Origin of the sequence: Streptomyces sp. NPDC005728, from assembly GCF_040630895.1 — a bacterium.
Lineage (GTDB): Bacteria > Actinomycetota > Actinomycetes > Streptomycetales > Streptomycetaceae > Streptomyces.
In genome coordinates, this window is record NZ_JBEXYL010000006.1 from 1 (window position 1) to 196,355 (window position 196,355).

At 71.5% G+C, this 196,355-nt stretch carries 169 protein-coding genes, 2 tRNA genes, 3 pseudogenes and 1 riboswitch; of the genes and pseudogenes, 73 read left to right on the plus strand and 101 right to left on the minus strand.

Features of this window, described 5'->3' with window-relative positions:
* Positions 1-419 (minus strand): adenosylhomocysteinase (locus ABZ471_RS06385; protein ID WP_359063044.1); only part of this gene is annotated, 419 nt, incomplete at its 3' end.
* 469 nt (positions 420-888) lie between these two features.
* On the opposite strand from ABZ471_RS06385, the gene ABZ471_RS06390 reads away from it, so the two are divergent.
* Positions 889-3,012 carry a fructose-specific PTS transporter subunit EIIC gene (locus ABZ471_RS06390; protein WP_359063046.1) on the plus strand — a complete coding sequence of 708 codons (2,124 nt, stop codon included), beginning with the start codon at positions 889-891 and terminating at the stop codon, positions 3,010-3,012.
* A gap of 176 nt (positions 3,013-3,188) precedes the next feature.
* Here ABZ471_RS06390 and ABZ471_RS06395 read toward each other — a convergent pair whose 3' ends face one another.
* The 6 genes from ABZ471_RS06395 to ABZ471_RS06420 all read right to left on the minus strand — a co-directional run bounded on the left by ABZ471_RS06395 (position 3,189) and on the right by ABZ471_RS06420 (position 9,079).
* The gene (locus ABZ471_RS06395; RefSeq protein WP_359063048.1) at positions 3,189-4,169 is read right to left on the minus strand and encodes a cation diffusion facilitator family transporter; all 981 of its coding nucleotides are present in this window, start codon (positions 4,167-4,169) and stop codon (positions 3,189-3,191) included.
* Between the two features lie 132 nt (positions 4,170-4,301).
* Entirely contained in the window at positions 4,302-5,453 is a 1,152-nt protein-coding gene (manA, locus tag ABZ471_RS06400; protein WP_359063050.1) for a mannose-6-phosphate isomerase, class I, read from the minus strand.
* 97 nt (positions 5,454-5,550) lie between these two features.
* Entirely contained in the window at positions 5,551-6,687 is a 1,137-nt protein-coding gene (locus ABZ471_RS06405; protein WP_359063052.1) for an SIS domain-containing protein, read from the minus strand.
* A gap of 109 nt (positions 6,688-6,796) precedes the next feature.
* Positions 6,797-6,967 (minus strand): Trm112 family protein, encoded by a 171-nt coding sequence (locus ABZ471_RS06410; RefSeq protein ID WP_359063054.1) that lies wholly within the window; start codon positions 6,965-6,967, stop codon positions 6,797-6,799.
* A 172-nt stretch (positions 6,968-7,139) separates the two neighbouring features.
* Positions 7,140-8,504, minus strand: coding sequence for a phosphomannomutase/phosphoglucomutase (locus ABZ471_RS06415; RefSeq protein ID WP_359063056.1), 1,365 nt, complete (start codon positions 8,502-8,504; stop codon positions 7,140-7,142).
* A 152-nt stretch (positions 8,505-8,656) separates the two neighbouring features.
* On the minus strand, positions 8,657-9,079 hold the full coding sequence (locus ABZ471_RS06420; RefSeq protein ID WP_359063058.1) for a DUF3499 domain-containing protein: 423 nt from the start codon (positions 9,077-9,079) through the stop codon (positions 8,657-8,659).
* Positions 9,080-9,496: 417 nt separating this feature from the next.
* Between ABZ471_RS06420 and ABZ471_RS06425 the strand changes: the two genes are divergently transcribed.
* Entirely contained in the window at positions 9,497-9,880 is a 384-nt protein-coding gene (locus tag ABZ471_RS06425; protein WP_359063060.1) for a metallopeptidase family protein, read from the plus strand.
* A 255-nt stretch (positions 9,881-10,135) separates the two neighbouring features.
* Here the strand turns inward: ABZ471_RS06425 and ABZ471_RS06430 are convergent, their stop codons facing one another.
* The 3 genes from ABZ471_RS06430 to ABZ471_RS06440 form a co-directional block, all read right to left on the minus strand.
* Entirely contained in the window at positions 10,136-11,644 is a 1,509-nt protein-coding gene (locus ABZ471_RS06430) for a DUF5719 family protein (protein ID WP_359063062.1), read from the minus strand.
* Positions 11,641-15,309, minus strand: coding sequence for a glycosyltransferase (locus tag ABZ471_RS06435; RefSeq protein WP_359063064.1), 3,669 nt, complete (start codon positions 15,307-15,309; stop codon positions 11,641-11,643). The genes ABZ471_RS06430 and ABZ471_RS06435 overlap by 4 nt, the downstream gene beginning before the upstream one ends.
* A gap of 212 nt (positions 15,310-15,521) precedes the next feature.
* Positions 15,522-15,785 carry a WhiB family transcriptional regulator gene (locus ABZ471_RS06440; protein ID WP_010986447.1) on the minus strand — a complete coding sequence of 88 codons (264 nt, stop codon included), beginning with the start codon at positions 15,783-15,785 and terminating at the stop codon, positions 15,522-15,524.
* A gap of 624 nt (positions 15,786-16,409) precedes the next feature.
* On the opposite strand from ABZ471_RS06440, the gene ABZ471_RS06445 reads away from it, so the two are divergent.
* The 4 genes from ABZ471_RS06445 to ABZ471_RS06460 all read left to right on the plus strand — a co-directional run bounded on the left by ABZ471_RS06445 (position 16,410) and on the right by ABZ471_RS06460 (position 20,467).
* The gene (locus ABZ471_RS06445) at positions 16,410-16,916 is read left to right on the plus strand and encodes a cysteine dioxygenase family protein (RefSeq protein WP_359063067.1); all 507 of its coding nucleotides are present in this window, start codon (positions 16,410-16,412) and stop codon (positions 16,914-16,916) included.
* A gap of 175 nt (positions 16,917-17,091) precedes the next feature.
* Positions 17,092-18,051, plus strand: coding sequence for a 2-phospho-L-lactate transferase (cofD, locus tag ABZ471_RS06450; protein ID WP_359063069.1), 960 nt, complete (start codon positions 17,092-17,094; stop codon positions 18,049-18,051).
* Positions 18,048-19,355, plus strand: coding sequence for a coenzyme F420-0:L-glutamate ligase (locus tag ABZ471_RS06455; protein WP_359063071.1), 1,308 nt, complete (start codon positions 18,048-18,050; stop codon positions 19,353-19,355). Before cofD ends, ABZ471_RS06455 begins: the two co-directional genes overlap by 4 nt.
* A 98-nt stretch (positions 19,356-19,453) precedes the next feature.
* Positions 19,454-20,467 (plus strand): DNA-3-methyladenine glycosylase 2 family protein, encoded by a 1,014-nt coding sequence (locus ABZ471_RS06460; protein ID WP_359063073.1) that lies wholly within the window; start codon positions 19,454-19,456, stop codon positions 20,465-20,467.
* A gap of 520 nt (positions 20,468-20,987) precedes the next feature.
* Here ABZ471_RS06460 and ABZ471_RS06465 read toward each other — a convergent pair.
* Both ABZ471_RS06465 and ABZ471_RS06470 read right to left on the minus strand, forming a co-directional pair.
* Entirely contained in the window at positions 20,988-22,070 is a 1,083-nt protein-coding gene (locus tag ABZ471_RS06465; protein WP_359063075.1) for an NDP-sugar synthase, read from the minus strand.
* Positions 22,071-22,186: 116 nt separating this feature from the next.
* On the minus strand, positions 22,187-23,599 hold the full coding sequence (locus ABZ471_RS06470) for a peptidoglycan recognition protein (RefSeq protein WP_359063077.1): 1,413 nt from the start codon (positions 23,597-23,599) through the stop codon (positions 22,187-22,189).
* Positions 23,600-23,710: 111 nt separating this feature from the next.
* Between ABZ471_RS06470 and ABZ471_RS06475 the strand changes: the two genes are divergently transcribed.
* The 4 genes from ABZ471_RS06475 (at position 23,711) to ABZ471_RS06490 (ending at position 29,568) form a co-directional block, all read left to right on the plus strand.
* A complete protein-coding gene (locus ABZ471_RS06475; RefSeq protein WP_359063079.1) occupies positions 23,711-24,466 on the plus strand; it encodes a TIGR03089 family protein in 756 nt (251 codons plus the stop codon).
* 200 nt (positions 24,467-24,666) lie between these two features.
* The gene (locus ABZ471_RS06480) at positions 24,667-25,851 is read left to right on the plus strand and encodes an LCP family protein (RefSeq protein ID WP_359063356.1); all 1,185 of its coding nucleotides are present in this window, start codon (positions 24,667-24,669) and stop codon (positions 25,849-25,851) included.
* A gap of 232 nt (positions 25,852-26,083) precedes the next feature.
* Positions 26,084-27,847 carry an LCP family protein gene (locus ABZ471_RS06485; RefSeq protein ID WP_359063081.1) on the plus strand — a complete coding sequence of 588 codons (1,764 nt, stop codon included), beginning with the start codon at positions 26,084-26,086 and terminating at the stop codon, positions 27,845-27,847.
* 128 nt (positions 27,848-27,975) lie between these two features.
* A complete protein-coding gene (locus tag ABZ471_RS06490; RefSeq protein WP_359063083.1) occupies positions 27,976-29,568 on the plus strand; it encodes an LCP family protein in 1,593 nt (530 codons plus the stop codon).
* A 60-nt stretch (positions 29,569-29,628) separates the two neighbouring features.
* Here the strand turns inward: ABZ471_RS06490 and ABZ471_RS06495 are convergent, their stop codons facing one another.
* Entirely contained in the window at positions 29,629-30,657 is a 1,029-nt protein-coding gene (locus tag ABZ471_RS06495; protein ID WP_359063085.1) for a glycosyltransferase family 2 protein, read from the minus strand.
* Between the two features lie 247 nt (positions 30,658-30,904).
* On the opposite strand from ABZ471_RS06495, the gene ABZ471_RS06500 reads away from it, so the two are divergent.
* The gene (locus ABZ471_RS06500; protein WP_359063087.1) at positions 30,905-32,290 is read left to right on the plus strand and encodes an LCP family protein; all 1,386 of its coding nucleotides are present in this window, start codon (positions 30,905-30,907) and stop codon (positions 32,288-32,290) included.
* 43 nt (positions 32,291-32,333) lie between these two features.
* Here ABZ471_RS06500 and ABZ471_RS06505 read toward each other — a convergent pair whose 3' ends face one another.
* On the minus strand, positions 32,334-32,909 hold the full coding sequence (locus ABZ471_RS06505; RefSeq protein ID WP_359063089.1) for an acyl-CoA thioesterase: 576 nt from the start codon (positions 32,907-32,909) through the stop codon (positions 32,334-32,336).
* A 92-nt stretch (positions 32,910-33,001) separates the two neighbouring features.
* Between ABZ471_RS06505 and ABZ471_RS06510 the strand changes: the two genes are divergently transcribed.
* Positions 33,002-34,321: an LCP family protein gene (locus ABZ471_RS06510; RefSeq protein ID WP_359063091.1), complete on the plus strand. Its 1,320-nt coding sequence runs from the start codon at positions 33,002-33,004 to the stop codon at positions 34,319-34,321.
* Here the strand turns inward: ABZ471_RS06510 and ABZ471_RS06515 are convergent.
* The 4 genes from ABZ471_RS06515 to ABZ471_RS06530 all read right to left on the minus strand — a co-directional run bounded on the left by ABZ471_RS06515 (position 34,318) and on the right by ABZ471_RS06530 (position 37,767).
* Positions 34,318-35,136, minus strand: a complete 819-nt coding sequence (locus tag ABZ471_RS06515; protein ID WP_359063093.1) for a class I SAM-dependent methyltransferase — start codon at positions 35,134-35,136, stop codon at positions 34,318-34,320. The two genes, ABZ471_RS06510 and ABZ471_RS06515, sit on opposite strands and share 4 nt — an antisense overlap.
* Before the next feature lie 69 nt (positions 35,137-35,205).
* Complete coding sequence (locus ABZ471_RS06520) at positions 35,206-35,568, minus strand: four-helix bundle copper-binding protein (RefSeq protein ID WP_359063095.1); 363 nt, start codon at positions 35,566-35,568, stop codon at positions 35,206-35,208.
* Positions 35,569-35,690: 122 nt separating this feature from the next.
* Positions 35,691-36,470 (minus strand): SDR family oxidoreductase, encoded by a 780-nt coding sequence (locus ABZ471_RS06525; RefSeq protein WP_359063097.1) that lies wholly within the window; start codon positions 36,468-36,470, stop codon positions 35,691-35,693.
* A gap of 139 nt (positions 36,471-36,609) precedes the next feature.
* Positions 36,610-37,767 carry an acyl-CoA dehydrogenase gene (locus ABZ471_RS06530; RefSeq protein ID WP_359063099.1) on the minus strand — a complete coding sequence of 386 codons (1,158 nt, stop codon included), beginning with the start codon at positions 37,765-37,767 and terminating at the stop codon, positions 36,610-36,612.
* A gap of 180 nt (positions 37,768-37,947) precedes the next feature.
* Between ABZ471_RS06530 and ABZ471_RS06535 the strand changes: the two genes are divergently transcribed.
* Positions 37,948-39,291 carry a UDP-glucose/GDP-mannose dehydrogenase family protein gene (locus tag ABZ471_RS06535; protein WP_359063101.1) on the plus strand — a complete coding sequence of 448 codons (1,344 nt, stop codon included), beginning with the start codon at positions 37,948-37,950 and terminating at the stop codon, positions 39,289-39,291.
* Between the two features lie 144 nt (positions 39,292-39,435).
* Here ABZ471_RS06535 and ABZ471_RS06540 read toward each other — a convergent pair whose 3' ends face one another.
* Positions 39,436-39,942: a CGNR zinc finger domain-containing protein gene (locus ABZ471_RS06540; protein WP_359063103.1), complete on the minus strand. Its 507-nt coding sequence runs from the start codon at positions 39,940-39,942 to the stop codon at positions 39,436-39,438.
* A gap of 125 nt (positions 39,943-40,067) precedes the next feature.
* Between ABZ471_RS06540 and ABZ471_RS06545 the strand changes: the two genes are divergently transcribed.
* Complete coding sequence (locus ABZ471_RS06545; protein WP_359063105.1) at positions 40,068-40,424, plus strand: VOC family protein; 357 nt, start codon at positions 40,068-40,070, stop codon at positions 40,422-40,424.
* Positions 40,425-40,430: 6 nt separating this feature from the next.
* Here the strand turns inward: ABZ471_RS06545 and ABZ471_RS06550 are convergent, their stop codons facing one another.
* Positions 40,431-41,537: a dipeptidase gene (locus ABZ471_RS06550; RefSeq protein WP_359063107.1), complete on the minus strand. Its 1,107-nt coding sequence runs from the start codon at positions 41,535-41,537 to the stop codon at positions 40,431-40,433.
* A gap of 25 nt (positions 41,538-41,562) precedes the next feature.
* Positions 41,563-42,027 carry a MerR family transcriptional regulator gene (locus ABZ471_RS06555; RefSeq protein ID WP_359063109.1) on the minus strand — a complete coding sequence of 155 codons (465 nt, stop codon included), beginning with the start codon at positions 42,025-42,027 and terminating at the stop codon, positions 41,563-41,565.
* A 63-nt stretch (positions 42,028-42,090) separates the two neighbouring features.
* Between ABZ471_RS06555 and ABZ471_RS06560 the strand changes: the two genes are divergently transcribed.
* The gene (locus tag ABZ471_RS06560; protein WP_359063111.1) at positions 42,091-43,221 is read left to right on the plus strand and encodes an alkene reductase; all 1,131 of its coding nucleotides are present in this window, start codon (positions 42,091-42,093) and stop codon (positions 43,219-43,221) included.
* On the opposite strand, the gene ABZ471_RS06565 is transcribed toward ABZ471_RS06560, so the two are convergent.
* Genes ABZ471_RS06565 through ABZ471_RS06575 form a run of 3 tightly spaced genes read right to left on the minus strand, consistent with a single transcriptional unit; the run spans position 43,170 to position 46,011 of the window.
* Positions 43,170-44,348, minus strand: coding sequence for a dipeptidase (locus tag ABZ471_RS06565; RefSeq protein ID WP_359063113.1), 1,179 nt, complete (start codon positions 44,346-44,348; stop codon positions 43,170-43,172). The genes ABZ471_RS06560 and ABZ471_RS06565 overlap by 52 nt on opposite strands.
* A gap of 5 nt (positions 44,349-44,353) precedes the next feature.
* Positions 44,354-44,875 (minus strand): 5-(carboxyamino)imidazole ribonucleotide mutase, encoded by a 522-nt coding sequence (gene purE / locus ABZ471_RS06570; RefSeq protein WP_359063115.1) that lies wholly within the window; start codon positions 44,873-44,875, stop codon positions 44,354-44,356.
* On the minus strand, positions 44,872-46,011 hold the full coding sequence (locus ABZ471_RS06575; RefSeq protein ID WP_359063117.1) for a 5-(carboxyamino)imidazole ribonucleotide synthase: 1,140 nt from the start codon (positions 46,009-46,011) through the stop codon (positions 44,872-44,874). The genes purE and ABZ471_RS06575 overlap by 4 nt, the downstream gene beginning before the upstream one ends.
* Before the next feature lie 183 nt (positions 46,012-46,194).
* Here ABZ471_RS06575 and ABZ471_RS06580 point away from each other — a divergent pair, with 183 nt between their 5' ends.
* Positions 46,195-46,698 carry a GtrA family protein gene (locus tag ABZ471_RS06580; RefSeq protein WP_359063119.1) on the plus strand — a complete coding sequence of 168 codons (504 nt, stop codon included), beginning with the start codon at positions 46,195-46,197 and terminating at the stop codon, positions 46,696-46,698.
* An 18-nt stretch (positions 46,699-46,716) separates the two neighbouring features.
* Here ABZ471_RS06580 and ABZ471_RS06585 read toward each other — a convergent pair whose 3' ends face one another.
* Together ABZ471_RS06585 and ABZ471_RS06590 are read right to left on the minus strand one after the other, a co-directional pair.
* Positions 46,717-47,988: an ATP-binding protein gene (locus tag ABZ471_RS06585; RefSeq protein ID WP_359063121.1), complete on the minus strand. Its 1,272-nt coding sequence runs from the start codon at positions 47,986-47,988 to the stop codon at positions 46,717-46,719.
* 39 nt (positions 47,989-48,027) lie between these two features.
* Positions 48,028-48,705 carry a response regulator transcription factor gene (locus ABZ471_RS06590; protein WP_023550006.1) on the minus strand — a complete coding sequence of 226 codons (678 nt, stop codon included), beginning with the start codon at positions 48,703-48,705 and terminating at the stop codon, positions 48,028-48,030.
* Positions 48,706-49,197: 492 nt separating this feature from the next.
* Here ABZ471_RS06590 and ABZ471_RS06595 point away from each other — a divergent pair, with 492 nt between their 5' ends.
* Positions 49,198-50,736 (plus strand): oligopeptide:H+ symporter, encoded by a 1,539-nt coding sequence (locus ABZ471_RS06595; RefSeq protein WP_359063124.1) that lies wholly within the window; start codon positions 49,198-49,200, stop codon positions 50,734-50,736.
* A gap of 76 nt (positions 50,737-50,812) precedes the next feature.
* On the opposite strand, the gene ABZ471_RS06600 is transcribed toward ABZ471_RS06595, so the two are convergent.
* The 7 genes from ABZ471_RS06600 to ABZ471_RS06630 all read right to left on the minus strand — a co-directional run bounded on the left by ABZ471_RS06600 (position 50,813) and on the right by ABZ471_RS06630 (position 56,645).
* The gene (locus tag ABZ471_RS06600; protein WP_359063126.1) at positions 50,813-51,178 is read right to left on the minus strand and encodes a hypothetical protein; all 366 of its coding nucleotides are present in this window, start codon (positions 51,176-51,178) and stop codon (positions 50,813-50,815) included.
* A gap of 187 nt (positions 51,179-51,365) precedes the next feature.
* The gene (locus tag ABZ471_RS06605) at positions 51,366-52,658 is read right to left on the minus strand and encodes a hypothetical protein (protein WP_359063128.1); all 1,293 of its coding nucleotides are present in this window, start codon (positions 52,656-52,658) and stop codon (positions 51,366-51,368) included.
* A gap of 2 nt (positions 52,659-52,660) precedes the next feature.
* Positions 52,661-53,734: a hypothetical protein gene (locus tag ABZ471_RS06610; protein WP_359063130.1), complete on the minus strand. Its 1,074-nt coding sequence runs from the start codon at positions 53,732-53,734 to the stop codon at positions 52,661-52,663.
* Entirely contained in the window at positions 53,731-54,579 is an 849-nt protein-coding gene (locus tag ABZ471_RS06615; protein ID WP_359063132.1) for a hypothetical protein, read from the minus strand. The genes ABZ471_RS06610 and ABZ471_RS06615 overlap by 4 nt, the downstream gene beginning before the upstream one ends.
* A 29-nt stretch (positions 54,580-54,608) precedes the next feature.
* On the minus strand, positions 54,609-55,298 hold the full coding sequence (locus ABZ471_RS06620) for an LPXTG cell wall anchor domain-containing protein (protein WP_359063358.1): 690 nt from the start codon (positions 55,296-55,298) through the stop codon (positions 54,609-54,611).
* Positions 55,299-55,500: 202 nt separating this feature from the next.
* Positions 55,501-56,061: an ATP-binding protein gene (locus ABZ471_RS06625; protein WP_359063134.1), complete on the minus strand. Its 561-nt coding sequence runs from the start codon at positions 56,059-56,061 to the stop codon at positions 55,501-55,503.
* A gap of 206 nt (positions 56,062-56,267) precedes the next feature.
* Entirely contained in the window at positions 56,268-56,645 is a 378-nt protein-coding gene (locus ABZ471_RS06630; RefSeq protein WP_359063136.1) for an STAS domain-containing protein, read from the minus strand.
* A 264-nt stretch (positions 56,646-56,909) separates the two neighbouring features.
* Here ABZ471_RS06630 and ABZ471_RS06635 point away from each other — a divergent pair, with 264 nt between their 5' ends.
* Together ABZ471_RS06635 and ABZ471_RS06640 are read left to right on the plus strand one after the other, a co-directional pair.
* Positions 56,910-57,815: an RNA polymerase sigma factor SigF gene (locus ABZ471_RS06635; RefSeq protein WP_359063138.1), complete on the plus strand. Its 906-nt coding sequence runs from the start codon at positions 56,910-56,912 to the stop codon at positions 57,813-57,815.
* Between the two features lie 189 nt (positions 57,816-58,004).
* Positions 58,005-59,534 (plus strand): RICIN domain-containing protein, encoded by a 1,530-nt coding sequence (locus ABZ471_RS06640; protein WP_359063140.1) that lies wholly within the window; start codon positions 58,005-58,007, stop codon positions 59,532-59,534.
* Between the two features lie 64 nt (positions 59,535-59,598).
* Here ABZ471_RS06640 and hutI read toward each other — a convergent pair whose 3' ends face one another.
* The 4 genes from hutI to hutU are packed head-to-tail and all read right to left on the minus strand — an operon-like array spanning position 59,599 to position 65,040.
* Entirely contained in the window at positions 59,599-60,774 is a 1,176-nt protein-coding gene (gene hutI, locus ABZ471_RS06645) for an imidazolonepropionase (protein WP_359063142.1), read from the minus strand.
* Between the two features lie 38 nt (positions 60,775-60,812).
* A complete protein-coding gene (locus ABZ471_RS06650) occupies positions 60,813-62,165 on the minus strand; it encodes a formimidoylglutamate deiminase (RefSeq protein WP_359063144.1) in 1,353 nt (450 codons plus the stop codon).
* Positions 62,162-63,379, minus strand: coding sequence for an allantoate amidohydrolase (locus ABZ471_RS06655; RefSeq protein ID WP_359063146.1), 1,218 nt, complete (start codon positions 63,377-63,379; stop codon positions 62,162-62,164). The genes ABZ471_RS06650 and ABZ471_RS06655 overlap by 4 nt, the downstream gene beginning before the upstream one ends.
* The gene (gene hutU / locus ABZ471_RS06660; RefSeq protein ID WP_359063148.1) at positions 63,376-65,040 is read right to left on the minus strand and encodes a urocanate hydratase; all 1,665 of its coding nucleotides are present in this window, start codon (positions 65,038-65,040) and stop codon (positions 63,376-63,378) included. The genes ABZ471_RS06655 and hutU overlap by 4 nt, the downstream gene beginning before the upstream one ends.
* A 149-nt stretch (positions 65,041-65,189) precedes the next feature.
* On the opposite strand from hutU, the gene ABZ471_RS06665 reads away from it, so the two are divergent.
* From ABZ471_RS06665 to ABZ471_RS06685, 5 genes are all read left to right on the plus strand, one after another.
* A complete protein-coding gene (locus ABZ471_RS06665) occupies positions 65,190-66,563 on the plus strand; it encodes a diaminopimelate decarboxylase (RefSeq protein WP_359063150.1) in 1,374 nt (457 codons plus the stop codon).
* Between the two features lie 179 nt (positions 66,564-66,742).
* The gene (locus tag ABZ471_RS06670) at positions 66,743-67,132 is read left to right on the plus strand and encodes a hypothetical protein (RefSeq protein WP_359063152.1); all 390 of its coding nucleotides are present in this window, start codon (positions 66,743-66,745) and stop codon (positions 67,130-67,132) included.
* On the plus strand, positions 67,129-67,947 hold the full coding sequence (locus ABZ471_RS06675) for a transcriptional regulator (protein ID WP_359063154.1): 819 nt from the start codon (positions 67,129-67,131) through the stop codon (positions 67,945-67,947). The genes ABZ471_RS06670 and ABZ471_RS06675 overlap by 4 nt, the downstream gene beginning before the upstream one ends.
* A gap of 31 nt (positions 67,948-67,978) precedes the next feature.
* Positions 67,979-68,473, plus strand: coding sequence for a roadblock/LC7 domain-containing protein (locus ABZ471_RS06680; RefSeq protein ID WP_359063156.1), 495 nt, complete (start codon positions 67,979-67,981; stop codon positions 68,471-68,473).
* A 10-nt stretch (positions 68,474-68,483) separates the two neighbouring features.
* On the plus strand, positions 68,484-68,858 hold the full coding sequence (locus tag ABZ471_RS06685) for a hypothetical protein (protein WP_359063158.1): 375 nt from the start codon (positions 68,484-68,486) through the stop codon (positions 68,856-68,858).
* Positions 68,859-68,884: 26 nt separating this feature from the next.
* Here the strand turns inward: ABZ471_RS06685 and ABZ471_RS06690 are convergent, their stop codons facing one another.
* The 3 genes from ABZ471_RS06690 to ABZ471_RS06700 form a co-directional block, all read right to left on the minus strand.
* Positions 68,885-69,469 carry a hypothetical protein gene (locus ABZ471_RS06690; protein ID WP_359063360.1) on the minus strand — a complete coding sequence of 195 codons (585 nt, stop codon included), beginning with the start codon at positions 69,467-69,469 and terminating at the stop codon, positions 68,885-68,887.
* 89 nt (positions 69,470-69,558) lie between these two features.
* Positions 69,559-70,539 carry a MurR/RpiR family transcriptional regulator gene (locus ABZ471_RS06695; protein WP_359063160.1) on the minus strand — a complete coding sequence of 327 codons (981 nt, stop codon included), beginning with the start codon at positions 70,537-70,539 and terminating at the stop codon, positions 69,559-69,561.
* Complete coding sequence (locus tag ABZ471_RS06700) at positions 70,536-72,044, minus strand: aromatic amino acid ammonia-lyase (RefSeq protein WP_359063162.1); 1,509 nt, start codon at positions 72,042-72,044, stop codon at positions 70,536-70,538. Before ABZ471_RS06700 ends, ABZ471_RS06695 begins: the two co-directional genes overlap by 4 nt.
* Before the next feature lie 141 nt (positions 72,045-72,185).
* On the opposite strand from ABZ471_RS06700, the gene ABZ471_RS06705 reads away from it, so the two are divergent.
* The 7 genes from ABZ471_RS06705 (at position 72,186) to ABZ471_RS06735 (ending at position 78,424) form a co-directional block, all read left to right on the plus strand.
* Positions 72,186-73,220, plus strand: a complete 1,035-nt coding sequence (locus ABZ471_RS06705; RefSeq protein ID WP_359063164.1) for an ABC transporter ATP-binding protein — start codon at positions 72,186-72,188, stop codon at positions 73,218-73,220.
* Complete coding sequence (locus tag ABZ471_RS06710; protein WP_359063166.1) at positions 73,217-73,858, plus strand: ABC transporter permease; 642 nt, start codon at positions 73,217-73,219, stop codon at positions 73,856-73,858. The genes ABZ471_RS06705 and ABZ471_RS06710 overlap by 4 nt, the downstream gene beginning before the upstream one ends.
* Before the next feature lies 1 nt (position 73,859).
* Positions 73,860-74,522 carry an ABC transporter permease gene (locus ABZ471_RS06715; RefSeq protein WP_359063168.1) on the plus strand — a complete coding sequence of 221 codons (663 nt, stop codon included), beginning with the start codon at positions 73,860-73,862 and terminating at the stop codon, positions 74,520-74,522.
* Positions 74,523-74,539: 17 nt separating this feature from the next.
* Positions 74,540-75,475, plus strand: coding sequence for an ABC transporter substrate-binding protein (locus tag ABZ471_RS06720; RefSeq protein WP_359063170.1), 936 nt, complete (start codon positions 74,540-74,542; stop codon positions 75,473-75,475).
* A 152-nt stretch (positions 75,476-75,627) separates the two neighbouring features.
* Positions 75,628-76,299, plus strand: coding sequence for a carbonic anhydrase (locus tag ABZ471_RS06725; RefSeq protein WP_359063172.1), 672 nt, complete (start codon positions 75,628-75,630; stop codon positions 76,297-76,299).
* 63 nt (positions 76,300-76,362) lie between these two features.
* Positions 76,363-77,967 (plus strand): SulP family inorganic anion transporter, encoded by a 1,605-nt coding sequence (locus ABZ471_RS06730; protein WP_359063174.1) that lies wholly within the window; start codon positions 76,363-76,365, stop codon positions 77,965-77,967.
* A 10-nt stretch (positions 77,968-77,977) separates the two neighbouring features.
* The gene (locus ABZ471_RS06735; RefSeq protein WP_359063176.1) at positions 77,978-78,424 is read left to right on the plus strand and encodes a hypothetical protein; all 447 of its coding nucleotides are present in this window, start codon (positions 77,978-77,980) and stop codon (positions 78,422-78,424) included.
* A 14-nt stretch (positions 78,425-78,438) separates the two neighbouring features.
* Here ABZ471_RS06735 and ABZ471_RS06740 read toward each other — a convergent pair whose 3' ends face one another.
* Positions 78,439-79,200, minus strand: coding sequence for an SDR family oxidoreductase (locus tag ABZ471_RS06740; protein ID WP_359063178.1), 762 nt, complete (start codon positions 79,198-79,200; stop codon positions 78,439-78,441).
* A 146-nt stretch (positions 79,201-79,346) separates the two neighbouring features.
* On the opposite strand from ABZ471_RS06740, the gene ABZ471_RS06745 reads away from it, so the two are divergent.
* The gene (locus ABZ471_RS06745) at positions 79,347-80,201 is read left to right on the plus strand and encodes a helix-turn-helix transcriptional regulator (RefSeq protein ID WP_359063180.1); all 855 of its coding nucleotides are present in this window, start codon (positions 79,347-79,349) and stop codon (positions 80,199-80,201) included.
* Between the two features lie 385 nt (positions 80,202-80,586).
* Here ABZ471_RS06745 and ABZ471_RS06750 read toward each other — a convergent pair whose 3' ends face one another.
* Positions 80,587-81,978, minus strand: a complete 1,392-nt coding sequence (locus ABZ471_RS06750) for a cystathionine beta-synthase (protein ID WP_359063182.1) — start codon at positions 81,976-81,978, stop codon at positions 80,587-80,589.
* Between the two features lie 161 nt (positions 81,979-82,139).
* Between ABZ471_RS06750 and ABZ471_RS06755 the strand changes: the two genes are divergently transcribed.
* From ABZ471_RS06755 to ABZ471_RS06765, 3 genes are all read left to right on the plus strand, one after another.
* Positions 82,140-83,159, plus strand: coding sequence for an SGNH/GDSL hydrolase family protein (locus ABZ471_RS06755; protein WP_359063184.1), 1,020 nt, complete (start codon positions 82,140-82,142; stop codon positions 83,157-83,159).
* Between the two features lie 241 nt (positions 83,160-83,400).
* Positions 83,401-84,621 carry an acetyl-CoA C-acetyltransferase gene (locus ABZ471_RS06760; RefSeq protein WP_359063186.1) on the plus strand — a complete coding sequence of 407 codons (1,221 nt, stop codon included), beginning with the start codon at positions 83,401-83,403 and terminating at the stop codon, positions 84,619-84,621.
* Between the two features lie 293 nt (positions 84,622-84,914).
* Entirely contained in the window at positions 84,915-85,697 is a 783-nt protein-coding gene (locus tag ABZ471_RS06765; RefSeq protein WP_359063362.1) for a hypothetical protein, read from the plus strand.
* A 45-nt stretch (positions 85,698-85,742) separates the two neighbouring features.
* Here ABZ471_RS06765 and ABZ471_RS06770 read toward each other — a convergent pair whose 3' ends face one another.
* Complete coding sequence (locus ABZ471_RS06770; protein ID WP_359063188.1) at positions 85,743-86,054, minus strand: hypothetical protein; 312 nt, start codon at positions 86,052-86,054, stop codon at positions 85,743-85,745.
* A gap of 99 nt (positions 86,055-86,153) precedes the next feature.
* Here ABZ471_RS06770 and ABZ471_RS06775 point away from each other — a divergent pair, with 99 nt between their 5' ends.
* On the plus strand, positions 86,154-86,384 hold the full coding sequence (locus ABZ471_RS06775; protein ID WP_061919219.1) for a DUF4287 domain-containing protein: 231 nt from the start codon (positions 86,154-86,156) through the stop codon (positions 86,382-86,384).
* Between the two features lie 55 nt (positions 86,385-86,439).
* On the opposite strand, the gene ABZ471_RS06780 is transcribed toward ABZ471_RS06775, so the two are convergent.
* The 3 genes from ABZ471_RS06780 to ABZ471_RS06790 all read right to left on the minus strand — a co-directional run bounded on the left by ABZ471_RS06780 (position 86,440) and on the right by ABZ471_RS06790 (position 88,878).
* Positions 86,440-87,300: a Bax inhibitor-1/YccA family protein gene (locus ABZ471_RS06780; RefSeq protein ID WP_359063190.1), complete on the minus strand. Its 861-nt coding sequence runs from the start codon at positions 87,298-87,300 to the stop codon at positions 86,440-86,442.
* A gap of 124 nt (positions 87,301-87,424) precedes the next feature.
* Positions 87,425-88,621: a 4-hydroxybenzoate 3-monooxygenase gene (locus ABZ471_RS06785; protein WP_359063192.1), complete on the minus strand. Its 1,197-nt coding sequence runs from the start codon at positions 88,619-88,621 to the stop codon at positions 87,425-87,427.
* A gap of 173 nt (positions 88,622-88,794) precedes the next feature.
* Positions 88,795-88,878: transfer RNA gene (locus tag ABZ471_RS06790), tRNA-Leu, on the minus strand.
* 390 nt (positions 88,879-89,268) lie between these two features.
* On the opposite strand from ABZ471_RS06790, the gene ABZ471_RS06795 reads away from it, so the two are divergent.
* Together ABZ471_RS06795 and ABZ471_RS06800 are read left to right on the plus strand one after the other, a co-directional pair.
* On the plus strand, positions 89,269-90,039 hold the full coding sequence (locus ABZ471_RS06795; RefSeq protein WP_359063194.1) for an ABC transporter ATP-binding protein: 771 nt from the start codon (positions 89,269-89,271) through the stop codon (positions 90,037-90,039).
* Positions 90,039-92,567: an FtsX-like permease family protein gene (locus ABZ471_RS06800; protein ID WP_359063196.1), complete on the plus strand. Its 2,529-nt coding sequence runs from the start codon at positions 90,039-90,041 to the stop codon at positions 92,565-92,567. Before ABZ471_RS06795 ends, ABZ471_RS06800 begins: the two co-directional genes overlap by 1 nt.
* Before the next feature lie 55 nt (positions 92,568-92,622).
* On the opposite strand, the gene ABZ471_RS06805 is transcribed toward ABZ471_RS06800, so the two are convergent.
* The gene (locus ABZ471_RS06805) at positions 92,623-93,912 is read right to left on the minus strand and encodes a cyclopropane-fatty-acyl-phospholipid synthase family protein (protein ID WP_359063198.1); all 1,290 of its coding nucleotides are present in this window, start codon (positions 93,910-93,912) and stop codon (positions 92,623-92,625) included.
* Between the two features lie 267 nt (positions 93,913-94,179).
* On the opposite strand from ABZ471_RS06805, the gene ABZ471_RS06810 reads away from it, so the two are divergent.
* Positions 94,180-94,836, plus strand: a complete 657-nt coding sequence (locus ABZ471_RS06810) for a hypothetical protein (protein ID WP_359063200.1) — start codon at positions 94,180-94,182, stop codon at positions 94,834-94,836.
* 53 nt (positions 94,837-94,889) lie between these two features.
* Here the strand turns inward: ABZ471_RS06810 and ABZ471_RS06815 are convergent, their stop codons facing one another.
* The 16 genes from ABZ471_RS06815 to ABZ471_RS06890 form a co-directional block, all read right to left on the minus strand.
* Entirely contained in the window at positions 94,890-95,672 is a 783-nt protein-coding gene (locus ABZ471_RS06815; protein ID WP_359063202.1) for a hypothetical protein, read from the minus strand.
* Between the two features lie 164 nt (positions 95,673-95,836).
* Positions 95,837-97,216: an NAD(P)/FAD-dependent oxidoreductase gene (locus ABZ471_RS06820; protein ID WP_359063204.1), complete on the minus strand. Its 1,380-nt coding sequence runs from the start codon at positions 97,214-97,216 to the stop codon at positions 95,837-95,839.
* A gap of 851 nt (positions 97,217-98,067) precedes the next feature.
* Positions 98,068-99,039, minus strand: coding sequence for a Ppx/GppA phosphatase family protein (locus ABZ471_RS06825; RefSeq protein ID WP_359063206.1), 972 nt, complete (start codon positions 99,037-99,039; stop codon positions 98,068-98,070).
* Entirely contained in the window at positions 99,036-99,641 is a 606-nt protein-coding gene (locus ABZ471_RS06830; protein ID WP_359063208.1) for a DUF501 domain-containing protein, read from the minus strand. The genes ABZ471_RS06825 and ABZ471_RS06830 overlap by 4 nt, the downstream gene beginning before the upstream one ends.
* A gap of 67 nt (positions 99,642-99,708) precedes the next feature.
* Positions 99,709-100,185 carry a septum formation initiator family protein gene (locus ABZ471_RS06835; RefSeq protein WP_359063210.1) on the minus strand — a complete coding sequence of 159 codons (477 nt, stop codon included), beginning with the start codon at positions 100,183-100,185 and terminating at the stop codon, positions 99,709-99,711.
* Between the two features lie 99 nt (positions 100,186-100,284).
* A complete protein-coding gene (gene eno / locus ABZ471_RS06840) occupies positions 100,285-101,571 on the minus strand; it encodes a phosphopyruvate hydratase (protein WP_359063212.1) in 1,287 nt (428 codons plus the stop codon).
* A 326-nt stretch (positions 101,572-101,897) separates the two neighbouring features.
* Positions 101,898-102,581, minus strand: coding sequence for a transglycosylase family protein (locus tag ABZ471_RS06845; RefSeq protein WP_359063214.1), 684 nt, complete (start codon positions 102,579-102,581; stop codon positions 101,898-101,900).
* Positions 102,582-102,585: 4 nt separating this feature from the next.
* Positions 102,586-102,754: riboswitch (cyclic di-AMP (ydaO/yuaA leader) on the minus strand.
* A 182-nt stretch (positions 102,755-102,936) separates the two neighbouring features.
* Positions 102,937-103,983, minus strand: coding sequence for a transglycosylase family protein (locus ABZ471_RS06850; protein ID WP_359063216.1), 1,047 nt, complete (start codon positions 103,981-103,983; stop codon positions 102,937-102,939).
* Positions 103,984-104,166: 183 nt separating this feature from the next.
* Positions 104,167-105,435 carry a cytochrome P450 gene (locus ABZ471_RS06855; RefSeq protein WP_359063218.1) on the minus strand — a complete coding sequence of 423 codons (1,269 nt, stop codon included), beginning with the start codon at positions 105,433-105,435 and terminating at the stop codon, positions 104,167-104,169.
* Positions 105,432-107,675, minus strand: coding sequence for a hypothetical protein (locus ABZ471_RS06860; protein ID WP_359063220.1), 2,244 nt, complete (start codon positions 107,673-107,675; stop codon positions 105,432-105,434). The genes ABZ471_RS06855 and ABZ471_RS06860 overlap by 4 nt, the downstream gene beginning before the upstream one ends.
* Before the next feature lie 98 nt (positions 107,676-107,773).
* Positions 107,774-108,772 carry a nucleoside triphosphate pyrophosphohydrolase gene (locus tag ABZ471_RS06865; RefSeq protein ID WP_359063222.1) on the minus strand — a complete coding sequence of 333 codons (999 nt, stop codon included), beginning with the start codon at positions 108,770-108,772 and terminating at the stop codon, positions 107,774-107,776.
* 221 nt (positions 108,773-108,993) lie between these two features.
* The gene (locus tag ABZ471_RS06870) at positions 108,994-109,644 is read right to left on the minus strand and encodes a SurA N-terminal domain-containing protein (RefSeq protein WP_359063224.1); all 651 of its coding nucleotides are present in this window, start codon (positions 109,642-109,644) and stop codon (positions 108,994-108,996) included.
* Positions 109,645-109,804: 160 nt separating this feature from the next.
* Positions 109,805-110,632 carry a glycoside hydrolase domain-containing protein gene (locus tag ABZ471_RS06875; protein ID WP_359063225.1) on the minus strand — a complete coding sequence of 276 codons (828 nt, stop codon included), beginning with the start codon at positions 110,630-110,632 and terminating at the stop codon, positions 109,805-109,807.
* Between the two features lie 121 nt (positions 110,633-110,753).
* On the minus strand, positions 110,754-112,247 hold the full coding sequence (locus ABZ471_RS06880) for a serine/threonine-protein kinase (protein ID WP_359063364.1): 1,494 nt from the start codon (positions 112,245-112,247) through the stop codon (positions 110,754-110,756).
* A 38-nt stretch (positions 112,248-112,285) separates the two neighbouring features.
* Positions 112,286-112,924 (minus strand): hypothetical protein, encoded by a 639-nt coding sequence (locus ABZ471_RS06885; protein WP_359063226.1) that lies wholly within the window; start codon positions 112,922-112,924, stop codon positions 112,286-112,288.
* A 150-nt stretch (positions 112,925-113,074) separates the two neighbouring features.
* The gene (locus ABZ471_RS06890) at positions 113,075-115,306 is read right to left on the minus strand and encodes an N-6 DNA methylase (protein ID WP_359063366.1); all 2,232 of its coding nucleotides are present in this window, start codon (positions 115,304-115,306) and stop codon (positions 113,075-113,077) included.
* Positions 115,307-115,495: 189 nt separating this feature from the next.
* Here ABZ471_RS06890 and ABZ471_RS06895 point away from each other — a divergent pair, with 189 nt between their 5' ends.
* Both ABZ471_RS06895 and ABZ471_RS06900 read left to right on the plus strand, forming a co-directional pair.
* Positions 115,496-115,918 carry a hypothetical protein gene (locus ABZ471_RS06895; protein ID WP_359063228.1) on the plus strand — a complete coding sequence of 141 codons (423 nt, stop codon included), beginning with the start codon at positions 115,496-115,498 and terminating at the stop codon, positions 115,916-115,918.
* A 334-nt stretch (positions 115,919-116,252) separates the two neighbouring features.
* On the plus strand, positions 116,253-116,969 hold the full coding sequence (locus ABZ471_RS06900; RefSeq protein WP_359063230.1) for a hypothetical protein: 717 nt from the start codon (positions 116,253-116,255) through the stop codon (positions 116,967-116,969).
* Between the two features lie 96 nt (positions 116,970-117,065).
* Here the strand turns inward: ABZ471_RS06900 and ABZ471_RS06905 are convergent, their stop codons facing one another.
* The 3 genes and pseudogenes from ABZ471_RS06905 to ABZ471_RS06915 form a co-directional block, all read right to left on the minus strand.
* The gene (locus tag ABZ471_RS06905) at positions 117,066-117,809 is read right to left on the minus strand and encodes an N-acetyltransferase (protein ID WP_359063232.1); all 744 of its coding nucleotides are present in this window, start codon (positions 117,807-117,809) and stop codon (positions 117,066-117,068) included.
* Positions 117,810-118,041: 232 nt separating this feature from the next.
* Positions 118,042-118,767, minus strand: a complete 726-nt coding sequence (locus ABZ471_RS06910) for an HNH endonuclease family protein (RefSeq protein ID WP_359063234.1) — start codon at positions 118,765-118,767, stop codon at positions 118,042-118,044.
* Between the two features lie 187 nt (positions 118,768-118,954).
* Positions 118,955-119,275: pseudogene (locus ABZ471_RS06915) on the minus strand (hypothetical protein); the annotation flags it as partial.
* Between ABZ471_RS06915 and ABZ471_RS06920 the strand changes: the two are divergent.
* Positions 119,276-119,656: pseudogene (locus tag ABZ471_RS06920) on the plus strand (SDR family oxidoreductase); the annotation flags it as partial.
* 25 nt (positions 119,657-119,681) lie between these two features.
* On the opposite strand, the gene ABZ471_RS06925 reads toward ABZ471_RS06920, so the two are convergent.
* The 4 genes from ABZ471_RS06925 to ABZ471_RS06940 form a co-directional block, all read right to left on the minus strand.
* Entirely contained in the window at positions 119,682-120,041 is a 360-nt protein-coding gene (locus ABZ471_RS06925; protein WP_359063235.1) for a MerR family transcriptional regulator, read from the minus strand.
* A 22-nt stretch (positions 120,042-120,063) separates the two neighbouring features.
* Positions 120,064-123,597: a transcription-repair coupling factor gene (gene mfd, locus ABZ471_RS06930; protein WP_359063237.1), complete on the minus strand. Its 3,534-nt coding sequence runs from the start codon at positions 123,595-123,597 to the stop codon at positions 120,064-120,066.
* A 240-nt stretch (positions 123,598-123,837) separates the two neighbouring features.
* Positions 123,838-126,426, minus strand: coding sequence for an FtsX-like permease family protein (locus ABZ471_RS06935; RefSeq protein WP_359063239.1), 2,589 nt, complete (start codon positions 126,424-126,426; stop codon positions 123,838-123,840).
* Entirely contained in the window at positions 126,423-127,211 is a 789-nt protein-coding gene (locus ABZ471_RS06940) for an ABC transporter ATP-binding protein (RefSeq protein ID WP_359063241.1), read from the minus strand. The genes ABZ471_RS06935 and ABZ471_RS06940 overlap by 4 nt, the downstream gene beginning before the upstream one ends.
* Positions 127,212-127,629: 418 nt before the next feature.
* On the opposite strand from ABZ471_RS06940, the gene ABZ471_RS06945 reads away from it, so the two are divergent.
* The 3 genes from ABZ471_RS06945 (at position 127,630) to ABZ471_RS06955 (ending at position 131,570) form a co-directional block, all read left to right on the plus strand.
* Positions 127,630-129,126 carry an MFS transporter gene (locus tag ABZ471_RS06945; protein ID WP_359063243.1) on the plus strand — a complete coding sequence of 499 codons (1,497 nt, stop codon included), beginning with the start codon at positions 127,630-127,632 and terminating at the stop codon, positions 129,124-129,126.
* Between the two features lie 396 nt (positions 129,127-129,522).
* On the plus strand, positions 129,523-129,930 hold the full coding sequence (locus tag ABZ471_RS06950; protein WP_359063245.1) for a DUF485 domain-containing protein: 408 nt from the start codon (positions 129,523-129,525) through the stop codon (positions 129,928-129,930).
* Positions 129,927-131,570: a cation acetate symporter gene (locus ABZ471_RS06955; protein WP_359063247.1), complete on the plus strand. Its 1,644-nt coding sequence runs from the start codon at positions 129,927-129,929 to the stop codon at positions 131,568-131,570. Before ABZ471_RS06950 ends, ABZ471_RS06955 begins: the two co-directional genes overlap by 4 nt.
* Before the next feature lie 66 nt (positions 131,571-131,636).
* Here ABZ471_RS06955 and ABZ471_RS06960 read toward each other — a convergent pair whose 3' ends face one another.
* The 3 genes from ABZ471_RS06960 to ABZ471_RS06970 form a co-directional block, all read right to left on the minus strand.
* The gene (locus tag ABZ471_RS06960) at positions 131,637-132,524 is read right to left on the minus strand and encodes a cellulose-binding protein (RefSeq protein WP_359063249.1); all 888 of its coding nucleotides are present in this window, start codon (positions 132,522-132,524) and stop codon (positions 131,637-131,639) included.
* A gap of 293 nt (positions 132,525-132,817) precedes the next feature.
* Positions 132,818-135,943 (minus strand): SUKH-4 family immunity protein, encoded by a 3,126-nt coding sequence (locus ABZ471_RS06965; RefSeq protein WP_359063251.1) that lies wholly within the window; start codon positions 135,941-135,943, stop codon positions 132,818-132,820.
* Between the two features lie 10 nt (positions 135,944-135,953).
* Positions 135,954-136,949, minus strand: coding sequence for an SMI1/KNR4 family protein (locus ABZ471_RS06970; RefSeq protein ID WP_359063368.1), 996 nt, complete (start codon positions 136,947-136,949; stop codon positions 135,954-135,956).
* A 275-nt stretch (positions 136,950-137,224) separates the two neighbouring features.
* On the opposite strand from ABZ471_RS06970, the gene ABZ471_RS06975 reads away from it, so the two are divergent.
* Positions 137,225-137,740 carry a YwqJ-related putative deaminase gene (locus ABZ471_RS06975; protein WP_359063253.1) on the plus strand — a complete coding sequence of 172 codons (516 nt, stop codon included), beginning with the start codon at positions 137,225-137,227 and terminating at the stop codon, positions 137,738-137,740.
* 61 nt (positions 137,741-137,801) lie between these two features.
* Positions 137,802-138,296 carry an SUKH-3 domain-containing protein gene (locus ABZ471_RS06980; protein ID WP_359063256.1) on the plus strand — a complete coding sequence of 165 codons (495 nt, stop codon included), beginning with the start codon at positions 137,802-137,804 and terminating at the stop codon, positions 138,294-138,296.
* 357 nt (positions 138,297-138,653) lie between these two features.
* Here the strand turns inward: ABZ471_RS06980 and ABZ471_RS06985 are convergent, their stop codons facing one another.
* Positions 138,654-139,967 carry a histidine kinase gene (locus ABZ471_RS06985; RefSeq protein WP_359063257.1) on the minus strand — a complete coding sequence of 438 codons (1,314 nt, stop codon included), beginning with the start codon at positions 139,965-139,967 and terminating at the stop codon, positions 138,654-138,656.
* A gap of 339 nt (positions 139,968-140,306) precedes the next feature.
* Between ABZ471_RS06985 and ABZ471_RS06990 the strand changes: the two genes are divergently transcribed.
* From ABZ471_RS06990 to ABZ471_RS07020, 7 genes are all read left to right on the plus strand, one after another.
* Positions 140,307-140,381: transfer RNA gene (locus ABZ471_RS06990), tRNA-Gln, on the plus strand.
* A 124-nt stretch (positions 140,382-140,505) separates the two neighbouring features.
* A complete protein-coding gene (gene glmU / locus ABZ471_RS06995) occupies positions 140,506-141,954 on the plus strand; it encodes a bifunctional UDP-N-acetylglucosamine diphosphorylase/glucosamine-1-phosphate N-acetyltransferase GlmU (RefSeq protein WP_359063259.1) in 1,449 nt (482 codons plus the stop codon).
* Between the two features lie 154 nt (positions 141,955-142,108).
* Positions 142,109-143,089, plus strand: a complete 981-nt coding sequence (locus ABZ471_RS07000) for a ribose-phosphate diphosphokinase (protein WP_359063261.1) — start codon at positions 142,109-142,111, stop codon at positions 143,087-143,089.
* 205 nt (positions 143,090-143,294) lie between these two features.
* Positions 143,295-143,894, plus strand: coding sequence for a 50S ribosomal protein L25/general stress protein Ctc (locus tag ABZ471_RS07005; RefSeq protein ID WP_359063263.1), 600 nt, complete (start codon positions 143,295-143,297; stop codon positions 143,892-143,894).
* A gap of 70 nt (positions 143,895-143,964) precedes the next feature.
* Entirely contained in the window at positions 143,965-144,567 is a 603-nt protein-coding gene (gene pth / locus ABZ471_RS07010; protein ID WP_359063265.1) for an aminoacyl-tRNA hydrolase, read from the plus strand.
* A gap of 52 nt (positions 144,568-144,619) precedes the next feature.
* On the plus strand, positions 144,620-145,123 hold the full coding sequence (locus tag ABZ471_RS07015) for a hypothetical protein (protein ID WP_359063267.1): 504 nt from the start codon (positions 144,620-144,622) through the stop codon (positions 145,121-145,123).
* A 136-nt stretch (positions 145,124-145,259) separates the two neighbouring features.
* Positions 145,260-145,934, plus strand: a complete 675-nt coding sequence (locus ABZ471_RS07020) for an LPXTG cell wall anchor domain-containing protein (RefSeq protein ID WP_359063370.1) — start codon at positions 145,260-145,262, stop codon at positions 145,932-145,934.
* A gap of 70 nt (positions 145,935-146,004) precedes the next feature.
* On the opposite strand, the gene ppc is transcribed toward ABZ471_RS07020, so the two are convergent.
* Positions 146,005-148,749, minus strand: coding sequence for a phosphoenolpyruvate carboxylase (gene ppc / locus ABZ471_RS07025; RefSeq protein ID WP_359063269.1), 2,745 nt, complete (start codon positions 148,747-148,749; stop codon positions 146,005-146,007).
* Between the two features lie 314 nt (positions 148,750-149,063).
* Between ppc and ABZ471_RS07030 the strand changes: the two genes are divergently transcribed.
* The 3 genes from ABZ471_RS07030 (at position 149,064) to ABZ471_RS07040 (ending at position 151,313) form a co-directional block, all read left to right on the plus strand.
* Positions 149,064-150,074, plus strand: a complete 1,011-nt coding sequence (locus ABZ471_RS07030) for a fatty acid desaturase (protein WP_359063271.1) — start codon at positions 149,064-149,066, stop codon at positions 150,072-150,074.
* Complete coding sequence (locus ABZ471_RS07035) at positions 150,071-150,748, plus strand: TetR/AcrR family transcriptional regulator (RefSeq protein WP_359063273.1); 678 nt, start codon at positions 150,071-150,073, stop codon at positions 150,746-150,748. Before ABZ471_RS07030 ends, ABZ471_RS07035 begins: the two co-directional genes overlap by 4 nt.
* 67 nt (positions 150,749-150,815) lie before the next feature.
* The gene (locus ABZ471_RS07040) at positions 150,816-151,313 is read left to right on the plus strand and encodes a hypothetical protein (protein ID WP_359063275.1); all 498 of its coding nucleotides are present in this window, start codon (positions 150,816-150,818) and stop codon (positions 151,311-151,313) included.
* Here the strand turns inward: ABZ471_RS07040 and ABZ471_RS07045 are convergent.
* Together ABZ471_RS07045 and ABZ471_RS07050 are read right to left on the minus strand one after the other, a co-directional pair.
* Positions 151,253-151,464: pseudogene (locus ABZ471_RS07045) on the minus strand (hypothetical protein). The gene ABZ471_RS07040 and the pseudogene ABZ471_RS07045 overlap by 61 nt on opposite strands.
* 2 nt (positions 151,465-151,466) lie before the next feature.
* Positions 151,467-152,291, minus strand: coding sequence for a trans-aconitate 2-methyltransferase (locus ABZ471_RS07050; protein ID WP_359063277.1), 825 nt, complete (start codon positions 152,289-152,291; stop codon positions 151,467-151,469).
* A gap of 89 nt (positions 152,292-152,380) precedes the next feature.
* Between ABZ471_RS07050 and tamR the strand changes: the two genes are divergently transcribed.
* Positions 152,381-152,878, plus strand: coding sequence for a MarR family transcriptional regulator TamR (tamR, locus tag ABZ471_RS07055; protein WP_359063279.1), 498 nt, complete (start codon positions 152,381-152,383; stop codon positions 152,876-152,878).
* Here tamR and ABZ471_RS07060 read toward each other — a convergent pair.
* A complete protein-coding gene (locus tag ABZ471_RS07060; protein ID WP_359063281.1) occupies positions 152,837-153,610 on the minus strand; it encodes a response regulator transcription factor in 774 nt (257 codons plus the stop codon). The genes tamR and ABZ471_RS07060 overlap by 42 nt on opposite strands.
* A gap of 262 nt (positions 153,611-153,872) precedes the next feature.
* Here ABZ471_RS07060 and ABZ471_RS07065 point away from each other — a divergent pair, with 262 nt between their 5' ends.
* On the plus strand, positions 153,873-154,328 hold the full coding sequence (locus ABZ471_RS07065; protein WP_359063283.1) for a GNAT family N-acetyltransferase: 456 nt from the start codon (positions 153,873-153,875) through the stop codon (positions 154,326-154,328).
* 93 nt (positions 154,329-154,421) lie between these two features.
* Here the strand turns inward: ABZ471_RS07065 and galK are convergent, their stop codons facing one another.
* From galK to galT, 3 genes are read right to left on the minus strand one after another with little or no spacing between them, the layout of a single operon-like run.
* Positions 154,422-155,576 carry a galactokinase gene (gene galK / locus ABZ471_RS07070; protein ID WP_359063285.1) on the minus strand — a complete coding sequence of 385 codons (1,155 nt, stop codon included), beginning with the start codon at positions 155,574-155,576 and terminating at the stop codon, positions 154,422-154,424.
* Positions 155,576-156,553: a UDP-glucose 4-epimerase GalE gene (gene galE / locus ABZ471_RS07075; RefSeq protein ID WP_359063288.1), complete on the minus strand. Its 978-nt coding sequence runs from the start codon at positions 156,551-156,553 to the stop codon at positions 155,576-155,578. Before galE ends, galK begins: the two co-directional genes overlap by 1 nt.
* Positions 156,550-157,635: a galactose-1-phosphate uridylyltransferase gene (gene galT / locus ABZ471_RS07080; RefSeq protein WP_359063290.1), complete on the minus strand. Its 1,086-nt coding sequence runs from the start codon at positions 157,633-157,635 to the stop codon at positions 156,550-156,552. The genes galE and galT overlap by 4 nt, the downstream gene beginning before the upstream one ends.
* Before the next feature lie 211 nt (positions 157,636-157,846).
* Between galT and ABZ471_RS07085 the strand changes: the two genes are divergently transcribed.
* Entirely contained in the window at positions 157,847-159,538 is a 1,692-nt protein-coding gene (locus tag ABZ471_RS07085; protein WP_359063292.1) for a sodium:solute symporter family protein, read from the plus strand.
* Positions 159,539-159,559: 21 nt separating this feature from the next.
* On the plus strand, positions 159,560-159,892 hold the full coding sequence (locus ABZ471_RS07090) for a hypothetical protein (RefSeq protein WP_359063294.1): 333 nt from the start codon (positions 159,560-159,562) through the stop codon (positions 159,890-159,892).
* A 200-nt stretch (positions 159,893-160,092) separates the two neighbouring features.
* Here the strand turns inward: ABZ471_RS07090 and ABZ471_RS07095 are convergent, their stop codons facing one another.
* From ABZ471_RS07095 to rsmI, 10 genes are all read right to left on the minus strand, one after another.
* Entirely contained in the window at positions 160,093-160,785 is a 693-nt protein-coding gene (locus tag ABZ471_RS07095) for a response regulator transcription factor (protein WP_359063296.1), read from the minus strand.
* Between the two features lie 230 nt (positions 160,786-161,015).
* Positions 161,016-162,896, minus strand: a complete 1,881-nt coding sequence (locus ABZ471_RS07100; RefSeq protein WP_359063298.1) for a PQQ-binding-like beta-propeller repeat protein — start codon at positions 162,894-162,896, stop codon at positions 161,016-161,018.
* A 67-nt stretch (positions 162,897-162,963) separates the two neighbouring features.
* Complete coding sequence (locus ABZ471_RS07105; RefSeq protein WP_359063300.1) at positions 162,964-164,805, minus strand: PQQ-binding-like beta-propeller repeat protein; 1,842 nt, start codon at positions 164,803-164,805, stop codon at positions 162,964-162,966.
* A gap of 414 nt (positions 164,806-165,219) precedes the next feature.
* Complete coding sequence (locus tag ABZ471_RS07110; RefSeq protein ID WP_359063302.1) at positions 165,220-167,028, minus strand: ABC-F family ATP-binding cassette domain-containing protein; 1,809 nt, start codon at positions 167,026-167,028, stop codon at positions 165,220-165,222.
* Between the two features lie 147 nt (positions 167,029-167,175).
* Positions 167,176-168,105, minus strand: a complete 930-nt coding sequence (locus ABZ471_RS07115; protein WP_359063304.1) for a 4-(cytidine 5'-diphospho)-2-C-methyl-D-erythritol kinase — start codon at positions 168,103-168,105, stop codon at positions 167,176-167,178.
* Complete coding sequence (rsmA, locus tag ABZ471_RS07120) at positions 168,102-168,971, minus strand: 16S rRNA (adenine(1518)-N(6)/adenine(1519)-N(6))-dimethyltransferase RsmA (RefSeq protein WP_359063306.1); 870 nt, start codon at positions 168,969-168,971, stop codon at positions 168,102-168,104. Before rsmA ends, ABZ471_RS07115 begins: the two co-directional genes overlap by 4 nt.
* A 49-nt stretch (positions 168,972-169,020) precedes the next feature.
* Positions 169,021-170,484: a ubiquitin-like domain-containing protein gene (locus ABZ471_RS07125; protein ID WP_359063308.1), complete on the minus strand. Its 1,464-nt coding sequence runs from the start codon at positions 170,482-170,484 to the stop codon at positions 169,021-169,023.
* A gap of 176 nt (positions 170,485-170,660) precedes the next feature.
* Positions 170,661-171,566, minus strand: a complete 906-nt coding sequence (locus ABZ471_RS07130) for a TatD family hydrolase (protein ID WP_359063310.1) — start codon at positions 171,564-171,566, stop codon at positions 170,661-170,663.
* Between the two features lie 47 nt (positions 171,567-171,613).
* The gene (locus tag ABZ471_RS07135; RefSeq protein WP_359063312.1) at positions 171,614-172,045 is read right to left on the minus strand and encodes a hypothetical protein; all 432 of its coding nucleotides are present in this window, start codon (positions 172,043-172,045) and stop codon (positions 171,614-171,616) included.
* 272 nt (positions 172,046-172,317) lie between these two features.
* Entirely contained in the window at positions 172,318-173,166 is an 849-nt protein-coding gene (rsmI, locus tag ABZ471_RS07140; RefSeq protein ID WP_359063314.1) for a 16S rRNA (cytidine(1402)-2'-O)-methyltransferase, read from the minus strand.
* A 133-nt stretch (positions 173,167-173,299) separates the two neighbouring features.
* On the opposite strand from rsmI, the gene ABZ471_RS07145 reads away from it, so the two are divergent.
* On the plus strand, positions 173,300-175,048 hold the full coding sequence (locus ABZ471_RS07145) for a phospholipid carrier-dependent glycosyltransferase (protein WP_359063316.1): 1,749 nt from the start codon (positions 173,300-173,302) through the stop codon (positions 175,046-175,048).
* Positions 175,049-175,145: 97 nt separating this feature from the next.
* On the opposite strand, the gene ABZ471_RS07150 is transcribed toward ABZ471_RS07145, so the two are convergent.
* The gene (locus ABZ471_RS07150; protein ID WP_359063318.1) at positions 175,146-175,577 is read right to left on the minus strand and encodes a hypothetical protein; all 432 of its coding nucleotides are present in this window, start codon (positions 175,575-175,577) and stop codon (positions 175,146-175,148) included.
* Between the two features lie 542 nt (positions 175,578-176,119).
* Here ABZ471_RS07150 and ABZ471_RS07155 point away from each other — a divergent pair.
* Both ABZ471_RS07155 and ABZ471_RS07160 read left to right on the plus strand, forming a co-directional pair.
* The gene (locus tag ABZ471_RS07155) at positions 176,120-177,757 is read left to right on the plus strand and encodes a penicillin-binding transpeptidase domain-containing protein (RefSeq protein WP_359063320.1); all 1,638 of its coding nucleotides are present in this window, start codon (positions 176,120-176,122) and stop codon (positions 177,755-177,757) included.
* Positions 177,758-177,853: 96 nt separating this feature from the next.
* Positions 177,854-179,518: a penicillin-binding transpeptidase domain-containing protein gene (locus ABZ471_RS07160; RefSeq protein ID WP_359063322.1), complete on the plus strand. Its 1,665-nt coding sequence runs from the start codon at positions 177,854-177,856 to the stop codon at positions 179,516-179,518.
* A gap of 37 nt (positions 179,519-179,555) precedes the next feature.
* On the opposite strand, the gene ABZ471_RS07165 is transcribed toward ABZ471_RS07160, so the two are convergent.
* Entirely contained in the window at positions 179,556-179,894 is a 339-nt protein-coding gene (locus ABZ471_RS07165) for an SsgA family sporulation/cell division regulator (protein ID WP_359063324.1), read from the minus strand.
* A gap of 147 nt (positions 179,895-180,041) precedes the next feature.
* On the opposite strand from ABZ471_RS07165, the gene ABZ471_RS07170 reads away from it, so the two are divergent.
* From ABZ471_RS07170 to ABZ471_RS07195, 6 genes are all read left to right on the plus strand, one after another.
* Positions 180,042-181,085 (plus strand): energy-coupling factor ABC transporter permease, encoded by a 1,044-nt coding sequence (locus ABZ471_RS07170; protein ID WP_359063326.1) that lies wholly within the window; start codon positions 180,042-180,044, stop codon positions 181,083-181,085.
* 1 nt (position 181,086) lies between these two features.
* Positions 181,087-181,848: a cobalt ECF transporter T component CbiQ gene (cbiQ, locus tag ABZ471_RS07175; protein WP_359063328.1), complete on the plus strand. Its 762-nt coding sequence runs from the start codon at positions 181,087-181,089 to the stop codon at positions 181,846-181,848.
* Positions 181,836-182,597 (plus strand): ABC transporter ATP-binding protein, encoded by a 762-nt coding sequence (locus ABZ471_RS07180; RefSeq protein WP_359063330.1) that lies wholly within the window; start codon positions 181,836-181,838, stop codon positions 182,595-182,597. The genes cbiQ and ABZ471_RS07180 overlap by 13 nt, the downstream gene beginning before the upstream one ends.
* Positions 182,594-183,070, plus strand: a complete 477-nt coding sequence (locus ABZ471_RS07185) for a MarR family transcriptional regulator (protein WP_359063332.1) — start codon at positions 182,594-182,596, stop codon at positions 183,068-183,070. Before ABZ471_RS07180 ends, ABZ471_RS07185 begins: the two co-directional genes overlap by 4 nt.
* Before the next feature lie 107 nt (positions 183,071-183,177).
* Entirely contained in the window at positions 183,178-183,648 is a 471-nt protein-coding gene (locus tag ABZ471_RS07190; protein ID WP_359063334.1) for an organic hydroperoxide resistance protein, read from the plus strand.
* Between the two features lie 128 nt (positions 183,649-183,776).
* A complete protein-coding gene (locus tag ABZ471_RS07195) occupies positions 183,777-184,946 on the plus strand; it encodes a serine hydrolase domain-containing protein (RefSeq protein ID WP_359063372.1) in 1,170 nt (389 codons plus the stop codon).
* A gap of 26 nt (positions 184,947-184,972) precedes the next feature.
* Here ABZ471_RS07195 and ABZ471_RS07200 read toward each other — a convergent pair whose 3' ends face one another.
* The 4 genes from ABZ471_RS07200 to ABZ471_RS07215 all read right to left on the minus strand — a co-directional run bounded on the left by ABZ471_RS07200 (position 184,973) and on the right by ABZ471_RS07215 (position 187,777).
* The gene (locus tag ABZ471_RS07200; protein ID WP_359063336.1) at positions 184,973-185,248 is read right to left on the minus strand and encodes a DUF1876 domain-containing protein; all 276 of its coding nucleotides are present in this window, start codon (positions 185,246-185,248) and stop codon (positions 184,973-184,975) included.
* Between the two features lie 70 nt (positions 185,249-185,318).
* Positions 185,319-186,209, minus strand: a complete 891-nt coding sequence (locus tag ABZ471_RS07205) for an NAD(P)-dependent oxidoreductase (protein WP_359063338.1) — start codon at positions 186,207-186,209, stop codon at positions 185,319-185,321.
* A gap of 210 nt (positions 186,210-186,419) precedes the next feature.
* A complete protein-coding gene (locus ABZ471_RS07210; protein WP_359063340.1) occupies positions 186,420-187,265 on the minus strand; it encodes a DMT family transporter in 846 nt (281 codons plus the stop codon).
* Positions 187,262-187,777, minus strand: coding sequence for a YbaK/EbsC family protein (locus ABZ471_RS07215; protein WP_359063342.1), 516 nt, complete (start codon positions 187,775-187,777; stop codon positions 187,262-187,264). Before ABZ471_RS07215 ends, ABZ471_RS07210 begins: the two co-directional genes overlap by 4 nt.
* Before the next feature lie 439 nt (positions 187,778-188,216).
* Between ABZ471_RS07215 and ABZ471_RS07220 the strand changes: the two genes are divergently transcribed.
* Together ABZ471_RS07220 and ABZ471_RS07225 are read left to right on the plus strand one after the other, a co-directional pair.
* On the plus strand, positions 188,217-188,459 hold the full coding sequence (locus tag ABZ471_RS07220) for a hypothetical protein (RefSeq protein ID WP_359063344.1): 243 nt from the start codon (positions 188,217-188,219) through the stop codon (positions 188,457-188,459).
* 4 nt (positions 188,460-188,463) lie between these two features.
* Entirely contained in the window at positions 188,464-188,979 is a 516-nt protein-coding gene (locus tag ABZ471_RS07225) for a hypothetical protein (protein WP_359063346.1), read from the plus strand.
* Between the two features lie 75 nt (positions 188,980-189,054).
* On the opposite strand, the gene ABZ471_RS07230 is transcribed toward ABZ471_RS07225, so the two are convergent.
* The 3 genes from ABZ471_RS07230 to ABZ471_RS07240 form a co-directional block, all read right to left on the minus strand.
* Positions 189,055-189,429 (minus strand): hypothetical protein, encoded by a 375-nt coding sequence (locus tag ABZ471_RS07230; protein WP_359063348.1) that lies wholly within the window; start codon positions 189,427-189,429, stop codon positions 189,055-189,057.
* Positions 189,430-189,575: 146 nt separating this feature from the next.
* Complete coding sequence (locus ABZ471_RS07235; protein ID WP_359063350.1) at positions 189,576-191,801, minus strand: MMPL family transporter; 2,226 nt, start codon at positions 191,799-191,801, stop codon at positions 189,576-189,578.
* A gap of 144 nt (positions 191,802-191,945) precedes the next feature.
* Positions 191,946-192,551, minus strand: a complete 606-nt coding sequence (locus ABZ471_RS07240; RefSeq protein WP_359063352.1) for a TetR/AcrR family transcriptional regulator — start codon at positions 192,549-192,551, stop codon at positions 191,946-191,948.
* 167 nt (positions 192,552-192,718) lie between these two features.
* Here ABZ471_RS07240 and ABZ471_RS07245 point away from each other — a divergent pair, with 167 nt between their 5' ends.
* Positions 192,719-196,195, plus strand: coding sequence for a S41 family peptidase (locus ABZ471_RS07245; protein WP_359063354.1), 3,477 nt, complete (start codon positions 192,719-192,721; stop codon positions 196,193-196,195).
* On the opposite strand, the gene ABZ471_RS07250 is transcribed toward ABZ471_RS07245, so the two are convergent.
* The coding region (locus tag ABZ471_RS07250) for a hypothetical protein (RefSeq protein ID WP_359063374.1) at positions 196,138-196,355 on the minus strand (218 nt) is incomplete at its 5' end. The genes ABZ471_RS07245 and ABZ471_RS07250 overlap by 58 nt on opposite strands.

Here is a 196,355-nt window from a genome sequence, read left to right on the forward strand (position 1 = left end):
GGGCCGCCGGTGGGGCTGTCCGGCCAGGTCAGCGCCTGCTCCGTGCACCACCAGTACTCCTCCAGGGTCTCGCCCTTCCAGGCGAAGACCGGGATGCCCTGCGGGCTGTCGGGCGTGCCGTTCGGGCCGACGGCGATGGCGGCGGCCGCGTGGTCCTGGGTGGAGAAGATGTTGCAGGAGGCCCAGCGGACCTGCGCGCCGAGGGCGACCAGGGTCTCGATGAGAACGGCGGTCTGCACGGTCATGTGCAGCGAGCCGGTGACACGGGCGCCGGCCAGCGGCTGCGTCTCGGCGTATTCCCTGCGGATCGACATCAGGCCGGGCATCTCGTGCTCGGCGAGGGTGATCTCCTTGCGGCCGAACTCGGCCAGGGAGAGATCGGCGACCTTGAAGTCCTGTCGGCTGTCGACAGTCGTCATTGCGAGCTGCTCCTCGGGGTTGGGGCGAGGGTGGGTACGGCTGGTCTGCGCGGCGGCGGACACAGGAGTGCCCGGGAAAAGGACACAGGCATGCCCACGTACGCGCAGCGCAATCCGTCGGAGGCCCTCTCTCCCTCGGTCGGTCCGCGCTGGGACCGCCCGACCGCCATCAGCAGCGACGTCTGGCTCGGTCCCAAGCTACACCGGAGGACCGGGCCGTCCCCAGTCCGCCTCCGGACGGTTCTAGTGATTCCTTAGGCGTTCGCAGGAGCGGCGCGAAGTGTCGGCGGGGGTGGATGAGTGGCCGGAAAGCGTGGGGCACGAGGCTACAGACCGGCATGAACTGGGACTTTCGCACCTTTGAGTCGGGGGCAGGGTGTTGCAGGATGCAGGGAGATCGGGAGTTCCGATCGATCTCGCGGGGCGTCCGGGACGGTGCCTCGTGTGACGAAGGCGTTAGGAGATCGACGTGACCAGTCCGGCCGGCCCTCCCCCCACGGGCGGCGGCGACGAGCAGCGGCGGATCAAGCTGCTCGCAGTGACCGCATGCCCGACCGGCATCGCACACACGTACATGGCGGCGGAGAAGCTCGCGCAGGCCGCCGCGAGCCTCGGCATCGAGATGAAGGTGGAGACGCAGGGATCCATCGGGGCCGAGAACGTCCTGGATGACAACGATGTCAGCATGGCCGACGGCATCATCGTCGCCGCGGACAAGGACGTCGACCTGAGCCGTTTCGCGGGCAAGCGCGTGCTGACGGTCGGGGTCGCCGAGGGCATCCGCCGTCCCGAGCGGCTGATCGAGCAGGTGCGGTCGGCGCCCGTGCACACACCCGGCGGTGCTGCCGCCGTGCCGGCTGCCACGGCGGGCGGCGGCAAGGAGCGGGGCACGGTCTACAAGGCGCTGATGAACGGTGTCTCGTACATGATCCCGTTCGTGGTCGTCGGCGGTCTGCTGATCGCGGTCTCGCTGGCGCTCGGCGGCCATGCGACGGCCAAGGGATATGTGATCCCGGAGGGGACCTTCTGGGCGCACGTCAACGCGGTCGGCGGGATCGGCTTCCAGCTGATGATCCCGATCCTGTCCGGATACATCGCCTACGCCATAGCCGACCGGCCCGCGCTGGTGCCGGGCATGATCGGCGGCTGGATCGCCAACACGGGGGCGCTGTACGACTCCAAGGCCGGTGCGGGCTTCATCGGGGCGATCGTCACCGGGTTCCTCGCCGGATATCTGGTGCTGTGGATCAAGAAGGTCCGGGTCCCGAAGTTCGTGCAGCCGATCATGCCGATCATCGTGATCCCGATCGTGGCGACGACGGCGCTCGGGCTGTTCTTCATCTATGTCATCGGCAAGCCGATCTCCTGGGTGTTCGAGCACCTGACCAGTTGGCTCGGCGGGATGACCGGAAGCAGCGCGGTGCTGCTGGGTGCGATTCTCGGGCTGATGATCGCGTTCGACATGGGCGGGCCGGTCAACAAGACGGCGTTCCTGTTCGGTGCGGGGCTCATCGCGAGCGGCAATCAGACGGTCATGGGCATGTGCGCGGCGGCCATCCCGGTGATGCCGCTCGGCCAGGGGCTGGCCACCCTGATCCGCAGGCGGCTGTACACCGAGCAGGAGCGGGAGACGGGGCTCGCGGCACTGTTCATGGGCTGCTTCGGCATCTCCGAGGGTGCGATCCCGTTCGCGGCGGCGCGGCCGGCGCAGGTGATTCCGGCCAACATGCTGGGCGGCGCGGTGGCCGGTGCGGTCGCGGGGCTGGCCGGGGTGAAGGACGCGGTGCCACACGGCGGGCCGGTCGTGGCGGTGCTGGGAGCGGTGAGCGGCGTGCCGATGTTCTTCGTCGCGGTGGCGGTCGGCACGGTGGTGACGGCGCTGACGACCGTGGCGCTGGTGGACATGGCCGAGCGCAGGGTGCGTGCCGAGCCGCTCGGCGGGGTCGAGCCCGTGCCGGCGGGGGCCGGTGCGGTCGTACCCCGGCAGGCCGGGCACGCGCCCGTGGCGGTCGCCGCTGCTCCAGTGACTGCGGACGCTCCGGTGGTCGGGGACGCTCCGGCGATCGCGGAGGCGGTGGTTCACGGGGCGGTCGCAGAAGGGGCGGCCGGTGCGGAGGAGACCGCCGGTGAGGCGCCCGAGGTTCTCTCCGGGCACCTCACCGAGCGGACCGTCGAGGTCGCCCTCGCCGCGGACGGCAAGGAGGCCGCGATCCGGGAGATGGCGGAGCTGCTGAGCCGCAGCGGCCGGGTCGCCGACATCGAGAAACTGGTGGCGGTCGCGCTGCGGCGCGAGGAGCAGGGGACGACCGGGCTCGGCGAGGAGATCGCCGTCCCGCACGCCAAGACGGACGCGGTGACCGCGCCGGTCGTGGGCTTCGCGCGGTCGGAGCAGGGCGTCGAGTGGGGTTCGCTGGACGGTACGAAGGCCCGGCTGGTCTTCATGATCGCCGTTCCGGAGGCGGCCGCCGGAGACGAGCATCTGCGGATTCTCGCGCTGCTGTCCCGCAAGCTGATGGACCCCGATTTCCGGGAGCGGCTGCTGGCAGCGGCGGACGAGCGGGCGGTGCTCGAGGTGCTCGGTGAGGTCGGGTGAGCTGACGTGACGGTGTGCGGGCCCGGCTTTCGGGCCCGCACGGCGTGTTCTGCCCGGGCGCCCGCACAGGGCGACCGGGTGGCCGGTGCCGGCCCGTGGAGCAGCTGACGGGCCGCCCTACGGACAAGCGGACGGGGCCTGCCCGGTCGGGCAGGCCCCGTTGTCGTAACGGGAACTCAGTTACCGGCCGGGGGCGGGGTCGGGCCGCCCGGGGTCGCCGCCGGGTCCGGGCCCTTGGCGGCCTCGGCCTCGCTGTAGATGTCCGGCTCCAGGTAGATGACGCGGGCGATGGGGACGGCGGCGCGGATGCGGGCCTCGGCCGCGTTGATGGCGTTCGCGACCTCGGTGGCCGTGTCGTCGTGCTGGACGGCGATCTTGGCGGCCACGAGCAGTTCCTCGGGGCCGAGGTGGAGCGTGCGCATGTGGATGACGCGGGTGACCGTGTCGCCGTCGACGATCGCGGCCTCGATCTTCTTGACCTCATCGATGCCCGCGGCCTCGCCGAGCAGCAGCGACTTGGTCTCTGCGGCCAGGACCAGGGCGATCAGGACGAGCAGGACACCGATGCAGACCGTGCCGATGCCGTCCCAGATGCCGTCGTCGGTGAGCAGGGCGAGACCGACGCCGCCGAGGGCGAGGACCAGACCGATGAGCGCGCCGAAGTCCTCCAGCAGGACGACGGGCAGCTCGGGCGCCTTGGCGCGGCGGATGAACTGCGACCACGACAGCTTGCCGCGCAGTTCGTTGGACTCCTTGATGGCCGTACGGAACGAGAAGCCCTCGGCGATGATCGCGAAGACGAGGACGCCCACCGGCCAGTACCAGTGCTCGATCTCGTGCGGGTGGAGGATCTTCTCGTAGCCCTCGTAGATGGCGAACATGCCGCCGACGGAGAAGAGGACGATCGAGACGAGGAAGGCGTAGATGTACCGCTCGCGGCCGTAGCCGAAGGGGTGTTGCGGGGTGGCCTCGCGCTGGGCCTTCTTGCCGCCGACCAGCAGCAGGAACTGGTTGCCCGAGTCGGCGAGTGAGTGGACGCCCTCGGCGAGCATCGAGGAGGAGCCGCTGAACGCGAACGCCACGAACTTCGATGCCGCGATCGCGAGGTTGGCGCCGAGTGCCGCCACGATCGCCTTGGTACCGCCTGACGCGCTCATGTGTCCGCGTTGTCCCTTCGACCTCGTACGTCTACGCCGTCCAGGCGTGCGCCCGTCTTTGCCCGTGCTTTGCCGGTGGGCCATTCTTGCAGCCCGGTCGGGCGGCGGTGCGTCAGGTATCCACAGCCCCGGTCATACGATCACAGTGGCGCGGAAGACCGTGCCCGCACCGGACACCTCGGCCTTCTCGCCCGCCGGGACGAAGACCGACTGGCCGGGGGCGAGTTCGTGTTCGCCCGCCCGGACGGTACCGGCCGTGCAGAGCAGGATCTGCGGGGTGTCCAGGGTGAGGTCGTGGTCGGCGCCGCCCTCGGGGAGGGCGTACCGGGAGAGTCGGAACTCGTCGATCGGCGTCTCGTAGACCTCCTCCCCGTCCGGGGAGGCCTCGGGGCGCAGCACGCCCGCGTCGCGGGCCTCGAAGCGGACGACACGCAGCAGTTCGGGGACGTCGACGTGCTTGGGGGTCAGGCCGCAGCGCAGGACGTTGTCGGAGTTGGCCATGATCTCGACGCCGAGGCCGCTGAGGTAGGCGTGCGGGATGCCCGCGCCGAGGAACAGGGCCTCGCCGGGCTGCAGGCGGACGTGGTTCAGCAGCATGGCCGCGATGACGCCGGGGTCGCCCGGGTAGTGGTGGGCGAGGTCGGCATAAGGGGCGTAGTCGCCGCCGAGGCGGGTGCAGGCGGCGGTGGCCTCGGCGACCGTGTGGGCCATCTCCTCCGGGTCGGCGCTGAGGACGGCCGTGAGGACCTCGCGCAGGGCCGCGTCCTCGGGGTGGGCGTGCAGCAGATCGACGTACGGCTTCAGGGAGTCGACGCCGAGGCCGGCGAGCAGGTCGGCCGTCCGGAGCGGGTCGCGGAAGCCGCACAGGCCGTCGAACTCGGTGAGCGCGCAGATCAGTTCGGGCTTGTGGTTGGCGTCCTTGTAGTTGCGGTGCGGGGCGTCCATGGGGATGCCCCGCTGCTCCTCGTCCGCGTAACCCTCCTTGGCCTGCTCCAGGTTGGGGTGCACCTGGAGGGAGAGGGGCGCGCCGGCGGCGAGGATCTTCAGCAGGAACGGCAGCCGTGGGCCGAACTTCGCGACCGCCCCGGCACCCAGTTCGTGCTCCGGGTCGGTGTCGATGACCTCGACGAGCGTCCCGCGCGCGGTGCGCGAGGGAGCACCCGGGTGCGCGCCCATCCACATCTCCGCCTGCGGTTCGCCGGTCGGCTCGACGCCGAGCAGGTGCGGGATGGCGGTGGGGGAACCCCAGGCGTAGGGGCGGACGGTGTTGTCGAGGCGGTCCATGTGGTTTCTCTGTCTCCGTACGTACGCTCTGCTCGGTCGGTGCCGTCGACGGTTGCCGTGCCGGTGGTGGGCGCGGGCCGGTCGACCTTGAGCAAGGTCAGGCCCCGGAAGCGAGCGCCAGGTAAACGGCGGCGAAATCCGTGATGGCGATCAGTTCCGCGAGGGCCTCCAGTTCGCCCAGTTCGCCGCCCTCTTCCGGTTCGAGTTCGCTGATCGGCGTGTCGTGGCCGAGGGCCAGGTCACGGGCGGCGGGGGCGGCGGTGAGGCCGCCGATCGGCCGGTCCCTGAGCAGCACCACGCGCGCGTGCAGCGCGGGCGCCTCCTCGACCCGATCGCGGAAGAAGTCGTCGGGGTCGGCGCTGGCCGCGAGGCGGCCCGCCAGCAGGGCGCTGTGCGCGGCGAGTGCCTCGGGAAGTTCGGCGACCAGGGCGGGGCGGCCGGCGAGTTCGGCGAGCGCGTCGGCGAAACGGCGGCCCGCGGGCCCCGCCGCACTGCCCTCCGTCCATACGACGGGCAGTGCGTCGGCGAGTTCGGCGGCGAGGGTCTTGGCCGGGTTGCTGTAGGTCGCGATGGCCGGGCCGCAGCGCTCGGCGATGTGGTCCAGGCGGTCGGCGACCTTCTCCAGGGCGTCCGGCGCGCCGCCGGGCAGGCCGATGCGGTCGAGGAGCGCCAGCAGGGGCGTGAGCAGGGCCCAGAAAACGCCCGAGGAGGACGCGGCGAGGGGTTCTTCCTGGTCGTACGGCGACGTCGCCATCGGGACGAACAGGCCGTGCGCACCGGCCATCGCCTCGGCGAGCGGGGTGCCCGCCGGGGCCACGGCGACGACCGAGCAGCCGCGGCGGTAGGCCTGCTCGGCCAGCAGGGCGAGGCTGGGTTCGGTGCCGTCCGGGGTGGCGATCAGCAGCAGGTCGACGGAGCCGGCCCAGCCCGGGAGTTCCCAGCGCAGGGCGCCTGCGGCCGGGGCGACGCCCGTGGGAGCCAATCGGGTGACGGGGCTGCTGGGGCCGGCGAGGCTGCGGATGAGGTCGGCGGTGTGCAGGGCGGCGGCTCCCGGGCCCGCGATCAGGACGGCGCGGGGGCGGCCGTCGGGCTTGAGGTCGCCGACGCCGGCCTCGGCGGCGTGCCGGGCCGCGGTGCGGACGCGGGCGCCGGCCTCGGCCGCGCCGCGGAGGAGTCCCCGGCGGTCGGCATCGGCCAGGCCCTCCGGGGCGTCTAGCAGCGATTCGTCGAGCATGGGCGGCAGCCTCCGATCGCCGGGGGTCCTGTGCGGGCCTGTGCAGGGTTCTGTGCGGGGGGGGTCGAGCACGGGGTGGGCGCCTCGTCGTGACGCGGCGGCGGCCCGGTTACGCGGGGCGGCGGGCCTCGTCGACGAGCAGGACCGGGATGCCGTCGCGGACGGGGTATGCCAGGCCGCAGTCCTGTCCGGCGCAGATCAGCTCGGTGTCCTGCTCCTTGAGGGGGGCGTGGCAGGCCGGGCAGGCGAGGATCTCCAGGAGGCCGGCTTCGAGCGGCATGGGGTGTCCCTTCGGGGGCGAGTACGGCTTTGCTGATGTGCTGGTCAGCGTACCGCCGGAGGGGCGGTGCTGAAGGGTTCGGTGGTCCGGGTGCCGCCCAGGGCTCCGCCCCCTGGACCCACGGGCCGACGGCCGTCCGCCGCCCGCCCCTGTCGGCCGGAGGGCAGAGGCATCAGCCTCGGATGATCGCCAGCGCCTCGTCCCTGATCTTCGTCATCGTCGCCTCGTCCTTCGCCTCCGCGTTCAGGCGGAGCAGGGGCTCCGTGTTGGACGGGCGGACGTTGAACCACCAGTCGGCGGCGGAGACGGTGAGACCGTCGAGGTCGTCGAGGGTGATGCCGGGGCGGCCCTCGTAGGCGGTGCGGATCGCGGCGAGGCGGGCGGTCTGGTCGGCGACCGTGGAGTTGATCTCTCCGGAGCCCGCGTAGCGGTCGTACTGGGCCACGAGGGCGGACAGGGGGCCGTCCTGGCCGCCGAGGGCCGCGAGGACGTGGAGGGCCGCCAGCATGCCCGTGTCGGCGTTCCAGAAGTCCTTGAAGTAGTAGTGGGCGGAGTGCTCGCCGCCGAAGATCGCGCCGGCACGGGCCATCTCGGCCTTGATGAAGGAGTGCCCGACGCGGGTGCGGACCGGGGTGCCGCCGTTCTCCTTCACCACCTCCGGGACCGTGCGGGACGTGATCAGGTTGTGGATGACCGTGCCCTTGCCGCCGTTGCGGGCCAGCTCGCGCACGGCGACCAGGGCGGTGATCGCCGACGGGGAGACCGGGTCGCCGTTCTCGTCCACGACGAAGCAGCGGTCGGCGTCGCCGTCGAAGGCGATGCCCAGGTCGGCGCCCTCCGCCGGGACCCGCTTCTGCAGGTCCACGATGTTGGCCGGGTCGAGCGGGTTGGCCTCGTGGTTCGGGAAGGTGCCGTCGAGTTCGAAGTACATCGGGACGAGGTTCAGGGGCAGGCCTGCGAAGACCGTGGGGACCGTGTGGCCGCCCATGCCGTTGCCGGCGTCGACCACGACCTTCAGGGGGCGGATGGAGGTCAGGTCGACGAGGGAGCGGAGGTGCGTCGCGTAATCCTCCAACGTCTCGCGTGTGGTGAGGGTTCCCGGTTCGGCGGCCGGCTCCGGGGCGCCCGACTCCAGCCAGCGCTCGGCCAGTTCGCGGATCTGGGCGAGGCCCGTGTCCTGGCCGACGGGGGCCGCGCCCGCGCGGCACATCTTGATGCCGTTGTACTGCGCCGGGTTGTGGGAGGCGGTGAACATCGCGCCCGGGAGGTTCAGCGCACCCGACGCGTAGTACAGCTGGTCCGTGGAGCACAGGCCGATCTCGGTGACGTCCACCCCGCGGTCCGCGGCGCCGCGCGCGAAGGCGCGGGACAGGGCGGGGGACGAGGGGCGCATGTCGTGGCCGACGACGATCGCCGCCGCACCCGTCACCTCGGCGAAGGCGGCACCGAAGAGGCCGGCCAGCGGCTCGTCCCACTGGTCCGGGACCACCCCGCGTACGTCGTACGCCTTCACGATCTGCGACAGATCAGCAGTCACGGCCAACCCTCCTGAAAGTCCTATGGGTGCCCACAAACTACCCGTCAGGGGTAAGGGTGCGGTGTGCGGACACCATGTGGATTCCCAGCCGTAACCCGGGACAGGGGTGGCGCCGGGGTGGCGTCGGATGGCGGAACCGGTGCGCGGGGGCCTCAGTTGTCCGGCGAACGCAGGACGCGCAGGTGGCCGCGGCGGGCGACCTCCATGGGGTCCGCAGTGCGTCCTCCGCCGCCCGCCCCGGCCGCCCGCTGCTGAGGGCGGGCCGCCTCGCGCACGGCGTTGGCAAGCGCTTCCAGATCGTCTCCGCTGGGCCGGGCGGGAGCGGAGCCGTCGATGAGACGGACGACCTCCCAGCCGCGGGGGGCGGTGAGGCGCTCGGAGTGCTCGGCGCACAGGTCGTAGCAGTGGGGTTCGGCGTAGGTGGCGAGCGGGCCGAGGACCGCGGTCGAGTCGGCGTAGACGTACGTCAGCGTCGCGACGGCGGGTCGGCCGCAGGCGGTGCGCGAACAGCGACGTACAGGGCTCACGACGTTGGACGGTACCGCACTCTTGACCGGGCCGCGACGACTCTCCACCAGGTCACTCCACCGTGTCGTGCTGTGAGCCGCCCCACACACCCTTCCGAACAGGCCCTGTTGACCTGTGTGTACGGGTGTGCGCGGAGTTTCGGGCGGCACTGCGTCCGGTCATGAGTCGGTACAAACAAGGTCAATTGCCTTGAGTTTGGCGGTCTTGAAGGGTTACGGAAACGAGCCAGACCTTGGCCGGAACGGTCATCCTGCGACATGAGGTGAGGGTGGCCGGTAGCCGTGCGGTGGAGGCCGGTTGGCGCGTGGCCGGGGACCGGTGGGGCCGCGGTCGAAGAGCCGTTTGCCGCGTGGGGCCGGGCGGGCGGAGCGAGCGGGGACTACGCTTCACCAGTGATGGACAACCGTGTACCGCCCCGTGCCGCCGGCCCCGGGCCCCGTCGCCGTGATCGTCACGGACGGGGCATGCGGGGACCGATCGCGCCGCCTCAGGTGCCGCTGGCGGCCAGCCGCGCCGAGGTGTTCGCGGACCTGGTGCAGGACTCCGTGGAGCGTCTCGAGCGGCGCTGGCCGCAGCTGGCCGACATCGACTTCCTGGTGCTCGAGGTGCCTCGGCTGGAGGGTCGGGGCGCGGAGGCGTGGGCAGACGAGGCCGTGCCGCTGGGCGGGATCATCCCCGCGCGTGACGGGCGGCGGGCTCGGGTCGTGGTGTACCGGCGGCCGGTGGAGATCCGGACCAAGGGGCGGGACGAGCGGGCCGCGCTGGTGCACGAGGTCGTGGTGGAGCAGGTGGCCGAGTTGCTGGGACTGACTCCGGAGACCGTGGACCCTCGGTACGGGGAGGACTAGGGCCTGTCCGGCGGATCATGCCGGAATCGCGGGGCCTGGCGCGCCCATCTGCCCTGATGAGGCGCCGTCGGCTGGAGCCGGCCTGATCCGCCGGACAGGCCCTGGGCCGCGGTTGATCCCGCCACCCCGGCTGCGGCGGCGCGTGGGATTCGCCTGCCGGCGCCGGCGGGGTGCCGCCGCGTGGGCACATGATCGCGGACGTCGAGCGTCACCGCGGCGGTCCCGGACGGGAGCGGGACCAGGTCCGCTCCCGGGTTACTTCTGGAGTACCGACAAGTCCTCGTCCGCCTGGGGCACCGACACCAGGCCGCGGTCGTTCGGGAGTGTTTGGATGGTGAAGCCCGGGATGCCCGACTCGGTGGCTGCGAGGGCGCGGGAGGCGTAGAGCGGGCCGCCGGACACGGGCTCCACCGTGAGGGCGTAGGTGCCCTTCAGGCCGGAGGGGACGGGAGCCGAGATGTCCTGCGTGGTACCGGACTTGATCGTGTAGGTCTTCGTCACCGGGGTGCCGCCCTCGCTGCCCGCCGATGCGGTGACCTTGACCGTGGTGGTGGCCGTGGGGGCGGTCAGGGAGAGGGTCGTGGTCCTGCCGCTGTTGTCGGCCGAGGTCGCGCGCGTGCCGACGGGGGCCGTGGCGGGGATGAACGCCGTCTCCTGCTTGGCCCCCTTGCCCCGGACCACCCGCAGTGCCGCCACGACCGGGACCGACTGGTCGGTGGGGGTCAGGACCAGGGAGCCCGCCTCGCCGCGGGTGACGTCACCGAGGTCGGCCGCGGTGGTCATGCCGGACTTCACGTGCAGGGTCTCGTTCCCGGCCGGGGTGATCAGGCCGTCCGGGGAGGCCAGGCGGATCTTCAGGTCCGCGTCGGCGTCGCCGGGCGTGAACGCGATCAGGCGGACGTCCGTGGCGTCCTTCGGGATGCCGGGCAGGACCAGGCTGCCGGCCGGGTCGGCGGCCGCGGCCAGCCAGTCGCCGCCCGCCTTGTCGTCCAGCGCCTGCACCGCCGCGCCGACCCGCCCGCTGCGCACGTTGACGTGCACGGTCAGGTCGGTCTGCCGCTCGTCGGTGAGGGTGGACAGGAGGATGGGCTTGCTTGTGTGCGGCGGGACCGTGAAGCCGTCCGGCACAGTGGACTTGATCGTGCCGTCCTTGCCGTACAGCTCGATGTCGACGACCGCGGCGGCGTCGTCCGGGTTGGTGACGTGCACGTAGTCGGTGCGGTCCGTGGACGTACTGGCGCCCGGGAACCAGAACTCGGTGTCGGGGGCGGTGCAGTTGACGCCCTGGAGACCGCGGCCGGTGCCCGCGGCGACCTCGGTGGTCTCCTGGACGGTCCAGCCCGGCGCGAACTTCCCGTCGGCGGTGCCGACCAGCGCGGGCGCGTCGGCACCGGAGGTGTCCCCGGTGGCGGGCGTGCCCGGTTCCTTCGGCGTGAGGACCGGCTTGCCGGCCTTCTTCTTGGTGTCCTTGCCCTTCGTGCCGTCGCTCGTGTCGTCCGCCGACTGCTCGGTGGCCGCCCGGAGTTCGGCCTTGCCGTCGCCCGCCGTGCCCTTGGTGACGGGTGTGAACGACGTGTACGACGTGTCGGCGATGTCGGAGAGGCTCGGCGCGGGACACAGCAGGCTGGTGCGTTCCACGGGCAGCTCGGCGGCCGCCTTGGCGGTGTCCGCGCCGGACGCGGACGGCGAGTCGAGCGCGGCGAAGGCGGTGACGGCGGCCAGCGCGGTCGTGCCGGCGATCAGGGACAGGGTCGTGCGGTTCACTGCTGGCTCCCGTCGGGGCGCTCGCTGCCGGTGCCGTAGGGATGCTGGGCCGGGTCGTAGTCCTGCTGGTACGCCGTCGGGTCGTACGGCATCTGCTCGGCCGTGCCGCCGTAGGCGTAGGGGTCGTACTGGCCGGTCTGGTAGGGGTCGGACTGGTACGCCTGCGGGTCGTAGCCGCCGGCCGGGTACTGCCCGGTGGCCTGGTACTGGTCGGTGCCGTAGCCGGCGTACTCGCTGCCCTCGTAGGACGTGGTGTCCCAGCCGGCGTACTGCTGCTGGTGCGGGACGGCAGCCGGGGCCTCCTGCGGGAGCGCGGGCTCCCCGGGCTGTCCCTGGCCGGCGGGTTCCTCGGCCTGGGCGCGCAGGCGGCGGGCACGGCGGCCCTCGCCTGCGGTGGCCTGGGCGGGCAGCGGCTGCTCCTCGGGGAGGTCGTCGTCGATGTCGCGGCGACGGCCCGGCAGAGCGAGGACGACGAGGACGACGGCGAGCGCGCCCTGGGACCACAGCCAGGCGGTGTGGGTGATCGGGGCGTCGTAGGTGACGTCCAGCCGACCGCCGGTGGAGGGCAGTTGGAAGCCCTGGGCCCAGCCGTCGACCGTGGTGCGGGTGAGCGGCTTGCCGTCCAGGGTGGCCGTCCAGCCGTCGGCGGCGGCGTCGGCCAGGCGCAGGACGCGGCTGCCCGGGCCGGAGGGGACGGTGGTGTGGATCTCCACCGGTCCGGCGGCGACGGACCGGGCGGTGCCGGAGCCGCCCGCGGGCACGATCATGGCGCGGGAGACCGGCTGGTCGACGCGCCACAGGGCGCTGCCGTTCTGCTGGCTGAGCCGACTCAGGCCGGGTGTGGCGTCCAGGACGCGGGTGACCTCGCGGGGTGCGCCCTTGTGGACGAGGACGTAGCGGACCGCGAAGCCGCCGAGCTGGCCGGCCTGGTCGGCGCCGGAGCCGGCGACGAGGTTGGCGACGATCTTGTCGAGCTTGGCGTTCTCGCCGTCGGCGGCGGCGAGTTCGGCGTCTCCCATGCGGGCGCCCGAGCCGCGGACGAGGGTGTAGCGCACGCGTGCGGCGGAGTCGCTGTCGAGGATCAGGGTGCGGGCCTGGTCGCGGGTGGTGGCGTCCTCGGCGACGAACGCGGGCACCTGCACGGGGTCGCGGCGCTCCAGCGGGCCGTCGGCGCCGCGGATCATCCAGCCGGCGGCGACGAGCAGCGGGCCCGCGGCCGAGGCGAAGGCGATGAGGGCGGCGACCGGCTGGCGCCAGCCGAAGCTCTGCTCGGCCACGCGCGCGCGTGCCCCGTCGGCGCCGAGCGCTGCGGCGGCCACCAGGGCGATGCCGTAGACGAGGGTGGCCGGACCGGCCCAGGTGGAGTGGTTGGACAGGACCGCGAAGACGAGGCCGACCAGGGCGATCGCCCAGGCGGTCCGGACGCCCGCCTGGCGTTCGGAGCGCAGGAGTGCGGCCAGAGCGGCGAGGACGATACCGATGAGCATCAGGCCGTCGACGGTGCCGGGGCCGCCCGGGCTCGCGCCGAGCAGGTCGAGCGCGGAGGCGCTCGAGGCGCCGTACTCCAGGCCCGCCTCCTTGAAGAAGCCGGTCGGGAGGAGGGTGAGCGACCAGGGGGCGAGGACCAGCAGCGGGGTGCCGAGCTGGGCGAGGAAGCGCAGGCCGTGGGCGACGAGGTCGCTGCGGCGCAGGACCAGCACGCCGAGGCCGAGGATCAGGGCGATGGGCCAGACGATCGGCGTGAACGCGGTGGTGACGGTCAGCAGCAGTGCGTACGCCCAGGTGGCGCGCCAGCTGCCGCGCGCGCCGGAGGCGCGGGCGAGGCCGCTCGCGGCGATGCCCGCGCGCGCGATGAGAGGCAGCAGCACGGCGAGGACGGCGGTGCCGATGCGGCCGCCGGCCAGGGCCCCGGTGGCGGCGGGCAGGAAGGCGTAGGCGATGGCCGCCCAGGCGCGCAGCAGGCGGGAGGTGACGAGAGGCCTGGAGGCGAAGTAGGCGGTGAGGCCGGCCAGCGGCACCGAGCAGACCAGCAGGACGGTGACCGCGAGTCCGGTGGAACCGAACAGGATGGAGGCGAGTGTCGCGACGACGGCCAGGTAGGGCGGTGCGGGCGGGGTGCCGCCGGCGCCCACCGGGTGCCACATGTCCGCGAAGCGGGACCAGAGGTCGCCGGCGGCGGGCGGGGCGGGCAGCAGGGCACCGCCCGCGAGCGCGCCGCTGCCGAGCAGGGCGCGGCAGGCGGCGAGCGAGACGAGGAGCAGGGCCAGGAAGAGCACCGGGCCGGGCTTGCGGGCGATGCGCTTGAGCCGGGCGAACTGCTCGATCTCCAGGTAGTCGGCGTCGTCGCCGCCGGGTCCCGACTCCACGGCGCCGTGCCGGCCGGCCGAGGAGGTGTCGCTGTCGGAGGTGCCGGAGAAGTTGCCCGCGATCTGTTCCACGGTGGCGCGGAGGGTCGCGCCGGGCGGCGGGAAGAGCTGGCGCAGCTCGCCCTTGTCGAGCTGCGAGGGGCCGCGGCGGCGTCGTCCGGCGAGGATCCGCTCGGGTCGCAGCAGGGTGCCGAGCAGGCCGCGGATCTCGTCGACGGCCTGGCCCGGGACCTTGCCGACGAGGTAGGCGACGGTCCTCAGGAGGGTGCCGAGGACGAGCCGCAGCAGTACCCAGGGGAGCGCGGCGGCGCGGGTGTTGACGAGGAGGGTGTAGGCGGCGCCGGCCTTGTCGACCTTGTGCGGGGAGGCCGCGGTGCGACCCATGCAGTCGACGGTGCGGCGCTCGCGGGAGGCCGCCTCGGCGTGCCGTACGACCGCTTCGGGGGCGACGAGGACGCGGTGGCCGGCCGCATGCGCGCGCCAGCACAGGTCGACGTCGTCACGCATCAGGGGCAGCCGGCGGTCGAATCCGCCGAGCTGTTCGAAGACGTCGCGGCGGATGAGCATGCCCGCTGTGGAGACGGACAGCACGGTACGGACGTGGTCGTGCTGGCCCTGGTCCTGTTCGCGGCGGTCCAGGCCGGTCCAGCGGCGGCCGGAGTTGGCGATGGAGACACCGACCTCCAGCAGTTGCCTGCGGTCGTACCAGCCGCGCAGCTTGGGGCCGACGACCGCGACGTCGTCGCGGCCCAGTTCGAGTTCGTTGTCGACGACCCGGAGCATCTGGGCGAGGGCGTCGGGTTCGGGGGCACAGTCGTCGTGCAGCAGCCACAGCCACTGGACGGGCTCGCCGTGCGGCAGGTCGGGCAGGTCGTAGGCGTCGTCGCGCCACGTGCGCGTGACGGGGTCCCAGCCGCTGGGGCGCTTGAGGTACGGCAGCTCGTCCGGGGTGAGGACGGGGGCGGTGCGGCTCGCCTCCTCGACGGCCTGGCCGAAGCCGGTACGCCGGGCGAGGTGCAGCACGCGGTCGTCGCCGAGGGCCTCGGTGACGAGCCGGGCGGAGTCGTCCGCGCTGCCGGTGTCGGCCGCCACCGCGTACTGGACGGGGCGCTCCTGGCCGAGCAGCCCGGCGAGCGCGTCGGGCAGCCAGCGGGCGCCGTCGTGGGAGACGAGCACCGCGGTGACTACGTGACGCGGAAACTCGGGCGGGCGGGTCGGGTCGAACGCCGCCTGGCGGGTCGGGTCGAACGCCGCCGTGGCAGCCGGATCGTGGGCTGCCGTTTGGCTGTGCACGGACATCGAGGTACGGGCCCCGGTTCGATGGACTGCGGTGGACGCCTGTGCCCCGAGGGGACACCGGTGCGTCTCGGACGAGCGCCCACACTATCGGCTGGCCATGAATACGGCCCGCCGCCTGTGGATAACCCACCGGCGACGGGCCGTTCGCGCTGTATGCGCGGATGTTGTCCCGCCGTTCGGTAAGACGGCGGTCAGGAGTGCTCAGAAGTCGGTCAGATCGCGGCCTTCTTCAGCCGGCGGCGCTCGCGCTCGGACAGACCGCCCCAGATACCGAAGCGCTCGTCGTTGGCGAGGGCGTATTCGAGGCATTCGGAGCGGACCTCGCAGGCGAGGCAGACCTTCTTCGCCTCTCTGGTGGAGCCGCCCTTCTCGGGAAAGAAGGACTCGGGGTCGGTCTGGGCGCACAGCGCGCGCTCCTGCCAGCCGAGTTCCTCGTCCGCGTCGTCGACCAGCAGTTGCTGCACCAGCTCGGTCATGTGCGCCCCTCGTCTGTCTTTCGCGTCCCCGTGCCGCAGCCGTTACCGATTTCGGCTGAACGACACGAGTGAAATTACAAGTGTGCTGCTCCGGGCGAGTCAAGCCGAGATCTGCTATTGGGCCCGTTATTCACTCTGCGGAACCAAGGCCGTGCGGAAAGTGTTCAAATCGGCATAAACCTTGACGCGCAGAGGAGGCCAGAGGGGCGACGGACCCCGTACGGACCTCTGTACGAAGAAGGACGCCCCCGCGTTCGATCGCGTTCCTCGAGGTTTGCGCGCCTCGGATGTGCGCCATGTGTCCCCGGGGCCGAGTGCACAAACCTTTCGCCTGACAGGTGAACCGGATGAGGTGAAACATGTCCCACATGCCGGGCGGCGAGTTGACAGTGCGGGTGTGAACCGATGTCCTTGTGGGCATGCTCGCGAACTTGGCACTCACCTCGACCCGCACCGCCGGGTCGCTCGGTGCTGCCCGGGTTCGCTGTAGCTGTTGTTGCTGTTCCAGCTGTTGAGCCGACGCGCTCCGGCTGCCGCCGAGTCTCATGACCCGGCCGTTCCCTCCTTTGCAGAACCCTCAGTTCAGGGCACCCCACTCTTCCGCCGAGGAATCACAGCATCCCGATGAACAGCGACTACGACCTCCAGATCGCCGGCGACATCCTCGAAGTCCCGCACCTGCTCCAGCCGCCGCGCGAGCACCCGGCCACCGTTGCCGAGTTCGTGGGCCTCGCCCGCGCCATCGCCGCCGACCGCTCCGAGTGGGCACACCTCGTCCGCTACGACGCCACCACGCGCTGGTACCACCGGCTGCGCTCCGGCCCCGGCTACGAGGTGTGGCTGCTGTCCTGGGTACCGGGACAGGGCAGCGGCCGGCACGACCACGGCCGCTCCTCCGGTGTCCTCACCGTCCTGGAGGGCACGCTGACCGAGCACACCGAGCGCGGCACGCGCGCGTTGACCGCCGGCGCACAGCGGGTGTTCGCGCCGGGGTACGTGCACGAGGTGGTGAACGACGCGCTGGAGCCGGCGGTGAGCCTGCACGTCTACTACCCGGGCCTGACCGAGATGCCGATGCACACGGCCCAGCACTGCGAGGCACGCACCGAGCCTCGCTCGGTGACCGCCTGACCGGTCGACCGCGTGACCGGTCGACCGTCCGACCGGTTGCCGTCCGACTGGTTGAGCGCCTGACCGGTTGCCGTCCGACCGGTTGAGCGCCTGACCGGTTGAGCGCCTGACCGATCGGGCGCCTGGCCGATTGACCACCTGACGCGTTGTCGTAGCCGCCTGCCAGACTTGCCCCATGCGCATTGTGGTTCTGGCAGGCGGCATCGGTGGTGCCCGTTTCCTGCGCGGTCTGAAACGGGCCGTGCCGGACGCGGACATCACGGTGATCGGCAACACCGGCGACGACATCCACCTCTTCGGGCTGAAGGTCTGCCCGGACCTCGACACGGTGATGTACACGCTGGGCGGCGGTATCAACGAGGAGCAGGGCTGGGGACGGACGGACGAGACCTTCCACCTCAAGGAGGAGCTGGCGGCCTACGGCGTCGGCCCGGAGTGGTTCGGGCTCGGCGACCGGGACTTCGCCACCCACATCGTCCGGACGCAGATGCTGGGCGCCGGCTATCCGCTGAGCGCGGTCACCGAGGCGCTGTGCGAGCGCTGGCAGCCGGGCGTGAAGCTGATCCCGATGACCGACGACCGGGTGGAGACGCACGTGGCCGTCGAGCTGGACGGTGAGCGGAAGGCCGTCCACTTCCAGGAGTACTGGGTACGGCTGCGCGCCTCGGTCCCGGCCGAGGCGATCGTGCCGGTCGGCGCCGAGCAGGCCAAGCCCGCGCCGGGTGTCCTGGAGGCCATCGCCGAGGCGGACGTCGTCCTCTTCCCGCCGTCCAACCCGGTGGTGTCCATCGGCACGATCCTCGCCGTGCCCGGCATCCGGGAGGCGATCGCGGAGGCGGGCGTGCCGGTGGTGGGCCTCTCCCCCATCGTCGGGGACGCCCCCGTGCGCGGGATGGCCGACAAGGTCCTCGCCGCGGTCGGCGTGGAGTCCACGGCGGCGGCGGTCGCCGAGCACTACGGCTCCGGGCTGCTGGACGGCTGGCTGGTCGACACCGTCGACGCGGGCGCGGTCGGGCGGGTCGAGGCGGACGGGATCCGCTGCCGGGCCGTACCGCTGATGATGACCGACGTGGACGCGACCGCGCAGATGGCACGGGAGGCGCTGGCGCTGGCCGAGGAGGTGCGGGAAGCGTGAGCGAGGAGCGTGCGGAGTACCGGGTCTGGGCCCTGTCCGGCATCCCCGAGGTGCAGGCGGGGGACGACCTGGCCAAGCTGATCGCCACGGCCGAGCCCGGTCTGGCCGACGGTGACGTGCTGCTCGTCACGTCCAAGATCGTGTCCAAGGCGGAGGGGCGGATCGTCCGGGCGGACGACCGGGAGGCCGCGATCGACTCCGAGACGGTGCGGGTGGTGGCGCGGCGCGGCACGCTGCGCATCGTCGAGAACCGGCAGGGCCTGGTCATGGCGGCCGCCGGGGTCGACGCCTCCAACACCCCTGCCGGGACGGTGCTGTTGCTGCCCGAGGATCCGGACGCCTCCGCGCGCGCGATCCGCGACGGGCTGCGCGACACGCTCGGCGTCAACGTCGGCGTCGTCGTCACCGACACCTTCGGGCGGCCCTGGCGCTCGGGGCTCACGGACGTGGCGATCGGCGCCGCCGGGGTGCGCGTGCTGGACGATCTGCGCGGGCGCACGGACGCGTACGGCAATCCGCTCAGCGCCACCGTCGTCGCCACGGCGGACGAACTGGCCGCCGCCGGTGACCTGGTCAAGGGCAAGGCGACGGCACGGCCGGTCGCCGTGGTGCGCGGGCTCGCCCATGCCGTGGCCGAGGAGCACGGCGAGGGGGCGCGGGCGCTGGTGCGCAGCGCGCGGGACGACATGTTCCGGCTCGGCACGTCCGAGGCCGTGCGGGAGGCCGTGACCCAGCGCCGTACCGTACGGGCCTTCACCGACACCCCCGTGGACCCCGGCGCGGTCCGGCGTGCGGTGGCCGCCGCGGTGACCGCGCCCGCGCCGCACCACACGACACCCTGGCGGTTCGTGCTGCTGGAGTCGGAGGAGTCGCGGGTACGGCTGCTCGACGCGATGCGGGACGCGTGGATCGCGGACCTGCGCCGGGACGGCAGGAGCGAGGAGTCCATCGCCAAGCGGGTCCGGCGCGGTGACGTGCTGCGCAACGCGCCGTATCTGGTCGTGCCGTGCCTGGTCATGGACGGCTCGCACACCTACGGGGACGCCCGGCGGGACGGCGCCGAGCGGGAGATGTTCGTGGTCGCGGCGGGCGCGGGCGTGCAGAACTTCCTGGTCGCACTGGCCGGGGAGCGGCTGGGTTCGGCCTGGGTGTCGTCGACGATGTTCTGCCCTGACGTGGTGCGCGAGGTGCTGGACCTGCCGGCCGGCTGGGACCCGATGGGAGCGGTGGCGGTCGGGCATCCGGCGGAGGAGCCGAGACCGCGGCCGGAGCGGGACGCGGGGGCGTTCATCGAGGTGCGGTGAGCGTCCCGTACGGTCGGCGGGTCTCGCCTAGTCTCGTAGGACGGCAGTGTCCGCAGCACCGGCACCCTCAGGACTCATAGGACTCACAGGACTCATTCGTGGCTGGACGTTTCGCTCCGCGGCCCACGCGTACGACCGTGCGCGGCGGGGAGGTCGCCGTGCCCGGCGGGGTGCCGCGGCAGAGTGCTGCTGCGGCGGCGCGGGTGCGGAGCTGGGTGCCGGACGGGCCGCTCGATCTCGGGCTGGTACTGGGACCGCTGCGGCGCGGACCCGCCGATCCGACGTTCCGGACGACACGGGACGGGTCCGTGTGGCGGGCCAGCCTGACACCCGCCGGGCCAGGGACGCTGCGGGTGTACGCCCGCGGCGGTGAGGTGCGCGGGGAGGCGTGGGGGCCGGGTGCCGAGTGGCTGCTGGAGCAGTTGCCCCAGTTGCTCGGTGCCGCCGACGATCCGGACGCGTTCGTGCCGCGGCACCGGGTGGTGGCGCTGGCGCGGCACCGGCGGCCGGGGCTGCGGCTGACGCGGACGGGGCTGGTGCTGGAGTCGTTGATTCCGTCGGTGCTGGAGCAGAAGGTCACGACCGATGAGGCGTATCGGGCGTGGCGCTTGCTGGTGCGGAGGTTCGGGGAGCGGGCGCCGGGGCCGGCGGGGGTGAGCGAGCGGCCGATGTGGGTGATGCCCGCGCCTCGGAGCTGGGCGCTGATTCCCTCCTGGGAGTGGCATCGGGCGGGGGTCGACGACAAGCGGGCCTCGACGATTCTGCGGGCCGTGCGGGTTGCTGCGCGGCTGGAGCAAGCGGTGGGGATGCCGGCGGGGGAGGCTCAGGCGCGGTTGGAGGTCGTGCCGGGGGTGGGGCCGTGGACGTCGGCGGAGGCCGTGCAGCGCATTCATGGGGCGGCGGATGCGGTGACGGTGGGGGACCTGCATCTGCCGGGGATCGTCGGGTGGGCACTGGCCGGAGATCGGGATGCGGACGATGCGGAGATGCTGCGCTTGCTGGAGCCGTATGCCGGGCAGCGGCATCGGGCGGCCCGGTTGATCCTGCTGAGCGGGAACGTGCCGGCGCGTAGGGCGCCGAAGATGCCTCGGGTGGACATCGGTCTGCTGTGAGACGCCGTGTGCCGGGGCTGGGCGCTTGTCAGGTGCCCGGTGCGGATGCTGGGCAGGGGTGGGTCTCGCTCCCCCGCGTCGGCGGGGTGCCGCTGCGCCCACCCGTGCCGCCCCAGCGGCACGACTGCCCGCAGCTACGTGGGTGGCAAGCCGGCCGCTGCTCGGCGAAGCACCTGCCGCACGACCCAAGCCGCACGACGGCCCGCGGCTACGAGGGTCGTACGTCTGCTGCTGCCGGGCAGACGCCGCCCGGACTGCCGACTGCCCACCACCACGAAGGTCGTACGCCAACCCCCACCCAGCCGACGCCACCCAAGCCGCACGACGGCCCACCACCACGAGCAGTTGCACGCCACCCCTGCCAGGCAGGCGCCGGCCAAGTCGCGCGATGTGGGTGCAGGGGCTGTAGCTCCTCAGGGGCGCGGGGAACTGCGCGACCGGTCGGCACGGGCCCGCAGGCGCTAGGCGGCCCAGGGGGCGCAGTCCCCGAGGGAGGGGGGTGCCCCGCCCGGTCGCACAGCTACTGGTCGGAAGAGAAACGCACCGCACCCGCCGGGATGCGGGCGTCGCACCACACACGTGCGCCGTCCCTCAGCTCGTTGTCGGGACCGACCACCGCGCCGTCGCCGATGACCGTGCCGGTGAGGACGGAGCGTTCGCCCACTCGGGCCCGGGTGCCGATGAGGGAGTCGGTGATGACGGCGCCGGGCTCGATGACGGCGCCGGGAAGGATCGTCGAGCCGAAGACCCGCGCGCCCTCCGCGACGAACGCGCCCTCGCCGACCACCGTGCCGCCCGTCAGTTTCGCGTCCGGGGCGACCCTGGCCGTGGGAAGGACGAGGCGGTCGCCGCAGCGGCCGGGGACCGCCGGGGAGGGCGCCCGGCCGAGGACCAGGTCCGCCGAGCCGCGGACGAAGGCCGCCGGGGTGCCGAGATCCAGCCAGTAAGTGGAGTCGACCATGCCCTGGAGGTGGGCCCCGGCGGACAGGAGGTCCGGGAATGTCTCGCGTTCGACCGAGACCGGGCGGCCCGCCGGGATGGTGTCGATGACCGAGCGGCGGAAGACGTACGCCCCCGCGTTGATCTGGTCGGTGACGATCTCCTCCGGTGTCTGCGGCTTCTCCAGGAAGGCGAGGACACGGCCGGTGTCGTCGGTGGGGACCAGGCCGTACGCGCGCGGGTCCGTCACCTTGGTGAGATGCAGGGAGACGTCCGCGCCCGTCGACTCGTGGGTGTCCACGAGCCGCCTGATGTCCAGGCCCGTCAGGATGTCGCCGTTGAAGATCAGCACCGGGTCGTCGGGACCGGAGTGCAGGCGCGAGGCCACGTTGCGGATCGCGCCGCCCGTGCCGAGCGGCTCCTCCTCGGTGACGTACTCGATGTGCAGTCCGAGGGAGGCACCGTCGCCGAAGCAGGGCTCGAAGACCTCGGCGAGATAGCTCGTCGCGAGGACGATGTGGTCCACGCCCGCCGCTCTCGCTCGCGCCAGCTGGTGCGTGAGGAACGGCACCCCGGCCGCCCGGACCATGGGCTTCGGCGTGTGCACCGTGAGCGGACGCAACCGGGTGCCCTTGCCGCCGACCAGGAGGATCGCTTCTGTCACCTGTCGTCTCTGCTTCCTGCCGGGACCGGCCGAACTTCTCGTTTCGGCCGGCCAGTGTATGCAGACCGTGCGACGGTGCCCCCGACGGCCACGCGGTGTCCCGCGAGAACCTGCCCTCAGCGCCCTTGATACTTCGCCGCGCTGGAACGGGCCGTGCCGAGCTTGGCGTAGAGCCGTTTGCCCGGACAGTCGGTGGAGTATCCGTCCCGATGGCCGGAGATCACGTTCAGTCGTACCTTCTTGCCCTTTGGGTAGAGATTGCCACCTCCCGACGTCAGATATGTCTTGCCTCGCGGATTGGCGCGGAAGAGGCCGAGCTTCCACGCGGTGAGCCGGGCGACGGCCTTCACCGCGGCGCTGGACGGCTTGGCGGAGCCGTAACTGCCGATCACGGCGATGCCCATGCTGTTGGCGTTGAAGCCGAGGGTGTGGGCGCCTTGGACCGCCTTCGCCGCACCCCCGGCCCGGCCCTCGTAGATGGTTCCGCACTTGTCGACGAGGAAGTTGTAGCCGATGTCCCGCCAGCCCATGCTCTTGACGTGGTAGCGGTAGATACTGCGGACGACGGAGGGTGCCTTGGAGCAGGTGTACTTGTTGCCCGAGGCCGTGTGGTGGACGAAGGCCGCCTTGACCTTCTTCGTGTAGACGAACCCTCCCCTGCGCAGTGACTCGTCCGCACGCCAGCCCCGGCGCGTCACGATCTTCGGGCGCGGCCCGATGTGCGGCTTCCCGCGCGGAACGTCCGTGTCCAGGCGGGCCAGTTCCTTTTCGGTGGCCCGCCGGCCCAGCTCCGGGATCTCCAGGGCGCCGTAGGGCGCGAGGTCGGTGTTGGCCGCGTAGGCGGCGGCCGTCGCGTCGGGCTGGTTGCCGGTCCCGGTGCGGGGAACGTCCGCCGGCGAGCCGTGGGGCGGGTCCTCGCCTCCCGGGTCCACGAGTTCCAGGCGCAGCCCGGGCGGCAGGGGTGAGTCCGGGCCGTCGGGACGGCCGTTGCGGTCGCCGGCCGCCGGGGCCGGCCCGGAGCCGGCGCGCACTCTGACGTCCACGCCGTCCGAGTCGCCCACCCACAGCGGCGCGGTGCCCCCGCGCACCCGGCCCGAGGAGCGTTCGGTCGTGCCCGGGTCGGCGCCGTGGTCCTCGTTGTGCGTCTCGACGTCCTGCCAGCCGGACCACCGTCCGGACGCGGCGCCCCGGGTACGGACCTGGACCCGGCCGTCCAACTCGGTGTCCGGGTCGTCCCAGACCACGCCGACCAGCGAGAAGTGCCGTACGTGGGCGCGGTACAGACCCTGTTCCGGTGCCGTGCCGAGGACGCGGGTGCGGGCGAGGGGGACGAGGGGCAGCGACTGGGTGCTGCCCGGGACCGCGGCCTCGGCCACCCGGCCCGTGGCGCCCGTCCGCTCCGACCGCGCGGCGACGGCGGTCGCGGGCAGGGTCAGCGGGAGCGCGAGAGCGGCCGCGCACGTGACGCCGATCGAGGTGGCACCGACGGAGGAAGTGAGGAATCCACGCATGCCCATGATCCTGGACATAGTCAGACAAATATGTCCATAGGGAAACTGACGAACCGTCGGGAACCGCTCCGCCGAACCGGTGGCCCCGGCAGGCGGTGCGCCGGCCCGCCCCGGCGTACCCTTGCGCGGGTGAATGCCACCGATCGCACCCCTGCCGACCTGCTGCGTTCCGCGCTCGCCGCGGACCCCGGCCGTCCCCTGGTGACCTTCTACGACGACGCCACGGGCGAACGTGTCGAACTGTCCGTGGCCACCTTCGCCAATTGGGTGGCCAAGACCGCGAATCTCCTGCAGGGCGATCTGTCCGCCGGCCCCGGCGACCGGGTCGCGCTGCTGCTGCCCGCGCACTGGCAGACGGCCGTGTGGCTGCTCGCGTGTGCGTCGGTGGGGGCGGTGGCGGATGTGGGCGGGGATCCGGCGTCCGCCGACGTCGTCGTCAGCGGGCCGGACTCGCTGGAAGCGGCGCGGGCGTGCCGCGGGGAGCGGATCGCTCTCGCCCTGCGGCCGCTGGGCGGGCGTTTCCCGCAGACGCCGGAGGGCTTCGCCGACTATGCGGTGGAGGTGCCGAGCCAGGGGGACCGGTTCGCTCCGTTCGCTCCCGTGGATCCGGAGGAGCCGGCGCTGATTGTCGCCGGGGCCGAGTTCAGCGGGGGCGAGGTGGTGGAGCGGGCGATGGCGGATGCGGTGTCGCTGCGCCTGGCGGGGCCGGGGGCGAGGCTGCTCTCCGCTCTGCCCTACGACACGTGGGACGGGTTGAGCGCGGGGTTGTACGCGCCGTTGGCCGTCGGGGCGTCCGTGGTGCTGTGCCGTCATCTCGACCGGTTGGACGAGGAGGGTCTCGCCAAGCGGGTGGAGAGCGAGAGGGTGTCTGTGGTGCGCCGCTGAGAGGGGCTGGGGCGGCCGTACGGCGGTGCGGGTGCGCGCGGGCTGATCGCGCGGTTCCCCGCCCCCCTTCGGGTCGGCCGCCGTCCCCCGTGTGGAGCAGTACAGGGCGCCTTCGCCCCCCGTCCCCGCCATCGTCGTAAGAGCAGAGGCATGACGCTCGTACGCCATGAGGGGGCCCGCACGTGACCGACACCGGCGGCATGCCCCCCGGCCCCGGGCCCGGGGCCTCGGCCAGTGGGGACGGGCTCGCGCGGCGGCGTCGGCGGCGGTGGGTGCACCGGGGCGCGCTGGCGGTGGGTGCGGTCGCCGTGGCGGCGGCCGGGGCCGGCTGGGCCGTGTACGCCAAGCTCAGCGCCAACATCACGCCCGACGAGGCGGCCGCCGCGGAACTCGCCCGGTACGAGCGGGAGCGGCCCACCGCGCTGGTGCGGGGCGCGCAGAACATCCTGCTGATCGGGTCGGACACCCGGGCCGGGGACGGCAACCAGCAGTACGGTCGCGACCTGGGCAGCGAGCGGTCGGACACCACGATCCTGCTGCACCTGGCCGCCGACCGGCGCAGCGCCACCGCCGTCTCGCTGCCGCGGGACCTGATGGTGGACATCCCCGGCTGCCTGCGGGCGGACGGCACCCGCAGCGAGCCGGTGTTCGCGATGTTCAACCACGCCTTCCAGGTGGGCGGTTCGGCCTGCACGATCCGTACCGTCGAGAAGCTCACGGACGTCCGTATCGACCATCACATGGTGGTCGACTTCAGCGGGTTCAAGGAGATGGTCGACGCCGTCGACGGCGTGCAGGTGTGCCTGAGGGAACCGATCAACGACAAGGCGGCCAGACTGAAGCTCCCGGCGGGCAGGGTGACGCTCGACGGGGAGCAGGCGCTCGGGTACGTACGGGCCCGCAAGTCGCTCGGCGACGGCAGCGACACCGAGCGCATGGAGCGGCAGCAGCTCTTCCTCGGCGCGCTCGTCAACAAGGTGCAGAGCAGCGACGTCCTGCTGAACCCGGTGAAGCTCTACCCGGTGCTGGACGCGGCGACCTCCTCGCTCACCACCGATCCCGAACTGGCAAGTCTGCGTGGTTTGTACCAGTTGGTGCGCGGGCTGCGTGACATCCCCGCCGCACACGTGCAGTTCCTGACGGTGCCGCGGGAGTCGTACGTCTACGACGCCAACCGCGACCAACTCGTGGAACCGGAGGCCGAGAAACTGTTCGCGCGGCTGCGGGCCGACCTGTCGGTGGCGGTGACCCAGGACACCTCACGGGAACTTCCCGGCACATCACGGGCAATTCCCGGCGAAGGCTCCCAAGGAGACCGCGAGAACGGCCCCTCCCCCGCCCCGACGTTTCACGGGAACACCGCCGCCGAGCACGCCTGCGAGTAATGCGCGCACCAAGGCGACGAACTTCTGTCCAGGAAAATGAGGGGGATTGCCCAGTTGTAGGAAGGTGGAATTTGTCACCGGCGTCGCTTGACGCTGAACTGGGCGGATAGTGTGAGCGATCCGGTGCACCCGGCCGCGAGGCTTGTCCTGAGGTCGCGCACCGATTCACCGAGACCCGAGCGCCTTTGAGGGGGAAGGCGCCGCGTGGCCCCGACGGAGGATTCGGACAACCGTGGACGCGCAAGGCCGTGGGCGGGCGGACAACATCGACCCCGCAGACCAGTGGGTACTCAATCCGAACACCGGCGAATACGAACTGCGACTGAGTCCTTCCGCACCGCAGTCGTCGGTCCCCGGGCCGCGGAGAGCCAAGCCCCGCGCACCCGGCGGTGCGGCGCGCGGCCGCGGCGACGCTGCGGCGCGGGAGAACCGCGAGACGCGCGAGATGGGGCAGGTGCGCGGCGGCGGGAACGTGCCGCCGCAGCGCCGGCGCCGTGCTGCGGAGCCCGAGACGCCGCCGGGGCGGCGTGCGGCCCGGCGGCCGGTGAAGAAGAAGTCGAAGGCCAAGAAGGTGCTGGCATGGACCGCCGGCGGCACGGCGTTCGTCCTGGTCGCCATCGGCACGGCCGGCTACCTCTACCTGAAGCACCTGGAGGGCAACGTCACCACGACGGATGTCGGTGACGCTGCCAAGGACGGCTTCAGCAAGGACGACGCCTTCAACATCCTGATCATCGGCACCGACAAGCGGACCGGCAAGGGCAACGAGGGCTACGGCGACTCGGGCAGCGTCGGGCACGCGGACACCAACATCCTGCTGCACGTCGCGAAGGACCGGACGAACGCGACGGCGCTGAGCATTCCGCGCGACCTGATCGTGAACGTGCCGGACTGCGAGACCACCCAGGCCGACGACACCAAGAAGGTCATCCCCGGCACCGACGGGGTCCGCTTCAACACCAGCCTCGGCCAGGAGGGCCGGGACCCGGGCTGCACCATGCGGACGGTGAAGGAGGTCACCGGCATCGAGCCCGACCACTTCATGATGGTCGACTTCAACGCGGTGAAGACGCTGACGACGGCGGTCGGCGGCGTCGACGTGTGCCTCAAGCACGCCGTGAAGGACAAGGACTCGCATCTGGACCTGCCCGCCGGTCCGTCCAAGATCGAGGGCGAGCAGGCGCTGGCGTTCGTCCGCACCCGGCACAGCTGGGGCAACCAGGGCGACCTGGACCGCATCAAGGTCCAGCAGCAGTTCATGGCCTCGCTGATGCGCAAGATGTCCTCCAGCGACACCCTCACCAGCCCGACCAAACTGGTGAAGCTGGCGGAGGCGGCCACCAAGGCGCTGACCGTCGACAAGGGCATCGGTTCGGTGAGCACGCTCAAGGACGTGGCGCTGGAGCTGAAGAAGGTGCCGCCGAAGAACATCTCCTTCGTGACGGTGCCCGTGGTCGACAACCCGACCGAGAAGGTCCACGCGACGGTCGTCGTCGACAAGACGAAGGCGCCCTCGGTCTTCGACGCCATCAGGAGCGACGTCTCCTTCACCGAGGTGAAGAAGAAGGAGAAGGCGGCCAAGGACGCGGCGGCCGCCCGCCTGAAGGGCACCAGGTCCGAGCCCTCCGAGGTGCGGGTGCGGATCCTCAACGGCGGTGCCGAGGCCGGCAGCGCGCAGGAGACGCTGCAGTGGCTGCAGACCGAGGAGGGCGTGCTCAAGTCCGAGAACGCGGGCAACGCGCCCGCGGAACTGGGCAGGACCACGCTCGAGTACGCGCCCGACCAGGCGTCCCAGGCGCGTGAACTGGCCGCCCTGATGGGGCTGCCCGGAACCGCGCTGAAGCCGGGCAAGAGCGTGACCAACTCGCAGGGGGTGCCGGCGATGACGCTCACCCTGGGCAAGGACTTCAAGGGCGCGGGCATCCCCCTCACCGCTCCGACCAAGGCGCCGGAGGTCGACAAGTCCACGGCGGACAAGGTTCAGTGCGCCTCGTAGGTAACCCAACGGGTCCGTCGTGCGTCTAACTCGGCGCGGGACGGACCCGTTGCCCGGCGCAGGGTGGGGAGGATGGGGAATTGTCGCAGAGCGGTGTACGGGGGGAGCCTCCTGCGGTCGAGGACACGATGGGGCTGACGCCGCAGGCAGCGGGCGCGCCCGAGAGGTCCGGACGGCACGGCGGCGGGCGGCGCGGCGGCGGCCGGAAGACCGAGCTACGCGGGCGCCGACGGCGCGCGCTGCGCTGGTCGGCGACCGTACTGGCCGTGGTCATACTCGGCACGGCGGGCGCCGGCTACCTGTACTACGAGCACCTCAACGGCAACATCCAGAAGGGCCTGCGCAGCAACGGCGACTCCAAGGCGCAGAAGACCCGGCCGAACGCGGCCGGCCAGACGCCGCTGAACATCCTGCTGATCGGCTCCGACAGCCGTAACTCCGACGAGAACGTGAAACTCGGCGGCAGCAAGGACAACCGGGGCAACCCGCCGCTCGGCGACGTGCAGATGCTCATCCACCTCTCCGCGGACCGCACGAGCGCCGCCATGGTGAGCATCCCCCGGGACACCCGGGTCGACATCCCCCGGTGCAAGGACCCCCAGACGGGTCACGTCTACCCGGCGACCAACGACATCATCAACACCTCGCTGGCCCGCGGCGGTGCCGCCTGCACGCTGGACACCTGGGAGAAACTCACCGGGGTCTACATCGACCACTGGATGACGATCGACTTCTCGGGCGTGGTGAACATGGCGGACGCCATCGGCGGCGTCGAGGTCTGTGTGCGGCAGAACGTCTGGGACCACTCGACACCCGCCCAGCACGGCGGCTCCGGCCTGAAGCTGACGGCCGGGACGCACAAGGTCAAGCATGTGCAGGCCCTGCAGTGGCTGCGGACGCGGCACGCCTGGGGCAGTGACGTGATGCGCGCCCGCGCCCAGCACATGTACCTGAACTCGATGATCCGCACGCTCAAGCAGCAGGACGTGTTCACCGACACCGGACGCCTGATGGACCTGGCCGAGGCGGCCACCAAGTCCCTGAAGGTCTCCGAGGAGATCGGCACGGTCAAGAAGCTCTACGACCTGGGCATGGAGCTGAAGTCGGTGCCGTCGAACCGGATCACGTCGTTGACGATGCCCAACGACCAGGACCCGCAGAACGGCGAGCACGTCGTGCCGACCGAGGGAGCCGACCAGATATGGCAGATGCTCCGCGACGACGTGCCGTTCGACAAGAACGGCAAGGCGTCGGGGTCGAAGAAGGCGGCGAGCAAGTCCCAGCCGACCAAGGCTCCTTCGGTCGACGCGGCCCGGCTCGGGGTACTGGTGCAGAACGCCACGCAGTCCGCCACACAGGCACCGGTCGGCAACCGGGCGCGGACGATCGGCCAGGTGCTCGCGCAGAAGGGGTACGCCAGGGCGGGGGCGGACACCACGGCGGGACTGTCCGCGGACCAGACGGTGGTGCGCTACCCGAGCGCCGAACTGGAGGGTGACGCGCAGGCCGTCGCCAAGGCGCTGGGCATCCCGATGAACCAGGTGAAGCAGTCGACCGACGTGTCGGGGGTCACCGTCGTCGTCGGCGGGGACTGGCGCGAGGGGACGGCCTACGCGAAGAAGTCCGACCCGAAGGCCGGCGACCTGCCGAGCAGTTCCGACGCCATCAACGGCTCGGACACCACCCCGTGCATGAACGTGTACGAGCCCTACCGGTGGTAGCGGGGTGAGCACGTGAAAGGGCCCCTCCTCGGGAAGGAGGGGCCCTCTTCGTTCACATGATCAGCGGGATTCGAGCACCGCCGGCCGCCGCGAGGAGATCACTCGCTTCGCCAGGGAGCGGGGGCTGGTCAGGAAGCCCCAACCCCACGACATGTGCATGGTCGCCAGGGCCACCGGGATCTGCAGCCGGGCCCTGAGCGGCAGTCCCTTGCCCGCCGGGACGGAACCCGCCGCGATCGCGGCGAGATAGCCGCCGGGTACCACCAGGCCCCACGGAGTGAGGGCCGCGCCCACCACGAGGCCCGCCGCGATCGCGCACACCGCCGTCGGCGGGGCGAGGTAGCGCAGGTTGATGGAGCCCTCGTGGTAGCGCGCGACGACATGGCGCCAGCGGCCGTAGTCCTTGTACTGCTTGGCGAGCGCCTTCACGCTCGGCCGCGGCCGGTACGACACCTTCAGCTCCGGCGAGAACCAGATCAGGCCGCCCGCCTCGCGGATGCGGAAGTTCAGCTCCCAGTCCTGGGCGCGGATGAACTCCTCGTTGTAACCGCCCTGCCGCTCCAGCGCCTCGCGGCGGAAGACGCCGAGGTAGACCGTCTCGGCGGAGGCCGCCTGGCCGCCCGTGTGGAAGGCCGCGTTGCCGACGCCTATCTTCGAGGTCATCGCGGCGGCGACGGCGTGCTCCCAGTCGTTCTCGCCCTCGGCGTGCATGATGCCGCCGACGTTCTGCGCGCCGGTCTCCTCCAGGAGCCGTACGGCGGTCGCGATGTAGTTGGGCGAGAGGATGCCGTGGCCGTCGACGCGCACCACGACGGGGTGCCGGGAGGCCTTGATCGCGGCGTTGAGGGCGGCCGGCGTGCGGCCGGTCGGGTTCGCGACGGTGTGTACGCGGGGATCTTCGGCGACCAGCTCGGCGGCGATCTCGTCCGTGCGGTCCGTGGACGGACCGAGGGCGATCACGACCTCCATCTCGCCGGCGTACTCCTGCGCGAGGATCGCTTGGACGGCCCCGCGCAGATGCCGCTCCTCGTTGAGGACCGGCATGATCACAGAAACGGCGGGGAGCTGCACGTCGGGCTTGGCGTTCATAGGGGCCTCACGTTACCGCGAATGGGGGACACCGGTGCGCGCCGCCGGGGCGTGGACGCGGGCTGGAGATCGTATCGGCCTACGGTTCTCACACATCCCGCGTACGGCCGCAGTCCGGAGGTGTCCCTTGCCCAGCCCGCCTAGGTCGCCCGCCCGGCCGCAGCGCCGACCGCAGCCGCCCGCCCGTGTGCCACGGCAGCCCCAGCGGACCGTGCGGCCCCCGCACCCCAGGCGGCCGCGGTGGGCCATGCGGGCGGTCACCACGCTGTCCGTGGTGGTGCTCGCCTCCGCCGGGATCGGCCACGCGGTCGTCACCAGCCTGGACGCCGGCATCTCCCGGGTGGACGCCTTCAAGGACATGAAGAACCGGCCCCGCGCGGGGCACGGCATGAACGTCCTGCTGGTCGGCACCGACGGCCGCGACAAGATCAGCGAGTCGGAGCGGCGCGCGTACCGGCTGGGCGGGGCCCCCTGCCACTGCACGGACACGATGATGATCGTGCACATCTCGGAGGACCGGGAGCGGGCGAGCGTGGTCAGCCTGCCGCGCGACTCCTACGCCGAGGTGCCCGAGCACGTCGACCCCGGCACCGGGCAGCGGCACGCCCCGCACGCCGGCAAGCTGAACGCGGCCTACGCCGAGGGCGGCCCGCAGCTGACCATCGGCACGGTCGAGAACATGACCCACGTGAAGATCGACCACTACCTCGAGGTCGACTTCACCAGCTTCATGAAGACCGTGGACGTCGTCGGCGGGGTCCGGATCTGTACGGCGACGCCGCTGAAGGACGCGTACACCGGTCTCGACCTCGCACCCGGCACCCACACCCTCCACGGCGGGCAGGCGCTGCAGTACGTGCGCGCCCGGCACGTCGACGGGGCGAGCGACCTGGGCCGGATGAAGCGGCAGCAGCGGTTCCTGGCCGCGCTGATCGAGCAGGCCACCTCCTCCGGGGTGCTGCTCAACCCGATGCGGTTCCGGGACGTGACCCGGGCGGTGCTCGGCTCGGTGCGCGCGGACGAGGGCTTCGGCACCGACGAGCTGCTCGACCTCGGCCGGGCCATGCGGAACTTCTCCCCGTCGTCCTCCGAGTTCACCACCGTGCCCATCGGGCAGATGAACTTCCCCGTCAAGGGCATCGGCTCGACCCTGAAGTGGGACCCGGTGGCGTCCGACCGGCTCTTCCGGTCCCTGCGCGACGACAAGCCGCTCGCCGTGGACCACCCGCGCCGTGGACCTCTGCCGACACCCGTCGAGGTCGACCCGCGGCAGATCCGGGTCCAGGTGGAGAACGGCACCGGCACGGCCGGGCTCGCCAAGCGGGTCGACGCGGCGCTCGCGGCGGCCGGTTTCGCCACCACCCGCCAGCCGACCACCGCGGCCGTCCACGACGTCAAGCGCACGGTGATCTCCTACGACCCCCGCTGGGACCGCTCCGCCCGCACGCTGGGCGCGGCCCTGCCCGGCAGCGAACTGCGCGCGGTACCGGGCATGGGCCCGATGCTGAAGGTGACCGCCGGGGCCGGCTTCAAGGCGGTGCACCAGGTGAAGGTCGAGGACCCGGGCAAGCCGGAGCAGAGCGTGCTGCGCGGCAACGAGGTGGTCTGCTCGGGCACGGAGGGGGCCGGCTAGCACGGCGCCCCACGGGTGCCCGGGGGTTTCGAAGCCCGGGGCCTCAGTCCTCGAAGCCCTCCGCCGCCCGCTTCTCGCGCAGCTCGCGGATGTCGCGGCGGCGGGCCAGGCGGTGGGTGCGGCGGATCTGGGCCTCCTGGTAGCGGCGGCGGTCGCGGTCGGTCTCGGGCAGCACCGGGGGTACCCGGCGCGGCTTGCCGTCGGCGTCCACGGCCGCGAAGACCAGGTAGGCCGAGCCGACCTGGGTGGCCGGGTCGGACTCGTTCCAGCGCTCGGCGAGGACCCGGACACCGACCTCCATCGAGGTCCGGCCGGTCCAGTTGACCTGCGCCTTCACATGGACCAGATCGCCCACACGGATCGGCACCAGGAACGCCATCTCGTCCATGGAGGCGGTGACGGCCGGTCCGCCGGAGTGCCGTCCGGCCACCGCGCCCGCCGCGTCGTCGACGAGCTTCATGATCACCCCGCCGTGCACCGTCCCCAGCAGGTTGGTGTCGTTGTGGGTCATGATGTGGCTGAGCGTGGTGCGGGAAGCGGACGTCGGCTTGCCCGGGATGTCCGGATCCGCGTCCGGGGCCTGGTCTGTCATGGCCTCAACCTTATGCCGAACTGGCATTCGCGGAATTTGTGTCAGCTTCGCAACAGCGCCGCTCTGATTTTCCGACACCCCTTGTAAGGCACACAGCGGTGCCCTGCACACTGGGGCGCATGAATGACTGGCCCCAGGGATGGTCCGACGACAACCGCGGTCCGCGCTACGGACGCGGCAGTGGCGGCGCGCAGCCGGAAGGCGCCCGCGCGATGCGTCAGGTGCGGCGCGGCCCGGCGGCACCGCCCGGGCAGCGCTCGTACGACGCTCCCGGCCCGTCGGCGCCGCCGTACGGCGGCGGGGTCCCGCAGCAGCCGTCGTACGTCGACGGCCAGGGATACGACGACGGCTACGGCGACTACGACAGCGGCTACAACACGGGCCAGGTCTACGGCTCCCCGGGCGGTCCGGGCGGGCCCGGCGGCCCCGACGGGACGCCCACCCGGGGTCCGCGTCCCGCCCCGAACTGGCGGCGGCGGATCAAGTGGACCGCGATCACGCTGGCGAGTGTGCTCATCGTCACGTCGGTGGCGACCTACTTCTGGGCCGACTCCAAGCTGCACCGGGACGTCGACCTCTCCACGGTCATCGACCGGCCCGAGACCGGCGCGGGCACGAACTACCTGATCGTCGGCTCCGACAGCCGCAAGGGCATGTCGGCCGATGACAAGAAGAAGCTGCACACCGGCTCCGCCGAGGGCCAGCGCACCGACTCGATGATGATCCTGCACGTCGGCGACAACGGCGACACGCTGATCTCGCTGCCGCGTGACTCGGACGTGGTGGTCCCGTCGTACAAGGGGTCGACGTCCGGGAAGGTCTACCCGGCCCAGGGTCGCCACACGAAGCTGAACGCGGCCTACGCCGAGGACGGCCCGACCCTGCTGGTCCGCACCATCGAGGCCAACACCGGACTGCACATAGACCACTACGTGGAGATCGGCTTCGCCGGGTTCGCGAACATCGTGGACGCGGTCGGCGGCGTCGAGATCGACATCGACAAGGGCTTCAAGGACAAGTACTCGGGCGCCGACTTCAAGGCCGGGAAGCAGACCCTGAACGGCGAGCAGGCCCTGGCCTTCGTCCGCACCCGGCACGCCTTCGCCGCCTCCGACCTGCAGCGCACGAAGAACCAGCAGAAGTTCCTGTCGGCCCTGGCCCACCAGGTGGCCACCCCGTCGACGGTTCTCAACCCGTTCAAGTTCTACCCGACCATGGGCGCGGGCCTGGACTCGCTGACCGTCGACAAGGACATGAGCCTGTGGGACCTGGCGTCCATGTTCTGGGCGATGAAGGGCGTCAGCGGCGGTGACGGCACCTCGATGAACATGCCGGTCTCCGGCTCGTCGGGCGGCAACCTCGTCTGGGACAAGGCGAAGGTGAAGACGCTGGTGAACGAGCTGAAGAACGACGAGAAGGTCACCGTCTCCGGCAACTAGGCGGTCCCGGAGGCCAGGAGCGCGACATGGGGAAGGGCGAGCAGCCCTTCCCCGTCCGTGTACGGCGCACTCAGCCGCTCGTACTCCCGCCTGATCCGTACGACGGTCTCCGCGTCCTGCGAGGTCACGACCAGCCCGACGGTGGCCACCCCGCCGGCCGCCCCGCCCCACCACTCCTCGACCGCGACCCGGTGCTCCCAGGCCAGCTCACCGGCTTCGGCGCCCCCGAAGCCGGCCTCCGCGAGCAGCGCCGCCAGACCCTCCGGAGTGCGGGTGAAGTCCTCGTCCGGGTCCAGCCGCGGCAGATACGACGGAGGCACCGCGCCGCCCGCCGCGCACGCCTGCCCGAGCAGTTCCTGACCGGCCCCGCGCCGGGCGCCCCACAGGGTCAGGGCGACCCGCCCGCCGGGCCGCAGCACCCGCCGCAGTTCGGCGAGCGCGGCGCGCGGCCGACCCACATGGTTGAGCACGAAGTTCCCGACCACGGCGTCGAACTCCCCGTCCGGGAAAGGGAGTACGGGCAGGACGGCCACCTCTGCGGCCAGCCCGCGCAGCCGTGCCTCGGCGACCATGCCGGCGTCCGCGTCCACGGCCCGCACCAGCGCGCCCCGCTCCCCCGCCGCCAGGGCAGCCGTGCCGGTGCCGGTGCCGACGTCGAGGACCCGCGTCCCCTCGCCGACCCCGGCCGCGTCCAGCAGCGCGGGCACCGGGTGCGCGCACAGCCGGCCGAAGCTCCGCGCGTACGCCTCGGTCCGCCCCGCCCACATGGCCCGCTCGACGGCGTCGAAGGCCGCCGTCGCATCCGTCTCGATCATGGCCCCAGCCTGCCGCACCAAGGATCGAGGGCACCCACGGGGGTGCCCTCGAAACCGCCGGCCCTCACGTCACGTGCGGGCGCCCGCCATCGTGCGACACATCTCCGCGGAGCGGCGACACGCCTCCGCGCAGCGCATCATCTGCTGGTCGTCGGGCATGGACATACACGCCTCGGCGCACATGTCGCAGGCCTTCGCGCACATCGCGCACATCTCGGCCGACATCGGCGAGCGACGCATCATCATGTCGGCGCACATGCGGGTCATCTCGGAGCAGTCCATGAGCGCGCGCATGATCTGCATCTGGACCTGGCCGCCCATCTGCATGCAGGAGCTCATGGTCTCCTCGCAGATGCTGTGGCACTTCATGCAGGCCTCGACGCAGTCCTGCATCTGCTGGGTCATCGGGGTCATGGTTCCGGGCTGGGTCATGGCTCCTCCTCGGAGCAGGGGGCGCCGGGGCGGGCCCCGTGTGCTTCCGTCCTACGCCCGGGTGCCCAGCTCTGCCATCCGGCAGTTGCCCGTACTTGTGCCCATTCGGCCTACGGCCTCCCTCAGACGGTGGGGGTCGTGCCGCCGTCGATGACGTACTCGGCTCCGAGGATGGACGACGCCCGGTCGGAGACCAGGAAGGCGATCAGCTCGGCGACCTCCTCCGGACGGTCGGGACGGCCGAGCGGGATTCCGCCGAGGGAGTCCATGAGCCGGTCCAGCGCCGCCTCCCGGCTGACGCCCGCCTCCTCGGCGATGCGGTCCACCAGCTGATCGGCCGCGCTGGTCCGGATGAAGCCGGGAGAGACCGCGGTGACCCGGACGCCGTGCGGGGCGACCTCGTTCGCCAGGCCCTTGCTGTACGTGGTCAGCGCGGCCTTCGCTGCGGCGTAGGCGAGGGTGCCGTTCCACAGCGGCATACGACGCTGGATGGACGTGACGTGCACGATCACCCCGCGGCCGGTCTCGATCATGCCGGGCAGCAGGCCGCGGTCCAGGCGTACGGCGGCCAGCAGGTTGACGGTCAGCTCGCGGGCCCAGTCGTCCTCGCCGAGGGCCGCGAAGCCGCCGGCCGGGGCCTCCGATCCGCCCAGGGTGTGGACGAGGATGTCGACACCGCCCAGGCGGGCGTTCACCTCGGAGACGACCTCGGCGGCACCCCCGAGGGTGGAGAGGTCCGCGGCGACGAACATCTTCTCCTCGACTTCGTCGGGGCGGCCGCGAGCGGTGACGAGGACGGTCGCCCCGTCTCGGCGGAGGCGTTCGGCGACGGCGGCTCCGGTGCCCTTGGTGCCGCCCGTGACCAGTGCGCGCCGGCCGTCGAGGGATTCGCTCGTGTGCATGGTGACGGTGCCTTCCGTGCACGAGACCGGGCCGGAAATACCCACTGCCCACGCTACGCCGCCGGGCGCCCCGGCCGGATACGCCGGCAGCCCCCGTCCGGGGCGGACGGGGGCTGCCGGGAAGAGCGGAGGGTGTGCCTTACGGCAGGTTGCGGGCCATCACGATCCGCTGGACCTGGTTCGTGCCTTCATAGATCTGGGTGATCTTGGCGTCGCGCATCATGCGCTCCACCGGGTAGTCGCGGGTGTAGCCGTAGCCGCCGAGGAGCTGGACGGCGTCGGTGGTGACCTCCATGGCGACGTCCGAGGCGAAGCACTTGGCGGCGGCGCCCTGGAAGGTGAGGTCCTTGTCGCCGCGCTCGGAGGCGGCCGCGGCCTGGTAGGTCAGGGCGCGGGCGGCGGCGATCTTCATGGCCATGTCGGCGAGCATGAACTGGATGCCCTGGAAGTCGGCGATCGGCTTGCCGAACTGCTTGCGCTCCTGGACGTAGCCCTTGGCGTAGTCGAGGGCGCCCTGGGCGACGCCGAGTGCCTGGGCCGCGATGGTGATGCGGGTGTGGTCCAGGGTCTTCATGGCGGTGGCGAAGCCGGTGCCCTCCTCGCCGATGATGCGGTCGGCGGGGATGCGGACGTTGTCGAAGTAGACCTCGCGGGTCGGGGAGCCCTTGATGCCGAGCTTCTTCTCCGGGGCGCCGAAGGAGACGCCCTCGTCCGACTTCTCGACGACGAAGGCCGAGATGCCCTTGGTGCGCTTGGTCGGGTCGGTCACGGCCATGACCGTGTAGTACTCGGAGACGCCCGCGTTGGTGATCCAGCGCTTCACGCCGTTGAGGACGTAGTGGTCGCCGTCGCGGACCGCCTTGGTCGTCATGCCGCCGGCGTCCGAGCCCGCCTCCGGCTCGGAGAGGCAGTACGAGAACATCCCGTCGCCCTTGGCGAGCGGGGCGAGGTACTTCTTCTTCAGGTCCTCGGAGCCGGAGAGGATCACCGGGAGCGAGCCCAGCTTGTTCACCGCGGGGATCAGGGAGGAGGAGACGCAGGCGCGGGCCACCTCCTCGATCACGATGACCGTCGCGAGGGCGTCGGCGCCGGCGCCGCCGTACTCCTCGGGCACGTGGACGGCGTGCAGGTCGCCCGCGACCAGGGCGTCGTGCGCCTCCTGCGGGAAGCGGGCCTCCTCGTCCACCGCGGCGGCGTAGGGCGCGATCTTCGCCTCGACCAGCGAGCGGACGGCGTCGCGGAGCATGTCGTGCTCCTCGGACGGGCGGTACAGGTCGAAGTCAGCCGTTCCGGCCACGGTCTCTCACGCTCCAAAGACACAGTGATACTGACGCTAATTACCGTTAAGTAACTCAAATTTTAGAGGGCGGCCCGCAGGACGCCTACGTGAGGTACGCGACAGCGGGGAAATTGCCCGGTGGACAGCCCGACTATGCTCGGCTCCGCATCACCGACGTACCCGATCTGGAGCACATCCATGAGCCTGAAGATCACCGTGATCGGCACCGGCTACCTCGGCGCCACGCACGCCGCGGCCATGGCCGAACTCGGCTTCGAGGTGCTGGGGCTCGATGTCGTGCCCGAGAAGATCGCGATGCTGGAGCGGGGCGAGACCCCGATGTACGAGCCGGGGCTCGAGGAGCTGCTGCGCAGGCATGTCGCGGGCTTCGAGGGGTCCTCGGGCCGGCTGCGGTTCACCCGGGACTGGGCGGAGGTCGGGGCCTTCGGTGACGTCCACTTCGTGTGCGTGAACACCCCGCAGCGGCACGGGGAGTACGCGGCGGACATGTCGTACGTCGACGCCGCCCTCGCCTCTCTCGCCCCGCATCTGCACGGGCCCGCCCTGGTGGTCGGCAAGTCGACCGTGCCGGTGGGCTCGGCCGAGCGGCTGGCCGCCTATCTGGCCGAGCACGCGCCGGCCGGTGCGGACGCCGAGCTGGCCTGGAACCCGGAGTTCCTGCGTGAGGGCTTCGCCGTGCAGGACACCCTGCACCCGGACCGGATCGTGGTCGGCGTGCGCAGCGAGCGCGCGGAGAAGCTGCTGCGCGAGGTCTACGCGACGCCGGTGGGCGAGGGCACGCCGTTCGTGGTCACCGACTTCCCGACCGCCGAGCTGGTGAAGACCTCGGCGAACTCCTTCCTCGCGACCAAGATCTCCTTCATCAACGCGATGGCGGAGGTCTGCGAGGCCGCGGGCGGTGACGTGGCGAAGCTGGCGGAGGCCATCGGCCACGACGACCGGATCGGGAAGAAGTTCCTGCGTGCCGGGATCGGCTTCGGCGGCGGCTGTCTGCCGAAGGACATCCGGGCGTTCATGGCGCGTGCGGGTGAGCTGGGTGCCGACCAGGCGCTGACGTTCCTGCGCGAGATCGACTCGATCAACATGCGGCAGCGTGGGCAGATGGTGGAGCTGGCGCGGCAGGCGCTGGGCGGCGGTCCCTTCCTGGGCAAGCGGGTCGCGGTGCTCGGTGCCACCTTCAAGCCCGACTCGGACGACGTCCGGGACTCGCCCGCGCTGAACGTGGCGGGCCAGATCCACCTCCAGGGCGGCCAGGTGACCGTGTACGACCCGAAGGGCATGGAGAACGCCCGCAAGGTCTTCCCCACCCTGGGCTATGCCGACTCGGCCCTCGCGGCGGTCCGCGCGGCCGATGTCGTGCTGCACCTGACCGAGTGGCGGGAGTTCCGCGAGCTGGACCCGGCGGCGCTGGGCGAGGTCGCGGCGGCCCGGCTGATCCTGGACGGGCGCAACGCCCTGGACCCGGAGCTGTGGCGGCGGGCCGGATGGACGTACCGGGCGATGGGCCGCCCGACCGCCTAGAGGCGTTCAGGACTCCTGGAGGCTTCAAAACTCCTGGAGGCGTTCAGGACGACGCCGGTTCGGCCGAGGCTCAGTCGGCCGAACCGGCGTCTTCCCGCATTCTGCACCACGGGGCACATACGTGGCCGATGAACTCCCTGTGGTTCACGGCTCCTTCGCCCGGTACCGGCGCATCTTCGCGCGCGCCCCGCACACCTGCATCGAGCACCAGCGGCCCCGTCCGGCGGGGCTGCGGTCGTAGTACGCCCAGTGGCAGGTCTCGGCCGCGCAGGCCTTGAGGCGCGTCCAGGTGTCCGCGACCAGCGCCTCGGCGACGGCGGTGGCGACGCGGGAGAGCAGGGGGCCGGTGTCGGCCGGGGCGAGCGTCGCGGAGCCGTCACGGGTGTCGACGGCGACGTACAGCGGGGCGTGGGCCAGCAGTTCGCCGAGCGGGGTCACCTCGCGGTGCGGGGGATGGCCGGCGTGGGCGAGCAGCGCGGCCCGCAGTGATTCGCGCAGTGTGCGGGCGTGCGGCAGCTCGCCCTCGGTGAGTCCGAAGGGCGCCCGGCCGTCCGCCGTGTCCAGCGCGTCCGCGCCCGACTCGATGTCCAGCGTGTTCACCAGGGACTCGACCAGGGCGAGGCCTCCCGGTGCGGGCGATCTCTCACTCATGCCTGCAAGTTACCTCCCGATTCCGGTTGCGGCGTTACCTCCGGCGGGGGAGCATGCAGTAACGGTTACCGCATGCTTGCCTTTAAAGGTAACTCGGATTTCGCAGGAACTTCGAGGAGGAAGTCATGGCTCTCGCCAAGCTGGGTGTCGTCGTGCTGGACTGCCCGGACCCGCGCGCGCTCGCCGGGTTCTACGCCGAGGTGCTCGGCGGGGCCGTCGAGGGCGAAGGGGACTGGGTCGACGTGAAGGTGCCCGGCGGGCAGGCGCTCGCCTTCCAGCGGGCGCCCGGATTCGTCCCGCCGAAGTGGCCCGCGCCCGATGCCTCGCAGCAGCTCCATCTGGATCTGGTGGTGGAGGACCTGGACACGGCCGAGAAGGGGGTGCTGGCGCTGGGCGCGAAGCCGCTGGCCGAGCAGGGCGGCAGCAGCTTCCGGGTCTACGCCGACCCGGCCGGCCACCCGTTCTGCCTCTGCGCCGACTGAGGGGCCCTAGCCGTCCAGCTCCGCGATCCGTGCGTTCGACGGTTCTCGGCGGTGCTGTGCGGCGCGGGCCGTGAAGTCTGCGCTGCGCAGGACTCGCTGGACGTTTCCCCAGGTCAGCAGGGACAGCTCGCACTCGGACCAGCCACGGCGGAACAGTTCGGCGATCAGGTGGGGGTAGCGGGAGGCGTCGGCGAGATCGCGGGGGTGGGCGGCGCCGGAGTCGTAGGTGCCGGACAGGCCGACGCAGTCGGGGCCGGCGACCACGCGGACGTGGTCGAGGTGGTCGGCGACGTCCCGGACGGTCGCGCCGGTCTGCTCGGCGGTCAGCGGCACCATGCACAGGCCGCCCGCCGCGCCCAGCTCGGCGAGCAGGTCGTCGGGCAGGTTGGCCGGGTGCGGGCGCAGCGCGCGGGCGCCGGAGCGGGTGCACAGCACCGGGGTCTTGGAGAGCGCGGCGGCCCGGCTGACGGTGGCCTCGGAGGCGCCGGACAGGTCGACCAGGACGCCGAGGCGGTTCATCTCGCGGACGACCTCCTCGCCGAACCGGGTCAGCCCCGCCTCGCTCGCCCAGGCGGTGCCCGCCAGGGTGAGGAGGCGCAGGCCGAGGGCGTGCAGGATGCGCAGGATGCCCAGGGAGTCGTCGAGCGCGGGCGCCCCGGCCGGACCCAGGACGACGGCGACCCGGCCATGGTGGCGGGCATCGATGACCTGTCCGGCGGTGCGCACCAGGCGCAGTCCGTCCGGGTGGGAGCCGATCACCGAGTGGACGAAGTCCAGCTGTTCCAGGGTGGCGCCCACCGCGCGGTCGCCGACGAGCCCCTCGGGCAGGTGCAGCGACCAGAACAGGGCGCCCACACGGCCCTCGCGCATCCGCGGCATGTCAGTGTCGACGGCCGTCTCGCCCAGCTGCAGGTCGTACCAGGGCAGATGGCGCAGGGCCCACGGCAGCCCGCTGTAGCCGTCGGCGACGGGATGGCCGGCGAGCAGGGAGTGCGCCCGCCGCAGCGTCTCCTCGTCGGGGGCACAGGGCTCCTGCGGGAACGGGTCGTCCGGCAGACCGTCCTCCTGGCCGACCTCTGTCGTGGTGGGCGAGTTGTCCTGGAGGTCGGCCATATCGGGCTCCGTACGTCGTCGTGAGCTACGTCGGTCGTGAGCTACGTCGTGATGTGGCTGGCGTACCGCCACGGTCGCACGGGGCGTGGGGGTCCTTCCTGATGAGTGGGGCGTTCGGGGGTACGGTTCCGCCGGCCTCCCCGGCCGCCCGGATCACCTCGTCCAGCGTCTCCCGGGAGCGCACCAGGTCGGCGATCATGCGGTCGATGCGGTCGCGTTCGGCGGCGAGCTCGGCGACCAGCCGCGGGGTGGCGGTGGCGGAGGGTCCGCCGTCCTGGTCGCGCATGCAGGGCAGCAGCTGCCGGATCTTCTCGCTGTGCAGCCCGGCCGCGTACAGCTCCTGGATCCGGATGACCCGGTCCACGGCGGCCTCCGGATAGTCCCGGTGCCCGCCGGGCGTCCGCTCGGCCCGGAGCAGCCCCTGGGTCTCGTAGTAGCGCAGCGACCGCTCGCTCACGCCCGTGCGCCGGGCCAGTTCACCGATCCGCATCTCCGCCTCCGGGACCTTCGGGACTTGAATCTGACACCCGTGTCAAGTTCTAGCTTACGTGTCATGACACGGACACCCGACTTCCTGACCCCGGCCCGGCTCGGCCGCCTCGCTCTCCCGAACCACCTGGTCATGGCCCCCCTCACCCGCAACCGCGCCGAGGCCGACGGCACCCCCACCCCCCTCATGGCCACCCACTACGCCCAGCGCGCCTCGGCCGGCCTGATCATCGCCGAGGGCTCGACGCCGAACCCGGTCGGGCAGACGTACCCGGACATCACCGCGATCCACAGCGACCGGCACACGGCGGGATGGCGGCAGGTGACCGAGGCCGTAGGGGCGGCCGGCGGGCGCATGTTCCTGCAGCTGCAGCACGGCGGCAGGGTGAGCCATCCGGCGACCACGGGCCTGACCCCCGTGGCGCCCTCGCCGGTCCCGCTACCGGAGACGATCTTCACTCCCGACGGCCACCGGCCGGCCGCGGTCCCGCGCGAGATGACGGAGGACGACATCCGCGCCACGATCGCCGAATTCGCCGCTGCGGCCCGCCGGGCCGTCGACGCGGGCTTCGAGGGCGTGGAGGTGCACTCGGCCAACGGGATGCTGCTGCACCAGTTCCTCGCGGCCAACACCAACCGCCGCACGGACGCCTACGGCGGCTCCGTCGAACGGCGGGTGCGGTTCGCGGCGGAGGTGACCGAGGCGGTGGCCGACGCGATCGGTGCCGAGCGGGTGGGCATACGGATCTCTCCCGGCTCCACCGTCAACGGCGTCCTGGAGGACGACACCGATGGCCTCTACGCCGCCCTCGTGGCCCGCCTGAAGGGGCTGGACCTCGCCTACCTGCACCTGGTGCGCTCCGCCCCGGAGGCCGGCTGGTACCGGCGGATCCGCGCGGACTGGCCCGGCACCCTGATCGGCAACCCGGACCTGACCGACCTCACCACCGAGACCGTCACCCGGGAGAGCGCGCGCATGCTGGCCGCCGGAGCCGACCTGGTCGCCCTCGGCCGGCCCTTCCTCGCCAACCCGGACCTGCTCACGCGGCTGCGCCTGGGCGCCCCGCTCAACCCGGTCCGGGAGCGATACCTGATGTACGTGGGCGGGGCGGACGGCTACAACGACTACCCCACCCTCGTGGATCAGCCGTCGAGCGACTCGATGGTGGCGTTGGACGGGGCGCGCGTGGCCTGAAGGTCACGGGCCACGTCCTCCGCCGCACCCAGCACCCGTACCGCGTTCTGCCAGGTCAGCTTGGCCAGGTCGGCCCGGGTCCAGCCGCGGTCGAGCAGCTCGGCGATCAGGTTCGGGTAGCCGGAGACGTCGCCCAGGCCGTCCGGGGTGAACGCGGTGCCGTCGTAGTCGCCGCCGATGCCGAGGTGGTCGATGCCCGCCGCCTCGCGCATGTGGTCGAGATGGTCCGCGACCGTGGACACCGTGGCGACCGGGCGCGGGTTCCGCTCCTCGAAGGCCTGGTGGATCTTCATCGCCTCGGGGGTGGTGTCGAGGTGGTGGAGGCCGTGCGCACGCATGTTCTCGTCGGCGGCGAGCGTCCAGTCGACCGCCGCCCGGAGCACGAACTTGGGCACGAACGTCACCATCGCCACGCCGCCGTTGGCGGGCAGCCGCTCCAGGACGTCGTCCGGGATGTTGCGCGGGTGGTCGCAGACGGCCCGGGCGGAGGAGTGCGAGAAGATCACCGGCGCGGACGAGGCGTCCAGCGCGTCCCGCATGGTCGTCGCCGCCACGTGGGAGAGGTCCACGAGCATGCCGAGCCGGTTCATCTCGCCGACGACCTCGCGGCCGAAGGCGGACAGGCCGCCGACGTTCGGCTCGTCGGTCGCGGAGTCCGCCCAGGCCACGTTGTCGTTGTGGGTGAGCGTCATGTAGCGCACACCGAGCGCGTACAGGCCCCGGAGCGTGCCCAGGGAGTTCGCGATGGAGTGGCCGCCCTCGGCACCCATGAGGGAGGCGATACGGCCGTCCGCGCGGGCCGCCTCCATGTCGGCCGCCGTCCGGGCGGGCGCCAGCTCTGCGGGGTAGCGGGCCAGCATCTGCCGTACGCCGTCGATCTGCTCCAGCGTCGCCGGGACCGGTTCCGCCAGGTCGGAGGGGACGTAGACCGACCAGTACTGGGCGCCGACCCCGCCCTCGCGCAGGCGGGGCAGGTCGGTGTGCAGGTTCCCGTTCTGGGGGGCGGCGAGGTCGAGGGCGTCGAGGTCGTACCGGACCTGCTTGCGCAGGGCGTACGGCAGGTCGTTGTGCCCGTCGACCACGGGGAACTCGCGCAGCAGTGCGCGGGCGTCGTCCAGCGAGGTCACGGGCCTCACTTCCCGAAGCCGAAGCCGCCGGCGCCCTCGACCTTGGAGCGCAGCCGCTTGCCCTTCTCGGTGGCCTGGTCGTTCAGGTCCTGCTGGAAGTCGCGCATCTTCTGCAGCAGCTCCTCGTCGTGCGCGGCGAGGATGCGGGCCGCGAGCAGACCGGCGTTGCGGGCACCGGCCACGGAGACGGTGGCGACCGGGACGCCGGCCGGCATCTGCACGATCGACAGCAGGGAGTCCATGCCGTCCAGGTACTTCAGCGGGACCGGGACGCCGATGACCGGCAGCGGGGTCACGGACGCGAGCATGCCCGGCAGGTGGGCGGCGCCGCCCGCGCCGGCGATGACGACCTTCAGACCGCGGTCGGCGGCCTGCTCGCCGTACGTGATCATCTCGCGCGGCATGCGGTGCGCGGAGACGACGTCGACCTCGTACGCGATCTCGAACTCGTCCAGGGCCTTGGCGGCGGCCTCCATGACGGGCCAGTCGGAGTCCGACCCCATGACGATGCCTACAACGGGGCTCATTCGCTGATCGTGCCTCTCAGGTAGCCGGCTGCGTGACGGGCGCGTTCCAGTACGTCGTCCAGGTCGTCGCCGTAGGTGTTGACGTGTCCGACCTTGCGGCCGGGTTTCACGTCCTTGCCATACATGTGGATCTTGAGCTTGGGGTCGCGGGCCATGCAGTGCAAGTACGCGGAGTACATGTCCGGGTAGTCGCCGCCGAGGACGTTGGCCATCACCGTCCACCTGGCGCGCGGGCGCGGGTCGCCCAGCGGGAGGTCGAGCACGGCACGCACGTGGTTGGCGAACTGGGAGGTGATCGCACCGTCCTGGGTCCAGTGGCCCGAGTTGTGCGGACGCATCGCCAGTTCGTTGACGAGTATGCGGCCGTCGCGGGTCTGGAACAGCTCGACGGCGAGGTGGCCGACGACGCCGAGTTCCTTGGCGATGCGCAGCGCCATCTCCTCGGCCTGGAGGGCCAGCTCCTCGTCCAGGCCGGGGGCGGGCGCGATCACGGTGTCACAGACGCCGCCGACCTGCTGCGACTCGACCACCGGGTAGGCGACGGCCTGGCCGTGCGGGGAGCGTACGACGTTGGCGGCCAGCTCGCGGACGTAGTCGACCTTCTCCTCGGCGAGGACGGGGACCTCGGCCCGGAAGGGGTCGGAGGCCTCCTCGGCCGTTTCCACGACCCACACGCCCTTGCCGTCGTAGCCGCCGCGGACGGTCTTGAGGACGACCGGGAAGCCGTCCCCCTCGGCCGCGAACCGGACCACGTCCTCCGGGTCGGTCACGATCCGGTGCCGCGGGCACGGCACGCCGATCGCGTCGAGCTTCGCGCGCATCACGCCCTTGTCCTGGGCGTGCACCAGCGCGTCGGGCCCCGGACGCACGGGGATGCCGTCCGCCTCCAGGGCTCTGAGGTGCTCGGTGGGTACATGTTCGTGATCGAAGGTGATCACATCGCAACCGCGCGCGAACTCACGCAGCGTGTCCAGGTCGCGATAGTCGCCGATGACGACATCGCTCACGACCTGCGCAGCGGAATCCTGAGGGGTGTCACTGAGAAGCTTGAACCTGATGCCCAACGGGATGCCCGCTTCGTGCGTCATACGCGCGAGCTGCCCCCCGCCGACCATGCCGACTACCGGGAACGTCACCCCCCTAGCGTATCGGCCACGCCGGGCCGGCCGGATTGCCCACCTCTCCACCCTCTCTTACCCGGGGCTTTCCCGCCTCTTTCCGACCCGTTCCCAAGCTGTGGCCCGGTCCGCAAGCGTCGGACGGGCCGCATGGATAGCATGGCTGGGTTGACGAAACCTACGGACGGGAGCTGCACAGCCATGGAACATGGTTCCTCGGGGCTGAAACGGCTCGTACGCGAGGTGGCCAAGTTCGGTGCCGTGGGCGGCGCCGGCGTCCTTGTTAATCTCGGTGTGTTCAACCTGGTCCGACACGTCTCGGACCTGCCGGTGGTGCGCGCCAGCATCATCGCGACCGTCGTCGCGATCGCCTTCAACTACGTCGGTTTCCGTTACTGGACGTACCGGGACCGTGACAAGAGCGGCCGGACCAGGGAACTCACGCTGTTCCTGGCGTTCAGCGCGATCGGCCTGGTCATCGAGAACGGCGTGCTGTACCTGGCGACCTACGGCTTCGGCTGGGACAGCCCGCTGCAGAGCAACGTCTTCAAGTTCCTCGGCATCGGCGTCGCCACCCTGTTCCGCTTCTGGTCGTACCGCACCTGGGTGTTCCAGGCCCTCCCGGCCGGGGAGGCCGTGGCCGGTGCGGAATCGATCCTGGAGCAGGAGTCGAAGAAGCCCGCGCCGAAGCAACGCGTCCCGTAGGAGCCTGCCGGCGGACGGTCAGCGGACGGTCGGCAGGCTCTCGTCCGGCTTGCGGGCCGGGGGCGTGCGGGACAGGAACAGACCGAAGACCGGTGGCAGGGACTGGAGCAGTTCCAGCCGGCCGCCGTCGGCCTCCGCGAGGTCCCGGGCGACGGCCAGTCCGATCCCCGTCGAGTTGCGCCCGCTGATCGTGCGCTCGAAGATCCGGGCGCCCAGGTCGGCCGGGACGCCCGGCCCCTCGTCGGTGACCTCGACCACGGCCTGGTTGCCGGTGACGCGGGTGCGCAGGGCGACCGTGCCGCCGCCGTGCATCAGTGAGTTCTCGATCAGGGCGGCCAGCACCTGTGCGACGGCGCCGGGCGTGCCGACGGCCTGGAGATGCCGTTTGCCGGAGCTGACGATGGCCCGGCCGACGCTGCGGTAGGCGGGCCGCCACTCGGCGAGCTGCTGTTGGATGACCTCGTCGAGGTCGAAGGCGACGGCGGAGCCGGTACGCGGGTCGCGGGAGTTGGTCAGCAGCCGCTGCACCACGTCCGTGAGTCGCTCCACCTGGGTGAGAGCTACGTTCGCCTCCTCCTTCACCGTGTCCGGGTCGTCGGTGAGGGTGATCTCCTCAAGACGCATGGACAGGGCGGTCAGAGGCGTACGGAGCTGGTGGGAGGCGTCGGCGGCGAGGCGGCGTTCCGCGGTCAGCATCCGGCCGATGCGCTCCGCCGAGGAGTCCAGCACGTCGGCGACCCGGTCCAGCTCGGGGACGCCGTAGCGCTTGTGCCGCGGGCGCGGATCGCCCGAACCGAGGCGTTCGGCGGTCTCGGCGAGGTCGGTCAGCGGGGAGGCGAGCCGGTTGGCCTGCCGTACGGCGAGCAGCACGGCGGCGACCACCGCCAGCAGGGCCACCAGGCCGATGATCAGCAGGGTCCGGCCGACCTCGCGGGTCACCGCGGAGCGGGGCTCCTCGACGGTGACCGTCTCGCCCTCCTCGCCCCGCTGCGTGGAGCGGATGACCTCGCCCTCGGGCTTGGTGCCGATCTTGATCGGTGTCCGGTCGGGAAACCGGATCTCCGCGTACTGGTCCTTGCTGACCGGGTTGCGCAGGACGTCGGCGTTGACGTTCTCCGCCGCGAGGATGCGGCTGTCCACGATGCTGGCCAGCCGCACCGCCTCGGACTCCACCCGTTCCTGGGCACTGTTGCTGATCGTCCGCGTCTCGACGATCACCAGGGAGACACCGAAGACGGCGATGACCACGAGGACCACGGCGAGGGTGGACTGGATGAGACGTCGGCGCATGTTCCGTTACCTGGAGGGACCGCTGGACCCGGAGAGGGTTCAGCTCTTCTCGAACCGGAAGCCGACTCCGCGCACCGTCGCGATGTACCGGGGGTTCGCCGCGTCGTCGCCCAGCTTCTTGCGCAGCCAGGAGATGTGCATGTCGAGGGTCTTGGTGGACGACCACCACGTGGTGTCCCAGACCTCGCGCATCAGCTGGTCGCGCGTCACGACCCGACCGGCGTCCCGGACGAGGACCCGCAGCAGGTCGAACTCCTTCGCGGTGAGCTGGAGTTCCTCGTCGCCCATCCACGCGCGGTGCGACTCGACGTCGATCCGCACGCCGTGCGTGGCCGGCGGCTGCTGCGGCTCCGCGGCGCCGCGGCGCAGCAGGGCCCGTACCCGGGCGAGCAGTTCGGCGAGCCGGAAGGGCTTGGTGACGTAGTCGTCGGCGCCCGCGTCCAGACCGACGACGGTGTCCACCTCGTCGGCCCGCGCGGTCAGGATGAGGATCGGCACGGTGTGGCCGTCGGCGCGCAGCCGGCGGGCGACCTCCAGGCCGTCCATGCCGGGCAGACCGAGGTCCAGCACGACGAGATCGACACCGCCCTGCATTCCGGCGTCGAGCGCGCTGGGTCCGTCCTCGCGCACCTCGACCTCGTAACCTTCCCGGCGCAGGGCGCGGGCCAGCGGCTCCGAGATGGACGCGTCGTCCTCGGCGAGCAGTACACGGGTCATGAGGTGATGGTAGACCGCCTGCGCACAGTGCTGGGGTGTGATCGGTTTCCGGAGTTCTTACCTTCCCGGGCGCGTGGTACGAACCATTGCCCGAGAGGTGCGATCGTAGGAAGGACCTTCGAAACAGTCACCGCGGTTCCCCCGACACCTGTGATCCGCGTCTCAAGTCCTTCCATATCCGGCACTGTCCTGCCGTATGGTGACCTGAACGCCTGTAGCACACCGGGGACCTTTGGCGGGCATTTGACGCTGAAGGTCTCTTTTGTGTGCGGGCTGGTGGACACCAGCCTCGAAAGGAATGACCTCTGGCCGGGCTCCGGACGCAAGTGACGCGTGCGGGGCGTGGATCCCGGTGGTCGCCGTCCGCCGCTCCGTGATCCGGAGCGGACTCCCCCTGGGCGTGGGGGTGGACGACCGACCCTGCCGGTGCCGGCCGCACCCCCACCGGGCGCGCTGCGCTCCACTGCGCGTCCCGACCAGCAAGGAACGACCATGGCGTCCAGCCTGACGAAGGACTCGGTCCGCCCGGGCACCCCCGGTTCCGAGAAGACCTTCTTCGGCCACCCCCGCGGACTGGCCACCCTCTTCATGACCGAGATGTGGGAGCGATTCTCCTACTACGGCATGAAGGCCCTGCTCACCGTGTACCTCCTCTCCGGCGGCCCCGGCGCCGGCAAGGGGAGCATGGGCGGCGGCCTGGCCATGGACGTGGCCACCACCACGGTGATCGTCTCCGTCTACTCGGCGATGGTGTACCTCCTCGCCATGCCCGGCGGCTGGCTCGGCGACCGCGTCTGGGGCCCCCGCAAGACGGTGGCCATCGCGGCCGTCACGATCATGTCCGGCCACGTCGTGCTGGCGCTGCCCGGCGGTCAGGCCCCCTTCTTCGCGGGTCTGGCACTGGTCGCGGCCGGTTCCGGTCTGCTCAAGGCCAACATCTCCACGATGGTGGGCCACCTGTACAACGGCCCGGACGACCCGCGCCGTGACGGCGGCTTCACGATCTTCTACATGGGCATCAACGCCGGTGCCTTCTTCGCCCCGCTGGCCATCGGCACCGTCGGCCAGGAGGTCAACTGGCACCTCGGCTTCGGCATGGCCGCGGTCGGCATGGCGATCGGTCTGGCCGCGTTCCTGCTCGGCACCCGCAACCTGAGCCCGAAGAGCGACGTCGTCCCCAAGCCGCTGGCGGCCCAGGAACGCACGGCCTTCCTGCGCAAGGGCCTGACCTGGGTGGCCATCGCCGCCGTCTTCTACGGTGTCGTCGGCTTCACCGGCCACTTCACCCTGAACTGGGCGATGATCCCGCTGACGATCATCGGTCTGGTCGTCCCGGCGGGCGTGCTGCTGCGCATCAAGCGGGACAAGGACCTCTCGGTCACCGAGCAGTCGAAGATGACCGGCTACATCTGGTTCTTCGTCGCGGCCGCCGTGTTCTGGATGATCTACGACCAGGGCGCGTCCACCGTCCAGGCGTTCGGTGAGGGCAAGGCCGCCCACACGATGCTCGGCTTCGACTTCCCGACCTCCTGGTACCAGTCGCTGAACCCGCTGTTCATCATGGCGCTGGCCCCGGTCTTCGCCTTCGTCTGGGTGTGGCTGAACCGCCAGGGCAAGGAGCCCAGCACCATCGTGAAGTTCTCGATGGGCCTGGTCCTGATCGGCGTCTCGTTCTTCTTCTTCCTGGTCCCGCTCGGCATGGCGGCGAACGGCACCGCGGTCAGCCCGATGTGGCTGGTGGGCATCTACTTCATCCAGACCGTGGGTGAGCTGTGCCTGTCGCCGGTCGGTCTGTCGGTCACGACGAAGATGGCCCCGGCCAAGTACGCCAGCCAGATGATGGGCGTGTGGTTCCTCGCGGTCACCGCGGGCGACTCGATCACCAGCCTGCTGTCCAACCCGGCCATCGCCGGGGTCGACCTGGGTAGCAAGGGCGCCGTCTTCGGGGAGGCGGCCCTCGCGGCCCTCGCCGGATTCGCGGTGTGGATGTACCGCCGCAAGGTCAAGACGCTGATGGGCGACGTGCACTGACGCACCGCCCCGCATACGGCGAGGGCCGCCGCACCTGAGGTGCGGCGGCCCTCGCCGTTGTCGTGCGCGTCGGCCGTCAGGCCTTCGTCTCCACCGACCACGAGCGGGTGAAGCTGCGGAACCCGCACATCACGGTCGACTTCTCCCCGGGCTTCTTCCAGGGGCCCCACAGGTACCACGGGATGGTGTGCTCCGCGCCGGTGCCCGTGCCACGGACCACGTCGCAGACGAGCTTGACCCGGTGCAGGCGCACCTTCTTGCCCGAGGACGACTTCTTGCAGCTGGACGTGGCCTTCGGGCGCCCGAGGTCGAGGTGCACCTCGGCCTTGCACTTGTACGTGGCGCCGGCCGCCTCCGCGGTGCCCGCGGCGGCCAGGCCGGTTCCCGTCGCCATGAGAACGGCGGCGAGCGCGACGCCCGCCGCCTTCTTCCCCCAGGTCATTTGCTTCCTCTTTCCCCTGCCGCGCAACAAGCCAAGTTGTAAACTCTTCAACTGCCCTGTTGCACAGCATGCAATGCCGTCGCACACTTGCTTGCGCGAACGCAGGGGACGCTATGGCACCTCCGATCTTGGGAGCAAACTCGCGCGGCGGATCTGAGCAAGGTTTGAGGAACCACGGAACGGCAGGTCAGCGGGGGTTCCGCCGGGGCAGGAAGGTGAACACCGCCGCGCCCAGCAGGATCGCCGTGCCCGCCACCAGGCCGAGCGCCTTGAGGGCGCCGTGGTCGCCGGAACCGGTCTCGGCGAGGCCGCCCGCGCCGCTACTGCTGCTGCCGCCGGAGGACGACGCGCCGCCGGACGTCGACGTGCCGCCCGAGGCACCGCCCGGCTGCTGGGTGGTGTCCAGGGTGAGGGAGACCTCGGACTTGGTCGGCGTGCACGTCGTGGTGGTGCCCAGCGCCTTGATGGTGAGGACGCCCGGGGCCAGGGTCGCGGTGCCGCTCGCGCCCGGCTTGTAGGTGCCCGTGAGATCCGGGATCTCGATCGGGTCGCCGGACTTGATGGGGTTCGCGTTCGTCGGCCCCTCCACGTGCACGGTGCCCTTGTCGGCGCCGCCCAGCGCCACCTCCATCGACGGTTTCACGGAGTCCTTCGGGATGTCGGCGGGACTGTCCATCACCGACTTCTTGAACTGCACCGTGAGGTCGTAACTCCCGCCGTTCTTCTTGGCGTTGATCTGCACCGGCGAGGTCGCGTTCTTGTCGCCGATCGGCGTCTTGCAGGCGTAGGGGACCTGAACCTCCTTGCCGGTGAAGTCGGTCTGGCCGCTGCCGCCGGTCGCCGTCGCGGTGGGGCTCGGGGTGGTCGTCGGTGTGGAGGACTGGCTCGGCGTCGTCGACTGGCTCGGGGGCGGGCTGGACGAGCCCCCGCTGCCCGGCGTCACCTGGATCGTCGCCGCCTTCTGCACGGTCTCCTTCGGCGTGCACTTGGTGTCCGTCGACATCGCGTTGACCGTGTACGCGTCCGGGGTCAGCGTCACCTCGCCGGCCGCCGTCAGCTTCAGGCTGCCCTTCATGTCGGACAGCACCATGGCGCCGCTCTTGGGGATCGCCGGGTTCTCCCGCGGGCCCTGCATGGTGATGTCGCCGGTCTGCGCCCCGGCGGCCTTGAGCACCCCGGACGGCTGCACCGAGTTGGCGGGCAGGTCGATGATGTCGGGGTTCTTGGAGGCGGCCTGCACGAACTTCCACACGATGTCGACCGTGTCGCCCGCCTTCGCCGTGGCCGGCGCGGTGATCTCGACCTTCGTGGTGCCGTCGACCGGATCGATGCCCGCGGGCGGCACGCAGTGGGTGGCGAACGACACCTCGGCCGCCTGCGCGGGTGTCGCGGCCACGCCCAGCAGCACGCCCGCCGAACAGAGCACCAGTACGGCGCCCGCGGCGCCCGTCCTTCGGGCCGGTGTGACTCTCCTTCGCATGCTCACGTGGGTCCCTTCGTGGTGGGAGTCGTAGGACTCGTCGGGCTGTCGTCGTGCGGTGCGGAGAGCCGGCCGGCCGGGCCGCCCGGAGCGGAGTCCGGGGCGAACCACGGCAGGGTCGGAGTCGGGTCGGGTTCGGGCCAGGGAGGACGGGAGCGGGGCCGCCGCAGCGGGGGCCGGGCGAGCCGCCGGTGGCGGACCCCGCCCGGCCGGCGCGGCCGTACCCGGTCCACCACGGCCATCCCGGCGCGGAAGAGCGCGGCCGGGACGACCAGGCAGAGCAGGATCCAGAACAGCGTCACGCCCCAGGGGCGGCCCACGCCCCACGGCTGCTCGGCGAGGACCCTGCCGTCGTAGCGGAGGGAGACGGTGTAGTCGCCGTGCGCCCCGGCCGACAGCTCGACGGGCAGCTCGATCTGCGCCTTCTTGCCGGGTGCGAGGGTGCCGCGCCACTGCTGCTCGTCCCACTGGGGCGCGAAGACGCCGTGCGCGGTGCCGACCCGGAAGACCGGGTCCTTGATCGCGGTGGAGCCGATGTTGCCCGCGGTGAAGACCAGGGTGCGGCTCGGCGGCGCCCCGAACCAGGTCAGCAGGCCGCTCGAACCGGTCAGCCGGGTGTCGGAGAGCACCGACAGCCGGCCGCCCGAGGACTCGGCGGGCAGCGGGGCGACAGGGTGCCCGGCGACCTGGAGGACGGCGTCCGTCTCGGCCTTCGCGCCGGTCACCGTGGCGACGTGCACCACACAGGGGCACGGCACGGGCGGCTCGGCGACCGGCAGCTTCCGGGCGAAGGAACCGCCCGCGTCGGTGGTCACGGCCCGGCCGTCGCCGTTGGCGCAGGAGTTGGTGCCGCCGATCACGCCCCGGGACGGGGTGGCGCGCCCGCAGATCAGCATCATCAGCAGGGTGTGCGGACGCCAGCCGCTCCCGCTGACGGTGACCGAACCGCCCGTACCCGCCTGGGACTCGGACAGTTTCACGACCGGCCCGTCCGCCGCGGCCACGGGGACGGTGAGCGGCAGCAGGAGCAGCGCGAGCACCACCGCCAGCACGGGTATCCGGGACCTGCCACTCACGTCACCGCTCCCGTCAACTCGGCTTCCGTGCAGGTACGTTCGTCGTCCCCGGCCGGGTTCGCGTGCGGACGGCGCCCGTGCCGCCGTACGACGAGCAGCGCGGCCGCCGCCACGGCCGCGCCGAGTACGCCGGTCGCCGCGCCCCAGGGCACGAACCGGGCCTCGGTGTGCGTGCTGTCGTGGGCGCCGCCCGCCGCGGTCACCGTCAGCCGTACGTCGACGTCGTCCAGCGCGGGCCGGTCCGGCCACGGTTCCGTGAGGGTCCGGCGCGCTCCCGGGGGCAGCTGGACGGGCAGGGTGCGTGCGGGGCGGTCGAGGACCGTCCCGAAGAGACCGTCCGCGTGGACCGCGAGTTTCGGCACGAGGACGGTCGTACCGCGGTTGACCAGCTCGTACGTGATGCGGTCGCCGTGTACCGCCACCTGTTCGACGGTCAGCGCGGACAGCGCCGGACCGCCCACGCGCAGCCGGAGCGGCACGGTCGCCGTGCGGCCGTCCGCGTCCCGGGCGGTGAGCGTGCCGGAGCGGTCGCCGGGTGCGGCGCCGGTCGGCACGGTCACCGTGAAGGGCACCTCGGCGCGGGTGCGCGCGGGGACGCGGAGGTCGGTCCGGGCGAACGTGATCCGCAGGCCGGTGCCGCGCAGCCGTACGGTGATCGGCTGCCGGCTGCGGTTGGTCACGGACACCGTGTCCTGCAGTGCGGCACCCGGGGCGCCCTCGGCGTAGAAGGAGGGACGCCCGGCGCCGGCGGGCGCGAGGGACCAGCCTGCGGCCGCTTCCGCGTGCGGTGCGGACACCGACAGCAGGAGCAGGGTGAGGCCGAGGACACGGGCGGCGGACGGCATGGGCGGCTCCAGCGGTCTACGGCTGCGGTTCAGCGGCGTGCGGCCGGGTTCCGCCGGGTCAGCCACAGGGCGCCCGCCGCACCGGCGAGCAGGACCGTGCCGCCGAGCGTGCCGAGGGCGACGGCGGAATCCTCGGGGCCGGTCTGCGGGAGCTGCCCGCCGGAGCCGCCCGACGAGGAGGACGAAGACGAGGAGGACGACGATCCGCCGGCTGCCGTCACGTCCAGGGTCAGGGACGGCTTGGGGTTGTTGGTGGGGTTGCAGGTCGTCGTCGTACCGAGCGCCTTGATGGTGAGCGTGGCCGCCGTGAAGGTGACCTTGCCGGACTTCTCCGGCGTGTAGGTGCCGCTCAGGTCGCTGATCTTGATGGGCGTGTTGGCAGGTATCGCGGCCGAGTTGGCCGGGCCGGTGACGGCGAGGGTGCCGCTGTCGGCGCCGCCCAGCCTGATGGTGGCGCTAGGGCTCATCGCGCCCTTGCCCAGCTCGACCGGGCTGGAGGAGACGCCCTTCTGCCAGGACATGGTGATCTTGTAGCCGTTGCCGCTCCTGACGCCCTTGATGTCGATGGGCGAGACGGCGCTCTTGTCGCCGATCGGCGTCTTGCAGTGGTAGTTGACGTCGACGACGTCGGCGTGGGCCGCCGGTGCGGCCAGCAGCACCGCCGAGCCGGCCAGGGCCGCGGCGGACACGAGCGCGGCGGTTCGTTGCGGGTACGACACGTCGGTCCACCCCTTCATTCCTGACGGCGTATCAGATTCGGCCGTCAAGGTACGCCCGGGGTCATGAGGAGGGAAGACGCGGCACACGCCGGAGTTGTGTCGATCCGGCGTGTGCGAGGGGGTATTCGAGTGGAGACGGGGGCTCAGGTGGCCGTACGGGGGCGGCCGTCGGACGTCCTGAACCTGCCGGGCGGGTCAGGCCCTAGGCGGGTGCGCCCAGTTCGGCCCACACGGTCTTGCCCGAGCGGCCCGGTGTGCGGACGACCCCCCAGTCCAGGCACAGTCGCTGCACGATGAACATGCCGTGGCCGCCGGGGCGGCCGGCGCGGTGCGGGGTGCGGGGGGCCGGCTGGCCGGAGCCGCGGTCGGACACCTCCACCCGGATGACCTTGTCGTCGCAGGCGAGGAACAGTTCCTCCGGACCCTCGGCATGCAGGCAGGCGTTGGTGACCAGCTCGGACACGACGAGCAGCACGTCCTCGGCGGCGGCCCGCCGGTCGGCGGACGCGGCGGGCAGCCAGCCCCACGCGTACAGCGCCTGACGGGCGAAGTCGCGGGCGAGCGGAACGACTCCGCTCTCGCCCTCCAGGCGCAGCCTGCGGAGCTGTCGCCCCGGGGCACCCTGCATACCCTCGGACGGCACGGACGGCACGGCTGCCCCCGTGGACGCGCCGCCGGCCGGCGCACCCCCCTCGGACGCCCCGGAAGCGCCGCTGGACTCCGGGCCGCGGTCGCCCGGCGAGTAGGGCCGGGTGGTGCTCATCAGCGCTTCACCTCACCGATTCACCAGTTCACGATGGAAAGACTCATACGTCGCACCCGGGCCGTTCGCCGGTTGCCTGGGGTGGTCCGACGCCCTGGCGGCCGACGCGTTCAGCATTCTCCTGCCCGACCGATCCGGTGGGACACCCCTGATTTGGGCATGACCCGTGCCACATGCCGCACGGGGCACGGCCGGGACGGGGGGGGTCAGTCGGCCTCGCCGGCCAGCGCCGCCTCCAGGGAGTCATGGACGGTGAAGACCGCCTCCGCTCCCGTGATCTCGAACACGCGGGCCACCACGGGGAGCATCCCCGCCAGGTGCACTCCGCCACCGGCGGCCTCGGCCTTCAGACGGGCCCCGAGCAGCACGTTCAGGCCGGTGGAGTCACAGAACTCGAGCCGCGAACAGTCCACCACGAGCCGCGAGAACCCTTTGCCGAGGAGGTCTTCGAGTGGCTCGCGCAGCAGATCGGCGGTGTGGTGATCGAGCTCACCCGCCGGTGTCACTACGGCGCTGGAGCCCTCTTCCCGCACCTCCACCAGAAGCCGGCCCGACCGTGCACTGCCGGCCATCCCGTGGTCCATGCCGTCTCTCTCCCGAGGTCGTGGCTGCTGCTGATGCCCTCGAACATTACGCCTTCCCTCCACACTCCGACACCCGACAAACCTTACATAATCGGACATATGACTACGGAGCGTACTTGCGATCCCCTCACAGAAGCGGGTAGGGCTAGTAAGGACACACACCCCACCGGGCCGCGACGGCCCACGTCGGCTTTGGAGGCGCCGCACACCGCAGTGCACTTACCGGCTTCGGCAGCCTTATGCCGAGAACGATGGAGGACACCCATGTCACCCCGGCTCGACGCATCGCAGACCCGAGTGGCGACGTCGACACCCCCACCGGAACAACTGGATCATCCCATCGGTCCCGTCGACGCCCTCGACCCGCTCGAGGGACTCCCGGAGATCCCCCCCTTCGGCGAGGTCGACCCCGTCGACGCGCGGGCCCTGTCCAAGACCCTCTTCGAGCGGCTGACGTCGCTGGAGGAAGGGACGCACGAGTACGCGTACGTCCGCAACACGCTCGTCGAGCTGAACCTCGCGCTCGTCAAGTTCGCCGCCTCCCGCTTCCGCTCCCGCAGCGAGCCGATGGAGGACATCATCCAGGTCGGCACGATCGGCCTGATCAAGGCGATCGACCGCTTCGAACTCACCCGCGGTGTGGAGTTCCCCACCTTCGCGATGCCGACCATCATCGGCGAGATCAAGCGCTTCTTCCGTGACACCTCGTGGTCCGTGCGCGTACCGCGCCGTCTGCAGGAGCTGCGGCTCGACCTGGCCAAGGCCGGGGACGAGCTGGCCCAGCGGCTGGACCGCGCCCCCACCGTCACGGAACTCGCCGAGCGCCTCGGCATCTCCAACGACGAGGTCGTCGAGGGCATGGCCGCCTCGAACGCGTACACCGCCTCCTCCCTGGACGCCCAGCCCGAGGAGGACGACTCCGAGGGCGCGCTCGCGGACCGCATCGGGTACGAGGACCACGAGCTCGAAGGCGTCGAGTACGTCGAGTCGTTGAAGCCGCTGATCGCCGAACTCCCGCCCAGGGACCGGAAGATCCTTTCGCTGCGCTTCGTCGCGGGCCTGACCCAGTCGGAGATCGGCGACGAACTGGGCATCTCCCAGATGCACGTCTCCCGGCTGCTGTCGCGGACGCTGGTTCGGCTGCGCAAGGGGCTGACCCTGGACGAGTGACCCGCCGACCCGCAAGGGCACGCGGGAGGTGGCCCGGCCGACGGCGCCGGGCCGCTTCGCCGCGCCCGTGCACCACCAACCGTTATGCAGTTACCCGGGGAAACCTCTTTCCCCCATCGCACCCCTCCACCACGATGGGCCCGCAAACCGGCTGGTACGTCGGAACACCACGGGGACGGAGAGTGCGGGATGGCTCAGGGCGGCGACCGGGCCGAGGCGGGCGCGGAACACACGGACGCGCCGGACGCACGGCTGACGGAACTGCTGCGCTCCCCCACCCCGACGGCCTACCCGGCCCTTCAGGAGCTGCGCCGCCGGCACCACCCGTCGGTCCTCGCCTACGCCCGCCTGTGCGCCACGAGCGAGTCCGCCGCACGCCGGCTTGCGGCGGAGGCCTTCACCACGGCGGCCCGCGAGACGGCCCGGGGCCGGGAACCGAACGTCCCCCTGCGCCACCGGCTCCTGCTGCTGGCCGTGCGGTCGGCGGCGACCTGGGCGAGGGACGAACGCTCCGCGGGGGTGGACCCCGCCCTCCTCCTGGTCCTGAACTCCGCCGGCCTGCCCGACGGTCCGACCCCTCCCCTCCTGCCGGCGTTCCAGACGCTCCCGTCCCGCATCCAGGGCCTGATCTGGTACGGCGTCCTCGAAGAGGAACCCGTGGAGCGCACCGCCGCCCTCGTCGGCCTCAACCCGGCGGACGTGGCCTACGGCGTCCCGGGGGCCCTCAAGGCCCTGTCCCAGGCCTGTCTGAGGCACCGTCTGGCCGCCTCCGACGACCCGCGCTGCGCCGACTTCCGCCGGCTGATCGAGGAGGCGGTACGGCAGGACGGCCCCCGCCCCAGCGCCGACCTGGACGCCCACAGGGCCCGTTGTCCGCACTGCACGGCCGCCGTCGAGGACCTGACCGCGCTGCGAGACGCCCCGAGGCAGACCCTGGCCGAGGGCCTGCTGCCCTGGAACGGAACGTCGTACACACGCCCCGTCGCACCGGCCCCGGCCCCCGTGCCGCCCGCGGACCGCAGCAGTTGGCCGCCCCCGCGCCGCTACCTGCTGGCGACGGCGGCCCTGGGCGTGGCCCTGGTCCCGCTGCTGGTGTTCCTCCTGTCCCCGGCGGACGGATCCGACCGGCAGCCGACGGCGGCGACGCCCCCGCCCCCACCGGTGACGGTCACGGCGACGGTCTCCCTCTCCCCGTCCCCGACCCCGACTCCTTCCCGCACGAGCGCGTCCCCTTCCCCCACGAGAACGTCGCACCGCCCGACCACCTCGCCACGGCCCAGCCGCACCCCGAGCCCGTCCCCCACGCCCTCGCCCCCGGGCAGCGCCTACGCCCAGGTGGTGAACCTGTCGACCGGCCGCTGTCTCGACATCCGTGACGGCGACCTGTCGCAGGGCAACGACGTCGTCACGGCGCCCTGCACCTCCTCCCCCACCCAGCGCTGGCGCGTCGACGCCGATCTCGGCGTACTCCGGTCGGCCGCCGACTCCGACGTCTGCCTCGACAGCCGCGGCGCGACCGACCGGGGCGTCGGCATCTGGGACTGCGACTCGGTCTACGGCCGCAACGGCCAGAACCTGCGCTTCACCGTCGACCCCGACGGCACGATCCGCCCGGCGATCGCCATCGAGACCGCGGTGACACCGGACGGCGGGGACGGGGTGGCACTGGAACCGCTGGACGGGGGATCGGGGCAGCGCTGGCGGGCCGGGGGCGCCTGAGCACGGTCCCGGAACGGCGCGGTGGCGGGCCGGGGGCGATTGGACACGATCCCGGCCGGCTCGGTCAGAGCACGCGCTCGCCTCTGCGCCAGACACCGCTGACCAGCGGCACCCCCGGCCGGTACGCCAGGTGGACGTGGCTCGGGGCGTCGAGGAGGGTCAGGTCGGCACAGGCGCCCGGGGTCAGGTGGCCGATGTCGGTGCGCCGGAGGGCTGCCGCGCCGCCCGCGGTGGCCGACCAGACCGCCTCGTCGGGGGTCATGCGCATGTCGCGGACGGCCAGGGCGATGCAGAAGGGGACGGAGGAGGTGAAGGACGAGCCCGGGTTGCAGTCCGTGGAGAGGGCGACCGTCACACCCGCGTCCAGCAGGCGGCGGGCGTCGGGCCACTCGGCTCGGGTGGAGAACTCGGCGCCGGGAAGGAGGGTGGCGACCGTGTCGCCGTTCGCGAGGGCGTCGACGTCCGCGTCCGTGAGGTGGGTGCAGTGGTCGGCGCTCGCCGCATCCAGCTCGACGGCCAGCTGGACGCCGGGGCCGTAGGAGAGCTGGTTGGCGTGGACGCGCGGGTGCAGGCCCTTGGCCTTGCCCGCGGTCAGGATCGCGCGGGCCTGGTCGCCGTCGAAGGCGCCCTTCTCGCAGAAGACGTCGACCCAGCGGGCGTACGGCGCGCAGGCGTCCAGCATCTCGCCGGTGACCAGGGCGACGTAGCCCGCCGGGTCGTCGGCGTAGTCGGGGGAGACGATGTGGGCGCCGAGGTAGGTCACCTCGTCGGTGTGCTGTGCCGCGATGCGCAGGGCGCGGGACTCGTCCTCGACCGTCAGGCCGTAGCCCGACTTCGTCTCGAAGGTCGTGGTGCCCTGGCGGAGGGCCTCGGCCAGGTAGCGGGTGAGGTTCGCCTCCAGTTCCGCGTCGGTCGCGGCGCGGGTGGCCGCGACCGTGGTGCGGATGCCGCCCGCGGTGTAGGAGCGGCCGGACATGCGGGCGTTGAACTCCTGCGTGCGGTCGCCGGCGAAGACCAGGTGGGAGTGGGAGTCCACGAAGCCCGGCAGCACCGCCCGGCCGCCCGCGTCGACCCGGTTGTCAGTGGCGGGTGCTTTGCTGGATTCACCGGTCCACGCGATGCGGTCGCCGTCGATGACGACGGCCGCGTCCTGGATCAGACCGAGGGGAGATCTGTCACCGAGGGAGGGGTCGTTGGTGACCAGCGTGGCGATGTTGGTGATGACGGTGCTGCTCATCATGGTGTCCTCAGGGGTGACCGGGTGGGGTTCGGCGGTTGTCAGCCGCGCAGGGCTTCGATCGCGTCCGCCAGTGCTGACGGCACGTCCGGCACGAGCTGGTGAACGCCGTCCCGTACGACATGGCGGCCACCCACGACCGTGTGCCGCACGTCCGCCGCGGTCGCCGCGAATACGGCCGTCTCGGCGCCCAGCCTGGGCAGCGGCCCGGCCGTCCTGACCGAGTCGAGGGCGATCGTCGTCAGGTCGGCGAGCGCACCGGCCTCGATGGTGCCGGCGTCCGCCCAGCCGAGGGCGGCGTGGCCGTCGGCGGTGGCTGCCCGCAGCAGCGCGGCGGCGGTCCAGTGGCCCCGGGTGCGGGTGCGCAGCCGCTCGTTCAGCTCCATCGCGCGTGCCTCTTCGAGCAGGTCGATGACGGCGTGGCTGTCGGAGCCGAGGGAGAGCGGGGAGCCGGCCCGCTGCAGGGCGACGGCCGGGCCGATGCCGTCCGCCAGGTCACGCTCGGTCGTCGGGCACATGCAGGTGCCGGTGCCGGAGCCGCCGAGCAGCGCGATGTCCTCGGCGGTGAGGTGGGTGTTGTGGACACCGGTGGTGCGCGGCCCGAGGACGCCGTGGTCGGCGAGCAGCCGGGTGGGAGTGCAGCCGTGCGCCGCCTGGCAGGCGTCGTTCTCGGCGGTCTGCTCCGACAGGTGCACGTGCAGCGGGGCCCGCCGCTCCTGCGCCCACCGCGCCACGGTCTCCAACTGGCCCGCGGGCACGGCCCGTACGGAGTGGATCGCCGCCCCGATCCGCGCGTGGTCCCGCTCCTTGAGAACTGCACAGCGTTCGGCCCAGGCCTCCGCGCTGCCGTCGGAGAAGCGCAGCTGGTGGCTGTTGGGCGGCTCACCCCTGTGCTTGTTCACGATGCCTGCGGAGAGGTAGGCGGTGTCCAGCAGGGTGATGCGGACACCGGCCTCGGCGGCGGCCGCGATCAGCGCCTCGCCCATCGCGTTGGGGTCGGCGTAGGGGGTGCCGCCGGGGGCGTGGTGCACATAGTGGAACTCGCCGACGCAGGTGACGCCGGCCAGGGCCATCTCGGCGTACACCGCGCGGGCGAGGGCGTGGTAGGTGTCCGGGGTCAGGTGGTCGGCGACGGAGTACATCACCTCGCGCCAGGTCCAGAAGGTGCCGCTGCCGACCTGGACGGTGCCGCGCAGCGCCCGGTGGAAGGCGTGGGAGTGGGCGTTCGCCAGGCCGGGGAGGGTCAGGCCGCGCAGGATCTCGGCGCCGGGCGGCGGGGTGGGTACGTCGGTGCGGACGGCGGTGATCCGGCCGTCCTGCGCGACGACGGCCACGCCCGGCTCGACGTTCGTGTCGAGCCAGGCGTGCTCCAGCCAGTACGTCCGTGTGGTCACGTGCAGGCCAGCCCTTCCAGTACGTCGGCGAGCGCGCTCACCCCGGCCACGCAGTCGTCCTCGGCCGCGGACTCGGCCGGGGAGTGCGAGACACCGGTGGGGTTGCGCACGAACAGCATGGCGGTCGGAATGATCCCGGAGAGGATTCCGGCGTCGTGTCCGGCACCGGTTCCCAGGACGGGCACCTTCAGGCCGGTGTCCTTGCCCAGGATGCGGCCGAGTTCGTCGCGCAGCGCGTGGTCGAACTCGACGACCGGGGTGAAGGACTCCCGGACGATGTCGAGGTCGATGCCGTGGACGTCCGCGTACTCCCGTGCAGCCTTCTCGATGCCGCCGACGACCGTGTCCAGGGTGTCCTGGTCGGCGGCGCGGGAGTCGAGCCAGCCCCGCACCAGGGAGGGGATGGCGTTGACGCCGTTCGGCTCGACGGAGATCTTGCCGAAGGTGGCGACGGCACCGGCGAGTGCGGCCTCCCGGCGGGCGGCGAGCACGGTCTCGGCGTACGACAGCATCGGGTCGCGCCGGTCGGCCAGCCGGGTGGTGCCCGCGTGGTTGGCCTCGCCGCGGAAGTCGAAGCGCCAGCGGCCGTGCGGCCAGATGGCGCTGGCGATGCCGACCCGGTCGCCGGACAGGTCCAGCGCGCGGCCCTGCTCCACGTGCAGCTCGACGAAGGCGCCGATGCGGGACAGCCGCTCCGGGTCGGCCCCGATGCCGTCGGGGTCGTGGCCGGCGGCCTCCATGGCCTTCGGGAGGCTGACCCCGTCGCCGTCGGTGAGCCGGTGGGCCTGCTCGACGGTCAGCTGTCCGGCGGTGAGCCGGGAGCCGACGCAGGCCAGCCCGAACCGGGCGCCCTCCTCGTCACCGAAGTTGACGATGGCGAGGGGCTTGCCGAACCGCACTCCCCGCCCGCGCAGTTCGTCGAGGGCGGCGAAGGAGGACACCACGCCGAGCGGGCCGTCGAAGGCACCGCCGTCGGGCACGGAGTCCAGGTGCGAGCCGGTGACGACGGCGTCCCCGGCGGCCGGATCCCCGAGCCACGCCCACTGGTTGCCGTTCCGGTCCACCTCGTAGACCAGCCCGCGTGCCTCGGCCTGCTCCTGGAACCAGGTCCGGCACTCGGCATCGGCGCCGGTCCAGGCGTAGCGGCGGTAGCCGCCGGAGGCGGAGCTGCGGCCGATCGGCAGCAGCTCCGCCCACATGCTGTGGAAGGTCACGCCTGGTCACCCTCGCGCATCGGCACCCGAACCCCGCGCTCGTCCGCCACCGACTCAGCGATGTCATAGCCGGCATCAACGTGCCGGATGACGCCCATGCCGGGGTCGTTGGTGAGGACGCGGCGGATCTTCTCGCCAGCCAGCTTCGTGCCGTCGGCCACCGTCACCTGGCCGGCGTGGATGGAGCGGCCCATGCCGACGCCGCCGCCGTGGTGGAGGGACACCCAGGAGGCGCCGGAGGCCACGTTGACCATGGCGTTCAGCAGCGGCCAGTCGGCGATCGCGTCGGAGCCGTCGAGCATGGCCTCGGTCTCGCGGTACGGGGAGGCGACGGAGCCGCAGTCCAGGTGGTCGCGGCCGATGGCCAGGGGAGCGGCCAGCTCGCCGGAGGCCACCATGTCGTTGAAGCGCTCGCCGGCCTTGTCGCGCTCGCCGTAGCCGAGCCAGCAGATGCGGGCGGGCAGGCCCTGGAAGTGGACGCGCTCGCCGGCCATCTTGATCCAGCGGTGCAGGGACTCGTTCTCCGGGAAGAGCTCCAGGATCGCCTTGTCGGTCTTGGCGATGTCCGAGGCCTCGCCGGACAGGGCCGCCCAGCGGAACGGGCCCTTGCCCTCGCAGAACAGCGGACGGATGTACGCCGGGACGAAGCCGGGGAAGGCGAAGGCGCGGTCGTATCCGGCCAGCTGGGCCTCGCCGCGGATGGAGTTGCCGTAGTCGAAGACCTCGGCGCCGGCGTCCATGAAGCCGACCATGGCCTCGACGTGCTTCGCCATCGACTCGCGGGCGCGGGTGGTGAAGCCGGCCGGGTCCTTGGCGGCGGCGTCCGCCATGTCCTCGAAGGCCACGCCGACCGGCAGGTAGGCCAGCGGGTCGTGGGCGGAGGTCTGGTCGGTGACGATGTCGATGGGGGCGTCCATCGCGAGCAGCTGCGGGACCAGCTCGGCCGCGTTGCCGAGGACGCCGATGGACAGCGGGCGGCGGGCGTCGCGGGCCTCGGTGGCCAGCTGGAGCGCGTGGTCGAGGTTGTCGGCCTTGACGTCCAGGTAGCGGTGCTCGATGCGGCGCTCGATGGCGCGGGGGTCGCAGTCGATACAGATCGCGACGCCGTCGTTCATGGTCACGGCGAGGGGCTGGGCGCCGCCCATGCCGCCGAGGCCGGCGGTGAGGGTGATGGTCCCGGCGAGGGTGCCGTTGAACTTCTTCGCGGCGACGGCGGCGAAGGTCTCGTAGGTGCCCTGGAGGATGCCCTGGGTGCCGATGTAGATCCAGGAGCCGGCGGTCATCTGGCCGTACATGGTCAGGCCGAGGGCCTCCAGGCGGCGGAACTCCTCCCAGTTGGCCCAGTCGCCGACGAGGTTGGAGTTGGCGATGAGGACGCGCGGGGCCCACTCGTGGGTCTGCATCACGCCGACCGGGCGGCCGGACTGGACCAGCATGGTCTCGTCCTGCTTGAGGGTCCTGAGCGTGCGCACCATCGCGTCGAAGGAGCGCCAGTCACGGGCGGCCTTGCCGGTGCCGCCGTAGACGACGAGCTTGTCGGGGTGCTCGGCGACCTCGGGGTCGAGGTTGTTCTGGAGCATCCGCAGGGCGGCTTCCTGCTGCCATCCCAGGGCGCTCAGTTCCGTGCCGCGCGGTGCTCGTACGGGGCGGGGTCCCGACATCGTCTGCCTCCTTCGGTTACTACATCTATTCACATCCTGTCCTCCTGAATAGAACTAGTCAATACATCGGCGGCCCCCCGTCCGCGCGCCGCGGGTGTTTGGCTGGAATCACCTGAGTACGCAGGCAGCCCGACAGGAGGAGACAGGTCGTGGACCACGACACCGAGAGCGAGGCCCGGGAGCGCGGCGCCCGGCGGGACGAGGCCGTGCGCGGCGCGGTGGAGCAGGGACTGCTGGGGCCGGACGCGGCCGTGGTGGGACTGCTGGACGTCACCGGCATCCGGGAGTCGGCGGCGGCCCTGCGGGCGGCGTTCGACGCGGTCGCGGCACCGGGGACACCGGTGCTGCACGCCTTCGCGGTGAAGGCGAGCCCGCTGGTGCCGGTGCTGCGACTGCTGCACGAGGAGGGCATCGGCGCGGAGGTGGCGAGCCCGGGCGAGCTGGCGCTGGCGCAGGCGGCGGGGCTGCCGCCGGACCGGACGGTGCTCGACTCGCCCGCCAAGACCCCGGCCGAGCTGCGCGAGGCGCTCGCGCTGGGCATCGCCGTCAACGCGGACAACCCCCAGGAGCTGGACCGGCTCGACGCGCTCCTGCGGTCGGCGCCCGCCCGGTCGCCGCTCGGCATTCGGATCAACCCGCAGATCGGCGGCGGCACCATCGGGGCGACCTCGACGGCGACGGAGACCTCCAAGTTCGGCGTGGCGCTGCGCGACGAGGGCGCCCGGGAGTGGGTCGTACGGGCCTACGCGGAGCGGCCGTGGCTGACCCGGCTGCACGCGCACACCGGTTCGCAGGGCATCCCGCTCTCGCTGATGGCGCGGGGCGTGGCGGAGACGTACGCGCTCGCGGAGGAGATCAACGCGCGGATCGGGCGGCCGCAGATCGACACACTCGACATCGGCGGCGGGCTTCCGGTCAATTTCGCCGGGGAGGCGACGGCGCCGACGTACGCGCAGTACGCGCGCGTGCTGGCCGAGGAGGTGCCGGGGCTGTTCGACGGGCGGTACGGGCTGGTGACCGAGTTCGGGCGGTCACTGCTGGCCAAGTACGGCACGGTGGTGGCGCGGGTGGAGTACGCCAAGAGCTCCGGCGGGCGGCGGATCGCGGTGACGCACGCGGGCGTGCAGGTGGCCACGCGGACCGTGTACGCACCGGGGGCATGGCCGCTGAGGATCACCGCGTACGACGCCAAGGGGCGGCCGAAGGCGGGCCCCGAGGTGGTGCAGGACGTGGCCGGCCCGGCCTGCTTCTCGGGCGACCTGCTCGCCGAGGGGCGCGCGCTGCCCCTGCTGGAGCAGGGCGACTACGCGGCGGCGCTGGACACGGGCGCGTACTACTTCGCCCACCACTACGCCTACAACTCCCTCGCCCGGCCGGGGATCTACGGCTTCGCACCGGACGGGTCCGGCGGGGTCGGCTTCGCGACCGTGCGGGAACCGCAGACCGTGGCGGAGGTCGTGGCCGAGTCCGGCGGGGCGCACGCGGCCGCGCTCACCACCCTGCGCGCACCCGGGAGCCGTTGACACACCCCCGCCATCCCTCGAACAAATGGATCAACTGCCGTGAAACAGTCGTCAGTTGACCCACACTAGTACGCCGGACGCATGTTCCACTGGAAAATGCCAAAGGCCTCACCTCTCGCGCACACGTTGCGTAGTGTCCCTGTCACTCAACCGGAGTCGCAGGCGGGAGGGGAGCCACGGTGCCCGGGATCGACGAGTGCTTGCTGGAAGCGATGCGGCTGCCCGGTGCCCGGGGGGCCGCGCTGGTGGACTGGACGAGCGGACTGGCTCTGGGCACCGTCGGGGACGCCCCCGGCGGTGACCACGAGACCACCGCGGCCGAGGCCGCCGAACTGGCCCGGCTGGCCGCCGAACACGGCGCCTTCGCGGCCGGCGGGAGCGAGGACGGGCGCCCGCCCGTCGAGGACGTGATCGTCAGCAATCACGACAGCTACCACTTGCTGCGGTTCGTGGACACGTCCTTCGACAGCAGCGTCTTCCTGCACCTGTGGCTCGGCCGCGAGGAGGGCAACCTCGCCCTCGCCCGGATCCGGCTCGGCGAGATGGCCGCCCGGCTGGTGCTGGGATGACCGTGGTCGGAACGCCTCCGCCGCTGCCGGTGCGGGACAGGGCTTCGGCACAGGACCGTACGGCGGGCGCGCTGTCGCCGATGCTCCGGCGGCTCGCCGAGGAGCAGGCCACCGGCGTCCTCGTCCGCGAGCACGGCACCCTGCACCTCGCCGGGGGCCGGGTGGTGCACGCCGAGAGCCCCCACGCCCCCGGTCTCGACGTGCTCCTCACCGCCCACGGCACCCTCGCCACGGCCGCCTGGCAGCAGGCGGCCGGGCAGGCCGACGGCCCCGCGGACGCGGCCCGCCTGCTGCTGGCCGAAGGACTGCTGCCCGAGGGCGCCCTGGAACTGTGCCACCTGGACGCGCTGTACGACGCCGGGTACTTCACGCTCTCGCCGAGCAGCACCCCGGGCCGCTTCCGCTACGCCAGTGCGCCCCGCCCGGGCCCGCTGCCCTCGGTCCCGGTGATCGCGCTGGAACGCGAGACGCTGCGCCGCCGGCTGCTGCTGCACCGCCTGTGGCCGGACCCCGCGGCCGACAGCACCCCGCTGATCCGCGCCGACCCGGCCGCCGCGGCGCCGGTCACCCCCCGCCAGCGGGCGGTCCTGGACCGGGTGGACGGCGTCCGCACGGCCCTGGAGATCGCCCGCAACCTGGGCCGGCAGGCGTTCCACACGCTGGTGGACGTACGGCGGCTCGCGGCGGCCGGACTCGTCCGGCCGGTGCCCACGGCCCCCGCCCCGCCGCCGGTCCCCCCGGCTCCCCCGCTCACGGTCACCGACCCCGACATCGCGCTGCTGAAGAGGCTCAGGGATGCGCTGGAGGCGCTTTGAACGGCACCAACCCGCCGAGAGGAGAGAGCTGATGGTGTCCGCACAGGACCTCGAAGCCGTCCTGGACGAACTGCGCCGACTGCGGACCCGCGTGCCGCAGCTCACCGGCGCCCTCGCGGCCGGCGTCGACGGTCTCGTCGTCGCCCACGACACCCCCGGTGTCGACCCGGAGGGCCTGGCGGCCCTCACCGCGGCCGCGCTCGGCGTCGCCGTCCGGGTGGCCGACGCCACCGGGAACGGCGGCTTCCGGGAGCTGCTGGTGCGCGGCGAGGACGGCTACGTCGCCACCTACGCGGCCGGCCGCACCGCCGTGCTGACGCTGCTGGCCCAGGACCGGGTCAACGTCGGCCGGCTGCACCTGGAGGGCCGCCGGGCGGGCGCCCGCGTCGGTGAAGTGCTCGACGCCGCCGAGGCCGCCGCGGGGACCACCCGGGCGGCCACCAGGACCACATCCGCACCACGAACCAGAACCGCGCGCGCGCCACGCACCACGACCGCCGAAGCGCGCACCGCAACCGACAGTTGAGAGGACCGTCATGGCCAACACCGAGACCGCACTGAAAGAGGCGCTGACCTCCATCGAGGGCGCCACCGGCGTCGCGCTCGTCGACTACACCAGCGGGATGGCGCTGGGCACGATCGGCGGCAGCAAGACCTTCGACCTGAACGTGGCCGCCGCCGGCAACACGGACGTGATCCGCGCCAAGATGCGCACCATGGAACACCTCGGCCTCAAGGGCGACATCGAGGACATCCTGATCACGCTGTCCGACCAGTACCACCTGATCCGCCTGATCAAGGGCCGCGGCGGCAACGGGCTGTTCCTCTACCTGGTCCTGGACGCGAGCCGGGCCAACCTGGCGATGGCCCGGCACCAGCTCAAGAAGATCGAGGCGGACCTGGAGGTCTAGAGGACCGGTCCGGGAGGTCCGGAGAATCAGACGAGCGCCGCGGTACGGCGACGGGTCCCGCCCGGGGCCGCGTCGCCGGCCGCGATGCCCGTACCGCGCAGGGCCCTGACGGCCCTGCCCGCCGGGCTCCCGCCCCGCCGGTCGAGCCGGTCGACCCGCACCCACAGCAGGGTGTTCCCGGCCCGCTCCCGCCGGCCGAGCCAGGCGGCCTTCAGCCGCAGCCCGGTACCGGCCCCGGCGAGCAGCATGCCCGCGGCCGCGGGCACCGCGAAGGAGCTGCCGATCGCGACGGCGAAGGCGAGCAGCAGCCACCAGCGGTGCCCCCGGCGCCAGGTGCGCACCGTCACCGCCCGGTCCTGCAGCACGTCGTACCTGCCCGCCCGGGCGGCCCCGCGGGCGAGGGCGTCGTACCGCTTGCGCCGCATCAGTGCCACGACGCCGGCGGCGATCAGGAACAGCGCGGCCCCCGCGAGCACCCCGATCCTGCGCCCGGTCACCCCGGGCCCCAGGACACCGATCCCGGCGGCGAACGCCCCCGACCACCACAGTGGTGCGGCCCCGGCCCGTACGACGACGGCCACCCGGGCCAGCCCCTGTCCTCCGCGCGCCACGTCTGCCGCCCGCGTCACGTGTCCGTCATGCGCCTGTGTGCGCACGACGCTAGTGGCAGAACGTGAGACGAGTCTGAGAGCGCGGCGGCTCAGTCGACGAACAGCCCGCGGGCCGCCGCGTGCGCGTCGAACTCCTCCAACCGGGCCTGGGCGTCCGGCAGGTCGTCGCAGACCGCCTCCAGCAGCACCCGCCCCAGCAGCATGGGCGCGCAGGCGGTGTCGAAGGCGAGCCCGGTGCCGACGGCGGCGGGCAGCAGCAGGTCGGAGTACCTGGCGACGGGCGCGAAGGCGGAGTCGGCGACCGTGACGACGGTCAGGCCTGCCTCCTTGGCATAGGCGAGGGTGTCGACGACCTCGCGCGGATGCCGGGGCAGCGCGAAGCACAGCAGGGCGGAGGCGCCCGCGCGGACGGCCGCGTCGATGCGGTCCTGGATCATCGTGCCGCCCTCGTTGAGCAGCCGGACGTCCGGGTGGACCTTGGCGGCGAAGTACGCGAAGCCGTACGCCTGGGAGGCGGCCGCGCGCAGCCCGAGCACCGGCAGCGGGCGCGAGGCGGCGAGGATCCGGCCGGCCCGCTGCACCGGGCGGGGGTCGGCGAGCAGCTCCGCGAGGTGCTTCAGGTTCTCGATCTCGGCCTCGACGGCCTGCTGGTACTCGTTGTACGAGCCCGCCTCTGCGGCCGGCTCGGCGGGGACGACCTCGCGGAGGTGTCTGCGCAGGGCGGGGTAGCCGTCGAAGCCGAGGGCGACCGCGAAGCGGGTCACCGACGGCTGGCTGACCCCGGCCAGCTCGGCCAGCTCCACGCTGGACAGGAAGGGCACGTCGGCGGCCCGCCGCACCATGCTGTGCGCGATGCGGCGCTGGGTGGGCGTGAGCCGGTGGCCCTCGAAGAGCGCCTGGAGGCGAGTGGCCGGGCTGTCCGTCACCCCGGAGGCCGCCCCCGGAGTCGCCCCGGAAGCCGGACCGGACGTGGCTGCGGACACCGCCCCCGAAGTCACACCGGACGCGGCCTCGGCAGTCACTCCCGAAGCCGGACCGGACGTCGCACCGGTACTCCTGTCCACGCTCATGACGTGCTCCCCCTCCAGATGTCCGTGAACCGGTCGAGCAGGCGGGCCGCCGCCGTCACGTCGTCCGTGAGCGGCCGGTCGGCCGGGTCGGCGTCGAGGACCGGCTCGGCGAGCGCGAACGCCCGCCCGGCCGGAAGCTCCGGGTCGGGCCTCAGGTCCCGCTGGCGCAGCGCCCGGACGGCGGCGACGAGTTCGCAGCCGACCACCAGACGGTACGCACCGCACGCGCGCAGGGTCTGGCGCGCGGCGAGCGAGGCGAAACTCGCCTGTTCCTCGACGCCCCGGGAGAGTACAGCGTGACCGAGCGACGCGGGGGCCGAGAAGGCCCGCAGATCGCCGAGGGCGGCGCCGGCCGCGTACTCCAGGATCATCACGCCGGAGGAGGCCGGCTCGGGGTCGGCGAGGAAGGGGCGCAGCCGGGTGTAGGCGGGCTCGTTGAGCGTGGAGAGACGGGAGGTCGAAAGGCGGGCCACCTGGGTCAGGGCGAGTCTGAAGTGGTCCAGGGCGAGGGCGAGTTGGGCCTGGTAGAAGCCGCCGTGGTGGTAGGCGGCCCGGTCCTCGGGGATGATGAGCGGGTTCTCGGCCGCCGCGTTGATCTCCACGGCCAGGACCTGCTCCAGGGCGTCCGCCGCGTCGTGCGCGGGTCCGTGTATCTGGGGCAGGCAGCGGAAGCCGTAGGGGTCCTGGATCCGGCCGAGCGGCGGGGTCGGCCGGTCGGCGGCGCCGATCAGCTCCCGCATCCGGCGGGCCACCTCGGCGCTGCCCCGGTGCGGGCGGGCGGTGTGCACCGGGGCGGCGAAGGCCTCGTGGGAACCGTCGACGGCGAGCAGGGACAGCGCCGCGACGACCTGGGTGGCGCCGATCAGCCCGCGCAGTTCGTGCAGGGCGAGCGCGGACTGGCCCAGGGTGAGGGCGTTGCTGCTGATCAGGGCGAGGGCGTCGTTGTGGTCGAGGGCCTCGGGCCGGGGCGCGTCCGCGCCTCGCCAGGGATGCTCCCCGGCCAGCGCGAGACCCACCTGGGCCAGCGCCGCGATGTCACCGGTGCCGACGGAGCCGAACTCGTTGACGACCGGGTAGGCGCCCGTCTCCAGCGCCTCGCACAGGGCGGTGACCACGGCGGGCCTGAGGCCGGCGCCCCCGGCCAGCAGCTGGTTGGCGCGGACGGCGAGCATCGCGCGCACCTGCCGGGCGGGGAGTTCCTCGCCTATGGCGCCGGCGTGGCTGCGCAGCAGGCGCAGGCCGTGTCCGGCGACCGAGCCGGTGGGCACGTCCTCGTTCCGGTTCGCGCCCACACCGGTGGAGCGGCCGTAGACGCGGCCGGTGGCCGCGAGCCGGCGGGCGGCGTTCCAGGACTCCTCCGCCCGGCGCATCGCCTGGGCCCCGGCGACGGGCCGCGCGGCCCCGTCGGCGAGGCGTACGACATCCTCGACGCCGAGTCCGTCCCCGTCGAGGACCACCACTGCGGACCGTACGGACTCCGGAGCGTCCATGATGCGAGACGACATCAAGCCCAATCTCCCCTCAACCCGGACATCACGTCTTGCTCTGCGGTCATCGGTTACTTCGGATTAACGCCGGAGCATTGACAACCTATTCAGACACCAAGAACTCTGCATGACGTTATACAGCCGGGCAAGGGACATCTCATGATCCAGTTCGATGCGGTCCACAAGCGCTTCCCCAACGGCACCACAGCAGTCCACGACCTCAACCTCGAGATGCCGGAGGGCGGCATCACCGTCCTGGTCGGATCCTCCGGTTGCGGCAAGACGACCACCCTGCGGATGATCAACCGGATGGTGGAACCGACCTCCGGCACCATCCGCGTCGGCGGCAAGGACGTGACCCGGCAGGACGCGGCCGAGCTGCGCCGCTCCATCGGCTACGTCATCCAGCAGGCCGGCCTCTTCCCGCACCGCACGGTGCTCGACAACATCGCCACCGTCCCGCTGCTGCTCGGCTGGAACCGCCGAAAGGCCCGGGCCCGCGCGGCCGAGCTGCTGGAGACCGTCGGCCTCGCCGCCGACGCCGGCAAGCGCTACCCGCACCAGCTCTCCGGCGGCCAGCAGCAGCGCGTCGGCGTCGCCCGCGCCCTGGCCGCCGACCCGCCCGTCCTGCTCATGGACGAGCCCTTCGGCGCGGTCGACCCGGTCGTGCGCACCCAGCTCCAGGACGAACTGCTCCGGCTCCAGAAGGAGTTGAGCAAGACCATCGTCTTCGTCACCCACGACGTGGACGAGGCCGTGCGACTCGGCGACCGGATCGCGATCTTCCGCACCGGCGGCCACCTGGTCCAGTGCGCCCCGCCCGCCGAACTCCTGGCCCGCCCCGCCGACGACTTCGTGGCCGGCTTCCTCGGCGCGGAGCGCGGCCTGAAGCTCCTGTCCCTGAAGACCCTCGCGGACGTCCCGCAGGGCCCGGCGCCCGAGGGCGGCACCTGGAGCCTCGTACGGGACTCCCGGAACAAGCCCCTCCACTGGGCGTCGAAGGACGCCGAGATCCCCGTACGACCGCTCAAGGACGACGACTCCCTCCTCGCGGCTCTCAACGAGTCGGTCGCCTCCCCCACCGGCCTGATAGCCCGTGTCGACGCGGACGGCGTCCTCACCGGCGTCTCCTCCCGCGACGACATCCACGAGCACGCGGGCCAGGCCCACACCGAAGCGCGGGTGGCCGCATGACCATCGACTGGTCGTGGACAGCCGACCACACCGACGACCTGACCACCCTCACGCTCTCCCACCTCCAGGCCGCCCTGACCGCCGTCCTCCTCGGCCTGCTGATCTCCCTCCCGCTCGCGGTGATCGCCCACCGGATCCGCCCCCTGCGCGGCTTCCTGCTCGGCGCCTCGAACGTCCTGTTCACGATCCCGTCGATCGCGATCTTCGTACTCCTGCTGCCGGTCAGCGGCCTGACCCGCACCACCACCGTGACCGGCCTGACGGTCTACACCCTGGTCGTCCTGCTGCGGAACACGGTCGAGGGCCTCGACTCCGTCCCCGTGAAGGTGAAGGAGGCCGCGAAGGCGATGGGCACCCGGCCCCTGCGCACACTCCTGACGGTCGAGCTGCCGCTGGCCCTGCCCGTGATCATGGCGGGCGTCCGCATCGCCACCGTCATGTCGATCTCCCTCGTCTCCGTCGCGACCTACATCGGCGACGGCGGCCTCGGCCAGCTCTTCACCGACGGCTTCCAGCGCAACTTCCCGACCCCGGTGATCGCCGGAGTGATCCTCACCCTCCTGCTCGCCGTCGTCGCGGACGCGGCCCTGGTCGCCCTCCAGTACGTCCTCACTCCGTGGCAGAGGCGGCGAGCCTGAGATGTACGAACTCTTCGAGAACCTCGGCAACTGGCTGGTCAGCGGCTCGCAGTGGACGGGCCCCGACGGCATCGCCCACCGCCTCGCCGAACACCTCCAGTACTCGCTGCTGGCCACGCTCATCGCCGCCGCCATCGGCCTGCCGCTCGGCCTGCTGATCGGCCACACCGGCAAGGGCGCCTTCGTCGCGATCAACCTGGCCTCCTTCGGCCGCGCCCTGCCCACCGTCGGCCTGGTCGTGCTGGTCTTCCTGGCCGGCGGCCTGTCGATGCTGCCGGTGTACGTCGCGCTCGTCGCCCTCGCGGTCCCGGCGATCGTCACCAACACCTACGCCGGGATGACGGCGGTCGACCCGGACGTGAAGGACGCGGCACGCGGCCAGGGGATGCGCGGCCACCAGATCCTGTTCCAGGTCGAGTTGCCGCTGGCGCTCCCCCTGGTCATGACGGGCCTGCGGCTGGCCCTGATCCAGGTCGTCGCCACGGCGACCATCGCCGCGTACGTCTCCTTCGGCGGCCTCGGCCGCTACGTCTTCGACGGCCTCGCCCAGCGCGACCTCGTGCAGGTGCTCGGCGGTGCGGTGCTGGTCGCCGCGGTCGCCGTCGTCCTGGACGTGGCCCTCGCCGGCCTCCAGCGCTTCCTCTTCCGCCACCGCACCGCCTAGCACCCCGGGAAACCCCGATGAACCGACGTACTGTCCTCGGCGGCCTGTTCGCGGTCGCCTCCGTCCCCGCCCTCGCCGCCTGCGCGGGCGGCGTCACCTCCCTCGACGGTCAGGGCTCCGGCACCTCCGGAGGTGGCGGCTCCAGCAAGGGCGGAGTCACCATCGGCACCGCCAACTTCACCGAGAACCAGGTGCTCGGATACCTGTACGCGGCCGCGCTGAAGGCGGCCGGCGTGAAGGTGAACGTCCGCCCCAACCTGGGCACCCGCGAGATCGTCATCCCGGCACTGAAGGCCGGCGACATCGACCTCCTCCCCGAGTACCAGGGCGCCCTCCTCAACTACCTCGACCCCAAGGCCACCCCGACGGAGTCGGGCGCCATGCAGAACGCCCTCACCCTCGCCCTGCCGACCGGCCTCCAGGTGCTGCCGTACGGCATGGCGGAGGACTCGGACGCCTTCGTCGTCACCCGCGAGACGGCGCAGAAGTACGGGCTCGCCTCGCTCGCCGACCTGAGGAAGCAGAACGGGAAGCTGGTCATCGGCGCCGCGCCCGAGGTGAAGAAGCGCCAGGTCGGAGCGGTCGGACTGAAGGAGGTGTACGGCGTGGAGTTCAAGGAGTTCAAGTCGCTGGACTCCGACGGACCGCTGGTCAAGGGCGCCCTGAAGAAGGGCGACGTGGACGTGGCGAACCTCTTCACCACCGACACCGACATCACGGCCAACGACTGGGTGGTGCTCACCGACCCCGAGCAGCTGATCCCGAGCCAGCACATCGTCCCCCTGATCGCCGACCGCAAGGCCGACGCCACGGTCCGCAAGGCCCTCGCCCGGATCGGCAACATCCTGACCACCGACCAGCTCACGGAGCTGAACCGGCAGGTGGACAAGGACAAGAAGGACCCGGAGGACGTGGCGGACGCGTACGCGAAGCAGCACGGGCTGGTGAAGTAACGGTCTTTCCGCGGCTGCCCATCAAGGTGCGGTATCGCCGCGGCGATGACCTGACGACGAATCAGCCAAGAGTCGTTAAATCGCCACACAGGGTGACTGATCGGGTGCTTACGGTGAAGGGGCGCTACTGGCACGACTCCTGAGGAAGCGTCATGGCCTCCAACCGCAGGGCCTTCCTGACGGCCACCGCCGTCACCGCCCTGACCGCCGCCCCGGCGACGGCCGCACCCGGTCCCCGTCCCCGTCCCCAACCGCCGAACACCGCACGCGCCGCCCTCGACGAACTCCTCGCGGGCAACCGGCGCCACGCCACCGGCCGCCCCCGCCACCCGCACGACACCCCCGGCCGGCGGCAGCTGCTGGCCACCGCCCAGCACCCGTTCGCGGTGATCGTCGGCTGCATCGACTCCCGGGTGCCGCCGGAGCTGGTCTTCGACCAGGGACTGGGCGATCTGCTGTGCATAAGGACCGCCGGCCAGGTGCTGGACGAGGCCGTGCTCGGATCCATCCAGTACGGCGTGCAGGAACTGCGCGTCCCCCTGGTGCTGGTGCTCGGGCACGAGCGCTGCGGGGCCGTCGCCGCCACGCTGGAGCATCTGCGCACGGGCACGCCGGTGCCGGGCCACCTGGAACTTCTGGTGGCCGAGATCGCCCCCGCCGCCCGCCGCACCCGGGGCCTGCCCGGCGACTGGGCCGAACACACCCTGCGCGCCCACACCGCCTGGGTCCGGGACGCGATCCGCGCCGACCCGGCCTTCACCCCGGCCCACATCGCGGCCGCCCGCTCCGACCTCGACACCGGGCTCGTGTCCCTGCTGCCCTGAGCCGCCCTACGCCGCCCCGGGCTGCCCCGAGACGCCCCGACCTCACCCCCCATGAAGAAGCCCATGAACCTGACCCGTCCCCTGTCCGTCCTGCCCTCCCCCGCCGACCTGCGGTCCATGACCCGCGCCCCGCGCCGCGACCTGCTGTGCGGGCTGACCGTGGCCGTCGTCGCCCTGCCCCTGGCCCTCGGCTTCGGCGTCACCTCCGGGCTCGGTGCCGCCGCCGGCCTGACCACGGCCGTCGTCGCCGGTGCGCTGGCCGCGCTGTGCGGCGGCAGCGCCCGCCAGGTCACCGGGCCGACGGGCGCGATGACCGTGGTCCTCGTCCCGATCGTGCACCGGTACGGCGCCGACGGCGTCCTCACCGCCGGGCTGCTGGCGGGCCTGATGCTGCTGGTCCTCGCCTTCGCCCGGGCGGGGACGGCCATGGCGTACGTCCCCGCTCCCGTGATCGCCGGTTTCACCCTGGGCATCGCCTGTGTGATCGCCCTCCAGCAGGTGCCCGCCGCGCTCGGCGTGCCCACCCCGCGCGGCGAGCAGGTCGCCGTGGTCGCCGCGCGGGCGGCCGAGGAGTTCGGGCGCGTACCGCACTGGCCGGCCCTGCTGCTCGCGGCCGGCGCGGCGGCGGTCGTACTGGCCGGCGCCCGCTGGAAGCCGGCCGTGCCCTTCTCCCTGGTGGCCGTCGTCGCCGCCACCCTCGCGGCCGAGGCGCTGCACCTGACCGTCACCCGCATCGGCAGCCTCCCGGCATCCCTGCCCGCACCCTCCCTCTCGTTCCTGGACCTCTCCCGCGTCCCCTCCCTCCTCGCCCCGGCCGCCGCGGTGGCCGCGCTCGCGGCCCTGGAGTCCCTGCTGTCGGCGTCGGTAGCCGACGGCATGCGGCCGGGCGAGCGGCACGATCCCGGCAAGGAGCTGTTCGGGCAGGGCATCGCCAACCTCGCGGCGCCGCTGTTCGGCGGGGTCCCGGCGACCGGCGCCATCGCGCGCACGGCGGTCAACGTCCGTACCGGCGCCGTCTCCCGGCTGGCCGCGCTCGCGCACGCGGCGGTCCTCGCCGGGATCGTGGCGGTCGCCGCCCCGCTGGTGGGCCGTATCCCGCTGGCCGCGCTTGCCGGAGTGCTGCTGGCGACGGCCGTACGGATGGTGGAGCGGGACGCGGTGCGGGCGATGGCGCGGGCCACCCGCGGCGACGCACTGGTGCTGGTCCTCACCGCCGGCGCCACCCTCGCCCTGGACCTGGTGCGGGCGGTGCTGATCGGCCTCGGCGTCTCGGTGCTGCTGGCGCTGCGCGCCGCGGTGCGCGGCACCCGGCTCACCCCGGCCGCCGCCGACGAACTGCCGGGCGAGGCGGGCACGGTGACCTACCGGTTCGACGGCCCGCTGCTGTTCGCCGCCGCCCACCGCTTCCGGTGCGGCCTCGCCGGCCTGCACGACGGGGTCTCGGCGGTCGACCTCAGGATGTCCGGTCTCACGGCGGTGGACGCGACCGGCGCGCTCGCGCTGAAGGAGGCGGTCGCGGAGCTGCGCGGGCGGGGCGTCGAGGTCCGGATCAGCGGGGTGGAACTGGATCACCGCAGGGTCCTGGAGTCCTGCGGGGTCCTGACCACGGCCGGCGCCGGTGCGAAGAGGGGGGTTGTCCCCAGTGCGGCGGGCGTGACCGCTCCCTAGGGTGGAGCGCATGAGCGCACTGGACTCACGGGACGTCGACCTGAAGAAGGACGACATGGACTTCAAGAAGGACCTGGACGCCACCGTGCGGGCCCGCAGGGAACTGGGCGAGGAGTACGACTCCGCACTCGTCGAGTCCTTCCTGGAGAAGGTCGAGCAGCGGATCGAAGACGGGGTGGACCGCCGGGTGCGGCGGCACCTGGCCGAGCAGCGGATGGCGGACGCGCGCGGCGCCCGGCGGCCCAGGGGGGCCGACACCTGGGCCGAGCGCTTCGGCTTCGCCATCGTCTCGCTGGTCCTGGCGGTCCCGCTGTCCGCGATCGGCGGCGCCCTCGCGGGGATGTCCGGGATCGTGGCCACCTGGGTCGGCATCGTCGGCGTCAACGCGGCCCAGGCCGTGCGGCTCAACCCGGAACTGGTCACCGGGCGGCGCGACCGGTCCTCCCAGCAGGACTGAGGGGACCGCCCGGTTCACGCCTGCCGGGTCGGCAGCACCATGATCTGGCGCAGGTTGACGTGCCGGGGGCGGCCGACGGCATAGGCGACGACGTCCGCGACCTCCGCCGCCGTCAGGCTGCCGATCGCGTCGAGCATGCCGTCCAGTTGCCCCGACAGCTCGGCGCTGTCGATGTGCGCCTTCAGCTCGGTCTCCGTGAGCCCCGGCTCGACGTTGGTGACCCGCACGTCACGCGGCCCGAACTCGGTGCGCAGGGACTGCGAGAGGTAGGTGACGGCGGCCTTCGTGGCACCGTACACCGCGTAGTTGGGGAAGGTGACGTGGGCGCCGATGGACGACACGTTCACCAGGTCGGCGGTGCGGCCGTCGGCGGCCGCGGCCACCAGGTCGGCGCCGAAGGCGCGGATGACCCGCAGCACCCCGGTCACGTTGGTGTCGACCATCCGCTGCCACTCGTCGAGCCGGCCGTCGTCGACCGGGTTCGGCAGCATCACACCGGCGTTGTTGACGACCAGGTCGACGGGTCCGTAGGCCTCGTGGACCAGGTCCCGGGCGGCCTCGACGGACGCGTCGTCGGTGACGTCGGCGGCCACGGCCAGCGCTTCGCCGCCCTCGGCCCGGATCTTCCCGGCGACGGCCTCCAGCCGGTCCGCGCGGCGGGCGAACAGCGCCACCCGGGCGCCCTGCGCGGCGAGTTGCAGCGCGACGGCCTCGCCGATGCCGCTGGCGGCTCCGGTGACGACGGCGGTACGGCCGGAGAGGTTCTCGTACGACATGGTGGTCCCCCTGGCTGGGTGCCGGGGCGTCTCCCCGGCGGCTGACACCACCCTCGCCGGGTCCGGCGGCCGTACCCAGGGATGCGCTTTTCCTGGGTCTGCCGGTACCAGGATGGCGGCCCGCCGCCGGGCCTACGATCGATCCCATGAACGGGGACTGGTTCGAAGGAGAAGTGGGCGACTTCCTGCGCTCGCGCCGCGCCCGCATCCGGCCCGAGGAGGTGGGGCTGCCCTCGCACGGGCGGCGCCGCGTGCCGGGCCTGCGCCGCGAGGAGGTCGCGCAGCTCGCGGGGGTGAGCGTCGACTACTACATCCGGCTGGAGCAGGGCCGTGGGCCCAGCGTCTCCGACGCCGTGCTGGACGCGATCGCGCGGGTGCTGCGGCTGGACGAGACCGAGCACGCCTACCTGCGCACGGTGGCGCGCCCCCGTCGGCAGCGGGCGAAGCAGCCGAGCGCGCCGCGCGTGCGCCCCGGCATACAGACGCTGCTGGACGGCATGGAACGCAGCCCGGCCTTCGTGCTGGACCGCCGGATGGACGTGCTGGCGTGGAACGCGCTCGGCGACGCGGTCAACGGCTTCAGCCGCACGGCACCGGACACACCGAACGTCCCGCGGCAGGTCTTCCTCGACCCCGCGGGCCGGGAGCTGTACCCCGAGTGGGCCGCGGTGGCCGCCCAGACGGTGGCGCATCTGCGCCTGAACGCGGGCCTGTACGCCGACGATCCCGGGCTGTGCGCGCTGGTGGGCGAACTCTCCCTGAAGAGCGAGGACTTCCGTCGCCTGTGGGCGGACCACCAGGTCAAGGAGTGCGCGTACGGCGTGAAGAAGGTACGGCACCCGGTGGCGGGCCTGCTGACCCTCCCGTACGAGACCCTGACGGTCCCGGCGGAACCGGACCGGACGATCGTGGTGTACACGCCGGAAGCGGGCTCGGAGACGGCGGAACGCCTTGTGCTGCTGGGCAGTTGGAAGGCGACGACGGCCGCAACCACTGATTGAGGAGCCACGACGGCGAGCAACCACCTCCGCGAGAGCGGCGGCGGTTCAGCCGCAAAGAGGTGTGTTGCGCGGGGACCGCCGCACCCCCGTTGCCGGGGGGCGGGACGACGGCGGTCCCCGCGAGGGACGCGGGCCGGGTCAGAGCCTGGCTTGCGCGTCCATGGCGTCCATGGAGGTCCGGGAGCCGCTCCGGAGGTCCTTGGCGCCGTTCGGTGCCGGCCGGGGCGGGGAGCCGCTCCCGCCCTGCCAACACCCACCAATGTGCCGGACCCGTGTTAAGCCGGTGCTGCGCGCACGTGACACGCTCGTACCACTTCCGAGACGGCTCGATCGGCCCAGGTCACCGCAAGTTCGCCGCCGCTACGGGCAGTTCACCGCAGGTTTCCTACCTGTTCCCGCCCTTGGCCAGGAAGGCCAGCAGGTCCTGCCGGCTGACCACACCGGTCGGCTTGCCCTCGACCAGGACGATGGCCGCGTCCGCCGACCCCAGCACCGACATCAGGTCGCCGACCGGCTCGCCGGAACCGACCTGCGGCAACGGGGCGCACATGTGCTTCTCCAGCGGATCGTCCAGCGAGGCCCGCTTGTTGAACAGGGCGTCCAGCAGCTCCCGTTCCACGACCGACCCGACGACCTCGGCGGCCATCACGTCCGGGTGACCGGCGCCCGGCTTGACGACCGGCATCTGCGAGACGCCGTACTCGCGCAGCACCTCGATGGCCTGACCGACCGTCTCCTCCGGGTGCATGTGGACGAGGGACGGGATGGAGCCGCCCGCCTTGTCGTTGAGGACGTCGGCGACGCGGGCGCTGGGGCCCTCGTCCTCCAGGAAGCCGTAGTCGGCCATCCACTCGTCGTTGAAGATCTTGCTGAGGTAGCCGCGCCCGCTGTCCGGGAGCAGGACGACCACGACGTCGTCCGGGCCGAGCCGCTCGGCGACCCGGAGCGCCGCCACCACGGCCATGCCGCAGGAGCCGCCCACCAGCAGCCCCTCCTCCTTGGCCAGCCGACGGGTCATCTGGAAGGAGTCCTTGTCGGACACCGGGACGATCTCGTCGGCGACGGTCCGGTCGTAGGCGGTGGGCCAGAAGTCCTCACCGACGCCCTCGACGAGGTACGGCCGGCCGGAGCCGCCGGAGTACACGGAGCCCTCCGGGTCGGCGCCGACGACCTTGACCCTGCCGTCGCTGGCGTCCTTCAGGTACCGGCCGGTGCCGGAGATGGTGCCGCCGGTGCCCACGCCCGCCACGAAGTGGGTGATCTTCCCTTCGGTCTGCTCCCACAGCTCGGGGCCGGTCGAGTGATAGTGCGAGAGCGGGTTGTTGGGGTTGGAGTACTGGTCGGGCTTCCAGGCGCCGGGGGTCTCCCGGACGAGACGGTCGGAGACGTTGTAGTAGGAGTCCGGGTGCTCGGGGTCGACCGCCGTCGGGCAGACGACGACCTCCGCCCCGTACGCCCGCAGCACGTTGATCTTGTCGGTGCTCACCTTGTCGGGGCACACGAAGATGCACTTGTACCCCTTCTGCTGGGCCACGATCGCCAGCCCCACCCCGGTGTTTCCGCTGGTCGGCTCGACGATCGTGCCGCCCGGCTTCAGCTCCCCGCTCTGCTCGGCGGCCTCGATCATGCGCAGGGCGATGCGGTCCTTCACGGAGCCGCCCGGGTTGAAGTACTCCACCTTGGCCAGGACGGTGGCCTGGATGCCCTTGGTCACGTTGTTGAGCCTCACCAGCGGGGTGTTGCCGACGAGACTGATCATCGAGTCGTGGAATTGCACCGTTGTCTCCGGTTGCTTGCAAAAAACAGTGGTCGTAGTGGTTCCGCCAGCCTAAGGCCCCTGGGTGACGTGGGGCGGGCGTTCACTCCCCGTTGAGATTGGCGAACGGGCCGTACGGGGCAAGGAGTGGATGTACGGCTACGAGGAGGTGGCGGCGACGCATGACGAGTATGTCGAGGGCGCGAGTGGCCCGGCGGATCGCGGCCGGAGCGGCGTACGGCGGCGGCGGGGTCGGACTGGTCGGGGCGGCCGCCGTCGGCCTGCTGCTGGCAGAGGTCCGGCTGGCCCGGCGCCATGTGGGCAACGGCAGCGGCGGCCGGGTGCCGGTGGCCGAGGGGGTGTACGGCCAGGCGTACGCCGTCCCGGGCGAGCCGTCCCTGCGGCTGACCATGCTCGGCGACTCCACGGCGGCCGGGCAGGGGGTGCACCGGGCGGGACAGACCCCGGGTGCGCTGCTGGCGTCGGGGCTTTCGGCGGTGGCGGAACGCCCGGTGGAGCTGCGGAACGTGGCGCAGCCGGGCGCGCAGTCGGACGACCTGGACCGCCAGGTGGCGCTGGTGCTCTCGTCCCCGTATCCCCTGCCCGACATCTGCGTGATCATGGTGGGCGCGAACGACGTGACGCACCGGATGCCGCCGACCCGCTCGGTACGGCATCTGTCGTCGGCGGTACGACGGCTGCGCACGGCCGGTGCAGAGGTGGTCGTCGGCACGTGTCCCGACCTCGGCACCATCGAGCCGGTGCAGCAACCGCTGCGGTGGCTGGCCCGCCGGGCCTCGCGGCAACTGGCGGCGGCGCAGACGATCGGGGCGGTGGAGCAGGGCGGGCGGACGGTGTCGCTGGGCGATCTGCTCGGGCCCGAGTTCGAGGCGAACCCGCGGGAGCTGTTCGGGCCGGACAACTACCACCCCTCGGCGGAGGGGTACGCCACGGCGGCGATGGCGATACTGCCCACCGTGTGCGCGGCGCTGGGCCTGTGGCCGGCGGAGGAGGAGCGGCCGGACGTGTCCCGCAACGAGGGCTTCCTGCCGGTTGCCCGCGCTGCGGCCGAGGCTGCCTCGGAGGCCGGTACGGAGGTCACGGCGGCCATGCCCACGGGGCCGCGCGGACCGTGGGCATTGCTGAAGCGTCGCCGCCGGCGGCGGGTACCGGAGGCCGAGCCTGCGAGCCCCTCGGTGTGACCCCCTGGGGCTCCGCGCCCGGACACCCGTTTCCCACCTGGTCCTTCTGCCTACCGATTCGTGTGGTGGGTGGGCATAGGCCGCGGGTCCTGGGGGCGGAGCCCCCTGGGTGGGCCACCGAGCCAAGCAAGCGCTTAGTAAATTGCGGTCAGTGTCACACCGCGACACCAGTGACCTGGGCCATACGTACGGGTAACTTCCCAGTCGGCAAGCCCAACCTCGTACCGCCACTGGAGCCGTGATGCCCGAAGCCGTCATCGTCTCGACCGCCCGCTCCCCCATCGGCCGCGCCGGCAAGGGTTCCCTCAAGGACCTGCGCCCCGACGACCTGACCGCGACCATCATCCAGGCGGCGCTCGCCAAGATCCCCGAGCTGGACCCGAAGGACATCGACGACCTGATGCTCGGCTGCGGCCTGCCCGGCGGCGAGCAGGGGCACAACCTCGGCCGGATCGTCGCCGTACAGATGGGCATGGACCACCTGCCGGGCTGCACGGTCACCCGTTACTGCTCCTCCTCGCTCCAGACCTCCCGCATGGCCCTGCACGCCATCAAGGCCGGCGAGGGCGACGTCTTCATCTCGGCCGGTGTCGAGACGGTCTCCCGCTTCGTCAAGGGCAGCTCGGACGGCCTCCCGGACACGCACAACCCCCTCTTCGCCGAGGCCGAGGCGCGCACCGCCGCCGTCGCCCAGCAGGAGGGCACCACGTGGCACGACCCGCGTGAGGACGGGCTGGTCCCCGACGCGTACATCGCGATGGGCCAGACCGCCGAGAACCTGGCCCGCTGGAAGGGCGTCACCCGCCAGGACATGGACGAGTTCGCCGTCCGCTCGCAGAACCTCGCCGAAGAGGCCATCAAGAACGGCTTCTGGGAGCGCGAGATCACCCCGGTGACCCTCCCGGACGGCACGGTCGTCAGCAAGGACGACGGCCCGCGCGCCGGCGTCACCCTGGAGGGCGTGGCGGGCCTCAAGCCGGTCTTCCGCCCCGACGGACTCGTCACCGCCGGCAACTGCTGCCCGCTCAACGACGGCGCCGCCGCCGTCGTCGTCATGAGCGACACCAAGGCCCGCGAGCTGGGCCTGACCCCGCTCGCCCGCATCGTGTCGACCGGCGTCTCCGGCCTCTCGCCGGAGATCATGGGCCTCGGCCCGGTCGAGGCCAGCAACCAGGCCCTGCGGCGTGCCGGCCTGACCATCGACGACATAGACCTGGTCGAGATCAACGAGGCCTTCGCGGCCCAGGTGATCCCCTCCTACCGCGACCTCGGCATCGACATCGACAAGCTGAACGTCAACGGCGGCGCCATCGCCGTCGGCCACCCCTTCGGCATGACGGGCGCCCGCATCACCGGCACGCTCATCAACTCGCTCCAGTTCCACGACAAGCAGTTCGGCCTGGAGACGATGTGCGTCGGCGGCGGCCAGGGCATGGCGATGGTCATCGAGCGCCTCAGCTGACGCACCCTCGGTAGCCGAGCGGGCACGGCAGGTCAGCGAGCGGCCCAGAACCCCGAAATCCCCAGGGTTCTGGGCCGTTTTGTGATCCAATCTCCCTCAGGATGTGACCTATCTCCCTTGCAGGGGACATCACTGCAGGTCAGTGCAGGTCAGAGCGGTGGAACACGGCACCACAAGCCCAAAGTCCTGTCCGTTTCGTGACGTTACGCACTGACAGCTGCTGAGTCCGCCCTTCAAGCTGATGTAGGAAGTCGGGGGTCGACTTTGAACCTGGGAGTACGTCAGTGAGCGCCATGCCGATCGCCCTGCTGCTCACCACGGCCGCCACGGGCGCCGTGGGCGTCGCCGTCCTGCGCACCGTCCTGAAGCTGCGCCGCCAGCTCACGGAGCTGCAGGCCCAGCTCGCCGGGAGCCAGGCGGCGGCCGTGGGCGCACTGCTGCCCGCCGCCCGCACCACCCCGGACACCGAGGAGATACGCGCGGCCGTGGCCGAGGCGCTCGCCGAGGAACGGGAGCGGGAGCTGGCCGAGGCCCGTGCGTTCTGGGCCGCCCAGGAGGCCCGTGACGCCTCCGACACACCCTCCCTGCTGGGCCTCTCCGACGGCGACATGTTCCTGCCCCGGCAGCCCGACTTCGCGGGCCTGGAGCCGCTGGAGCCGGTCTCCGAGCCGACCACCGAGGCCGACGAGTTCGCCGGGGAGTCCCCCGAACTGGCCGCGGCCCGACGCCGTCACCCCTCGCACCCCGACTTCGTCCCGGTGCAGTCGCCGGTCGTGAACGACCACGAGCGCACGGTGACCACCCTGGAGGAGCTGGCCACCGGCCAGGTCGAACTCTCCGACGTCCGGCCCGGCCCGCTCGGCACCCTCGACGTCTACGTCTTCGCCGACGGCACCACCCTGTGCATGACCCCGGGCCACCGCGAAACGGCCGAACGCCTGGCAGCGGCCCTCCGCGAGGGCGAGACCCCGTACCTCCTCGGCGGCTCGGGCATCTCCGGCGCCTACACCCTGACCTTCGCGTGCGGCGAGGACACGGTCTACATCCTGGCGGACCGGGTCATAGCGTCCCTGTAGTCACCGCGCTTCGGTGGTCGCCGCTCCTGTGGTCGCCGACGGCGCTCAGACCCCCGCCCTCTTCCGCGCCTCCTCGACCAACCGCACCGCCTCGCCGACCTCGTCCTCGCTCTCCAGCACCAGCGCCAGGTCGTGTGCGGCCACCAGAATCTGGTCGGCGGCCGCGAACATCCCCGCGTCCGGCATCAGCCGAGGCTCGGCCTCCGGCTCCTCCACGCGCTGCGCCCACCGCGCCAGCTCGTTGGCCAGCGCCAGCGCCTCGGCGGCGGCGCCTCTCTGGAGCCGGCTCTGCGGAGCCGCCCGCAGCCGGTCGGCGAAGTGATCCACTGCTCGGGTCAAGGGCGTCGTATCAACCACGCGCCGAGCGTAACGCGCCGCACTGTTGCCAATACGCGAACGCTCAGGCACGGTGACGTGAAGGACCGGCTTACATCCCCTTTGCGTTCGGAGGCGCCGATGTCCCAACTCTTCTCCGAGGAGACCCACCGCAATCTGCTCGCCCGCATCCCGCACTGCACCGGTCGTGAAGTCTCCGACTGGCTGCGCACCGTAGAAGATGGCCCCGCCCTGTTCCGCTTCGAGGAGAAGGTCAGCTGGCTCCGGCACGAGTACGACCTCGCGTACGGCCACGCGAAGGCGATCGTCCACGAGTACGACCTGAGGAGGGCAGCACGCAAGCTGCTCTGAGACGGCGAAGGGCCCCGGGTGTGACACCCGGGGCCCTTCACTCAGGAGGAACCGGCTAGTCGTTGCTGCTGAAGATCGCCACCAGCCGCAGCATCTCCACATAGATCCACACCAGGGTCATGGTGAGACCGAACGCGGCGAGCCAGGACTCCTTGCGCGGGGCTCCGTAGGCGATGCCGTCCTCGATCTGCTTGAAGTCGAGGGTCAGGAAGAACGCGCCGAGCACGATGGCGATGATGCCGACGATCGCGCCGAGCGGACCGAAGCTGCGCAGACCGCCGTTCTCGGCGACGCCGAACGCGACCAGCAGCAGGTTGACCGCCATCACGAGGACGAAGGCGATGGCGATGGCCGTGCCGATGCGGGCATAGCGGGCGGTGACGCGGACCCAGCCGGCCTTGTAGACGAGCAGGGTCGCGGCCGAGACCGCCATGGTGCCGAGCACCGCCTGGAAGGGGGCGCCGCTCCAGCGGCTGTTGTACATCTCGCTGATGACGCCGAGGAAGACACCCTCGAAGGCGGCGTAGCCCAGGATGAGCGCGGGCACCGGGGTGCGCTTGAAGCTCTGCACCAGCGCCAGGACCATCGCGATGATCGCGGCACCGAAGGCGAGTGCGTAACTGGTCGCGGAGACCGGGAGCAGCACCCAGGCGAGGACCGCGCCGACGGCGACCGTGCCGAGCGTGAGTGCCGAACGCATGACGACGTCGTCCATCGTCATCCGGTCGGTGGTGGCCGGGGCCTGCGGCGGAGCGCCGTGCTGCACGCCCTGCTGGGCGTAGGGGTTCTGCGCGTACGGGTTCTGCGCGTACGGGTTGCCCTGCGCGTACCCGGCCTGCGGTGCGGTGTTGAAGCCGGCGTAGCCGTTGTCGCGGCTGAACCCCCGTCGCGAGAAGACCGGGTTGCTGCTCCTCATTTCACTCCTCCATGGCCACCCTGCGTGGCCTTGGCTCAAGAGTAATGGATTGGCAAAGGATCTACCGTAATACCTGGGGAGGATCTTTCCCCTGCCGTGCTGCGCAACACGCTACGCGCAGGGCTCATTCCCGGCCACGGGCGGGTCGGTCCAACGGGAGGCCGGTGTAGGCCTCGGCGAGGTCGGTCTCGGCCGCGCGGGAGGAGGCGATGCGTTCCAGCCGGGCCAGCTGGAGGCGGGCGTCGAACTCGGTGCCGTCCGGGGCGCGGTGCAGCAGGGTCGTCATGTCGGAGGAGAACCGTTCGGCCTGCCAGATGCGGCGCAGGCAGGTCGCGGAGTAGGCGTCGAGGAGGTCCGGGGAGCCCGTCTCCTTCTCGTGGACGAGCGCGCGGACGAGGGTCACGACGTCGCCGACGGCCAGGTTCAGCCCCTTGGCGCCGGTCGGCGGCACGATGTGGGCGGCGTCACCCGCGAGGAAGAGCCGGCCGTGGCGCATCGGCTCGTGCACGAAGGACCGCATGGGCGTGACCGACTTCTGGGTGACCGGCCCGCGCTCCAGCTTCCAGTCGTCGTCGGTCTCCAGGCGCCGTTCCAGTTCGGCCCAGACCTCCTCGTCGCTCCACTCCTCGGCCCCGGTACCGGCGGGCACCTGGAGGTAGAGGCGGGAGACGGACGGGGACCGCATGGACAGCAGGGCGAAGCCGCGGTCGTGGCGGGCGTAGACGAGTTCGTCGTGCGAGGGGGCCACGTCGGCGAGGATGCCGAGCCAGGCGTAGGGGTACGACCGTTCGAACACCCGGGAGACAGCGGCCGGGACGGCCTGCCGGGACACCCCCCAGAAGCCGTCGCACCCGACGGCGTACGCGCACTCCAGCACGTCCTCGCGCCCCTGGTGCCGGAAGGGGATCCGCGGCCGGTCGCCGTCCACGTCCTCGACGGACAGGGCCTCCGCCTCGAACAGCAGCGGGCCGCCCTCGGCCAGCTGGAGGGCGATGAGGTCCTTGCAGACCTCCGTCTGGGCGTAGACCATGACGGACCGTCCGCCGGTGAGCCCGGGGAAGTCGACGCGGTGGCGGCGCCGTTCGAAGCGCAGCTCGATCCCGTCGTGCCTGAGCCCCTCCCGGTCCATCCGCCGCCCGGCTCCGGTCGCGCGCAGCACGTCCACCGTGCCCTGCTCCAGGATTCCGGCGCGCTGCCGGTGCTCCACGTGGGCACGGTCGCGGCTCTCCAGGACGACCGAGTCGATGCCGGCGCGGTGCAGCAGCCGCGCAAGGAGCAGCCCGGCCGGACCGGCTCCGATGATCCCGACGGTGGTACGCATCGGTCGTTCCCTTCCCGCGAGCGCGCAGGGGTGTAACGCCCACGACGGAGGTTCCCGCCAGTTCGCCTGGTGAAATTTCCTTCACTCACTGGGTGCTTGAGTCTCCGACCGTGCGCACGCCGCTGTCAACGGCCACGCGATCGTTCGAAAAGGGTGGGTTCGGAGGCGGAAAGTGCCCGGAGCCGGACTTGAACCGGCACGCCCGCGAAGGGGCAGCGAGGTTTAAGCTCGCCGTGTCTGCATTCCACCATCCGGGCAGGCCATGGGTCCGCTTCGAGGGTCCGAGCCTATCGGGACGCATCCCCCGATCAGCGGAAGGGACAGCCCGATGTTGTCTTATTTTATTGACGTCTGAGGGTGCATCAGCCCGCGGAACGGGCCATCCGCACTTGCCAATAGCGTGACGTGGCGTGGGCGCACGCGTACGCGGAATGACGGAATTTCACCTACCGAAGGAGGGCGGTCCACCTGTTATGGGCGGCGCCGGTCTGAGGGTCGCCGTCCTCCCCAGGTATGACAGGGGCCCGCTCCGTCCGACCGGAGTCGCCCCTCGGAACGGGAACAGCGACTGACTACACGGACGCCGGCGGCCGGGACGATGAATCAGTCCCCACCACGCAACGTCGTCCCGACAGGAGCACCTTCCCGTGACCACCACACCCACCGCCGGCCGAGCCACGGCCGTGGCCGCACGCGCCACTGAGCTGTCGAAGATCTATGGGCAGGGCGAGACCCGGGTGGTCGCCCTGGACCGGGTCTCCGTCGACTTCCGGCAGGCCGAGTTCACCGCGATCATGGGCCCGTCCGGCTCCGGCAAGTCCACGCTGATGCACTGCGTGGCGGGCCTGGACAGCTTCTCCTCGGGATCCGTGCGGATCGGCGAGACCGAGCTGGGCTCCCTGAAGGACAAGCAGCTCACCAAGTTGCGCCGGGACAAGATCGGCTTCATCTTCCAGGCCTTCAACCTGCTGCCGACACTGACCGCGCTGGAGAACATCACCCTCCCGATGGACATCGCGGGCCGGAAGGCCGACAAGGCGTGGCTGGACCAGGTCATCCAGATGGTCGGGCTGTCCGATCGGCTGAGCCACCGGCCCTCGCAGCTGTCCGGCGGCCAGCAGCAGCGGGTCGCCGTCGCCCGTGCGCTCGCCTCCAGGCCCGAGATCATCTTCGGTGACGAGCCGACCGGAAACCTCGACTCGCGCTCCGGCGCCGAGGTGCTGGGCTTCCTGCGCAACTCCGTGCGCGAGCTGGGTCAGACGGTGGTCATGGTGACCCACGACCCGGTGGCCGCCGCCTACGCGGACCGCGTGATCTTCCTCGCGGACGGCCGGGTCGTGGACGAGATGTACGCCCCCACGGCCGACTCCGTGCTCGACCTGATGAAGCAGTTCGACGCGAAGGGCCGGACCAGCTGATGTTCCGCACCGCCCTGCGCAACGTACTCGCGCACAAGGCCCGGCTCCTGATGACCGTGCTCGCCGTCATGCTCGGCGTGGCGTTCGTGTCCGGGACCCTGGTCTTCACCAACACCATCTCCGAGGCCTACCAGCAGAGTTCCGCCAAGGGCTTCGACCATGTCGACGTCGCCGTGCGGGCCACGTACCAGGACTCCAAGGGCGACCAGGTCGGCAAGACCCCCGAGCTGACCCAGGCGCTGCTCGACAAGGCGGCCAAGGCTCCGGGCGCGGCCTCCGCCACCGGTGTCGTCACCGGCTTCACCGCGATCGCCGACAAGGACGGCAAGCTGCTCGGCGGCGACTGGCAGTCCGAGGGCGGCAACTACTGGGGCACCAAAGACGCCCGCTACCCGCTGGTCAGCGGCCACGCGCCCCGTGGCAAGGGCGAGGTGCTGATCGACTCCAGGACCGCCGAGCGTGCGGGCTACAAGGTCGGCGACACCGTGCGCCTCTCCGTCGACGGCCCGGTCCTCACCCCGACCATCAGCGGCATCTTCACCACCGACGACGGCAACGTGGCCGCGGGCGGCAGTCTCGCCCTGTTCGACACGCCGACCGCGCAGTCGCTGTTCGGCAAGAAGGGCACGTACGACGAGATCGACGTGCAGGCAGCGGCGGGAACCAGCCAGAGTGCGCTCAAGGCCGGTCTGGACAAGGCGCTGCCGTCGAAGCTGGTGGAGACGACCACCGGCAAGCAGCTCGCCGACGACCAGGCGCAGATGATCTCCTCGTCGATGAGCGGTCTGAAGCAGGGCCTGCTGGTCTTCGCGGGTATCGCCCTGTTCGTCGGCACGTTCATCATCGCCAACACCTTCACCATGCTGGTCGCCCAGCGCACCAAGGAACTGGCCCTGCTGCGGGCCGTCGGCGCCTCCCGCCGGCAGGTCACCCGGTCGGTGCTGATCGAGGCGTTCGTGGTGGGCGCGGTCGCCGGTGTGACCGGTCTGGTCGCCGGCATCGGCATCGGCGCCGGGCTGCGCAGCCTGCTGGGCTCCTTCGGCGCGGCCATGCCGGACGGGCCGCTGGTGATCACGCCGGGCACCGTGGTGGCCGCGCTCGCGGTGGGCATCGTCATCACCGTGCTGGCCGCCTGGCTGCCGGGCCGGCGTGCGGCGAAGATCCCGCCGGTGGCGGCGATGAGCAGCGTGCACGCCAAGGCGACCACCAAGTCGCTGGTGCTGCGCAACACGCTCGGCGCGCTGTTCTCGGCGGCCGGTGTCGCGGTGATCCTCGCGGCCACGTCGATGAACGGCTCCGACGGCCAGGGCCCGATGGGGCTCGGCGCGGTCCTGCTCATCATCGGCGTGTTCATCCTGACCCCGCTGCTGTCCCGCCCGCTGATCGCGGCCGCCGCCCCGGTGCTGCGCGTGTTCGGTGTCTCGGGCAAGCTGGCCCGCCAGAACTCGGTGCGCAACCCGCGCCGTACGGCGGCCACGGCGTCGGCGCTGATGATCGGACTGACCCTGATCACCGGTATGACGGTGATGGCGGGCAGCCTGCAGACGTCGATCGACAAGATGGCCAGCTCGGCGATCCGCGCGGACTACGTCGTCTCGATGGCCAACCGCGGCCCGCTCTCCCCGGACGTGGCGAAGAAGATCGCCGCCACCGACGGCGTCACCCTCAGCAGCCCGCTGCGCAACGGCGAGTCCCGCATCGACGGCGAGACCGAGTTCCTGACCGGTGTCAACGGCTCGGCCATCGCGAAGCTGACGGACCTCGAGGTGGAGGACGGCTCCTTCACGGTGGGCGGCACGCAGGTCGTCGTCGACAAGGACCGGGCCAAGTCGTTCGGCTGGAAGGCCGGTTCGGACTTCACCGCGCACTTCGAGGACGGCAAGGCGCAGAAGCTGACCGTCGCCGGGATCTACGAGGGCAACGACATGCTCAACGGGATCATCCTCGACAACAGGATCCTCACCCCGCACCTGAGCGACCCGACCGACATGCAGGTCATGGTCAAGACGGCGGACGGCGCGTCCGGCACGGCCAAGGACAAGCTGGAGAAGGCCCTCGGTACCAACCCGGCGATCAAGATCCAGGACAAGCAGGACATCTCCGACGACATCGCGAAGATGTTCACGCTGATGCTGAACATGGTCTACGGACTGCTCGGCATGGCGGTGATCGTCGCGGTCCTCGGGGTCATCAACACCCTGGCCATGTCGGTCTTCGAGCGCTCCCAGGAGATCGGCATGCTCCGCGCGATCGGCCTGGAACGCGGCGCCGTCAAGCGGATGGTCCGCCTGGAGTCCCTGGTGATCTCCCTGTTCGGCGGCGTGCTGGGCATCGGCCTGGGCGTGTTCTTCGGCTGGGCCGCCGGTGAGCTGCTGGGCACCAAGATGCCGACGTACGAACTGGTCCTGCCCTGGGGCCGGATGACGGTCTTCCTGCTGCTGGCGGCGGTGGTCGGTGTCCTGGCCGCGCTGTGGCCGGCCCGGCGTGCGGCCCGGCTGAACGTGCTGGCGGCCATCAAGGCCGAGTAGCCGTACGACCCTCGGGGCCCCGCTCTGCCGATGCAGGGCGGGGCCCCCTGCCGTGTCAGCCCTTCCAGGTGCGCGGCCGCAGCGGCAGGCCGGACGTGCCGGGCTCCGGGGTGCGGACCGCCAGGACCTGGTTGACGCCGATGCGGTTGCGTTCGAAGGCGAGCGCGGAGGCGGCCATGTACAGGCGCCAGACGCGGGCGCGGCCGGGGCTGGTGAGGCGGGCCGCACGGTCCCGGTCGGCCTCCAGGCGTGCGACCCAGCTGCGCAGGGTGCGGGCGTAGTGCTCGCGGATCGACTCCACGTCCCGGACCTCGAAGCCGGCACGCTCCAGCTGGGTGACGGTGCTGCCGATGGGGGCGAGTTCGCCGTCCGGGAAGACGTAGGCGTCGATGAACGGGTCGGTCTCGTACGTCGATTCGTCGCGCTGGGGGCGACGGGCGATCTGGTGGTTGAGCAGCCGTCCGCCTGGCTTCAGCAGGGCGTACAGGGTGCTCGCGTACTCCAGGAAGCGTTCGGCGCCGACGTGCTCGGCCATGCCGATGGAGGAGATGGCGTCGTAGGGGCCGTCCACGACGTCCCGGTAGTCCTGGACCCTGATCTCCACCCGGTCGGCCAGGCCCTCGTCGGCGACGCGCTTACGGGCGTACACGGCCTGCTCCTGGGACAGCGTGACACCGACGACGCTCACGCCGTGCTCGCGGGCCGCGTGGATGGCCATCGAGCCCCAGCCGCAGCCCACGTCCAGCAGTCGCTGCCCCTCCCTCAGGCCGAGTTTCGCGCAGACGAGTTCGAGCTTGTCGCGCTGGGCGGACTCCAGGGTGCCGTCCTCCTCCCAGTAGGCGCACGAGTAGACCATCGACGGCCCGAGGACCAGTTCGTAGAAGTCGTTGCCGACGTCGTAGTGGTGGCTGATGGCCCGCTTGTCGCTGCGCCGTGTGTGCAGATGGCGGCGTTTGCGGACCTCCTCGCGCGGTGGGGCGGGCGGGATCGGCGGCCCGGCGAGCTTCAGCAACTCCCGTCCTGCGGCCCGCACCTCGGGGTCGCGCAGCGCCTGGACGAGGCCGCGGGCGTCCTCGTCGCGTTCCCAGACCAGCCCGGCCATGGCGTCGAGCGCCGTGTACAGGTCGCCCTCGACGTCCAGGTCTCCGGCGACCCAGGCGCGGGCGAGGCCCAGCTCGCCCGGCTTGAACAGCATGTGGCGCAGGGCGCGGCGGTTGCGCATGACGAGGGCCGGCGCGTCCGGCGGCCCCGCCTGCGAGCCGTCCCAGGCCCGTACCCGTAGGGGGAGCGGCACTCCCAGCATCTGCTCGGCAAGACTCCTCAGCCGCGACGCGGCGTCGGCCATGGCGCACCTCCGGTGAAAGGAATGGGCCCGCTGGATCGTCTCCATCCGGCCGGCAGAGGAAACGACCGCGCACGCCGACGTCATTCCCCTCCGCGTGCTCCGGCCGACACATTGGCCGAACCGTCACCCCTCCCCGTTACCCGAGCGACCGCGATCGGTCAAGTCCCGACATCCAGGGGCGTGACCCACCTGGGGGTGTTTTGTCCTAATTGAGGCAGAACGTTCCACTCGACTCCTCCTCTCAAGACTCCTCGGATGTGAACTCCCATGACCCGTATCTCCACGTTCCAGCGTGTCGCCCTGCTCGCCGCTTCGACCACGGTGATCACCGGAGGTGTGCTGCTGCCGGGCACCGCGTTCGCCGCCACGGCGCCCCAGACCGTCGCCGCGGCCTCCGTCGCAGACGTCGACGCCGCTGCACAGTGGACGGCGACCACCGACGACTCGAGCGGCATCACCGTCCAGCTCCCCGGAAACGCCCAGGTCGAGGAGTACGAGGCGGGGGGCGCCCAGGCTCGGGTCTACACGGTGGAGACCGCGTACGGGTCCATCGGCTTCGCGATCTACGAGATGCCGGGGGCGAATCCGTCCGATCCTTGGGACCTGCCCAGCAGCCTTCAGGCCGCCGTGGACAACCTGAACGCCGACCCGCAGTCCGCGAGCACCGCGTTCACCAGCTCCGACGTCGAGAAGGGCACGACCTCGGACGGCTTTTCCGGCCTCCAGGCGAACCTGACCGCCACCGACGGCACCGTCGGTCACATCCGGCTCGTCGACCTCGGCCCGTACATGATCCAGTTCATGTCGACCGGTACCGCCGATCAGCAGGACGTCATGGATCAGGACTACGAGCAGCTGCTCTCCAACGTCCAGTTGCCCGACAGCGGCGCCGCGCAGCCCGACGCGCCCGCCCAGTCCGTCTGAGCGCGGAACACCCCGGGGCCCGGTCCGTCCAGACGGACCGGGCCCCCGGTCTGCTACAAGCGGCTCAGCATGAGCGAGATGGCTTTCATGGCGCTCTGCCGGTTCTGCCCCTGGTCGCCCGCTCGGGCAACGGACGTCTGCATCAGGACCTGCCCTTTGCGGCCGGTGACCTGCGTGTAGTAGTTGTCCACCTTCTGGCCGTTCTCGTCGACGACCTGGTGGCCCTCCTCGGCCGCCAGTTCGTCGAAGCCCTTGAGCGACGAGACGTCGACCTCGCGGACGTCCTCCCAGCGCTGGCTGCTCGCGGAGTCGGTCTCCGTCTGGCAGCGCCGCGCATCCGAACGGAACCGGGCGATGTCCGACGCGGCGGTGTCGTCGTCCCGGTGGACGATGATCATCGAGGTGCCGACCACGGACTGATCCGACTTCTGGGCGTTGCGCAACAGCGCGGCCAGCGCCTTCTCCGGGGGCCGGCCCACGAGGCTGCAGTCGTCGTCGGCGACCGCCTCCGTGACCTTGTCGCTCTCGTAGGGAGTACTGCGCACATAGCCGAGGCCCCAGTCCCCGGGAACCAGTGCCACCCCCTTCACGACGGCGCGGGCCGCCGCGGCATTCCTGATCGGCGCCTGCTCCTCGCCCCGGCCGCGGAGAACGATCACCAGCGCCGCCGCGACCACGATCGCGACCACGGCGGCTGCGGCGCCGATGAGCGCGGGACGTCTGCGCCACCAGGGGCGCGTCGGTTGCGGCCCGAAGGCCTGCGTCTCGGACGGCGGGCCGGGCAGCGGGCCGGGCGGCGGGCCGGAGGGCGGTTCGGGCGGCGGTGGGGTGCTCACATGCGTCCTGTACCACCCGCGATCGGAATGCCGCGGCGCCGAGTGCAGAGATCACCTGACTGACGGCGGAATCGGCCGCACCGGACGGCCCCGGGTACGGCGAAGGGGCCGCCCGCACCACGGATGGCAGGCGGCCCCTTCGGGCTGACCGGGTGACCCTGAGGTCAGGAGGCCTTGGCCTTCTGCTCGGTCTTGCCGGCGGCGACCGGCGCCGGCTTGGCGGCCTCGTAGAACTCCTCGCGGGGGTTCTCCATGGCGCCGAGGGAGACGACCTCGCGCTTGAGGAACATGCCCAGGGTCCAGTCGGCGAAGACGCGGATCTTGCGGTTCCAGGTCGGCATCGCCAGACCGTGGTAGCCACGGTGCATGTACCAGGCGAGGCGGCCCTTGAGCTTGATCTTCACCTTGCCCATGACGATCATCGCCACGCCCTTGTGGAGGCCGAGACCGGCCACCGCACCCTTGTTGCCGTGCTCGTAGTCCTTCTGCGGGAAGCCCCGCACGCCGGAGATCACGTTGTCGCCGAGGACCCTGGCCTGGCGCAGCGCGTGCTGGGCGTTCGGCGGGCACCAGGCGTTCTCGTTGCCCGCCTTGCGGCCGACGAGGTCCGGGACCTGTGCGTTGTCACCGGCGGCCCAGATGTAGTCCGTGCCCTTGACCTGGAGGGTCGGCTCGCAGTCGACGTGACCGCGGGGGCCGAGGGGCAGGCCGAAGCGGGCGAGGGCCGGGTTCGGCTTGACGCCGGCCGTCCAGACGATGGTGTTGGAGTCGACCTCGAGGCCGTTCTTCAGCACCACGTGGCCGTCGACGCAGGAGTCCATGGAGGTGGAGAGGTAGATCTCCACGCCCCGGCTCTCCAGGTGCTCCTTGCCGTACTGGCCGAGCTTGGGGCCGACCTCGGGGAGGATCTTGTCGGCGGCGTCCACGAGGACGAAGCGCATGTCCTCACGGGAGACGTTCTTGTAGTACTTGGCCGCGTCCCGGGCCATGTCCTCGACCTCGCCGATGGTCTCCGCGCCCGCGAAGCCACCGCCGATGAAGACGAAGGTGAGCGCCTTGCGACGGATCTCCTCGTCGGTCGTGGAGTCGGCCTTGTCCAGCTGCTCGAGGACGTGGTTGCGCAGGCCGATGGACTCCTCGATGCCCTTCATGCCGATGCCCTGCTCGGCGAGGCCGGGGATCGGGAAGGTGCGGGAGACCGCGCCCATCGCGATGACGAGGTAGTCGAAGGGCAGCTCGTACGCCTCGCCCACCAGCGGGGCGATCGTGGCGACCTTGCGGTCCTGGTCGATGGTGGTGACCCGGCCGGTGAGGACCTCCGCCTTCGGCAGCACGCGTCGCAGCGGGACGACGACGTGGCGAGGGGAGATGTTGCCGGCGGCGGCTTCGGGGAGGAAGGGCTGGTAGGTCATGTACGACCGGGGGTCGACGACCGTGACGGTCGCCTCGCCGTAGCGCATCTTCTTGAGAATGCGCCGAGCTGCGTACAGGCCTACGTACCCACCGCCTACTACGAGGATCCTGGGACGCTCCGTGGTGCTCATGGCATCGAGTATCCACCCGCCTCAGGAGGGGTGCTCGTGCGCCCCTTCACAAGCTCCGACAGGGCCTGTGTTAAACTCCGCGACCCGCGTGTCGCAGGCCATGGTCGAGGCGGGGAACCGCGGGGTGGTTCGACCCGTTGTCAATGCCGCGTGAGCTGCCTCTCCGGGCTCCGGGACCCACTGTGAGGGGCCCGTCCGGGCCCTCCGGAACGCCCTCGCGAAACACTCGCGCAACGCTCTCGTGAGGGCGCTCCAGGGCCCGTTGAGCCCCCGAACGGGCCAACAAGGCCCCCTGGATCCCCCGGCAGGGCCCAATTCCTTGTGAAGAACTTCACGAAGTTTTCCGACGAGGTGTCGCGGGACGGTGCGCCGACCGCCCCGTGGCGGCGCTCATACGTTATCCGGACTGCTCAGCCGCATGCTACCCATCGGTAACAAAAGAGATCCAGGCCACGGAAGCACCCGACCGGACCATGGGGTCGCGCGCCCTTCACCCGGTCAGCCACACACCGCGCGATATTGGACACAAGGTCACATAGCGTGCCTGCATGAGCACTTCACCGAAGGTCTCCACGAAGGCCACTTTGCGAATAGGCGCGGTCAGCGCAGCCCTGGGTATCGCTCTTGCGGTGGGAGCGGCGACGGCCGCGTCCGCCGTTACCGCGACACCCGCCTCCCATGTCGCAGCCGGAGCGGCTGCCCAGTCGAGTCCGGCCGGTGGTGGCGGCGAAGACGGGGGGTGCAGCGGCCTCATCGTCCTTCTGTGCAATTGACGGACCGCCTGCACGGGCTGGTGCGACGGCCCCGGTTCCTCCCCACGAGGAACCGGGGCCGCTCCACGTCATCGCAGGTCAGTCGCTGCGCTTACCCTTCTCCGCCGCTTCCGCCACCTTGAAGGCGATGCCGTCGAGGATGTCGTGCTCGCTGACGACGACCTCCTCGGTCCCGATCCGCTCCATGATCGCGAGCAGGACGAGGGCTCCCGCGCCGATGACATCGACCCGGCCCGGGTGCATGGACGGGATCGCCGCGCGCTCGGCATGCGTGGAGCGCAGCAGCCACTCGGTGATCTCGCGGACGCGGTCGTGGGAGATGCGGGAGTGGTGGATGCGCCCGGAGTCGTACTCGGGAAGGTCCTGGGCGATCGCGGACAGCGTGGTGACCGAGCCGGCGAGGCCGACCAGGGTGTGCGCCTCGCGCAGCGGGACCGTCTCCTCGGCGAGGTCCAGGGCGGCCTCGATGTCGGCCCGTATGGCGACGATCTGTTCCGCGGTGGGCGGGTCGCTCACCTTGCCCGCGTGCACCAGGTGCCGCTCGGTCATCCGCACGCAGCCGACGTCCACGGACCGCGCGGCCCGTACGTGGTCGTCGCCGACGACGAACTCGGTGGAGCCGCCGCCGATGTCCACGACGAGGTAGGGCCTGGTGAGGTCGTCCCGTCCCGCGAGTTCCCTGGTGGCGCCCGTGAAGGAGAACTCGGCCTCCTGGTCGCCGGTGATCACCTCGGGCTCGACGCCGAGGATGTCGAGGACGCCCCGCACGAAGTCGTCCCGGTTCTCCGCGTCCCGGGACGCGGAGGTGGCGACGAAGCGGAGCCGCTCGGCGCCGTACTCCTTGATGATCCCCGCGTACTCGCGGCATGCGGCGAAGGTCCGCTCCAGCGCCTCGGGGGCGAGCCGGCCGGTGCGGTCGACGCCCTGGCCGAGCCGCACGATCGTCATCCGGCGGTCCAGGTCGACGAGTTCACCCGTCTGCGGGTTCACATCCGCGACCAGCAGGCGGATGGAGTTCGTACCGCAGTCGACGGCGGCGACGCGGGTCACTGGTCGTCCTCCTCTATGGGCTTGGCGGCGAAGAAGCCCGAGCCGTCCTCGGTCGTCTCCGTCTGCCGCTCCTCACCGGCCGGCGCCCCGGGCAGCGTCACGCACGGCCCCTTGCTCCACCACGGGGGCAGCATCGCGATCGCCTCGTCGCCGAGCGGGTTCACGCCCGGGCCGGCGGCCAGCGAGTGGGCCACCAGCACGTGCAGGCACTTCACCCGGTCCGGCATGCCGCCCGCGCTGGGGAAGCCCGCCAGGACCTCGATCTCGTCCCGGCGCCGGATGTAGTCCTCGTGCGCGGCCCGGTAGGCGGCGGCCAGTTCGGGGTCGCTCTGCAGCCGCTCGGTCATCTCCTTCATGACACCGTTCGCCTCCAGCGTGCCGATCGCGGAGGCGGCGCGCGGGCACGTCAGGTAGTACGTCGTCGGGAAGGGCGTGCCGTCCGGCAGCCGGGGTGCCGTCTCCACGACGTCCGGCTGACCGCAGGGGCAGCGGTGCGCGATGGCCCTCAGGCCCCGCGGCGGGCGGCCGAGCTGCTGCTTGAAGGCCTCGACGTCCGCGTCGGTGGGCTCGGTGCGCGGAGTGGGCGGCGGAGGCGTTTCCATGACTGCTTTCAGGGTGGCTTTCTGTCTGTCGGTTACCGGCCCAGGGCCGTTGCCGGCCGGAGGCCGGTCACTGGTCGGAGGCGTCGGACTTGTCGACCCCGTCCCAGACGTTCGCGTACCAGGGCCGGTGGGCGGCCCCGAGGTCGGCGCGGGACTGCTTGGCCGCGCCCGGGTCGACCACGATGTACCCGGTCTGCCCCGGCATCACATAGTGCAGCCGGCGCCGGATCTCCTGCTCGGCGTAGGCGTCGTCCTGCCAGCGTGCCTTGAGGTCGCGCAGCTGCTCCACGCGCTTGCGGGCCCGCTCCTGCTGATGCTGCTGGTCGGCGATCTCGGCGCGCTGGGAGACGTACTGGCGCATCGGATAGGCGAGCGCGACGATCAGCGAGCAGAGCACCAGCGCGAGCAGGGCGGCGCGGCCGGTGAGCCGGGAGCGGCGGGCCTGCCGCTTGGTCTGGGAGCGGTAGACGCGGGCCGCGGTCTGCTCGCCGAGCAGCCTGAGCCTGGTCGCGGTGGAGAACCGGTCCCGGTCCTTCACGGCCATGTCCCGCCTCCCCTTCACACGTGCGTACGTCCCCGCACACGGTACGGGACCGAGTACAGGGACGTACGTACGACTGGCTAAGGCTTAACTCTGTAAGGCTCAGCCCTTGAAGCGGGGGAAGGCCGAGCGGCCGGCGTACACCGCGGCGTCGTCGAGGATCTCCTCGATGCGAAGCAGCTGGTTGTACTTGGCGACGCGCTCGGAGCGGGCCGGGGCGCCGGTCTTGATCTGGCCGCAGTTGGTGGCGACGGCCAGGTCGGCGATGGTGACGTCCTCGGTCTCGCCGGAGCGGTGGGACATCATGCACTTGAAGCCGTTGCGCTGGGCCAGCTCGACGGCGTCCAGGGTCTCGGTCAGCGAGCCGATCTGGTTGACCTTGACCAGCAGGGCGTTGGCGGTGCCCTCCTCGATGCCGCGGGCCAGGCGCTCCGGGTTGGTGACGAACAGGTCGTCGCCGACCAGCTGGACCTTGTCGCCGAGCTTGTCGGTGATGACCTTCCAGCCGGCCCAGTCGTCCTCGAACAGCGGGTCCTCGATGGAGACGAGCGGGTAGGCCGCCACGAGCTCCTCGTAGTACTCGGTCATCTCGGCGGCCGAGCGGGACTTGCCCTCGAACTCGTACTTGCCGTCCTTGTAGAACTCGGACGCGGCGACGTCGAGCGCGAGCGCGATCTGCTCACCGGGCACGTAGCCGGCCTGCTTGACGGCCTCGAGGATGAGGTCGAGTGCCTCGCGGTTGGAGCCGAGGTTCGGGGCGAAGCCGCCCTCGTCGCCGAGGCCGGTGGACAGGCCCTTGTTCTTCAGGACCTTCTTCAGCGTGTGGTAGACCTCGGTGCCCCAGCGCAGGGCCTCGGAGAAGGACTCCGCGCCGATCGGGGCGATCATGAACTCCTGGATGTCCACGTTGGAGTCGGCGTGCGAGCCGCCGTTCAGGATGTTCATCATCGGCACCGGCAGCAGGTGCGCGTTCGGGCCGCCCAGGTAGCGGAAGAGCGGGAGGTCGCTGGCCTCGGAGGCGGCGTGGGCGACGGCGAGGGAGACGCCGAGGATGGCGTTGGCGCCGAGGGAGCCCTTGTTGTCGGTGGCGTCCAGGTCGAACATGGCCTGGTCGATCAGGCGCTGCTCGGTGGCGTCGTAGCCGACCAGCTCCGGGCCGATCTGCTCGATGACGGCGAGGACGGCCTTCTCGACGCCCTTGCCCTGGTAGCGGTTCGGGTCACCGTCGCGCAGCTCGATGGCCTCGAAGGCACCGGTGGAGGCGCCGGACGGGACGGCGGCACGACCCGTGCTGCCGTCGTCGAGGCCGACCTCGACCTCGACCGTGGGGTTGCCTCGGGAGTCCAGGATTTCCCGGGCTACGACGACGTCGATGGACGGCACGAGCATCTCCTTCGTGGATGTGACGCTGGTTGTGCGGGGCTGGTGAGCCTTGCGACTAGAGCCTAACCGTCCCGGGACCGTCGGCCACCGACCGACCGTCCCGTGGACAGGGAGACGGTACCTATTGTTCACGCACGGAACAAAGGGACCCGGATGAGACCCGATTGAAGAGTGGGCAAACAGCGCGGGAAAACAAAGAACCCCGCCCCGGTGCGTACGGGGGAAAACGCACCGGAGCGGGGAGCCCGTGGGGACGGGGGGTGGCCCTCACGAGGCCTTGAGTGTGGGGGGAGAGCCTGTGAGGGCGCTGTGGTTCTGGTGGGGCCCGGATGTCACTTCAGGTGCAGCTGCTGGCCCGGGTAGATGAGGTTCGCGTCCTCGACGATGCCCTTGTTCAGCTTGAACAGCTTCTCCCAGCCACCCTCGACCTTGTGCTTCTCGGCGATGCTGCTGAGGGTGTCACCCTTGACGACCTTGTACTCGCCGTCGCCCTTCTTGACCTTCTTGCCGGTCGGGGTGGTGACGGTCTTGCTCGCGGCCGGACGCTCGGCGGAGCGGGAGGCGGCCTGCTGGTCGGTGGAGCGGGTGGTGGTGCTCGGCGCGGTGGTCTTCGAGGGGGCGGCGGGGGCGGCACCGCCGTAGGGGGTGCTGGACAGGCCCGTGCCGCACACCGGCCAGGCACCCTTGCCCTGGGCGGCGAGGACCTTCTCGGCGACGGTGATCTGCTGCGCCTTGGTGGCCTGGTTGGCCTGCGCGGCGTACTGCGTACCGCCGTACGCGGCCCAGGTCGAGGCGGAGAACTGCAGACCGCCGTAGTAGCCGTTTCCGGTGTTGATGGACCAGTTGCCGCCGGCCTCGCACTGGGCGACCGCGTCCCACTCGGAGGCGGTGGCGGCGGAGGCGTTGCCGGCCGCCATCAGCGGGGCGGCGACGACGGCGCCGGTGACACCGGCGAGCGCGATGGCGCGGGTGGCCTTGGACGGACGGCGGTGCTTGCCCTTGCCGGAAAACAGCATGGATCGATCCCCTCACCGACGCCTGCGAGGTGAGCTGTCGGGTTCGGGCCGGTTGAGTTGCCCGGCCGCGCCCCTTCCGGGACACGGCTTCACCCCAAGCCGGTTACGGCATCAACCACCGCTTCCGGCACTTACCTTGGGTCCCCCGCTCCTGCCTACGGCGCATGACGCGACGACTGTTCCCGGGCAACCGCTGGCAGGATTCGGCGTTGCGACTGCCGGGGCTCGTGGTGACGAGCGGCCTTGACCGTAGACAGGCGATCGCCGGAATTTCAAAGACGATCAGGGCTTCTGAGACTCATCCCACACTTTCACCAAACCGGACATTAGGCGCGAAGCGGGGCGTCAACTCCCGCTACTTTTCGCCCTTTTCGGCACCGACTTGCAGGGTCTGACCGGCAGCGATGTGGTCCGGGTCGGCGCCGATGGCCTTCTTGTTCTCGGCGTAGAGCGCGCGCCATCCGCCGTCGACGTCAAGGGAGTCGGCGATGGAGACGAGGGTGTCGCCCTCGACGACGGTGTAGGTGCCCGCGTCGCGAGAGGCGTGGCGGCCGGACGCCGAGGCGCCCTGACCGTTTGCGTTGCTTTCGTCCGCACTGTCACCGCGATGACGTCCGCCGCTGCTGAGCGTGCCGGTGTCGACCAGGCTCCAAGAGCCGCCGGTCTGCCATGAATTGTCCGACTCTTCCGTGGCGGGATCCGTGACGGCGCCCTCGCCTTCCTGCCCCTCACGGGAACCCGGCGATGCGGATTTGTCGGACTTGGGTGCGTCGGCATCCTTGCCCGAGTCGGCACCCTTGTCCTTGTTCTCACTCTTGCCCGGGGACGGCTTGCCGGTCGCATCCGAGGAGGAGTCGGACGAGGATGATGAATCCGACAGGTCGGACGAGTCGGACTTACCGGTGGAGTCGGACGAGTCCTTGGAACCGGAGGAGTCGGAGTCGCCAGAGGACTTGGAGGAGTCGGAGTCACCGGAGTCCGCCGAGCCCGAGCCTCCGACGCCCGTGTCGACGTCCACGGAGCCGGAGTTCGAGGACAGTCCTGCGAGCAGGGCGCAGGTGGCCCAGTGAGTGGTGCCCTGGTCGGCGAGGATCTTCTCGGCGACGGCGATCTGCTGCGACCGGCTGGCCTGGTCGGCACTGGAGGCGTACTGGCCGCCGCCGTACTTGTCCCAGTCGTCCTGGGACATCTGGAGGCCGCCGTAGTACCCGTTGCCGGTGTCGGCGCTCCAGGAGCCGCCGCTCTCGCACTCGGCCACCTTGTCCCACGTGGTGCCGTCGGCCGCGCTGGCGCTCGCGGCACCCAGGAGTGGGATGGCGATGGCGGAGCCAGTCACTCCGGCCGCGACGAGGAGAGCCGGAGCCTGACGGGGGCGACGGTGACGACCGTTCCCGGAGAGCATGCGGAAGCCTTTCGTGCGACAGCTGGGGTGGCGTGGCGCAGGAAACTCGGCGCGCCACACTGATGGGTGAACGTATAGGCAGACGATCACTTGTCACAAGTTAATGCCGCGCAGATCACGTGAAGATCACAGAAATGAACTTCTGTCATCTTCGGCTGTGCCGGGTGTGCTTGGCCGACGCGCTCAGGGGGCGGGCGTGAACTCCACGGGGAGCGTGCGCAGGCCGCGCATGATGAGCCCGCCACGCCAGCGCAGCTCGGCCGGGTCCGCCGCGAGCCGCAGGTCGGGGAGGCGGGTGAGGAGGGTGGCGAGCGCGGTCTGGCCCTCCAGACGGGCGAGCGGGGCGCCCAGGCAGTAGTGGATGCCGTGGCCGTACCCGAGGTGCTGGTTGTCCCGGCGGGACAGGTCCAGTACGTCCGGACCGGCGAACCGCTCCGGGTCCCGGTCGGCGGCGGCGAGTACGACGAGGACCGGGTCCCCGGCGGCGATGTCCTGCCCGCCGACGGTGAGCGGCCGGGTGGCGAACCGCCAGGTGGCCAGCTCCACCGGACCGTCGTAGCGCAGGAGTTCCTCGACGCCGGTCTCCAGGAGGTCCTGCTCCCCGGCGGCCAGGGACCGCTGGAGCCGGTGGCGCTGCTCGGGGTGGGTGAGCAGGGCGTAGGTGCCGTTGCCGATCAGGTTCACGGTGGTCTCGAAGCCGGCGAACAGCAGGATGAAGGCCATGGCGGCGGCCTCGTTCTCGGTGAGGTGCTCGCCGTGGTCCGAGGCACGGATGAGGCCGGAGATCAGGTCCTCGCCCGGGGTGGGCTCGGCGGGCAGCGCCTCCCGCTTCCGGTGGATCAGCTCGGCGAGATAGCCGCGCATCTTCTTCACCGATCGCGCGACCCCGCCCCGGGGCCCTCCGCCGTGCCGGATCATCATCCCGGCCCAGTCCCGGAAGTCGTCCTGGTCCTCGCGCGGGACGCCGAGCAGGTCGCAGATGGCGTAGATGGGGAGCGGGAAGGCGAAGTCGTGGATGAGGTCGGCTTCGCCCTTCTGCGCGAACCCGTCGATGAGGTGGTCGGTCAGCTCCCGCACCCGGGGGGCGAACTCGGCGACCCTGCGGGGCGTGAACGCCTTGCTGACCAGCCGGCGCAGCCGGGTGTGGTCCGGCGGGTCGATGTTCAGCAGGTGCGTCATCAGGTCTGCCTTGCGCTCGCCCGGGATGCCCGTCTTGCCCTTGGCGTGCGCGGGCTCGTCGTGATGCGCCGGGTTCTTGCTCAGCCGCTGGTCGGCGAGGGCCTGCTTGGCATCGCCGTACCGCGTGACCAGCCAGGCCTCGACCCCGCTGGGCAGCCGGGTCCGGTGCACGGGGGCATGCTCGCGGAGCCAGGCGTAGGCGGGGTAGGGGTCGGTGGCGAACTCCCAGGTGAAGAGGTCGGGGGCGGTCGGGGGGTGGGGGTCGTTGGTCACTCCTCGACGGTATCCGGCTTCTCGGGCATCTCGCCGAGCGCCTTCAGGGCACCGGGGTGGCCCATGGCGGCGGCTCTGCGGTACCAGTCCTTCGCTTCCTCCGGGGCGCCCTGCTTCTCGAGGAGGGCGGCCAGGCGATACGCGGCGTACGAGTCACCCTTCCTGTGGCCCTCGTGATAGTGATCACTCGCTTCGTCCGGGCGGCCCGACCCCTCCAGCAACGCGCCGTAGTGGGCGTGGTCCAGGGGATAGGTGCCACTGGGTGCGCAGTAGCCCAGGGCGTCCTCCAGCGTCTCCGGCCGGTCGGCGTACCTGAGCATGTCGGCAGCCTCCTCGTCACCGGCGTCGGCCGCACGGCGGAGCCAGGTCGCGCCGGCGATCCGCTGGTTCCACACCAGGAGCCACATGCCGAGGCTCCTGGCCACTTCGGGCCGCCCCGCGGCGGACGCCCCGTGGTACAGCTCCCACAGCTCCTCGGACCGGCCGCTGGTGACCAACAGATCGGCGAGCAGGTGCTCGGCCTCCGAGTCCTCCTGGTCCGCTCCCACTTGGAGCCACTTCTCCGCGCGATCACGCAGCAGCTTTCCGAGCAGCGTCGCCGCCGTGCCGTCCCCGGCCTCGGCGGCCCTCTCCAGAAACGGCTCGGCCCGCTTCCCCTCCCCGCGCCCCGCGAGCAGTCGTCCGAGGTGTCCCGCCGCCTTGGCCACCCCGGCCTCGGCCGCCCTCCGGAACCAGTCCTCGGCCTCCTCCGCGGACCCCAGGCTCTCCTCGAGCAGCCCCAGCCGGTACATCGCCGCCTTGTCCCCGCTTTCGGCCGCGTCCCCGAACGCGGTCCGTGCCAGCCTTGCCACGGTCTCGAAGTCGTACGCCTCGTCCTCGCGCGCGACCTCCACCGCCCGCTGCCGGAGCACCCCGCCGCCCACCGGCGGAAGGCCTCCGTCCTGCTCAGCCATGTCCACGAGGCAGGCCGCCGGCTCCCACGCCCGGGGTCCGCCGCGGCGCAGCAGCGGCAGCACCCCGAACCGCTTCCCCGCCGCCCACTCCAAAGCGTCCTCCACCGACTCCCGGTCCAGCCCGGCGGGAACCTCGTGGGTCTGGTGCACCTCCAGGATCAGGTCCTGCGGCAGCGGCCCCCCGAGCCCGCACCGCGCCAGATCGACCGCCGCCCGCACCAGCGCGTGCCCGCGCGGATGCCGGTCGGGACGCCGCGCGCGCTGCCACTCCTCCCAGAGCAACGGGGCGAGGGCGAGGTAGGCCGCGACGCCCTCCGCGCCGCTGCGCCGGGCGGCCTGCGCGAGCCTGGGGTCCCCCGCCCCCTCCGCCCTCCCCCGCTCCGCCCGGCTCCATTCGCGAGGCAGCTCCACGAGCTGCGCCAGGTCCAGCACGCGGCCCCGTGACGTCTGCCGGTGCTCGTCATAGGCGTCCTCCCGCAGCGTGGCGACCACGACCACGCCCTGACCGGTCAGCCGGGCCAGCAGCCGGGGCTCCAGGCCGCCGTCGCCGAGGTGGCCGTCGAGGTCGTCCAGCCACAGGACGCAGCGGTCCGGCCCGCCCCGCAGCAGACCGGACAGGCCCTGGAGGTCGGCGTGCCGGGCCGGCGCGTACACCCGGGCGGTCGGGAGCACGGCGGCCAGGGCCGCCAGCGCCGTACGTGACTTCCCGGCGAACGGCTCCCCGAGGACGACCACCAGGCCGCCCTCCGCCAGCGCCGAGCCGACGGCGCCGTCGACATCCCGCTCGACGTAGGGCGGGAGCTGGGGCAGCCCCTTCACCCGCCGGGCCGGCCGCACCCCGTGTGCGAGCGGCTCCAGGTCAGCTGCCGTCGGCCAGTCGGCCGGGCTGGAGTGCGCGAGGGCCGGCGGGCCGCCGTAGGTGTTCTGGATCTGGACGCCGACGACCGGGCCGTGGAAGGTGCCGCTCCGGAAGTCGACGTGGTCCGCGGTGTGGGGCGGACGCTGCTCCCACTCCCCTATCAGCTCGCGCAGCTGTTCCTTCGCCGCTTCCGGGTCCAGAGCGAACATCAGCGTGTTGCTCAGGCGATTGCGCCAGGTCCGCTCATCCAGCTCGGAGGCACTGGGCTCTCGCTCCACGACGGAGGGGAGCTTGGCTGCATACGCGGCGGCATCGTGCTTCCGGAACCACTCCGCGAACCGGTCACGCACCCGCACCCGCTCCGCCGAGCGCAGCCCCGCCACGAGCACCTCGGCTCCCACGCCCGCCAGCTCCGACCCCAGCCTCACGCATGCCCCCAACGCATCGCAACCACGCTCTACGTCAACGGTACTGAGACACAGGCGGTCTGACGGCCCGTAGGGCGGCTAGCCCTTCCTCCTTCCCGTCATCTCCTTCCCTCTGCGTCGCTCTCCCCTTCGCTTTCCGCCGCCCGGATCGCGTCCCGGTACACCCGCGCCGCCGCCCGCAGTGCCGTCTCCGGGTCGACACCGTCCGCCTCGGCCCGCACCGCCAGCGCCAGCAGCTCGTAGCCGATGCCGTCCCCCTGCGGGAGCGGGACGTCGAGGCCCGCCGTGCGGGCACGGGAGGCGAGCTTGGCGGAGAGGGCGAGGCCGGGCTGGCCGAGGGGGACGCCCTCCGTGACCGAGGTGCGCCGCTTCTCCTCGGCCTTGGTGCGCAGCCAGTGCTCCTTGACGTCCTCCGGCGTCTCGGCCTTCTCCTCACCGAAGACGTGCGGATGGCGGTGGATCAGCTTGGCGACGATGCCACCGGCCACGTCGTCGACGGAGAACGGCGCGTCCGGGTCCTCCTCGGCGATGCGGGAGTGGAAGACGACCTGGAGCAGGACGTCGCCCAGCTCCTCCCGCAGCTCCTCGCGGTCGCCGGCCTCGATCGCCTCGACCAGTTCGTACGCCTCCTCGATGCCGTACTTGGCCAGGCCCTTGTGGGTCTGCCGGGACGACCAGGGGCATTCGGCGCGGATGCGGTCCATGACCTGGACGAGGTCGAGGAGGCGGGCACCGGGCAGGTCGTAGGAGGCGGGCAGCAGCTCCAGCTCCGGCATCTGCACCCTGCCGGAGCCGGCCAGGCGTGCCAGGCCGTCGGTGAGGGCGGGCTCTCCCTCTCCCGTGGCCACGACCACCACCGTCCGGCCGCCGGCGCAGGCGTCGACCAGCTCCTGGGCGGCGGGGGACGCCTCCGCCACGGATATGCCGGCCTCCCGCAGATAGGGCAGCTGCGGATGCGCGCCGTCCGCGCACAGCACCGCGTCGGCGGCGCGCAGCGCCTGCCAGGCGGGCCAGGACAGCAGGCCGGGCGCGACACGGTGGCTGGTGGTGAGCAGGACGACGCGGCCGGGGGCGGCTTCGGGACTGGTTGCGTTCACGATCCGAACGTAGCCCACGGCGAAGGGGGACGTGATCGGTTGTCCACAGGGCCAGAGGGGTCATGTGATCGTATGACCGACGGCCTTCTGTCGACGGCTGCCGAACCCGTCGCCGGCCGGCGCCCCGACCACTGCCCCGACCGCTGTCGGATTCGACGTCGCCCGGGTCCGGCCGGACCCGGGCGCTGCCGGACCGTCACAGCACTCCCGGAAGCCCCCGGCTACGCCGTCTGCTGCTGCATTCCGGTCGCCGTGACCTCGCGCACCCACGGTGTCTTGGCGTCCACGCGGCTGCTCTTCTGCACGTCCCAGGAGCCGTAGCGCGGGTTGAGGTCGACGTGGAGTTCCCCGGAGGCCTGGGACAGTGCCTTCCAGAAGGCGGGCTGGCCGGTGTCGGTGCCGAGCTTCGCGGCGAGCTTCTGCGCCTCGATCTGGAGGCGGAGGTTCTCGTCCAGGCGCTCGGGCGCGATGCCGTACTTCTGCAGCCAGGCCGCCTCCAGCCCCTTGATGCCGCCTGCCTGCGTCTCCAGGCCGGTGCGCATCTCGATGACCTCCTTGCGGGTCACCGTGATGCCCTTGTCCTGCGCGGCGCGGTGCAGCACCCGGTCGAGGACCATGTTGTGCAGGGTGTCGCGGGTGAGGCTGCTGGTGGAGGCGAGGACCTGCTGGTACTGGGTCTCGTCCGGCACCGCGGCCCGCTGTGCCTTGCGTACCTCGTTGACCCGGTTCTCCAGCTGGGCGACGGTGATCCGCTGCCCTCCCACGACGGCCGCGGCACCGGGGTGCGCATCGTTTCCGCAGGCGGTGAGGAGGGGTGCCGCGGCGGCGATCGCGGCGGAGAGGACGAGCGCGGTGCGACGGCGGCGGTGCAAGGAGACCTCCCGAGGAGATTGTGCGACGGTGCACAAAGTTCTTGCGGTGATCGATGGTAGGCAGTGGGCAGGCTGCGGCCAACCCATTCGACCAACGATTCACGCGTGCTTCGGGCACCGCCGCGCCGCCCCGGGAGGGATTGCGGCCCGTGGGCTCCGGTCAGCCGGTGACGGCCACCGGCGCGTCCCACGCGTCACGGTCGACGGTGATCGTGACGCCGTTGCGCGTCTCCTTGCTGTTGACCATGTACTGGTGGGCGCGGCTGTGGCCGGTGAACTGGGTGGAGCCCCACGGCCAGTCCGCGGTGGTGGTGTTCTGCTTGTCCCACAGTGCGTACCAGAGGTTGCCCGGCAGGTCCGTCTTGTCAGAGGCGGTGGCGACGGCCTTGGCGCTGGAGCTGGTGAAGCCGTAGTAGCCGGCGCGGTACGTCTTGGCGTGCAGGCCCTTGTCGAAGGCGCGCACGTAGGTCAGCACGGCGTCGTTGCACGCCTTGTTCGTGCTGTCGTACGCCTCCATGTCGAGGTAGATCGGGCTGCCCGTCTTCATGCCGAGCGCGGACGCCTTGGCCACGGCGTCGGCGGCGTCCTGCGCGCCCAGGGAGGCGGCGGTGGAGGCGGTCAGCTTCTCCGGGTTGGAGCCGGACTGGCAGGGCGGCTGGGCGCCGACGTAGATCGGGATGAGCTTCCAGCCCATGGCGGTGACGTCCGTGACCCACTTGGACGTGAGGTTGGGCTGGTTGCAGCCGCGGTTCTTGCCCCCCACGTAGACGGCGGCGGCGCCGTAGAAACCGGTGTGCCAGGCCTGCATCGCGGACTTGGAGGGCGCGGCGCAGGTGTCGAAGGCGCGACCGGTGAACGTCTTCTGCGCGGGCCAGGTGGTGGCGGCCATGGAGGTCTGCGCGGCGATGCCGGCTCCGGCGACGACGGCCGCCCCGGCCACCGCCCACGTGACGTATCTGCGCTTCTGCGACTGCCGATGGCCGGCCATGAACCCCACCCCTGCTCGTGTACACCTGGCAAAACGAAGCGCAACCTATCCGGCGCCGTTCCTGGCTTCGGGAAACACAATCCCCCGAGGACGACAAGAATCTCCCAGGGAACAGCAAAATCTAGCCGCGCATCTGCCCCAGCCACTGCAGGGTGCGGCGGATGTCCGCGGCCAGCGGGTGTCCGGGGCCCTGGAAGCGCTCCACGTCCATCAGCAGCCGCGCGAGCGTGTCGTGGGCGGCCGGCCGGTCCCCGAGGGCGAGCAGCAGGTGGCCGATGCGGCGCCGCACGTCGTGCGCGAGCTGCGGGTCGCCGGCGACGTACTGGTTCTCGTAGTACGGCAGCAGCGCGCGGTACTCGGCGAGCGCCGCCGCCGGTTCACCAAGCTGCTCCAGGCACTGGGCGGCCTCGTAGCGGAAGCGCAGGGACTGGGGGTCGGCCTGGCCGGCCTCGGCGGCGCGTTCGTCGGCGAGGCGGCGCAGTTCGGGCAGCGCGCGCCGGTACTGGCCGTCGTCCATGAGGGTGGCCGCGTACTGCTTGCGCAGGGTGCGCACGACCGGGGAGTGCTCGCCGTGCTGTTCGGCCGCGGCGGGCAGGATCGCGCCGAGTATGTCCACGGCCTGGGTGATGCGGCCCTCCCCGAGGAGCCGCTTGACCTCGTCGACGGCGGCGGCGACATCGGGCTTCTCGGTCACCACCGGCGCGGGCGCGACGGGGGCGGGCCGGGGCGCGGGGGTCCGCGCGCGGTCCGGCCAGGGGGCGTGAGGGCGCAAGAAGGGGCGCGTGGGGTCCAAAGGCGCCCCGGTGGGCGTCCCGCGCGCGGGCAGGAGCAGCGCCAGGTGCTCGTACACCTCCTGCGCGGAGGCCGGCCGGTGCTGCGGGTCCTTGGCGAGCAGGCGCAGGACGAGCGCCTCCAGCGCCTCGGGGACCTCGGGGCGCAGACGGCGCACGGGCAGCGGGGGCTCGTACAGGTGCCGGTGCAGCACGCCGAGCGCCGTGGACCCCGCGAACGGCACGTCCCCGCTGAGCAGTTCGTGCATCAGCACGCCGAGCGCGTACAGGTCGGTGTACGGGCCGACCGCGCCGCCCATCGCCTGCTCGGGCGCCATGTAGGCGGGCGAGCCGATCGGCGAGCCGGTGTGGGTGAGGCGGGTGGTGTCGGTGTCCATGACCGAGGCCACGCCCAGGTCGAGGACGGTGACCGTGCCGTCCTGCTTCACCATCACGTTCCGCGGCTTGAGGTCGCGGTGGACGATCGGCACGGCGTGCACGGCGCTCAGCACGGCGCACAGCTGCGCGGCCACCGCGACCGCCCACTGCCACGGGTACGGGTCGTGCTCGGCGAGGTGGTCGGAGAGGTCGGCGCCGTCGACGTACTGCATGACGAGGAACAGCTCCTCGCCCTCGCTGCCCGCGTCGTGCACGGTGACCAGGCCCGGGTGGTCGACCTGCGCGGTGACCCGGCACTCGCGCACGAAGCGGCGGCGCAGTTCGTCCGCCTCCTGACCGGCCACCTTGTCGGGGCGCAGCAGCTTCACCGCCACCCGCCGGTCCAGCCGCTGGTCGTACGCCGTCCAGACCTGGCCCATGCCGCCCTGTCCGATGAGCGTGGACAGTTCGTACCGGCCGGCGACGACACGTCCGGTCGCCACGGTCACCGTCCGCCCTCGTGGCCGGCGTCCTGCATGCCGTCGTCACGGCCGTCCTGGTGGCCGTCGTGCTTGCGCAGGTAGTCGCTCAGCTCGTCCAGCTCGGCGCGCACCTGGTCGATCCTGGCAGGCGCCGGGCGCTGGGGCGGCGGCGTGGTCAACGGGGGCTGCGGCACGGGCGTGTGCGCCATGGGGGGACGCACGGGCGCGGGGGTCTGCGCCACGGTGGTCGCGGTGAACGGCGCCGGAGGCCGCGGATAGCCGTACCCGGACACCGCCGGGCCGCGCGCGTACGCCTCCCGGAGCTTCTGGAAGTGCCGGACGTCCGCCGCGAGGTAGTACACGAGCGCGATGGGCAGGGCGCCGAGGAGCAGGGTCATCCCCAGGTAGCCACCTGGGGTGTGGACCTCCTCGCCGGGCTCGCTGGCCAGCAGCACGATGGCGAGGATGTCGGCCGCCAGCACCGCCACGAACAGGCCCCAGTCCAGCGACCTGCGGGTGACGGCGGCCAGCCGCAGCAGCATCACCCACGTCAGGAAGCCGATGCTGAGGACCCCCACCGCCACGAACAGCACACGCAGGAAGACCAGCACCGCGGGGTGCGGCGGCTGCTTCACCGGCTGTGCGTAGCCGTGGCCTTGCATGACTGCTCCTGATGCCTGAAATGGGCGTACGGAACCGCCCCGTGTGCTCTGCCGGGCGGACGACACCACTCGTGCGCTGGTCGCATCGAGCATATGGCCCGGCGCGGACAAGCGGCCCGGGTTGTACCGAACCGTTGTCCGGGCCCACGGTCAATCGGGCGCGACGGTGCCGTCCGTGAGCCCGTCGTACATCCCGCGCACGAGCTGCTCCCCGAGCCGGCTCGCGTCGCGCAGCGCCCGCTCGAAATCGTCAAGTGCGCGGAAGCGCGCGCCGTAGCGCCGTTGTTCGTCGAGCGGGAGCCGGGGCAGCTGGAGGCGGCGCACGTCCAGGCGGGTGGCCGTGGACGCGTAGCTGCTGGCCTGGCGGTGGTTGGCCGTGCCACGCAGGAAGCCGGCGAGGAACCAGGGGTCGAGCGCCGCGGGATCGGGGCGCAGGAGCACGAGACTGCGCCCCAGGGCGGCGCCCCCCGTCGCATCGTCGATCACGCGCGCCACCGAGCCGCCACCGAGCACCGGTACGACCACATCGCCCGGCTCGGTCAGCACGGCCTCCTCGTCGCTCTCCGGAAGCGTCCCGGAGGGTGCCGTTCCGGCGAGCACGTCATGGTCGGTGAGCACGGGCACGCGCGCGTGGCCGCCGTTTCCGCCGGTGCGCAGCACCAGCGCGCCCCCGCGCGCGAGTTCGCCCACGGTGGTGAGCGGCCAGCGCGCGGGAGCCCCCGGGTCCGCGGAGGGCGGGGTGAGGTCGGCGGTCAGCCGCAGGGTCGCGCCGAGGCGCTCGCGCACCGCCGCGAGCTGCTCCGCGCCGTCGGCCACGGACGGGGGCGGCAGATGGCGCGCGGGGGCGAGATCCACGTCGTCGTCGAGCAGTTCGATGACCGGCACGGAACGCGCCAGCCCCGGCCGGTCCTCCAGCCGCCCCGCGCGCGCGAAGGCGCGCCAGGCGTCCAGGACGGCGTCCCGGACCGCCTGCCAGTCCGGACCGCCACGCGCCTCGCCCGCGAACCGCCCGGTGTCGGCGAGCAGCACCTCGGGAGCCGCGGGCGTCCGGTCGGGCCGGGCCAACACCCACACATGGAGCGGGATGTTGTACGGCGGCGCCGCCCCGACCGGCAGCGCGACCACGGCCCGCAGCGCGCCCCGGCGCAGCAGGTCGGCCCGGATCCGGCGCCCGGAACGGCGCGAGGCCGCGGCCGGCGGCATGAGCAGGACGGCGGTGCCGCCCTCGCTCAGCCGGGCCAGCGCGTGCTGCACCCAGGCCAGCTCGGACTCGGTGCGCGCGGGGAAGCCGTACTCCCAGCGCGGGTCGTAGGCGAGTTCGTCGTGGCCCCAGTTGCGCTCGTTGAACGGCGGGTGGCACAGGACGGCGTCGGCGCGCAGCTCCGGGTAGGCATCGCCGCGCAGGGTGTCGCCGACGGCACCGTGCACGGTGGCACGGGCGTGGAGCGCGAGCCGCAGCGCGGTCAGTGCGGCGAGGTCGGGGGCGCTGTCCTGGGCGTACAGCTGCTGGTCGGGGCGGGTGTCCACGGCGCGCAGCAGGGCGCCGGTGCCGCAGGCCGGGTCGAGGACGGTACGGGCGGGGCCGGCGAGGTCGGCCATCAGGCGGGCGAGTTCGGCCGGGGTGAGCGTGTACTGGCGTGGATTGGCGTCCAGGTGCCGGCCCAGCAGGAACTCGAAGGTCTGCCGCGCCCCCAGCTCGGCGGCCAGCTCGGCGGCACCGCGCAGGAGGGGGACGGAGGGGAGGAGTTGGGGGCCTGTCGGGGTGTGGATCGCGGGGGCGCCGTGGACGGCGGGTGCGTTGTGCGCGGCGGGTGCGTTGTGCGCGGTCGGTGGGGTGTTCACACCAGGTGGCGTGTTCACGGCGCCCGGAGCTCGGGAGGAGCGAGCCTCGGCGTGAACTGCCGGACCGGAATTCACAGAAAGCGGGCTGTTCACAGCGGATGAGGCGCCCGCCGCCCGGTCCGTGTGAACACCGCGGCCGTACCCGGCACCGAAACGCGGCCCGAGCACCTGCTCCAGCGCACCCGGCAGCATCGCTGCCAGCCGCTCGTCGGAGCCGGCACTCACATCGAGCCAGACGGTGGGGCGCTCATGGATGAGCAGCAGGACGCACCCCGCATGCACCAGGGCGGCGACCGGCCCCTCGGGATGGCCGGCGAGCTGCTGCCAGACCCGTTCGCGCAGCGGGACTTCGGCGAGCTTGCCCTGCTTGCGCAGCCACGCCTCCACCTCGGCCAGGGCGAACGACGGACTGGTCTCGGTGCCGCCGACCGGCTTGGGGAAGTCGCCGTGCCGGCGACGCCAGTTGCTGACGGCGGCACGGCCCACTCCGGCGAGCCGGGCGATACCGGCTGCGGTCACCTCTGTCGCGTTGTCCCGCACCGGCCCCACTCCCCTCGTCCCGTGTGCGCCGAGCATACCGGCGTACACAAGATCCATGCATTCACGCTCGTGTACACAACCCATCCTGTGAATCGTGTTGACTCGGTTCACAGACTCTGATCTTATTGACCCAGCGAACGAGCGGCCAGCGGGAGGGAGCGGTCGCCACGCCAGGGAGGGGTTCCCGCCATGGGAATGAAGGGCCAGATCGCGCTGAGCGCCGTCGTGGGGGTCGTCGTCATCGGTGTCGTGTCCGCGAACGCCGGCAACAGCGACGGCGGCTCCGGCAGCAGCGGCACACACTCTTCGGCATCCACCGCGCACCAGCCCGAGGGGAAGAAGAACTCGGGCGGCGCCGAGGCTGCCGAGGAGAAGGCCGCCTTCGACGGGGACGGCGACTACCAGGTCGGCTCGGACATCAAGCCCGGCACCTACCGCACCACCGGCAACACCGACGGCATGTGCCACTGGGAGCGCACCGCGGACGCCGGACAGGGACCCGACTCCGTCATCGCCCACAACAACGTGACCGGCACGGCCCTCGTCACCATCCGCTCCACGGACGCCTACTTCAGGACGACCGGCTGCAGCGACTGGAAGAGGACGGCCTGATCCGCCTTCCGGTCAGCGTCGGGATGCGGCCGCCTGCCGCGGCCGCACCACCACTCACCACTTCTCTCCGAGCGAGGAACCGCCATGGGACCACCGCACATCCCAAGACCTCTTCACCACAGGCGAAACGTCGAGGATCGACGCCCGCTTTGACCAGCCTTTGAAGCTTCGGTCATCGTTCTGTGGCCCTGACCTGCTTATTCTCTGCACCCCCCACTCGTGCGGCCCCGCTCAACGGTTCCCGGGCCCGGCGCCCGAGGGCGCACCGGCTCCGGACGCCGTACGGCATGCCGTACACACTCCCCCGTTTCACCTCTCTTCTTGAAGGACTGTCATGCGTCTCCCGTGCCGTATCGCCACCCTGGCCGCCGTCGCGGCGCTCCCCCTGGCCCTTTCCGCCTGCTCCTCCGGTTCCTCCTCCGACACCGACGCGAGCGCCAAGCCGGCCAAGGCGGCAAACCCCAACGCCGGTCTGCTCACCGGTACGCAGCTCAAGAAGGTGCTGGCGCCCGCGTCGGCCTTCCCGTCCGGGTTCGCCCGCGAGGCCGACGGTGTCTCGGACAGCGGGGGCCAGTTCCTCGCGGTGTCCAGCAGGAACACCGCAAAGCCCGACTGCACCAGACTGGAGGCCACGTCCTGGATCCAGGTGTCCGGTTTCAAGGGGGGCGTGTCGTTCGTGCAGGACGACTACGTGAACCAGGACAAGACCGAGGAACTGGCCCAGGAGATCGACCAGTTCCAGGGAACCACGGCGAAGACGGTGATGCAGGAGCTGCGGTCCGTCGCCACCCAGTGCGCCACGTTCACGGACACCGATGCACACGCCAAGGTGAAGGTGACGGGCCGGTCCACGGCCGGGCTCGGTGACGAGGCCTACACGATGACGCTGACGAGCGGCACCTGGGAGAGCGGCACCACCCTCATCGCGGCCCGTTCCGGCAACTCCGTGGTCACCGTGCTGTCCACCGCCGGCAGCGACAACGGTGCGGCGAGCGCGAAGAAGCTGACGACCCAGATTCTGGGGCTGTTGAAGGGCAAGACGTCCGCGTGATCCGCACGGCGGGCAGATCGACCTGATCCACCGGATCCACCGGGCCGGCAGCCGGACGCGCAGGGCGGCTGCTGCCGGCCCGGGCCCGGCACCGGGTCACAGCGGGTGCCGCATCCATACGTTGGGTTCGACGTAGACGGCGTACCCGCGCTCCGGTTCGCAGCGGACCGGGACCAGCGCGCCGGGCACCTCCACGTCTCCCGGGGTGTCGAAGGGCAGCCCGGTCCAGCGGCGCCACTCCTCCAACGAGGCGCCCACGGTCATGGAGGCCGGGGCGATCGAGTCGATGGTGGCGCCGACGCGGGCGTGGACGCGCAGCCACGGGTCCTCCGGCAGTCCGTCGGGGCGAACCCGGTGGGCGTACTCGGTGATCGGGGTGTGCGGCTCGCGGTGCTTGGCGCTGGGGCGGACCGGCGCGACGACCTCGCGGAAGCCGCGGGCGCGGGCGTTGTCGCGCATCGCCGAGAGCATGACGGCGGACAGGCCGTGGCCCTGGGCGTGCGGGGCGATGACGACGGAGATCGCGCTGACCGTGTCGGGGCGGGTGCCGCGGCGCAGGTCGGCGAAGGCCCACAGCAGGGTCTGGTCCCAGCCCCGGGCGGGCAGGGTGCCGCGGCCCTCGGCGGCGAGGGAGAAGGGCACGCTGTAGGCGTGGGCGACGACCTCGCCCCGGTCGTCCTCGGCGAACAGCGCGTACTCCGGCAGTTCGGCGGCGATACGGCCGTAGTGGGCACTTCCCACGGGGTCGTTGGTGACGAACTCGGGCCATGTGTCGGCCATCCCGAAGACCGCCGGAAGCCGGTCGGGGCGCTCGGCAAGGCTGCTCACGTGTACGTCCATGCAGGTCACCGTAGGCGGTACGGTCGCGGCGCGGAAACCGGACAAGCAGGTCCCCGGCGGCCGGGGGTACGGCGCGCGAGGCGGACTCAGCCGGGGGCCGGTGGACAGAGGCCCGGGTCGGGGGCGAGGACACTTGACGTCGTCCCACAGAAGGTCAGGCATTCCGCCGTGCTGCGTGCCGGGCAGCGTCCGGCACGCTCGCGTTTCGGCGACCCGACGGACCCGGCCCGGCTCACCGCGCGCGGAACCGCTCCGGGGCCTTCGTCGGGTTGCCGCCCGTGGGCAGTTTCTGGCTCGGGCAGGCGGCGAGGACCTCCTTCATCGCGGCCTTCTCGGCGGCGGTGACCCACAGGCCGTACTTCTTCTTCACGGCCACCTGGGCGGCCACATAGGTGCAGCGGTAGGCCTTGTGGGGCGGGACCCAGGTGGCCGTGTCCCCGTCGCCTTTGCCGCGGTTGGTGCTCGCATCGACCGCGAGAAAGTTGAGGGGGTCGTTGGCCAGGGCTATGCGCTTGCTGGGGTCCCAGTACTTCGCGCCCTTCTGCCAGGCGTCCGAGAGGGCGACGACGTGGTCGATGTCGACCTGGCTGCGACCGCGCCGGTACGTGATGTCCTTGCCGGAGTAAGGGTCGGGCTCAAGGAGGCCGTAGGTGACCTTGCAGGTGCCGCCGGTGAACTTCACCTCCTTCAGATCGCGCTTGAGTATGTCGTCGCGGGTGTCGCAGGAGTTGGAGTCGGTGTCGGCCCAGGCGGTGCCGAACCGGGCCCGGGAGTAACCGGTCTTCGGAGCTCGGCCCTTGACGGTCAGTGAGTCGACGGCGGTCAGGGCCCCGCCCCCTCCCCCGCCCCTTGTCCCTTCGGGTCCCGATGACCCCTTGGTCTGCTCACCCGTGCAGCCGGCCACGGCGACCGTCATGACGACCACCGCGGTGACCGCCCCGCCCCTCAGACGCGTCACGATGCGTCCCCCTTGCTCGCCCTGGTCCGCGCCGGTCTTGCGGGCGGATCGTTCCTGTCCCCCACGGTAACGGGCGTGTACCGCCCGGCAGATGGCACCTAAAGGGGCGATTCGGGGCAAGAAGGAAGCGAGTTGGGGCATGTGGCGCCCCGGAGGGGGAGCCCGGCGGGCGGGTCTGTGCGCCCGCTCACCCCTTGCCCATGCCCAGGGTGGATTCCGAGGGCAGCAGTCCGGAGGGCACGACAGCGACCCGGTAGTCGCCCAGGAGATCGGCGAGCCGTTCGGGGGCGGACCGGCCGAAGGTCTGCCAGGGGCCGACGGCGAGGCGGTCGGTGTGTTCCTCCACGCTGCGGCGCAAGGGGCGGCCCGCCTCCGTGGCCGTACCGCTCGACGGGTCGAGGTCCGCGAGGAGCAGGGCTGCTATGTGGCCGTCGCCACGGTGTTCGCGCAGGATCGTGGCCGTCTGTCAGAACTGGAGGTGCGGGGCTTCGGGCCAGGGCAGTTCGGCTCCCTGGAGGAGAGCCGGGGCGTGGTGGTGAACGTGACGACCTCCGTCGGCCAGCGCGGCTGGCCCGGCAACTCGCTGTACGCGGCGGGCAAGGCGGCCCTGGAGGTGCTGACCCGCAGCTGGGCGGTCGAGCTGGCGCCGCGCGGGATCCGGGTGGTCGCCGTGGCCCCGGGCGCCATCGAGACGCCGATAGCCGACCACTCCGGCTACACCCCCGAGGAGCGTGCCGCCATCCGCAGGTGGCAGCTCGACCACACGCCGCTCGGCCGGGTCGGGCGCCCCGAGGAGGTCGCCTGGGCGATCACCCGGCTGGCCTCGCCCCAGGCCTCCTTCGTCACCGGCGTGGTCCTTCCGGTGGACGGCGGAGCGGTGGTGGCCTGACGCGCGCCCGGGCCGGCGCACCGGTTCACGGAGCCGTGCTGCCCACCTCGCTCAGCGCCGCGGCCAGCCGGTCCCGCACTGCCACCTGGGCGGCGATCCGTGCGTCGATCACGGCCAGACGGTCCAGGGCGACCCGCACCGCCTTGGCCGGGACCGGCCCGGCCGTGACGTCGCCGTCCAGGCAGGGCAGGAAGACCCGTACGTCGTCCAGGGTGAGGCCGGCGTCCAGAAGGTGCCTGATGTTGCGGACGCGGACGAGCGCACCGGTGTCGTACTCGCGATAGCCGTTGGCGGCGCGTTCGGAGATGATCAGGCCCTCCTGCTCGTAGTGCCGCAGGGCGCGCGGTGTCGCCCCGGTCGCCTCCGCCAGCTCGCCGATCCGCATGCCGAGCGCCCCCCTCCGCTGTCTACGACCCGAGGATCGAGGCGAGGAACTCCCCCACCCAGCCCAGCAGTTCGCGGCCGACGAGCGGCTTGCCGCCCACCTTCGCGGTCTTGGGGCGCGGGACCAGCAGCTGGTGGACGGCCGGCTTGATGACCGTGCCCGGGTACAGCCGCTTGACCCGCAGCTCCTGCGACTCGCGCAACTCCACCGGTGCGAAGCGGATGTTGGTGCCCTGCAGGACGATCTCGCCGACGCCGCACGCGCGCGCGAGCATTCTGAGCCCGGCGACCAGCAGCAGGTTCTCCACCGGTTCGGGCAGCTTGCCGTAGCGGTCGGTGAGTTCCTCGCGGACGGCCTTGATGTCCTCCTCGGAGTTGGCGGAGGCGATGGCGCGGTAGGCCTGCAGGCGCAGCCGTTCGCCGGGCGCGTAGTCGTGCGGGACGTGGGCGTCGACGGGCAGCTCGATCTTGACCTCGAGCGGGGGTTCCTCCTCGATCTCGCCGGTCTCCAGCTGCCGCCGGTAGTCGGCGACGGCTTCGCCGACCATGCGCACGTACAGGTCGAAGCCGACGCCCGCGATGTGCCCGGACTGCTCGCCGCCGAGCAGGTTTCCGGCGCCGCGGATCTCCAGGTCCTTCATCGCCACGTACATGCCCGCGCCCATCTCGGTGTGCTGGGCGATCGTCGCCAGGCGCTCGTGCGCGGTCTCCGTGAGCGGCTTCTCCGGGGGGTACAGGAAGTAGGAGTAGCCGCGTTCCCTGCCTCGTCCCACGCGGCCGCGCAGCTGGTGCAGCTGGGACAGGCCGAAGGTGTCACCGCGCTCCACGATCAGCGTGTTGGCGTTGGAGATGTCGATGCCGGACTCGACGATCGTGGTCGACACCAGGACGTCGAACTTCTTCTCCCAGAAGTCGACGACCACCTGCTCCAGGGCGGATTCCGACATCTGGCCGTGGGCGGTGGCGATGCGTGCCTCGGGGACGATCTCGCGCAGTCTCGCCGCCGCACGGTCGATGGACTCGACCCGGTTGTGGATGTAGAAGACCTGGCCCTCGCGCAGCAGTTCGCGGCGGATGGCCGCGCCGATCTGCTTCTCCTCGTACGGCCCGACGAAGGTGAGCACCGGGTGCCGCTCCTCGGGCGGGGTGGTGATCGTGGACATCTCGCGGATGCCGGTGACCGCCATCTCCAGGGTGCGCGGGATCGGTGTCGCGGACATGGTCAGCACGTCGACGTTGGCGCGGAGCTTCTTCAGCTGCTCCTTGTGCTCGACGCCGAAGCGCTGCTCCTCGTCGACGATGACCAGGCCGAGGTCCTTGAACCTGGTCTCCGAGGAGAAGAGTCGATGGGTGCCGATGACGACGTCGACCGCGCCGTCCTTGAGCCCCTCCAGGGTCGTCTTCGCCTCGGTGTCGGTCTGGAAGCGGGAGAGTGCCCGCACGTTCACCGGGAACTGCGAGTACCGCTCGGAGAACGTGCCGAAGTGCTGCTGCACCAGCAGGGTCGTGGGGACGAGGACGGCGACCTGCTTGCCGTCCTGTACGGCCTTGAAGGCGGCGCGGACCGCGATCTCGGTCTTGCCGTAGCCGACGTCGCCGCAGATCAGGCGGTCCATGGGGACGGACTTCTCCATGTCCTCCTTGACCTCGGCGATGGTGGTGAGCTGGTCTGGGGTCTCCGCGTAGGGGAAGGCGTCCTCCAGCTCGCGCTGCCAGGGCGAGTCGGTACCGAAGGCGTGGCCGGGGGCGGCCATGCGGGCGCTGTAGAGCTTGATCAGGTCGGCGGCGATCTCCTTGACGGCCTTCTTGGCGCGCGCCTTGGTCTTCGTCCAGTCCGCGCCACCGAGGCGGTGCAGGGTGGGGGCTTCGCCGCCGACGTACTTGGTGATCTGCTCCAGCTGGTCGGTGGGGATGTAGAGGCGGTCGCCGGGCTGGCCGCGCTTGGCGGGGGCATACTCGACGACCAGGTATTCGCGGGTGGCGCCCTGCACGGTGCGCTGGACCATCTCGATGTAGCGGCCGACGCCGTGCTGCTCATGGACGATGTAGTCGCCCGGCTCCAGGGTGAGCGGGTCGATGGTCTTGCGGCGGCGGGCCGGCATGCGGGCGCCGTCCTTGCCCGCGGCCTTCTGGCCGGTCAGGTCGGTCTCGGTGAGGACGGCGAGCCGGAGCGACGGGTCCACGAAGCCGTAGTCGATCGAACCGCAGGAGACGTGCACCAGGGAGGGGCTCAGCTCGCCGAGGTCGGCGTCCAGGCGGGCGGCGATGCCCTCGCCGCCGAGCACCTCGACCGTGCGGGCGGCGGGGCCGTGGCCCTCGGTGACGAAGACCGTGCGCCAGCCGTCGGCGAGCCAGCCCTTGGTGTCGGCGAGGGCCTTGGCGGTGTCGCCGCGGTAGGTCTCGGGGGCGTGCATGGCGAGCTTGAGGGTGTCCGCGTCGAGCTCCTCGTCGGCGGCGAAGGGCGAGACGGACCACCACATCATGTCCAGCTCGCGGGCGCGGTCGCGGACGTCGGCGATGGACCACAGGGAGGCCGCGCCGACGTCGATCGGGGCCTCGCCGCCGCCTGCGGTGGCGGCCCAGGAGGCCTGCAGGAACTCCTGGGAGGTGGCGACGAGGTCGGCGGCACGCGTGCGTACCCGCTCCGGGTCGCACACGACGGCCATGGAGCCCTTGGGCAGGACGTCGACCAGCAGCTCCATGTCGTCCACCAGGACCGGCGCCAGGGACTCCATGCCCTCCACCGCGATGCCCTCGGCGATCCTGCCGAGCAGTTCGCCCAGTTCCGGGTGTTGTTCGGCGAGGGCACGCGCGCGGGTGCGGACGTCCTCGGTCAGCAGGAGTTCGCGGCAGGGCGGGGCCCACAGGCCGTGCTCGGCGACTTCGAGGGAGCGCTGGTCGGCGACCTTGAAGTAGCGGATCTCCTCGACGTCGTCGCCCCAGAACTCGATGCGCAGGGGGTGTTCCTCGGTGGGCGGGAACACGTCCAGGATGCCGCCGCGTACGGCGAACTCGCCGCGCTTCTCGACCAGCTCCACGCGCGCGTAGGCGGCCGCCGCGAGGGCTTCCACGACTTCGTTCAGGTCGGCGCTGCGGCCCGTCCTCAGGGACACCGGCTCCAGGTCGCCGAGGCCCTTGACCTGCGGCTGGAGGACCGAGCGCACGGGTGCGACGACCACGGAGACCGGGCCGGTCTCGGGGTCGTCGGGGCTCGGGTGGGCGAGGCGGCGCAGGACGGCGAGGCGGCGGCCGACGGTGTCGCTGCGCGGGCTGAGGCGCTCGTGCGGCAGGGTCTCCCAGGAGGGGTACTCCACGACGCCCTCCGGGGGCAGCAGCGAGCGCAGGGCCGCCGCCAGGTCCTCGGCCTCGCGGCCCGTCGCCGTCACCGCGAGCACCGGGCGGGCGGCCTCGCGGGCGAGGGCGGCGATCGCGAAGGGGCGGGCGGCGGGCGGGCCGACGAGGTCGACGTGCATGCGGTTGCCGTCCGCGGCCGCCGTGATCGCTTCCGCGAGGGCGGGGTCCTTGACTAGGGCGTCGAGCAGACCGTGCAGGCTCATGGAGGAGGCTTTCCGTCCGGGTGTGGGCAACGCGAATAACCCGACTCGTGTGAGGGCCGGGGGTCTCCAGCGTACGACGCTGCGCTCGCGGGTGCGGGGGCTGTGGACAACCGCTGAGAAGCAGGCGCCGAAAGACATGAGAAACCCGGTGCCGGGAAGTCCCCCAGGACTTCCCGGCACCGGGTCTTTCCCCCGCAACCCCCGTATGCGGTGGCTGTCGGCCGTAGGGCCGTTAGTCCGTCAGTCCGTCGCGATGGCGTTCAGGACGTTCATCCGGCCGGCCCGGAACGCCGGGATCAGCGCGGCGAACAGGCCCACGAAGGCCGAGCCGATGAAGACGGCGGTGATCGTCGGCCAGGGGATCTCCAGGACCTTCAGGCCTTCCAGCGCGAGGAGCTTCTGGGCGGTCGCGCCCCAGCCCATGCCGAGGCCGAGGCCGAGCACGGCGCCGAAGACGGCGATCACCACGGACTCCAGACGGATCATGCGGCGCAGCTGGCGGCGGGAGAGGCCGATCGCCCGCATCAGGCCGATCTCCCGGGTCCGCTCGACCACGGACAGGGCCAGCGTGTTCACCACACCGAGGACCGCGACGATGATCGCGAGGGCCAGGAGGCCGTAGATCATGTTCAGGAGCTGGCCGATCTGGTCCTTCAGCGCCTGCTTGTAGTCGGTCTGGTCACGTACGGTCAACTCCGGGTGATCGTCGTGCAGGGCCGCCTTCAGCGCCTTGTAGGCGGCCGCCTGCTGCCCGTCCTTGGCGGTGGCGAAGACCAGCGCGTCGAGCGGCATCCCGTCGGCGGGCACGTACTTCTTGAGCGTGGCGAGGGAGGTGTACTTGGCGCCCTGGTCGATCACCTCGTCGCTGCTGGTGATCGCGCGGACCGTCAGGTGCGCGGTGGCGCCTTCCTTGAAGGCGACGGTGATCTTCGAGCCGAGGTGGATGTCGTGGGCCTTGGCGAACTTCTCGTGGACGGACATCGAGTCCGGCAGGTAGGCGTCCTTGAGGTTCCCCGCGACGGTCTTCTTGCGCAGGTCGGTCGCGTACGTCGGGTCGGCCGCCGTGATGTCGGTGTCCTTGAGCGTCTGGCCGTCCGGGGTGGTGAAGTCGGCCAGGGCCGGCCGGTACTCGGTGACCCGTGTGAGACCCGGGGTGTCCTTGACGGCCTTGACCGCCTGGGGTGCGATGAGACCGTTCTGCGGGTTGTCCGGCTGGATGATGAAGTCCGTACCGACCGTCTTGTCGAGCTGGTCGGTGGCGGAGGCCACCATGGAGGAGCCGACCACCGACAGGCACGCCACCAGGGCCAGGCCGATCATCAGGGCTGCGCCGGTGGCGCCGGTGCGGCGCGGGTTGCGCAGCGCGTTGCGCTCGGCCATCCGGCCGACGGGGCCGAAGATCCGCAGCATGACCGCGCCGAGGACACGGACCAGGCCGCCCGCGAGCAGCGGGCCGATGACGACGAAGCCGATCAGGGTCAGCACCACGCCCAGGCCCAGCATCCCCGAGCCGCTCTTGGCCTTGTCGGCGGTGCCGGCGGCGTACAGGCTCGCGACGCCGGCGCCGGTGAGGACCAGGCCGATCAGGGCCCGTACGAGCCCGGCCCTGGCGTCGGTCGGGGCACCGGCGTCGCGCAGCGCGGCCATCGGGGAGACCTTGCCGGCGCGCCGGGCGGGCAGGTAGGCGGAGAGGACGGTGACGATGACGCCGAGCAGCAGGCCGAGCACGGGCGTGGTCCAGGCGACCGTCAGGTCGTCGGTGGACAGGTGCATGCCCGTGGCGCCCATGAGCTTCATCAGGCCGACCGCGATGCCCACGCCCGCGCCGACACCGAGCACGGAGCCGATCACGCCCAGCAGCAGCGCCTCGACCAGCACGGACCGGTTGACCTGGCCGCGGGAGGAGCCGATGGCGCGCATCAGGCCGATCTCCCGGGTGCGCTGGGCGACCAGCATCGAGAAGGTGTTGATGATCAGGAAGATGCCGACGAGGAAGGCGATCCCGGCGAAGCCGAGCATCGCGTACTTCATGACGTTCAGGAGGCTCTGGACGCTCTTCTGGTTGGCGTCGGCGACCTCCTTGGCGGTCTGCACCTTGTAGCCGTGGCCGAGTGCGGCGGTCACGTCCTTCTTCAGCTGCGCGTCGGTGACGCCCTTGGCGGCGGTGACGTTGACGTTGGTGTACACGCCGGTCCGGCCGACCAGGTTCTGCTGGGCGGTCTTCGTGTCCAGGTAGAAGATCGCCGCGCCGGGGTTGGTGACGGTGAAGGTGGCGATGCCGGACACGCGCGCGTGGTGTGTGCCGAGGACGTTGATCATGCCGATGTCGTCGCCGAGCTCGAGGTGGTGCTTGTCGGCGGTGTCCGCGTCGACCATGACCTGGTCGGAGCCCTTGGGCGCCGCACCGGAGGTGATCTTCATGGTGCGGGCGTCGTTACCGTTCCAGCTGCCGACGATGGTGGGCGCGCCGCTGCTGGGCGACAGTTTGTCCTTGTCGGCGTCGACCACGGTCACCGAGGTGGAGAACACCGTGCCCTCGGCCGCCTTGACGCCCTGGGCCTTGCGGATCTCGCCGAGCACGGACGCCGGTATGACCGGCGGCTTGCCGGTGCGGGAGGTGGTCTCGCCGGTGTCGGAGGAGCCCTTGGCGCTGACCGTCACGTCGGAGGCGGTCGCCTGGAAGAGCTTGTCGAAGGTGGTGTTCATCGTGTCGGTGAACACCAGCGTGCCGCAGACGAAGGCGACCGACAGCAGCACCGCGATCGCCGACAGCGCCATACGGCCCTTGTGCGCGAAGAAGTTGCGCATCGAGGTCTTCATGACGGTCATGACGTACGCCCCCGGGCGTCGAAGTCCTTCATACGGTCCAGGACCTGATCGGCCGTCGGCTGGTACATCTCGTCCACGATCCGGCCGTCCGCGAGGTAGAGCACGCGGTCCGCGTACGAGGCGGCGACCGGGTCGTGGGTGACCATCACGATGGTCTGGCCCAGCTCGTCGACGGACCGCCGCAGGAAGCCGAGGACTTCGGCGCCCGCGCGCGAGTCGAGGTTTCCGGTCGGCTCGTCACCGAAGATGATCTCCGGGCGGGCGGCGAGGGCACGGGCCACGGCGACGCGCTGCTGCTGGCCGCCGGAGAGCTGGGTGGGCCGGTGCTTGAGCCGTCCGGCGAGCCCGACGGTCTCCACGACCCGGTCCAGCCACGCCTTGTCGGGCTTGCGCCCGGCGATGTCCATGGGCAGCGTGATGTTCTCGATCGCGTTCAGCGTCGGCAGCAGGTTGAACGCCTGGAAGATGAACCCGATCCGGTCCCGGCGCAGCTGCGTGAGCTTCTTGTCCTTCAGACCGGTGATCTCGGTGTCGTCCAGGTAGATCTGGCCGTTCGTCACCGTGTCGAGGCCGGCGAGGCAGTGCATCAGGGTGGACTTGCCGGACCCCGAGGGGCCCATGATCGCGGTGAACTGGCCGCGGGCGATGTCCACGTCGACGTGGTCCAGGGCGACGACGCGGGTCTCGCCGGACCCGTACGCCTTCACGACCTGCCGCGCCCGCGCGGCAACGGCCGTACGCCCTCCAGTGCCCCCGTGCCTGGGAATGGTCACAGCCGATGTCACGGTATGTCTCCTGTTTCGGTCGGCAAGTCGGTGGATGCGCCGCGGTTCCGTGGCGTCGTTCCGGGTACGTCGCTGAGTCTCGCGTGCGGCGGGTGTGCCGCGCGCTGGTGCGAAGCCCCCTCTTGTGCGGGGGAAAACCCCACCCCCGCGGGTTCGGTCAACCGCCCCCCAGCGGCGTAAAGCCAGGTTAAGGACGGCACCGGGTCCATCTCCTCCTCCGGCAGTACGAACCCTCCCCGGGCCGTAGTGCGGAGAGACCCCTAGGGGAGGTCCACCGCCAGGTGGAGGCCTTCTCGGGGTCGGCTCCACCCTCCGGCCCGGCAAGGCTCCACCCTCACGCCGCGTCAGGGTCAACTCGAGGGTCCCGTGGGAAGCTGTCCCACCGGGATAGGTGCAAGGGGCACGGGGAGGGGATCCGGTGGGGAGCACGACACCCGCGATACGCAACGGCGCCGCGACGGACCAGGACACCCGCAGGAGGGGCGCGGTCGTCGCCGCGCTGATGCTGTCGATGGCGCTGGCCGCGCTCGACGCCACCGTCGTCTCCACCGCCGTACCGCAGATCGTCGGCGACCTCGGCGGGTTCTCCGTCTTCTCCTGGCTGTTCTCCGGCTATCTGCTCGCCGTCACCGTCACCCTGCCCGTCTACGGGAAACTGTCCGACACCTTCGGCCGCAAGCCGGTCCTGGTCGCGGGCGCCGCCGTGTTCCTGCTGGGCTCCCTGCTGTGCGCGGGCGCCTGGAACATGGGGGCGCTGATCGCGTTCCGGGTCGTCCAGGGGCTGGGCGGCGGGGCGTTGCAGGGGACGGTGCAGACGCTGGCTGCCGACCTGTACCCGCTCGCGGAGCGTCCGAAGATCCAGGCCAAGCTGTCCACGGTGTGGGCGGTGTCCTCGGTGGCCGGGCCGGGCCTCGGCGGGGTGCTGGCCGCGTACGCCGACTGGCGCTGGATCTTCCTCGTCAACCTGCCGATCGGCGTGGCCGCACTGTGGCTGATCGTCCGTCACCTCCACGAGCCCGAGCGGGAAGAAGCCGCCCACGCGCGCGTGGACTGGGCGGGCGCGCTCGCGGTGTTCGCGTGCGGCGGGGTGCTGCTGACCGCACTGGTGCAGGGCGGGGTGGCCTGGGCATGGCTGTCGGCGCCCTCGCTGGCCATGTTCGGCACGGGACTCGCCCTGCTGGGGGTCGTGGTGTGGGTCGAGCGGCGGGCGGCGGAGCCGATCATCCCGGGGTGGGTGTGGCGGCGCCGCACGATCGCGGCCGTCAATCTGGCGCTCGGCGCGCTGGGCCTGGTGATGGTGGCACCGTCGGTGTTCCTGCCGACGTACGCCCAGTCGGTGCTCGGGCTCGGCCCCGCGGCCGCCGGCCTCGTGCTGTGCGTGTGGACGCTGACCTGGTCGAGTTCGGCGGCGCTCAGCCAGCACCTGTACCGGCGCATCGGCTTCCGTGACACCGCGCTGCTCGGCATCGGGCTGGGCGCGCTGATCCTGCTCGCGTTCCCGTTCCTGCCGTATCCCGGGTCCTGGTGGCAGCCGGCCCTGCTGATGCTGCTGCTGGGCGGGGTGCTGGGGCTGTTCCAGCTGCCACTGATCATCGGGGTGCAGTCGACGGTGGGCTGGTCGGAGCGGGGCACGACGACCGCGTCCGTGCTGTTCTGCCGGCAGACCGGGCAGACCGTGGGCGCCTCGCTGTTCGGCGCCGTCGCCAACGGAGTGCTGGCCGCGCGGCTGGGCGGGGCGGGCGACCTGGAGTCCGTCACGCGCGCGCTGGACGCCGGTACGGCCCCGGAGACGACACGGCGGGCGATCGCCGCGGCCGTCCACGCCGTGTACTTCGGCGCGTCCTGCGCGGCCGCGCTGGCCTTCCTGGTGCTGCTGGTGGTGGCGCCCCGGCGGTTTCCGGTACGGCAGGAGTAGCCGCACACGGTCGGGGCGACGCGCGCCGGGGCGGGGCGGGGCCGTCCGGGGCGGGCCGTCCGGGATGCCGGTCCCGGGGGATCGGGGACGCCCGTCCCGGGCTGAAGGGGGAGCGCCTTCCCTTGCGGTCGGGGACGCCCGTCCTGGGCTGACGGGGATGGCGGTCCCGGGCGCTGCTCTTCTTCACGGGCGCCACACCCGTCCCTCGCGGGTTAACGCGGGTAACACCCGAGGTCAGATCCGTTCTCTCGCAGTAAGCGCATACCGACTGGATAGTTTGGTGAAAACGCCACACGACCCGGGTACCCGCGAGTAGCGTGCGTGGCTCTGTCCACCCCCCACCCCACCTCCCTGCGGTCCGCCGCCACGGACCCGAGCCACGCAAGGAGCCCCGGGATGTCACACGACCCGCCGCATCCGCCGTCGTACCTCACCTACCCCTGGCAGCCCCCACCCCCCGAACCGCCCCGCCCGCGCCCCACTCCGCCCCGCGAACCCCTCGGACACCATCGCGACCTGCGTGTGCTGCGCGACGCGTACCGCTGGCAGCGCCGCACCGCCACCCTCACCGCCCTCGGCTACTTCACCCTGTTCCTCGTCCTGTCCGCGTTCGCACCGCACTTCATGACGGCGACCGTCGCCGACGGCATCCCCGCCGGCCTGCTGCTCGCCCTCCTCCAGCTCCCGGTCACCTGGCTGGCGATCGCCCTGTACGAGCACACCGCGCGCCGCCACGTCGACCCGCTCGCGGACCGCATCCGCAAGGAGGCCGAACTGGACGCGCGGCGAGGAGCGACCCGATGACCACCGGCGCCTCCCCCAACCCCACCGGCTTCACCGGCCTCAGCGGCTCGGCGCAGACCATGTCCCTGGTCGCCTTCTCCGCCGTCGTCACACTGACCCTCCTGCTGTGTGTGATGACCGGCCCGGACCGCGACGACCTCGACGAGTTCTACACCGGCTACGGCTCCCTGTCCCCGCTGCGCAACGGCCTGGCCATCGCCGGCGACTACATCTCCGCCGCCACCGTCCTCGCCACCAGCGGGGTGATCGCCCTGTGCGGTTACGACGGTGTCGTGCTCGCCCTCAGTACGGCGCTGTCGCTGATGCTGCTGATGTTCCTGCTGGCCGAACCGCTGCGCAACGCGGGCCGGTTCACCATGGGCGACGCGCTGGCCCGCCGGATGCCGGGCCGGAGCGTACGGATCGCGGCCTGCACGGTGACGATCGCCTCGCTGCTGCCGATGATGCTGGTCCAACTCGCCGGCACCGGACAGCTGATGGCGTTCATCCTGGGCTTCTCGAACGAGTCACTGAAGACCGGCTGCGTCGTCGGACTCGGCGTGCTGATGATCAGTTACGCCACGATCGGCGGCATGAAGGGCACCGCGCTCGTCCAGATCCTGAAGATCGTGATGCTGCTCGGCTCCGGTGCCGTGGTCGCCGTGCTGATCCTGCGCCGCTTCGACTGGGACCCGGGCGCCCTGTTCGACGCGGCGGCACGGCAGAGCGGTGCCGGGCCGGCCTTCCTGCACTCCGGACTCCAGTTCGCCGGGCACCCGGGCGCCCGCCTGGACATGATCACTTCGGAGCTGACCATCGTGCTCGGCGGCGCCTGCCTGCCGCACATCACCATGCGCATGTACACCGCCTCCAGCGCCCGCCAGGTGCGCCGCTCGCTGTCCTGGGCGGTGTCGCTCGTGGCGCTGTTCGTGCTGGTCATCACGGTGATCGGGTTCGGTGCCATGGCCCTGGTCGGCCGTAGGGAGATCACCGCGGCGGACCCGCAGGGCAACACGGCCTACCTGCTGGGCTCGCGGGCCGCGTTCGGAGGCGACGTGTCGACGGCGGAGTCCTTCCTGTTCACCATGGTGACGACGGCGATCTTCCTGACCGTGCTCGCCTCGGTCGCCGGGATGATCCTCGCCTGCGCCAACTCCCTGGCCCACGACGTGTTCGCGGCCCGCGTCCGGGAGATGCCGGCCCGCCGGGAGATGGCCCTCGCCCGCCTCTCGGCACTCGCCGTCGGCATCCCGACGATCCTGCTGGCCGCCCTGGTGCAGCACCACAGCCTGCAGCCCCTGGTGACCCTCTCCTTCTGTCTGGGCGCCTCCGCCCTCGCGCCCGCCCTGGTGTACGGCCTCTTCTGGCGCCGCTACACCCGAAGCGGGCTGATGGGCACGCTGCTCGGCGGCTCCCTGACCGTGCTGCTGCTCATGCCGGGCACCAACCTCGTCTCCGGCTCACCCGTCGCCGCCTTCCCGAACGCCGACTTCAACTGGTTCCCGTTCACCACCACCGGCATCGTCTCCATCCCGGCCGGCTTCTTCTTCGGCTGGCTGGGCACGGTCGCCTCGGGCCGCCGGAAAGCGGAGGAACAGCGGCGCCAGTACGAGGCGGTGGAGGGATGGATCCTCGCGGGGGCGGTGCGCAGAGGCGGTTGAGGGCGTCCCCGCCCGGGCGGCGCGGCCGCTGGTCCAGGGGCGCTCGGCCGATCCGGGGCCGCCCGGCTATTCCAGGGTCGCGCGGCCCGTCAGCGAGATGAGGCTGCTGCGCACGTGGTCCATGTGCGCCTGGACGTCGTCCCAGGTCTCGCTGTGCTCGCGCAGCAGCTGCTCCGTGTCCTGGGCGACGCGCTCCTCGTGCAGGTGCGCCTCGGCGATGATCTCGGCGGCACGCGTGGACGCCTCCTCCTGGCAGCGGCGCGCGGACTCCTCGGCCTCGACCAGGGCGCGTTCCGCCTCGGACAGGGCGGCCTCGGCGCGGGTGATCCGCTCGGCGACGTCGGCCTCGAACTCGGCCGACCGATCGGCCTCCTCACGCTCGGCCGCGGCCCACTGCTTGGCGTGGGACCTGGTCTGCTCGGCGGCCATGCCGGTGGTGCGCTGCCGTACCTCGCGCAACGCGACGAGCGCCTCCCCGCGCCCTTCCTTCACTTCGCGCCGGGCGCTGATACGCAGGTCGTCGGCCTCGGCGCGCGCTGCGAGGAGGCACTCGCGGGCGCGTTCCTCGGCGTCCGCGCGGAGCGCATCCGCTGATTCTTGCGCCGCCTGGCGTACGCCGAGGGCGCACGTCTCCGCCTGCGCGACCTGCTCGTGCGCTTCGCGCCGCGCGTGCTCGCGGACGCCCGCCGCCTCCTGCAACACGAGCTGGTAGAGGCGCCCCGCCTGCTCCCCGAGGATCTCGTACGTCTGCGGCGCGAGCTGCGCGACCGCCTCGCGCAACCGCGCGGCCTCGGCGCCCATGTCCCTGGCGAGCACGGTCAGCCGTGCGGCGCGCTCCCAGGCGGCGTCCCGGTCCCGCGACAGCGCCTCCATGTACGCGTCGACCTGGTCGGGGCGGTAGGCGCGCCCCCGAACGGTCGGGAAGCCGTGCGGCGTCATCGATGCGCTGCTCACCCTGGGAACCCCTCTCCACCGGACATACACGACAGGATAATTTCGCGCACATCTTGATGGATCGGATGTAAGCGTGCATAACGCGACACTCCGCAGATGCGTCACGGTCGAAATTCCGCTCCCTGCCGCACTCCCAGGCCCGCTCATCTCCCCGGGACCGCGAGCAGCCCCTCCACAGCACGTCCCCCTCCCGGGTGACGATCTTGCTGCGGACGGGCGCGAAGTCCATCCACGCAGAATGCCCTTCACGCACGCGTGAAGGGCATTCTGCGATCAGACTCCGAAGGCGCGGGCTACAGCAGCCCGTCCCACATCTGCTCCAGCAGCACCGACCACCAGCTCTCCGGCGAACCGAGCGCCGCCGGGTCCAGGGCGGCCAGCTGGGCCTGGAAGTCGACGGTCCAGCGGCCCGCCTGTTCCTGGTTCAGCCCGTACCGCAGCCGCCACATCCGGCCCAGCAGCGCCAGGCACCGCGCGAACTCCGGCAGCCCGGTGTTCACGAACTGCGGCGGCACCGGCGCACCGCCCGGACCCGCCTCCACGGGCACGGCGACGATGTTCGCCGTCCCGTACTGCACACAGATCGCCCTGCCGAAGTCCGTACCCATCACGAGGTACGAGCCCGCGTCCGAGGCCGGCTGCACCCCGCGCTCGGCCGCCAGCTCCGCGAGCGTCGGCACGGGACGGCCCGGCTGTGCCTGCGCCCAGAAGAACGGGCTCAGGTCCACCGGCATCCCGGCCACCACCAGCGTGTGCGCCACGACCGGCGGCACCCCCTGGCGCGACACCGCCTGCTGTTCGAACCGGAAGATCCCCGGCCCGAACGCCGCCGCCAGCTCCTGCGCGATCCCCTCCGGCGGGATGGGCGGCGCGGCCTGCACCGGCGGCAGCGGCGCCCGCACCGGCGCCGGCCGCGCGGGCCCGTCCGCCACCTGGTGCAACTCACCCTGGTGCGCCAGCAACTGCTGCATGCCCTGCTGCCGGCTCGCGTGGTCCGTGCCGTACGGCGCGATGCTTGTGATCCGCGCCTGCGGCCACTGCTCGCGGATCATCCGCGCACAGTACGCACCCGGAAGCTCGCACGACTCCAGCTCCGTGTGCAGCTCCAGCACCTGATCCGGCGGCACGCTCATCGCCCGCAGCTCATGGAAGATCTGCCACTCCGGGTGCGGCGTACCCGGCGCCGAGCGCCGGATCAGCTGCTGCTCCGAACCGTCCTGCGCGCGGTAGCGCAGCACAGCCTGATACCCCGGACCCACCGTCGGCTGCCCCTGCTGCGGATAGCCGTACGCCGGTGGCTGCCCCGGCACGGGCCCACCCGGAGGCGGCATCGCACCCGGCGGCATCGGCTGCGGAGCGCCCGGGACACCGGGCGGCATGCCGGGAGCGCCCGGCGCACCGACTGCGCCAGGGGCGGGAGGCGGCGGAGGCGCGCCCGGACCGCCCACGGGAGGCGCGGCCAACACGGTCTCCGCGTGGTGCACGGCCCCCCGCGCGCCACCGGAAGCGCCGGGCATACCCGGGGCGCCCGGGGGCTGGGGTGCGCCCGGGGCGCTCGGCGGGTGAGGCGCGCCGGGGGCGAGAGGCATGCCCGGGGCGCCCGGAGCCGCGGGAGCGCCGGGCGGATTCGGCATGCCCGGGGCGCCCAGAGGCTGGGGCGCGCCGCCTCCCAGCTGACTCGGGTCGGCCAGCATCGTGGCCGCGTGGTGCACGTTGCCCGGAGGCGTGCCGGGAGCACCCGGCGCACCAGGCGGGTTGGGGGCGCCCGGAACATTCGGCGCGCCCGGCGCCTGCACCGCACCTGCACCCCCAGGACCACCCGGAGCACCCTGCCCCTCAGGTCCCTCGGGCCCGAGCGCCGACACCAGCTGCGTCGGCACGTATCCACCCGGAGGCGTGCCCGGCACACCAGGCGCGGGCGGCGGAGGCATGCTCCCCGGGCGCGCGCCCGGCGCACCCGGGGCGCCCGGCGGCGGAGGCGGCGCGCCCACGCCACCGCGCGCCTTGCGCGGCGGCGGTGCGGCCTTGCTCGTCGCGGCGTCCGCGATGTCCCCGGCGTTCGGCGCGAGCGGCCGCCCCGGCGATGCCGGGCCGGCCAGAGGCTGCGGCGCGTTCGGGGCAGCGCCCGGCGCCTGCGGATAGCCGTAACCGGGGGCGCCCTGCGGACCAGCGGGGGCGCCCGGCGCGCCCGGGCCCTCCGGGTAGCCGTACGACGGGGCGCCCGGAGGCGTCGGGAGCGGGCTGCCCTGCGGAGCGCCCGGCGCACCAGGAGCTGCAAGGGGCGCGGGCGAGGTGGCGGGCGCCGGAGAGTAGGCGGGCGCGCCCGGCGGGGGCGTGCCCGGTGCCGCCGGCGCCTGCGGGTAGCCGTACGGCAGGGGCGTGCTGCCCTGCGGAGCGCCCGGCGTACCAGGAGCACCAGGCGCCCCGGGTGCACCAGGTACGCCCGGCGCATGCGCGGCGCCAGGCACCGCCGGCGAACCACCCTGCGCACTCGGCGGGAAGTTCTGCGCGCCCGGCGCGTTCGATGCATCGAGCGCCGGCGCGACCGCCGTGGGCGGCAGCTGGCTGCCCCTCGACATCAACGCCGTCTTCGCGTCCGGCGCGGCCGCCGGCGGCCGCGGAGCCCCATTGTCCGTGTCGCTCAACGGCGGCGCGAACACCGTCGCGGGCAACGGCACCGAACGGTCCTCACCGGCATCCGCGTTCGTGTCCGTACCGGCCCACGGCGTAGCGCCGACAGGCACCTCCGGCGCACTCGGCGCGCCCTGCGCCCCACCGGGCGCCCCCACGCCGCCCGCCCCGGCAGCCGGCCACGACGCACCGCTGCCGGATCCACCGGCCGTACCCGTACCCGCACCGTCAGTCCCGGCCGGCGCCCCCCACGCCGGAGCAGGAGCCTCCGCCGCCGCAGGCACTCCGGCCTGCGTCTCGGCAAGCGCCCCGCCCCCGACGAAACCCCCACCGACCGAACCGGCACCAGCACCAGCACCAGCGCCCTCCCCCGGCCCCGACGCTGCCCCCGACCCGGACCGCCGATCCGGAATGCCCAGCTTGTCCGCCGCCTCCTGCAACCACTCCGGCGGACTCAAGAGGAACGACGTCTGATTCAGATCCACCCGAGCGGCAGCCGGTGCCGGCACCGCGTCCTCGACCTGGTCGGCACGGCCGTACTCCTCCTCGTACCGGCGGATGACCTCACCCACCGGCAGCGCGGGCCACAGCGTCGCCTCGCCGCTGTCCCGGGCGATCACGAGCCGCTGCGCACCCGCGTCCGAACGCGGGCCCTCCGCACGGTCCTCGCCCCACACCACGAAACCAAGTTCGAACTCCCGCACCCGCACCTCACGATGCTGGTACGCCGGGACATCCCCGTTGATCCATTCCTCGGCGCGCTCCTGCGCCTGCGCGAAGGTCACCATCGCTTGCAGCTCACTCCCCCACCGGCACGGAAGACACCGGGACGGCACGTGCGAACCCGCCGTCCACCATCAGGTTCGCCACCGTCTCCAACTCCGGCGGATTGCCCGCGAGTCGCGACAGGAAGGCGTCGAAATCGTCACCGCACGGCAGCAGCAACCGCTCCACCCGCTCGGCCGGCGACCACGACGGATCCACATCCCGTGCATCGTCGTACGCGCAGAACCACACCGAACCGATCCGCTCGCCCTTCACCTTCACCGCGAGCAGACCACCCTGCACGAAACCGACGCCCAGGTAGTCCTTCGTCAGGTGGTCGCGCAGGCACTTGTTGACGTACACCAGGTCATTGACCGCCGCCTCGTCCCGCACCGTGAAGAACGGCTGGTCCAACAGCAGTCCCAACTCGGCGTCCAGCGCAGCGCCCACCGGCGCACAACCGCCCGCAGCCTTCAGGAACGAACGGTAGGCACCCGGCAGGCGGTAGCCCAGGTCCTCCTCGACGCCCTGCACCTGCGACTCGGTCACCGCCACACCCGACTTCGGCAGCCCGACATGCGCCGGACGCGTCTCCTGCAACGGCCGCGTACCCCGCTTGCCCAGGTCCACCCGGGCCGTCGCCACCCCACCGTGATGCCGCAGCAACGCCTTCACATCGACCGGAACCAGCTCCAGCCGCCGCGAACCCACCACGTGATGCCACGTCCAGCCGTGCGGCGTCGCCACATCCGGCACCGTGTCCCACAACTCGTGCCCCGACGCCGCGAGCGCCGCGTTCGCCGACACATAGTCCGTCAGCCGCAGCTCGTCGACACCGAAGCCCTCCGGCGGATCGGCGATCTCCGCCGCCGCGCGCGCGTACGCGGAGAAATCCGGGTAACCGCGCTCGTCGATCCGTACCCCTCTCGGGTGACGTGCCGCCCGGACCGGATCCGGGAAGTGCACGACCTGCCCGGAATAGGCCGCGTTCGGCGGCGCGGCTTGCTGCCCGAGCCGACCTGTCGTCATGGCGGTTGCCCCCTGCGGCGTTCTCTCTGGCCTGAACGGCGGTGTCGATCGCGGATGGCGACAGCCTATGCGGTACACGAACCCCGGTCACCGGCCCACCTCATCCACGGGCCCACCCCGGCACGACCGAACCCCCCACATCCGTGACCAGCCGTCACCCTGCCGTGACAGCCCGCCCAAACCCGGGCGTGTCGCGCCGCCCCAGCTTCCGCAGCAGCCACGGCATTTGGCACTCTGTGTCCTTCGGGGGGATGCCCGGGGAGGGGAAGACGATCATGAATACCTTGCAGACCGGAGGTAACGACGTGCGGGCCGGTGACCCTCGCATCGGCTGGAGCGGCACCGGCATGCCCCCCGCCCCGACCCTCCTCCACCGTCGCGACGGCATCCTGCCCACCGTCGCCGCCGCCCTCTCCGTCCGTGGCACGACCCTCACCGGCACTGCCGCCCGAGGCGATCAGCCCCCACCTCTCCACCCTCTCGTCCAGGACTTCCTCGACACCCTCACCAGCGCCCAACGCGACCGCTTCACCGGCCGCTGCGCCGAAACCATCCTCATCTCCCGGCACATCGCCGCCACGGACGCCACCCGCAGCAAGCGCGCCGCCCGCAGACCCATGACCAACGGCGAGGCCCGCAAAACCCTCAAGCAGGCCAAACTCACCGCCCGCCGCATACGCGAGGACGGCGACCCCCTCCACGGCAGCTTCGCCGCCCCCTGCCGCGCCTGCACCGCCCTCAGCGCCCACTTCGGCGTCCGTATCGTCGACCCCACCGCAGCCGACGCCTGACACCCCTGCCCCAGCCGGCGCCCATCAGAACCACCCGGCAAGCACGACGATCGAAGGGCCGATGCACCCCGACCGCACCTCCACCACCCGCTTCCCCGTACCCGTCGACGCCGCCCTGCGCGCAGCCGGCTGGCAACCCGGACGCTGGGACATAAAGCAGGCAGAGATCTGGGCCGACGCCCTGCGCGACCACGCCTCGCCCGCCGGGCACCGGCACACCGTCTTCCCCGCCGCCGTCGAAGCCTGGGCCGAATTCGGCGGACTCCGCATCGCCCCGACCGGCCCGGGTCGCCAGGTCGCCCCCGCCACCCTCCACCTCGACCCCCTGCACGGCCTCCACCTCGCCCGCACCCTCGGCGACCTCGGCCGCGCCCTCGGCACCGAGGTCAGCCCTCTCGGCGAGGAAACCGAAACCGCAGCCTTCCTCGCCATCGACGCCGACGGCCGCGTCTACACCCTCGACCACACCGGCGACTGGTACGTCGGCCCCGACATCGACCACGCCCTGTCCACCCTCATCGCCGGCACAGAACCCGTACGCCTCACCGTCGCCTGACCCACCCGGACCCGGCCGGACACAACGCGACACACCACGCACTCCGTGGCACCGATGCACCACACACGCCACCCCACCACCGACGCGCCACACACCACGCACCGGCGCACCCACACACGCCACAACGACACCGGCGCACTCACACACCTAGAGCGCCGACGCGCACGCCTCACGCCACAACGGCCGACGCGCACGCCACACCACGCCCCGCCACACCGCACCCGCCACAGGGCACCAACGCACCACACCCACTCCGGCGTGCACCCCAACGTCCACCCCGGCGCGCATCACAACGCGCACGCCAACGTCCACCCCGGCGCGCACCACCCCAACGCGCCCCCCAGCACACACCCCGGCCTACGTCGCCGGAATCACCGCCGACACCCGGAAACCCCCCGCATCCGTCGGCCCCGAAACGAACACGCCGCCCAGCGCAAGGACCCGCTCCCGCATCCCCAGCAGGCCATTGCCGCCCGACGGCAACCGCGCTGCCGACGCAGACCCCGGCTCCGGCGGCGGCTCGTTCTCCACCTGCATGGCGATCTCCACCCCCCGATGCGCCAACCGCACATGCGTCTTCGCGCCCGCCGCATGCTTGTGCACGTTCGTCAACGCCTCCTGCACCACCCGGTACGCCGTCTGCTCGACCTCCCCCGCATACGAGCGCACCTCCCCCTCGACCGACAGCGCCACCACCATCCCGGCCGCCGCCGACTGCCCGACCAGCTCCTCCAGCTCCGACAGACACGGGCCGTCCACAGCCGCCTCCTCGGCAGCCGCCTTCGACGCCGCCTCCGCAGCCGCCACCTTCACCGCGGCCAGCGGAACCGACACCGCACGCCGCTCCAGACCGTCCCCCGACCGCAGCACCCCGAGCATCTCCCGCAGCTCGGTCAGCGCCTGCCGCCCCATGTCCCCCACCAGCGCCGCGTTCTTCACGGCCTTCTCGGGATCCTTACGGGCGACCGCCTGCAGCGCCGCCGCGTGCACCACCATCAGACTCACCCGGTGCGCGACCACGTCGTGCATCTCACGAGCGATCCGCGTCCGCTCCTCGTTGCGCGCCCACTCGGCCCGCTCCTCCGCCCGCTCCGCGAGCAGCTGAAGCTCCCGCTCCAGGCTGTCCGCCCGCTCTCTCAGGCTCTCCATCAAGCGGCGCCGCGCGCCCACATACAGACCCAGCAGCACCGGCGGAGCCGTCAGCCCCAACGACGTGGTGATCGAAGCGAACGGCACGAACCAGTCACCGAGGGTCAGATCACCCCGCGCCATGTCCTGCCGCACCCGCACGAACGTCACGATCATCGTGCCCAGCAACGACATCCCCGCCAGCGCCGCGATGATCCGCCGCGGCAGTTCGCACGCCGCCAGCGTGTACAGGCCGACGATGCCCATCAGGAAACCCATCTGGGCCGGCGTGATCGCGATCGCGACCAGTACGACGGCGATCGGCCACTTCCTGCGCACCAGCAGGACCGAACCGGCTATCAGGCCGAACACGATCCCCACCGACAGCGGGATCCCCGCATCCCGGGCGAACGGAATCCCCTCCGCGCCGCACTCCACGGCGGACACCAGCGCGAGACTTCCGTCGAGCGCGGCACTGCGCCACCTTGCCCACCACCACGGGCCGGTCAGGGCCCTGGCATGCTCTTCCCCCGTCGCGGTCATGCCTCCAGCCTACGGGCGCGGGCAACGGCATTTCCGGTTACTTTCACCTACCGGCACGGACCACACTCCGTAAGCGAACGACCCCGATACCAGCGGGTATCCCTCGAACCGCCGAACCCCGCCCGGCGACTCCGAGGGGTTGCGGGAACGAGCGGTGGCGCTACCGCGGTCGCGCTGCCGGGGGAACAGGAACGCCGACGGGACCCGCCGAGGGTGTCCGGTGATCAAAGTCCGGAAGGGAGCCCACTCGTACCGTCGCATCGAGGGCTGATGGTGCGGCATAGTAGGTGCCGCAGCCTCAACGGATTGATCAAATGTCCGCTTAGGCCGTACATGCCATCCCCTGTGGTGTAATTGGCAACACGGGTCACTTTGGATGATTTGTTCCAGGTTCGAGTCCTGGCAGGGGAGCCACAGCACACACGACCCACATACGGGCCCTGACGTCACCGTCAGGGCCCGCACTCATATCCCCCCAACCCCACCCCGGTATCCTGCGGCTGTCACCCCCACCCATCCAGAGCCGAAGGGCAACTCCGTGAGCGCCATTCGCCCGGCAGCCGTCGTCGTTCTCGCAGCGGGTGAGGGCACCCGTATGAAGTCGGCCACACCGAAGGTCCTGCACCAGATCTGCGGCCGTTCCCTGGTCGGCCATGTGCTCGCCGCCGCCCGCGAGTTGGACCCCGCGAACCTGGTCGTCGTCGTGGGCCACGCCCGTGAGCAGGTGACCGCGCACCTGACCGCGATCGACCCCGGCGTGCGGACGGCCGTGCAGGCGCAGCAGAACGGCACGGGGCACGCCGTGCGGATGGGCCTGGAGGAGCTGGGCGGGGCGGTCGAGGGGACCGTGGTCGTGGTCTGCGGGGACACCCCCCTCCTCGCCGGCGACACCCTCACGCAGCTCGCCGAAACGCACCACGGCGACGGCAACGCCGTGACCGTCCTCACCGCCGAGGTCCCCGACGCCACGGGCTACGGCCGTATCGTCCGCGACGACGCGACCGGTGCCGTGACCGCGATCGTGGAGCACAAGGACGCCACGGACGCCCAGCGGGCGATCCGGGAGATCAACAGCGGGGTGTTCGCGTTCGACGGGCAGCTGCTGGCGGACGCGCTGAAGAAGGTGCGGACGGACAACAGCCAGGGCGAGGAGTACCTCACGGACGTGCTCGGGATCCTGCGGGAGGCCGGGCATCGCGTCGGGGCTTCCGTGGCCGCCGACCACCGGGAGATCGCCGGGATCAACAACCGCGTGCAGCTCGCCGAGGCCCGCCGTATTCTCAACGACCGGCTGCTCACGCGGGCGATGCTCGACGGGGTGACGGTCGTGGATCCGGCCACCACCTGGGTGGATGTGACCGTCACCTTCGAGCAGGACGCCGTCGTGCACCCGGGGACGCAGCTCACCGGGTCGACGCACATCGGCGAGGGCGCCGAGGTCGGGCCGAACGCCCGGCTGAACGACACCCGGGTGGGTGCGGGAGCTCGGGTGGACACCACGGTGTCGGACGGTGCGCGGATCGGCCCGGAGGCGTCCGTGGGGCCGTACGCGTACCTGCGGCCGGGCACCCGCCTCGGACTCAAGGCCAAGATCGGCACGTACGTCGAGACGAAGAACGCGTCGATCGGCGAGGGGACGAAGATTCCGCACCTGTCGTATGTCGGTGACGCGACGATCGGTGACTTCACGAACATCGGTGCGGCGAGTGTGTTCGTGAACTACGACGGCGAGAACAAGCACCACACCACCGTCGGGTCGCATTGCAAGACGGGTTCGGACAACATGTTTGTGGCTCCTGTCACGGTCGGGGACGGTGCTTACACCGCCGCCGGGTCCGTGATCACGAAGGATGTGCCGCCCGGTTCGCTGGCCGTGGCCCGTGGTCAGCAGCGGAATATCGAGGGCTGGGTGGCCCGGAAGCGTCCTGGGAGCGCGGCCGCGAAGGCGGCCGAGGCGGCGTCCCGGCGGGGCGAGGACGAGGACTGACCGGAAACGGGTGCGCCAAACACGGCGTACCGTGATAAGTGCACATCCGCACGAGTGCATACCCGCACCCCTACCAGCTGATATGGCCTCTCGCGCCCAGCCGAGAGGTCGTTCGAGCAGTCGGCTGGCTGAGAACCTCTGAGGAGACAGTGCTGTGACCGGGATCAAGACGACCGGCGAGAAGAAGATGATGTTCTTCTCCGGCCGCGCCCACCCCGAGCTTGCCGAGGAGGTCGCCCAGCAGCTGGGTGTCGGGGTCGTCCCGACGAAGGCCTTCGACTTCGCGAACGGCGAGATCTACGTCCGTTACCAGGAGTCGGCGCGTGGTGCGGACTGCTTCGTGATCCAGAGCCACACGGCTCCGATCAACCAGTGGATCATGGAGCAGCTGATCATGATCGACGCGCTGAAGCGCGCGTCGGCGCGCTCCATCACGGTCATCGTGCCGTTCTACGGTTACGCGCGGCAGGACAAGAAGCACCGCGGTCGTGAACCGATCTCGGCGCGTCTGATCGCGGACCTGATGAAGACCGCGGGTGCCGACCGGATCCTGACGGTGGATCTGCACACGGACCAGATCCAGGGCTTCTTCGACGGTCCGGTGGACCACCTGTTCGCGTTGCCGCTGCTGGCGGACTACGTGGGCCAGAAGGTGGACCGGGAGAAGCTGACGGTCGTGTCGCCGGACGCGGGCCGTGTGCGGGTGGCGGACCGGTGGTGCGACCGGCTGGGGGCGCCGCTGGCGATCGTCCACAAGCGGCGTGACAAGGACGTGGCGAACCAGGTGACCGTCCACGAGGTCGTGGGCGAGGTCAAGGGCCGGGTGTGTGTGCTGGTGGACGACATGATCGACACCGGTGGCACGATCTGCGCGGCCGCGGACGCCCTGTTCGCGCACGGCGCGGAGGACGTCATCGTGACGGCCACGCACGGTGTGCTCTCCGGCCCTGCCGCGGACCGGCTGAAGAACTCGCGGGTGAGTGAGTTCGTGTTCACGAACACGCTGCCGACGCCGTCGGAGCTGGGCCGGGATCTGGACAAGATCACGGTGCTGTCGATCGCTCCGACGATCGCGAGTGCGGTGCGTGAGGTGTTCGAGGACGGGTCGGTGACCAGCCTCTTCGACGAGCAGTGAGGTTTCTGCAGGCCTGCCCCGCGGGCTAGCTGAAGATCCTTTTGGGCGCGGCCTCCCCCTCCGAGTAGACTGCTGAAGTTGCTCGGCGAGGGAGGCCGTGGTCGTGTTCGCGACCATGGCGGTCCGTTATCGACGCGCTCTTCGTAGCAGGCCGTTCGTGGCCGGGTGACCACGTCCGTTGCGATTCCTACGAGGAGTGATCAATATGTCCGAGGTTAAGCTCGCCGCCGAGACGCGCACCGAGTTCGGCAAGGGTGCCGCCCGTCGTATCCGCCGTGACAACAAGGTTCCCGTCGTCCTGTACGGCCACGGTTCGGACCCGCTGCACCTGACCCTGCCGGGCCACGAGCTGCTGATGGCGCTGCGTACGCCGAACGTCCTGATCTCCCTGGACATCGACGGCAAGTCCAACGAGCTGGCGATCCCGAAGGCCGTGCAGCGCGACGCGGTGAAGGGCTACCTGGAGCACGTCGACCTGCTGCTGGTCAAGCGCGGCGAGAAGGTCACGGTCGAGGTTCCGGTGCACGCCGAGGGCGAGCTGGCCCCGGGTGGCAACCTGCTCGAGCACGTTCTGAACGCGCTGCCGGTCGAGGCCGAGGCCACGCACATCCCCGAGGCCGTCACGGTCTCCGTCGAGGGCCTGGAGGCCGGTGCCTCCATCCTGGCCAAGGACATCACCCTTCCGAACGGCACCACGCTGGCCGTCGAGGAGGACACCGTCGTTCTGCAGGTCCTGGCCGCGCAGGCGGAGGAGGCTGCTGAGGGCGAGGCGGCCGAGGGCGAAGAGGCTGTCGCCGAGGCCTGATCCTCACCGTCGTCATTTCGTTCAGCCGCTGTTCCCTCGGGGGGCAGCGGCTGGCGCGTATCAAGGAGACATGGACGTGACCACCGCCGCCAATGCCCCCTGGCTCGTCGTGGGCCTCGGGAATCCCGGACCGGAGTACGCCATGAACCGGCACAACGTCGGGTTCATGGTGGCGGATCTGCTCGCGGAGCGGATCGGGGGGAAGTTCAAGCGGGCGGGCAAGGCGCAGGCGCAGGTGCTGGAGGGGCGGATCGGTCCGGTCGGGCCGGCGAACCGGCGGGTGATCCTGGCCAAGCCGATGTCGTACATGAACCTGTCCGGCGGTCCGGTGAACGCGCTGCGGGACTTCTACAAGGTGCCGGTGGCGAACATCGTCGCGGTCCACGACGAGCTGGACATCGACTACGGCACGCTGCGGCTGAAGCTGGGCGGTGGCGACAACGGGCACAACGGTCTGAAGTCGATGACGAAGGCGATGGGCGCGGACTACCACCGAGTGCGGTTCGGGATCGGACGGCCGCCCGGGCGGATGCAGGTCGCGGACTTCGTGCTGAAGGACTTCGCGTCGGCGGAGCGCAAGGAGCTGGACTACTTCGTGGACCGGGCGGCGGACGCGGTGGAGTGTCTGGTGACGGAGGGGCTGGAGCGGGCGCAGAGCGCGTACAACTCCTGACTTGTCCGGCCATGGAGCCCGTGGGAGTTGACCGGTCGCAGGCCCATGGCCAATGATCCCGGCCATGCCTGCCACAGCAACCGCCTCTCGCCAGGCCTCCGTGACCGCGCTGCGATTCGGTCGGGTGGCCGCGATGGGTGCGGTCGCCGCGCTGATCCTGTTCGCCGGGGTGTGGGGTTCCTGGGGGACCGCTCAGCACGTGATGCTGACGAAGGGGCGCGAGCGCGGCACGATCAAGGTGACCCGGTGTGACGGGGACACGTGCCGTGGCCCGTTCACGCCGACGTCGGAGGGGGCGAAGGCACGCCCGAGCGTGGAGATCGCGAACTCGGTGGCGGTGCGCAAGGGGCTGACGTACGCCGTGGTGGTGAAGCCGGGGACCGATGAGGTGGTGCGCTCCGGGCCGGCGGGGATGCTGTACGCCTGGATTCCGCTGGGTGGTGCGCTGCTGCTGGCGTCGGTGGTCGTGGCGGGCGGCCTGCGGCTGCCCCGGCCCGCGTGGGTGCTGGCGGGGTCGGGGATCGTACTACTGACGACGGCTTTCGTGACGCTGTGAGGGGTTGGGGCGTTCTTCACGTCTGTGGGGGACTGTCTGTTGTCTGTTCCTGATTGACCGGCGGGCCGGCGCGCCCCGAAGCTGAACCGCCCCCTCCACATCTTCCCCGTTCGCCACACGAAGATGGACCAGCCCCATCCGTACCCTCTCCCGCGCCGGCGCGCTGACCGCCGGTGTTTCGGCGGCGCTGCTGTGCGCCCCCGCCGCTCACGCGACTGCTCCCGGTGACAACGGCACCGTCAAGATCCACGATGCCCGCACCGGTGAGGCGCTGCGCCGCAACGAACCGCACGTGTGCACCTTCTACCTGGACGCGTTCGGCTTCGACGACGCCCAGCAGGTCGACTGGCACATCGAGGCCTGGGCGCCCACGGCCGCCACGAAGGGCAAGACCGTGAAGTCCGGTGCCCTCACCCTGGACACGGACGGTCACGGCCGTACCGAGGACATGTCACTGTCCGACGGGCACTACAAGCTGTTCTGGAACTTCGAGGGCGAGAAGGGCGCGGCGAAGCACAAGGTGTTCTGGACGGACTGCGCCGGCTCGCAGGGCGGGGGCGGGGGTACGACGCCGTCGGGTTCGGCGTCGCCGGCGCCCTCCGCGGCGGGTGCGGCGCCGGGTGCGTCCTCGTCCGTGTCGCCCTCCTCGTCGGCGGCGCCGTCCTCCGTCCCGTCCGCCCGGACTGCCGGCGGCGACCTGGCCGAGACCGGCAACGGTGCTCCTGTGGGCCTGCTGTCGGCGGGTGCTGCCGCGCTGGTCGCCGTGGGCGGGTATCTGGTGGCCCGGCGCCGGAAGGCCCAGCGGGGCTGAGGCCCGCCGCGGACAAAGGTGCCCCCGGGGTCGTACGGACCCCGGGGGCACCTTTGTCGTGGTGTGGCGGTCAGCCGGTGTTGCGCAGGCCCGCTGCCACCCCGTTGACGGTCAGGAGCAGGGCGCGGGAGAGCAGCGGGTCGGGCTCGGCGCCGGCGGCCGCGGCGTCGCGCTGGCGCTTGAGCAGGGTGACCTGGAGGTAGGAGATCGGGTCCAGGTAGGCGTCGCGGACGGTGAAGGTCTGGCGGAGCGCGGGCTGGGCGTCGAGGAGTTCGCTCTCGCCGGTGATGCGCAGCACCTCGCGGACGGTCAGTTCGTGCTCGGCCTTGATGGTGTCGAACACGTGCTTGAGTTCGTCGGGGACGAGGGTGTCGACGTAGTGCTGGGCGATCCGCAGGTCCGTCTTGGCGAGGGTCATCTCGACGTTGGACATGAAGTTGCGGAAGAAGTGCCACTGCTCGTGCATCTCGTCGAGCACGGAGTCGCCCTCCAGCCGCAGGCCCGCTTCGCGCAGCGCCTTGAGGCCCGAGCCCACGCCGAACCAGCCGGGGACGATCTGCCGGGACTGGGTCCAGCCGAACACCCACGGAATGGCGCGCAGGCCGTCGAGGCCGGCACCGGAGTCGGGGCGGCGGGAGGGCCGGGAGCCGAGGTGCAGGTCGGCGAGCTGGTCGACGGGGGTGGAGGCGAAGAAGTAGGCGGGCAGGTCGGGGTCCTCGACCAGGCGGCGGTAGGCGGCGTGGGCGGCGTCGGAGACGACGTCCATGGCCGCGTCCCAGCGGGCGAGGGCCTCGTCGGACTGGCGGGGGGCGGTGTGCAGGGCGGAGGCCTGCAGGGTGGCCGCGACCGTCAGTTCGAGGTTCTCCCGCGCCAGGGACGGGATCAGGTACTTGTCGGAGATGACCTCGCCCTGCTCGGTGACCTTGACCTCGCCCTCCAGGGTGCCCCAGGGCTGGGCGAGGATCGCGTCGTGGGAGGGGCCGCCGCCGCGGCCGACGGTGCCTCCGCGGCCGTGGAAGAGACGGAGGCGGACGCCGTAGCGGTGGGCGACGTCGCGCAGGCGGCGCTGGGCGCGGTGGATCTCCCACTGGCTGGTGGTGATGCCACCGAACTTGGAGGAGTCGGAGTAGCCGAGCATGACCTCCTGGACGTCCCCGCGCAGCGCGACCAGGCGCCGGTAGGACGGGTCGGAGAGCATGTCCTCGAGGATGGTGTCGGCGGCGCGCAGCTCGTCGGTGGTCTCCAGGAGCGGGACGATGCCGATCTTCGCCCAGCCGGCGTGCAGGTCGAGGAGGCCGGCCTCGCGGGCCAGGACGGCGGCGGCGAAGACGTCGTCGGCGCCCTGGCACATGGAGATGATGTAGGACTCGATGACCTCGGGGCCGAAGACCTCCAGGGCGCGCTTGACCGTCTCGAAGACGCCGAGGGTCTTGGCGCCGGCCGCGTCGACGGGGGCCGGGGTGGGCGCGAGCGGGCGGCGGGACCGCAGCTCCTTCGCGAGGAGCTTGGCCCGGTAGTCCCGGGGCATGTCCGTGTAGCGCCAGGACTCCTCGCCGAGACGGTCGAAGAGCTGGCCGAGGGCGTGGTGGTGGGCGTCCGCGTGTTCGCGTACGTCCATGGTGGCGAGTTGGAGGCCGAAGGCGGCCAGGGTGCGGATGGTGCGGTTGAGGCGGCCGTCGGCGAAGAGGGCGCCGCGGTGCTCGCGCAGGGAGGTCTGGATGAGCCTGAGGTCGGTCAGCAGCTCGCCGGTGCCGAGGTAGTCGCAGCCCGGCTCGTGCGGGGTGCCCTTGGCGAGCCGCTGCTTGGTGTTCTCCAGCTTCTGCCGGATGCAGGTGGCCTTGAGCCGGTAGGGCTCCTCGGCGTTGAGGCGCTTGTAGCGGGGGCTGATCTCGGGCAGCCGCTCCAGGTCGGCCTGGAGGGACTGGAGGAGTTCCTCGGTGGCGCCGGCGTAGCGGATGGAGTTGGAGAGCAGGCCGCGCAGTTCGTCGATCATCTCCAGGGCGTCGTTGATGCCGTGCTCGTGCTGGAGGATGAGGACGTCCCAGGTGACCTGGGGGGTGACGTTGGGGTTGCCGTCACGGTCGCCGCCGATCCAGGTGCCGAAGGAGAGGGGGCGGGAGTTGTCGGGGAGCTTGACGCCCACGCGCTCGAGTTCGGCGGTGAGGTCCTCGAGGACGTCGCCGACGGCGTCGGCGTGCAGTTCGTCGAGGTAGTAGATGGCGTTGCGGGCCTCGTCGGCGGGCTCGGGACGGACGACGCGCAGTTCGTCTGTCTGCCAGACGAGGTCGATGTTCTCCGCCAGGCGGACGTCGTGGCGGCGGCGGTCGGAGTCGAGGACGGGGGTGTCCAGGAGCGCGGCGATGCGCCGGAGCTTGTTGAGGACCGAACGGCGTGCGGCCTCGGTGGGGTGTGCCGTGAACACCGGGCGAACGTTCAGGTGCTCGACGGTCTGCCTGAGGTGCTCGGGGTCGGCGTCCTTGAGGCGATCGGCGGTGCGGGCGAGCAGGCCGCCCTCGGCGGCGCGCCGGGCGCGCAGCTCGCGGCCGCGGTGCACCTGCTCGGTGACGTTGGCCAGGTGGAAGTAGGTGGAGAAGGCGCGGACCAACTGGGCGGCGGTCTGCAGTTCGGTACCGCGCAGCAGCTCGGCGGCGGCCTCGCCGTCCTCGCGGGTGAGGCGGCGGACCTTCTCGACCAGCTCGAGGAGTTCGGGGCCTTCCTGCCGTACGAGGGTCTCGCCGAGGAGGTCGCCCAGGCGCCGGATGTCGGCACGCAGCTCGCTGCTGGTCGTGGTGGTCTGGTCGTCGGCACTGCTCACAGGTGCGGCTCCTTGCAGTGTTGAAGCTCGTCCGGGAGGGAACCCGGGACATCGATCCACCGCGCGGCGGGGTGCCGCATACGGGACGGGACGTCCGGGAAGGAATCAGAGCGGACCGCGCTGTCCGACCGAGTCCAAGGATAGGTGTCCATGCGGACGCGCAGAATCTCGGGCTCTTGCCGCCGGGCGACTCGCTGCCATACTTACGACGCCGTAGGTTACGGAACCGTAGGGACCGTTTTAACGGAACCTGGGCACGGTTCCCGCAGCATCCCGACGCCCGTCTCAACCCTCGACCCCACAGGGGACGCCCCATGACCACAAGCTCCGATGTGATCGAAGACGCCCCGAAGGCGAACGACGACACCTCATTGACCTCGGCAACCCTCGGCGGTGAAAAGAAGGGCTCGGTCGAGCAGATCGCGCTCCTCCTCTTCATCGTCGTCCCCTTCCTGGCGCTCCTCGCCGCGATCCCGCTGGCCTGGGGCTGGGGCGTGAGCTGGCTCGACCTCGGCCTCCTGGTCTTCTTCTACTTCCTCGGCTGTCACGGTGTGACGATCGGCTTTCACCGCTATTTCACCCACGGCTCCTTCAAGGCGAAGCGCCCGCTGCGCATCGCGCTCGCCATCGCCGGCTCGCTGGCGGTGGAGGGCCCCCTGGTCCGCTGGGTCGCCGACCACCGCAAGCACCACAAGTTCTCCGACGCGGAGGGCGACCCGCACTCTCCGTGGCGCTTCGGCGAGACCCTTCCGGCGCTGATGAAGGGCCTGTGGTGGGCCCATATCGCATGGATGTTCGACGAGGAGCGGACGCCGCAGGACAAGTACGCCCCGGATCTGATCAAGGATCCGGCGATCCGGGCGATCTCCCGTCAGTTCATCTACTGGACGGCGCTCTCCCTGGCCCTGCCCCCGCTGATCGGCGGTCTCGTGACGATGTCCTGGTGGGGCGCCTTCACCGCACTCTTCTGGGGGTCACTCGTACGGGTGGCGCTGCTGCACCATGTGACGTGGTCGATCAACTCGATCTGCCACGCGGTCGGCAAACGGCCGTTCAAGTCGCGTGACAAGTCCGGCAACGTGTGGTGGCTGGCGGTCCTGTCCTGCGGGGAGTCCTGGCACAACCTGCACCACGCCGACCCGACGTCGGCGCGGCACGGGGTGGAGCGCGGGCAGATCGACTCCTCCGCACGGCTCATCCGCTGGTTCGAGATGCTCGGCTGGGCGTACGACGTGCGCTGGCCGTCACGCTCGCGTATCGATTCGCGCCGTAACACCGGGGAAGGCGGCTCTCGGCGCCGGGCGGAGGCTGCCGAGGCGGCATGATTGACGCCGTGGCGACCGATTCCAGCAGCAATCCCGGCAGTGACAAGCAACGGCGGACCCGCCGCACCCGTATGACCGGTGCGGAGCGCCGGGCGCAGCTGCTGGAGATCGGTCGCACCCTCTTCGCGGCGAAGGGGTTCGAGGGCACCTCGGTGGAGGAGATCGCGGCGAAGGCCGGGGTGTCCAAGCCGGTGGTGTACGAGCACTTCGGCGGCAAGGAGGGGCTGTACGCAGTGGTGGTCGACCGCGAGATGCGGCGCCTGCTGGACATGGTGACCGGCTCGCTGACCGCGGGCCACCCCCGCGAACTGTGCGAGCAGGCCGCCTTCGCCCTCCTCGACTACATCGAGGAGTACACGGACGGCTTCCGCATCCTCGTCCGTGACTCCCCCATCCCGCAGTCCACGGGCTCCTTCGCCTCGCTGATCTCCGACATCGCCACCCAGGTGGAGGACATCCTGGGCCGTGAGTTCAAGTCCCGCGGCTTCGACCCCAAGCTCGCGCCGCTGTACGCGCAGGCCCTGGTCGGCATGGTCGCCCTGACCGGCCAGTGGTGGCTGGACGTGCGCCGCCCGAAGAAGGCGGAAGTCGCTGCCCACCTGGTGAATCTGGCGTGGCACGGTCTGGACGGGTTGGAGCAGAAGCCCCGGTTGATAGGGCACCGCAAGGCGTAGGCAAAGGGGCGGGCAAGGCACCGGCCCCAGCGTGGGCGCGCCGCGGGAGCATTCGTACGATCATCGGGTGGCCAAGGAGAACGGGTTGCCCAGCGGCCGGAAACAGGCCTTCGGCGTCGTCGTCTTCGGTGCCCTCGCGGTCTTCCTCGTCGGTGTCACGGTCTACGGGTACATCGCCGCGGCCGCCCACCTGGGACTGATCGGGCACCCGCAGAAGACGCGGATGCAGGCCTGTTTCCATGTGCCCGAGACGAAGATCTCCTACCGCGAGACCGCGCCCGCCCATTACGACTGCGACGCGTACCTGGCGCACGGCCGGGGCAGGACGCGGATGAGCTTCTCCTCCTACCCCGCGCAGCACACGGAGGTGGCCCAGGAGCCGTGGGGCCGGTGGGTGCCGGTGGAACGGGGCTTGTGGAGCCGCCTCGGACGGGTGGCGCTCCCCCTGGTGCCGCTGGCGTTCGCCGCGCTGTTCGCCCGGTGGGCGGTGCGGTCGGCGTCCCTCTACCGGCGTTTCAGGGGCTGGAGGAACTCCAGCCTGTTGCCGACCGGGTCCTGCGAGTAGAAGCGCAGATGGCACCGACAGCCGCCCCGCGCCGCCGGCACAGGCGGCTTCGGGATCTCCGTCATCCCGAGGACGTCGACGTAGTACGCCCGAAGCTCCTCCTTGGATCAGGCGGGGCCGCCGGCTGCACGTGGTCGACGGCGACCAGCATCCTCACTCCCCCTTCACGGCCACCGCGAACAGCCGGCGGAACGGCAGGACCGTGCCGTACGGCGCGGTCGGGTAGGCCTCGCGGAGCAGGTCCCGGTACTCGGTGACGAAGGTGTCGCGGACCTCGGGTTCGTCGCCCAGGGCGGTCAGGGCGGGACGCAGGCCCGTGCCCTTCACCCAGTCCAGGACCGGGTCCTCGCCCTGGAGGACGTGGAAGTACGTCGTCTGCCACACGTCCGTGGCGCAGCCGAGGCGGGCGAGCCGGTCCAGGTAGGCGCCGGGGGTGTGGACGGAGTCCGTGTGGCGCAGGACCTCGGCGAGGCGGGATTTCCAGCGGGGCGTGGCGGCCAGTTCGCGCATCAGAACGTGCAGCGGGGCGTCGATGTTGTCCGGGACCTGGAAGGCGAAGGTGCCGCCGGGCTTGAGGGCGGCGATCCAGTCGGCGAAGCGGTCGGCGTGGCCCGGCACCCACTGCAGGGTGGCGTTGGAGACGATCAGGTCGCAGGGCTCCTCGGGCGTCCAGGTACGGGCGTCGGCCTCGGCGAAGTCCAGGCGGCCGCCGTCGGCGGTGGCGCCCGCGTGGTCGACGTGCGCCTTGTCGAGCATCTCGGGCGAGTTGTCGTAACCGGTGATGTGCGCGGCCGGCCAGCGTGCGGCGAGCAGGGCGGTGACGTTGCCGGGGCCGCAGCCGAGGTCGGCGATGCGCGGACGCCCTGCGGGCGGCTCTGCCGGGAGGGCGGGGATGCGGGCGAGCAGGTCGGCGAAGGCGCGGGCGCGGTGGCCGGCGTGGCGGAGGTACTGGGCGGGGTCCCAGATGGGCGTCGTCATGTCCTCCACTTTCCCGTTCCATTTCTCTTGATGTCAAGAGACTCGACGTCAAGAGACTTCATGTCGACACAACCACTACACTGATCTCCATGGAGGACGAGGTCGATCGGCTGGTCGCAGCGTGGCGCCGGGAGCGTCCGGACCTCGACGTGGAGCCGCTGGAAGTGCTCAGCCGGGTGAGCAGACTGGCCCGGCATCTGGACCGTGCACGCCGGCTCGCCTTTTCCGAGCACCAGCTCGAACCCTGGGAGTTCGACGTGCTGACCGCGCTCAGGCGCGCGGGAACGCCGTACCAGCTCTCCCCCGGTCAGCTGCTCACGCAGACCCTGGTCACTTCGGGCACGATGACCAACCGGATCGACCGGCTCGCGAAGAAGGGCCTGGTGGAGCGGCTGCCCGACCCGAGCGACCGGCGGGGCGTGCTGGTCCGGCTCACCGACACCGGCCGGGACCGCGCGGACCAGGCGCTGGCGGGCCTGTTGGACCAGGAGCGGGCGATCCTCGGCGAGCTGTCCCGCGCCCAGCGCGCCGAACTCGCCGGCCTGCTACGCCAGCTGACCGCCCCGTTCGACAACATTCCCGGCTAGGGGAAGGTCGGCCGGCCCCACCCCGGCCCGCCGGGCCAGCGCCACGGCGGCCAGCGTGGAGTGGACACCCAGCTTGCCGAGGACGTTCTGCATGTGGGTGCGCACCGTGTGCGGCGAGAGGAACAGTCGTTCGGCCACGGCCTTGCGTCCGAGCCCCGCGACCATGCAGCGCAGCACCTCCCGCTCACGCGGGGTCAGCGACTCCACCAGCCGCTCGCTCTCGGTGCGGTGCTTGCGCGCGGCCGTCAGCTCCTTGAGGACACCGGTGAGCAGGGCCGGCGGCAGATGCGTCTCGTCACGCAGCACACCCCGTATCACCGTCAGCAGCCGGGACAGCGAGCAGTCCTTGGCGACCCAGCCGCAGGCGCCGGCCTGCAGCGCGAGGGCCGCGCGGCGGGGGTCGTCCTTCTCGGCGAGGACCACTGTGCGCACCCCGGGCTGCGCCGAGCGGACGCCCACGACCAGCGAGATCCCGTCGACCAGTCCCTCCTCGTTGCCCTCCTGCACGGGCACCGCCGGGCGTATGCCGGGCAGGCCGCCGCCCAGGTCGGAGTCGACGAGCAGCACGTCGAAGCGGCGGCCCTCGGCGGCCGCGCGCTCCAGGCAGCGCAGCGCCGCGGGGCCGCTGCCCGCAGCGGAGACGTCGACGTCGGGCTCGGCGGCCAGTGCCGCGGCCAGCGACTCGGCGAAGATGCGGTGGTCGTCCACGACCAGGACTCGGATACGAACCACGAAACCCCCTTCCCCAGGCTCCGCGCGGAGCAGGGGATAACCAAGGCCCGGAGAACGACGACCCGCGCGGGCACGACACCAACGGAAGGAACGCCGACCGCACGGCCGCCGCCGTTGCGGAAACTGCTACCCCCACCGCAGGCGCCGTACCCGCCTGTCTCGCCCCCTGATCGACACCGGCCCCCACCGGTGCTGCTCATCAGAGTACGGATGGGAGCAGGGAGCGGAAGCCGATTTGCAGAACTGGCCGTCCGTCACGTTTATGGTGTGCCACATGTTTCGTATTGAGGCGGAAGTCGACAAAGCCCGACGTGATCTGCTCCGCTCGCGGCTGCGGGACACCAACACGGCGGCCTCTCCGGTGCTGGCGGCCCTGCGCGGCACGCCCGGCGAACGCGAGGCCCCCCTCCACGTGTGGGCCATGGACCGCTCCGGCGAGCTGGCCGGCGGCCTGGTCGGGCACACCTGGACGACCTGGATGCACGTCACCTACCTGTGGGTCGACTCCCGCCACCGGGGCACGGGTCTCGGCTCGCGCCTGCTGGCCGAGGCCGAGCGCATCGCCCGCACCGACCGCGGCTGCACGGGCGCCCGGCTGGAGACCTGGGACTTCCAGGCACCGGCTTTCTACGAGAAGCAGGGGTACGACGTGGTGTGCGTGATCCCCGACTATCCCCCGGGGATCACGGAGTTCACGCTGACGAAGGGGCTGGGGTGACGAAGGGTCCGAGGTCGGGAACGACGGCACCGGCCCCGTACCGCTGATCGCGTACGAGGCCGGTGTGGGCCGTGGGAACCGATGCCGGTGTCGTCAGTTCACCTGCCGTGCGCCCGCCGAGGGCACCGCCTCGAACACCCGGGGGGCCGTGAAGCCGGCTGCGGCGAAGGCCTCCTCGGCCGCCTTGGTGAGGGTGTCGACGTCGGTGGCCTCCGCGAGGACGATCGCCGAGCCGCCGAAGCCGCCGCCGGTCATCCGGGCGCCGAGTGCGCCGTTCGCCAAGGCGGTGTCCACGACCAGGTCCAGCTCGGGGCAGGAGATCCGGAAGTCGTCGCGCAGGGAGGCGTGGCCCTCGGTGAGGACCGGGCCGATCGAGCGGGTCTCGCCGGCGCGGAGGAGGGCCACCACGCGCTCCACCCGCTGGTCCTCGGTGACGACATGCCGGACCAGGCGGCGAACCTCGTCCTCGTCGCCGAGGCGGGCGAGGGCCGCGTCCAGGTCGGCGTAGGCGATGTCGCGCAGGGCGTCCACGCCGAGCAGGGCCGCGCCCTTCTCGCAGCCGGCCCGGCGCTTGCCGTACTCACCGCCGCTGTGGGCGTGCTTGACCTGCGTGTCGACCACCAGCAGGCGCAGGCCCTCGGCCGCGAGGTCGAAGGGGATCTGCTGCTGGGACAGGTCGCGGGTGTCGAGGAAGAGGGCGTGCCCGGATTCGCAGCAGGCGGAGGCCGTCTGGTCCATGATGCCGGTGGGCGCGCCGACGTAGACGTTCTCGGCACGCTGGCACAGACGGGCCAGCTGCCAGCGCTGCAGACCGAGGTCGTACAGGTCGTTGAGGGCCAGCGCGACGACGACCTCCAGGGCCGCCGAGGAGGACAGGCCCGCGCCGGTCGGGACCGTGGAGGCGAGATGGACGTCGGCTCCGGTGATCGCGTGCCCGGCCTCGCGCAGGGCCCAGACCACGCCCGCCGGGTACGCCGTCCAGTTCTCGTCGCTCTGCGGTGCGAGCGCGTCCAGCGACAGCTCCACGACCGGGCCCTCGGCGTCCGCCGAGTGCAGGCGCAGAACGCCGTCGGTGCGGCGGGAGACGGCCGCGGTCGCCCGGTGCGGCAGCGCGAACGGCATCACGAAGCCGTCGTTGTAGTCGGTGTGCTCGCCGATGAGGTTGACGCGGCCGGGTGCCGCCCAGACGCCCTCCGGTTCGGCCCCGTACAGCTCGGCGAAGCGTTCCCGGACCTGCTGTGCCCCCACTAGTGCTCCTCTGCGATGTGCTGCGTGAACTGCCACGCGTCCGCGACGATCCCCGCGAGATCCGCGCGGGACGGGTTCCATCCCAGCTTCTCCCGGGCCGTGTCCGCCGAGGCGACCAGGACCGCCGGGTCACCGCCGCGGCGCGGGGCGACGACCTCGGGGATCGGGTGGCCGGTGACCTTGCGGACGGTCTCGATGACCTCGCGGACGGAGAAGCCGCTGCCGTTGCCGAGGTTGCAGATCAGGTGCTCGCCCGGCTGCGCCGCGTCCAGGGCCAGCAGGTGGGCGTCGGCCAGGTCCGCGACGTGGATGTAGTCGCGGATACAGGTGCCGTCGGGGGTCGCGTAGTCCTCGCCGTAGATCGAGATCGCGTCGCGGCGGCCCTGGGCCACCTGGAGGACGAGCGGGATCAGGTGCGACTCGGGGTCGTGGCGCTCGCCGAACATGACATCAGAAGACGTGCCGTACGCGCCGGCCACGTTGAAGTAGCGCAGGGACACCGCGGCCAGGCCGTGGGCGATCGCCTCGCCGGTGATCATGTGATCGACGGCGAGCTTGGAGGCACCGTAGGGGCTGGTGGGCTTCGTCGGGGCGCTCTCCACGATCGGGACCTGCTCCGGCTCGCCGTAGGTGGCCGCCGTGGAGGAGAAGACCAGCTTGCGGACGCCCGCCTCGCGCATGGCGCCGAGCAGGGCCATACTGCCGGCCACGTTGTTGTCCCAGTACTTCTCCGGCTTCACCACCGACTCGCCGACCTGCGAGAAGGCGGCGAAGTGCAGCACGCCGGCGTAGGAGGAGTCGAGCCACTTGGCGGCGTCGCGGATGTCGCCCTCGACGAAGGCGGCCGCGGCGGGCACGCCCTCGCGGAAGCCGGTGGAGAGGTTGTCGAGGACCGTGACCTCGTGGCCGGCCTCCAGCAGGTGCTGGGCGACCACGCTGCCGACGTACCCCGCCCCACCCGTCACCAGGTACTTCATGAACTCGCTACCTCTCGCAGTCGCTCGGCCGCGCGCTCCGGCGGCACGTCGTTGATGAACACACTCATGCCGGACTCGGAACCCGCGAGAAACTTCAGCTTGCCGGAAGTGCGGCGGATGGTGAAAAGCTCGAGGTGGAGCGCGAAGTCGTCCCGCGTCACACCGTCGAACTCCTCCAGGGCGCCGAACGGGGCCTGGTGCCAGGCCGCGATGTAGGGCGTCGGAGGTTCACCCGCACCCTCGTTCCCTCCATCCCCCCCATCGAAGATCCGGTCGAAGCGCCTCAAGAGTTCCAGATAGATCTGAGGGAATTCTGTGCGTGCCGCCTCGTCGAGCGCGAGCAGGTCGGGCACGCGACGCTTCGGGTACAGGTGGACCTCGTACGGCCAGTGCGCCGCGTAGGGCACGAAGGCCGCCCAGTGTTCACCCTCAAGGACGACCCGCTCCCCGGCGAGTTCCCGTTCCAGGACGGCATCGAACAGGTTCTCCCCGCCGGTCGCCTCCTTGTGGGTGGCGAGCGAGCGGAGCATCAGCGCGGTGCGCGGCGTGGTGAAGGGGTAGGCGTAGATCTGACCGTGCGGGTGACCGAGGGTCACGCCGATCTCCTCGCCCCGGTTCTCGAAACAGAACACCTGCTCGACGGAGGGCAGATGCGACAGCTCCGACGTCCGGTCCGTCCACGCCTCCAGCACCAGGCGCGCCTGCTCCGCGGTGAGGGCGGCGAAGGAGGCGTCGTGGTCGGAGGTGAAGCAGACCACCTCGCAGCGTCCGGAGTCGCCGGCCAGCGACGGGAAGCGGTTCTCGAACACGACGACGTCGTACGAGGAGTCCGGGATCTCGCTCAGCCGCTCGCCCTGCGTCGGGCACAACGGGCACTCGTCGGCCGGCGGGTGGTAGGTGCGGCCCTGCCGGTGGGAGGCGATCGCGACCGAGTCGCCGAGCAGTACGTCACGGCGGACCTCGGAGGTGGTGACCGTACGGTCCAGCGGGCGCCGGTCGACGGCGTCCCGCACGGTGTCGTCCCGGAGGTCGTAATAGATCAGCTCACGACCGTCGGCCAGCCGGGTCGAGGTCTTCTTCACGCCGGACTCCTTGTTCGAGCGCCCCGGGGACAACGTCCCGAGGGGCGTGTCCGCACCCAATCACTCAACACAATCAAACATAACAGACCACAACCCGACAACACCTTGGACCATCACAATCAAACAAAGGACACCAACAGAAGTGTTCAATATCTGAACGCGGAGGCGTAGGTTCCGCTCTGGATCAGTTCGCGCAACGAAGCGAGTACTCATGCAAACCCCCACACATGACCCCACCTGTCTGGCGGCGGAGCTACGGCTCCCCACCAACGGGCTGGACTACACGATCCTGGCGATCTACTTCGTCGTCGTTCTCGGCATCGGCTTCGCGGCCCGCCGCTCGGTGAAGACGAGCCTCGACTTCTTCCTCTCCGGACGCTCGCTGCCCGCCTGGATCACGGGACTCGCCTTCATCTCGGCGAACCTTGCGGCCACGGAGATCCTGGGCATGGCCGCGAACAGTGCCCAGTACGGCGCCTACACGGTGCACTGGTACTGGATCGGCGCCATCCCCGCCATGGTCTTCCTGGGCCTGGTGATGATGCCCTTCTACTACGGCAGCAAGGTCCGCTCGGTCCCCGAGTTCCTGCTGCTGCGCTTCGACCGGGCCGCTCACCTGCTCAGCTCGATCCTGTTCGCGTTCGCCGCCATCCTCATCGCCGGCGTGAACCTCTACGCCCTCGCGATCGTCGTCGAGGCCCTGCTCGGCTGGCCGCAGTGGGTGGCCATCGTGGTCGCCGGCGCCTTCGTGCTGGCGTACATCACGCTGGGCGGCCTGTCCTCCGCGATCTACAACGAGGTGCTCCAGTTCTTCGTGATCCTGGCCGCCCTCATCCCGATCACCATCCTCGGGCTGAAGAAGGTCGGCGGCTGGGGCGGTCTGACCGACAAGCTCACCGCCACCCACGGCGCCGACTTCACCACCGCCTGGGGCGGCACCGGCATCGGCAGCACCAACCCGCTCGGTGCCAACTGGCTGACCATCGTCCTCGGCCTCGGCTTCGTCCTCTCCTTCGGCTACTGGACGACCAACTTCGCCGAGGTGCAGCGCGCCCTGTCCGCGAAGAACCTCTCCGCCTCCCAGCGCACCCCGCTGATCGCGGCCTACCCGAAGATCTTCATCGTCTTCCTGGTGATGATCCCGGGCCTGGTCGCCGCCGCACTCGTCCCGCACTTCGGCAGCCCCGGTTCCGGCTACCAGTACAACGACGCCATCCCCTATCTGATGCAGGAGCTGCTGCCCAACGGCGTGCTCGGCATCGCGGTCACCGGCCTGCTCGCCGCGTTCATGGCCGGCATGGCCGCCAACGTGTCGTCGTTCAACACGGTGTTCACCAACGACATCTGGGCCCGCTACGTCGTACGCGACCGCGAGGACACGTACTACGTGCGCTTCGGCCGCCTCATCACCGCGATCGGCGTGGCCGCCTCGGTCGGCACGGCGTTCCTGGCGTCCTCGTTCTCGAACATCATGAGCTACCTGCAGACGCTGTTCTCCTTCTTCAACGTGCCGATGTTCGTCGTCTTCATCGTCGGCATGTTCTGGAAGCGCGCGTCCGCCAAGTCCGGCTTCTGGGGCCTGCTCGCCGGCACCGTCACGGCCATGGTCAACTACTTCGTCTTCTACAAGAAGGGCATCATCTCGATCCCCACCGACCAGGGCGCCAACTTCGTCTCCGCGATCGCGGGCTTCGTCGCCGGCGCGGTCGTCATGTTCGCCGTGTCCCTGTTCACCGAGCCGAAGCCGGCACGGGAGCTGCAGGGTCTCGTCTACGGCACCCGCTCCCCCGGCATGTCCGAACCGCCCGCCGCCGGCGACGACGCCTGGTACCGCAAGCCCGCCCTGCTGGGCTGGGGCGCGGTCGTCCTGGCCGCCGCCTGCTACATCCCGTTCTCGTTCTGACCGCGGGAGGATGAGGAAACCATGACCGAGCACTCTCGCCGTCCCGAGCACCACGAGCACTTCGGCTACTCCGAGGAAGACGTCCAGCGGGAAGTCACCGAGCTGGAGAGCAAGTCCGCGACCGCGGCCCGCATCTTCGACCTGCGCCGCATCATCGGCGGCCTGTTCGTGGTCTACGGCATCATCGTCACGATCACCGGCATCACCGACTCCCAGTCCGCCATCGACAAGGCCGAGGGCGTCAACATCAACCTGTGGACCGGCATCGGCATGCTGCTCCTGGGCATCTTCTTCCTGGCGTGGCTGAAGCTCCGCCCCACTCCTCCGCCGCCGCCTCCGGCGGACGAGCAGTAAGGGGTAAGGCCGTCCCCGGGCTGCGGGTCCGTCGTGGCTGGTCGCGCCCACGCGGCGGAGCCGCATATCGACACAGCCCCGCGCCCCTGGGGAACTGCAGCACCGCCTGCTGCAAACGCACCGAACGTGGCTGCGGGGGAGCCACCCCGCCGGCGCCGGGAAGCGTCCCCGCCCCCGATCGGCCTCGGGGTCGGAGCCGCCTACAGCTCCGGCCCCGACGAGTCCGGTAGCGGGCCCGCCCGGTCCAGCAAACCCGTCCGCGCCGCCAGCGCCGCCGCCTCCAGGCGCGAACCCACACCCAGCTTCATCAGCACCCGCTGCACATGCGTACGCGCGGTGCTGGGCGCGATGCCCATACCGGCCGCGATCAGCCGGGTGTCCTCCCCCTCGGCCACCCGTACGAGCACCTCCACCTCCCGCGGCGTGAGCATCTGCAGCAGCCGCTGCCCCTCGTCGTCGGGCTGGGCCGCCGGATTGAGCAGCTCGCCGAAGGCCCCCTGCAGCAGCTGCGGGGCCACCGCCGCCTCCCCCGCCCGGGCCTTCATGATGGCCCGCTCGACCCCCTCGATCCGCTCGTCGTGCCGCACGTACCCCGACGCCCCGGCCGCGAAGGCCGCCGCGATGCCCCGCGGCGACGGCACCGGCCCCAGCACCAGCACCGCGACCTGCGGCCGCTCCCGCTTGATCTTCACCACCGGGTCGAAGGCCCCCGGTTCGGCCGGCCCCGCCGTACCCAGCAGGCACACCTCCGGCGCCCGCGCGATCACCAGATCAGCCGCACCCGCGGCGGGCGCCGCCGCCGCCAGCACCCGGTGCCCGCGCAGCTTCAACGCCGACGCCAACGCCTCCGCGAGCAGGCGATGGTCGTCGACGACCATGAGCCGCACTCCCATAGAGCAACCCCCCAGTCCCCCCCATGGATGCCCCACTATGGACGCCCACCGGCCCACAACGACAGAGGGCCCCCGGTACCCCGCCCTTCATGACCCCGGAAGCTACACGCTTGTTCGACGTCGCGCTGCCCCTATGCAGGAGAAGTGCCCCGGATCGATGAAATCCGGGGCACTCCCTGGTAATACCTGGCATTCGCCCCCGGCGCCCTGAAGCGTCCGGGGGCGTGCGATCAGGCGCCCGCGCCGAACGCGAGCACCAGGTACTCCTTGCCGTACGAGGCCTTGTGCGCGTACACGGCCGACATGTACAGCCGGCCCTGCCCGTACAGGATCTCCGCGTAGTCCGGGAGCATCGTGGCCTCCGCCCGCCGCACGTCCGGCGTGGCCGGGTTCTCCAGCAGCTCGGTCGCCTTGAAGGAGCCGCCGTCGAGGGTGACGATCTGGCCGCCCTTGTCGTACGGCGGACGCTTGTAGGCGAGCAGGTTGCCGCCGTCCATGCGCAGCGGGATGATCGTGTAGCCGTCGCCGGCCTGGGCGCGCTGGCCGGTCTGCTTACCGGTGGCCAGGTCGAAGGAGACGATCTCGTTGGTCTTGCTGTACTTGCCGGTGCCGTCGTGCTCCTCGGTCGGCACGTACAGCCTGCCGCCGCCGGCGACGATCCCCTTGCAGGCCTCGACGCGGCTGATGCCGTCGCAGCGGCCTGCGTAGGTGTCGCCGGGCGCGGAGATGCGGGTGATCAGCTTGCCGGTCTTGTTGTCGATGGAGAAGTAGTCCGAGACTCCGCTGCCGTCGCCCGCACTGTTGCCGACGTCGGAGGCCACCACCAGCGGGTCGGTCGAGACGACGCTGGCGTACTCGATGCCCGCGGACATCTGGTAGTCGGAGATCACCTTCCCGGACGTCGGGTCGATGGTCTGGATGTGCAGCTGGCGGTTGCCGTAGCTGCCGCACTTGCGCACCGCGACCAGCTTGGCGCCGCCGCCGTACCCGGCGTCGAAGCAGGTGTCACCCGGCTTCGGCTGCCACAGCACCTTGCCGGACTCGATGTCGAACGCGGCACCGCCGTTGGTGCTGCCGACCGCGACGGTGTGCTGAGAGACCGTCACGTTGTCGAGGGCGATCGGGGTGTCACCGGACTTGACCGTCTTCGTCCACAGCTTGGTGCCCTTGGCGAGGTCGACGGCCGCGACCTGGCTGCATCCCGCGGAGGAGTTCTTCGGCGGCATCTTCGGCTGGAAGACGATCGCCGTCCTGCCGTCCTCGGTGACGTGCTTGGCGGCCGTGCACACCGGGCCGGGCAGCTTGAGCGTCCACAGCTTGCTCCCGCTCGCGGGGTCGTAGCCGACGACCTCCGCGACCCCGCTCTTGGCGTACACCTTGTCGGTCAGCCAGGAGCCCGCGGTGACGACGGTGTCGTCCGTCTGGGGCAGCGGCACCTGGAAGAGGACGCCTGCGGCGGTGTTCGCCGGCACCTTCTCCTTGCCTTGGGTGGACGTGCCCCCGGAGCCGTCCTTGCCGCCCGTGCCCCCGCTCGAGCCGGCGGTGTCGTTCTTCTTGCCGTCGTCCCCGGAGGACTTGGCGTACCAGACACCGCCGCCGACGATCAGGGCGATCACGACGAGCGCCGCGACGATGATGACGAGGGCGGCGTTGCTCTTCCCGCCGCCGGGCTGCGCCGGCTGCGGCGGCATCGGCGCGGCAGGGCCGCCCGGGTAGCCGTAGCCCTGCTGCTGGGCGTACGGGACCGTGGGCGGGGCCGACTGGCTGTACGGGTTCTGCTGCGCACCCGGGTAGCCGTAGCCGGGCTGGGGCGGCTGCGGGGTCTGGGGCGTCTGGGGGTGGCCGTAACCGGGCTGCGGGGCCTGGGGATAGCCGTAGCCGGGCTGGGGCTGGGGCGTCTGAGGCGCCGGGGGCTGCTGCGGGTAGCCGTAGCCGGGCTGGGGGTTCTTCTGGAAGCCCGGCGGGGTCGGGGGTGTCGGCGGGGGCTGGTGGGACGGCGGGGTCGGGGGCGCCGGAGGGGCCGTGGGCGGCTGGTCCTGGGGCGGGCCGAAACCGCCCTGCGGCGGGGGCTGGTGCGGCGGCTGGTTCGGCGGCGGGGGCGGCTGGGTCATGACGGAGGTACCTCGGTGAAGCTATCGGGGCCGGACGGCGGGAGGACGACGGGAGACGGGCCGGGGCTCACTTGCCGAAGGCCATCATCAGCTTCTCCTTCGACTCGTCGTTGCCGGACAGCCGGGAGGAGGAGATGAAGAAGCGTCCGTCGGCCCACTCGACGTCCCCGTCGAAGAAGCCGTTCTCGGTCCGGGCGGTGCCCGCCGGGTTCTGCAGCAGCTTGGTCGTGGTGTGCGTGCCGCCGGTGGTCGGGATCGACACGATCTGGCCGCCCGCGTCGTACGACGGCTGCACATACGCGATGAGCTTGCCGCCCTCGGTCTTCACCGGGGACATCGGTTCGTCCGCCGGCGACTTGACGCGCCACTTCTCCTTGCCGTCGGCCAGGCTGACGGCGACGATCTCGTTGGCGCTGCTCGTGGTGTCGGTGGGCAGGTAGAGCGTGTCGGCGTCCACGGCGACGCCCTGGCAGCCCTGCAGGTCGCGCGCGAGGATCGCCCAGCCGCAGTGCGGGGCGAACTTCTCGTTCACCTTGACCTCCGAGCGGAACTTGCCGTCCTTGGTGAAGGTGGAGATGTTCCAGGCCTTCTTGCTCTCGTTGGTCAGGTAGACCACGAGCGGGTCGAGGGAGTACGTCCGCGCGACCGTCCAGCCCTTCTTGACCGGCTGCGTCCACTTGACCTTGCCGGTGGCCGGGTCGAGTTCCTGGATCTCGTCGTGTTCGTTGCTGCCGCCGGCACCGCAGGAGGCCACCTGGACCAGCCGGCCCGGACCGCCCGCGAACGCGCTCGGGAAACAGGCCGAGCCGTACCTCTTCTTGTCGTACAACTTACGGCCGGTGCCGAGGTCGTACGCCGTGCCCGACTGCGAGCGGCTCACCATCAGCGTCTTCCCGCTGACGGTCAGCTCGATGCTGATCGCGCTGTCGAACAGCTCGCCGTCGGCGACCTGGGCGGTCCAGCCCTTCTCGCCGGTGCTCAGGTCGATCTGCTGGAGCTGGTTGCACTTGGCACGGTCGCTGACGCCGCTCATGTACGCCACGACGATCTTGTCGTCGGCCGACTTCTGCGGGGTGACCGCGCAGATCTTCTGCGGGAAGGTGATCGGGTCCCACGTGGGGTTGCCGTTGCCGACGTCGTAGGCGACGACCTGCTTGTACGCCGCCTTCACCGCCGTCTTGCCGGTGATCCACATGCCGGGCGCGTCGGCGCCGGAACCGGGGGCGTCGGGCGCGTCCTTGTACCAGAGCACCTTCGCCTCGCCGGGCTTGCGGCCGTCGTTGAGGTTCTCCGGGTCCGCACCGCCGTCGCCGCTGCCGTCACCGGGGTTGACCGGCGCGCCGGAGGAGGACTGCTTGCCGTCGTCGCTCTTCTGGGCGACCGGATCCTTCTTGCCGTCGCCGTCACCGCTCGTGACCGCATAGACGGCGCCGCCGATGACGACCAGCGCGGCCACCGCGGCGCCGATGATCAGCGCTGTCCTGCCCTTGGACGCCGGCTTCCCGCCGAAGGGCGCGCCGCCGGGGGCGCCCGGGTACTGGGGCGGCTGCTGCGGGAAGCCGTAACCGGGCTGGGGGGCGTACGGGCCCGGCTGCTGGGGCTGGGCGTAGGGGCCGGACCGGGCGGGCTGAGGGGGCTGGGCATAGGGGCCCGGCGCGCCGGCTCCGGGTGCGCCGGGGGCACCGTACGGGCCCGGCTGCCCGTAGGGGGCGGGCTGCTGCGGGTAGCCGTAACCGGGCTGGGGCTGCGGGGGTTGAGGAGGCTGAGCCGGTGCCTGGGACGGCACTTGGGGCGGTTGGGCCGGCCCGGGAGGCGGCGACTGCGGAGCGCCGAATCCACCGCCCTGCGGCGGCTGGTCCTGCGGTGCTCCGAAGCCACCCTGCGGCGGCTGGTCGGGCGGCTGAGTCATCAGCGCTCTTCCCCCTCGTTCACTGATTTTTAGCCACGCCCTGAGGTTCGTTCACGGACCCAAGGTCGTACTCAGAAAGTTCTCAGACGGCTCTTTCTATCACCCGCCACGGACAGCGCACGGGCTCGGATCCGCGCCTGTTCCCAAGGGAGAACCGGCCCGTGATGCCGCCGTTATGCGCCTTCACGCCCCCTTCACGCGGCGCACGCAACAGCCTTGCGCGCGGCTGATTCACGCCGCACACGCCAGGGTGCGCGCGACGCAGAGGGGTGCACGGTCGCGCAGCACACGCTCCCGCCCAGCACAACGGCGTACGAGCCCTGCGCGCACGGCACTCTCACACCACGGCGCGCACGCCTTTCTGACACCACGGCGCGCACGCCTATCTCGCACAACGGCGTGCGCGCCTTCGTTCTACGCGTCTTCCGCCAGCTCCAGCCAGCGCAGCTCCAGTTCCTCACGCTCCCCGGCCAGATCCCGCAACTCGGCGTCCAGTTCGGCGACCTTCGCGAAGTCGGTGGCGTTCTCGGCGATCTGGGCGTGCAGCTTGGACTCCTTCTCGGAGATCCTGTCCAACTGGCGCTCGATCCGCTGGAGTTCCTTCTTGGCGGCCCGCTGGTCGGCGGCGCTCTTCTCCGCCGCGGCCGGCCGGGGCGCCGCGGCTGCGGACTGCGCGGCGACCGCCTCCTCCATCCGCTGCCGCCGCTCCAGGTACTCGTCGATGCCGCGCGGCAGCATCCGCAGGGTGCTGTCGCCGAGGAGGGCGAACACCCGGTCCGTGGTGCGCTCCACGAAGAACCGGTCGTGAGAGATGACGATCATCGAACCGGGCCAGCCGTCGAGGACGTCCTCGAGCTGGGTGAGGGTCTCGATGTCGAGGTCGTTGGTGGGCTCGTCGAGGAAGAGGACGTTGGGCTCGTCCATGAGGAGGCGCAGGAGCTGCAGGCGCCGTCGCTCACCACCCGACAGGTCGCCGACCGGCGTCCACTGCTTCTCCTTGTTGAAGCCGAACGTCTCGCACAGCTGCCCGGCGGTCATCTCGCGCCCCTTGCCGAGGTCGACGCGCTCGCGGACCCGCTGGACGGCTTCCAGGACCCGCAAGGCGGGGTCGAGTTCGGCGACCTCCTGGGAGAGGTAGGCGAGCTTGACGGTCTTGCCGACGGCGACGCGCCCGCCGGCCGGCTGCGTCTCCCCCTCGGTCCGCGCCGCCTCGGCCATGGCCCGCAGCAGGGAGGTCTTGCCGGCTCCGTTGACTCCGACGAGGGCGATGCGGTCGCCGGGGCCGAGCTGCCAGGTGACGTGCTTGAGCAGCACCTTGGGCCCGGCCTGCACGCTGACGTCCTCGAGGTCGAAGACCGTCTTGCCGAGGCGCGAGGAGGCGAACTTCATCAGCTCGCTGCTGTCCCGGGGCGGCGGCACGTCCGCGATCAGCTCGTTGGCGGCCTCGACCCGGAAGCGCGGCTTGGAGGTACGCGCGGGCGCCCCGCGCCGCAGCCAGGCCAGCTCCTTCCTGATCAGGTTCTGCCGCTTGGCCTCCTCGGTGGCGGCGATCCGCTCGCGCTCCGCTCGCGCGAAGACGTAGTCGGAGTAGCCGCCCTCGTACTCGTAGACGTCGCCGCGCTGTACGTCCCACATGCGGGTGCAGACCTGGTCGAGGAACCACCGGTCGTGGGTCACGCACACGAGTGCCGAGCGGCGGTTCTGCAGGTGCCGGGCGAGCCAGGCGATGCCCTCGACGTCGAGGTGGTTGGTGGGCTCGTCGAGGACGATCATGTCCTGCTCCTCGATGAGCAGCTTGGCAAGGGCGATACGGCGCCGCTCGCCGCCGGACAGCGGCCCGATGACGGTGTCGAGCCCCTTCGGGAACCCGGGCAGGTCGAGCCCGCCGAAGAGCCCGGTCAGCACGTCCCTGACCTTGGCGTTGCCGGCCCACTCGTGGTCGGCCATGTCGCCGATGACCTCGTGGCGGACGGTGGCGGCGGGGTCGAGGGAGTCGTGCTGGGTGAGCACGCCGAGGCGCAGCCCGCCGGAGTGGGTGACGCGTCCGGTGTCGGCCTCCTCCAGCTTGGCGAGCATCCGGACGAGGGTGGTCTTGCCGTCGCCGTTGCGGCCCACCACACCGATCCGGTCACCCTCGGACACACCGAGCGAGACGCCCTCCAGCAGGGCACGGGTGCCGTACACCTTGCTGACGTTCTCGACATTGACCAGGTTGACGGCCATTTCACTCCTGCCAAGGGGGACGATCGACCTTCCAGCGTAGTCGGAGGCGACGGGGCCCCCTCCCGGTGCTGGTCAGCGCCCGCCGGGGACGGTCGTCCCGGGCAGCGCAGCAGGCCGGCGACACCCGCCCGGGCGCGCGGGACAGCGTCAGGCGCCGGCGCGCACTCCCGTTTCGCGCGCCGGTTCGAGCACGGTCGCGCCGGGCGCGGGCGCCGTCGCCGTGCGCACCGTGCGGCAGGTGCCGGAGGCCTGGAGAGCCTCGGCGATCTTCGAGGCCGACTCCGGATCGCGGGCGAGGAAGGCCGTCGTGGGCCCGGAGCCGGAGACGAGCGCGGTGAGGGCACCTGCGTCGCGCCCCGCGGCGAGGGTGTCGGCCAGTTCGGGGAAGAGGGAGAGCGTGGCCGGCTGGAGATCGTTGGAGACGGCGGCAGCGAGCGCGTCGGGGTCGCCCTTGGCGAGTGCGTCGAGGACGTCGGGCGAGGCGACCGGTACAGGGATGGCACGGCCCTCGGCGAGGCGGTCGAACTCGCGGAAGACGGCGGGCGTGGACAGCCCGCGCTCGGCCATCGCGAAGACCCAGTGGAAGGTGCCGCCGACCTCGAGGGCGGTCAGCTGCTCGCCGCGCCCGGTCCCGAGGGCCGCGCCCCCGACCAGGCTGAACGGGATGTCGCTGCCCAGTTCGGCGCAGATGGCGAGCAGCTCGGCGCGCGAGGCCCCGGCGCCCCAGAGGCTGTTGCAGGCGAGCAGGGCGCCCGCGCCGTCCGCGCTGCCGCCCGCCATGCCGCCCGCGACCGGGATGTCCTTGGCGATGTGGATGTGCACGGCCGGCTCGATGCCCCGGCGCGCGGCGAGCGCGACGGCCGCGCGCGCGGCGAGGTTCGTGCCGTCCAGGGGGACCTGGTCGGCGTCCGGGCCCTCGCAGGTGACGCGGAGCTCGTCCGCCGGCGTGACGGTGACCTCGTCGTACAGGCCGACGGCGAGGAAGACGTTGGCGAGGTCGTGGAACCCGTCGGGGCGGGCGGCACCGACTGCGAGCTGGACGTTGACCTTCGCCGGTACCCGGACCGTCACGCTCACTTGCCCGCCTCCCTCTGCTCGGCGATCCGAGCGAACTCCTCCACCGTCAGCGACTCCCCGCGCGCCTGTGGCGAGACGCCGGCCGCGACCAGGGCAGCCTCGGCGGCGGCCGCGGACCCGGCCCAGCCGGCGAGCGCCGCCCGCAGGGTCTTGCGGCGCTGTGCGAACGCGGCATCGACGGCTCCGAAGACCTCCGCCTTCGAGGCCGTCGTCCTGATCGGTTCGGCCCGTCGGACGAGCGAGACCAGCCCGCTGTCGACGTTCGGCGCGGGCCAGAAGACGTTACGCCCGATGGCACCGGCCCGCTTCACGTCGGCGTACCAGTTGGCCTTCACGGACGGGACGCCGTACACCTTGGAGCCGGGCGCGGCGGCCAGCCGGTCGGCGACCTCGGACTGCACCATCACGAGCGTGCGCTCGATGCTCGGAAAGGTGTCGAGCATGTGCAGCAGCACCGGTACGGCCACGTTGTAGGGCAGGTTCGCCACCAGAGCCGTCGGTGCGGGGCCGGGCAGTTCGGCGACGTGCATCGCGTCGGAGTGCACCAGCGCGAACCGGTCGGCGCGCTCCGGCATGCGCGCCGCGATGGTCGCGGGCAGCGCGGCTGCCAGGACGTCGTCGATCTCGACGGCGGTGACCCGGTCGGCGACCTCCAGCAGCGCGAGCGTGAGGGAACCGAGCCCCGGGCCGACCTCGACGACCACATCGTCGGGGCGGACCCCGGCGGTGCGGACGATACGGCGGACCGTGTTGGCGTCGATCACGAAGTTCTGGCCGCGCTGCTTGGTGGGACGGACACCGAGCGCTGCCGCGAGCTCACGGATGTCGGCGGGGCCGAGAAGGGCGTCGGGGGTGGGGCTGGTCACGGGACAAGGGTACGGGGCTGCCGGGGGCCCTTCGTCCGGCTCCCGGCGCTCACCCGTGCAGCCGCGCCCCGCAGTGCGGCCAGGGGCTCGCACCCCGGCGCACGTACAGCTTCTTCGCACGGAGCGTCTGCTCCTCCGCCGACGCGTCCTGCGGGCGTCCGCTGCCACCGAGGCTCTGCCAGGTGAGCGCGTCGAACTGGTAGAGCCCGCCGAACGACCCCGAGGGGTCCACGGCGTGCGGGCGGCCGCCGGACTCGCAGGCGGCGAGACCACGCCAGTTGAGATGGTCGGCGCCGTGCACGGAGTGCGGCTTGGGCTTGGTGCCCACCTTCACCCGCTGTTTGCGTGGCTTCCGTACCACCTCGGACTTCTCCGGGCGCGGCTTCTCCCGGACACCGTTGACGGTGCGCAGGAAGTAGGTGACCCGCCGCAGCCCGGGCTCCCCGGCCTGTTCGACGACCTCGGTGCCCGTGAAGAGGGAAGGATCCTCGGTCCGCTCCACCTGGAAGGGGATCTGCTCCTCGTGCACCTCCCTGGTGCCGGTCACCCGCAGCACGGTCACCGTCTGCCCGTCGCGCGGGAAGCTGTCGGGCGGGACGGACGTGATGTCCTCGCCGTGCAGGGTGACGCCGGCCTCCTCGATGGCCTCGCGGACGCTGGCCGCGTTGGTCCGGATGGTGCGGGTGCGACCGTCCGCCATGACCGTGACGGCGCGCTCGGTGCGCACGTCGAGCGCGAGCCCGGCGCGTCCGATGCTCTTCGAGCGCGAGGCGGACAGGTATGCGCCCTCCGGGCGCACCCCCAGCTCCCTGAGCGCCCCGTCCACCGTGTGCGCCGTCGTCCACACCTCGCGCTGCGCGCCGTCCAGCGTCAACCGTACGGGGCGACCGTAGTGCACGGCGACCTCGTCGCCGCTCGTGAGCGGCACGCCCGGGGCGGGCGCGACCAAGTCGTGCGCCCCCACGCGTACGCCCTTCTCGGCGAGCACCTCCGACACGTCGTCGGCGAAGGTGTGCAGGGTCTGCCGGCTGCCGTCGACGTTCAGCTCGATCGCCTTGTCCTTGGCGACGAAGGCGGTGGTGCCACCGGCCAGAAACGCGACGACCAGCGCCTGCGGCAGCAGACGGCGCACAGCGGATTCCGGGCGCTCGGCGTAGCGCGCCTTGCGCCGGCGCGCAGCACGCCCGCTCACTCCGGCGTGCACACCCGGCTCCCCCGCCCCCGCGTGCACATCCGGTTCGCCCACCCCCGCGTGCACACCCGGTTCGCCCACCCCCGCGGGCACACCCGGCTCTCCCGCCCCCGCGGGCGCCTCGGACTCCGGAAACACCTCCTCGGGCATGCTCGCCACCTGCCTCGGCAGCGGCAGCACCGGCTCGGTGACGAAGTACGCCTCGGCCTCGTAAGCAGGCCGGTAGGTGTCCTCGTACATCCCGTACGGCAGCGTCTCCGCGGTGTGTACGGAGGAGTCGTGACCGTACGGCTCGTACGTCTCGTACTGCGAGTTGCTCACGCCGACACGCTCCAGAGGGCCAGAGGGGTCCGGATCGGGCCCCCAGAACCTAGCGGAGCGCCGGTCACTCTCCAAAGCGGCACGACTACGCACGGTCGCCACGACGACGCACGGTCACGGTCGGGCCCGAGCAGAGCCCTCGTGAGCGTTATCGGCCAGTTACGATTCAGACACTGTCAGTAATCAAAGGCGCGGGCGGTGTTCGCGCCCAGCGCCGTCGCCAGCGCATCCTCGTCGATGCCGCGCACGGCGGCCATCGCACGCACCGTGACCGGAACGAGATACGGGGCGTTGGGCCGTCCGCGGTACGGCGCCGGGGTGAGGAAGGGCGCATCCGTCTCCACGAGGACCAGGTCCAGCGGGGCGACCGCGAGGGCGTCCCTGAGGTTCTGGGCGTTCTTGAAGGTGACGTTGCCGGCGAAGGACATGAAGTAGCCCTCGCGGGCGCAGATCTCGGCCATCTCGGCGTCGCCGGAGTAGCAGTGGAAGACGGTGCGCTCGGGGGCGCCCTCCTCCTTCAGGACGCGCAGGACGTCGGCGTGAGCGTCGCGGTCGTGGATCACGAGGGCCTTGCCGTGCCGCTTGGCGATCTCGATGTGGGCGCGGAAGGACCTCTCCTGGGCGGCCTTGCCCTCGGGGCCGGTGCGGAAGTGGTCCAGCCCCGTCTCGCCGACGCCCTTCACATGGGGCAGCCCGGCCAGCCGGTCGATCTCGGCGAGGGCCTCGTCCAGCGCGGCGTCGCCGCCCGGCTCGCGGGCGCCCTGCCGGGACCAGCCGTCGGGGTCGCCGTGGACGATGCGCGGGGCCTCGTTCGGGTGGAGGGCGACGGTCGCGTGCACGTTCCCGTACGCGGCGGCCGTCTCGGCGGCCCACTGCGAACCCTTGATGTCGCAGCCGACCTGCACGACCGTCGTCACGCCCACCGACGCGGCCTTGGCGAGGCCCTCCTCGACGGTGCCTGACTGCATGTCGAGGTGGGTGTGGGAGTCGGCGACGGGCACCCGGAGGGGCTCCGGGAGCGGCGGTGCGGCGCTCTTGTCGTTCTTGTCGTCCTGGGCGGCACGGCCGGCGTTCGAAGGCATGCTCCGATCCTACGAAAGGCTCATCCGTGCGAACGCCGGTGATCCGCTCAGCTCGCCCGGCGCTGGAAGGGGTGCAGGAGATCGGACAGGTGCCAGTGGTGGTGGCCCTTGGCCTCGGAGGCCCGGGCGCTCACGGCCGACCCGTCCGGCACCGCGGGGACCTCCACCGGTCCGGCCGCCGGCACGCTGCCACGGTGGTGCCCGGCCGCGCTGCGCGCCGACGAGACCTGGCCCGCGCGCATGATCCGCACGACGTGACCGTCGCAGTTGTGGCACGCGGGGCGGCTCAGCGGGGACGGCACGACCTGGCCGTCGGCCACGTACATCACGAACTCATGGCCGCCGGCGTCCGTGTGGTGCTCTATCTCGTACGACTGCTCCCAGCCGTGCCCGCATCGCATGCACGCGAACGCGTACGACTCGTGAACGACGGCGGTGGCGGTACCGCGGTGGCCGGACTGCCCTGCGATCTCACTCATGCCAGCTCCTGTTGTCCGCTGGACAAGCGTCCCGGCGCAGGGATTCCCCGGAATCCCCTGGGACGCGGGACGGGTGCGTCCCTTTGACCAGTGGACGCCTTCGCCGCAGCGAATGCATCAGGCCTGTCGAGTGTTGGAGGCGTTTTGGACGTTCCTTGCCAAAGCGGCCTTGGCCAAGGGGCTGCGCTTTGCTTTCGGTACCGGCCTTTTTGCCCTCGCATGGGGCGCGCGCTCATGGGAGAAGCGCCCTGCTCAGAGGGTGCGCAGACGGCTCATGTCGCGGAGCGCTTGGCCGCCACCACCGCGTCGAACACGACCCTCTTCGGCAGCCCGGCCTCCGCCGCCACCGCCGCGATCGCCTCCTTGCGCCGCTCGCCCGCCTCCTCCCGGATCCGCACCCGGCGGACCAGTTCCCCGGCGTCGAGTTCCTCGGGCCCGGACTCGGGAGCGCCCTCCACCACGACGGTGATCTCCCCGCGGACGCCCTCGGCTGCCCACTGCGCAAGCTCCGCGAGGGGACCGCGCCGCACCTCCTCGTACGTCTTGGTCAGCTCGCGGCAGACGGCGGCGCGCCGGTCCGCGCCGAAGACCTCGGCCATGGCGGCGAGGGTGTCGTCGAGGCGGTGCGGGGCCTCGAAGTAGACGAGCGTCCGCCGCTCGTCGGCGACCTCCCGCAGCCGGGACAGCCGCTCCCCGGCCTTGCGCGGCAGGAAGCCCTCGAAACAGAACCGGTCGACGGGCAGCCCGGACAGGGCGAGGGCGGTGAGCACGGCGGACGGCCCGGGCACGGCGGTGACCCGGATGTCCTTCTCCACGGCGGCCGCGACCAGCCGGTATCCCGGGTCGGAGACCGACGGCATCCCCGCGTCCGTCACGAGCAGCACGCGCGCGCCGCCGAGCAGCTCCTCGACCAGCTCGGGGGTGCGGGCGGACTCATTGCCCTCGAAGTACGACACCACGCGGCCCTTGGTGGTCACGCCCAGCGCCTGGGTGAGCCGGCGCAGCCGCCGCGTGTCCTCGGCGGCGACGACGTCGGCGCCCGTCAGCTCCTCGGCCAGCCGGGGCGGCGCGTCCGCGATGTCGCCGATGGGGGTACCTGCAAGGACAAGGGTTCCAGTCACGCCCCCATCCTCCCAGGGACGTGGCCCGGCTCCTCCCCGAGGACGGCCGCGGGAGGCGGCCGAACGCGATCCCGCCCCGACCGGTACCACCCATGCACGGGACTCACACAGAACGGTTCCCTACGATGGCGCGGTGACCAGTACCGCGTCCTCCACGGACCTCCGGCAGGGCCAGGCACCGCACGACCAGCGGCCGTCGTGGCAGCGGCGGCTGCGCCGATTCGGCTACACGCCCGCCACGGACGCGCCGACGGGCGACGTACGCGACCGCCTGGTGCCGCCGTACGCCGAGCCGAGCCCGCGCCTGTGGCAGGTGCTGGGCGTCCCGCCGGTCCTGGCGGAGCGGATCACGCGCTGGTCGGGCTGGGGCGGTCCGCTGCTGGTGACGCTGATGGCGGGCCTGATGCGGTTCTGGAACCTGGGCAGCCCGCGCGCGGTGATATTCGACGAGACGTACTACGCCAAGGACGCCTGGTCGCTCGTCCACCGCGGTTTCGAGGTCAACTGGGACAAGAACGCCAACGACCTGGTGCTGCAGACCCACGGCCATCTGGCGATCCCCACCGACGCGGCGTATGTCGTGCACCCGCCGGTGGGCAAGTACGTCATCGGCCTCGGCGAGCTGATGTTCGGGTTCAACCCCTTCGGCTGGCGGTTCATGACAGCGCTGCTGGGGACCCTCTCGGTCCTGATGCTGTGCCGGATCGGCCGCCGGATGTTCCGCTCGACGTTCCTCGGGTGTCTGGCGGGCGCGCTGATGGCGGTGGACGGCCTGCACTTCGTGATGAGCCGGACCTCGCTCCTCGACGGCGTGCTGATGTTCTTCGTGGTGGCCGCGTTCGGCTGCCTGATCATCGACCGGGACAGGTCCCGGGAGAAACTGGCCGCCGCGCTGCCGGCCGGGCCCGACGGCCGGGTACGTCCCGACCAGCACGTGGGGGACACCTTCCGCTTCGGCTGGCGGCCCTGGCGCTGGGGCGCCGGGCTGATGCTGGGCCTGGCCCTCGGCACGAAGTGGAACGGCCTGTACATCCTGGCCGCGTTCTGTGTGATGGCGGTGCTGTGGGACGTCGGCGCCCGCAAGGTGGCCGGCGCCCGGCACCCGTACGTCGCAGTCCTCAAGTACGACACGGGCATCACGTTCCTCGCGACCGTCCCGGTGGCGATCGCCGTCTACCTCGCCTCCTGGACCGGCTGGATCCTCTCCCCGGCCGACGGCACCGGCGGCTACTTCCGCAACTGGGCGGCGACCGACGGCAGGGGCGGCAGCTGGACGTTCCTTCCGGACTGGCTGCGCAGCCTGTGGCACTACGAGCACGAGGTCTACAAGTTCCACATCGGGCTGTCGTCCCCGCACACGTACCAGTCCAACCCGTGGAGCTGGATCGTGCTGGGCCGCCCGGTGTCGTACTTCTACGAGTCCCCCTCCCCCGGCACCGACGGCTGCCCGGCCGACGCCGGCCAGAAGTGCGCGCGGGAGGTGCTGGCCATCGGCACGCCGCTGCTGTGGTGGGCGGCCTGCTTCGCGATCCTGTACGTGCTGTGGCGGTGGCTGCTGCGCCGCGACTGGCGGGCCGGTGCCATCGCCTGCGGGATCGCGGCCGGATACCTGCCCTGGTTCATGTACCAGGAGCGGACGATCTTCCTGTTCTACGCGGTCGTCTTCCTGCCGTTCCTGTGTCTCGCGGTGGCGATGATGATCGGCGCGATCGTCGGCCCGCCGGGCTCCAGCGACACCCGCCGGGTGATCGGCGCCTCGGCTGCGGGCGTGCTGGTTCTGCTGATCGCCTGGAACTTCATCTACTTCTGGCCGCTGTACACGGGCCAGGCCGTCCCGATCGACTCCTGGCGCTCGCGGATGTGGCTGGACACCTGGGTCTAGCTCGACGGATGCATCAGGTCGGCCCGGCAGGCTGCCGGGCCGTCCTGGTCGTTGGCGGCCGAATTTACAGCGGGCTAGGTACCCGCTGCGGCGGGTCCTACTTGGGCGGATCCTGCTTCGGCGGGTCCTGCTTCGGCGGGTCCTGCTTGGGCGGGTCCTGCTTGGGCGGGTCCTGCTTGGGCGGATCCTGCTTGGGCGGATCCTGCTTGGGCGGATCCTGCTTCGGCGGGTCCTGCTTGGGCGGATCCTGCTTCGGCGGGTCCTGCTTCGGCGGCTTGCAGAAGACTTCGCCGTCATAGAAGTGGCAGCCCGGCATGTTCTTGATGTCCTTGGGCTTGCCCTTCCTGCCCTTCTTACGGTCCTTATCCTTTTTGTGCTTCTTATCCTTGCCTCCGTGGTCGCCCCCGCCGTGGTCGGCGTGGCTTACGACCGCCGTCCTGGCGGAGACATCGCTGTGAGATGTCGAGGCGAATGCACTGGCAGGCAGCATCACGCCGCCTACTGCCAGCGCAGCCGAGGTGGCGAGCATGACCAGACCTCGGCCGTGAGGTATGCGAGGCATAGGAATTCTCCTTCTATGGCGAAAATTGGTATGAATCATCGAATTGCGATGAAAACTTTGTGGACGGTTTCGACAGCGGGATTCCTGTCCCGTACACCGCGCCGCCAGGACTGTCCCGTACGACGCTGACGGGCCGCACACTCCGGGTGAGCCCGCCCCTCAAGTAAGCCCCGGCCGGCGGATCGCGTCATGGCACGGCATTTCGGGGCTTGACACTCGGTGGCCCGCCATACCTGTCGATGCATGCCCAGCAGGGGTTCGGTCCGCTCCGGCACACACCGTGCCCGCCGCTCCTCACGGGCCAGGCCGCCCCATCGACCCCTGGCGGTCACGGATGCGGCTGGACACCTGGTGTAGACGGCAACGTCTCCGTTCGGACAACAATCGGCAACTCCGGCCACAGGGGCCCCACAACCGCTTACAGTTCCTCCGCGACCTGCTTTTGAACGCGTTCAGGAATCTGGATGCCTGGCAGGTCCTCACGGGGACAACGGGGAGGGATGCGCGCGATGCGCAGCGGAGTCAAGGTCGCCGTCATAGGCGGCGCGTGTGCGGTCATGCTGGGCGGGGCCGGGTACGGGGCCTACAACATCGTGTCCGCGTTGAGCGGTGACGGGGGATCGGGCGGGAGTCCCGCGGTCGTGAAGAGCGGCCCGCCGAGCACCGACGAGGTCAAGGAGACGGCCGGCAAGTTCCTCGCCGCATGGGAGAAGGGGGACGCCTCCACCGCGGCGGCCGCCACCAACTTCCCCGAGGCGGCCGAGGAGTTGCTGACGGCGTACGGCCACGACGCGCACATCACCAAGGTGCACATCACGCCCGGTACGGCCACCGGGACGACCGTGCCCTTCACGGTCGAGGCAACGGTGTCGTACGACGGCAGGACCCGACCGCTCACCTACGAGAGCCGCCTGGCGATCGTGCGCGGCAAGAGCTCCTACCGGGCGCTGGTCGACTGGCAGCCCTCCGTCGTCCACCCGCGACTGCGCAAGGGGGACACCCTGGTGACGGGCGAGTCCGCGACCCCGCAGATCGAGGCCGTGGACCGCGACGGGAAGGTGCTGACGCAGGAGAAGTACCCGTCCCTCGGCCCGATCCTGGACGAACTGCGCAAACGGTACGGCGACGGGACCGGCGGCCGGCCCGGTGTGGAGCTGGTGATACGCCACGGCGGCACGACGGGCGAGGAGAGCGCGGCCGACACCACCCTCGTCACCCTCGCCAAGGGCAAGCCCGGCACGCTGCACACGACGCTCAGCGCGAGCGTGCAGGCGGCGGCCGAGACGGCCGTGCGGAAGTACACCGATGCGTCCCTCGTGGCCGTGAAGCCCAGCACGGGCGAGATCCTGGCCGTGGCCAACCACCGCGACGACGGCTTCGACGCGGCCCTCCTGGGCGAGCGCGCCCCCGGGTCCACGATGAAGATCGTCAGCGCGGCGACCCTCATCGACAACGGCCTGACCACCGCGAACGGCCCGGCACCCTGTCCGCCGTCCGCGATCAGCGAAAGCCAGACCTTCCACAACCTCAAGGACCTCGCCCCGGACGAGAAGGCCACCCTCTCCGACAGCTTCGCCCGCTCCTGCAACACGGCGTTCGTGAAGTTCGCCAACGAGGTGAAGGTGGATTCCCTCACCAAGGAGGCCCAGGACCGGTTCGGGCTCGGGCAGGACAACTGGAAGATCGGCGTGCCCTCCTTCGACGGCCGGGTCCCCGCCAGCGGCGGCCCCGACACGGCGGCCGCCCTGATCGGCCAGGGCCAGGTCCAGATGAGCCCCCTGAACATGGCCTCCGTGACGGCGACCGCGATGACCGGCACCTTCCGGCAGCCGGTGATCGTGCCGCTGGCCCTGGACCACCGCGAACCGGCACGCGCGCGCGGGCTGTCGCAGAGCACCGTCCTGCAGTTGCGCGCCATGATGAACCGCACCGCCCGCAGCGGCACCGCGGCCACCGTCATGTCCGGGCTCGGCGGGGACATCGGAGCGAAGACCGGATCGGCCGAGGCCGACGGGCTGGCCAAGTCCGACAGTTGGTTCGCCGGGTACCGGAACGACGTCGCCGTCGCCGCGATGGTCCAGGACGGCGGGCACGGCGTCGACGCGGCCGGTCCGATTGTCGCAAGCGTGCTACGGAGTGCCGGCTGACATCACCCGCAAAGGCGGGGACCTTAATGTGGTTGCCGTCGTTGGGGAGTGTGAGGGCTGCGGGGACCCTGGGGAAGGTGCGGAGGAACTGAGGCTGTGGGCAAGAGAAGGCGCGTCGCCGAGCGACGGAAGACCGGAACCGCCGTGCTCGGCGGGATGATCGCCGTGGTCGTCGGCGGCGCCGGGTTCGGCGTCTACGCGCTGTACGGCGGCGGGGCGGCGGCCGACGAGGGGACCGCCACGACCGACCACAGGGCCGTCAGGACGGACCCGCCCACCGCCGCCGAGGTCCGCACCGCCTCCGCGCGCTTCCTCACCGCCTGGCAGCAGGGACGGGTCACCGAGGCGGCGGCCGCCACCGACGACTCCGCCGCCGCCACTGCCCTGCTCACCGGCTACTCCAAGGACGCCCACCTGAAGGACGTAAAACTCACCGCGGGCAGGGCCACCGGCACCAAGGTGCCGTTCTCCGTGAAGGCGACGGTGTCGCACCAGGGCCTCAGCAAGCCGCTCGCGTACGGCAGTTCGCTCACCGTCGTGCGGCGGGCGAGCGACGGCAAGCCACTGGTCGACTGGCACGCCTCCGTGGTCCAGCCGGACCTGAAGGACGGCGACACGCTCGTCACCGGCGAGTCCGGCACGCCGCCGGTCAAGGCGCTGGACCGGGACGGCGCGGAGCTGACGGCCGCCAGGTACCCGTCGCTGGGCACCGTCCTGGACGGACTGCGCGAGAAGTACGGCAAGAAGGCGGGCGGCAAGGCGGGCGTGGAGCTGCGCGTGGTGCGCGGCAAGGCGTCGAAGGCGGCCAAGCTGTCCGACAAGACGCTCATGGAGCTGAGCAAGGGCACCCCGGGCACCGTGAGGACGACGCTGAGCCCAGCGCTCCAGGCGGCCGCCGAGCAGCAGGTCGGGAAGCGGGCGCGCGCCTCGGTGGTGGTCCTGCGGCCCTCGACGGGTGAGATCCTCGCGGTCGCCAACAGCGGTCACGGCTTCAACACCGCCTTCCAGGGCTCCCTGGCACCCGGCTCCACGATGAAGATCGTGACGTCGACGATGCTGTTCGAGAAGGATCTCGTCACCCCGGACGCTCAGCACCCCTGCCCCAAGACGTACAAGCTCGCCGGCTGGACGTTCCACAACGACGCCGACTCGGAGATCAAGAAGGGCACGTTCAAGCAGAGCTTCGGGGCCTCCTGCAACAACGCCTTCATCGACTTCGCGCCGAAACTGTCCAACAGCGACCTGACGAAGGAGGCCCAGCAGGTCTACGGTCTCGGCCTGAACAACTGGTCCGTCGGCGTCCCCTCGTTCGACGGCTCCGTCCCGGTGCAGAGCGGCGCACAGATGGGCGCCTCGCTGATCGGCCAGGGCGGAGTACGCATGAACCCGCTGAACATGGCGTCGGTGGCGGCGACGGTACGGACGGGCGTCTTCCACCAGCCGTACCTGGTGTCCCCCACGGTGGACAACCGCACGGTGGCGAAGGCCTCGCGCACCTTGTCGTCGAAGACCCAGGCCGAGCTGAAGGACGTCATGCAGTTCACGGCGGCCTACGGCACGGCCGCCAAGGCGATGGCGGGCCTGGGCCCGGACTACGGCGCGAAGACGGGCTCGGCGGAGGTCGACGGGCAGGAGAAGCCGAACGGCTGGTTCACGGCGTACAAGGGCGATCTCGCCGCTGCCGGCGTGGTGCAGGCGGGCGGCCACGGCGGTGACACGGCCGGGCCGATCGTCGCGACGCTGCTGAAGCTGGGGAGCTGAGCTCGGCGCCCCGGGGAGCGGAGCGGTCCGGAACGCGTCAGCTGTGCACGGGCTCGGCCGTGTACGTCCGGCGCAGGAACCTGAGCAGCGCCTTCGACTCGAACTGGACGACTTCCACGCCGTGCGCGGTGTGGAACTCCACGACGGCCTGGACGCGTCCGCACGGCCACACCCGTACGTCGCCGCTCTCGGCCGGCGTCCGCAGTCCCTGTTCGAGCAGCGCGCGCTCGAAGGTCCACTCGTGCGGTCCGGGCAGTCCGACCCGGACCGAGCGCGGATCGGTGTCGGGGTCGTACCGCAGCACTACGGGTACGGCCCCCGGATCCTCCTCGTCCGTGACGATGTGGGCGCGCGCGTACTGCTCGACTACAGACATCGGATCGCCCTCTCACGCTCAGTCACCTATGCGAAAGCTGTGCATCCGCTTCCATCCAATGTCGCACATATTCCGGTTTGCGCCTCGGCGAGAGAGAGACTTCATCTCTCTTGCAAAAGGTTCGCAACAAGCCTCTAAAATCGTACGGTGCACGTACCTGACGGATTCATAGACGCCCCCACCTCCGCGGTCACCGGAGTGATCGGCGCCGGCGCCATCGCCGTGAGCCTGCGCGGCGCCCGCCGCGAACTCGACGAGCGGACGGCCCCGCTGGCCGGTCTGGTGGCGGCGTTCATCTTCGCCGTACAGATGCTCAACTTTCCCGTCGCGGCCGGAACGAGCGGACATCTGCTGGGCGGTGCGCTCGCCGCGATCCTCGTCGGCCCGTACACAGGCGTGTTGTGCGTGTCGGTCGTGCTGCTCATGCAGGGCGTGCTGTTCGCGGACGGGGGGCTGACCGCACTCGGCGTGAACATCACAGACATGGCGATCGTCACCACGGTCGTGTCGTACGCCGTCTTCCGCGGACTGCTCGCCGTCCTGCCCCGCAAGCGGCGCTCGGTCACCGTGGCATCCTTCGTCGCCGCCGTGCTCTCCGTGCCGGCCGCCGCCGTCGCCTTCACGCTCATGTACGCGGTCGGCGGCACCACGGACGTCTCCATCGGCAAGGTGGCGACCGCGATGATCGGCGTCCATGTGCTGATCGGCATCGGCGAGGCTGTGATCACCGCGCTCACGGTGAGCGCGGTCATCGCCGTGCGCCCGGACCTGGTGCACGGCGCGCGCGGCCTGCAGCAGCGCCTGAAGCTGCGCGTGGACGGCGCACTGGTGGACGCGCCGGCGCCCACGGCGCCCGTCGCGGCGCGCACCTCCCGGCGCACGCTGTGGATCACCGGCCTGATCACCTCGCTGGTGCTCGCCGGGTTTGTGAGCTTCTACGCCTCCGCCAACCCCGACGGCCTGGAGAAGGTCGCCCACGACAAGGGCATCGACAAGAAGGCCGAGAAGCACGCCTCGGCCGACTCCCCGCTCGCCGACTACGGCGTCAAGGACGTCTCCGACGCCCGGCTGTCCGGTGGCCTCGCGGGCGTGATCGGCGTCGGCGTCACCGTCGTCGCCGGCAGCGCGGTGTTCTGGGCGGTGCGCAGGCGCCGCAGCGCGGACGTCTCGCCCGTGAACACGGGTCTGTGACATGGGAGCGGGACACGCGCACCGCCTCTACCGGCACGGGCACTCCCCCGTGCACGGCCTGCCGCCACACACCAAGCTGGCGGCCGTCTTCGCGTTCGTCGTGGTCGTGGTGTCGACCCCGCGCGAGGCGATGTGGGCGTTCGCGGTGTACGCCGTCCTGCTCGCCCAGGTCGCGTACCACGCGCGCGTGCCCGCCGGTTTCCTCCTCAAACGGCTGCTGATCGAGGTGCCGTTCGTGGCGTTCGCGGTGCTCATGCCGTTCGTGGCGGAGGGCGAGCGGGTGCACGTGCTCGGCCTCTCGCTGAGCGTCAACGGTCTGTGGGGTGCGTGGAACGTACTCGCCAAGGGCACGCTCGGCGTCGCCGCCTCCGTGCTGCTGGCCGCCACCACCGAGCTGCGCGAGCTGCTGCTCGGGCTGCAGCGGCTGAAGCTGCCGCCGCTGCTCGTCCAGATCGCCTCGTTCATGATCCGCTACGGCGACGTCATCACCGACGAGATGCGCCGGATGCGGATCGCCCGCGAGTCGCGCGGCTTCGAGGCACGGGGCGTCCGCCACTGGGGCGTGCTCGCCAAGTCCGCCGGCGCGCTGTTCATCCGCTCCTACGAGCGCGGGGAGCGCGTGCACCTGGCCATGGTGAGCCGAGGGTACGCCGGTTCGATGCCGGTCATCGACGAGGTGACCGCGTCACGGGCGCAGTGGTCGTACGCCCTCGCGCTCCCCTCGGCCGCCCTCGTCGTCTGTCTGCTGGGATGGGTTCTGTGAGTACTGCTTCCCTGGAGGTCTCCGGCCTCGCCTTCGCCTACCCCGACGGCCACCAGGCCCTGTTCGGCGTGAATTTCTCGATCGCGCGCGGCGAACGGGTAGCGCTGCTCGGCCCGAACGGCGCCGGCAAGACCACCCTCGTCCTGCACCTGAACGGCATCCTGGGCGGCGGCACCGGCGCGGTGACCGTGGCCGGACTGCCGGTCGGCAAGCAGCACATGGCCGAGATCCGGCAGAAGGTCGGCATCGTCTTCCAGGACCCCGACGACCAGCTGTTCATGCCGACCGTACGGGAGGACGTGGCGTTCGGCCCGGCCGCCGCCGGGATCAGGGGGGCCGCACTGGAGGAGCGGGTGCGCACGGCCCTGGAGCGGGTCGGCATGCAGGACTTCGCCGAGCGGCCGCCGCACCACCTGTCCTTCGGTCAGCGCCGCCGGGTCGCCGTGGCGACCGTCCTCGCGATGGAGCCGGAGATCCTGGTCCTGGACGAGCCGTCCTCCAACCTGGACCCGGCATCCCGGCGCGAACTCGCCGACATCCTGCGCTCCCTGGACGTCACGGTCCTCATGGTCACGCACGACCTGCCGTACGCCCTGGAGCTGTGCCCGCGCTCGCTCGTTCTCAGCGACGGCGTGATCGCGGCGGACGGCCCGACGGGCGAACTGCTCTCCGACGACACCCTGATGCGGGCGCACCGCCTGGAGCTGCCGTTCGGCTTCGACCCGAAGTCCGTGACAATGGGCGCGTGACGCGTCAAGACGACCAAGACGACAATGGGGCCGCCGGGTCGCTGCTGCTGGACGACCAGCTGTGCTTCGCGCTGTACGCCGCGCAGCGCGCCGTGACCGCCGCATACCGTCCGCTCCTCGACGACCTGGGACTCACCTATCCGCAGTACCTCGTGCTGCTGGTCCTCTGGGAACGCGGTGAGACCAGCGTGAAGGAGCTGGCGGGCGCCCTGCGCCTGGACTACGGCACCGTCTCGCCGCTGCTGAAGCGGCTGGAAGGGGCGGGTCTGGTGCGCAGGGAGCGCGCGGCGGACGACGAGCGCTCGGTGCTCGTTGCGTGCACCGGGCGCGGGGAGCAACTCAAGGAGCGCGCGGCGCGCGTGCCCGGCGCCCTGCTCACGGCCACGGGGCTCGGCGGCCAAGAGGTCGCGAGGTTGCGCGAGGAGTTGTGGAAGCTCACCGAGCGCGCCCGCGCGGCCGCCGACCGGCACTGATCTCGCGTTACCGGCGGTTGCCACCCCCTGGTCACGCCTACTGACCTACCGGACAGTACCTTGTGCACGATGTACTTGCGCGCCACTTTTTCCGGGGGAGGCCGGTCATGACCGACACCAACGCGATGGACGCTGCTGCCGACACCGCCGTCGACACCCGTCCGAGGAAGATCATGTATGTCGCCGAGGCCACTGCCCACGGCGGCCGGGACGGCTTTGTCACCAGTCAGGACGGCCAGATCGAGCTGAAGGTCGCGATGCCGCCCGAGCTGGGCGGGGACGGCAACGGCACCAACCCGGAGCAGCTGTTCGCGGCCGGCTACAGCGCCTGCTTCCACAACGCGCTGATCCTGGTCGGCAACCGCTCGGGCTACGACCTGACCGGGTCCACGGTGGCCGCGAAGGTCGGCATCGGCCCGAACAAGCACCGCGGCTACGGCCTCGCGGTCGCCCTCAGCGTCTCCCTGCCGGTCCTGGACCGGGAGATCGCGGCGCAGCTGGTCGACGCGGCGCACGAGGTGTGTCCGTACTCGAACGCGACGCGCGGGAACATCGACGTGACGATTCTTCTGGGCTGAGCCCCGCCGGTCTGCCGGGCCGATCCCCGCCGGACAGTAGCCAATGTCACCACCCACCGAGGAATCCAAGGCCACAGCACCGTGTTTCACTCATGGTCGCAAGCGAGTGGAGGGACCCGGTCGTGGATGTGGACGTGAACGGCACGGTGGCCGAGGGCTTCGAGCCGGTCAGGGAGGCGTTCGCAGCGAACTTCACGCTGCTCGGGGAGCGCGGCGCGGCGGTCGCCGTGTACCGCGACGGGCACAAGGTCGTGGACCTGTGGGCCGGCGCCAAGGATGTCGACGGGTCCGCCGCCACGGCCCCCTGGGAGCCCGGTACCGCGCAGATCGTGCGCTCCGCGACGAAGGGCGTCGCCGCCGCCGCGCTCCTGCTGCTGCACCAGCGCGGCGAACTGGATCTGGACGCCCCGGTCGGCACGTACTGGCCCGAGTACAAGGCGGCCGGCAAGGAGCGCACGCTCGTCCGGCACGTGCTCGCGCACCGCGCCGGCGTGCCCGTACTGGACCGGCCCCTGACCCCCGAGGAGGCCGCCGACCCCGACCTCGGCGCGGCGGCCGTCGCCGCCCAGGCGCCGGTGTGGGAGCCGGGCACGGACCACGGCTATCACGCACAGACCTTCAGCTGGCTCACCGGCGAGCTGATCCGGCGGGTCACCGGGCAGCCGGTCGGCGCGTGGATCGCCGACGAGATAGCCGCGCCCGTCGGCGCGGACCTGTGGCTCGGCCTGCCCGAAACGGAGCACGCGCGCGTGGGGCGTGTCGGCCCATTGGAGGCACCCGAGACAGCCGGCGCGCTCAGAACCCGCCCCAAGCGAGCGGTGTCCGAGGCCTACGCCGACCCCGGCTCCCTCACCCGGCGCGCCTTCGCCGCGATCACCCCGCTCCCGGACGAGAACGCGCCCGCCTACCGCGCGGCCGCCCTGCCCGCCTCCAACGGCATCGCCACCGCCGACGGCCTCGCCCGCTTCTACGCCTCGCTCATCGGCGAGGTGGACGGTGGCACGCGTCTGTTCCGCCCGCAGACCATGGAACTCGCCCGCACCGAGCAGTCGGCCGGACCGGACCGGGTCCTCGTAGTCGGCACCCGGTTCGGTCTCGGCCCCATGCTGCACGGCAGCGCGTCCCCGCTGCTCTCCCCCTGCTCCTTCGGGCACCCGGGCCGGGGCGGCGCCCTCGCGTTCGCCGACCCGGAGACGGGTATCGCCTTCGGCTATGTCACCAACGGCTTCAGGAAGAGCGTGACGGCGGATCCGCGGGCGCAGGCGCTGGTGCGCGCGCTGCGCACGGCGCTCGCGTAACGGAAGCCCCGCAGCGGGCTCCGGCCTCACACGTTGATCGGATGTGAGGTCCGCCCGGACTCCGCGTCGATCTCCACATGGGCCTTGGTCAGCAATTGCATGGCCAGTTCGTTGAGGGCGCGAGCCCCCGCTATCTCCTCGCCGACCCGGGGCTGGTTCGCGTCGACCCGGTGCCGGCTCGCGTGCCCGTGGGCACGTACTTCAGTGCCGTCGGGCAAGCGGACCAGGGCGACCGCGCGGGTGTGCTGGTCGTCTTCCTGGAATTCCAGCTCGACGTGCCATCCCACAGTGGTGTGCATCATGTCGACCACCTCCGGAGAACCACTGGTTCCAGGGTGCTCCCGCACGCGCCGAACGTCACGTGGAGGCCGGTCAACCGGCAGGCTTCTCATCGAAGCTGGCGAAGTAGGCGGCGACCATGTCCTCGTCGGCGTGCCCCTGCGCGGCGGCTCGGGCGAACCGTTCGGCGGTCGCGGCGGCGACGTCGAGCCGTACGCCGTGGCTCTCGCCCGCCCGGACGATGAGCCGGGCGTCCTTCTCCGCGGTGGCCACGGCGAACGACGCCGGGGTCAGCTTCCGGTCGAGCACCAGAGCGGCCTTGGCACGCAGGTATCCCATGTCGAGGGGCCCGCCGCCGATCAGGTCGAAGAAGTCCTGCGGATCGACGCCGAGGGCCTCGGAGAGCGCCAGCACCTCACCGGCCGCCGCGGTGGCGGCGAGGACCCAGCTGTTGGCGACCAGCTTCAACCGGCTGGCGCTGCCCGCGGCCCCGTCCGTGCCGGTCCACACGGTCTTGGCTCCGACCGCGTCGAAGACGGGCATGACCGTCTCCCTGCCCTCCTCCGGGCCGGCGGCCAGCACGGTCAGCTGACCGGCCTCGGCGGGCTGGCGGGTGCCGAGGACGGGGGCGTCGTAGAACACCAGCCCGTGCTCGCGGGCGAAGTCGGCCAGGTCGGCGACCAGTTCGGTCCCCGCGGTGGTGCACTGCGCCCACACCACGCCCGGACGCAGCGCCGGGGCGGCCTCGCGCACGACGTCCAGGACGGTGTTGCCGTCGTACAGCATGGTCAGCACGACATCGGCGCCCTCGACGGCCTCGGCGGGCGTGTCGGTGACCCGGATCCCGTCCGCGGTCAGCGGCTCGGCCTTCTCCCGGGTGCGGTTCCAGGCCCTGACACCGAGCCCGGCGCGGGCGAGGTTGCGGGCCATGGCGGCGCCCATGATGCCGGTGCCCAGGACGCTCACGGTCGGCTTGTCGGTCATTGACGGCTCCCTGTCCTACGGTTCCGGTCCTCGTGCCCCCGGTCATCTTCGTACGGATACCCCCTCGGGCCCGCTCCTTTCCGGCACCGCGCCGCGCTGCACGCCGCCCGGTACGCGCTGCACGCCGCCGGGTGCCCACTGCGCGCCGCCCGGTGCGCTGTCCAGCCGCGCGCCGCGTGGTGCGCCATCCACTGCGCGCCGGGTCGTGCGCTACCCCGCGTGCAGCATCAGCCCGATCCCCACGACCAGCAGACCCGCCGCCGCGATCCGGGGCGCGCCGAAGCGCTCCTTGAAGAACAGTGCGCCGATGGCCGCGCCGACGATGATCGAGGACTCCCTCAGGGCGGCGATGGGGGCGAGGTCGGCGCGGGTCTGGGCCCACAGGACGAGGGCGTACGCGGCGACGGAGAGGAAGGCTCCGAGGAGGCCGAGAGCGGCGTACGGCCGTAGCAGCCGGACCGTGTCGCCCCGCACGCGCGCGTACATGTACGCCGGGATGACGACTCCCTGAACGGCCAGCAGCCAGGCGATGTACCCGAGCGACGACTGGGAGGCGCGTACGCCCAGGCCGTCGATCACCGTGTACGCGGCGATCGTCAGGCCGGTCGCCAGGGCGGCGCCGATCGCGGCCCAGTTGGGCCGGCGGCCGCGCAGCCCCCACAGGCTTACGCCGGTGAGCCCGAGGCACGACACGGCGATGCCGGCAGCCGCCCACATTCCGGGCACCTCGTGGGCGAACACCGCCGCCAGCACGGTCACCACCAGCGGCGCGCTCCCGCGCGCGATCGGGTACGCCTGCCCGAAGTCGCCCAGCCGGAACGAGGTCATCAACAGCGCGTAGTAGGCGATGTGCACGGCCGCGGAGACCAGGAGGTACGGCCAGGCCGCCCCCGCCGGAAACGGCACGAACGGCACCAGTGCGAGCCCGATGAGCAGTCCCCCGCCGGAGATCAGTGTGAACCCGACCAGTTTGTCGGTGATCCGGTGCGCGATGGCGTTCCAGCTGGCGTGCGTGACCGCGGCGAGCAGGACCGCCGCGGTGACCAGCGGCGTCACGCGGTCTGCTCGCGCACGTCCACCAGGGTGGCGCCGGCGTGGGTGACCAGCCCCTCGGGGTCGGTCGGGAAGACGGTGTGCGGTGTCCCGGCCGCCGCCCACACCACGTCGTGCGCGAGCAGCGAGCGGTCGGCGAGGACTCGGGTGCGGGTGCGGTGCCCGAAAGGCGGTACGCCGCCGATGGCGTACCCCGTGGTCTCGCGCACGATGCCGGCGTCGGCCCTGGTGACCTTCCCGGCCCCCAGCTCCTGCCGCACCCGTTCCACGTCCACGCGCGAGGCCCCGTCCACCAGCACCAGTACCGGGACGCCGTCCGCCGCGAAGATCAGCGATTTGCAGATCTGGTTCAGCTCGCACCCGATCGCGGCGGCGGCCTCGGCGGCGGTACGGGTGGCCTCCGGGAACCGCCGGGTGCGGGCGAGGACGTCCTCGAGCCCGAGCGCGCGCAGCGCTTCGGCGAAACGGGGGTGAGCTCCGGATTCTTCGGCGTCAGTGGCGGCTGTCGTCGTCATGGTGGGCACGCTACGTCATGGCCCGAGCCGCACTCACGGGGTTTTCACCCGTCCCTTCGCGGCTGCGCCGGATCCGAGTGTGATCTTCTGCCGCCGTCATGATTGCCTGACCGCGCAAGGGGACACTTCGGGGGATCACTCGTGAGCGAACGCAAAGACATACAAGGGGACGACAAGCTTCCGGAGCCGGGGCCGTCCAAACTGCCGCTGTCCCCGGACGAGATCAAGCGGCACAACATCCTGCCGGGCCGGGAAGGGCACTACACGGCTCCGCCCGCCGACAGCACCGTCGATCCGCTGGACCGGCCGCCGCCGCAGCCGAATCCCCCCGGGCTCCTCCCGCCGCCGGGACCGGCCGCCGCGGCCAGTGGTTCGACGACAACCCGGGGCTCACGGACATCGACTCCACCAGAAGATCGGGGAGGACGAGTACAACGCGTTGGGCCTCGCCCTGCAGGGCAAGAACCCTTGTCCGGAGCTCAGTTCGGACGACCCGTACTCGCTCGGCTGGGACTGGGTGACCGGTGACGGCTCCCGGCATCGTGAGTACTGCAGCGGCGACGAGATGACCGAGTTGATCCGGTCCAGCGAGAGCATGAAGTTCAACCGCGATGAAAGCGTCTTCTCGTCCGTGGACCAGGAGATCGTCTGGACAGAACGCATTCCGGCGAAGGGGAGGTAAGCCAGTGTCCCGAGTTCTCATGGCGGGCAGGCGTCCGCGCCTGGTGACGGCCGCCGGCGTGCTGGGGCTGCTGTCTCCCCTGGCCGGCTGCTCCTCCGCGTCCACGGCCGTGGAGGCCTGTATGGCGAAGCAGGCGGCCTCCGCCACCTCCGGGGAACTGGCCGGCACCTACGTGGGAGAAGACCACGCCAAGGGCGCGACGATCACCCTCAAGGCGTCGGACACCAGGACCGGCGGCACGGTCACCGTCCACAACTGGCCGACCGGCGACTGGTACAAGAGCGAACTCGGCGACACGTTCGACGGGTCCGGCACCTGGGATGTAGTGGGAGATACCAGGCCCGGCGAGTATGTGCAGGTCCACCTCTCCATCACCGAACCGGAGCTCTTCCTGCGCGACCACACCGTCGACAGCCTGTCGATCGCCACAGACTCCAAGCGGACCTTCCTCTACGAGGACGACGACCCGGACACGTGCCCGATCTTCCGTCTGCGGATGGTCACTTCACGGCGTGGGTGAGGAACTCGCCCCAGGCGGAAGGGCGATTTTCGGCTGCGCGGTGCCGGTGGTCCCGGTGTCGCGGATGCGGAGGGTTCAGCCGACCTGAACCCACGCCCACACCGCGAGGCCGGTCGGCACCGGGCAGGCGAGGGCGCCTGTCAGGAGCAGGCGGGCGAGCGGGTGGAGGCGGCGGATGCCGGGGGCGAAGGCCAGCGCCGTCAGGACGGCGGCGGCGCCCACGACCGTCAGGGCGTACGGCAGCACGAGATCCCGGACCTGTGCCCAGGACATGCCGTCCGCCAGACCCCACAGGGCCGTCATGCCCACCAGGAACGTCAGCCAGCCGAGCGAGGCGAGGGTGAGGATCCAGAACACGGCCGCCAGCAGGCCCAGCACGGTCTCGCCACGGCTGTTTCGCGGAGCCGGCCGCGCGGGGCCGTACAAGGTCGCATACGTCTCGGGGTTCACGAGGACGATCCTGCGCGCAGGGCAGCCGGTGCGGCATGGGCGCGGATACTCAGCGCGTACCCCCCGGGTACTCAGTCACAAAAGAAGCCGGTGAGGGCGCCCCGTCCCCACGGATCCCTCACCGGCGGTCTTTCACGAGCGGTACGTCAGGCGCGTACCAGCTCCTTCTCCTCGTCGGGGTCGGCGTCCCTGCGCTCCTCGGCCGTGCGCAGGCCCTCGCCCTCGACGTCCACGTTGGGCAGGGCGCGGTCCAGCCACTTCGGCAGCCACCAGGCCTTCTTGCCGAGCAGGGCGAGCACCGCCGGGACGATGGCCATGCGGACGATGAACGCGTCGAAGAAGACGGCGATGGCGAGGCCGAAGCCGATCATCTTGACCATCGCCTCGCTGGAGCCCATGAAGCCGGAGAAGACGGCGGTCATGATGATCGCGGCGGCGGTGACGACGCGTGCGCCGTACTTGAAGCCGGTCACGACGGCCTGGGTGGGCTTCTCCCCGTGGACGTACGCCTCCCGCATGCGGGTCACGAGGAACACCTCGTAGTCCATGGCGAGTCCGAAGACCACACCGACCATGAAGATCGGCATCATCGACATGACCGGGCCGGTCTGCTCGACGTTCATCAGACCCGACAGCCAGCCCCACTGGAAGACCGCGACCACGGCGCCGAGGGCTGCCATCACACTGAGCAGGAAGCCGAGGGCCGCCTTCAGCGGGACGAGGATCGAGCGGAAGACCACGATCAGCAGGAGGAAGGCCAGGCCGACGACGAGGGCGAGGTACGGCAGCAGGGCGTCGTTCAGCTTCTGCGAGACGTCGATGTTCACCGCCGTCGAGCCGGTGACCAGTACCTTCGCATCGGTCGCCGAGGTGATGTCCGTGCCCTTGTCACGGATGGCGTGCACCAGGTCCTCGGTGGTGGTCGAGGACGGCTTGGAGTTCGGGATGACGGTGATCGTCGCGGTGTCGCCGGCCTTGTTGGGCGCGGCCGGGGTGACCGTGACGACGTCCTTCAGGCCCTTGATCTCGTCGCGGACCTTGGCGAAGGCCGCCTTGGGGCTGTCGCTGTCCTTGGCGTCGACCACGACCATCAGCGGGCCGTTGAAGCCCGGCCCGAAGCCGTCGGACAGCAGGTCGTAGGCGCGGCGCTGGGTGGTGGAGACGGGCTGGGAGCCGTCGTCCGGCAGGCCCAGTTCGAGGGAGGCGGCCGGGACCGCCGCAGCGCCGAGGCCGATCACACCGAGCAGCAGCACGGCGACCGGGCGCCGTACGACGAAGCTCGCCCAGCGGGTGCCCATGTTCGGGCGGGCCTTCTTCTCGGCGCTCTTCGGCCTGCCGCCGCCGAGCAGCTTGCTCTTCTCGCCGGCCGGCTTGATCTTGCGGCCCGCGTAGCCGAGCAGCGCCGGGATCAGGGTGAGGGCGATGAGGACCGCGATGGCGACCGTGCCCGCGGCCGCGACGCCCATCTTGGTCAGCATCGGGATGTTGACCACGGACAGGCCGACCAGGGCGATGACCACGGTCAGGCCGGCGAAGACCACTGCCGAGCCCGCCGTGCCGACGGCCCGTCCGGCCGCTTCCTCGCGCTCGCGGCCCTCGGCCAGTTCGGCGCGGTAGCGGGAGACGATGAAGAGGGCGTAGTCGATGCCGACGGCGAGGCCGATCATCGATGCCAGGGTGGAGGTGGTCGTGCCCAGGTCAAGGGCGCTCGCGAGCGCGGTGATCGTGGAGACGCCGATGCCGACGCCGATGATCGCGGTCAGCAGCGGGAATCCGGCCGCGAGCAGCGAGCCGAAGGTGATGACGAGGACGACGGCGGCGACCGCGATGCCGATGACCTCGCTGGAGCCGGTCTCGGGCGTCGCCTGCAGGGCGTCGCCGCCGATCTCGACCGTGAGCCCCGCCTTCCGCGCGTCCTGCGCGGCCTCCTTCAGCGCGTCGCGGGAGGAGTCCTCCAGCTCCATGCCGGAGACCTTGTACTTCACCGAGGCGTACGCGATCGTGCCGTCCTTGCTGACGGCGTGCCCGGTGTAGGGGTCGGCGACGGAGGCGACCTCGGAACCGCTCTGCAGTTCCTTGACGGTCTTGTTGACGGTCGCCTTGTTGTCCGCGTCCGTCATCTTCTCGCCGGTCGGCGCCTTGAAGACGACCCGCCCGGTCGCGCCGTCGGCGCTCATCCCGGGGAAGCGCTGTTCCAGCAGGTCGAAGGCCTTCTGGGCCTCGGTTCCGGGGATGGAGAAGGACGAGTTGCCGGCGGCCGGCGCGGAGGCGGCGCCCACCCCGGCGAGGGTGAGCAGCGCGACCCATATGAGGGCGACGAAGTGTCGTCGCCGGAAGGCGAGCCGGCCGAGTTTGTAGAGGAACGTGGCCACTAGGGCGTACTCCCGGTCAGGTCGTGGGGTTCAGGGCAGGGGCGATCAGCCCGGCGACGTGAGCGGTGACGTCAGGTGGTGGGCTTACTGGGGAGATTGATCAGGGGTTGATCAAGGGTTGATCAGAGAGTGATCAGGGGTTGATCAGGAGGTGGGGACGCCGAGGGCGGGGAGGACGACGGCGTCGATGTACGAAAGGAGGAAGGCCTGCGTCGGCGGCTGCTCGTCGATCATCGTGCGGGCGGCGAACCCACCGATCATCATGTGCATCACGTAGTCGAGCGCCGGGTTGTCCGCACGGACCTCACCCCGGTCGATCGCCCGCTGCAGCACGCGACGGAACTCCGCCATCTCCGGTTCGATGAGATGGTCCCGGAACGCCCGCAGGAGGTCCGGATTGCCGTGGACCACCATGGCCAGCCCCCGCATCAGCGCGGAGTTCTGCTCCATCTGGCAGTCGTCCGAACGCAGCGTGAGAGCGTGCAGGTCACCCTTGAGCGATCCGGTGTCGATCTCGCCGAGACCCAGACCGCCGGGCTTGTTGTGCCGTACTGCCTTCGCCACCAGCTCGGCCTTGCCGCCCCACTGGCGGTAGAGCGTGGCCTTGCTGGACCGGGTACGGGCGGCCACGGCGTCCATGGTGAGGGCGTCGTAGCCGACTTCCCGGAGCAGGTCGAGCACGGCCTCGTACAACTCGGCCTCGCGCTCGGGCGTGATCCGACTGCGACGCGCGGCGGCGACCTCAGTCATGTCTCTCACCTTCCCGATGCGGCTTCCCGCTCCGAACGACACGGTTTCGTACGTGACGAATGTACCGCAGCCACAAGCGAAACGAAACTGTTTCGTACGTGTGCTGGGTCACGCCTGTCGGATTTCCATAAGTTGCTGGGCCCTCTCCCCCGGAAAAACATGGGGAGGTGAGCTATCTGCGCCTTCCCCACCTCAACGGCGACCTGCTGTGCTTCGTGGCCGAGGACGACCTGTGGCTGGCCCCCCTCGACACCCCTGGCCGCGCCTGGCGGCTCACCGTGGACCGCGCCAAGGCAGGCCAGCCGCGCTTCTCCCCCGACGGCAGGCACATCGCCTACACGACCTGGCGCAGCCTCGTGCCCGAGATCCATCTCGTCGGCGTCGACGGCGGACCCGCGCGGCAGTTGACGTACTGGGGCAGCACCGACACCCAGGTCTGCGGCTGGACGCCCCCGAACGGGGACGGCGGCACCGACATCCTCGCCGTCGCCTCCCACAACGAGCCCTTCTCCTACTTCACCTGGGCCTACAAGGTGACCACCGAAGGCGACCCCGGCCGCAAGCTGCCCTGGGGTCCGGTCTCCGACATCCAGGTCGCCGACATCGACGGCGTGCACAAGACCCTGCTGCTCACCGGCACCCCGCCGCACGAACCGGCCTCCTGGAAGCGGTACCGGGGCGGCGCCATGGGCCGGCTGTGGCTGCACGGGCAGCGGCTGCTGGAGGGGATCGGCGGCCACCTGGCCTCCCCCATGTTCGTCGGCGACCGGATCGCCTTCCTCTCCGACCACGAGGGCGTCGGCAACCTCTACTCGTGTGCCTACGACGGCTCCGACCTGCGCCGTCACACCGACCACGACGCCTTCTACGCCCGCAACGCCTCCAGCGACGGCACCCGGGTGGTCTACCAGTGCGCGGGCGACCTGTGGCTGGTGGACGACCTCGCCCCGAACGCCGTACCGCGCAGGCTCGACATCCGGCTGAGCGGCCCGCGCCCGGGACGCCGCAGCTACCAGGTGCCGGCCGCCCGGCACGTGGACGGCATCTCCGTGGACGAGACCGGGCGGGCCTGCGCCGTCGTCGTCCGCGGCAGCCTGCACTGGCTCACGCACCGGGACGGCCCGGCGCGCACGATCACGGACACGCCCGGCGTGCGGGTCCGGCTGCCGGAGATGCTCGGCTCGACCGGGCAGGTGGCGTACGTGACGGACGCCGAGGGCCAGGACGCCATCGAGATCGCCCAACTCCCCCGCGCCACCGGCGACCGCACCCCTCGCCGACTGGCCTCGGGGGAGCTGGGGCGGGTCCTGGAGATGGTCTCCGATCCGCTGGGCGAGCGACTGGCCGTCGCTTCGCACGACGGGCGGTTGCTGTTGATCGATGTGGCGGAGGGGGATGGTGGGGAGGTTGCGGAGGAGGTTGCGGAGGAGGCTGCTGGGGGCTCGGGGGACCCGGAAGGCTCTGGGGGCGCAGAGGACTCAGCGGACTCGGGGAGCACGGAAGACTCAGGCAGCTCAGAAGGCTCTGGTGACTCTGGTGGCCCTGGTGGCCCTGGTGGCCCTGGTGGCCCTGGTGGCCCTGGTGACTCCGCCGAAGCCGTCGCCCCGGACCCGGACCTGGACGGGCAGGTCACCGAGCTGATCCGGTCCATCAACGGGCCCGTCCGCGACCTCGCGTTCTCCCCGGACGGCTCCTGGCTCGCCTGGTCCCACCCGGGCATCGGCCGGTCGCTGCGGCAGATCAAGCTGGCCCGTATCAAGGACCGGCACATCGTGGACGTCACCAACGGCCGCTTCGAGGACGAGAACCCCGTCTTCACCCGCGACGGCCGCTACCTCGCCTTCCTGTCCTGGCGCGGCTTCGACCCGGTGTACGACGTCCACACCGGCGACCTGTCCTTCCCGCTGGGCTGCCGCCCTTACCTGGTCCCGCTGTCCTCCGCGACCCCGTCCCCGTTCGCCCTGAACCCCGAGGGCCGGCCGGCGGCGGGCGGGCTCGACCCCGTCGAGGACGAGGAGACCGGCGAGGGCTCCGCGGTGACCGTGGAGGTGGAGGGCCTGGAGAACCGGGTGACACCGTTCCCGGTCATCGCCTCCAAGTACTCCGCGCTGTACCCGGTCGCGGGCGGCGGCCTGGTCTGGCTGCGCTGGCCCATCTCCGGCGCGCTCGGCGAGACCTTCGCCAACCCGGCCGACACCACCGGCCGGCCGACCCTGGAGTACTTCAACATCACCAAGGCGAAGAAGTCCGAACTGGTCGGCCATCTGGACTGGTTCGCGGTGAGCGGGGACGGGAGCCGACTGGTGGTGGTCGACGAGGGCGACCTGCGGGCGGTGCCGTCGACCGAGTCCGGCGACAGCGACACGACCGTGTGGATCGACCTGCGCCGCATCCTGCACGAGGTCGATCCGGGCGCCGAGTGGCGGCAGTCGTACGACGAGGCCGGCCGTCTCATCCGCGCCTACTACTGGGATCCGGGCATGTGCGGCATCGACTGGGACGCGGTGCTCGACCAGTACCGGCCGCTGGTCGAACGCGTCGCCTCCCCCGACGAGTTCGCCGACCTGCTCCGCGAGGTCCTCGGCGAGCTGGGCACCTCCCACGCCTACGTCACCCCCGCCCGCCGCAACGAGGGCCCGCCCCACTACCAGCGCTGGCAGGGCCTGCTCGGCGCCAACTTCGTACGCCGGGACGCAGGCTGGACGGTCAAACGCATCCTCCCCGGCGACTCGTCCGACTCCAAGGCACGCTCCCCGCTGGCCGGGACGGGCATCCGCCCGGGTGCCGTACTGACCCACGTGGACGGCCGTCCGGTCGACCCGGTGGCGGGACCGTATCCGCTGCTCGCGGGCTCGGGCGGGACGACCGTGGAGCTGACCTTCACCCCGGGCGAGGGCGAGGCGGGGCCGGCCCGGCGGGTCGCCGTCGTCCCGCTCGTCGACGAACGTCCGCTGCGCTACCAGGACTGGGTCGCCAAACGCCGCGACGTCGTCCGCGAGTTGAGCGGCGGCAAGTGCGGCTACCTGCACATCCCCGACATGGGCGGCTCGGGCTGGGCCCAGTTCAACCGGGACCTGCGCATGGAGGTGTCCCGGCCCGCGCTGATCGTGGACGTGCGCGGCAACGCGGGCGGGCACATCAGCGAACTCGTCATCGAAAAGCTCTCCCGGACCATCCTGGGCTGGGACCTGACCCGGGACGCGCAACCGGTGTCCTACACCTCGAACGCGCCCCGGGGCGCGGTGGTGGCCCTGGCCGACGAGGCGACCTCCTCCGACGGAGACATGATCACCGCCGCCTTCAAGCTCCTGAAGCTCGGTCCGGTCATCGGGCAGCGCACCTGGGGCGGAGTCGTCGGGATGACCGGCCGGCACCGTCTCGGCGACGGCACGGTGATCACGGTCCCGATGAACGCCGCCTGGTTCGACGCCTACGGCTGGTCCGTGGAGAACCACGGCGTCGCCCCCGACCTGGAGATCCTGCGCACCCCCCTGGACTGGGCCGAGGGCCGGCACGCCCAGCTCGACGACGCCATCCAGCTGGCCGTGGAACTGCTGGACACCAACCCCGCCGCGATCCCCCCGGACTACAGCGACGTACCGGACCGCTCGCGGCCGGAACTGCCACCGCGAAAGACGCGATAGCGAAGCGGACTTGTGACGGCAAAACAGGGTTGCGACAGCGAAGCGGGGTGCCCGGCAGTCGCCGGGCTGACGGCCTGCGGGGTCAGCCCGGTCCGCTCGGCCAGTTCGAGCCGGCTGATGCCCTCCGCCCCGGCCGCCCGCAGCAGATCCAGCACCAGCG

What these genes read in the sequence shown, in the direction of transcription:
- ABZ471_RS06760 (WP_359063186.1), top strand. Translation starts at nt 83,401, where the DNA reads ATGCCCGAAGCCGTCATCGTCTCGACCGCCCGCTCCCCCATCGGCCGC.
- purE (WP_359063115.1), bottom strand. Translation starts at nt 44,875, where the DNA reads ATGAGCCCCGTTGTAGGCATCGTCATGGGGTCGGACTCCGACTGGCCC.
- ABZ471_RS07050 (WP_359063277.1), bottom strand. Translation starts at nt 152,291, where the DNA reads ATGACGACGCCCATCTGGGACCCCGCCCAGTACCTCCGCCACGCCGGC.
- ABZ471_RS06595 (WP_359063124.1), top strand. Translation starts at nt 49,198, where the DNA reads ATGGCGTCCAGCCTGACGAAGGACTCGGTCCGCCCGGGCACCCCCGGT.
- pth (WP_359063265.1), top strand. Translation starts at nt 143,965, where the DNA reads ATGGACGTGACCACCGCCGCCAATGCCCCCTGGCTCGTCGTGGGCCTC.
- ABZ471_RS06965 (WP_359063251.1), bottom strand. Translation starts at nt 135,943, where the DNA reads ATGGTGACCTTCGCGCAGGCGCAGGAGCGCGCCGAGGAATGGATCAAC.
- ABZ471_RS06755 (WP_359063184.1), top strand. Translation starts at nt 82,140, where the DNA reads ATGACGAGTATGTCGAGGGCGCGAGTGGCCCGGCGGATCGCGGCCGGA.
- ABZ471_RS07035 (WP_359063273.1), top strand. Translation starts at nt 150,071, where the DNA reads ATGATTGACGCCGTGGCGACCGATTCCAGCAGCAATCCCGGCAGTGAC.
- ABZ471_RS06950 (WP_359063245.1), top strand. Translation starts at nt 129,523, where the DNA reads ATGTCACACGACCCGCCGCATCCGCCGTCGTACCTCACCTACCCCTGG.
- ABZ471_RS06850 (WP_359063216.1), bottom strand. Translation starts at nt 103,983, where the DNA reads ATGCTCTCCGGGAACGGTCGTCACCGTCGCCCCCGTCAGGCTCCGGCT.
- ABZ471_RS07155 (WP_359063320.1), top strand. Translation starts at nt 176,120, where the DNA reads ATGCGCAGCGGAGTCAAGGTCGCCGTCATAGGCGGCGCGTGTGCGGTC.
- hutI (WP_359063142.1), bottom strand. Translation starts at nt 60,774, where the DNA reads ATGATGAGCAGCACCGTCATCACCAACATCGCCACGCTGGTCACCAAC.
- ABZ471_RS06480 (WP_359063356.1), top strand. Translation starts at nt 24,667, where the DNA reads ATGCCCCCCGGCCCCGGGCCCGGGGCCTCGGCCAGTGGGGACGGGCTC.
- ABZ471_RS06925 (WP_359063235.1), bottom strand. Translation starts at nt 120,041, where the DNA reads ATGCGGATCGGCGAGCTGGCGGAGGCGACCGGGGCGACACCGCGCGCC.
- ABZ471_RS07065 (WP_359063283.1), top strand. Translation starts at nt 153,873, where the DNA reads ATGGTGTGCCACATGTTTCGTATTGAGGCGGAAGTCGACAAAGCCCGA.
- ABZ471_RS06785 (WP_359063192.1), bottom strand. Translation starts at nt 88,621, where the DNA reads ATGCGTACCACCGTCGGGATCATCGGAGCCGGTCCGGCCGGGCTGCTC.
- ABZ471_RS07005 (WP_359063263.1), top strand. Translation starts at nt 143,295, where the DNA reads ATGTCCGAGGTTAAGCTCGCCGCCGAGACGCGCACCGAGTTCGGCAAG.
- ABZ471_RS06935 (WP_359063239.1), bottom strand. Translation starts at nt 126,426, where the DNA reads ATGACCGTCATGAAGACCTCGATGCGCAACTTCTTCGCGCACAAGGGC.
- ABZ471_RS07085 (WP_359063292.1), top strand. Translation starts at nt 157,847, where the DNA reads ATGCAAACCCCCACACATGACCCCACCTGTCTGGCGGCGGAGCTACGG.
- ABZ471_RS06555 (WP_359063109.1), bottom strand. Translation starts at nt 42,027, where the DNA reads ATGCGGATCGGTGAACTGGCCCGGCGCACGGGCGTGAGCGAGCGGTCG.
- ABZ471_RS06955 (WP_359063247.1), top strand. Translation starts at nt 129,927, where the DNA reads ATGACCACCGGCGCCTCCCCCAACCCCACCGGCTTCACCGGCCTCAGC.
- ABZ471_RS07240 (WP_359063352.1), bottom strand. Translation starts at nt 192,551, where the DNA reads ATGACTGAGGTCGCCGCCGCGCGTCGCAGTCGGATCACGCCCGAGCGC.
- ABZ471_RS06550 (WP_359063107.1), bottom strand. Translation starts at nt 41,537, where the DNA reads ATGGCCGACCTCCAGGACAACTCGCCCACCACGACAGAGGTCGGCCAG.
- ABZ471_RS06900 (WP_359063230.1), top strand. Translation starts at nt 116,253, where the DNA reads ATGCGTCTCCCGTGCCGTATCGCCACCCTGGCCGCCGTCGCGGCGCTC.
- ABZ471_RS07150 (WP_359063318.1), bottom strand. Translation starts at nt 175,577, where the DNA reads ATGCTCGCCACCTCGGCTGCGCTGGCAGTAGGCGGCGTGATGCTGCCT.
- ABZ471_RS06440 (WP_010986447.1), bottom strand. Translation starts at nt 15,785, where the DNA reads ATGACCGAGCTGGTGCAGCAACTGCTGGTCGACGACGCGGACGAGGAA.
- ABZ471_RS06535 (WP_359063101.1), top strand. Translation starts at nt 37,948, where the DNA reads ATGAGCCTGAAGATCACCGTGATCGGCACCGGCTACCTCGGCGCCACG.
- cofD (WP_359063069.1), top strand. Translation starts at nt 17,092, where the DNA reads ATGCGCATTGTGGTTCTGGCAGGCGGCATCGGTGGTGCCCGTTTCCTG.
- ABZ471_RS06700 (WP_359063162.1), bottom strand. Translation starts at nt 72,044, where the DNA reads ATGTCGTCTCGCATCATGGACGCTCCGGAGTCCGTACGGTCCGCAGTG.
- ABZ471_RS06560 (WP_359063111.1), top strand. Translation starts at nt 42,091, where the DNA reads ATGACACGGACACCCGACTTCCTGACCCCGGCCCGGCTCGGCCGCCTC.
- ABZ471_RS06845 (WP_359063214.1), bottom strand. Translation starts at nt 102,581, where the DNA reads ATGCTGTTTTCCGGCAAGGGCAAGCACCGCCGTCCGTCCAAGGCCACC.
- ABZ471_RS06435 (WP_359063064.1), bottom strand. Translation starts at nt 15,309, where the DNA reads ATGTCCGTGCACAGCCAAACGGCAGCCCACGATCCGGCTGCCACGGCG.
- ABZ471_RS07100 (WP_359063298.1), bottom strand. Translation starts at nt 162,896, where the DNA reads ATGACCCAGCCGCCCCCGCCGCCGAACCAGCCGCCGCACCAGCCCCCG.
- ABZ471_RS06715 (WP_359063168.1), top strand. Translation starts at nt 73,860, where the DNA reads ATGTACGAACTCTTCGAGAACCTCGGCAACTGGCTGGTCAGCGGCTCG.
- ABZ471_RS06680 (WP_359063156.1), top strand. Translation starts at nt 67,979, where the DNA reads ATGGTGTCCGCACAGGACCTCGAAGCCGTCCTGGACGAACTGCGCCGA.
- ABZ471_RS06895 (WP_359063228.1), top strand. Translation starts at nt 115,496, where the DNA reads ATGGGAATGAAGGGCCAGATCGCGCTGAGCGCCGTCGTGGGGGTCGTC.
- ABZ471_RS06730 (WP_359063174.1), top strand. Translation starts at nt 76,363, where the DNA reads ATGAACCTGACCCGTCCCCTGTCCGTCCTGCCCTCCCCCGCCGACCTG.
- ABZ471_RS06765 (WP_359063362.1), top strand. Translation starts at nt 84,915, where the DNA reads ATGCCGATCGCCCTGCTGCTCACCACGGCCGCCACGGGCGCCGTGGGC.
- ABZ471_RS06590 (WP_023550006.1), bottom strand. Translation starts at nt 48,705, where the DNA reads ATGACCCGTGTACTGCTCGCCGAGGACGACGCGTCCATCTCGGAGCCG.
- ABZ471_RS06510 (WP_359063091.1), top strand. Translation starts at nt 33,002, where the DNA reads ATGAATGACTGGCCCCAGGGATGGTCCGACGACAACCGCGGTCCGCGC.
- ABZ471_RS07190 (WP_359063334.1), top strand. Translation starts at nt 183,178, where the DNA reads ATGACCGACACCAACGCGATGGACGCTGCTGCCGACACCGCCGTCGAC.
- ABZ471_RS07130 (WP_359063310.1), bottom strand. Translation starts at nt 171,566, where the DNA reads ATGCCTTCGAACGCCGGCCGTGCCGCCCAGGACGACAAGAACGACAAG.
- ABZ471_RS06975 (WP_359063253.1), top strand. Translation starts at nt 137,225, where the DNA reads ATGAATACCTTGCAGACCGGAGGTAACGACGTGCGGGCCGGTGACCCT.
- ABZ471_RS06805 (WP_359063198.1), bottom strand. Translation starts at nt 93,912, where the DNA reads ATGGCCGACGCCGCGTCGCGGCTGAGGAGTCTTGCCGAGCAGATGCTG.
- ABZ471_RS06875 (WP_359063225.1), bottom strand. Translation starts at nt 110,632, where the DNA reads ATGGCCGGCCATCGGCAGTCGCAGAAGCGCAGATACGTCACGTGGGCG.
- ABZ471_RS06885 (WP_359063226.1), bottom strand. Translation starts at nt 112,924, where the DNA reads ATGCAAGGCCACGGCTACGCACAGCCGGTGAAGCAGCCGCCGCACCCC.
- ABZ471_RS06695 (WP_359063160.1), bottom strand. Translation starts at nt 70,539, where the DNA reads ATGAGCGTGGACAGGAGTACCGGTGCGACGTCCGGTCCGGCTTCGGGA.
- ABZ471_RS06495 (WP_359063085.1), bottom strand. Translation starts at nt 30,657, where the DNA reads ATGAACGCCAAGCCCGACGTGCAGCTCCCCGCCGTTTCTGTGATCATG.
- ABZ471_RS07105 (WP_359063300.1), bottom strand. Translation starts at nt 164,805, where the DNA reads ATGACTCAGCCGCCCGACCAGCCGCCGCAGGGTGGCTTCGGAGCACCG.
- ABZ471_RS06830 (WP_359063208.1), bottom strand. Translation starts at nt 99,641, where the DNA reads ATGGAAACGCCTCCGCCGCCCACTCCGCGCACCGAGCCCACCGACGCG.
- ABZ471_RS06490 (WP_359063083.1), top strand. Translation starts at nt 27,976, where the DNA reads ATGGGGCTGACGCCGCAGGCAGCGGGCGCGCCCGAGAGGTCCGGACGG.
- ABZ471_RS06470 (WP_359063077.1), bottom strand. Translation starts at nt 23,599, where the DNA reads ATGTCCAGGATCATGGGCATGCGTGGATTCCTCACTTCCTCCGTCGGT.
- ABZ471_RS06395 (WP_359063048.1), bottom strand. Translation starts at nt 4,169, where the DNA reads ATGAGCGCGTCAGGCGGTACCAAGGCGATCGTGGCGGCACTCGGCGCC.
- ABZ471_RS06720 (WP_359063170.1), top strand. Translation starts at nt 74,540, where the DNA reads ATGAACCGACGTACTGTCCTCGGCGGCCTGTTCGCGGTCGCCTCCGTC.
- ABZ471_RS06985 (WP_359063257.1), bottom strand. Translation starts at nt 139,967, where the DNA reads ATGACCGCGACGGGGGAAGAGCATGCCAGGGCCCTGACCGGCCCGTGG.
- ABZ471_RS06980 (WP_359063256.1), top strand. Translation starts at nt 137,802, where the DNA reads ATGCACCCCGACCGCACCTCCACCACCCGCTTCCCCGTACCCGTCGAC.
- ABZ471_RS06445 (WP_359063067.1), top strand. Translation starts at nt 16,410, where the DNA reads ATGAACAGCGACTACGACCTCCAGATCGCCGGCGACATCCTCGAAGTC.
- ABZ471_RS06675 (WP_359063154.1), top strand. Translation starts at nt 67,129, where the DNA reads ATGACCGTGGTCGGAACGCCTCCGCCGCTGCCGGTGCGGGACAGGGCT.
- mfd (WP_359063237.1), bottom strand. Translation starts at nt 123,597, where the DNA reads ATGAGCCTGCACGGTCTGCTCGACGCCCTAGTCAAGGACCCCGCCCTC.
- ABZ471_RS06740 (WP_359063178.1), bottom strand. Translation starts at nt 79,200, where the DNA reads ATGTCGTACGAGAACCTCTCCGGCCGTACCGCCGTCGTCACCGGAGCC.
- ABZ471_RS06775 (WP_061919219.1), top strand. Translation starts at nt 86,154, where the DNA reads ATGTCCCAACTCTTCTCCGAGGAGACCCACCGCAATCTGCTCGCCCGC.
- ABZ471_RS06405 (WP_359063052.1), bottom strand. Translation starts at nt 6,687, where the DNA reads ATGCTCGACGAATCGCTGCTAGACGCCCCGGAGGGCCTGGCCGATGCC.
- ABZ471_RS06425 (WP_359063060.1), top strand. Translation starts at nt 9,497, where the DNA reads ATGCGGGGACCGATCGCGCCGCCTCAGGTGCCGCTGGCGGCCAGCCGC.
- ABZ471_RS06600 (WP_359063126.1), bottom strand. Translation starts at nt 51,178, where the DNA reads ATGACCTGGGGGAAGAAGGCGGCGGGCGTCGCGCTCGCCGCCGTTCTC.
- ABZ471_RS06725 (WP_359063172.1), top strand. Translation starts at nt 75,628, where the DNA reads ATGGCCTCCAACCGCAGGGCCTTCCTGACGGCCACCGCCGTCACCGCC.
- ABZ471_RS06635 (WP_359063138.1), top strand. Translation starts at nt 56,910, where the DNA reads ATGTCACCCCGGCTCGACGCATCGCAGACCCGAGTGGCGACGTCGACA.
- ABZ471_RS06410 (WP_359063054.1), bottom strand. Translation starts at nt 6,967, where the DNA reads ATGCCGCTCGAAGCCGGCCTCCTGGAGATCCTCGCCTGCCCGGCCTGC.
- ABZ471_RS06615 (WP_359063132.1), bottom strand. Translation starts at nt 54,579, where the DNA reads ATGCCGTCCGCCGCCCGTGTCCTCGGCCTCACCCTGCTCCTGCTGTCG.
- ABZ471_RS06515 (WP_359063093.1), bottom strand. Translation starts at nt 35,136, where the DNA reads ATGATCGAGACGGATGCGACGGCGGCCTTCGACGCCGTCGAGCGGGCC.
- ABZ471_RS07015 (WP_359063267.1), top strand. Translation starts at nt 144,620, where the DNA reads ATGATCCCGGCCATGCCTGCCACAGCAACCGCCTCTCGCCAGGCCTCC.
- ABZ471_RS06520 (WP_359063095.1), bottom strand. Translation starts at nt 35,568, where the DNA reads ATGACCCAGCCCGGAACCATGACCCCGATGACCCAGCAGATGCAGGAC.
- ABZ471_RS06905 (WP_359063232.1), bottom strand. Translation starts at nt 117,809, where the DNA reads ATGGACGTACACGTGAGCAGCCTTGCCGAGCGCCCCGACCGGCTTCCG.
- ABZ471_RS07135 (WP_359063312.1), bottom strand. Translation starts at nt 172,045, where the DNA reads ATGAGTGAGATCGCAGGGCAGTCCGGCCACCGCGGTACCGCCACCGCC.
- ABZ471_RS06705 (WP_359063164.1), top strand. Translation starts at nt 72,186, where the DNA reads ATGATCCAGTTCGATGCGGTCCACAAGCGCTTCCCCAACGGCACCACA.
- galE (WP_359063288.1), bottom strand. Translation starts at nt 156,553, where the DNA reads ATGAAGTACCTGGTGACGGGTGGGGCGGGGTACGTCGGCAGCGTGGTC.
- hutU (WP_359063148.1), bottom strand. Translation starts at nt 65,040, where the DNA reads ATGTCGGGACCCCGCCCCGTACGAGCACCGCGCGGCACGGAACTGAGC.
- ABZ471_RS06605 (WP_359063128.1), bottom strand. Translation starts at nt 52,658, where the DNA reads ATGCGAAGGAGAGTCACACCGGCCCGAAGGACGGGCGCCGCGGGCGCC.
- tamR (WP_359063279.1), top strand. Translation starts at nt 152,381, where the DNA reads ATGGAGGACGAGGTCGATCGGCTGGTCGCAGCGTGGCGCCGGGAGCGT.
- manA (WP_359063050.1), bottom strand. Translation starts at nt 5,453, where the DNA reads ATGGACCGCCTCGACAACACCGTCCGCCCCTACGCCTGGGGTTCCCCC.
- ABZ471_RS07090 (WP_359063294.1), top strand. Translation starts at nt 159,560, where the DNA reads ATGACCGAGCACTCTCGCCGTCCCGAGCACCACGAGCACTTCGGCTAC.
- ABZ471_RS07180 (WP_359063330.1), top strand. Translation starts at nt 181,836, where the DNA reads ATGGGTTCTGTGAGTACTGCTTCCCTGGAGGTCTCCGGCCTCGCCTTC.
- ABZ471_RS06625 (WP_359063134.1), bottom strand. Translation starts at nt 56,061, where the DNA reads ATGAGCACCACCCGGCCCTACTCGCCGGGCGACCGCGGCCCGGAGTCC.
- ABZ471_RS06525 (WP_359063097.1), bottom strand. Translation starts at nt 36,470, where the DNA reads ATGCACACGAGCGAATCCCTCGACGGCCGGCGCGCACTGGTCACGGGC.
- ABZ471_RS07200 (WP_359063336.1), bottom strand. Translation starts at nt 185,248, where the DNA reads ATGATGCACACCACTGTGGGATGGCACGTCGAGCTGGAATTCCAGGAA.
- ABZ471_RS06820 (WP_359063204.1), bottom strand. Translation starts at nt 97,216, where the DNA reads ATGAGCACCACGGAGCGTCCCAGGATCCTCGTAGTAGGCGGTGGGTAC.
- ABZ471_RS06780 (WP_359063190.1), bottom strand. Translation starts at nt 87,300, where the DNA reads ATGAGGAGCAGCAACCCGGTCTTCTCGCGACGGGGGTTCAGCCGCGAC.
- ABZ471_RS06710 (WP_359063166.1), top strand. Translation starts at nt 73,217, where the DNA reads ATGACCATCGACTGGTCGTGGACAGCCGACCACACCGACGACCTGACC.
- ABZ471_RS06630 (WP_359063136.1), bottom strand. Translation starts at nt 56,645, where the DNA reads ATGGACCACGGGATGGCCGGCAGTGCACGGTCGGGCCGGCTTCTGGTG.
- ABZ471_RS07215 (WP_359063342.1), bottom strand. Translation starts at nt 187,777, where the DNA reads ATGACGACGACAGCCGCCACTGACGCCGAAGAATCCGGAGCTCACCCC.
- ABZ471_RS06585 (WP_359063121.1), bottom strand. Translation starts at nt 47,988, where the DNA reads ATGCGCCGACGTCTCATCCAGTCCACCCTCGCCGTGGTCCTCGTGGTC.
- ABZ471_RS06505 (WP_359063089.1), bottom strand. Translation starts at nt 32,909, where the DNA reads ATGCCAGTTCGGCATAAGGTTGAGGCCATGACAGACCAGGCCCCGGAC.
- cbiQ (WP_359063328.1), top strand. Translation starts at nt 181,087, where the DNA reads ATGGGAGCGGGACACGCGCACCGCCTCTACCGGCACGGGCACTCCCCC.
- ABZ471_RS06640 (WP_359063140.1), top strand. Translation starts at nt 58,005, where the DNA reads ATGGCTCAGGGCGGCGACCGGGCCGAGGCGGGCGCGGAACACACGGAC.
- eno (WP_359063212.1), bottom strand. Translation starts at nt 101,571, where the DNA reads ATGCTCGTGCCGTCCATCGACGTCGTCGTAGCCCGGGAAATCCTGGAC.
- ABZ471_RS06580 (WP_359063119.1), top strand. Translation starts at nt 46,195, where the DNA reads ATGGAACATGGTTCCTCGGGGCTGAAACGGCTCGTACGCGAGGTGGCC.
- ABZ471_RS06685 (WP_359063158.1), top strand. Translation starts at nt 68,484, where the DNA reads ATGGCCAACACCGAGACCGCACTGAAAGAGGCGCTGACCTCCATCGAG.
- ABZ471_RS07165 (WP_359063324.1), bottom strand. Translation starts at nt 179,894, where the DNA reads ATGTCTGTAGTCGAGCAGTACGCGCGCGCCCACATCGTCACGGACGAG.
- ABZ471_RS06735 (WP_359063176.1), top strand. Translation starts at nt 77,978, where the DNA reads ATGAGCGCACTGGACTCACGGGACGTCGACCTGAAGAAGGACGACATG.
- ABZ471_RS06540 (WP_359063103.1), bottom strand. Translation starts at nt 39,942, where the DNA reads ATGAGTGAGAGATCGCCCGCACCGGGAGGCCTCGCCCTGGTCGAGTCC.
- ABZ471_RS06545 (WP_359063105.1), top strand. Translation starts at nt 40,068, where the DNA reads ATGGCTCTCGCCAAGCTGGGTGTCGTCGTGCTGGACTGCCCGGACCCG.
- ABZ471_RS06810 (WP_359063200.1), top strand. Translation starts at nt 94,180, where the DNA reads ATGACCCGTATCTCCACGTTCCAGCGTGTCGCCCTGCTCGCCGCTTCG.
- ABZ471_RS07030 (WP_359063271.1), top strand. Translation starts at nt 149,064, where the DNA reads ATGACCACAAGCTCCGATGTGATCGAAGACGCCCCGAAGGCGAACGAC.
- ABZ471_RS07110 (WP_359063302.1), bottom strand. Translation starts at nt 167,028, where the DNA reads ATGGCCGTCAACCTGGTCAATGTCGAGAACGTCAGCAAGGTGTACGGC.
- ABZ471_RS06500 (WP_359063087.1), top strand. Translation starts at nt 30,905, where the DNA reads ATGCGGGCGGTCACCACGCTGTCCGTGGTGGTGCTCGCCTCCGCCGGG.
- ABZ471_RS07205 (WP_359063338.1), bottom strand. Translation starts at nt 186,209, where the DNA reads ATGACCGACAAGCCGACCGTGAGCGTCCTGGGCACCGGCATCATGGGC.
- ABZ471_RS06835 (WP_359063210.1), bottom strand. Translation starts at nt 100,185, where the DNA reads ATGGCCGTGAAGGACCGGGACCGGTTCTCCACCGCGACCAGGCTCAGG.
- ABZ471_RS06800 (WP_359063196.1), top strand. Translation starts at nt 90,039, where the DNA reads ATGTTCCGCACCGCCCTGCGCAACGTACTCGCGCACAAGGCCCGGCTC.
- ABZ471_RS07095 (WP_359063296.1), bottom strand. Translation starts at nt 160,785, where the DNA reads ATGGGAGTGCGGCTCATGGTCGTCGACGACCATCGCCTGCTCGCGGAG.
- ABZ471_RS06745 (WP_359063180.1), top strand. Translation starts at nt 79,347, where the DNA reads ATGAACGGGGACTGGTTCGAAGGAGAAGTGGGCGACTTCCTGCGCTCG.
- ABZ471_RS06970 (WP_359063368.1), bottom strand. Translation starts at nt 136,949, where the DNA reads ATGACGACAGGTCGGCTCGGGCAGCAAGCCGCGCCGCCGAACGCGGCC.